Annotated in this window: 186 protein-coding genes, 5 tRNA genes and 9 pseudogenes (2 of these 200 running past the window's edge); 116 read left to right on the top strand and 84 right to left on the bottom strand. The window is 34.9% G+C overall.

The genetic code is table 11. The features are described 5' to 3' along the window. Positions 1-466: the 3' portion of an SsrA-binding protein SmpB gene (smpB, locus tag BA1379B_RS03715; RefSeq protein WP_035007204.1), read on the top strand. Its footprint begins 14 nt before the window's first position; the window shows 466 of its 480 coding nt (coding positions 15-480); its start codon lies off the left edge, out of view; the stop codon is at positions 464-466. Between the two features lie 36 nt (positions 467-502). Here smpB and BA1379B_RS03710 read toward each other — a convergent pair whose 3' ends face one another. Then, the gene (locus BA1379B_RS03710; RefSeq protein WP_035007206.1) at positions 503-1171 is read right to left on the bottom strand and encodes a uracil-DNA glycosylase; all 669 of its coding nucleotides are present in this window, start codon (positions 1169-1171) and stop codon (positions 503-505) included. An 815-nt stretch (positions 1172-1986) separates the two neighbouring features. On the opposite strand from BA1379B_RS03710, the gene rpoZ reads away from it, so the two are divergent. From rpoZ to panB, 11 genes are all read left to right on the top strand, one after another. Beyond that, on the top strand, positions 1987-2385 hold the full coding sequence (rpoZ, locus tag BA1379B_RS03705; protein WP_078692398.1) for a DNA-directed RNA polymerase subunit omega: 399 nt from the start codon (positions 1987-1989) through the stop codon (positions 2383-2385). Positions 2386-2500: 115 nt separating this feature from the next. Beyond that, on the top strand, positions 2501-4729 hold the full coding sequence (locus tag BA1379B_RS03700; RefSeq protein ID WP_078692397.1) for a RelA/SpoT family protein: 2229 nt from the start codon (positions 2501-2503) through the stop codon (positions 4727-4729). Between the two features lie 12 nt (positions 4730-4741). Then, entirely contained in the window at positions 4742-5320 is a 579-nt protein-coding gene (pyrE, locus tag BA1379B_RS03695; protein WP_078688691.1) for an orotate phosphoribosyltransferase, read from the top strand. 101 nt (positions 5321-5421) lie between these two features. Beyond that, positions 5422-6015, top strand: coding sequence for a DUF2062 domain-containing protein (locus BA1379B_RS03690; RefSeq protein ID WP_078673852.1), 594 nt, complete (start codon positions 5422-5424; stop codon positions 6013-6015). Between the two features lie 5 nt (positions 6016-6020). Next, positions 6021-6422, top strand: a complete 402-nt coding sequence (gene acpS / locus BA1379B_RS03685; protein WP_035007213.1) for a holo-ACP synthase — start codon at positions 6021-6023, stop codon at positions 6420-6422. A 79-nt stretch (positions 6423-6501) separates the two neighbouring features. Continuing rightward, the gene (gene lepB, locus BA1379B_RS03680) at positions 6502-7284 is read left to right on the top strand and encodes a signal peptidase I (protein ID WP_035007214.1); all 783 of its coding nucleotides are present in this window, start codon (positions 6502-6504) and stop codon (positions 7282-7284) included. A gap of 14 nt (positions 7285-7298) precedes the next feature. After that, positions 7299-7982: a ribonuclease III gene (rnc, locus tag BA1379B_RS03675; protein ID WP_078673851.1), complete on the top strand. Its 684-nt coding sequence runs from the start codon at positions 7299-7301 to the stop codon at positions 7980-7982. 15 nt (positions 7983-7997) lie between these two features. Beyond that, positions 7998-8900, top strand: a complete 903-nt coding sequence (gene era / locus BA1379B_RS03670) for a GTPase Era (RefSeq protein WP_078673850.1) — start codon at positions 7998-8000, stop codon at positions 8898-8900. 4 nt (positions 8901-8904) lie between these two features. Further along, positions 8905-9651, top strand: coding sequence for a DNA repair protein RecO (gene recO / locus BA1379B_RS03665; protein WP_035007221.1), 747 nt, complete (start codon positions 8905-8907; stop codon positions 9649-9651). A 19-nt stretch (positions 9652-9670) separates the two neighbouring features. Continuing rightward, on the top strand, positions 9671-10516 hold the full coding sequence (panC, locus tag BA1379B_RS03660; RefSeq protein WP_078692396.1) for a pantoate--beta-alanine ligase: 846 nt from the start codon (positions 9671-9673) through the stop codon (positions 10514-10516). Positions 10517-10529: 13 nt separating this feature from the next. Next, positions 10530-11345 (top strand): 3-methyl-2-oxobutanoate hydroxymethyltransferase, encoded by an 816-nt coding sequence (gene panB / locus BA1379B_RS03655; protein WP_078692395.1) that lies wholly within the window; start codon positions 10530-10532, stop codon positions 11343-11345. A 146-nt stretch (positions 11346-11491) separates the two neighbouring features. On the opposite strand, the gene BA1379B_RS03650 is transcribed toward panB, so the two are convergent. Both BA1379B_RS03650 and ygfZ read right to left on the bottom strand, forming a co-directional pair. Next, positions 11492-12121 carry a YfbR-like 5'-deoxynucleotidase gene (locus BA1379B_RS03650; RefSeq protein ID WP_035007228.1) on the bottom strand — a complete coding sequence of 210 codons (630 nt, stop codon included), beginning with the start codon at positions 12119-12121 and terminating at the stop codon, positions 11492-11494. After that, positions 12121-12987 carry a CAF17-like 4Fe-4S cluster assembly/insertion protein YgfZ gene (gene ygfZ / locus BA1379B_RS03645; protein WP_078673847.1) on the bottom strand — a complete coding sequence of 289 codons (867 nt, stop codon included), beginning with the start codon at positions 12985-12987 and terminating at the stop codon, positions 12121-12123. The genes BA1379B_RS03650 and ygfZ overlap by 1 nt, the downstream gene beginning before the upstream one ends. 63 nt (positions 12988-13050) lie before the next feature. On the opposite strand from ygfZ, the gene BA1379B_RS03640 reads away from it, so the two are divergent. Continuing rightward, a complete protein-coding gene (locus BA1379B_RS03640; RefSeq protein ID WP_078692394.1) occupies positions 13051-14379 on the top strand; it encodes a dihydroorotase in 1329 nt (442 codons plus the stop codon). A gap of 651 nt (positions 14380-15030) precedes the next feature. Here BA1379B_RS03640 and BA1379B_RS03635 read toward each other — a convergent pair. Continuing rightward, complete coding sequence (locus tag BA1379B_RS03635) at positions 15031-15408, bottom strand: TIGR02301 family protein (protein WP_035007232.1); 378 nt, start codon at positions 15406-15408, stop codon at positions 15031-15033. A gap of 472 nt (positions 15409-15880) precedes the next feature. Between BA1379B_RS03635 and BA1379B_RS06730 the strand changes: the two genes are divergently transcribed. From BA1379B_RS06730 to BA1379B_RS03610, 6 genes are all read left to right on the top strand, one after another. Further along, entirely contained in the window at positions 15881-16042 is a 162-nt protein-coding gene (locus tag BA1379B_RS06730; RefSeq protein WP_153574812.1) for a hypothetical protein, read from the top strand. Between the two features lie 341 nt (positions 16043-16383). Continuing rightward, the gene (gene cysS, locus BA1379B_RS03630; RefSeq protein ID WP_078673846.1) at positions 16384-17892 is read left to right on the top strand and encodes a cysteine--tRNA ligase; all 1509 of its coding nucleotides are present in this window, start codon (positions 16384-16386) and stop codon (positions 17890-17892) included. A 50-nt stretch (positions 17893-17942) separates the two neighbouring features. After that, a complete protein-coding gene (locus BA1379B_RS03625) occupies positions 17943-18611 on the top strand; it encodes a DUF421 domain-containing protein (RefSeq protein WP_078673845.1) in 669 nt (222 codons plus the stop codon). Positions 18612-18737: 126 nt separating this feature from the next. Continuing rightward, positions 18738-20624 (top strand): ABCB family ABC transporter ATP-binding protein/permease, encoded by a 1887-nt coding sequence (locus BA1379B_RS03620; RefSeq protein ID WP_035007238.1) that lies wholly within the window; start codon positions 18738-18740, stop codon positions 20622-20624. A 108-nt stretch (positions 20625-20732) separates the two neighbouring features. Further along, complete coding sequence (locus BA1379B_RS03615; protein WP_078692393.1) at positions 20733-21431, top strand: phosphatidylserine decarboxylase; 699 nt, start codon at positions 20733-20735, stop codon at positions 21429-21431. Positions 21432-21439: 8 nt separating this feature from the next. After that, positions 21440-22270, top strand: a complete 831-nt coding sequence (locus tag BA1379B_RS03610) for a CDP-alcohol phosphatidyltransferase family protein (RefSeq protein WP_078692392.1) — start codon at positions 21440-21442, stop codon at positions 22268-22270. Between the two features lie 94 nt (positions 22271-22364). Here the strand turns inward: BA1379B_RS03610 and BA1379B_RS03605 are convergent, their stop codons facing one another. From BA1379B_RS03605 to rpsF, 9 genes are all read right to left on the bottom strand, one after another. Then, complete coding sequence (locus tag BA1379B_RS03605) at positions 22365-23120, bottom strand: SDR family NAD(P)-dependent oxidoreductase (RefSeq protein WP_035007244.1); 756 nt, start codon at positions 23118-23120, stop codon at positions 22365-22367. Positions 23121-23122: 2 nt separating this feature from the next. Then, positions 23123-24613: an amidophosphoribosyltransferase gene (gene purF / locus BA1379B_RS03600; protein WP_035007246.1), complete on the bottom strand. Its 1491-nt coding sequence runs from the start codon at positions 24611-24613 to the stop codon at positions 23123-23125. A 133-nt stretch (positions 24614-24746) separates the two neighbouring features. After that, positions 24747-25286 (bottom strand): CvpA family protein, encoded by a 540-nt coding sequence (locus BA1379B_RS03595; protein WP_035007247.1) that lies wholly within the window; start codon positions 25284-25286, stop codon positions 24747-24749. A 127-nt stretch (positions 25287-25413) separates the two neighbouring features. Next, on the bottom strand, positions 25414-26829 hold the full coding sequence (gene radA, locus BA1379B_RS03590; protein WP_078673841.1) for a DNA repair protein RadA: 1416 nt from the start codon (positions 26827-26829) through the stop codon (positions 25414-25416). A 6-nt stretch (positions 26830-26835) separates the two neighbouring features. Next, positions 26836-28335, bottom strand: coding sequence for a replicative DNA helicase (locus tag BA1379B_RS03585; RefSeq protein ID WP_078692391.1), 1500 nt, complete (start codon positions 28333-28335; stop codon positions 26836-26838). A gap of 111 nt (positions 28336-28446) precedes the next feature. After that, positions 28447-29025 carry a 50S ribosomal protein L9 gene (rplI, locus tag BA1379B_RS03580; RefSeq protein WP_078673839.1) on the bottom strand — a complete coding sequence of 193 codons (579 nt, stop codon included), beginning with the start codon at positions 29023-29025 and terminating at the stop codon, positions 28447-28449. A 25-nt stretch (positions 29026-29050) separates the two neighbouring features. After that, positions 29051-30037 carry a hypothetical protein gene (locus BA1379B_RS03575; protein WP_035007256.1) on the bottom strand — a complete coding sequence of 329 codons (987 nt, stop codon included), beginning with the start codon at positions 30035-30037 and terminating at the stop codon, positions 29051-29053. Between the two features lie 144 nt (positions 30038-30181). Next, entirely contained in the window at positions 30182-30430 is a 249-nt protein-coding gene (gene rpsR, locus BA1379B_RS03570) for a 30S ribosomal protein S18 (RefSeq protein ID WP_035007423.1), read from the bottom strand. Then, positions 30430-30837, bottom strand: a complete 408-nt coding sequence (gene rpsF / locus BA1379B_RS03565) for a 30S ribosomal protein S6 (protein ID WP_035007257.1) — start codon at positions 30835-30837, stop codon at positions 30430-30432. The genes rpsR and rpsF overlap by 1 nt, the downstream gene beginning before the upstream one ends. A gap of 382 nt (positions 30838-31219) precedes the next feature. On the opposite strand from rpsF, the gene BA1379B_RS03555 reads away from it, so the two are divergent. From BA1379B_RS03555 to gmk, 7 genes are all read left to right on the top strand, one after another. Then, positions 31220-31804, top strand: a complete 585-nt coding sequence (locus BA1379B_RS03555; RefSeq protein WP_035007260.1) for an undecaprenyl-diphosphatase — start codon at positions 31220-31222, stop codon at positions 31802-31804. An 81-nt stretch (positions 31805-31885) separates the two neighbouring features. Continuing rightward, positions 31886-32830 carry an ACP S-malonyltransferase gene (gene fabD, locus BA1379B_RS03550; RefSeq protein ID WP_078692390.1) on the top strand — a complete coding sequence of 315 codons (945 nt, stop codon included), beginning with the start codon at positions 31886-31888 and terminating at the stop codon, positions 32828-32830. A gap of 18 nt (positions 32831-32848) precedes the next feature. Further along, a complete protein-coding gene (fabG, locus tag BA1379B_RS03545; protein ID WP_078673835.1) occupies positions 32849-33586 on the top strand; it encodes a 3-oxoacyl-[acyl-carrier-protein] reductase in 738 nt (245 codons plus the stop codon). 260 nt (positions 33587-33846) lie between these two features. Beyond that, entirely contained in the window at positions 33847-34083 is a 237-nt protein-coding gene (locus BA1379B_RS03540; protein ID WP_035007265.1) for an acyl carrier protein, read from the top strand. 105 nt (positions 34084-34188) lie between these two features. Continuing rightward, entirely contained in the window at positions 34189-35451 is a 1263-nt protein-coding gene (fabF, locus tag BA1379B_RS03535; protein ID WP_078673834.1) for a beta-ketoacyl-ACP synthase II, read from the top strand. 105 nt (positions 35452-35556) lie between these two features. Then, complete coding sequence (gene mltG, locus BA1379B_RS03530; protein WP_078673833.1) at positions 35557-36657, top strand: endolytic transglycosylase MltG; 1101 nt, start codon at positions 35557-35559, stop codon at positions 36655-36657. A 55-nt stretch (positions 36658-36712) separates the two neighbouring features. Further along, a complete protein-coding gene (gene gmk, locus BA1379B_RS03525; RefSeq protein ID WP_078673832.1) occupies positions 36713-37372 on the top strand; it encodes a guanylate kinase in 660 nt (219 codons plus the stop codon). A 49-nt stretch (positions 37373-37421) separates the two neighbouring features. Here the strand turns inward: gmk and rsmA are convergent, their stop codons facing one another. The 6 genes from rsmA to lptF form a co-directional block, all read right to left on the bottom strand. Continuing rightward, a complete protein-coding gene (gene rsmA / locus BA1379B_RS03520; protein ID WP_035007270.1) occupies positions 37422-38252 on the bottom strand; it encodes a 16S rRNA (adenine(1518)-N(6)/adenine(1519)-N(6))-dimethyltransferase RsmA in 831 nt (276 codons plus the stop codon). Beyond that, on the bottom strand, positions 38246-39256 hold the full coding sequence (gene pdxA, locus BA1379B_RS03515; protein WP_035007271.1) for a 4-hydroxythreonine-4-phosphate dehydrogenase PdxA: 1011 nt from the start codon (positions 39254-39256) through the stop codon (positions 38246-38248). Before pdxA ends, rsmA begins: the two co-directional genes overlap by 7 nt. Continuing rightward, on the bottom strand, positions 39256-40215 hold the full coding sequence (locus BA1379B_RS03510) for a peptidylprolyl isomerase (protein ID WP_078673831.1): 960 nt from the start codon (positions 40213-40215) through the stop codon (positions 39256-39258). Before BA1379B_RS03510 ends, pdxA begins: the two co-directional genes overlap by 1 nt. 95 nt (positions 40216-40310) lie before the next feature. Further along, positions 40311-42689, bottom strand: coding sequence for an LPS-assembly protein LptD (locus BA1379B_RS03505; protein ID WP_078673830.1), 2379 nt, complete (start codon positions 42687-42689; stop codon positions 40311-40313). Between the two features lie 6 nt (positions 42690-42695). Next, entirely contained in the window at positions 42696-43787 is a 1092-nt protein-coding gene (gene lptG / locus BA1379B_RS03500; protein ID WP_078673829.1) for an LPS export ABC transporter permease LptG, read from the bottom strand. Between the two features lie 527 nt (positions 43788-44314). Next, the gene (gene lptF, locus BA1379B_RS03495) at positions 44315-45463 is read right to left on the bottom strand and encodes an LPS export ABC transporter permease LptF (protein WP_035007424.1); all 1149 of its coding nucleotides are present in this window, start codon (positions 45461-45463) and stop codon (positions 44315-44317) included. Positions 45464-46164: 701 nt separating this feature from the next. Here lptF and BA1379B_RS03490 point away from each other — a divergent pair. Continuing rightward, a complete protein-coding gene (locus BA1379B_RS03490; protein WP_035007277.1) occupies positions 46165-46614 on the top strand; it encodes a DNA polymerase III subunit chi in 450 nt (149 codons plus the stop codon). Between the two features lie 151 nt (positions 46615-46765). Further along, on the top strand, positions 46766-47032 hold the full coding sequence (locus BA1379B_RS07035; RefSeq protein WP_078692550.1) for a hypothetical protein: 267 nt from the start codon (positions 46766-46768) through the stop codon (positions 47030-47032). Here BA1379B_RS07035 and BA1379B_RS03480 read toward each other — a convergent pair. After that, positions 47029-48315, bottom strand: coding sequence for an MFS transporter (locus BA1379B_RS03480; RefSeq protein ID WP_078673828.1), 1287 nt, complete (start codon positions 48313-48315; stop codon positions 47029-47031). The genes BA1379B_RS07035 and BA1379B_RS03480 overlap by 4 nt on opposite strands. Before the next feature lie 518 nt (positions 48316-48833). On the opposite strand from BA1379B_RS03480, the gene BA1379B_RS03475 reads away from it, so the two are divergent. The 4 genes from BA1379B_RS03475 to BA1379B_RS03460 all read left to right on the top strand — a co-directional run bounded on the left by BA1379B_RS03475 (position 48834) and on the right by BA1379B_RS03460 (position 59109). After that, on the top strand, positions 48834-50732 hold the full coding sequence (locus BA1379B_RS03475; RefSeq protein ID WP_078692389.1) for a BID domain-containing T4SS effector: 1899 nt from the start codon (positions 48834-48836) through the stop codon (positions 50730-50732). Positions 50733-51465: 733 nt separating this feature from the next. Continuing rightward, entirely contained in the window at positions 51466-53859 is a 2394-nt protein-coding gene (gene bafA, locus BA1379B_RS03470) for a BafA family autotransporter (protein ID WP_078692388.1), read from the top strand. Positions 53860-54312: 453 nt separating this feature from the next. Next, positions 54313-57096, top strand: coding sequence for a BafA family autotransporter (gene bafA / locus BA1379B_RS03465; RefSeq protein ID WP_194284891.1), 2784 nt, complete (start codon positions 54313-54315; stop codon positions 57094-57096). A gap of 87 nt (positions 57097-57183) precedes the next feature. Next, positions 57184-59109 (top strand): autotransporter outer membrane beta-barrel domain-containing protein, encoded by a 1926-nt coding sequence (locus BA1379B_RS03460; protein WP_078692386.1) that lies wholly within the window; start codon positions 57184-57186, stop codon positions 59107-59109. Between the two features lie 109 nt (positions 59110-59218). Here BA1379B_RS03460 and BA1379B_RS03455 read toward each other — a convergent pair whose 3' ends face one another. Continuing rightward, positions 59219-61099: an ABC-F family ATP-binding cassette domain-containing protein gene (locus tag BA1379B_RS03455; protein ID WP_194284890.1), complete on the bottom strand. Its 1881-nt coding sequence runs from the start codon at positions 61097-61099 to the stop codon at positions 59219-59221. A gap of 246 nt (positions 61100-61345) precedes the next feature. Here BA1379B_RS03455 and ndk point away from each other — a divergent pair, with 246 nt between their 5' ends. Continuing rightward, positions 61346-61768: a nucleoside-diphosphate kinase gene (gene ndk, locus BA1379B_RS03450; RefSeq protein ID WP_035007287.1), complete on the top strand. Its 423-nt coding sequence runs from the start codon at positions 61346-61348 to the stop codon at positions 61766-61768. A gap of 250 nt (positions 61769-62018) precedes the next feature. Here the strand turns inward: ndk and pgsA are convergent, their stop codons facing one another. From pgsA to BA1379B_RS03430, 4 genes are all read right to left on the bottom strand, one after another. Next, a complete protein-coding gene (gene pgsA / locus BA1379B_RS03445) occupies positions 62019-62600 on the bottom strand; it encodes a CDP-diacylglycerol--glycerol-3-phosphate 3-phosphatidyltransferase (protein ID WP_035007290.1) in 582 nt (193 codons plus the stop codon). Positions 62601-62671: 71 nt separating this feature from the next. Further along, positions 62672-64615, bottom strand: a complete 1944-nt coding sequence (gene uvrC / locus BA1379B_RS03440) for an excinuclease ABC subunit UvrC (RefSeq protein ID WP_078673824.1) — start codon at positions 64613-64615, stop codon at positions 62672-62674. A 193-nt stretch (positions 64616-64808) separates the two neighbouring features. After that, positions 64809-65654 carry a 23S rRNA (adenine(2030)-N(6))-methyltransferase RlmJ gene (locus tag BA1379B_RS03435; protein WP_078673823.1) on the bottom strand — a complete coding sequence of 282 codons (846 nt, stop codon included), beginning with the start codon at positions 65652-65654 and terminating at the stop codon, positions 64809-64811. A gap of 416 nt (positions 65655-66070) precedes the next feature. Next, positions 66071-66146 (bottom strand) — tRNA-Lys (locus BA1379B_RS03430). Positions 66147-66630: 484 nt separating this feature from the next. On the opposite strand from BA1379B_RS03430, the gene BA1379B_RS03425 reads away from it, so the two are divergent. After that, positions 66631-68196, top strand: coding sequence for a TerC family protein (locus BA1379B_RS03425; RefSeq protein WP_078673822.1), 1566 nt, complete (start codon positions 66631-66633; stop codon positions 68194-68196). 224 nt (positions 68197-68420) lie between these two features. Here the strand turns inward: BA1379B_RS03425 and BA1379B_RS03420 are convergent, their stop codons facing one another. From BA1379B_RS03420 to secD, 3 genes are all read right to left on the bottom strand, one after another. Continuing rightward, positions 68421-69374, bottom strand: a complete 954-nt coding sequence (locus BA1379B_RS03420; RefSeq protein WP_035007298.1) for a lysylphosphatidylglycerol synthase transmembrane domain-containing protein — start codon at positions 69372-69374, stop codon at positions 68421-68423. Between the two features lie 26 nt (positions 69375-69400). Beyond that, complete coding sequence (gene ybaL / locus BA1379B_RS03415; RefSeq protein ID WP_035007300.1) at positions 69401-71155, bottom strand: YbaL family putative K(+) efflux transporter; 1755 nt, start codon at positions 71153-71155, stop codon at positions 69401-69403. 107 nt (positions 71156-71262) lie between these two features. Next, the gene (gene secD / locus BA1379B_RS03410; RefSeq protein WP_078692385.1) at positions 71263-73773 is read right to left on the bottom strand and encodes a protein translocase subunit SecD; all 2511 of its coding nucleotides are present in this window, start codon (positions 73771-73773) and stop codon (positions 71263-71265) included. A 609-nt stretch (positions 73774-74382) separates the two neighbouring features. Between secD and BA1379B_RS03405 the strand changes: the two genes are divergently transcribed. Then, positions 74383-76743 (top strand): mechanosensitive ion channel family protein, encoded by a 2361-nt coding sequence (locus tag BA1379B_RS03405; RefSeq protein WP_078692384.1) that lies wholly within the window; start codon positions 74383-74385, stop codon positions 76741-76743. Positions 76744-77424: 681 nt separating this feature from the next. Beyond that, the gene (ilvC, locus tag BA1379B_RS03400; protein ID WP_078673818.1) at positions 77425-78423 is read left to right on the top strand and encodes a ketol-acid reductoisomerase; all 999 of its coding nucleotides are present in this window, start codon (positions 77425-77427) and stop codon (positions 78421-78423) included. Between the two features lie 75 nt (positions 78424-78498). On the opposite strand, the gene BA1379B_RS03395 is transcribed toward ilvC, so the two are convergent. Both BA1379B_RS03395 and BA1379B_RS03390 read right to left on the bottom strand, forming a co-directional pair. Further along, a complete protein-coding gene (locus tag BA1379B_RS03395; protein ID WP_035007308.1) occupies positions 78499-79884 on the bottom strand; it encodes an amino acid permease in 1386 nt (461 codons plus the stop codon). Positions 79885-81843: 1959 nt separating this feature from the next. After that, positions 81844-83733, bottom strand: coding sequence for a peptidylprolyl isomerase (locus BA1379B_RS03390; protein ID WP_078673817.1), 1890 nt, complete (start codon positions 83731-83733; stop codon positions 81844-81846). Between the two features lie 154 nt (positions 83734-83887). Here BA1379B_RS03390 and tpiA point away from each other — a divergent pair, with 154 nt between their 5' ends. From tpiA to BA1379B_RS03325, 13 genes are all read left to right on the top strand, one after another. Then, the gene (tpiA, locus tag BA1379B_RS03385) at positions 83888-84652 is read left to right on the top strand and encodes a triose-phosphate isomerase (RefSeq protein ID WP_035007315.1); all 765 of its coding nucleotides are present in this window, start codon (positions 83888-83890) and stop codon (positions 84650-84652) included. Positions 84653-84732: 80 nt separating this feature from the next. Next, positions 84733-85173, top strand: a complete 441-nt coding sequence (gene secG / locus BA1379B_RS03380) for a preprotein translocase subunit SecG (protein WP_035007318.1) — start codon at positions 84733-84735, stop codon at positions 85171-85173. Between the two features lie 142 nt (positions 85174-85315). After that, positions 85316-86944: a CTP synthase gene (locus BA1379B_RS03375; protein WP_078673816.1), complete on the top strand. Its 1629-nt coding sequence runs from the start codon at positions 85316-85318 to the stop codon at positions 86942-86944. A 35-nt stretch (positions 86945-86979) separates the two neighbouring features. Beyond that, positions 86980-87822, top strand: coding sequence for a 3-deoxy-8-phosphooctulonate synthase (gene kdsA / locus BA1379B_RS03370; protein ID WP_078673815.1), 843 nt, complete (start codon positions 86980-86982; stop codon positions 87820-87822). Between the two features lie 75 nt (positions 87823-87897). After that, a complete protein-coding gene (gene eno, locus BA1379B_RS03365; RefSeq protein WP_078673814.1) occupies positions 87898-89166 on the top strand; it encodes a phosphopyruvate hydratase in 1269 nt (422 codons plus the stop codon). 111 nt (positions 89167-89277) lie between these two features. After that, positions 89278-89682 (top strand): TM2 domain-containing protein, encoded by a 405-nt coding sequence (locus BA1379B_RS03360; RefSeq protein WP_035007323.1) that lies wholly within the window; start codon positions 89278-89280, stop codon positions 89680-89682. Positions 89683-89808: 126 nt separating this feature from the next. After that, on the top strand, positions 89809-90150 hold the full coding sequence (locus BA1379B_RS03355) for an FtsB family cell division protein (protein WP_035007325.1): 342 nt from the start codon (positions 89809-89811) through the stop codon (positions 90148-90150). Between the two features lie 111 nt (positions 90151-90261). Then, positions 90262-91302 (top strand): pyruvate dehydrogenase (acetyl-transferring) E1 component subunit alpha, encoded by a 1041-nt coding sequence (pdhA, locus tag BA1379B_RS03350; protein ID WP_078692383.1) that lies wholly within the window; start codon positions 90262-90264, stop codon positions 91300-91302. A 16-nt stretch (positions 91303-91318) separates the two neighbouring features. Then, positions 91319-92674 carry a pyruvate dehydrogenase complex E1 component subunit beta gene (locus BA1379B_RS03345; RefSeq protein ID WP_078692382.1) on the top strand — a complete coding sequence of 452 codons (1356 nt, stop codon included), beginning with the start codon at positions 91319-91321 and terminating at the stop codon, positions 92672-92674. Between the two features lie 14 nt (positions 92675-92688). Beyond that, positions 92689-94011 (top strand): pyruvate dehydrogenase complex dihydrolipoamide acetyltransferase, encoded by a 1323-nt coding sequence (locus tag BA1379B_RS03340; RefSeq protein WP_035007330.1) that lies wholly within the window; start codon positions 92689-92691, stop codon positions 94009-94011. 207 nt (positions 94012-94218) lie between these two features. Next, positions 94219-95679: a dihydrolipoyl dehydrogenase gene (gene lpdA, locus BA1379B_RS03335; protein ID WP_035007332.1), complete on the top strand. Its 1461-nt coding sequence runs from the start codon at positions 94219-94221 to the stop codon at positions 95677-95679. A gap of 74 nt (positions 95680-95753) precedes the next feature. Further along, the gene (lipA, locus tag BA1379B_RS03330) at positions 95754-96710 is read left to right on the top strand and encodes a lipoyl synthase (RefSeq protein ID WP_035007334.1); all 957 of its coding nucleotides are present in this window, start codon (positions 95754-95756) and stop codon (positions 96708-96710) included. An 8-nt stretch (positions 96711-96718) separates the two neighbouring features. Next, entirely contained in the window at positions 96719-97180 is a 462-nt protein-coding gene (locus tag BA1379B_RS03325) for a type II toxin-antitoxin system RatA family toxin (protein WP_078673811.1), read from the top strand. 15 nt (positions 97181-97195) lie between these two features. On the opposite strand, the gene BA1379B_RS03320 is transcribed toward BA1379B_RS03325, so the two are convergent. Genes BA1379B_RS03320 through rirA form a run of 3 tightly spaced genes read right to left on the bottom strand, consistent with a single transcriptional unit; the run spans position 97196 to position 99356 of the window. After that, the gene (locus BA1379B_RS03320; RefSeq protein ID WP_035007339.1) at positions 97196-97684 is read right to left on the bottom strand and encodes a CinA family protein; all 489 of its coding nucleotides are present in this window, start codon (positions 97682-97684) and stop codon (positions 97196-97198) included. Then, positions 97681-98874 carry a bifunctional 2-C-methyl-D-erythritol 4-phosphate cytidylyltransferase/2-C-methyl-D-erythritol 2,4-cyclodiphosphate synthase gene (locus tag BA1379B_RS03315; RefSeq protein WP_078692381.1) on the bottom strand — a complete coding sequence of 398 codons (1194 nt, stop codon included), beginning with the start codon at positions 98872-98874 and terminating at the stop codon, positions 97681-97683. Before BA1379B_RS03315 ends, BA1379B_RS03320 begins: the two co-directional genes overlap by 4 nt. A gap of 26 nt (positions 98875-98900) precedes the next feature. Then, positions 98901-99356: an iron-responsive transcriptional regulator RirA gene (rirA, locus tag BA1379B_RS03310; RefSeq protein ID WP_035007342.1), complete on the bottom strand. Its 456-nt coding sequence runs from the start codon at positions 99354-99356 to the stop codon at positions 98901-98903. A gap of 171 nt (positions 99357-99527) precedes the next feature. On the opposite strand from rirA, the gene BA1379B_RS03305 reads away from it, so the two are divergent. The 8 genes from BA1379B_RS03305 (at position 99528) to BA1379B_RS03270 (ending at position 110703) form a co-directional block, all read left to right on the top strand. Further along, complete coding sequence (locus BA1379B_RS03305) at positions 99528-101792, top strand: sensor histidine kinase NtrY-like (protein WP_035007343.1); 2265 nt, start codon at positions 99528-99530, stop codon at positions 101790-101792. Positions 101793-101794: 2 nt separating this feature from the next. Then, the gene (ntrX, locus tag BA1379B_RS03300; RefSeq protein ID WP_078673808.1) at positions 101795-103153 is read left to right on the top strand and encodes a nitrogen assimilation response regulator NtrX; all 1359 of its coding nucleotides are present in this window, start codon (positions 101795-101797) and stop codon (positions 103151-103153) included. A gap of 3 nt (positions 103154-103156) precedes the next feature. Continuing rightward, on the top strand, positions 103157-104533 hold the full coding sequence (trkA, locus tag BA1379B_RS03295) for a Trk system potassium transporter TrkA (RefSeq protein ID WP_078688638.1): 1377 nt from the start codon (positions 103157-103159) through the stop codon (positions 104531-104533). Positions 104534-104543: 10 nt separating this feature from the next. Then, positions 104544-105350 (top strand): hypothetical protein, encoded by an 807-nt coding sequence (locus tag BA1379B_RS03290; RefSeq protein WP_078692380.1) that lies wholly within the window; start codon positions 104544-104546, stop codon positions 105348-105350. Positions 105351-105493: 143 nt separating this feature from the next. After that, on the top strand, positions 105494-106126 hold the full coding sequence (clpP, locus tag BA1379B_RS03285) for an ATP-dependent Clp endopeptidase proteolytic subunit ClpP (RefSeq protein WP_035007350.1): 633 nt from the start codon (positions 105494-105496) through the stop codon (positions 106124-106126). 196 nt (positions 106127-106322) lie between these two features. Further along, positions 106323-107597 (top strand): ATP-dependent Clp protease ATP-binding subunit ClpX, encoded by a 1275-nt coding sequence (clpX, locus tag BA1379B_RS03280; protein ID WP_035007352.1) that lies wholly within the window; start codon positions 106323-106325, stop codon positions 107595-107597. Between the two features lie 171 nt (positions 107598-107768). Continuing rightward, positions 107769-110192 carry an endopeptidase La gene (lon, locus tag BA1379B_RS03275; RefSeq protein ID WP_035007432.1) on the top strand — a complete coding sequence of 808 codons (2424 nt, stop codon included), beginning with the start codon at positions 107769-107771 and terminating at the stop codon, positions 110190-110192. A 232-nt stretch (positions 110193-110424) separates the two neighbouring features. Then, positions 110425-110703 (top strand): HU family DNA-binding protein, encoded by a 279-nt coding sequence (locus BA1379B_RS03270; RefSeq protein ID WP_035007353.1) that lies wholly within the window; start codon positions 110425-110427, stop codon positions 110701-110703. Positions 110704-111297: 594 nt separating this feature from the next. Here BA1379B_RS03270 and trmFO read toward each other — a convergent pair. Continuing rightward, positions 111298-112677 carry a methylenetetrahydrofolate--tRNA-(uracil(54)-C(5))-methyltransferase (FADH(2)-oxidizing) TrmFO gene (gene trmFO / locus BA1379B_RS03265; protein WP_078692379.1) on the bottom strand — a complete coding sequence of 460 codons (1380 nt, stop codon included), beginning with the start codon at positions 112675-112677 and terminating at the stop codon, positions 111298-111300. A 179-nt stretch (positions 112678-112856) separates the two neighbouring features. Here trmFO and BA1379B_RS03260 point away from each other — a divergent pair. From BA1379B_RS03260 to glnA (BA1379B_RS03235), 6 genes and pseudogenes are all read left to right on the top strand, one after another. After that, positions 112857-112939, top strand: a tRNA-Leu gene (locus tag BA1379B_RS03260). Between the two features lie 135 nt (positions 112940-113074). Beyond that, a complete protein-coding gene (tig, locus tag BA1379B_RS03255) occupies positions 113075-114502 on the top strand; it encodes a trigger factor (RefSeq protein ID WP_078692378.1) in 1428 nt (475 codons plus the stop codon). A 119-nt stretch (positions 114503-114621) separates the two neighbouring features. After that, positions 114622-116121, top strand: coding sequence for an Asp-tRNA(Asn)/Glu-tRNA(Gln) amidotransferase subunit GatB (gene gatB, locus BA1379B_RS03250; RefSeq protein ID WP_035007357.1), 1500 nt, complete (start codon positions 114622-114624; stop codon positions 116119-116121). A gap of 166 nt (positions 116122-116287) precedes the next feature. After that, complete coding sequence (locus tag BA1379B_RS03245; RefSeq protein ID WP_035007362.1) at positions 116288-116686, top strand: NADH:ubiquinone oxidoreductase subunit NDUFA12; 399 nt, start codon at positions 116288-116290, stop codon at positions 116684-116686. Between the two features lie 64 nt (positions 116687-116750). Then, positions 116751-117173, top strand: coding sequence for a DUF2155 domain-containing protein (locus BA1379B_RS03240; protein WP_035007364.1), 423 nt, complete (start codon positions 116751-116753; stop codon positions 117171-117173). Between the two features lie 150 nt (positions 117174-117323). Then, positions 117324-117665, top strand: a pseudogene (gene glnA / locus BA1379B_RS03235) (glutamine synthetase); the annotation flags it as partial. A 220-nt stretch (positions 117666-117885) separates the two neighbouring features. Here the strand turns inward: glnA (BA1379B_RS03235) and BA1379B_RS03230 are convergent. Continuing rightward, positions 117886-118626, bottom strand: a complete 741-nt coding sequence (locus tag BA1379B_RS03230) for a hypothetical protein (RefSeq protein ID WP_035006338.1) — start codon at positions 118624-118626, stop codon at positions 117886-117888. Between the two features lie 375 nt (positions 118627-119001). Between BA1379B_RS03230 and BA1379B_RS03225 the strand changes: the two genes are divergently transcribed. From BA1379B_RS03225 to traG, 7 genes are all read left to right on the top strand, one after another. Further along, entirely contained in the window at positions 119002-119319 is a 318-nt protein-coding gene (locus tag BA1379B_RS03225) for a TrbC/VirB2 family protein (RefSeq protein WP_078688185.1), read from the top strand. Beyond that, positions 119320-119628 carry a type IV secretion system protein VirB3 gene (locus BA1379B_RS03220; protein ID WP_035006340.1) on the top strand — a complete coding sequence of 103 codons (309 nt, stop codon included), beginning with the start codon at positions 119320-119322 and terminating at the stop codon, positions 119626-119628. It begins immediately after the preceding gene. After that, positions 119629-119796 carry a hypothetical protein gene (locus BA1379B_RS06725; RefSeq protein WP_153300856.1) on the top strand — a complete coding sequence of 56 codons (168 nt, stop codon included), beginning with the start codon at positions 119629-119631 and terminating at the stop codon, positions 119794-119796. A 78-nt stretch (positions 119797-119874) separates the two neighbouring features. Then, complete coding sequence (locus tag BA1379B_RS03215) at positions 119875-121500, top strand: BID domain-containing T4SS effector (protein WP_236829075.1); 1626 nt, start codon at positions 119875-119877, stop codon at positions 121498-121500. A 132-nt stretch (positions 121501-121632) separates the two neighbouring features. Beyond that, positions 121633-123267, top strand: coding sequence for a BID domain-containing T4SS effector (locus BA1379B_RS03210; RefSeq protein ID WP_078692376.1), 1635 nt, complete (start codon positions 121633-121635; stop codon positions 123265-123267). Between the two features lie 167 nt (positions 123268-123434). Beyond that, positions 123435-125024, top strand: a complete 1590-nt coding sequence (locus BA1379B_RS03205) for a BID domain-containing T4SS effector (protein ID WP_078692375.1) — start codon at positions 123435-123437, stop codon at positions 125022-125024. A 137-nt stretch (positions 125025-125161) separates the two neighbouring features. Further along, a complete protein-coding gene (gene traG, locus BA1379B_RS03200; protein WP_035007370.1) occupies positions 125162-127084 on the top strand; it encodes a Ti-type conjugative transfer system protein TraG in 1923 nt (640 codons plus the stop codon). An 850-nt stretch (positions 127085-127934) separates the two neighbouring features. Here the strand turns inward: traG and BA1379B_RS03195 are convergent. From BA1379B_RS03195 to BA1379B_RS03130, 13 genes are all read right to left on the bottom strand, one after another. Further along, positions 127935-128138, bottom strand: a complete 204-nt coding sequence (locus BA1379B_RS03195; RefSeq protein ID WP_035007373.1) for an antitoxin VbhA family protein — start codon at positions 128136-128138, stop codon at positions 127935-127937. Positions 128139-128319: 181 nt separating this feature from the next. Then, positions 128320-130221, bottom strand: a complete 1902-nt coding sequence (locus tag BA1379B_RS03190) for a BID domain-containing T4SS effector (RefSeq protein WP_078692374.1) — start codon at positions 130219-130221, stop codon at positions 128320-128322. A 74-nt stretch (positions 130222-130295) separates the two neighbouring features. Next, positions 130296-131921, bottom strand: a complete 1626-nt coding sequence (locus BA1379B_RS03185) for a BID domain-containing T4SS effector (protein ID WP_236829074.1) — start codon at positions 131919-131921, stop codon at positions 130296-130298. A gap of 221 nt (positions 131922-132142) precedes the next feature. Further along, a complete protein-coding gene (gene virB11 / locus BA1379B_RS03180) occupies positions 132143-133213 on the bottom strand; it encodes a P-type DNA transfer ATPase VirB11 (RefSeq protein ID WP_078673798.1) in 1071 nt (356 codons plus the stop codon). After that, a complete protein-coding gene (gene virB10, locus BA1379B_RS03175) occupies positions 133210-134409 on the bottom strand; it encodes a type IV secretion system protein VirB10 (RefSeq protein WP_078673469.1) in 1200 nt (399 codons plus the stop codon). The genes virB11 and virB10 overlap by 4 nt, the downstream gene beginning before the upstream one ends. 2 nt (positions 134410-134411) lie before the next feature. Further along, positions 134412-135269 carry a P-type conjugative transfer protein VirB9 gene (gene virB9 / locus BA1379B_RS03170; RefSeq protein ID WP_035006348.1) on the bottom strand — a complete coding sequence of 286 codons (858 nt, stop codon included), beginning with the start codon at positions 135267-135269 and terminating at the stop codon, positions 134412-134414. Then, on the bottom strand, positions 135266-135934 hold the full coding sequence (locus BA1379B_RS03165; RefSeq protein ID WP_078673470.1) for a virB8 family protein: 669 nt from the start codon (positions 135932-135934) through the stop codon (positions 135266-135268). Before BA1379B_RS03165 ends, virB9 begins: the two co-directional genes overlap by 4 nt. Continuing rightward, positions 135924-136241 (bottom strand): conjugal transfer protein TraJ, encoded by a 318-nt coding sequence (locus BA1379B_RS03160; protein WP_235692210.1) that lies wholly within the window; start codon positions 136239-136241, stop codon positions 135924-135926. The genes BA1379B_RS03165 and BA1379B_RS03160 overlap by 11 nt, the downstream gene beginning before the upstream one ends. A 177-nt stretch (positions 136242-136418) precedes the next feature. Next, positions 136419-137438 (bottom strand): type IV secretion system protein, encoded by a 1020-nt coding sequence (locus tag BA1379B_RS03150; protein ID WP_269466626.1) that lies wholly within the window; start codon positions 137436-137438, stop codon positions 136419-136421. A 203-nt stretch (positions 137439-137641) separates the two neighbouring features. Beyond that, positions 137642-138091 (bottom strand): type IV secretion system protein VirB5, encoded by a 450-nt coding sequence (locus BA1379B_RS03145; protein ID WP_172802076.1) that lies wholly within the window; start codon positions 138089-138091, stop codon positions 137642-137644. Then, on the bottom strand, positions 138088-140442 hold the full coding sequence (locus tag BA1379B_RS03140; RefSeq protein WP_172802090.1) for a VirB4 family type IV secretion/conjugal transfer ATPase: 2355 nt from the start codon (positions 140440-140442) through the stop codon (positions 138088-138090). The genes BA1379B_RS03145 and BA1379B_RS03140 overlap by 4 nt, the downstream gene beginning before the upstream one ends. 9 nt (positions 140443-140451) lie before the next feature. Further along, positions 140452-140760, bottom strand: coding sequence for a type IV secretion system protein VirB3 (locus BA1379B_RS03135; protein ID WP_035006340.1), 309 nt, complete (start codon positions 140758-140760; stop codon positions 140452-140454). Then, a complete protein-coding gene (locus tag BA1379B_RS03130) occupies positions 140761-141078 on the bottom strand; it encodes a TrbC/VirB2 family protein (RefSeq protein WP_078688185.1) in 318 nt (105 codons plus the stop codon). 375 nt (positions 141079-141453) lie between these two features. Here BA1379B_RS03130 and BA1379B_RS03125 point away from each other — a divergent pair, with 375 nt between their 5' ends. After that, entirely contained in the window at positions 141454-142194 is a 741-nt protein-coding gene (locus BA1379B_RS03125) for a hypothetical protein (RefSeq protein WP_035006338.1), read from the top strand. 220 nt (positions 142195-142414) lie between these two features. Here BA1379B_RS03125 and glnA (BA1379B_RS03120) read toward each other — a convergent pair whose 3' ends face one another. The 3 genes from glnA (BA1379B_RS03120) to uvrA all read right to left on the bottom strand — a co-directional run bounded on the left by glnA (BA1379B_RS03120) (position 142415) and on the right by uvrA (position 147413). Next, positions 142415-143824 (bottom strand): type I glutamate--ammonia ligase, encoded by a 1410-nt coding sequence (glnA, locus tag BA1379B_RS03120; RefSeq protein WP_078673797.1) that lies wholly within the window; start codon positions 143822-143824, stop codon positions 142415-142417. Between the two features lie 56 nt (positions 143825-143880). Further along, complete coding sequence (locus BA1379B_RS03115; RefSeq protein ID WP_078673796.1) at positions 143881-144219, bottom strand: P-II family nitrogen regulator; 339 nt, start codon at positions 144217-144219, stop codon at positions 143881-143883. Between the two features lie 281 nt (positions 144220-144500). Then, complete coding sequence (uvrA, locus tag BA1379B_RS03110) at positions 144501-147413, bottom strand: excinuclease ABC subunit UvrA (protein WP_078692371.1); 2913 nt, start codon at positions 147411-147413, stop codon at positions 144501-144503. 224 nt (positions 147414-147637) lie between these two features. On the opposite strand from uvrA, the gene ssb reads away from it, so the two are divergent. The 7 genes from ssb to BA1379B_RS03070 all read left to right on the top strand — a co-directional run bounded on the left by ssb (position 147638) and on the right by BA1379B_RS03070 (position 155956). After that, positions 147638-148126: a single-stranded DNA-binding protein gene (ssb, locus tag BA1379B_RS03105; RefSeq protein WP_035006333.1), complete on the top strand. Its 489-nt coding sequence runs from the start codon at positions 147638-147640 to the stop codon at positions 148124-148126. Between the two features lie 239 nt (positions 148127-148365). Further along, positions 148366-151134, top strand: a complete 2769-nt coding sequence (gene gyrA, locus BA1379B_RS03095; RefSeq protein ID WP_078673793.1) for a DNA gyrase subunit A — start codon at positions 148366-148368, stop codon at positions 151132-151134. 33 nt (positions 151135-151167) lie between these two features. Beyond that, the gene (coaD, locus tag BA1379B_RS03090; protein ID WP_035006330.1) at positions 151168-151674 is read left to right on the top strand and encodes a pantetheine-phosphate adenylyltransferase; all 507 of its coding nucleotides are present in this window, start codon (positions 151168-151170) and stop codon (positions 151672-151674) included. Then, on the top strand, positions 151671-152276 hold the full coding sequence (locus tag BA1379B_RS03085; protein ID WP_194284901.1) for a peptidylprolyl isomerase: 606 nt from the start codon (positions 151671-151673) through the stop codon (positions 152274-152276). Before coaD ends, BA1379B_RS03085 begins: the two co-directional genes overlap by 4 nt. A gap of 4 nt (positions 152277-152280) precedes the next feature. Next, a complete protein-coding gene (locus BA1379B_RS03080) occupies positions 152281-152793 on the top strand; it encodes a peptidylprolyl isomerase (protein ID WP_078673792.1) in 513 nt (170 codons plus the stop codon). Between the two features lie 410 nt (positions 152794-153203). Next, a complete protein-coding gene (gene tgt, locus BA1379B_RS03075) occupies positions 153204-154322 on the top strand; it encodes a tRNA guanosine(34) transglycosylase Tgt (protein WP_035006735.1) in 1119 nt (372 codons plus the stop codon). 446 nt (positions 154323-154768) lie between these two features. Then, a complete protein-coding gene (locus BA1379B_RS03070; protein WP_035006328.1) occupies positions 154769-155956 on the top strand; it encodes an MFS transporter in 1188 nt (395 codons plus the stop codon). A 237-nt stretch (positions 155957-156193) separates the two neighbouring features. Here the strand turns inward: BA1379B_RS03070 and BA1379B_RS03065 are convergent, their stop codons facing one another. Further along, positions 156194-157408 carry an NADP-dependent isocitrate dehydrogenase gene (locus tag BA1379B_RS03065; protein WP_078673791.1) on the bottom strand — a complete coding sequence of 405 codons (1215 nt, stop codon included), beginning with the start codon at positions 157406-157408 and terminating at the stop codon, positions 156194-156196. A 230-nt stretch (positions 157409-157638) separates the two neighbouring features. Between BA1379B_RS03065 and BA1379B_RS03060 the strand changes: the two genes are divergently transcribed. Together BA1379B_RS03060 and BA1379B_RS03055 are read left to right on the top strand one after the other, a co-directional pair. After that, positions 157639-158283, top strand: a complete 645-nt coding sequence (locus BA1379B_RS03060; protein ID WP_078673790.1) for a hypothetical protein — start codon at positions 157639-157641, stop codon at positions 158281-158283. A gap of 646 nt (positions 158284-158929) precedes the next feature. Then, entirely contained in the window at positions 158930-160855 is a 1926-nt protein-coding gene (locus BA1379B_RS03055; protein WP_153574811.1) for a BID domain-containing T4SS effector, read from the top strand. A gap of 246 nt (positions 160856-161101) precedes the next feature. Here BA1379B_RS03055 and BA1379B_RS03050 read toward each other — a convergent pair. Further along, positions 161102-161176: transfer RNA gene (locus BA1379B_RS03050), tRNA-Glu, on the bottom strand. Between the two features lie 731 nt (positions 161177-161907). Here BA1379B_RS03050 and glpX point away from each other — a divergent pair. Continuing rightward, positions 161908-162897: a class II fructose-bisphosphatase gene (glpX, locus tag BA1379B_RS03045; protein ID WP_078673789.1), complete on the top strand. Its 990-nt coding sequence runs from the start codon at positions 161908-161910 to the stop codon at positions 162895-162897. A 98-nt stretch (positions 162898-162995) separates the two neighbouring features. On the opposite strand, the gene BA1379B_RS03040 is transcribed toward glpX, so the two are convergent. Beyond that, positions 162996-164102, bottom strand: a complete 1107-nt coding sequence (locus BA1379B_RS03040; protein ID WP_078673788.1) for a branched-chain amino acid aminotransferase — start codon at positions 164100-164102, stop codon at positions 162996-162998. A 270-nt stretch (positions 164103-164372) separates the two neighbouring features. Here BA1379B_RS03040 and BA1379B_RS03035 point away from each other — a divergent pair, with 270 nt between their 5' ends. Beyond that, complete coding sequence (locus BA1379B_RS03035; RefSeq protein WP_035005708.1) at positions 164373-164624, top strand: hypothetical protein; 252 nt, start codon at positions 164373-164375, stop codon at positions 164622-164624. Between the two features lie 180 nt (positions 164625-164804). On the opposite strand, the gene BA1379B_RS03030 is transcribed toward BA1379B_RS03035, so the two are convergent. From BA1379B_RS03030 to BA1379B_RS03020, 3 genes are all read right to left on the bottom strand, one after another. Next, complete coding sequence (locus tag BA1379B_RS03030) at positions 164805-167420, bottom strand: SPOR domain-containing protein (protein ID WP_078692370.1); 2616 nt, start codon at positions 167418-167420, stop codon at positions 164805-164807. A gap of 167 nt (positions 167421-167587) precedes the next feature. Continuing rightward, positions 167588-169354 carry an arginine--tRNA ligase gene (argS, locus tag BA1379B_RS03025; protein WP_078673786.1) on the bottom strand — a complete coding sequence of 589 codons (1767 nt, stop codon included), beginning with the start codon at positions 169352-169354 and terminating at the stop codon, positions 167588-167590. A gap of 2 nt (positions 169355-169356) precedes the next feature. Further along, complete coding sequence (locus BA1379B_RS03020; protein WP_078692369.1) at positions 169357-170586, bottom strand: deoxyguanosinetriphosphate triphosphohydrolase; 1230 nt, start codon at positions 170584-170586, stop codon at positions 169357-169359. Between the two features lie 116 nt (positions 170587-170702). Here BA1379B_RS03020 and erpA point away from each other — a divergent pair, with 116 nt between their 5' ends. The 5 genes from erpA (at position 170703) to glmS (ending at position 176269) form a co-directional block, all read left to right on the top strand. Beyond that, positions 170703-171026 (top strand): iron-sulfur cluster insertion protein ErpA, encoded by a 324-nt coding sequence (gene erpA / locus BA1379B_RS03015; RefSeq protein ID WP_078673784.1) that lies wholly within the window; start codon positions 170703-170705, stop codon positions 171024-171026. Between the two features lie 60 nt (positions 171027-171086). Continuing rightward, positions 171087-172049 (top strand): hypothetical protein, encoded by a 963-nt coding sequence (locus BA1379B_RS03010; RefSeq protein WP_078692368.1) that lies wholly within the window; start codon positions 171087-171089, stop codon positions 172047-172049. Positions 172050-172116: 67 nt separating this feature from the next. Further along, positions 172117-172905 carry a cytochrome c biogenesis CcdA family protein gene (locus BA1379B_RS03005; protein WP_078673782.1) on the top strand — a complete coding sequence of 263 codons (789 nt, stop codon included), beginning with the start codon at positions 172117-172119 and terminating at the stop codon, positions 172903-172905. Between the two features lie 14 nt (positions 172906-172919). Continuing rightward, positions 172920-174269, top strand: a complete 1350-nt coding sequence (gene glmU / locus BA1379B_RS03000; RefSeq protein WP_078673781.1) for a bifunctional UDP-N-acetylglucosamine diphosphorylase/glucosamine-1-phosphate N-acetyltransferase GlmU — start codon at positions 172920-172922, stop codon at positions 174267-174269. A gap of 179 nt (positions 174270-174448) precedes the next feature. Continuing rightward, positions 174449-176269, top strand: coding sequence for a glutamine--fructose-6-phosphate transaminase (isomerizing) (gene glmS, locus BA1379B_RS02995; RefSeq protein ID WP_078673780.1), 1821 nt, complete (start codon positions 174449-174451; stop codon positions 176267-176269). A gap of 232 nt (positions 176270-176501) precedes the next feature. On the opposite strand, the gene recG is transcribed toward glmS, so the two are convergent. Then, positions 176502-178607 (bottom strand): ATP-dependent DNA helicase RecG, encoded by a 2106-nt coding sequence (gene recG / locus BA1379B_RS02990; protein ID WP_078692367.1) that lies wholly within the window; start codon positions 178605-178607, stop codon positions 176502-176504. Positions 178608-178988: 381 nt separating this feature from the next. On the opposite strand from recG, the gene dnaE reads away from it, so the two are divergent. Beyond that, on the top strand, positions 178989-182477 hold the full coding sequence (gene dnaE / locus BA1379B_RS02985) for a DNA polymerase III subunit alpha (protein ID WP_078692546.1): 3489 nt from the start codon (positions 178989-178991) through the stop codon (positions 182475-182477). A 255-nt stretch (positions 182478-182732) separates the two neighbouring features. Here dnaE and BA1379B_RS02980 read toward each other — a convergent pair whose 3' ends face one another. Both BA1379B_RS02980 and BA1379B_RS02975 read right to left on the bottom strand, forming a co-directional pair. Then, positions 182733-183992: an FAD-binding protein gene (locus tag BA1379B_RS02980; protein WP_078692366.1), complete on the bottom strand. Its 1260-nt coding sequence runs from the start codon at positions 183990-183992 to the stop codon at positions 182733-182735. Between the two features lie 21 nt (positions 183993-184013). Then, complete coding sequence (locus tag BA1379B_RS02975; RefSeq protein ID WP_035005726.1) at positions 184014-184262, bottom strand: zinc-finger domain-containing protein; 249 nt, start codon at positions 184260-184262, stop codon at positions 184014-184016. 340 nt (positions 184263-184602) lie between these two features. On the opposite strand from BA1379B_RS02975, the gene BA1379B_RS02970 reads away from it, so the two are divergent. Next, positions 184603-186759, top strand: a complete 2157-nt coding sequence (locus BA1379B_RS02970) for an RNA degradosome polyphosphate kinase (protein WP_078692365.1) — start codon at positions 184603-184605, stop codon at positions 186757-186759. Between the two features lie 32 nt (positions 186760-186791). Further along, positions 186792-188306 carry a Ppx/GppA family phosphatase gene (locus BA1379B_RS02965; protein ID WP_035005729.1) on the top strand — a complete coding sequence of 505 codons (1515 nt, stop codon included), beginning with the start codon at positions 186792-186794 and terminating at the stop codon, positions 188304-188306. Between the two features lie 56 nt (positions 188307-188362). On the opposite strand, the gene rnd is transcribed toward BA1379B_RS02965, so the two are convergent. Next, positions 188363-189517: a ribonuclease D gene (rnd, locus tag BA1379B_RS02960; RefSeq protein ID WP_035006660.1), complete on the bottom strand. Its 1155-nt coding sequence runs from the start codon at positions 189515-189517 to the stop codon at positions 188363-188365. Between the two features lie 132 nt (positions 189518-189649). On the opposite strand from rnd, the gene aspS reads away from it, so the two are divergent. The 7 genes and pseudogenes from aspS to parC all read left to right on the top strand — a co-directional run bounded on the left by aspS (position 189650) and on the right by parC (position 196368). Beyond that, entirely contained in the window at positions 189650-191440 is a 1791-nt protein-coding gene (gene aspS, locus BA1379B_RS02955; RefSeq protein WP_035005731.1) for an aspartate--tRNA ligase, read from the top strand. 237 nt (positions 191441-191677) lie between these two features. Next, positions 191678-191971 carry an entry exclusion lipoprotein TrbK gene (trbK, locus tag BA1379B_RS02950; RefSeq protein WP_236829073.1) on the top strand — a complete coding sequence of 98 codons (294 nt, stop codon included), beginning with the start codon at positions 191678-191680 and terminating at the stop codon, positions 191969-191971. A gap of 12 nt (positions 191972-191983) precedes the next feature. Further along, complete coding sequence (locus BA1379B_RS07030) at positions 191984-192163, top strand: hypothetical protein (protein WP_235692183.1); 180 nt, start codon at positions 191984-191986, stop codon at positions 192161-192163. A gap of 96 nt (positions 192164-192259) precedes the next feature. Further along, a pseudogene (trbL, locus tag BA1379B_RS07020) lies at positions 192260-193397 on the top strand (P-type conjugative transfer protein TrbL). Positions 193398-193558: 161 nt separating this feature from the next. Next, positions 193559-193861, top strand: coding sequence for a hypothetical protein (locus BA1379B_RS02940; RefSeq protein ID WP_078692364.1), 303 nt, complete (start codon positions 193559-193561; stop codon positions 193859-193861). Positions 193862-193879: 18 nt separating this feature from the next. Continuing rightward, on the top strand, positions 193880-194101 hold the full coding sequence (locus BA1379B_RS02935) for a hypothetical protein (RefSeq protein ID WP_078673776.1): 222 nt from the start codon (positions 193880-193882) through the stop codon (positions 194099-194101). A 17-nt stretch (positions 194102-194118) separates the two neighbouring features. Beyond that, entirely contained in the window at positions 194119-196368 is a 2250-nt protein-coding gene (gene parC, locus BA1379B_RS02930; RefSeq protein WP_035005737.1) for a DNA topoisomerase IV subunit A, read from the top strand. Between the two features lie 89 nt (positions 196369-196457). On the opposite strand, the gene BA1379B_RS02925 is transcribed toward parC, so the two are convergent. From BA1379B_RS02925 to rpe, 10 genes are all read right to left on the bottom strand, one after another. After that, complete coding sequence (locus tag BA1379B_RS02925; RefSeq protein WP_035005738.1) at positions 196458-197711, bottom strand: multidrug effflux MFS transporter; 1254 nt, start codon at positions 197709-197711, stop codon at positions 196458-196460. 67 nt (positions 197712-197778) lie between these two features. Beyond that, a complete protein-coding gene (gene grxD, locus BA1379B_RS02920; protein ID WP_078673774.1) occupies positions 197779-198111 on the bottom strand; it encodes a Grx4 family monothiol glutaredoxin in 333 nt (110 codons plus the stop codon). A 99-nt stretch (positions 198112-198210) separates the two neighbouring features. After that, positions 198211-198444, bottom strand: a complete 234-nt coding sequence (locus BA1379B_RS02915) for a BolA/IbaG family iron-sulfur metabolism protein (protein WP_035005741.1) — start codon at positions 198442-198444, stop codon at positions 198211-198213. 62 nt (positions 198445-198506) lie between these two features. After that, positions 198507-200720 carry a phosphoribosylformylglycinamidine synthase subunit PurL gene (gene purL / locus BA1379B_RS02910; protein WP_035005742.1) on the bottom strand — a complete coding sequence of 738 codons (2214 nt, stop codon included), beginning with the start codon at positions 200718-200720 and terminating at the stop codon, positions 198507-198509. A 246-nt stretch (positions 200721-200966) separates the two neighbouring features. After that, on the bottom strand, positions 200967-201635 hold the full coding sequence (purQ, locus tag BA1379B_RS02905) for a phosphoribosylformylglycinamidine synthase subunit PurQ (protein ID WP_078673773.1): 669 nt from the start codon (positions 201633-201635) through the stop codon (positions 200967-200969). 11 nt (positions 201636-201646) lie between these two features. Further along, complete coding sequence (purS, locus tag BA1379B_RS02900; RefSeq protein ID WP_035005745.1) at positions 201647-201886, bottom strand: phosphoribosylformylglycinamidine synthase subunit PurS; 240 nt, start codon at positions 201884-201886, stop codon at positions 201647-201649. A gap of 80 nt (positions 201887-201966) precedes the next feature. Continuing rightward, the gene (purC, locus tag BA1379B_RS02895; RefSeq protein ID WP_078673772.1) at positions 201967-202731 is read right to left on the bottom strand and encodes a phosphoribosylaminoimidazolesuccinocarboxamide synthase; all 765 of its coding nucleotides are present in this window, start codon (positions 202729-202731) and stop codon (positions 201967-201969) included. 143 nt (positions 202732-202874) lie between these two features. Then, complete coding sequence (locus BA1379B_RS02890; RefSeq protein WP_078673771.1) at positions 202875-203423, bottom strand: RBBP9/YdeN family alpha/beta hydrolase; 549 nt, start codon at positions 203421-203423, stop codon at positions 202875-202877. A gap of 8 nt (positions 203424-203431) precedes the next feature. After that, positions 203432-204733, bottom strand: coding sequence for an adenylosuccinate lyase (gene purB / locus BA1379B_RS02885; protein ID WP_035005750.1), 1302 nt, complete (start codon positions 204731-204733; stop codon positions 203432-203434). A gap of 9 nt (positions 204734-204742) precedes the next feature. After that, entirely contained in the window at positions 204743-205417 is a 675-nt protein-coding gene (gene rpe / locus BA1379B_RS02880) for a ribulose-phosphate 3-epimerase (RefSeq protein ID WP_035005751.1), read from the bottom strand. A 158-nt stretch (positions 205418-205575) separates the two neighbouring features. Between rpe and BA1379B_RS02875 the strand changes: the two genes are divergently transcribed. Next, positions 205576-206115, top strand: a complete 540-nt coding sequence (locus BA1379B_RS02875) for a flavin reductase (protein WP_035005753.1) — start codon at positions 205576-205578, stop codon at positions 206113-206115. A 783-nt stretch (positions 206116-206898) separates the two neighbouring features. On the opposite strand, the gene BA1379B_RS02870 is transcribed toward BA1379B_RS02875, so the two are convergent. Further along, positions 206899-207195 (bottom strand): flagellar biosynthetic protein FliO, encoded by a 297-nt coding sequence (locus BA1379B_RS02870; protein WP_194284900.1) that lies wholly within the window; start codon positions 207193-207195, stop codon positions 206899-206901. Positions 207196-207391: 196 nt separating this feature from the next. On the opposite strand from BA1379B_RS02870, the gene BA1379B_RS02865 reads away from it, so the two are divergent. After that, on the top strand, positions 207392-209941 hold the full coding sequence (locus tag BA1379B_RS02865; RefSeq protein ID WP_078673770.1) for a hybrid sensor histidine kinase/response regulator: 2550 nt from the start codon (positions 207392-207394) through the stop codon (positions 209939-209941). 240 nt (positions 209942-210181) lie between these two features. Here the strand turns inward: BA1379B_RS02865 and purN are convergent, their stop codons facing one another. Together purN and purM are read right to left on the bottom strand one after the other, a co-directional pair. After that, the gene (purN, locus tag BA1379B_RS02860; RefSeq protein ID WP_078673769.1) at positions 210182-210793 is read right to left on the bottom strand and encodes a phosphoribosylglycinamide formyltransferase; all 612 of its coding nucleotides are present in this window, start codon (positions 210791-210793) and stop codon (positions 210182-210184) included. After that, positions 210790-211875, bottom strand: a complete 1086-nt coding sequence (purM, locus tag BA1379B_RS02855) for a phosphoribosylformylglycinamidine cyclo-ligase (RefSeq protein ID WP_078673768.1) — start codon at positions 211873-211875, stop codon at positions 210790-210792. The genes purN and purM overlap by 4 nt, the downstream gene beginning before the upstream one ends. 217 nt (positions 211876-212092) lie before the next feature. Between purM and BA1379B_RS02850 the strand changes: the two genes are divergently transcribed. From BA1379B_RS02850 to BA1379B_RS02805, 11 genes and pseudogenes are all read left to right on the top strand, one after another. Then, positions 212093-213250, top strand: a complete 1158-nt coding sequence (locus BA1379B_RS02850) for an AI-2E family transporter (protein ID WP_172802078.1) — start codon at positions 212093-212095, stop codon at positions 213248-213250. Then, a complete protein-coding gene (gene hdaA, locus BA1379B_RS02845) occupies positions 213247-213936 on the top strand; it encodes a DnaA regulatory inactivator HdaA (protein ID WP_035005761.1) in 690 nt (229 codons plus the stop codon). The genes BA1379B_RS02850 and hdaA overlap by 4 nt, the downstream gene beginning before the upstream one ends. Before the next feature lie 556 nt (positions 213937-214492). After that, a tRNA-Pro gene (locus tag BA1379B_RS02840) sits at positions 214493-214569 on the top strand. Positions 214570-214662: 93 nt separating this feature from the next. Beyond that, positions 214663-214968: an ETC complex I subunit gene (locus BA1379B_RS02835; RefSeq protein WP_035005762.1), complete on the top strand. Its 306-nt coding sequence runs from the start codon at positions 214663-214665 to the stop codon at positions 214966-214968. A 34-nt stretch (positions 214969-215002) separates the two neighbouring features. Next, positions 215003-215079, top strand: a tRNA-Arg gene (locus BA1379B_RS02830). 204 nt (positions 215080-215283) lie between these two features. Further along, positions 215284-215566: pseudogene (locus BA1379B_RS07115) on the top strand (type II toxin-antitoxin system RelE/ParE family toxin). 18 nt (positions 215567-215584) lie between these two features. Then, positions 215585-215812, top strand: a pseudogene (locus tag BA1379B_RS07090) (HigA family addiction module antitoxin); the annotation flags it as partial. Next, on the top strand, positions 215789-216232 hold the full coding sequence (locus BA1379B_RS07005; RefSeq protein ID WP_172802091.1) for a hypothetical protein: 444 nt from the start codon (positions 215789-215791) through the stop codon (positions 216230-216232). The pseudogene BA1379B_RS07090 and the gene BA1379B_RS07005, both read left to right, overlap by 24 nt. A gap of 100 nt (positions 216233-216332) precedes the next feature. After that, positions 216333-216590 carry an AbrB/MazE/SpoVT family DNA-binding domain-containing protein gene (locus BA1379B_RS02815; RefSeq protein WP_035005764.1) on the top strand — a complete coding sequence of 86 codons (258 nt, stop codon included), beginning with the start codon at positions 216333-216335 and terminating at the stop codon, positions 216588-216590. Continuing rightward, the gene (locus tag BA1379B_RS02810) at positions 216590-216922 is read left to right on the top strand and encodes a type II toxin-antitoxin system PemK/MazF family toxin (RefSeq protein ID WP_035005765.1); all 333 of its coding nucleotides are present in this window, start codon (positions 216590-216592) and stop codon (positions 216920-216922) included. Before BA1379B_RS02815 ends, BA1379B_RS02810 begins: the two co-directional genes overlap by 1 nt. A 99-nt stretch (positions 216923-217021) precedes the next feature. Further along, positions 217022-217255: pseudogene (locus tag BA1379B_RS02805) on the top strand (type II toxin-antitoxin system RelE family toxin); the annotation flags it as partial. Positions 217256-217357: 102 nt separating this feature from the next. Here BA1379B_RS02805 and BA1379B_RS02800 read toward each other — a convergent pair. From BA1379B_RS02800 to BA1379B_RS02785, 4 genes and pseudogenes are all read right to left on the bottom strand, one after another. Then, positions 217358-217598 (bottom strand): annotated as a pseudogene (locus BA1379B_RS02800) (helix-turn-helix transcriptional regulator). A gap of 9 nt (positions 217599-217607) precedes the next feature. After that, positions 217608-217736: pseudogene (locus BA1379B_RS07000) on the bottom strand (type II toxin-antitoxin system RelE/ParE family toxin); the annotation flags it as partial. Between the two features lie 282 nt (positions 217737-218018). Then, a pseudogene (locus tag BA1379B_RS02790) lies at positions 218019-218270 on the bottom strand (PBSX family phage terminase large subunit); the annotation flags it as partial. Then, positions 218251-218583 carry a hypothetical protein gene (locus BA1379B_RS02785; RefSeq protein WP_035005770.1) on the bottom strand — a complete coding sequence of 111 codons (333 nt, stop codon included), beginning with the start codon at positions 218581-218583 and terminating at the stop codon, positions 218251-218253. The pseudogene BA1379B_RS02790 and the gene BA1379B_RS02785, both read right to left, overlap by 20 nt. A gap of 261 nt (positions 218584-218844) precedes the next feature. Between BA1379B_RS02785 and BA1379B_RS02780 the strand changes: the two genes are divergently transcribed. From BA1379B_RS02780 to BA1379B_RS02775, 3 genes and pseudogenes are all read left to right on the top strand, one after another. Further along, a complete protein-coding gene (locus BA1379B_RS02780) occupies positions 218845-219198 on the top strand; it encodes a hypothetical protein (protein WP_035005768.1) in 354 nt (117 codons plus the stop codon). A 147-nt stretch (positions 219199-219345) separates the two neighbouring features. Beyond that, positions 219346-219501: pseudogene (locus BA1379B_RS06995) on the top strand (PBSX family phage terminase large subunit); the annotation flags it as partial. Positions 219502-219704: 203 nt separating this feature from the next. Beyond that, the gene (locus BA1379B_RS02775; RefSeq protein WP_035005772.1) at positions 219705-220070 is read left to right on the top strand and encodes a response regulator; all 366 of its coding nucleotides are present in this window, start codon (positions 219705-219707) and stop codon (positions 220068-220070) included. Between the two features lie 116 nt (positions 220071-220186). Here the strand turns inward: BA1379B_RS02775 and rpsI are convergent, their stop codons facing one another. Next, positions 220187-220672 (bottom strand): 30S ribosomal protein S9, encoded by a 486-nt coding sequence (gene rpsI, locus BA1379B_RS02770; protein ID WP_035005774.1) that lies wholly within the window; start codon positions 220670-220672, stop codon positions 220187-220189. A gap of 2 nt (positions 220673-220674) precedes the next feature. Next, on the bottom strand, positions 220675-221139 hold the full coding sequence (rplM, locus tag BA1379B_RS02765) for a 50S ribosomal protein L13 (protein WP_035006670.1): 465 nt from the start codon (positions 221137-221139) through the stop codon (positions 220675-220677). Between the two features lie 236 nt (positions 221140-221375). On the opposite strand from rplM, the gene recJ reads away from it, so the two are divergent. Further along, on the top strand, positions 221376-223160 hold the full coding sequence (recJ, locus tag BA1379B_RS02760) for a single-stranded-DNA-specific exonuclease RecJ (protein ID WP_078692362.1): 1785 nt from the start codon (positions 221376-221378) through the stop codon (positions 223158-223160). A 17-nt stretch (positions 223161-223177) separates the two neighbouring features. Here recJ and parE read toward each other — a convergent pair whose 3' ends face one another. From parE to BA1379B_RS02740, 4 genes are all read right to left on the bottom strand, one after another. Next, positions 223178-225256, bottom strand: a complete 2079-nt coding sequence (parE, locus tag BA1379B_RS02755; RefSeq protein WP_078673765.1) for a DNA topoisomerase IV subunit B — start codon at positions 225254-225256, stop codon at positions 223178-223180. Positions 225257-225350: 94 nt separating this feature from the next. Continuing rightward, on the bottom strand, positions 225351-226088 hold the full coding sequence (gene lipB / locus BA1379B_RS02750) for a lipoyl(octanoyl) transferase LipB (protein WP_035005779.1): 738 nt from the start codon (positions 226086-226088) through the stop codon (positions 225351-225353). 281 nt (positions 226089-226369) lie between these two features. Beyond that, positions 226370-227221, bottom strand: a complete 852-nt coding sequence (locus tag BA1379B_RS02745) for a TPM domain-containing protein (protein WP_035005781.1) — start codon at positions 227219-227221, stop codon at positions 226370-226372. Then, complete coding sequence (locus BA1379B_RS02740) at positions 227222-227869, bottom strand: LemA family protein (RefSeq protein ID WP_078673764.1); 648 nt, start codon at positions 227867-227869, stop codon at positions 227222-227224. It abuts the gene before it with no gap. Positions 227870-228533: 664 nt separating this feature from the next. On the opposite strand from BA1379B_RS02740, the gene BA1379B_RS02735 reads away from it, so the two are divergent. Both BA1379B_RS02735 and BA1379B_RS02730 read left to right on the top strand, forming a co-directional pair. Continuing rightward, positions 228534-229421, top strand: coding sequence for a septal ring lytic transglycosylase RlpA family protein (locus BA1379B_RS02735; protein ID WP_035005785.1), 888 nt, complete (start codon positions 228534-228536; stop codon positions 229419-229421). Between the two features lie 103 nt (positions 229422-229524). After that, positions 229525-230686 carry the 5' portion of a D-alanyl-D-alanine carboxypeptidase family protein gene (locus BA1379B_RS02730; RefSeq protein WP_078673763.1) on the top strand. The gene runs 11 nt beyond the window's last position, so the window shows 1162 of its 1173 coding nt (coding positions 1-1162); its start codon is at positions 229525-229527; its stop codon lies beyond the right edge, outside the window.

Here is a 230686-nt window from a genome sequence, read left to right as displayed (position 1 = left end):
AAAGACAGCATCAATACGAAAAGTTATTGCCGATAATCGTAAAGCACGTTTCAATTTTGAAATTCTTGATACTCTTGAGGTCGGTATTGTTCTTCAAGGAACAGAGGTTAAGTCTTTACGTTCCAATCATGCCAATATTTCTGAAAGTTATGCTAGCTTTGAGAAGGGAGAGTTATGGTTGATTAATTCTCATATTCCTGAATATACGCAAGCGAATCGTTTTAATCATGATGCACGTCGTTTGCGTAAATTATTACTTTCAAAGCGTGAAATGGCGCGTTTCTTTAATGCAATTTCTCGTGAGGGTATGACGATTACTCCACTTAAACTTTATTTTAATGAACGGGGGCGTGTTAAATTGGAAATTGCTTTAGCACGTGGTAAAAAACTTCACGATAAACGTGAAACAGAAAAAAAACGAGATTGGGAGCGTGAAAAGGCACGACTTTTTAGAAAGTATGGATAATGGAAAAGAAATTTCCATATCTTCGTTAGAAAGATTTCAACATTGATTTAAATAGGTTTTTGCAGCTTCGAAGATTTGATAGAACATAGTATCTGTTAAACGGCCGGTATTAGTATTATAGCGTGAACAGTGATAGCTTGAAAAAATACGTAATCTACCAATATCACTAATTTTTCCATGACCAAAAGGGTGTGCTGAGGTTTTTGCATTTAAAGCTCGTAGAGTGGAGTTATGCGCAATGCTGCCAAGAGTAATGATGGCTTTTAGCTGAGGAAGATTTGTTAAAAGAGGTGAAAAAAAATGTCGACAAGTGTTGATTTCAGTGCCAGTGGGTTTATTCTCTGGTGGAACACAACGTACTGAATTAACAATTGCAGTATCGATGAGCTCTAGGGAATCATCTGATCTTTCTGCAAAAGTACCTTGAGCAAAACCAAACTTTTTTAACGTTGAATAAAGAAGGTGTCCAGCATAATCGCCTGTGAAAGGACGTCCAGTTCGGTTTGCTCCGCGTAATCCAGGAGCAAGTCCAACAATTAGAAGGCGTGTTGTTGCAGCCCCTTTATGAGGAAAAAATGGACTAACAGGTGCATTATGCCAATGAGGTTCTTTAATACGCCAGTCAGCGATAAAATTATTTAGGCGAGGACACAAATTACAATTTGGAGGTGGTTCTGGGCACAATGATGTTAATTTACTGTTCATGGATTGCAGGTACCAATTATATTTTATCAAAAATCTTTTAAGCTATTTTATTTGATATTCAGTCGAGTATATTTTTGTAAACAGCTTTATAATATGCATACAGAGATTTTTTCACAATATGATTAGATGAATTTGTTGCTGATTGTGTTATAGAGAGAATATGTATTGCTATGATTAGTTGTAATGTATTGACCATACATTACCAAAAGAATTTAAAGTTTTTTCTTTTTTTAAGGGGGATATGTTATTTTCTTAACTATAGAAACTTAATTTTTTGCATAGTGATGGATTAAAAAACTATATTTTTTAAAGATGCTTGTGGATTAGGTATATTTAGTTTGTCGGTGGAGGAAGGTTCGGATATTTATGCCAAATAGCCTTATAATATAGTGCTTTATAATTAATAAGTTAATTAAGGCTTTGTTCTCTGCACTTGGTTTTTCAGCTGTAATATACTACCAGTTTTCATTTATATCTGAATAAATCTTTATGGTTGTAGAAAGAAAAAATACAGCACAATGCCGTTTATATTGTAATTTTTTTGATGAATGCGCTTACTTTTTTGTGCGATCCATTTTCTTTAACTATGAATAATTACTGTGTTATTAGAATGCAATAGTTTAAGATTGTTTTATTTCCAAACGCTTATAGATCTTAGTGTTTTTATAAACCTAAATTTTTTTCAAGAGTTTTGCTATAGTGCTATAGTTGGAAAAAATAATAAGGTGTGTATTGTTTTTCTTGTTTTTTGTTTTGATTATTGTATATATTCTAACGTAATTGTTAATTTTTGAACCTTGAAGAAAGGGACATAAATGGCCCGTGTAACAGTAGAAGATTGTATTGATAAGGTTGATAATCGCTTTGAGTTGGTGCTTTTAGCTGGGCATCGGGCTCGCCAGATTTCAGAAGGTGCACAGATTACAATTGATCGTGATAATGATAAAAATCCAGTTGTTGCTTTACGTGAAATAGCAGATGAAACTTTGTCTCCTGCTGATTTGAAAGAAGATCTTATTCACTCTTTACAAAAGCATGTAGAAGTTGATGAGCCAGAAGGAACAATGGAGTTTATTTCTCACTCAGGCGAATCCAGAGATATTTTGGGCTCTTCATCAGAAGAAAACACTGGTTCATTTGATTATATGTTAGAAGAAGAGCTTTTGGCAGGTATTGAGAGCTTAGTTGTGCCAGAGAAAAGTGATGATTATTAATCATCATATTTTATTGAAAAAGTAATGCATAGATTATCATTTGGTAGATTTGTTTTTTCTTTATTCGTAGGGTATTTAATAATAATTTAATTACAAAATTTCTGAGGATATCTATATGATGCGTCAGTGTGAGCTGGTTGAGCGTGTACGGCGTTACAAGCCTGACGTAAATGCGGATTTATTAAATAAGGCCTATGTTTATGCAATGCAGAAGCACGGTCATCAAAGGCGTGCTTCAGGTGATCTTTATTTTTCTCATCCTTTAGAAGTTGCTTCTATCTTAACGGATATGTACTTAGATGAAGCAACAATTGCCGTTGCTCTTTTGCATGATACAATTGAAGATACAAATGCTACAAGAGAAGAAATTGATCAACTGTTTGGACCTGAAATTGGTAAATTAGTTGAAGGGCTTACAAAGCTTAATAAGCTTGATCTCGTATCGAAGAAAGCTGTGCAAGCAGAAAATCTTCGTAAGCTTCTTATTGCTATTTCTGATGATATTCGTGTTCTTTTGGTTAAATTAGCAGATCGTCTTCATAATATGCGTACCCTTGATGTCATGCGTGATGATAAGCGTCGGTGGATTGCTGAAGAGACAATGGATATTTATGCGCCGCTTGCTGGTCGTATGGGGATGCAAGATATGCGTGAAGAGCTAGAGGATCTTTCTTTTTTTTATTTAAATCCAGAGGGTTATCGTACTATTAATGATAGGCTTTCTGAATTATTAGTGCGCAATCGCGATTTGCTTTCCACAATTGAAAAAGAATTGACAAAACTTTTTTTGAAAAACGGTATTAAAGCCAATGTTAAAAGTCGTCAGAAAAAATCTTATTCAGTTTTTCGTAAAATGGAAAGCAAAACCTTATCTTTTGAACAATTATCTGATATCTTTGGGTTTCGTGTAATTGTTGAGAGCGTAGATGATTGTTATCGCGCTCTTGGTATTATACACACTACATGGCCGATGGTTCCTGGGCGTTTTAAGGACTATATTTCTATCCCTAAACAAAATGATTATCGTTCAATTCATACAACAATTGTTGGGCCTTCAGGGCAACGCATTGAATTACAAATTAGAACTAGTGCAATGGATAGGATTGCTGAATATGGCGTTGCGGCACATGCCATTTATAAAGATCACGGTTCTGATTATTCATCATCACGCTTATCAAGTGAGACTAATGCTTATGCATGGTTGCGTCAAACAATTCAATCTTTGGCAGATGGCCATAATCCAGAAGAGTTTCTAGAATATACAAAGCTTGAGCTTTTTCATGATCAGGTTTTCTGTTTTACGCCGAAAGGGCAGTTAATTGCATTTCCAAAAGGCGCTACACCCATTGACTTTGCTTATGCAGTACATACCGATATTGGTAATTCTTGCGTGGGAGTAAAAATCAATGGTCGTATTATGCCCATAATGACCAAATTAAAAAATGGTGATGAAGTTAATATTATATGTTCGCAGATTCAATCTCCACCAGCGGCGTGGGAATCCCTTGTTGTAACAGGTAAGGCACGTTCTGCAATTCGTCGAGCAACACGTTCAGCAATACATAAGCAATATTCAGGTTTGGGGTGTCGTATTCTTGAACGTTCATTTGAGTGTGCGGGAAAACAATTTTCACAAGATATGCTTAAGCAAATTTTACCGCGTTTGGCACGTAAGGACGTAAAAGATGTTTTAGCAGCTGTTGGACGTGGTGAGTTGGCTGCTATAGATGTAGTTAAAGCGGTTTATCCAAATCATCAAGACGATTCTGTGGTGAAAAAGCCATCGTTTAAGTTTAAGGAGAGAAGCTGGTTTAATATTGAAAATGCTCAAGGTATGATTTTAAAGATTCTTGAAAATAAAAAAGGAAAAGCTTCAAAGAAAGAGCGTCAATATAGAGTGTTACCTATTCAAGGCACAAAAGGCGACATTCCAATACAATTTTCTCCTGAAGGAGCTGTGCCAGGAGATCAAATTGTTGGTATTATGGAGCCGGGTGTGGGTGTTATTATTTATCCGATACAATCTTCGGCTTTAATGGCTTATGATGATCAGCCAGAACGGTGGATTGATGTCCGCTGGGATCTTGATTCTGAGATGAGTGAACGTTTTCCTACTCGAATCAATATTTTAGCTGTAAATAGTCCTGGTTCTTTGGCTGAGATTACTCAGATCATTTTTGTAAATGATGCCAATATTGAAAATTTATCTTTTGTTCGTAAGGGAACAGATTTTACAGAAATTATTATTGATCTTGAGATTTGGAATTTAAAACATTTAAATCGTATCTTTTCTCAGTTAAAAAGAGCGAGATCAGTGAATATGGTACATCGGGTTTATGGGTAAAGAGATTATGCAATGAATACACAAGATGTGATTAATATTTTCAAACAAGCAGATGCTATTTTAGAAGGGCATTTTATTTTAACATCAGGTCGTCATAGTGCTACTTATTTACAAAAGGCAAAAGTGTTTATGCATGCTGATCTTACCGAAAAGCTGTGTTATGCTTTGGCTCAAAAAATTAAGAAATATGTGAAAGAAAAAATTGACTATGTAGTTGGGCCTGCAATTGGTGGTCTCATTCCTTCGTACGAGACTTCACGTCATCTTTGCGTTCCCTCTATTTGGGTAGAGCGTGTGAATGGTATATTCCAATTACGCCGCTTTGAAATTGAAAAAGATGCGCGGGTTGTTATTGTTGAAGATATTATGACAACAGGTCTTTCTATTCGTGAGACCATTGAAGCATTGGTTGAAGCAAAAGCCAATGTGGTAGCGAGTGCGTGTATTCTTGATCGGTCTGGTGGTAAAGTTAATGTAGGAGTCCCACTCATTTCACTAGCCGAGTATGAAATTGCATCTTATGATGCTAATGCTTTGCCTCCTGAGCTTGCTGTGCTTCCGGCGATTAAGCCAGGAAGCCGAAATATTTGAATTTTATTAATTTTTCTACGAAAATGCTTGATGAAATAAATCTGAATAACATAAAATATAAGCATTAAATATAAGCATTATTTAGTGTGTACAAGGTATATATGAGTAACCACATATTTTTTAATTATCAGACATTGAAGAATTTTGGAAAGTGTGTTCGACGTAAGCTTAGCCTGTGTGGTTTATTTTATCGTATGCGTGAACGTATTTTACGTATATCAGCAACGCCCCATAAAGTGGCGCTGGGGTTTTCTATTGGTATTTTTGCAGCCTGTTCACCTCTTTTGGGATTGCACATCATTTTAGCAATATTTTTTTCTTGGGTTTTACGTGGCGATTTTGCTGCGGCAATTATCGGAACTGTTTTCTCTAATCCATTGACATTTTTTCTTATCATCATGGCTGATTATAAAGTCGGTCGCCTATTTTTACTGTTCTTTGGTCATGAAAGTGAAATTTCTTTTTCACAAATTCGCAATATGTTAGATGGTTTGACGTTTTCGCAAGCATGGTTATTTTTTTGGGAAACATGGAATTTGATTATGATGCCGATGTTTGTGGGTGGAATATTTTTAGGTATTATTTTTGGTAGTTTATCTTATATAGGTATTTACAGAACAATAATTCATTTTCAAAAAAAATCTCTATCAAAAGATGGTAAGAGAAAGATATTCAAAGCAAAAAAGCTTAGGTAATATTTATGATTATTGGTCTTGGCAGTGATATGGTTGATATAAGGCGAATTGAGAGGATGTTGGTTCGCTATGGTGACCGTTTTATTCAGCGTATTTTTACAGATGTTGAACAGGAAAAATCTGAAAGTCTTTGTCAGCGATCTAGTTCCTATGCTAAAAGATTTGCTGCTAAAGAAGCGTGCGCTAAAGCTTTAGGAACAGGAATTGCTTGTGGTGTTAGTTGGAAAGATATGGGGGTAGTTAATTTACCATCTGGCAAACCGACTATGAGGCTAACGAATTGCGCACACGCACAGTTAAAAAAATTATTACCTCCTCATCATGAGGTGATGGTTCATCTCAGTATAACAGATGATTTTCCTTGGGCGCAGGCATTTGTTATTATAGAAGCACTTCCACGTGGATAGATTCCATGAGAGATTGTGCTTTTATTATTTGGACATTATGATTGCAAAATAAGTTTTATCTATAAAAAGGTAGTACAGGATGAAACAAGAAGAGAAAATGCAAAAAAAAGATAAAAAAAATGAAATTATTGAATTTTTTTCTGTTTTAATTCAGGCTTTATTTTTGGCTGGAATTATTCGTACACTTTTTTTTCAGCCTTTTACTATTCCTTCTGGTTCGATGCGTCCTACTTTGCTAGTGGGAGATTATCTTTTCGTTTCCAAATATGCATATGGGTATTCTCGTTTTTCTATACCTTTTTCTCCTCCTATTTTTTCAGGACGGATTTGGGCATCTCAGCCTAAGCGTGGGGATGTTTTGGTTTTTCGTTTACCTAGCAATCCGGATATTGATTATATTAAACGTGTTGTTGGATTACCCGGTGATCGTGTTCAAGTTCGTCAAAGTGTTCTCTATATTAATGATGAAGCTGTTTCACGTCAGTTTATGGGAAAGATTGATGATCCTGATGTGACAGAGGTTAATCATCCTGTTGATGTTTATCGCGAAACAATGTCTAACGGTGTAAGTTACAATACACTTAATTTAGGTTTTATCCCTCAGGTTGATGATACAAAGGTTTTTGAGGTTCCACCAGGACATTATTTTGTGATGGGTGATAATCGTGATAATTCAGATGATAGCCGTTTGAATGTAGGATATGTTCCAGATGAAAATCTTATTGGTCGAGCTAATTTGATTTTTTTCTCTATTAGTAATGGTTCGAGTGCGTGGCAGATTTGGCGTTGGCCATTTGACGTGCGTTGGAATCGTTTATTTTCTTTCATTCATACTATTCGTGACTTTCCGCTTGATAAATAAGTAGGAATTCTGTGATGGAGCATCAAATTATTGATCAGCTAGAGAAGCTGACAGGGCATAGTTTTAAAGATGCAGACAGATTAAAAAGAGCATTGACACATTCTAGTGTGCAAAGTTCAGAGCAGGGTAATTATGAAAGATTAGAGTTTTTAGGTGATCGAGTTCTTGGGCTTTTGATTGCTGAAATGCTTTATCAAATTTTTCCACAAGCAAGTGAAGGTGAATTATCCGTACGTTTGAATGGCTTGGTCAATGCACAAACATGTGCCGATATTGCATTGGAAATGGGTTTACCCGATATGGTTCATGTTGGTTGTGAAATGAAAAACTTAGAAGGTCGTCGGTTAGTTAATATTTATGCTGATGTTATTGAAGCCTTAATTGCTGTAATATATCTTGACGGAGGTTTAGAGAGCGTTCGTCCTGTCATTCAAAGATATTGGCATGATCGAGCCCAGAAGATGAATGCTGGTCGACGTGATGCTAAAACAGAATTACAGGAATGGGCTCATACACAAGATAGTGCACAACCTCATTACCAGGTCGTACAGCGTTATGGTCCAGATCATGATCCGGTTTTTATGGTGGAGGTAAGTATTTGTGGTTATGCACCTGAGATAGGGCGAGGTAGTTCTAAACGTCAAGCCGAGAGAGATGCTGCTGAAAGAATTTTGCGACGTGAAGGTATATGGAAATAGAGGGGAAACATAATCGTGAATGATCTTATTAAAACGCGTTCAGGCTTTGTTGCTCTCATTGGTGTGCCTAATGCTGGAAAGTCAACGTTAGTTAATCAGTTAGTTGGAACAAAAGTATCAATTGTAACGCATAAAGTACAAACAACGCGAACTTTAGTTCGTGGTATTGTAATTTATGATAAGACTCAAATTATTCTGATTGATACACCAGGTGTTTTTCGTCCTCATAAGCGATTGGAGCGAGCTATGGTTTCTGCTGCTTGGGGTGGCGCGAAGAATGCTGATATTCTTCTCGTTCTTATTGATGCTCAGAGTGGTTTTTCAGATGAAGTTGATGCAATGTTAGATATTTTAAAAAGTATTGAGCAGGATAAAATTCTTGTTTTGAATAAAATTGATACGGTTGTTAAATCATCTCTCTTGGCATTAACGGCTAAAGTGAATGAACGAGTGAATTTTTTACAGACATTTATGATTTCAGCTTTAAATGGTTCTGGGTGTAAGGATTTGCTGCATTATCTTAGTACAATTATGCAGGAAGGGCCATGGTATTATCCAGAAGATCAAATTTCTGACATGCCTATGCGTCAGCTTGCTGCTGAAATTACGCGTGAAAAACTTTTTCTTCGTCTCCATCAAGAACTTCCTTATTCATCAACGGTTGAAACAGAAAATTGGGAAGAGTGTGCAAATGGTTCAGTTAAAATTAATCAAGTCATTTATGTAGAACGTGATAATCAGAAAAAAATTGTTTTAGGAGCGAAAGGTAGCACCATTAAAGCTATCGGTCAGGCAGCACGTAAGGAATTAATGGATATATTGGGACAGAAAGTTCATCTTTTTATATTTGTAAAAGTGCGTGATAATTGGGATGCGAACCCAGAGCGTTATCGCGAAATGGGATTAGGTTTTTTTTGATGCAATGAAGTGGAAAGAACAGGCTATTATTCTCGGTACACGCCAACATGGTGAAACGAGTGTTATTCTTGAAATTATGACACGTCAGCATGGTCGCTATATGGGAATTGTAAAAGGTGGACGTTCTCGTCGTATGGCTCCTCTTCTTCAGCCTGGAAATTTTGTTGAAGCTGAATGGTGGGCACGTTTAGATGAACATTTAGGATTATTTAGGCTTGAAGCGCTTAATTTACATGCTTCAAGATTGATCGTTTTACCAGAGGCGCTTTATTCTCTACAATTGATGGCTTTTTATTTACGTCTTCTTCCTGAGCGTGATCCTCATCCTGTTTTGTATGATATGTTATATTTTTTTATGCAAAATTTTGAGGATCCATTTATAAATGCTGAACTGCTTGTACGTTTTGAGCTTCTACTGCTTGAAGAACTTGGTTTTGGGCTTGATTTATCTTGTTGTGCTGTAACAGGCCGTCAAGAAAAACTTTATTATGTTTCTCCAAAATCGGGACGTGCTGTATGTGAAGAAATAGGACGTCCTTGGAAAGATAAGCTTTTACTTTTACCACAATTCCTTGTACAAAAAAGCGTTTATCCTGTTGATTTTAATGATATAAGCAAAGGATTAATTCTGACAAATTTTTTTTTAACACGCTATGTTTGGGAAGCGAGAGGTATAAAACAGTTGTCTTTGCGTGTTAGTTTGATACAATTGTTTGAACGGCGATTTTGTATGAAAGCATCAACATTTTGATTTTGTGAAAGTAAATAAAATGCAAATTTTAAAAACAATTGCTGGGTTGCGTCAACACCTCAGAGAGGAGAGGCGCTTAGGGCTGTCAATTGGTTTTGTACCGACTATGGGGGCATTACATAATGGCCATCTTGCATTGGTACAACAGGCACGGTCAATGTGTGATCGTGTAGTGGTTTCTATATTTGTTAATCCCAAACAATTTGGTCGTCATGAGGATTTTAATGTATATCCAAGAGATCTAGAAGGGGATTGCTCTTTATTGAAAAGGGAGAATGTTGAGTATGTTTTTGCGCCTTCTATAGAAGAAATGTGGCCGTTAGGCAATGAAACAATTGTAGAAGTAGAAAACTTATCACGTATTTTGATGGGGAAATTACGTCCAGGACATTTTTGTGGTGTGACCAGTGTTGTTGCTAAGCTTTTTAATATTGTTCAACCAGATAAAGCTTTTTTTGGGGAAAAAGATTTTCAACAGCTTTTGATTATCCGTCGTATGGTTAAAGATTTGGCTTTTCCTGTTGAAATTGTCGGTGTACCTATTTTACGCGATGCAGATGGAGTTGTTAGTTCTTCACGTAACAAACTTTTGACATTAGAAGATCGCAAAGCTGCAAGGATTATTCCTGAAAGTCTTAAAGCTGTTAAGAGGCTTTATGAGCAAGGTGAACGATCCGTTGATAAATTGTGTGAAGTTGTTCGCTCTGTTTTACAAAAAGAACCACGTGCTGTGATTGAAGCAATAGATTTATGCGATCTGGAAACTTTGTGTGCGATTAAAAAGGAACTAAACAAACCTGCGGTTTTATTGCTTACCGTTTGCTTTGGTAAAGTCAGACTTATTGATCAATATATATTACAATAAAAAGGCTGAAAAAATGAGTTTTCATAAAGATATAAAGCGTATTACTGCTTCTGAAATACGTTCGAGAAAAAAACAAGAACCGATTGTTGCTTTAACAGCTTATCAGGCTTATAGCGCTCGGATTGCTGATTCACATTGTGATGTGCTTTTGGTTGGTGACAGCGTTGGTATGGTTATATATGGGTTTGATACAACACTTCCTGTTAGTATGGATATGATGATTTTACATGGACAAGCTGTTGTGCGTAGTTCTAAACGTGCTCTTGTTGTTGTCGATATGCCTTTTGGTTCTTATGAGCAAAGTCCAGAGCAAGCTTTTGCTAATGCATCCCGTATTCTTGCAGAAACAGGATGCGGTGCGGTGAAGCTTGAAGGTGGTACTTATATGGCAGAAACAATTAGTTTTTTATGCAATCGTGGTATTCCAGTTATGGCGCATATTGGTCTCACACCGCAAGCGGTGAATCGTTTTGGTGGTTTTAAGATGCAAGGACGTAATGAAAGTGATTGGTTACAAATTGAAGCGGATGCTACAGCAATTGAAGCGGCAGGTGCTTTTTCTGTTGTTGTGGAAGGGGTGGTAGAGCCATTAGCGATAAAACTTACAGAGAAACTTTCTATTCCTACTATTGGTATTGGTGCTTCCAATCAGTGTGATGGGCAGATTTTGGTGATGGAAGATATGTTAGGTTATGGTGCTTATATACCTAAATTTGTACGTCGTTATGGTATTTTCGAGCAGGCGATGGATACAGCAATTAGGAATTATGCGAATGATGTCAAATCACGCGTTTTTCCAGCTGATTCAGAGGTTTACAAGCTCAAATAAATTGAATTTAAAACGGCAGTTCTACAAAAGGGATGAAGAAATTTTTGAAGGGATTCATAGGAAGAGATACAATAGAATCTTAATGCTTCACTAAGGTAATAACCGTATGATAGAAATTTTATATTCTTTCAGTTATGATAAAAAAATCAACAACCAGAATATGGCTTTTGAACATCAAGGTCGTTAAAACGAGTTAAAAAGGCATTTTCAATTTGTTGTGTGGAACATGGTTGTAAATTGAGTTCATCAGATCCAATATTACCTGGATGACCAAAATAACGAAGAGCTTCTGCTCTACTAAAACCAGCAAGAGTGGTGGCTTCATAAAAAGCAGCGATGCGATCAGCTTGTTTGATTTTTTTTAGGATCTGTTGAGGTGGATTGACAGGTAAGGAAAAGCGTATGTGGATAATATCTTGTATATGTTTTTCTACGCGCTCATAATATTTTCCTATCACAGCTTTAAAAGGTGAAATTATATCTCCAATAACATATTCTGGTGCATCGTGAAGAAGAGCAAAGAGGCATTCTTCATTAGAGGACTGTGGGAAAAGTTGCTGAAATATTTGTTCAACCAAAAGTGAATGTTGTGCGACAGAATAAGCATATTCTCCTTTTGTTTGTCCGTTCCAACGTGCAACGCGAGCTAGGCCGTGGGCAATATCCTCAATTTCAATATCAAAAGGAGAAGGATTAAGTAAATCGAGCCGTCGACCAGAAAGCATTCTTTGCCACGCACGTGTTGTTCCATCTTGTGATAATTCAGCTTTAGCCATTAGTTAGCCTCTACGGAGTTTTCAGGGAAGGTAAAATTCATATTTTCAGGAATATTAATAGTTACAGGAATATCATCTACTGTAAATTGAAGATTTTTATCAATAGCTTCTTTGACATGGTCAATACGCATTAAGGCTAAAGCTTCATTTTTGACGCATGTTCCTAATTGACTAAATATTTTTGTACCTGCTTGAATGGTAGAGCCTGAGGTTAAGGGAGCTTGGCTTTTAACCACTAAAAAACGGCGGCGAGCTGTTTTGCGATGATACATTCGTGAAATAACCTCTTGTCCAATATAGCATCCCTTGTTGAAGAAAAGTCCATGAATTTGATCATAATTAATATCATAGGGTAAAACTTTACCTATTTCATAATCTTGACCACTTTCTGCTATCCCATAATGGATACGCATTTGATCCCAACAAGTATTATATTCTGGAATAAGAAAAGGAATTTTTCCATAAGTTCGTATAACTTTTTCCTTTTTTGGGAAGCGCTTATCTACAAAACTTAAATTAAAATTTAAATTATCTAAATCATTATTCCAAAAAACATTTATAACCTCTTGTAATGGTTCTGTAATTTCTATTTTTTTATGGAGTTTGTAGAGGGTGAGGCGCTTATGAAAAACGTCAGCTAGGGAAGCCACAATATCAATCATGTAGTTTTGGTCTATTTTACCAATCAGAAAATCAGCGATAACCTTCCCCTGTGGGGATAATAGGGCACCAGGAAAGAGCTCTCGTGAGTTTATTTTTGTTACATCTGTAGTAATAAGAGCTTGCAGAAAATTTGTTGCTTCTTCACCTATGACTTTAATAATTTTACGGTTTTTTAAATTTATGGCATTCTGTTTTTCAATCATGGTTCTTGCCTTTCTGCTTCGAGTTACATAACGATAGAGAGGTTATATACAAGGAGCATGGCTATGTTTAAAACATTTGATACAATTTTTAAAGGCGCAACGCTTGTTAATCATGATGGTATCAGCAAGGGCGATATTGGTGTTGTGAATGGTCGTATTGTTGAAATTGGTGATCTCACACGTGCATCTAGTGGAGAGCTAATTGACTGTACCGGACTTCATATTTTGCCTGGTATCATTGATAGCCAAGTACATTTTCGTGAACCGGGTAAGGAATATAAGGAGGATCTGGAAAGCGGTTCTCGTTCTGCTGTTTTAGGGGGAGTTACAGCAGTCTTTGAAATGCCAAATACCAATCCATTAACGATATCGGAAGAGGCTTTGAATGATAAGGTTAAACGTGGATATCATCGGATGCACTGTGATTATGCATTTTGGGTCGGAGCAACGCGTGATAATATTTATGAGTTAGCAGAGTTGGAAAGACTTCCTGGTGTTGTTGGAATTAAAGTGTTTATGGGATCATCGACAGGTAATCTTCTCGTGGACGATGATAAAAGTGTACGTCTTATTTTGCAAAATACACGCCGTCGCACAGCTTTTCATTCTGAAGATGAAGCACGGCTTAAAGAACGTAAAGCTTTTTGTGTTACAGAGGATGTGTCATCACATCCAGTTTGGCGCGATGAGGTTACAGCTTTACAATGTACACAGCGTTTAGTTAAAATCGCACGTGAAACAGGGGCACGTATTCATATATTACATCTTTCTACAGCGGAAGAAGTTGATTTTTTGAAAGAGCATAAAGACATAGCAACAGTTGAAGTTACTCAGCATCATCTTACTTTGAGCGCTGATGATTATCAACGGTTTGGTACATTAATTCAGATGAATCCACCTATTCGCGAAAAACGTCATCGTGAAGGTCTTTGGTATGGAGTTCAGCAAGGTATTATCGATATTTTAGGTTCTGATCATGCTCCACATACACTTGAAGAGAAGCATAAGCCTTATCCCTCATCGCCTTCAGGGATAACAGGTGTACAGACAACAGCAGCAATCATGCTTACTCATGTTAATGCAGGGCAAATGTCTCTTGAACGTTTTGTTGATCTTACTTCGCATGGTCCTAATCGCGTTTTTGGTATAAGTTGTAAAGGACGTATTGCTGTTGGATATGATGCTGACTTGACTATTGTTGACCTTAAACGTGAGGAAATTATTACGAATGCATTAGTTGGTTCGCGTGCTGGTTGGACACCCTATGATGGTAAAAAGGTAAAAGGATGGCCTGTGGGGACGATTATTCGTGGTAGGCGGGTTATGTGGGAAGGTGAAATTGTTACGCCTTCGCAAGGTGAACCTGTTAAATTTATAGAAGCGTTATCGTAGTACTACTCTTTGGGAATGGATAAGTATTATTGCAGAATTTTGCAATTTCTATTTGTCGTCTTTTTCTTTTAATTCTTTGGATTATTCTTAATAAAAAGACGAATATTTTATCTATAAAACAACTAAACTATAGAGTAGTGTACATACTCGTTAGAAAAGGATGTATGAGATAGTAGGATCGTTTTTTAATTACTTTGCTAGGAGTAATAATTATTGGAATATTACTTCTTATTATAACGATGATAATATGCAAGAACAGCTTATTTAAATTGTGTCTGCAGCTAATAGTATATTTTAAGCAACAATTATTTCATGGGCTTTCATGAGACAAGTTGGTAAGATTTGAAAACTTAAAATTTGGATTCTCTGAGAAAATCATAAGATGTTATTATTTTATGATAGGGATATCTCACGGGTCTTAAGGATTCTAGATAGAGTCATTTTCTGATTATATAAAAGCGTTGGGTAAAGTTGATAAAGAGAGAGAAAAGTTACTCAAAAAATTTAGAAATGTAGAGATTATAGAGATTTATAGTAGAAGAGTAGCAAAAAATTACGTTTATCAGGGGTCAAATTTTTATACTGCCTATAGGTAATCTATTTGTTTTCTAGTTATTTATGTCAGTTAAATAAGAGTGCTATCAATTTTTTCTAGTTTTCATTATTGAAATGCTTAAGTAAACTTGTGGATAAGGCATTACCTTCTTTTACATATCTTTGATCTGCTTCGATTGCTGAATCTGTACAACGATGATAATTTTCTGAAAAAGCGCTGTAAGCTGCATTAAACGTTTCATATAGGTGAGCACGTATTTGTGGAGTTGGTTTTTCTGCTTCAATTAATGCAACCATGTGATCATACCATTGATTTGTTGGAAGGCTACAAAGATTACGTAGATAATGCAGAGATCCTAAAATTTCTACTAATCGTAAAAGTTTGATATGATAAGGTGGGTATTGTTGTGCAAAAGTTTGTGTTGGAATTAAGAAGAAAATTAAAAAAAATATATTTATCAATATCTTATTCATTATTTTTATTACTCGCTTTTAACATTATCTCTATGAATTTCAATAGTGGATAGAGGAGTTTTATTATGGACTGTATATTGATAAATAGAGTCAAAATAGTTCACTCATTCTTATTCGCTATAGGTGTGCAGTAAGTATTTAGGGCATGATAGACGTAAGAAAATAATCATGAAAATATTAAAATTGAATATTTTAGAGTATTTATTTTTTTTCATACAATCAATTTTCTTTCTCCATCAGATTACAGAGTATTTCTTGTCCATAATTCTATTTTGATGAAAATTATTATCTAATAGATAATGGCAGTTAACATTTGCTCATAACGAATAAAGTGACTTTTAATTATCAGTTAGATTTTTTGAATGCAAAAAATATGGTATGAAAAAGACATAATTTCATTCATCCTAAGGATATCGGTTTATTGGTTCTGCAGAGTTTATGGAAATCTAGAATGGTGCAGATGTATTACTGATTGATACGGGTGCAATTATTACGTGGTCATTTGCTTCAATATTTATATGCCATTCATCATCGTATTCCTGTTATGGTAAATCGTGCTAGTATTGTGTGCTGGCTTGATTGTTCTCGTTACAAGAAAAATGAGGTTATAGACCTTATGATAAGCTTAGTATGATGATTTCGAATTTTATCTCATTTCAAATCAAGTTAACAAGACAACCTATATGTTATCAAATATTTTTTTAGGTTATATCTTTACCAAATTAAACAGTTAAATTATCCGATATTCAAAACAATCAACAGTTTGATTTATTTTAATTATTTGAGTATGCATAGTTAGTATGTTTGTTAATGAACATTTATTGCTATTTTTTTATTATATATAAAAATTGATGTTAGTAGTAGATGCAACAGGGCGAGATTTCTTTTCAAACAGTGCTATTACAGTGCTATTAATGCATTGATGTAAACAATTTTAAGGGAATGGCTAAGAAGTATCACTAATGGAGTGTGATGATGGGAGAATTGCGGTTTTATAATACGCTGACACGGAGAAAAGAAGATTTTATACCAATCGATGCTACTAAAGTACGCCTTTATGTTTGCGGTCCAACAGTTTACGATTACGCTCATATCGGTAATGCTCGTCCTGTTATTGTTTTTGACGTTTTATTTCGTTTGTTACGTCATATTTACGGTGAAAACCATGTTATATATGTTCGTAATATTACCGATGTGGATGATAAAATTAATGCAAAAGCAGCTCTTCAGTATCCCGATCTAGAACTTAATGATGCTATTCATCAATTAACAGAACATACATCTTATCAATTTCAGCAAGATACATTGGCGCTTGGTTGCTTGCCGCCGACCAGTCAACCGCGCGCAACGGATCATTTGGAGGAAATACGGTTTTTGATTGAAAGGCTTCTTGAAAAGGGCCACGCTTATATAGCGGATAATCATATATTATTTTCTGTCAGTAGTATGGGAGATAACCCTCGTTATGGTATGTTTGCAAAACGATCACTTGACGAAATGAGAGCAGGGGCACGCATAGATGTAGCTTCTTATAAAAAGGGGGAAATGGATTTTGTTTTGTGGAAACCTTCTGCTCAAGGAGAACCAGGTTGGACATCACCAGCAGGAATTTCCGTTTTAGGTCGTCCTGGTTGGCATATTGAATGTTCAGCAATGTCGATGGCGAAGTTGTTATCTCCTTATGGTGGTGGTTTTGTTTGTGAAGATCCGACGGCAAATATTTTTGATATTCACGGCGGTGGTATTGATTTGATTTTTCCTCATCATGAAAATGAAATTGCGCAAAGTTGTTCAGTTTTTGGGACAGAACGGATGGCTAATTTTTGGATGCATAATGGTTTTTTGCAAGTTGAAGGTAAAAAAATGTCTAAAAGTCTTGGGAATTTCATTACTATTCGTTCACTCTTAGAGGATGATTTTTTTGAGTTTGCAGATATTTTGTCAGCTGAAGTAAAACAGATCTGGGCTGGTTTATCTATACGTTTTTCGATGTTACAAACGCATTATCGAGAGCCTTTAAATTGGACAATGCAGCGTTTAATACAGTCCAGTAGTGAGTTGTATCGCTGGTATGAATTGCTTCGTAGTGAAAAATACTGTTTGGAAGATAATCAAACTGTTGATTCTTCTTTAATTAAAACATTAAGTAATGATCTTAATACTTCAAATACAATTACTATTTTACGGAAATTTTATAAAGAGCACAATGTTATAGCTCTTGCACATGGTATGGATTTTCTAGGGTTATTGAGACAGGAGTTGGTTAAGGAAAAAGAATGTCCACTCTTCATTGGCAAGACACATCTTAATTTACAATTTATTGATCAGCGTATTGCTGAAAGGCTTGCTCTTATCCATAATAAGGAGTGGGCAGCTGCGGATAAAATTCGTGATGAGCTTGCAGTGGAGGGGATCTTTTTAAAAGATAGCAAGGATCCGCAGACTGGTGAGCGTATAACCACGTGGGAGATGAAACAATTCTAATTTCCATTTCCATATTCGAGTAGCTCTCATAAATATGAGGAGAGAATTTTATGGAATTATACGGTTATGGATATGTCACACTTAAGCTAGTTGTGGGTCTTATCGCTTTTTTGTTTATTTTAAGGACAACAGGTCGTGGTAGTCTCAGTCAAATTACACCAATTGATTTGGTAAGTAATTTTGTTATGGGAGGTATCATTGGAGGCGTTATTTATAATCCAAATATTAGTGGTATCCAATTATTGCTTGTTTTATTTATTTGGCAAATCTTAATTACATCTTTTAATTTTTTTGCACGATATTCAGTATTTTTTCATCGGCTTATTGCAGGAGGAAATGCTAAACTTATAGTAGATGGTGTTTTTCAGCTTGATGAGATTAAGCGTTTAGGGATCAGTGTAAATGATTTAGCGACAATGTTAAGTATTAAAGGGTGTCGCTTACATGAAGCAGATTTTGTTCGATTAGAGACGAATGGTGATTTTTCTGTTGTTAAAAAAGAAGAAGGTAAGAGGTCTGTTATTTTAGTAACAAATGGTGAAATACTTGAAGAAAATCTTAAAGAGATTAATAAAACAAAGAAATGGCTTAAGACACAGTTGAAAGAGAAGCGTGTAAAAATTGAAGATTTATTTGTTGCAGAGTGGTATGAAAATATAGATAAGAATAATAAGCGTTCCAGCGGATTATTTCTTGTTCCTTTTCCAAGAACGGTTTAATTTAAATGTATTTGTATTGTACAGTTTACTAGAGTTAGATAAAAGGTATGATATAATTTTATGAAAGAGCAATATAGGAGCTTGTTCTTGTGCGTATTAAATGGGTAATAAAGAAGTCAAGATTTTATGAAACAGAATAGAATCATAAAAACAGTGTCAGCGGCTTCAGGTCAGACCCTACGCACACTTTATAACTTATGGCCTTATATGTGGCCATCAGATCGATCTGATCTAAAAATGCGCGTTGTATGGGCGGTATTTTACCTTATTTTAGCAAAGCTGATTCTCGTATTTGTTCCATATTTCTTTAAGTATGCTACGAATGCACTTGATATAGCGTTTAAGATACCTGTGTGGTCTTCTTCATCGATTTGGGTAGTGCCTATCATATTAGTTTTGGCTTATAACGTTGCGCGTATTGCTCAGGCTGGATTTAATCAATTGCGCGATTCTCTTTTTGCGACCGTTGGTCAGCATGCTATTCGCCAATTAGCATATAAGACTTTTGTTCATCTACATGAATTATCTTTACGTTTCCATTTGGAACGGAAAACTGGTGGCCTTTCTCGCATTATTGAACGCGGCACAAAGGGAATTGAGGCCGTTGTTCGATTTTCAATTCTTAATACAATACCAACTATTTTAGAATTTATTCTAGCAGCATTTATTTTTTATATAAGTTATGGGTGGTATTATTTTCTTGTCGTTACGATAACAGTTGGTTTGTATACCTGGTTTACAATTAAGGCAAGTGATTGGCGCATTAGTATTCGGAAAGAGATGAATACGGCGGATACAGAAGCAAATACACGTGCAGTTGATTCTTTGTTGAATTTTGAAACAGTTAAATATTTTTGCAATGAAACTCTAGAAGCGCGTCGATTTGATGATTCTATGGCTGGTTATGAAAAAACTGCAGTGAAGATTTGGACTTCTTTAAGCTGGCTTAATTTTGGTCAAGCCCTTATTTTTGGTATTGGGATGACAATTCTTATGTTAATGTCAGCTTACGAAGTAGCTTATGCGACGCAAACTTTGGGAGATTTCGTCTTTATTAATGCGCTGTTAATGCAGCTATCTATTCCATTGAATTTTATTGGCTCAATTTATCGTGAAGTTCGGCAGGGTTTAACGGATATTGAAGCAATGTTTGATCTTTTGGATGTTCCGCAAGAAATTATTGATAAACCAAATGCTAAGTCGCTTGTGGTGACTCACGGTACTATTCGGTTTAATCGAGTGAAATTTTCCTATGATTCAACTCGTCCAATTCTCAAAGATATTGATTTTGAAGTATCTGGAGGTAAAACTGTTGCAATCGTAGGCCCTTCAGGCGCTGGTAAATCAACTATTTCTCGATTACTTTTTCGATTTTACGATGTTAATGAGGGAGCAATAACCATAGATGGACAGGATATCCGTGATGTCACTCAAAAAAGTTTGCGTGAAGTGATTGGCATGGTGCCACAAGATACAGTTTTATTTAATGATACAATTGCATATAATATTTATTATGGACGCCCAAATGCTACAGATGCAGAGATGCGCAAAGCTGCTGAAATGGCACAGATGTCGAAATTTATCGAAATGCTTCCAGAGGGATTCCAATCTTTAGTTGGTGAACGTGGTCTTAAATTATCTGGTGGTGAAAAACAACGCTTAGCTATTGCACGAACACTTTTAAAAGCACCACCACTTCTGATTTTAGATGAAGCAACTTCAGCTCTTGATACAACGACAGAGCAGGAAATTCAGCAAGCATTGAATATTGTAAGCAGCGGGCGTACAACATTGATTATTGCTCATCGTCTTTCAACTGTGGTTGGTGCAGATGAGATATTGGTGCTTAAAAATGGTTGTATTATTGAAAAAGGGACACATGCTGATCTTTTATGCAAAAAAGGTTTATATGCATCAATGTGGAATAAGCAGCTTGAGGCTTCACAAGCTGAAGAGAAATTACGAAAAATGCGTGAAGAGGATGAACTAGGTGTTGTTAATCGTGATAAATAAATTACATAAAATGGTAGCTGATTGTATGTATAATGATTGATTAAATATACAAATAGGGGGAAGAAAAATATTTATTAATTATTAAATTATCTATGAATAGGAAGTTATATGACTGTTGTAAAATCTGTCCAAAATGGATTTGTCCCAATTCACAAAGAAGGTTATCCATTTATTGTAGCATTTTTTGTCGTTTCACTCATTTTAGGTTTAATCTGGAGTCCATTGTTTTGGTGTGGTCTTGTTCTAACAATGTGGTGTATATATTTTTTCCGTGATCCAGAGCGAGTGATACCTGTGAATTCGAATTGGGTTCTTTCTCCTGCTGATGGTCTTATTTCTTTTGTTGAGCCATGTGTTCCGCCTGCAGAGCTGGGATTAGGCGATCAAGAAATGGTACGTGTTTCTGTGTTTATGAATATTTTTGCATGTCATATCAATCGTGTTCCTATGAGTGGGACAATAGAGTCTATCGTTTATCGTCCTGGTAAATTTTCTAATGCTGAATTTGATAAAGCTAGTCAATTTAGTGAATGTAATGGAATGGTGATTGATAGTGAACATGGAAAAATTGGTGTCGTTCAGATAGCAGGATTGATTGCTCGTCGGATTGTTTGTTGGCAAAAAACAGATGATTCAATTATTGCTGGACAACGTTTTGGATTAATTCGTTTTGGTTCTCGTCTTGATGTTTATATGCCAGCTAATGTAAAATTGCGTGTTGCAGTTGGTCAGATAGCAATTGCGGGGGAAACAGTTTTAGGTTCTTTTGGTGATGACGTTGCTGTAAGTGACTTTAGACTTGATTAGGATGAGACATGAAAAATTCTTCACCGTTTTCTTCATTTGAACCTGAAAGACAAAGTGGTGATATTGCTCATCGGCGGCGTTCACCTATACCGATGCGGTATATTATTCCTAATATTATTACTATTTTAGCAATTTGTGCAGGAATGAATGGTATTCGTTTGGCTTTTGAGAATCGCTATGAATCAGCTATTTTGGTAGTACTTTTGGCAGCAATTTTAGATGGAGCTGATGGTCGTGTTGCTCGTTCGATGGATGGTACTTCATCTTTTGGAGCGCAGATGGATTCACTTGCTGACGTTATTAATTTTGGTGTTACTCCTGCTCTTGTTGTTTATTCTTTTATACTGACTCAGGCTCATCAGGTCGGTTGGGTAGCTGCGCTTGTTTACTGTGTTGCGTGTTGCTTGCGGTTAGCTCGTTTTAATGTGATGCTAGATGATTCTGGTATACCAGAGTGGCAGAGGAATTATTTTATTGGTGTTCCTGCACCAGCAGGTGCATTAATGCTTTTATTACCTGTTTATTTAGGGGGAGTCGGTTTAATCCCCAATTGGGGATGGGCTTTATTCTTTAGTTTTTATACTGTGATTATTGCTTTTCTCTTAGTAAGTCGTTTACCAGTTTGGAGTGGAAAAACAATAGGTAATAATTTGAGGCGAGATATTGTCATACCATGTATGCTAGTTATTGTTATTTATGTTGGTTTTCTGGCTACTTATATGTGGTATACTTTATTAATAACAGCTTTTGGTTATATGGCTTTTCTTCCCTATAGTGCTTGGACTTATAGTAAAAAAGCTGCTTTAGAAGGAAAAATCAAAAACATTATAGGTAGCTAATGAATAATTAGAGAGTTCTATAATTAGCTATAAAAAAGTAAAGTATTTGTTCTAGAAAAGCTGTAATTGGTTTTGTAGTATATATAGATTACGGTTAATCAGGAATATGATAGTTCATAAATCGTTTTTTACGAACATCAAAAAGCTTTCCTGTTTCTTTTAAGTGAGGTGATGAGAGATAGACTATTTCTGCTGCAACTTCTTGCGGAGAAGGTAGGGTTTGGGGATCTTCATCAGGAAGAGCTTGTGCGCGCATTGTAGTACGTGTTGCACCTGGGTTAACGCAATTAACTTTAATAGATGTGTGTTTGAGTTCTTCTGCCCAGCAACGAGCAAGAAGTTCTAGGGCGGCTTTAGAAGCTGCATAAGGTCCCCAGGAAGCGCGTGCGCAATGAGCAACACTTGATGACAGAAGGATAGCACGTCCAGCATTAGATTTGAGCAATAAAGGTTCAACCGCTTTCATTAAACGCCATTGACTGGTAAGATTTATTTGCAAAATGTCTTCAAACATTGCATTTTCGATATGAGCTATTGGTGAAAGAGTCCCTAGGATTGCAGCGTTTGCAACTAAAATATCAAGTTTCTTCCACTTCCAACATTCGTCAATTGATACATTTAATTCATCAATGGCTTCCATATTATGCAAATCGAGTGATACTAATGTTGCAGAACCACCTTTTTTTTTAATTTCATTATTAAGCGTTTTTAAACCACTTATTGTTCGTGCAAGTGCAATAATATGAGCGCCGCGTTTTGCTAGCTCTAATGCTAGATGATAACCAATTCCTTTAGAGGCCCCTGTGACAAGAGCAACACATCCAGTAAGATCAAAATCAGATTTTATCATTATTAATTTCTTGTTTTCAGGACAGACAATTTATGAACTATTGGAGTACTTTTTTGATCAGTAAGATGTGTAGGATAATGACCAGTGAAATAATGATCAGTAAATTGTGGATGAGAATTGTTTCGTTTTTCTCCTATAACAGCAAGATATAGACCATCAGTTGAAAGAAAGTCTAATGAATCAGCACCAATAAAATTGCACATGGATTGTAGGTTTGGATATTGATTAGCTAAAAGGTTCTCAATTGTAGGTGTATCGATACCATAAAAATCGGGATATAAAATCATTGGGCTGGAAATACGCATATGAACTTCTTTTGCTCCTGCGTTGCGGAGCATTCTTACAATCTTTACAGATGTTGTTCCACGTACAATTGAGTCATCGATTAAAATAACACGCTTTCCTTCAATAATAGAACGGTTTGCAGAATGCTTTAATTTAACACCGAAAGCACGAATTTGTTGAGTTGGTTCAATAAAAGTACGACCAACATAATGATTACGAATAATGCCCAACTCAAAAGGAATTCCAATTTCTTGTGCATAACCAATTGCTGCAGGCGTACCCCCATCAGGAACAGGAACCACAACATCACCGTCACAAGGTGCTTCTCGTGCTAAATGTATACCCATATTTTTTCGGACTACGTAGACACTTCGTCCTCCGACAATTGAATCAGGACGGGCAAAATAGACATATTCAAAAAGACAAAGCCTTTCTGGCTTCTCTATTTCTGGTTTAATAATTTTTGTAGTGATTTGACCATCTTTTTGTATTTCACATATAATGATTTCACCATTTTTAACATCACGAATATATTTCGCTCCAATAATATCAAGAGCACAGGTTTCTGAACAAAAGATTGGTTTACCATCAAGCTCACCCATAACAAGTGGTTTAATGCCTGTTGGATCACGTGCGGCAATTAGTTTAGTACGTGTTAATGCTAACATAGCATATCCACCTTCTACTTGCCGAATAGCATCAACAAAGCGATCGGATGATGATTCATGGCGTGAGCGAGCAATAAGGTGGAGAAAGACTTCAGAATCTGATGTTGATTGACAGATAGCACCAGAGGCAATTAATTCGCGGCGTAATGTGAGGCCATTTGTTAGATTGCCGTTATGAGCAATAGCAATGCCTCCAGCATTTAATTCTGCAAAAAGAGGCTGTACATTGCGTAATGCTACTTCACCTGTGGTTGAATAGCGGGTATGTCCAATAGCACGATCTCCTGGTAGGCGAGCTAATGTTGCGGAATCTGTATAGTGATCACCTACAAGACCTAAATGTTTTTCTTGGTGAAACATCTTGTTATGATAAGAAACAATCCCTGCAGCTTCTTGTCCACGATGCTGTAACGCATGTAGCCCAAGAGCTGTCAGTGTTGCTGCTTCTTCATGTCCAAGGATACCAAATACCCCACATTCTTCATGAAGTGTATCGTCATCTAACGAAAATTCCTGACAAGAGACGTCGATTTTTGTCATCATATTCTTTCAGTTATGACGTAAGAAATAGCCGATATCATAGACTCCATATGATTTAAAGCTCATTCTTAATAAAACCATTTCTTATTCTGTGAATAAGAGCATCGTTAATTCGTCTAATAATATTTGTAATTTAATTATCTGAGGTGTCATCTTTTTTAAAGAATTTTTCTATTATTTCAAAGGTATAATCAAGATCTTTTGGCATCATTTCTGCTATTTTTTTACTCAGTGAATCTAACATAGGTTTTGTTTGTGCATTTTTTAGCCAATCGGATTGTTGTTCAGGTTTAACAAGTGCATTAATAAGCAGTATGCTGATGACAGCGATTAATAAGCCACGAAATGCTCCGAAAATAAATCCAACGGTGCGATCAAGTGCGCCAATTCGACTATCAATAATAAAATCAGCAATTTTCATAGTGATGATAGAAGTAATGACAAGAACAGTGATAAAAATCATGAAAAATGTGATAACCAATGCTATCATTTTATTCGAGAGATATTGTTCAGTGAAGGGTAATATAAGTTTAAATGAATAAAATGTTGAAACTGCTGCAATTATCCAGGAAATGAATGATAACACTTCACGTGAGAAACCGCGAAGCATGGCTAGAAAAGAAGAAAATAGGATAACTACTACGACAATACCGTCTAGAATTGTTACACTCATTTTTTGATTCCTTATATATGATATATGCGTTGCATTTCGTTATAATCAGTATAAAAATGTATAGAAATATATTTTTGATTTTTGGTTATGTCGACTTTCTATTTTTATATCAAGAATCTTTTGCGTTTTATGGAATTTTCTCTTTAATTATTTTTTGTAGTACAGAGCGTTTTTCATCTGAAGTAATAGCCGCAATCAATTCAGGAAGATCAGAGAATGTATGTTGTTGAAAATTTTGTGATTTTATTATTTCTGTTGTTGTTATAGGTTGAAAAGCTCCTTGAAATCCTAGCTTTTTTGCTTCTTTAATGCGTTGTCCTGAATGTGCAACGGAACGGATTGCTCCTGAGAGGCTGACTTCACCAAAATACACATAGTGAGTTGGAAGAGGGATGTTTGCAAGAGAAGATACCAAAGCTGCTGCAACTGCTAAATCAGCTGCAGGTTCTGATATTCGGTAACCACCTGCAACATTAAGATAGACATCATGTTGTCCAAAGCGGATACCACAATGAGCTTCTAATACGGCTAGAATCATCGAAAGACGATTCCCATCCCATCCCACGACAGCACGCCGTGGCATACCAAGCGAAGAGTGAGCAACAAGAGCTTGAATTTCTACTAATATAGGGCGTGTACCTTCCATTCCTGCAAAAACCGCAGCTCCCGGCGCTTTTTCATTACGCTCACCTAAGAATAATTCAGATGGATTAGAAATTTCCCGTAATCCTCTGTCAGACATTTCAAAGACGCCAATTTCATCCGTTGGTCCAAAGCGGTTTTTCATAGTTCTTAAAATTCGATAATGGTGTCCACCTTCACCTTCAAAATAAAAAACTCCGTCAACCATATGTTCGACAACACGAGGTCCAGCAATTTGTCCATCTTTTGTGACGTGACCAACAAGAACAACAGAAACTCCTGTGTTTTTTGCAAAATGGATCATTGCTTGAGCACTGATGCGGACTTGTGTTACGGTTCCAGGTGCTGAATCTGCTAAATTTGACCACAAAGTTTGAATGGAATCAACGATGACCATATCAAGTTTTTTATGTGTATTTAAAGTTGCTAGAATATCTTCAACATTAGTTTCAGCAGCGAGTTGAACTGCTGTATTTGTAGCATTAAGTCTTTGTGCACGTAAGCGAATTTGTGTAATAGCTTCTTCACCTGATACATAGATGACATTATACCCTTTTTGCGATAAAGCTGCTGCTGTTTGTGTTAGTAATGTTGATTTTCCTATGCCTGGATCGCCAGCAATCAGTAATGCTGATCCACGGACAAAACCACCTCCGGTAACACGATCAAGCTCAGCAATGCCAGAATGGATACGCGGAACATTTTCGATATCTCCAGAAAGAGATGTAAGTGTAACTATATGACCTTTACGAATATTTTTAGGAGGGCCACTTCCTACACCGCTATTTGTACCTTCTTCAGTAAGAGAATTCCAATTTCCACAGGAGTGACATTTTCCAGCCCAACGTGAATGGACTGTGCCACAATCTTGGCAAATAAATTGAAGACGATTACGTACCATAATGGTTTAACCATATTGTTCTGGAAGATAATTACTGTCTGCCAGATCACTGAAGCGTGTGAAATCAGCTTGGAAAGAGAGTTTGACTATGCCTGTTGGTCCATGGCGTTGCTTCGCTACGATAATATCAGCTTTTCCAAAAACTTCATCCATTGATGCTTGCCATTTTAAATGTTCTGGACCTCCTATCTTAGGCTCTTCATTTTTGAGATAATACTCTTCACGATATACAAAAATAACAACATCCGCATCTTGCTCAATTGAACCAGATTCACGTAAGTCTGATAGTTGTGGACGTTTATCTGTCCGATTTTCGACTTGGCGTGAAAGCTGTGAAAGAGCAATAATGGGAACATTAAGCTCTTTAGCTAAAGCCTTTAATCCTGTGGTGATTTCTGTAATTTCTTGAACGCGACTTTCAGATGAGCGTTTTGAATTGCTTGTCATTAACTGTATGTAGTCAATAATCAAAACATCTAAACCGTGTTGTCGCTTGAGGCGACGTGCACGTGCAGCTAATTGTGTGATCGATATGCCACCCGTTTGGTCAATATAAAGTGGAACTTTTTGTAGGCGATTCATTATGCGTAATAATTTTGCAAATTGTTCTTCTGAGATATTGCCTCGACGAATGTTAGAAGAAGAGACCTCTATTTGCTCAGAAATAATACGTGTTGCAAGTTGTTCTGATGACATTTCAAGCGAAAAGAATCCGACAATTCCCCCCTCATTGTCTGGCGATGATTCTTTTTTTGTATCACAGTTATAAGTATTAGCAATATTGAAAGCAATATTGGTAGCAAGAGCAGTTTTTCCCATACCAGGACGTCCTGCAATGATAATTAAATCAGAAGGCTGTAATCCTCCCATTTGTTCATCAAGCTTTTTTATGTGAGTAGCAATACCTGATAATCGTGAAGATCGCTTTTTTGCTATTCCTGCCATATCAATAGCTTTTTTAATAGCTTCATCAAAACTCTCAAATCCACCACCATATTTTCCCTTTTCTGCTAGCTGAAATAAATCACGCTCGATTTTTTCAATTTGTTGAATTGGTGTCAATTCTAAAGGGGCATCAAATGAGGTATTGACAACTTCATTTCCAAGATTAATCAAGGAACGTCGGATAAAAAGGTCATAAATTACTCGTCCATAATCTTCAGCATTAATAATTGTTACCGCTTCTTTAGCTAAACGAATAACATAATTAAATACAGTAATATCTCCAATTTTTTCTTCAGCTGGAATAAAAGATTTGATAGTGACAGGGGTTGCCAGTTTTCCTTTTTTGATAATTTGTGATACAACTTCAAAGAGTTGTTGATGTAATTGTTGGAAAAAATGTTCTGATTTTAAAAAATCTGACACGCGATCAAGTGCATCGTTATTAATAAGAATCGCGCCAAGCAATGCTTGTTCAGCTTCAATATTATGTGGCATCTGCCGAAAAAAGGTGGATTCTTCTTTTTGCTGAGGGATCAGATTAGAGATGCCGGTTTCTTCCATAACAATCTTCCTATTAATAATATTTAGCCTTTCGGCTAAATATTATCATGATATACCAATTTTAATGGGAGAGAAGAAAAAACAAACAGTTGAGTAAGAAAAAGATGTTCATTAACTGTGACTTTCTTCATTAAGATTGTTTTCTACATGGTTATCAGTTTCTTTTGTTAATGGTTGCTCTTGAGTACTATATATTGCTTCAGTAGAAGTCAGATTTTCACCTGCTTCTTGACGCTCCGCTTCACTAGTTGAGCGTGCAATATTAATTGTTACAGAAACTTGAATTTCGGGGTGTAAGCTGAGAGAAATGGTGTGAAGACCGATGGTTTTAATAGGGTGATTAAGTTCAATTTGGTTACGTTCAATCGAAAAGCCATTCTCTGTTATAATATCAGCAATATTACGTGTTGATACGGAACCGTAAAGTTGTCCTGTTTCACCAGCTGAACGGATAATAGTAAATGATTGTCCATCAAGTTTTTCAGAAATTTTTTGAGCTTCGTTTTTGCGTTCAAGGTTACGAGCTTCAAGCTGTGCGCGCTGTGTTTCAAAGTGCTTTTTGTTGGCTTCATTAGCACGTAAAGCTTTACCTTGAGGTAATAGAAAATTGCGCGCATAGCCATTTTTAACTGAGACAATATCACCAATCTGACCAAGATGAGTGATGCGTTCAAGCAAAATGATATCCATAGTTTTTCCTTTCGAATTAAATCAATTAGTGAGATTTGTGTGATTGGCTGTTATATTGAATGGTTGCCCAAATGCCCATAAGCAGCAGCATAAAAGAAATAGGTACAGTAAAAATAACAGTTAAAATAGCAATGTAAACAAAAGATAATATTATCGTTCGACCACTTATTTCTTTTGTAATATTATGGAGATATGCTAGACCAGTAACTGATATGATAAATGTATAGGCAGTGATAAAAACATTTGCGCCTAAATTTAAAATAGAATTGGTTTCAATCATTGCGGCTATAAAAGCAAAAATGAAAATGATAAGTCCCCAAATTGGAAGGCGGAAATTTTGTTTCCAATCATCACGAGGTCTTTTCAAACAATTTATATGGCGTGCTATCATCATTGAAAAGTAAAGATTTGCAATAAAAAACAATAAACTGTAAACGGTCAATATTACTGCTGTTAGAGTTGCTGTATGTGTCATTACAAGTTCAGTAAAAGAAAGAATATTAGTTTCGTTTATAGACTGCGATTGTCGCATAGTCTGTACTATATTCTCGGTAATTTGCTTTGCAATAATAGGAGAAGATGGATGATTTTGAATATAAATTCCAATAAAAGTTGATATACAGGCAATAAAATTTGTTAAAAGAAAAATAATTGGTGGTAATGGATACCACATCAACGAATTTTCTTCTTGTATTGTTTGTACTGGTTGTGCAAATCCAAGGAGCCAAGAAGCATAAACAGCAGGAAGAAAAAACAACAACATAAAACTAAAACCAATATAAATATTATTGGTTATGGAAAGAACAAAAGTAGCGCTAATTAAAGCAATAAGGCTAGGTAATGTACCATATCTAAATGCTGCGATAAAGATTGGAAGAGAAATAAAACAACCTAAAAAAAGAGAACAATAGGGAATGATATTTGAAACATTGATGATTGCCATCCCTATAACAGCAGTAAACAGTCCTGCTAAAACGCCGATTATTGTTTTATAAGAATAGGAATCTTTCATTGATCGCTGTCCTGCCTTTTGCAGTTAGAGGTATATAATACCCCAACTTTTTTGGATATATTATAATTAAGATATGTTTTGTAAAGTATTAAAGAAAAAGAATAAGTAGCCAGAAAAAATTCTGGCTACATAATAAATTAAAATTTATTTGACAACATATGGAAGTAAGCCAAGAAAACGAGCACGCTTAATAGCATTTGCTAATTCACGTTGTTTTTTCTGACTAACAGCTGTGATGCGCGAAGGAATAATTTTCCCACGCTCTGAAATATAACGCTGTAACAGCTTGATATCTTTATAATCAATTTTAGGAGCATTTGCACCCGAAAATGGACATGTTTTACGGCGGTGATGAAAAGGACGACGTATCGAAGTTTGTTGAATATCAGTCATCATGCTATTCCTCCTGTTGGATTTTCATGTTGACGGTGCAGATTTTGAGCTTTCTCTTCATTTTGATTAGAGAAGCTATCACGGTTGAGGCCTGAAAGTGCTGTCGATTGTTCTTTTTCATGTTTTTCTACGCGGACAGTCATATAACGCAAAATATCCTCATTAATACGCATTTGACGCTCAAGTTCAGCAATTGTTGATGCTGGAGCGTCAATATTTATCAATACGTAATAAGCTTTACGATTTTTGCGGATTCGGTAAGCAAGAGAACGAAGACCCCAATTCTCTACACGCCCAACTTTTCCACCATTCGCTTCGATAACGCCTTTGTAAGTTTCTAAAAGCTCATCAATTTGCTGTGGTGCAATATCTTGTCGGGCAAGAAATATATGTTCATAAAGAGCCATTATTTTGCCTTTCTTCAATTAAATTCTACTAGTTTTGGCGCAAAGCCTCTGCGACTTGTCTTTATTGGAAAATCCAAAGAAGAAAGGGCGCGTTTGTATTCGAGACACTCGAGAGCGGAGACACAGGAGGCCGGAATTATTATATTCCCACTGGTTTTTCCCAGCCCTCCGTTCAACCCCCAGCCAAATACCGGTAATGAACATTGAATATTTACAGCTTATCTTTAAAAATAGCAAGTTAGTGTTTACAAAAAATATCATTTATTGAGTCTTGGGATATTTTTTATACATTTTGCGTTTCACTTTAACTTTATCATATTACTGTTTCCTTTAGTAAAAAATGATATAATAGGAAGATAATGATATATTAAGTGAGATAAGAATGAACGTTTTACACCAGATTGATATAGCACTTTTCGAAATGCTTGCTAAGAGTAATCAAATGGATTTGATTTTTGTTTGGTTTGGTATCATTTGTGCAAAGTTTTTAATTTATATTATTCCTATACATCTTTGTGTATTATGGTTTTGTGGTGGATGTACGGAAAGGCGTGTTGCTTTAAGTATTGGTCTTAGTATTTGTGTTGCTCTTATTATAGGTTATATTATTTCTCTTATTTATTATCGTCCACGTCCATTTGTTGCAGGTTTGATGCGACCTCTTATTAAACATCGGGAAACAGCTTCTTTTCCAAGTAATCATGCATTAGTTATTGTGTCTTACTTTGTTAATCTTTATTTGTATCGATACAAAATTGCTTCTAAGTTTGCATTGATATTTTTGTTATTAATTTGTTGGGGACGTGTTTTTACAGGTGTACACTATCCTTTTGATGTTTTGGCTGGTGTGGTTTTAGGAAGTTTTGTAAGTTGGTTTATTATTCGGTTTGTTGCATCATATTTTCCTAAATTTCTATATCAAATTCCACCTTTGAAATATAATTTTCATATAGGTACTCAATTTTAAATTAAGTTGATTTGTTGTAATTTATGTTTATTGAATTGGTTGAAAAGAAGATAAATCTAAAATTTAATTTTGGAGATGATGATGGTAGCAGCATTCACTTTCCCAGGACAGGGAAGCCAAGTTGTTGGTATGGGAAAAGTACTTGCAGAGCAATTTATTGAAGCACGCATGGTTTTTGAGGAAGTTGATGATGCTTTAGGTGAGAAATTATCACAAATTATTTTTGAAGGACCAGAAGAGGTTTTGACATTAACGGCAAATGCACAGCCAGCATTGATGGCCGTGTCTATGGCAATTATTCGTGTCATGGAAAAGTTGGGATTTGATATAGCAAAGAAGGTGAAATTTGTTGCTGGCCATTCTTTAGGAGAATATTCGGCACTTTGTGCTGCTGGTACATTTAGTTTAGCTGATACAGCAAAACTTTTACGGATTCGGGGAAATGCTATGCAAACAGCTGTTGCTGTTGGTGAAGGTGCAATGGCGGCAATTATTGGCTTGAATGAGCAAGATGTTGAAGAAATTTGCAAGTTCGTTTTAGGAGAGGGAGTGTGTCAAATCGCTAATGATAATGGCGGTGGACAGATTGTTATTTCAGGTAAAGCAAAAGCTGTCGAGTCAGCTATCAAGATTGCTTCACAAAAAGGAGCTAAACGTACATTGCTTCTTTCTGTATCAGCGCCGTTTCATTCAGTTTTGATGAGTTCTGCTGCTGATGCGATGAAAGACGCCCTTAGAGCTGTTAATAAAAAAGCACCTGTTGTTCCGCTTGTTGCGAATGTTTCTGTTACACCAGAAAGTGATCCGGAACGTATTTTTATGCTTCTTCTTCAACAGGTTACTGGGCGGGTGCGATGGCGTGAAACAATCGAATGGTTTGGAGCTAATAAGGTTGATGTTCTTTTTGAAGTTGGCTCTGGAAAAGTATTAACAGGTTTAGCGCGCCGTATTAATAAGGATATTAATGGTTTGACAATTGGTACGGCTGAGGAAATTGAATCAGCATTACAAGTGCTAGGTGTTTAATCTTAAGGAGTCTAAAAAATGTTTGAATTAACAGGTCGTAAAGCTCTTGTAACAGGAGCATCAGGAAATATTGGTGAAGCAATTGCTCGTGCTTTACATGCACAAGGAGTTATTGTTGGGTTGCATGGAACGCGTGAAGGAAGACTCACAGAAATTGCTGTAGATCTTGGTAAAGACACTTTTATTTTCCCCGCTAATCTTTCTAACTGTGATGCTGTCAAGCAATTGGCTAAAACAGCAGAGAAAGAGATGGATGGAATTGATATTCTTGTTAACAATGCTGGTATTACTCGAGATGGTCTTTTTGTACGTATGCAGGATCAGGATTGGGATGATGTATTGGCAGTGAATTTGACAGCTGCCTTTACTTTAACACGTGAGCTAACATATAATATGATGCGGCGGCGTTATGGACGTATTATTAATATAACTTCTATTGTTGGTGTTGTTGGTAATCCTGGACAAACGAATTATTGTGCTGCGAAAGCTGGTTTAATAGGATTTTCAAAGTCATTGGCACAAGAAGTTGCATCGCGAAATATAACAGTTAACTGTATTGCTCCAGGATTTATTCAATCCGCGATGACTGATCAATTGAATGAAAAGCAGAAAGAAAAAATTATGGCTACAATTCCAATGAAGCGTATGGGAATAGGGCAAGAAATAGCCTCTGCAGTTGTTTATTTAGCGAGTGATGAGGCAGGATATGTGACTGGACAAACAATACATGTCAATGGTGGTATGGCAATGATTTGAGTATTTGCTGTATTCTACATTGATTTATAATCATTATTATTTTAGATAACGATAAATGAAATAAAACAGTAAGTTTATTTCTTTAAGTATGGTAATTGTTCGACTTATCAGGGTATCAATTTAGTACATTTAAGAGGAGATATTCACGGAATGTTCTATGTTTTATCGCTAAAGTTTTGGAGCAATGCATCTATTACTTGATTATATGAACTTATATCGCTAACCAAGTACAGGAAAACAATATAATTCGAGGATTCAATATGAGTGATACAGAAGAGCGCGTTAGGAAGATTATCGTAGAGCATCTCGGAGTTGACGCAGATAAGGTCGTAGAAAATGCTAGCTTCATCGATGATCTAGGAGCAGATAGCCTTGATACGGTTGAACTTGTGATGGCTTTTGAAGAAGAGTTTGGTATAGAAATTCCGGATAATGCTGCTGAGACAATCTTCACAGTTGGTGACGCAGTGAAGTTTATTGATAAAGCTTCTCTATAATCTTACTTAAAGGGCAAAAGTATTTTATGCTTTTGCCTGATTTTTTAGTTTAGGGCATATTTTGACAATATGGTTTCTAGAGGTGGGTGGTTCAAGGTTAGAAACATGAGACGTATTGTTGTTACTGGTTTGGGATTAGTATCTCCACTCGCTAGTGATGTTGAATGGAGTTGGAAGCGGCTTCTTGAAGGGAAAAGTGGTATTCGACGCATCACTGAGTTTGAGGTGGCTGATTTACCATGTCAAATTGCTGGCCGTATTCCTTTAGGGGATGGAACAAATGGTACATATAATGCTGATTTACATATGGAGCCTAAGGATCAGCGTAAGGTTGATGCATTTATTACTTATGCAATAGCTGCTACTGATCAGGCACTTACAGATGCTGAATGGTTTCCCAAAAGTGATGAAGAGCAGATACAGACGGGTGTTATGATTGGTTCTGGTATTGGTGGTGTTGAGGGCATTGTTGAGGCTGGTTATACACTTCGTGATAAAGGTCCACGGCGAATTTCTCCTTTTTTTATTCCAGGCCGTTTGATTAATCTTGCTTCTGGTTATGTTTCCATCAAATATGGTCTACGTGGTCCTAATCATTCGGTTGTAACAGCTTGTTCGACCGGTGCTCATGCAATTGGTGATGCAACTCGTTTAATTGCATTAGGTGATGCAGATGTGATGGTAGCAGGGGGGGCTGAATCTCCAGTTAATCGCATATCTCTTGCTGGTTTTGCTGCCTGTAAAGCTCTTTCTACCGGGTATAATCATGAACCTGAGCGTGCATCACGTCCTTATGATGCCGATCGTGATGGTTTTATTATGGGTGAAGGGGCTGCTGTTGTTGTTTTGGAAGAGCTTGAACATGCAAAAAAGCGGGGCGCTCGCATTTATGCAGAAGTGATTGGTTATGGTTTGTCTGGTGATGCTTATCATATTACAGCTCCTTCGGAGAGTGGTGAAGGTGCGCAGCGTAGTATGATATTGGCTCTTAAGCGTGCGCAAGTGAATGTGAGCGATATTGATTATATTAATGCTCATGGTACATCAACGATGGCTGATGTTATAGAGCTAGCTGCTGTTGAGCGTGTTTTAGGTCATCATGCGTTGAAGGTATCAATGTCATCAACTAAATCATCTATTGGGCATTTACTTGGTGCAGCTGGTGCAGCTGAGGCTATTTTTTGTATTTTAGCTATACGGGATAATATAGCTCCAGCAACACTTAACCTTGATAATCCATCTGTTAAAACAAAAATTGATCTTGTGCCGTATACACCACGTGAGAGAAAAATTGATATAGTTCTTTCTAATTCATTTGGTTTTGGTGGAACAAACGCATCTTTAGTAATGCGGCGTTTTAGTGAATAACTAAGTAGTTTCATTTGTTATGGCTGCCTTGATGAGCTTTTTGACTATAAGATTTGAGTGAGAAATTATTAGTAAAATACCTGAAATTATTAAGGTTAGTAGGTTATGTTTGATGCAAAAAGTAAGTCATCATTGAAGAATATAAATGACTTTTCATTAAGTTATCCGCCAAATAATAATGGATTGTTACATGAAAAACGGAAAAGATCGCATATTTTGCGCAATCCGTTTATTATTCTCGGTAATTTTTTTCTAACGCTTGTTGTGGTTGTTCTTTTAGTTGTTGGTATTCCTCTCTATATTGTAAAGAACATTTTTGAGGGTAAAGGGATTGCTGAGAAAGAACAAGTTATTCTTATTGATTCTGGAAAAGGAATTCGTGAAATTGCATCATTGCTTGAAAAACGTAGTCTTATTCGATCATCTGATATTTTTATTTATGGGGTTGGTTATTACCAAAACACAACCCGTCTTAAAGCCGGTGAATATTTAATTCCGGCGTATGCTTCGATGCATGATATTATGAATATTCTTGTAAAAGGAAAGTCTGTTGAATATAGTTTTACAGTGCCTGAGGGTTTAACGGTTCAACAAGTATTTGACCGGTTATCAGCCAATGAAATTTTGATTGGTGATCTTCCGGAAGTTTTACCTCCAGAAGGCAGTTTGGTGACGGATACTGTTCATTTTATTCGTGGCACAACACGTGTCGAAATTATAAAAAGGTTATGTGAAGAACAAAAAAAATTAATTAATGCAATATGGGCTACTCGTTCCCCAGATTTACCCATCAAGTCTATTGATGAGTTTGTTATATTGGCATCAATTGTTGAAAAAGAAACAGGGATTGCAGCAGAGAGACCGCAAGTGGCTGCAGTATTTTATAATCGTCTTGCTAAGGGTATGCGTCTTCAATCTGATCCAACGGTAATTTATGGCATTTTTGGTGGAAAAGGTAAACCTGTAGATCGTCCAATTTATAAGTCAGATCTTGAGAGAGAAACGCCATATAATACTTATAAAATTGATGGGTTGCCACCAACAGCTATTGCAAATCCAGGTCGCGATTCTTTAAAGGCAGTGGCAAGTTTTCCGAAAAGTGATGCACTTTATTTTGTAGCCGACGGTTCAGGTAGACATGTTTTTTCTAAAACTTTGGAGGAACATAATGCAAACGTTCGTAAATGGCGGGCGTTAGAAAAATAGTAAATCTTCTTAAATTTAGAATTCATATTTAGAAAATTTTGAAAAAAGTAACAGTATGACATTATTTGATAATGAATTGAGTGCTCAAAAAAAAAATAAACGTCGCGGTTTTCTATTTATTCTTTCTTCTCCTTCAGGTGCTGGCAAATCAACAATTTCGCGGTTAATTCTAAAAGATCAACAATTAGAGCTTTCTATCAGTATGACAACGCGGGCAAGGCGCCCTAGTGAAGTAGATGGTGTTCATTATCATTTTATTTCGAAAAAAGAATTTGAACGTAAGTGTGCAGGAGACGAGTTTATTGAGTGGGCAGAAGTTCATGGGAACTATTATGGAACTTTACGTGAAAGTGTTGAAAATGCATTGAACGCTGGTCGGGATATGTTGTTTGATATTGATTATCAGGGGACTGAACAACTTCAAAAAAAAATGCCGGGTGATACTGTTTCTGTTTTTATTCTTCCTCCATCAATGAAGGAGCTTGTTGCTCGTTTACATCGTCGAGCAGAAGATAGCCAAGATATTATTAATTTGCGATTAAACAATGCAAGAACAGAAATTCAGCAATGGCGCTCTTACGATTATGTTGTAATTAACGAAGATTTGAATCAGTCGTTATTGCTTATTAAATCGATATATTTAGCAGAAACAATGAAACGTAAGCGTTTTCTTGAGTCTTTTATTGATGAGCTTATTGTTGAAAAAATTGATTAATAGCTTATCATTTTAAGAGAATCTTTAAATTAATAAGGATTCTATTTCTTTAAGTGATTAGGTTAGCTAAAGTTACAAATTCAGAAATAGAAAGTGTTTCCGCTCGGCGTGTTCCATCAATACCAGCTTTTTCTAAAAGTGTTTCACCTCCAATAGTTTTAAGACTTTGTCTCAGCATTTTACGCCTTTGTCCAAAAGCAATTTTTGTGACGAGGCTTAATTTTTGTGTAGAGCAAGCGAGAGGTTGTAAGCGTGGAATAATGTGAACAACGGAAGAAGTTACTTTTGGCTCTGGTATGAAGGCTCGAGGAGGAATATCAAAAGCGATTTTTGCAATACTACGCCAACCAGTCAATATGCTGAGACGACCGTAGTAAGGAGATTGAGCAGTTGCTGTAATACGCTTTGCGACTTCACGTTGAAACATTAAAGTCATTGACTCATAAAAAGGGGGCCATGATTTTGTTAAAAGCCAATTTAATAAGAGTTGTGTTCCAATATTATATGGAAGATTTGCAATAATTCGCGGTTTTTCCGGATATGCTTCAAAAAGCTTTGGAAAATCTTGTTTTAATGCATCATTAAAAATAAGCTTGAGTTTTTGTGGATAGTGCTCTTCTATTTCTAAAAGAGCTGGCATACAACGCTCGTCACGTTCTATCGCTGTTACAATAGCGCCTTTTGCAAGTAAGGCGCGAGTCAAACCACCAGGACCAGGACCAATTTCAAGAACAGGTTTTCCTTCTATATTGCCTGCTTGATGAGCAATCTTAGCTGTTAAATTAAGATCGAAAATAAAATTCTGTCCCAAAGACTTGTTAGCTTGTAACTTATATTTACTGATGACGTTACGGAGAGGAGGAAGATTATCTATTAGCATATGATTGGATTGTTTTTTGCAAGTTGGTCTGCAAGTTTAAGAGCAGCAATAAAACTTTCAGGAGAAGCTATTTTTTTATCTGCAATATCAAAAGCAGTGCCATGGTCTGGGGAAGTGCGAATGAAAGGTAATCCTAAGGTAACATTAACAGTAGTATCAAAGTCTAATGTTTTAACAGGGATAATAGCTTGATCATGGTACATACAAAGAGCAACATCATATGTTTGCCTTATACGTTCATGAAACATTATATCAGGAGAGAGGGGACCTATAATATTCAGTCCTCTTTTTTTAAGATATTCAATAGCGGGAATAATAATTTTTTCTTCTTCTTTTCCTATTGCACCATTTTCTCCAGCATGAGGGTTCAGACCAGCAATAGCTAAGCGTGGTGAATTTATTGCAAATCTGGTTTTTAAATCATTTTCAGTAATTAATGCAGTTTTAATAATTAAATCACATGTAAGAGATGAAGAAACTTTATTAAGTGGAATATGAATAGTAATTGGTACCGTTTTTAATTGAGGTCCAGCCAACATCATAACTGGATGATATTGTTTATTGGAAAACTTTTGAGCAAGATGAGCAAGAAATTCAGTATGACCTGGGAAGTGAAATCCAAAATCGTAAAGACTTTTTTTTGCAATAGGGCAAGTAATTAGTGCGCATCCCTGACCCCTTTGAATCAATTGAACGCTGCGTTCAATTGATTCAATTACTCCAGCAGCATTATCCGGTGAAGATAATCCTAGTTGATCACTTTGTCGATTTTTTAAGGGAATTATAGGAAGAGATGTTGAAAAATTTTCTACAGGATTATGAGTAGAAACAGATTTTATATCAATATTAAGTTGTAAAAAACGAGCACGCGAATGAATAATTTCAGGATCGGCTAAAAGAACAAAAGGTGGAATTTGACGTATATTACGCATATTCCACGTTTTTATAACAATCTCAGGACCAATTCCTGCCGGGTCTCCACTACTAACGATTAGCGGAGCCATTATGAATTTTGAATACGTGCTGTTTGTCTCAATTCTTTTAAATACTTTTCACTGAGAGCTTCAAGAAGTTGGGGAATATCTTTCTTTTGATGATCTTGGATGGAAAATATAAGCCGAGCCACACGATCGTCAGAAACTCTTTTTATTTGACAGACAGCAACTGCTTCAATACCATTCTGCGTTTCTTGAAAGTTAGTCATTTTTCCAGCTGGCGTTGCAAGGATAGCTTTTTCCCAATTTTGAGGCAGTTGAGGTTCCAAAAATTTTCCTAAATGACGGATAGTAATATCTAAAATACCTTTTGCCTGGTTTTTAGCGCTATTACATCCCTGGAAATTGGCACGGAACTTATTTGCTTCTTTTTTACGTTTTTCTAGAATTGCTGACCGCCGATGTTCAGGAATAACAAAAATAATTTGTTGTAGTGTATATTCGTTTGTTGAAGGTTTGACACCGCCATTTTTTAATATTCTCTGTGAGGCTTCTTGTTCTGTAATTACTCCACCTTCAGCTTGATAACGCGCATTAACAAGACGTGCCCAGCCCATTTGCCCCAAAATATATGCTTTAAAGTGTTCTACCGTGACATCAGTTTGAGTGAGCATTTGATTGAGTTGATCAACAGTCATATTATTTTGTGCGGCAAAATTTTCAAAAGCATTCTCAACTTCATCTGTGCTAACTTCAATATTTCGCCGTTTTATTTCATTATTTTTAAGGACTTCATCAATAAGATCATTTTTAGCTTGTGTGGCAAGATTTCCTTGCTTCTGTTGCAATTTAAGAAAAGCAATACGCCTTTGAATATCATAATTTGTAATAGCGCTACCATTAACTGTAACGACAACTGAAGTCTGTGCAAAAGCTTGTGATGTAAAAAATGTGCTTACGGATAAACTACTTACACTCAAAGAAGTGATACAAAATAAAGCAAGAGCACTATTTTTTAGTATATTCATATAAGTAAACCTTTACAATCAATTTTCATCTATTACCCAAAATATATGTTTTTCTGCATAAAAACAATGATAAGTTAAGATTGATATACTTTCTATTATAAATCTGATTTTATTTTTTTGCCAATAGCTGTGATAGTACGTAATGAAAAAGAAACATTAAAGTTTTTAAAAGTCATATTTCTCTCTGGATTTTTTACCTGTTGATAACCAATCGTTATTCCAAAGCATTCATCTATATAACTTAGATTTATTCCTTGTTTTACAAAAGCATTAGATATTAAATCATAACTAGCATTATTATTAATTGACCAATAGTTGGAAAATTTAAGTCCCACTTGAAAAGAAATCTCTTGCTGATCTTGTGTATATTCATCATTTTGTTGATGTGAAATATAAGCATATTGCATAGACGTCCAAAGATTAGACCATTTTTGTGATGCTTCTAATTCACTACGGCGGACTTTCCCTGTTGTTTTATCAAAACGTCCACGAGATGCTATAGAAAAGCCATGAGTATGATTTGCTTCAAACATTGTCACATAGTCTGAGTGTGCTGTTTCAAGACCAGAGTATGCACCTAAATTGACAAAGTCTTTCTCTGCGAACGAATTTTTTCCTGCGAGATGAAATGATTGTCCAATAAGTCCATAAAGTGACCAATTATTATTCAAACTTCCGGAATATCTAAGACCTATATTTACTCTTGTGCCGCCTTCTACACGATCATAACCAGAGAATTTATCTCGTTGAAATAAGGTGGTTGTATCAAATACAAGGCTTTGCGCGTTTTCATTTGGTAATTGTCCTACATATTGTTCGTTATTGCGTATAAAAATTTGTGTTATTGGCTCTAGTATATGTGTGGATATTTCAGTAGTAATAAGAAGAGGATACCGTAACTCCAAGCCTGCTGTTGCCATACTACGAATTGTTGAGGAAGCAATATTAAAATTTTTCGAAGAGACATTTTCTATGCTAGCAATATAGTTATTGTGAGTATTTATTGCACTTGTATCAATTCGTAAGGCAAAGATAGGCGTTAATATTAAACCATTTTTGGTATTGAAACGTTTTTTCCATTCTAGTTCGTTTGTTAAACGAAAACTGTTTCCAGCTATACCGGAGAGTTGAAGAGTATTGCTAGGGTAATCTGGCAAATGTGTATTATTAAAGTCATTATGACGACGATAAATTGATTGTATATTACTACGGAAGGTAAGATTTCCAGTGTAAATTGATTTATTTGGTGTCAAAGAATAATCAATGATAGGTAGGCCCCATGCTTGCTGGGAATGACGATCGTTGAGGGTGTTTTTAAGCAGTGAATTTTGGATATTGAAATGGTAAAAACGCATGTCAAAATAATTTTTGTCTGCAAGACCATTTAAATAAAACTGAGAAATTTTTACAGGGTCGCTATAATTTTCAAGTTTGTATGTACGACTAAAGTTTCTGTCTGACTGTGCAAAGGCATCCCAGCCGTAAATCCACCGCGAATTAATACGAAAATTACCTCTTGTTGCTATCATATAACGATTAGTATTTTGTGAATCAACTCTATCATTATCGAAGTTGTAAGGATTGGTTTGGTATATATGAGCAAAATGGATGTTATAATAGCCTGTTTTTAAACGTTGATGCCATGTACCTTCATTTAAAAGTCCTTGTTTTGTATAAACTGTAGCAGAAAGTGTGAAATCATTGTAGAGTGAGAGATTCCAGAAATAAGAGTTTTTTACGCCAATACCAAGATTATCAGCATAAAAAAAGCGAGGAGCAAGAAAACCACTTATACGTTTTACTGTTGGATCAGGAAGTTCAATCGTTGGAAAATATAAAATTGGGATGCCGAAAGTTTCAAAATAGCTATTTTCAAATCGAATTGTTTTTTTGACATTGTTCCATATGATCTTTTTTGCTTTGATTTGCCACGAAACTGCACCATCTGATTTGTTATGACAAAGTTCACATGCTGTATAAATAGCATTGTTAAAAATTGTTATTTGGTTCCTGTTACGATTAGCATTTTCAGCTGTGAAGTATGTATTATTCGTTGTTTTGATACGTAAAGAATTTACAAATCCTTCTCCAAAGTCTTTTGTCATATCAATATAATGAGAATAGATTTTATTTCCATCCTTTTGAGTAATCTTAACATTTCCTTGAGCTATGACACGTCCTGTTTTTTGATTGTAAGTGACTCTTTGAGCGACGGCTTTATTACTATCATATTCAATTTGGACATTTCCTTGTGCAGAAATGGTGTTTGCATCACGATTGTAAATAAGTTTATCAGCAGAGAGTAAGAAAGGACTTTTTGTATTCTGTGGATGATTTTGAAAAAAAGGATTAGAATTTTGTGCTATTTGTGCTATTGTAGAATGAGAGATAAGAACACCTCCAGAAAAACTGATGAGGCTTTTTATAACCAATATTCTCAGTGTTTTAAAAATTCTCCTTTTATTTGCTAACATTTTTACTTAACCATCCTCTGTATAAAGTAAAAAGGATATTGCAAAAAACAATGCCACTATAACTGGTACCCAAGCAGCAATGATTGGTGGAATGTAACCAGCGTTACCAAAACTTCGAACGAGCATAGAAATAACATAAAGTATAAATCCTGCAATTACACCACCAAGAATTAATGTTCTCGATTGTCCAAAGCGTGGAATTTTTAGTGATACAGTTGCTGCAATAAGAGTCATTGCCACAAGTAACATTGGTAAAGCAATCAGTGATTGTAAATGCATATCAAATTTATTGGCAGAATAACCAAGTGAGCGTGCAACAGCAATTTTTTTTGGTAGGGTGTAAAATGGAATAGTTATAGGATCGGTTAAATATTCAGTTAAAAACTCAGGCTTTAAGTGAGTTTTTATTCGTAATTCAGTAAATTTTTCAGGAGTTTGTCCTATCTTATAGATTGTCCCATTTGTTAATAACCAAGCACCATCTGTCAATGTTGCTTTTTTAGTATTAATCCAGTTTTTTACTGTTGCATTCTCATTATATTGTACAAAGGTTGCATCAATAAGAGAAAGATCTTGATATATGATTGATTTAGCACCAACGGTTATTCTTCCTAAATTTGTGTGTTGTGTTAACCATGGAATACGCGTGTCAGTGGTAGATATTTGGGCACTATTACTACGCCATTCTGCTATCATTTTTTTTGCTTGGGAAGAGCTCCATGCAGCTAGTGGATTAATGAAAAGAATGGAGAATAATCCGAAAAGAAAAGCTCCAAAACAAGCTGGTGCGAGAAATTGCCATGCGGAAATACCGATTGAACGAGCAACAACAAGTTCAAGTTTTTTATTAAGGGAGATAAGCATTGTTATTGCAGAAAATAATGCAATAAAGGGAAAGAGTTGTTGCATAATTAAGGGAATTCGCAGCAATGAAATAAGGAATGCTCCTTTTGCTGTATAATGAGGAAGTAACGCTAGTTTGCTAGAGTTTTCTGTAAAGTCGATTAAGAGGACGAGAATAAAGACACCCAAGAGGAAAAAACAGACTGTTTTAAGATAAAGCATGAAAAAATATCGTCCGAGCGTCAATCCAATCATGATACCTTATCCGAGAGATAGTAAGAGTTTTGATGTGTAGATATCATGATGCATGCGAATATTCAATGAAATGCGAAGTAAGCTTTATCATGAGAGTTCGTAAAGTGCATGATATATTCTACTACAATATAAAAAAGCATTAATTAAGAATTCAGTAGTTTGAAATTTTACTAATTTATTATCACTTTGATTTATAGTGTATAAATGATTTTACATAATCTAAAATTTTAGATACTGACAATTTTAAAGATTTTGCATAATCTACTTTATATAAAAACAGATCTTGTAATTTGTCAGAAATGATAACTTCCTATAATTATAATTTAGATTTAATCAGTTTTCTGTATTTTGTATCGGTGTTATCTATAGAAAATTCCTTGGTATAATAAAGTACTGCTACATTGAGATTAAAGATAAAAAAATGCATAGTAGGAAACTTAGCTATTATTAATCGTTTCCATATTGATTCACTATCATGAATGTGAGCTATAATTCAGTTTGAATAAAAGAAGAATTATTTTTGTAAATCAATTTTTTATAATTTTTTGAAAAATTGTTTGAATGACATGATTAAATTTTTCAAGGATACCAATTTTATAGTCTTTTAGTAGCATAAAAAAGGTAAGCAAGCTTATTCCTATTGGAATGACATAAAGTAGTGGAATATAAGAAGGGTTATTTTCTGTTTTCCGTGCAAAAAAGTATCCTAACCAATAAATCAATAAGGAAAAAGTAATTGTAGAAAAAGTCGCAGAGATACGCGCTTGTCGATATGAGTGTGCATCTCCTGCTATGGCTATTGCAATTAATGCAAAAACAATAGGATAGAGACATTCTGTGAAACGACGATGCAACTCAGCTCTATATTGAAGCGGTTTTCGTTGATAATGAGGATCACTTGGATTGGGGTTGAATAAATAAGAAAGAGGCCGATCTTTAGGATAAATATTAGGTGTTTTCTTATTGGGAATAAATTCGCTTAGACTAAAAGTATGGGAGCTAAATTTGATAATTGAAACATTATCATTTTTATAATCAATTCTTTCTATTTCGCCATCATTAAGGATTAAAAATTTACCTTTTTTATTGTTAACAATAGCTCCTTTTGTTGCATAATAAAAAAGTCCAAGCTGAGGATCGCGCTGATCAGCAATGAAAAGACGGCCAATGGTTCCGTTTGCATTTCGTTCACCAATTTCTATGTAAAGATTTTTAGTTAATTCTTGGAAACTACCTTCACGAATGAAAAGACTAATAAGATCGGAATGAGAACTTGCTAATATTTGTCGCATATTAAGACGCGCGTGAGGGGCAATAAAATTAGTAATGGAAAAGGAAGTAAATGAAGCCAGAATTGCTAAAAGAAGAATTGGCTTCCAAACAATATTTTTGGATATGCCTGAGGCGCTGATAACAGCTAATTCTGAATCTTGATTCATTGTCAAAAGGATGGTTGTAATTGCAACAACTAATGCGAATGGCATGATAAGAGAAGTAACAGAAGGAATTAATAGAGATGAAAAATATAAAATTGTTAAGAATGTTTGCCCATTTGTTGTAAGAAAATTGACTCGTGCAAGAATTTGTACTGTCCAACTGATGCCAACTGCTCCAAGCAGCACAGCACTAAAAAGAATAAAAATGCGTTTTAATATATATAATTCAAAAATCCGCATAGAATAAATATTATCCTCAATTTTCACTTCAAAAGTGATATTCTATAATGCGTTAAGTTTAAACATATAGTCAAAATTTAAAGACTGTTTTTTTGTGCATCTTTCCTATGAGCAATAGAAAATGATTATAGTCATACAGGCAGTTTATTTATTATTTTGAATAATAAGTTTCCAGTCTCTCTGATTTTTAATTAACAAGATGTTTTATGTATGCATTACGTAACGAGACTAGTATATGAATAAAATCTGTTTGAGAAAGGATGCAAGATGTTTTGTCTGCAATATCTAAATACAACGAAATTATAATATTAGGAATTAGTAAAATATAATGGTGATGTTAGCTTGTTATTCTATAAACAGAGCACTGTTCTAAGGGCTTTTTATATTTGTGGATGTTTTAAAGAAATGGGATTAGGGGTAAATAAAAATTCCTTTTTAAAAGTTATATAAATTAGCTGCATGATACGTAAAAGAAAAATTCTATTAAAAAATGCAAAAAGAAAAGCTATGATTGCAGCTATAATAATTCTATTTTCTGACTTGTACGAGAATAATATGATTTTATAAATATTAATATATGGCATTATTTTTTCAGAATATAATCATTAGAATAAAACGAGATTTTAATTCTAACTTACTTTATCGTATCAAAATACTGAAGCTCTAATAGCACTTTATAATGAAAAATATTGAGGATTAAAATGGTTGATATTCTTTTCTATCATTTAACAAAGTCAACTTTAAAAGAGACTTTGCCTGTGTTAGTAGAGCGTGCATTGAAGCGTTTTGGTAGAATAACAATACAATGTATGAATAAAGAACAATGCAATTTTATAGATACTTGTTTATGGGTTTATGCCGATGAATCATTTATTGGGCATGGGACAGAATATGATAAGTATCCAGATTTGCAGCCTGTGTTTCTTACTACAGGACAAGAAAATCCGAATGATTCAAAAGTACGCTTTCTTATAGACGGAGCGGTTTGTTCAGATGTTGATATTTATCAACGACTTGTGATTATGTTTGATGGTCATAATGATACGCAATTGAATCTTATTCGTGAACAGTGGAAAGACTATAAAACAAAAAATTATAATTTAACTTATTGGCAGCAAACTGAAGATTATCGTTGGGAGCAGAAGGTTTGAGGTATAGGATATCTTTATTTTGATTTTTTTAGTATTGAACTCTCATAAATCAGAGCTCTTGGTTACAAAATAATCAGATTGAATTTTTCTTATGATTTTTTTAGGAGCGCTAAAATATAGCCTTAGATTAAAATATTCAAATGGAATGATAATGATATTTGACCGAATTTTACTTATTCTATGGGCTGTAATATTAGCTTTTTTTTGTGTTTCATGGTTGGGAACAACAAATATTCTATCACAGATATTTTCTGTCTCTTATATTAGTATTATTATCGATATCTTATTCTTTTTCCTTTGTTTATTATTTGCTGGAATATTGTGGTGGATTACACCTAAACTGATGTCTTTAAAAATGAAATTAGCGGCATTTTTGCCGCTAATATTAGTTTTATTATTCATTATTATTGTATGTTAGCGTGATATCTCTTCATCTTTAAAACCAATAAAGCAAACGAGTGAGATAAAAGAAGATACGAAGAGATAATAACTAATATAAGAAACACTAAAATGTTGTACTAGATATTCTGCAATATAAGGTGCAACAGCTGCGCCTAAAATACCAGCTAAATTAAAGGTTATAGAAACACCGCTATACCGAACTTCTGTTGGATATGCTGATGAAAGAACTGCGCCGATCTGACTATATGTCATTCCCATGAGAGATAAACCAATAACAGACATTGCACAAATACCTAAAATTCCATTATCGAAAAAGTAAGGAATTGCAAAGGAATAGATACCGGTAGCTATTGTAACCCAAATCATCAAATTTCTGCGGTTAACATGATTAGCAATTTTTCCTGTAAGAACAGTAAAAATACCAAAAAAAACAGCGCCGATCATTTCTACTTGAAGTGCTTGATTAAATGATAATTGCAGATGGTTTGTTGAATAACTTAGCAAATAAGTCGTAACCAAGTAAAATAATACAAGAATTGTCATGCTACAAAATGTACCAAGAAACAAAATTCGTGGGTGTTTGAAGAATACATCTAGAACAGGTATTTTAGAGGTTTTTTCATGGTCGATATTTTTGAATTCAATTGTTTCATTGATCGACATACGAAGCCATAATCCTAAAATAATGAAGACAATTGAGCCAACAAAAGGAATACGCCATCCCCATGAGAAAAGTTGCTCTTCATCAAGTGTATGCCATAGTGCTAAGTAAGCTATAATAGATACGCATAAGCCAATTGGAGCCCCTAATTGCGGAAACATTGCATACCAACTACGTTTTTCTGGGGGAGCATTTTCTGTCGCAAGCAGCACAGCTCCTCCCCATTCTCCTCCTAATCCGATTCCTTGTCCAAAACGACATATTGTTAAAAGGAAAGGAGCGATCCATCCAGCTGTTTCATAAGTAGGCAAAATACCAATAATAATTGTTGAAATACCCATTGTAAGAAGAGAGGCAATCAGCGTTATTTTCCGTCCAATTTTATCACCAAAATGACCAAAAATAATTGATCCTATAGGGCGTGATATGAAGGCGACACCAAAAATAAGGAAGGATTGCAAAATAGCGAGCTGCTCATTTTGGGATGGAAAAAATAATCGAGGAAATATGAGAGCTGCAGCAGTTGAAAAAACATAAAAGTCAAAGTATTCTATTGTTGTGCCGATAAAACTCGCGAACAAAATTCGACCGGGTGAAGATTCTCGGTTAGTGTTGCATTTTTCTATACTTATAGACATGGATAGAAAGTTCCTTTTTGTGTGAAATTGAATTACAAAACATCTATAATTATAAAAAATTCATATCAGTGTCGAGTCATTATCACTACCGATTTTAATTATTGCTGTGGATGTTTAAAATATATAAATGAAAATGAAGGACTATATATCCGCATCAATAGAGTTGTCTTTGTCTGTAATAATTACATTTAATCTTTTAAAAGAATGAGTGATCAGTGTAATCAAACGTCGCTTATAAGTAAAATTGACTTGATTATGTTTTTAATTTTGATTAAAAAATCAAAATGTATAAAATTTAGTATGAATTGTAATCACTAGTCTTAAAGTATTTTAAAAAATTTGAGAATTCATATTTAATTATTTAGTACTAGTCAAAAATTTTTTTGATGATTTACTTCGAACGTATGCAGTATTAGAAGTATAATCAAGATGTTTTTTATGTTCTAGGTGCGATGTGAAGAGAGTTAATAGTAATTTTAAAAAGAAAGAAGAAAAATTTACCTAACAAGGATTCATTAATGTTCAAGAGCAAAAAAAAGATAATTTCAAATTATGAGACGGATTATGCTATACCTCAGTGCCTAATACAAAAGCGTCGTGAAGTAGTAAATTCAGTGATTAGTGCGCATATGATTGAGGGATATACTTTTAACTCTAAAACTTTAGGTATTTTAGAAGAATATGTGAACGGGGATTATTCACTACAGCAGCTTAATACTCAGTTGGATAATTCTATGAAAAAACTCATTAAAGTAAAGGCACAAAAGGAACATTCAAGCTATTCTGAAAAAAAGCTGATAAATAAATATGGAATTCTGGTAAATAAATGTGGAATAACAGATACAGTTGCTCTTCGTGACAAAATTGCACACGATGTCGCAAAAGCAATTGTTAATTTGTCTTATGAAAAGGTACCAGAACAATTTGACACTTCTTATCTAAAACGTCTTCATAAGAGCTTATTCGGGAATATTTTTGATTGGGCTGGAAAGACTCGTGACGAGCTTGAATTTTCTGATAGTAGAATAAATGCTAAGTTGTCATTAATGGGAGAATTGAGCTCTATAAATAATGATGAAATTCAAGATAGTGAGGAAATTCAGGAAAGTTTGCAAAAAATTGATAACATTCTTTTTGAGAAGAATAATCTAAGAGGTTTATCATCTGAAGAATTTGCTCATAATGTAGCAAGAATGTTTTCTTTTCTTAATTATGTATGTCCTTTTGTAGGGGGGAATGAATGTACGCAAAAGGTGTTTTTTGAACAACTTGCTAACGCTGTTGGTTATAAACTCGATTTTTCGGTTGTAACAGAAGAGCGCATGAAATTTGTTAGCCATGCTTCGGAAACATTAGAAGGTGATATAGATGCTTTAACTCCTATGGAGCATTTGTTTGAAGATATTTCTGATCCAAACAAAGTGTGTATGCTAAAAGAGTTTGTTAGCAATAACAAGTATAAAGGTGTAGAAAAACAGATTATTGTAGCTGCTCGTAAAGATGTGGTTTATAACGGTATTTATAGAGGCCGTAGTTCAAATTCGGTTCTAGTCGAAATACCAGATCGCTGCGTCGTGTGCCACAAAGATTGTTTTATGCCAGAAGAATTACAAGCCTTAAAATTAGGTGATACAGTTGCTTTTAAAGCTGTAATACCTAAGGTTTTTGAAGATGTTCTCATTCCAAAAAGAGTATGTGTTCCTTTGACAAGAGAAGAAATTGCTGAGAAAGTTAAAAAAGATTTCTCTGTTCAAAGAAGCTGGAAAGATGTTGAGTATTATTCAAAACTTGTTTATAATAATTCGGCAATCTTTAAAAAAGATATCGAATTAATTGATAAATTTTCATGTTTTGATAAAGCGCTTACAAGACAGTTTGCAAAACAGTTTGCAGAAAAGTTTATGGAATCTCCTCAATCTATTTCTCGCCTTGCAGGTTTTGCGGTGTTAGGTATGAAGGATTTAAAGCGAAAAGAAGCTGAAGCGTCTTGTGCTGAACTTAGTGATGCAATTGTTCGGTATGCAGATATTGTAATATCGGCTAGAGATGGAATTTTAGAACAACAAAAAATACAAAGTAGTATTTCAAGTAGATCTGTAAAAATGCCCAGTAAGGAAATGCAAGATATTTTAAATTTGCCAGAAGACACGCGAAAAGAAATGCTTGAGGTTTCTCCTTCATTACGTCAGGAATGTTTTGATTTTATGCATGGAATCATGTGTCGTCTTTCATTGAATGAGTATAAAGCACTTGATGATAATAATTATGCAGAGCTTGCTGAAAGTTTGGGGGTATCAGAGAGTAAAGCAAAGCAAATTATAACAATCGTTCAACCGATTGAAAAATTGTATTTGGATGTTCAAAAAACTTTCTCCGTTAATCTTTCGGAAAATACAGCTATAGTGCAAGCCAATTAAATTGTAAGAAGTTGTTGCATCTTCATTTTTATGTGTGGAGAGTATTAAAAAACAGATCCTCTGTTTTTTAAAAAGTTTCAATTCATTTTAGCTAAAGCAGAAGAATTTTTTGCGAATGAGTGCAGTGAATAGGTGGATGGGTACACGTCTATTTTACTGATTGAAATAGTTAATTATATAAAAATTAGCAGTTGTCATAAATTTTACAGACACATATATTAACAGGATGTAATTTAGTTCTAGTTAGCATATTCTGTATTGATTTACAGTGAGTTTATTCATGTATTGTATTGTCGCATATTGATTTATTTGTATCGGATCGATTTTACTTAATAATACTCGTAAAAGTCTTCTTTTAAAGTTATCTACATTAATTATATTGCACTATGAATGCAGCATAGCGTGTTTTTATGTACAATATGTTTTTTACTTAATGACAAGAATGACAAGAATGAATAATTTGATGTTTTGATGTTTAAAAAACATCAAATTTATATTGTTTAACTCTGGAAAATGTTTCCTAAAAAGATAAAGCAATAAAAATATATGCTTGTTGAAAGATGCTTTTTATAGAGTGTTAATGGGATCGTTTTGTATTTTAAAATACAAGCTATTAAAGGTTTGTACACTTTACATTTTTGGTAAATTTTGATGGGTTATGGTTGAAATGTACTTTTGCAGAGCTATTTACTTCTCAGTAGTTTGTTCAAGACGGAATAGTAAGGATGTAGTTATGCAATACAAATGGAAGTTAGGTTATTGGGTGTTTATAATCAGTAGCTCTTTTGTGGGAGTTGCAAATGCAGATAAGAATGAAATGCAAAGATTGGATGGCAGTTATAGGGGGAGTGTTGTTTATGATCAGTATGATAATGAGAAAGAAAAAAAAACTGAGATCATTAGAAAACGTGACATCACTATTATTGAAGATGGAGCAATTTTAAAAAATTTCGTAATAGAGAATAATAATGAAATCTATGTTGGAAATGTTGGCCAGCAAGATAATCCAGGTAAGTCAATCAATAACATAATTAGAAATTCTGGAAAGCTTTATGTTTATGGAGGTGGTTTGAGTGAAGGTACTAAAATTGAAAGTGGTGGTGTTGAAACTGTTGTAACTTTCAAGGGTAAACAAGGTTTTTCAAGAAATGCTGTTATTTACACAAATGGACAACAACAGGTTAAGTATGGGGGAAAAACAGAGGGAACGAAAATTTATGGTGGTAAACAGTTTGTTTATGGGAAAGGTGATGTTGGAGGAAAAATAACAGAGAGTTTTGCTGACGGTACTATTATTCATGGTCAAGGTGATATACTAGGAGAACAGAATGTATATGAAGGTGGTGTGGTGTGGAATACAAAAGTGATGGAAGGAGGCATACAAAATCTTTATGCAAAAAGTAATCAAGAAGAGGGGGGGACTGCAGTAAATACTGAAATTTTTAGGAATGGAAGACAGCGCGTTTCTGCAGAAGGTACAGCTATTACTGTTACTTTAAATGATAATGCTGTTCAAGAAATATATAAGGATGGTTATGTATATGGTCTAACTGTTAATGATCGTGCGAGTTCATGGGCATATGCGGGTGCAACATTAGAAGGAGATACGACAATTAATGATTTTGGAAAGTTTCTTCTTTATGCTGGAGATAAAGAGCATCGCTCTACAATAGAAAACTTTATTTTAAAAGGAAAAGAGACAGAATTATTTGTTATTAGTGCACGTGATGAAGATAGCGCTTTGATTAAGAAATTAAGTGGTCAGGGAACTGTTAGTTTTATTCCTGATCAAGCTCAACCCCGTTATTCTCATCTTTATATTGAGAAGCTTTCTGGTGAATTAGGAAGTTTACATTTTAGATTTAATACCACTATTGCAGAGGATCGCGGTGATTATCTTTTTATTGAAAGTGGTGATGGTCATCACATGATAAGCGTAGCTGATTCAGGTGCTGAAATTACCAATCCTCTTTCACAGCACCGTGATTTGGTTACTGATAAAAGTGCAGGCTCTCATTTTACTTTAGTGGATCTTTCTGGTGTAAAGATTAATGCTGTTGACGGTGGCACTTATATGTATGCCTTAAAGCAAAGACAAGATGATGCTAGCAAGATTTGGTATTTAGCAGCAGATCATTTTGATAAGCCAACTCCTCCAGATCCGGCTCCAGATCCAAATCCAGATTTAGATCTGTTGCCAACACCAACTCCGTCTACGACACCATCGACAGATGCAGTGTTATCTTTGGCAGTAGCTCCTGAACTTGTTTTTAATAATGAGTTGCAAAGTTTGCGTGTTGGAAGAGGTATTTTAGGCAGGAACAAGAAGAATACGGCTTTCTGGACGTATGGGATCAAGGGTCGCGATCGTTTGGCTACAGGTCATACGCATTTTAGACTTGATCAGACAGGTATCATATTAGGTGTTGATTGGCTGCAAGAACTGATGAAAGGGGATTTTTACATTGGTGGTTTTGGAAGTTATGATCAAGCGCGTATTACCCATGCACGAGGCGGTGTCAGTAATATGGACACTTATAGTGCCGGGGCTTATGCGACTTATTTTGATAATCAAGGGTGGTATTTAGATAGCGTTTTAAAATATAATTATTACACAAATAATTTAAAGGCTATTTCGACAAATGGTTTGGGTGTTCAAGGTGATTATAACCAATGGGCAATAGGGACTTCATTTGAAGCAGGGTATTATTTTAATGTAGCACCAGATACCTGGATACAGCCTTATACTCAACTAACAGGAGTCCGTGTTTCGGGTAAGGAAGTAAAGCTTTCTAATCAGATGGTTGGTAATGTGAATAGTTCTACTTCATTGCGCAGTGAAGCTGGATTATCTGTTGGTCATAAGTTTAATTTGAATGATGACGCTCACTTAATGACTTATATAACAACGGCTTGGTTACGTGAATATATAGATAGGAATCATACGATAATTAATAATCAGCATAAATTTATCACTGATTTATCGAGAGATGCAGGAAAATTAGGAATTGGTTTGCATAGCCTTATTGGTGATAACTTATCGCTTTATGCTGAAACTCAGTATCTCAAAGGGCATAAGGTGGAACAGTCCCTTCAAGGTATTGTAGGGTTACGCTATAGTTTTTAAGAGCTCGCTCTGTTTTGTTTTCTGATCATTTTGGAATTGTATTTTTTACAAGCCAGATATTAATGATCAGAAAACTCTTTTTGAGAAGATACAGATATTGAGATATTTTTGTATTCTAATATGCAAGATCAGTTTTGTTTATTAAATTCATTTTGATTGTTTTGTGAAATACATAATTTGCATATATTTTTCTTTCTATTATTCTGATAATCCAACATTATTTATGATCATTGCGCTTTGTGAGATATTATTATGTTGTAATATAAAACACATTATGATATATATAAAACACATTATGATATAATAGAATGAGCTATTTGATAGTCGGGAGACGTTAATCTAGCTTTCAGTGATGGAGTGTAGATCGTGCAATATTATAAATTAAGTTTTTCAGTATTAATGGTCAGTACTTTTTTCATACAAAGTGTAAGCGCGCGGGAGAAAATGCAGGAGATGTCTGATGAATCTTTGGACTTAAGTGAAGTAATAAAAGCTTTTTCCTCTATTCTTACACAGGGAAAGGTATTGAAAAACTCTTCAATTGTTACTCAGGGTATCAGTATGAATACCAAAATTGAAGAGGGCGGTGTTGAGATTGTTGAAAATAATGGAACCTCAATGAATGCCATTGTTGGTAAAGGTGGAAAACAGGTCATTACGCGTGGAGCCACTGCAATGAACACTCAAGTTAAGGGTGGTTTGCAGTTTGTTTTTGAAGAAAGCAATAGACTTTTGGGTATAGTGAGTAAGCGAAGTAGTGCATATGAATCTTCGGTTTCTGGTATAAATGGAAGTGTCGGGCAACAAAATCTATATGATGGTGGGGAAGCATGGAATACAAAAATCATGGGAGGTGGCATACAATATCTTTATAAAGGAAAGACAGGAAAAGGTGGTTACGCATCAGGTATTGAAGTTTCTTCGAATGGTAGACAATTTGTTTTAGCGGGAGGTGAAGCTTCAGGAGTTACCTTGAAGGATCAAGCTCTTCAAGTCGTATATTCTGGTGGGACAGTGAAGGATTTAACGATTCAAGATCAAGCGCAATCATGGGTATATGTTGGTACAAGTTTGACAGGGGCAACAAAAATTAATGGTCAAGGGCGTCTTTATCTTTATGCTGGTGATGATAGAGGTCATATTACAAAAGAAGATATTACTATCGAAGGGCGAAGTCCTGAAAGATTGTTTTCTATTGGTATGCAGAATGGCAGTCGTAGTTCTGAGGTTATGATTGAAGATTTAGGTGGGAATGGTGGAACAGTAGGTTTTTCCTCTGTTGAATATGATAAACGTCATTCTAAACTTAATGTTAGGAAACTTTCAGGGAATTTACATTTCAATTTTAATATTAGTGATGTTGGGGAGGGAAGTGATTATATATTAATTGAAAATAGCTCAGGTAGCCATACAATAAGTGTTGCTGATTCTGGTCGTGAAATTGCAGATTCTTTTTCGCAAAAGCATGCTCGTGTTGCTGAGATTAATTTAGTTACCGATAAAAGTCAAAATGGGGGAGCGAGTTTCACTTTAGCAAATAAGGCCGGTAAAACAATTAATGCAGTTGATGGCGGAACTTATATGTATACTTTGCAACAGAGGAGCAAAGGTGGAAATTGGAAGGTTTGGGCTTTGTCTGCAGATACTGGCCAACCTCGTCATATAAATGCTCCTTCTAAACGTTTAATTCAAAAACCAAATTTAGATTTATCATCTACTTCTAATGGTAAAGCGGATAATGGTAAATCAAAAAGTCACAAAAATTCTCCTAAATCTTCAGAGCCTCGATCTCGTCCTCCTCGGTCAGCCATTTTATATAAGAACGATCAAAGCGCTGAACCAAAAAGTCGAAAACGTGTCTTACAGTCTCATGATAGTGGTGTGGATGGTTATCCAGTGCATCCAGTTCCAGTGCTGAGTGGTTTTCCAGTCTTGAATTCAGAGCAATTACAAATTCCTGTTTTTGAAGTGATTCCATATACATCGGGACAACAGATTGATGTTAATGTGGATGGTTATCCAGTGCTGAGTGGTTCTCCAGTCTTGAATTCAGAGCAATCACAAATTCCTGATTTTGAAGTGATTCCATATACATCGGGACAACAGATTGATGTTAATAAAGAGATTCCAGCTTACTCAGGTCATTTGCCTCTAGAAGAAGATATTAATTTAGAAGATCTAGAAGATCTAGAAGATTTAGAAGATCTAGGAGAACAAGAGTCCACACAATTGATTAATCAAGTGATTAATCAAGATAATGAAGAACAGTTGCCAATAGAGGAACAGTTGCCAATATTAGATCCGATATCTACATCTGCTCTGTCTACGACACCATCGACAGATGTGTTATTATCTTTGGCGGTAGCTCCCGAGCTTATTTTTAACAATGAGTTACAAAGTTTGCGTGCTGGAAGGGGTTTGATAGGAAGAAATAAAAAAAACACTTCTTTATGGACATATGGGATCAAGAGTAAAGAACATCTTTCTACAGGTCATACGAATTTTAAGTTAGATCAAACTGGTATAATGCTAGGAATTGATTGGTTAAGCGATCTAATGAATGGGCAGCTTTATATTGGTGGTTTTGGCAGTTATGACCAATCAGATATTGTTCATGCTCGGGGTGGTATTAGTCGTGTAAATACTTATAGCGTTGGGGCTTATGTGACTTATTTTGGTGATCGTGATTGGTATTTAGATAGCGTTTTAAAATATAATCATTATCAAAATAATCTTCACGCCATATCAACGAACGGTATAAATATCAAAGGTGATTATAATCAGAAGGCGATAGGTGCTTCATTTGAAGCGGGACGCTATGTGAAGTTAGTGGAAGATACTTGGGTTCAACCTTATGGTCAGTTAATTTGGTTGCAGGTTGGGGATAAGGAAGTAAAACTTTCTAATGAAATGACAGGTGATATTAGTCCATACGCTTCGTTGCGTAGCGAAATTGGGATGTCTATAGGGCATGAATTGAGTTCAGGTACATCCACTCAAATGATGACTTATATAAAGACTGCTTGGTTACGTGAATATATAGATAATAATCACACAATAATTAATAAACAGCATAAATTTAAGACTGATTTATCTGGTAATTCTGGCAAACTTGGTATTGGTTTGAATAGTTTTATTAATGAGAATTTGAATTTTTATGTTGAAGCTCATTATCTCAGGGGGAAGAAGACAAAGCAATCACTTCAAGGTGTTTTAGGATTGCGTTACAGTTTTTAAAAAAATAGTCTCAGTCTCGATTTTTGGTATGTTTTATGGTGATTGAGGCTACTGAATTCGCCAACTTTTAAGAGTAGAGTTTGAATAATGCGCTATAAATTAATTTCTACGATGCTAGTCATAGATATTTCTCTTGTACAAGCTGTTTCATCTAATTCTAATATCGATACAAAAGTGAAAGCACCTGTACCGGTATTGCTATCTACATCTTCAAATGATTTAAAAACTTTTCCTTATGGTCAAGGTTATATAAGAGAAGAACAGAATGTATCTGGAAGCGAGGTGGTATGGAATGCGAAAGTGATGGAAGGAGGCATACAAAATCTTTATGCAAAAAGTAATCAAGAAGAGGGGGGGACTGCAGTAAATACTGAAGTTTTTAGGGATGGAAGACAGCGCGTTTCTGCAGAAGGTACAGCTATTACTGTTACTTTAAATGATAATGCTGTTCAAGAAATATATAAGGATGGTTATGTATATGGTCTAACTGTTAATGATCGTGCGAGTTCATGGGCATATGCGGGTGCAACATTAGAAGGAGATACGACAATTAATGATTTTGGAAAGTTTCTTCTTTATGCTGGAGATAAAGAGCATCGCTCTACAATAGAAAACTTTATTTTAAAAGGAAAAGAGACAGAATTATTTGTTATTAGTGCACGTGATGAAGATAGCGCTTTGATTAAGAAATTAAGTGGTCAGGGAACTGTTAGTTTTATTCCTGATCAAGCTCAACCCCGTTATTCTCATCTTTATATTGAGAAGCTTTCTGGTGAATTAGGAAGTTTACATTTTAGATTTAATACCACTATTGCAGAGGATCGCGGTGATTATCTTTTTATTGAAAGTGGTGATGGTCATCACATGATAAGCGTAGCTGATTCAGGTGCTGAAATTACCAATCCTCTTTCACAGCACCGTGATTTGGTTACTGATAAAAGTGCAGGCTCTCATTTTACTTTAGTGGATCTTTCTGGTGTAAAGATTAATGCTGTTGACGGTGGCACTTATATGTATGCCTTAAAGCAAAGACAAGATGATGCTAGCAAGATTTGGTATTTAGCAGCAGATCATTTTGATAAGCCAACACCAACTCCGTCTACGACACCATCGGCAGATGCAGTGTTATCTTTGGCAGTAGCTCCTGAACTTGTTTTTAATAATGAGTTGCAAAGTTTGCGTGTTGGAAGAGGTATTTTAGGCAGGAACAAGAAGAATACGGCTTTCTGGACGTATGGGATCAAGGGTCGCGATCGTTTGGCTACAGGTCATACGCATTTTAGACTTGATCAGACAGGTATCATATTAGGTGTTGATTGGCTGCAAGAACTGATGAAAGGGGATTTTTACATTGGTGGTTTTGGAAGTTATGATCAAGCGCGTATTGCCCATGCACGAGGCGGTGTCAGTAATATGGACACTTATAGTGCCGGGGCTTATGCGACTTATTTTGATAATCAAGGGTGGTATTTAGATAGCGTTTTAAAATATAATTATTACACAAATAATTTAAAGGCTATTTCGACAAATGGTTTGGGTGTTCAAGGTGATTATAACCAATGGGCAATAGGGACTTCATTTGAAGCAGGGTATTATTTTAATGTAGCACCAGATACCTGGATACAGCCTTATACTCAACTAACAGGAGTCCGTGTTTCGGGTAAGGAAGTAAAGCTTTCTAATCAGATGGTTGGTAATGTGAATAGTTCTACTTCATTGCGCAGTGAAGCTGGATTATCTGTTGGTCATAAGTTTAATTTGAATGATGACGCTCACTTAATGACTTATATAACAACGGCTTGGTTACGTGAATATATAGATAGGAATCATACGACAATTAATAATCAGCATAAATTTATCACTGATTTATCGAGAGATGCAGGAAAATTAGGAATTGGTTTGCATAGCCTTATTGGTGATAACTTATCGCTTTATGCTGAAACTCAGTATCTCAAAGGGCATAAGGTAGAACAGTCCCTTCAAGGTATTGTAGGGTTACGCTATAGTTTTTAAGAGCTCGCTCTGTTTTGTTGATTATAGCCTCTATTGTGTGAGAAGTTTTAAAGATCTTTTCTATGAAGAGCTATTATTCCGTCAAGCAAGAAAGCTAATGGTAGGAGAGCTATGTTTTTGTATGATTTTTTGTTTCATATTGATTAGATAAGGCAAACCAGAGTGCTTCAGATTCTTCTAGTTTTTTTACTGCTTTAGCACGTTCTTTTGCTTTTTCAGAGAACTGATGATGCGAAGAAGCAGGAATTAATTCTTCATCGAGTTGTTTAATTTGTTTTTGAAGAGAATTTATCACTGCTTCAGTTTCAGCGATTTGTTTGCGTAGTGGTGCAAGAAGAGAGCGTTTTTGCGCATTGATTTTTCTTTGTTCATTTTTAGAAAGAAAATGTTCTTTTTTAGGAGAAGTGTTTGTTTCTTTTTTGGGGGAGAGGCCAAGAACTTCTATGCGGTAAGTGTTGATATCACCTTTATAAGGTAGAACAGTTTTATTTTTTACAAGCCAAAATTGATCCATTGTTGCTTCAATAAGGTAACGATCATGAGAAATGAGGATAACTGCTCCATTAAAATTATTGAGTGCATGGATTAGTTCTTCACGACTATCAATATCAAGATGATTGGTAGGTTCATCGAGGATAAGAAGATGGGGACTTTTGAAAACGATAAGTCCCATAAGTAAGCGTACTTTTTCACCTCCTGAAAGCTCTTTAACTTTTACCATCATTTTTTCTGTTAATAGTCCCATCTGTGCTAATGTAGAGCGTATTTTGGTTTCTGACTGTTCTGGCATTAGATAGCGCATATGTTCTATTGCATTTTGCTCTGGTATAAGATCATCTAATTGATGTTGTGTAAAAAAGGCAATTTTTAGATGGGGGGCGAGTGTTATTGTTCCTTGTTCTGGTTGAAGACGGCCTGCGAGTAATTTGGCAAGAGTTGATTTACCGTTTCCATTTGAACCTAAAAGAGCGATACGGTCATCATTATCAATTCTCAAATTTAGTTCTTTAAGAATAGGTTTCCCTTTTTCATAACCAATATTTATATTTGATAATGCAATAATAGGGGAGGCTACAGGTCTATCAGCTATCGGAAAAGTGAAAGATTGACTATATCTTGTTTCCCAAGGTGTGATTAGTTTAAGTTTTTCTAGTGCTTTAAGACGTGATTGTGCTTGTCGCGATTTACTTGCTTTTGCACGAAAACGGTTAATAAAATCCTCCATATGTTTTTTTTGTGCTTCTTGTTTTGCCTGTTCTTTTTGTTGTAATCTAATAGTTTCCGCTTTTTGTTGTTTAAATTGATCATAATTACCACGCCAGAAGGTAAGCTTATTATTTTCAAGATGCATGATAGAGTTAACAGTCTTATTTAAGAAGTCGCGATCATGGCTAGTGAGAATAGTTGTATGAGGATATTGGTGTATATATTCGATGAGCCATAAAGTCCCTTCAATATCAAGATAGTTTGTTGGCTCATCGAGGAGTAAAAGATCAGGTTCAGTAAAAAGTACAGCTGCCAATGCAATGCGCATGCGCCATCCACCAGAAAAAGAGGATAGAGGTTTTTGTTGTGTATGAGGATCAAATCCTAGACCAGAAAGAATTTTACTAGCGCGTGCTTTTGCCGAATGAGCGTTAATATCACTTAAACGTGTATGAATGTTAGCAATGTGTATTGGGTCAGTTGCTGTTTTTGATTCACGGAGGAGATTAATAAGTTCTTTGTCTGCATCTAAAACAGTTTCGAGCAAGGATTGCTCGGTTATTGGTGCTTCCTGGGAAACTAAACCAATGCGCGCTTTTTGTGGTATGAGAACTTCACCATTCTCAGGAGAAATATCACCTATAATAACACGAAAAAGAGTTGATTTACCAGTTCCATTATTCCCAACAAATCCAGTTTTTGAGCCAGAAGGGATTGCAATATTAGCGCGATCAATCAAAAGGTATCCAGCCATTCGGATTGTGATATCATTCAAGACCAACATAGTGAAAAGTTTCCTTTACATGATTTTCTAATAAGCTCATTTATTCAATTTTTGAAGGAAAAATGATGATATGGTTATTAGGATAAATTACTACTAATATTTTTATTATATGAAGGTTACGATCTCAAAAAGAATTATATAATTGAAAATTAATACAGATTTTCTTACCGTTACTTGGTAGAAAGTTCTTTACTTGTTATAGAGAAGTGAAGATAGTTTTTAAATGAAAGAAAGGTAGATAACCAAATGGCTGTAGAACGCACTTTATCGATGATTAAACCAGATGCAACGCGCCGTAATTTGACGGGGGCAATTACAAAAATGCTTGAAGATGGCGGATTGCATATTATCGCATCTAAGCGCGTGTGGATGAGTCGACAGCAAGCAGAGGGATTTTATGCAATCCATAAAGGGCGTCCATTTTTTGAAGAGTTGGTAACATTTATGTCTTCTGGTCCAACTGTTGTGCAGGTTTTAGAAGGAGAAAATGCAATCATTAAAAATCGTGAAATTATGGGAGCCACAAATCCTATTGATGCGCAGGAAGGAACAATTCGTAAAGTGCATGCTTTATCGATTGGTGAAAATTCTGTTCATGGTTCAGATAGTGCTGAGTCTGCGAAAATGGAGATAGCTTATTGGTTTTCTGACATTGAAATTGTTGGTTAACAAAAGACTATTTAGCAAATGAAAAGTCCCGAAATATATTGAGGGACTTTTCGAGTAAAATTATTACTTTCAAAAGAACATGTTGGTATGGCTATGTCTAAAAAGGTATTTTTCTAGTCTATTAGATTTTAATTATATATTTGCATTATTTTCCAAATGTTCTCTGTATCAGCTTAAGCAATGGTAAATGTCTTATTATTTAGGATAATGAGCCTTTATTCATGTATTGTAATCTCGCCGTTTATTTTTTTTATGTGATAACATGTTTCAAACCGGCGCAGAAATAATCCCATCCTGTCCATAATGTAAGCAGAGCTGCAATCCATAGCATAGTAATGCCGAATTCTGTTGTGTAAGGAATTATTTTATTACCAGCCGGACCTGCTAAGAGTAATATAATAGCTATCATTTGTACAAAAGTTTTCCATTTTGCAAAACGAGAGACGGGAACACTCACTTTTAACTCAGCTAAATATTCACGTAGTCCAGAGACAAGAATTTCTCGGCAAAGAATAATAATCGCTGCCCAAAGTGACCAGCCGGCGATAGTACTTTCTGCAGCAAGTAAGAGTAGGCAGGCAGAGACGAGAAGTTTATCTGCAATTGGATCCAACATGCGGCCAATATTAGAGGTTTGTTGCCAAATACGAGCAAGATAGCCATCCAAAAAGTCAGTAATAGATGCAATAATAAAAATAGAAACAGCAATCCAACGAGCAATATCACTTGATTGTAGGCGACCTTCTAAGAAAAAGCACGCTACAACCAATGGTACAGCAATGATTCGTGCATAAGTTAGAATATTAGGAAAAGAAAAAGTATGATTTTTCATAGAGCAATTTTCAGTTTTTAGAGTATAAAATATTGTATAAAAGTAACAAGGCAAAGCTTATGAAACAAGCCTTATTTTTTATTAAAATAATTATGAATTTTGTACGCAATTTCTTTAGAAATGCCTGTAACTTTTGTTAAGTCTTCAATAGATGCTCTGGAAACTGCTTTAGAGCTTCCGAAATAGTTAAGCAAAGCACGCTTTCTCGTAGGGCCTATGTTTTCAATTTCATCAAGTGGATTTTTGAATGTTTCTTTTTTTCGTTTTGCTTTATGAGTTCCAATTGCGAAACGGTGTGCTTCATCGCGTAGGCGTTGTAGAAAATAAAGAATAGGATCATGTGGGGGAAGTGTAAAAGGTTGCTTTCCTTTCATAAAAAAACGTTCTAGACCAGCTTTCCGGTCAGGACCTTTAGCTATGCCAATTACTGTGATAAAATCATCTAAACCTAATTCAGATAATACTGTATTAGTAATATTTATTTGTCCTTGCCCTCCATCAATTAAGATAAGATCAGGCCATAGAGGATAAGAATCTTCATAGCCAATATTTTTATTTTTGTTAGGTAAACCATATGTTTTAAGAAGGCGTAAAAATCTTCTTTCAATTACTTCTTTCATCATACCAAGATCATTACCAGGTTTGATATCGGTCGAGCAAATATTGAATTTACGATATTGATTTTTGACAAAACCTGTTTGGTCAACAACAATCATTACGCCAACTGCATTAGTTCCCATAAGATGTGAGTTATCATAGACTTCTATACGGCGTGGAGTATGGGATAGTTGAAATGTTTTAACGATATTACAAAGGAATTTTTTATGTGCTGATGTTTCAGAAAGCTTGCGTTGGAGTGCTTCATAGGCATTTGTGTAAGCATGATTCACGAGAGCTTTGCGTTCTCCTTGTTTTGGTAAAGATAGAGATATTTTGTGGTTTGCTTTCAGGCTTAATGCTTCAGTGAGGAGTATTTCTTCGTCAATTGTATTAGATAAAAGAATAAGCTTTGGAATTGGCTTATTATCATAAAACTGTATAAGAAAACTTGCTAGAATTTCGGAGCTGGAAAAAGAGGGATCTGCTTTTGGAAAATAGGAACGATTTCCCCAATTTTGCCCCATACGGAAAAAAAATACTTGAATACAAGTCATTCCTTCTTGTTGTGCAATTGCAAAAACATCTGCTTCTTTTACAGTTTGAGGATTAATACTTTGATGGCTTTGTATGTGAGAAAGAGCTGATAAGCGGTCACGATAGGTTATAGCACGCTCAAAATCAAGATTTTCTGCAGCTTTATGCATAGCTTGAACCATATCATTTTTAACTGATTGACTTTTTCCTGAAAGAAAAGCTTTTGCTTTTTTGACAAGTTGTAAATAATCACTACTGCTAATTTCATGTGTACAAGGAGCTGAGCAGCGTTTAATTTGATAAAGCAAACAAGGCCGTGTACAGTTTTCAAGAACTGAATCAGTGCAGGTTCGTAATAAAAAGGCGCGTTGTAGAACATTGATTGTTTGCGTAACCGCTTCCGAAGAAGCAAAAGGACCAAAATAATGAGCTTTTCGTGTTCGGGCACCACGGTGTTTATATAGTGCAGGTGCTCGGTGATCGTCCGTGATAATGATATAAGGTAAAGTTTTGTCATCACGCAGTAAAACATTAAAACGTGGTTGTAATCTTTTAATTAAATTAGCTTCTAAAAGGAGTGCTTCTGTTTCTGTATGGGTAACGACAAATTCCATATGATTTGTTTCACGAATCATACGTGTAATACGGTTATTGTGTCCATGTTCACGGGTATAATGTGAAACACGTTTTTTGAGGTTTCGTGCTTTGCCAATATAGAGAATATCACCATTTTCATTGAGCATCCGATAAACCCCTGGTTTATGAGGGAGATTTTTGACAAAATATTGGATGAGTGCAACACCTTTAAATTGATTATTCTCATTTTTTTTATGAGCATCATGCCATATAATATCAAGATGAAAAAGGGAATTTTTCTTCATTTTTTGTATAGCGGAGTATATGCTTTTCTAAGCTCATTAATTTACCTGAAACTATTTTATATTTGTGAGATATGAAATGATTGTTTCTAGTCAAGCGCTTTGTTTATGAATTGCTGTTTTTTCTATTTATGGTATCGGAATTGATAATTTTTAGTGTGTATTTTTATTAAAAATACTAAAGAATAGGTGCGTTCTATGAAAGCCATTTTTGTATAATATGTGCATGCTCATCTCTTCCAAGATGATTGATAAGGAAAGGAGCGATTTTTTTTATTTCGTCTTCAAGAAGATAAGGAGGATTAATAAGAATCATGCCACTACCATTCATTTTAGGTGGGGATACGCTTTTCCCAATATGCATCTCGAGCTGTAAAATTTTTGGAATTTCTGTTTTATGAAGTGCATGAAGAAAAAGTTTAATTTCTTTATTATATTTAACAGGGTACCATAAAGCATATACTCCTCCAGAAAAACGTCGATATGCTTTCACTATTCCTTCAATGAAGCGGGAAAATTCTCCTGGTTGTTCAAAACAGGGATCAATGAAAATAAGTCCACGCTTTTCTTTTGGTGGTAGATGGGAATTTAAAGAAAGCCAACCATTTAAGTGCAGAATTTTTGTTTGGTAATCACCAGAAAAGTGGCTGGCTAAAATTTGGTAATCTTCACGGTGTAATTCAATTGCAGTTAATCGATCTTTTTTACGCAATAGTTGGCGAATAAGAATAGGTGATCCAGGATAGAATGCAATTTCTTTAGTTCCTTTATTGATTGCAAAAATAACATCATACCATGGGGCAAGAAGCTCTTTTAAGTCTTGGGGGATGGGAATCGATAGAAGTCGTCCGATGCCTTCACGCCATTCTCCTGTTTTATGTGCTTCTACAGAAGAAAGATCATAGAGTCCAATACCCGCATGCGTATCTATGACGCGAAAGGCTTTTTCTTTGCGCTTAAGATATTCTATGATACGTGTGACAATAATGTGTTTAAAGACATCAGCAAAATTGCCAGCATGATAAATATGCCGATAATTCATTAGCAAACTTTATCATATATCTGATTGTTTACCAAACTTCTTTTTAACGTAAATAATGACTTTTATACCAGTAAAAGATTTAAGATTTAGAAAAATTTAAATCCTTGAAATCTATGAAGATTATTAAAGTTTTAACAGCATTTAGGATTTTATTGTGAAATTTTTATAATCTTTAATGTAAAAGTAAAATTTTCAGAGTGATAAAAATTTTGAGGACTATTGATATTTTCGAGTAAGTTAAATATGTCCTTCTAATATCAGGATATTTTGTAGAGATAAATGGTAAAGTACTTTTTAGATTTAAGAGTACACTGAATTTAAAGTAAATCAATTGTGAGCAGAAAAGATACTTAAATCTAATGGCAGTATATTTTTATAATTTTATTTATGTTTTTTTATTAATAAATTATCTTTATTGGTGGGTGATGAGGGAATTGAACCCACGACCCGCTGATTAAGAGTCAGCTGCTCTACCATCTGAGCTAATCACCCACAATTTTAAAAGAGGTAAAAATGAATAACCCTCTATAATCCTCTAAAAAGAGGATGTCTAGATAGCCTTGTTGTTTTTGATCTATTTCTATGAAATAAAGAGAGCTTATAGTTACGCTATAAGTTAAAAAATATTCTTCTCCTCTTGATATTCTATAAAAATAAACCTATTAATTAAGGTATTCTATAAATAGATGTTCTACTCAATATAGAACGATAATTGGAGGGTTGTCGAGCGTAATGCCCGGGCAAGATTCAGGAGAGCCTTCTTGTAGTAACAAGTGGTGTGGGTTATTGTTATATTTTCTCAACGATCATAAGAGTTTAAGCACTGCTTTGAATATACTTAGCTACTTATTTTCCCATGTAGTTTATTTGTATTCAACATTATTGATGACTTATGCGGATGAAAATTTATGATTTTTTTCATCAGCAACATGTATTTAAGCTTTTTAATTTTCAAGATCTTTTTAAATGGTGAGTTATGATGGAATGGATCACTGATCCCCATGCGTGGTTTGGCTTGGCCACATTAATTTTTCTCGAAATTGTATTAGGCATAGATAATCTTATTTTTATTGCGATTTTAGCAGAAAAATTACCGTTACATTTACGTGATCGTGCGTGTTTTATAGGTCTAACTTTAGCATTATTGATGCGACTTTGTCTTCTCACGGTTATTGGTTGGGTAATGAGTTTTGATAAGGTAATTTTTTCTATTTCGTCCTTTGTATTTAGTTGGCATAACCTAATCTTGATTAGTGGTGGAGCTTTTTTATTAGCAAAAGGAACACTAGAATTACACGAAAGACTAGAAGGTACGATGCATACACAAAAAAAAGGAGTTATTTATGCTGTTTTTTGGCAAGTAATTATTCAAATTGTTGTGCTTGATGCAGTGTTTTCTCTTGATAGTATTATCACTGCAACGGGTATGATTGCTAAAGACCAAACAATGGTTATGTATATAGCGGTTATTATCGCTATGGGGGTGATGATGTGGGGATCAGGAACTCTTATGCGTTTTATTAATCGTCATCCCACTATTGTGATTTTGTGTCTTGGTTTCTTGATGATGATTGGTTTTACTCTCATTGTTGAGGGCTTTGGTTTTCATATTCCCAAGGGTTATTTGTATGCTGCTATTGGTTTTTCAGTTGTTATTGAAGTTTTTAATCAAATTGGACGTCGTAATCGTGAAAAGATGATTACAACAAATGATCTACGTGAACGGACGGCTGATGCTGTCTTGAGGCTTTTAGGAGGTGGGAAAAAAGGTGGAAATCTTAGTGAAACTGTAGACGTCATTGTTGAACAAGCTGCTACTTCAGAAATTTTTCGGCCAGAAGAAAAAGAAATGATTCGTGGTGTCCTTGATTTAGCAGATCGTCCTGTGCGTTCTATTATGTCTCCACGTAATGAGATTGAATGGTTAGATTTAAATGGTAATGAAAATGAAATGCGTGAAGAGTTGCAACGCGTTAAGCATAGTCGCTTAGTTCTTGCACGTGAAAAAATAGATGAATTTGTTGGTGTTGCTTTAACGAAAGACCTTCTTTTAAATCTAGCTGAAGGTAAAAAGATTAATTGGCAAAAAGCTATGCGTGAGCCACTTGTTGTTCATGAGAATACAGGTGTTTTACGATTAATGGAGAAATTACGCCATTCTCCAATTCAAATTGCGATTATTGTTGATGAGCATGGATCTTTGAAAGGTATTGCGACACCAACAGATATTTTTGAGGCGATTGCAGGTGATTTTCCTGATGATGAGGAATCTGTTGTGGCAGAAAAGCTCGAAGACGGAAGCTTACTTATTGAGGGATATGCTGATATTCGTCGTTTAAGCGGTTACCTTGAGTGTAATCTTGTTGATGAAGCAGATCGTTATACTACGCTTGCAGGGTTTATGCTCTGGCGTTTGGGGCATTTACCAAATGAAGGGGAAAGTTTTGAAGCAGAAGGTTTATGTTTTAAAGTCATTGAAATGGATCGCCGGAATATCGCTAAAGTTCTTATTTCTCCTATTGTTGTGCATGAGAAGGACTAATTATCATGGTAATGAAATCAATGGAGAAGCAAATTTAGTTATAATCAATATTGCAATATAATAGAAAAATCATTTGCATCGATTATATAACCATTATCATAATCGCAGATTACTAATTGTATGGAACAGATTAAGTTTTAAACGAGTTTTCCTGTGGGTATCTTATTAGTTAAGTTTAGCTATTAGCTTGTATCAATATAGTATAAAAAAGAAGAAATTATTTTTTATTCAGGCGGGGTTTGTTGTATTCGTTTTAAATATTGTTTAGTTTCAAAGATTGCTATAAAGAATAGTGAAATGATAAGTGGTATGATCAAATAGAGCATTCTAAATGCTATAAGTGCTGCGATAACATCGGTTGGGTCTGTATTAGGCATGCCTGTTATAAATAAAGCTTCAAGTACTCCCATACCTCCTGCAGGAGCATTGGAAAGAAGAGTTATAGAGAAAGATGCAAGGAATACACCAAGTACAGAGATAAAATTAATATCAGCATTATGTGGTAGTACAGCATATATAATTCCTGCTGCTCCTAAAATCTCTAATGGGCCAATAATAAGTTGTCGAATAACAATTTGAAGACGTGGATAAAAAAGATAAATTTTTTTGCTTATACGTAAAGGTTTTAATTGTAGCCAACTACCGAAAATATAAAGAGCTATACAGGAAAGTAAAATCACACCAATTACCTTCCCTAACCATTGAGGAAGATCATTGTGAATGAGGGTAATAATTTCTGGTTGTAAAATTAAAACAATGCCAGAAAGTAAGATTGTACCAATTACAAAAGTGAATGAACAAAAACCCACTAATATAGCAATTTCTGTTCCACTGAGTCCTTTTATTGTATAAGCGCGATAACGTATAACAGCACCAGAAAAAACTGATGCACCGATATTATGTGAAAGTGCATAAGTAGTGAATGAACATATAGCTATAAATATCCAAGAAATTTTACGACCAAGATGTTGCAAGGCAATTCGATCATAACCAGCGAGAGCTGTATAAGCGACGAATGAGCAAAGACATGCTAAAAGCCAATGATGCGTGCTTAAATTAGAAAGACGTTCTAATACAGCACTAAGCGAAATAGTAGATAATTTTATATAAAGAATGCGAATCGATATCAACATTGCTAAGATGCCAATCAATGGCCATATAAATTTCTGTAGTTTCATACTTCTTTATCCGTTTTTGTTTTTATTTACATTTTTTGTAAAGTTAATTCATTATTAGACGTATCCATTACAGATTGTTGTCCAATTATATACCCAATAAAACTATTAGCGATTTCTTTGTCATTCGTCACTACAATATCCGCTCCTAAATCCATTAAATAAGATGTTTCTGTTTCAGATAGTGCATGAGCAATTATTTGAAGGTTTTTGTTCAGATCGCGTATGTTTGCTATACATTGTCCTGCTTCAATAGTGCTTCGCATTGTAATAACGACCTTACGTGCACCTCTAATATTGGCTGCATTAATAATTTCTTTTTTAATGATATTACCACAAATTGTTTCGATTCCGTTTGCTATTGCTTTATCAGCAAGACGCTTTGATTCTTCAACTACTATAATCGGCTGACCTCTTTCCATTAAAGATAGTGTTATGTATTTTCCAACACAGCTATAACCAATAATCACAATATGATCAGTTCTTGAAGTAATTGGTAGCGCTTCTTCGTCGGAATCTTCAGGATCGATATTAATAATTGTTTGTTTATCTTGCGCGTTAGCAGAAGAATTTTCTAGATATTTTTTAATTTTATCAACAGCAACAAAAACAAGGGGATTGAGGAGGATAGAAAGGATTGCACCTCCAAGAATTAAATCGCGAGCGTTGTTATTTAAAAGTCCAAGGTTTGAACCTAGTCCTGCAAGGATAAAAGAAAATTCTCCGATTTGTGCTAGGCTAGCTGAAATAGTTAAAGCTGTTCCATTAGAATAGCGGAAAGCTTTAACAATAAAAAAAGCAATAGCCGATTTTCCTATGATGATAATCGATAAGGTTGCGAGAAAAGAAAAAAAGTTGGTTAGAATTTTCATAGGGTCGAATAACATCCCTACAGAAACAAAAAAAAGAACTGAGAATGCATCGCGCAGTGGTAAAGATTCTTCTGCAGCACGATGACTTAATTCTGATTCACTCATCATCATACCTGCAAAAAAAGCACCAAGAGAAAGTGAAACACCAAATAAATGAGCGGCTCCAAAAGCTACTCCTAATGCAATAGCAAAAACACTAAGACGAAATAATTCACGCGAGCCAGATTGTGCACTCACTTTTAGTAACCACGGTATAAAACGCCTTCCAATAATGAACATTAGAGCAACAAATACGATGACTTTTAAAATCGTTAGACCAACAATGCCCCAGACATTTAAGTTGAACCATTGAACAAGAGGGCCGATTGGTTCTTTTTTTGTACTACCGAGGATGTTTGCTAGTGCAGGTATAAGAACTAGTATTAGAACCATAGCTAAATCTTCAATGATTAACCAACCAACGGCAATACGTCCTTTTTCTGTTTCAATTAGGCATCGTTCTTGCAGAGCACGCAGCAAGATCACAGTACTTGCTGTTGATAATGCTAAACCAAATACTAAACCATCACTAAATCGCCATCCTATAATCCAACCGAGGCATAAACCAAGAAAAGTAGCAAATACCATTTGTGTAATGGCTGCAGGAATAGCTATGGCTTTAACAGATAAAAGATCTTTTAATGAAAAATGCAGGCCAACACCAAACATTAGCAAAATAACACCGATTTCAGCAAGTTGGTTGATCAAAACAGAATCTACTTTAAAACTACCTATATTAGGTCCCACAATGACACCAGCTAATAGATACCCTACTAATGGAGAGATACGCAAACGATTAGCAATCATTCCGAAAATAAATGCTAAACATAAACCTGCAACAATAGTTGTAATTAATGGCGTATCGTGAGGCATAACTGTAGTGTAGTACTTTCTTTAGAAATAGTTGTCACAATGATTATAATTAAAAAAAGAAATAGAGTAACATATTATATAAATTAACGCGCTATTTTAATTGGTAGTTATATAATTTGAGTTGTTTTTTTATTCTTCTTATAGCACCAATTATTTAATAATAATAAAATGGGAGCTGCAATAAAAATAGAAGAAGATGTTGCAATAATAATGCCAAAGACTATAGGCCATGCAAAATTATTAACAGTATTTCCTCCCCATAGAGCCATAGGTAACATAGCTAATATCGTAGTGGTTGATGTAAAAATACAGCGTACAAAAACCTGATTAATTGAAAGATCAATTATTTCACGCAGTGGTGTTTGTTTATAAAGGCGCATATTTTCACGCATTCGGTCATATACAACAACTTTATCATTAATTGAATAACCAACAATTGTTAAAAGAGCAGCAATGGCTGTTAAATTGAAATCAAATTGAAATAAAACAAAAAAACCAACCATTTTTGTAATATCAAGGATAAGTGTAACTATTGCTCCAATAGCAAAAAACCATTCAAAGCGCCACCAGATATAGAGAGACATAGCGACTGTTGCTAGAATAACAGCAATAATACCAGCTGTAGCAAGCTCTCCTGAAATTTTAGGACCAACAACTTCCGTTTGATCGAATGTTGTATCTGGGTAAATACTTTGCACAGTTTTTTTGACTTTATCAATAGCGATAATGTGTTGAATTTCTCCACCACTTTGTTGCTGTATACGAATCAGTATCGTATTTTCGTTATCAATATTTTGTAGTGTAACTTCACCAATATTAAGAGCAGAAAGATTTGAACGCAAAATTGCTAAATTTGCGGGTGTTTTTGTTGTAATGGTCATTTGACTGCCACCAACAAAATCAATTCCAAAGTTTAAACCAGGTTTAAAAAACAAAAAAATTGAAGATAGAGATAAAATAATTGAAATACCAATACCAATGAAACGAGCGTTCATGAAACGAAAAGTAGTATTTTTAGGGATAAAATTGAAAACAGATTGAAACTGCAGTTTTTTTATTTTCCATTTATTTACTACCCAAATCATCATAATTCTTACTATGGTGATTTCAGTAAACATCGATATAATGATGCCAAGCAACATTGTTACAGCAAAACCACGAACTGGGCCGGTACCAAACCAAAATAGTAAAACAGTTGCAATAACAGCTGTCACATTGGCATCAAGGATAGTTGCAAAAGCTTGTTTAAAACCACGATCTAAAGCAGCAAAGGCACTTATACCTTTTTGACTTTCTTCGCGAATACGTTCATTAATTAAAATATTGGCATCAACAGCAATACCAATACCTAAAATAATACCAGCAATGCCAGGTAAGGTTAGTGTTGCACCAAGGAGGCTTAGAGCTGAAAATATCAAAATAGTATGCAGTGCTATCGCTATATCAGCAATAATACCCCAGATGCCGTATAAAAGAAAAATAAAGACTGTAACGAGAATAAAACCTATGATGCCTGTATACAGGCCCATTTTAATAGAATCAGCACCAAGATTTGGACCTACCGTTCTTTCTTCAATAACGGTTAATGGCGCGGGCAAAGCACCAGCTCGTAGTAGCGCAGCAAGAGTTGAGGCTTCTTTAGAATCAAAATTTCCTGTAATTTGTCCTTGTCCATTAGGAATGACACTATTAATGACGGGAGCAGTTAAGACTTTATTATCCAGAACAATTGCAAAAGGACGGTTAATATGTTGGCGTGTTATGTCTGCAAATATTTTTGAACCGATAGAATTCATAGTGAATGAGATGATAGAGCGTCCTGGTATTTGCGGATCAAATCCTGCTCGCGCATCTTTAAGAACATTTCCATCCAAAGCAATTTGGTCATAAATTGCATATTTTTGATTTACATCTGTATAACCAGAAAGAATTGAAACACCTACAGGTGGGTTATTGATATCAATATTAGAAGGTACAAGATGAAAAGTCATTTTAGCAGTAGTTCCTAGAAGATCACGTAATTGTTTTGGATCTTGTAGGCCAGGCAATTGTACCATAATACGATTGGTTCCTACCTTTTGGATGGCAGGTTCAGTAACACCTACTTGGTCAATACGGCGGCGAATAATTTCTAAACTTTGCTCGATAGCTTTGCTAACACGATCATTTATGCCAGATTCAGTTAATGTCACACGAATAGTTTCATTTTGATTGTTGATTGCAATATCACTAGCTGTGGTACCAAAGCTATTGTGTATAGGCATAATTAATGTTTCTAAGGTAGTAATGGCTTTTTTATTTTGCGTGGTATCAGAAAGAACAACGACAATATTATCTTCAATGATACGGACACTCGATGTTTGAATTTTTGCTTCACGCAGTTTTTTACGTACATTACTTAAAACTGTGTGTAACTGATCGCGTTTTAATGTTTTGGTATCTACTTCGAGTAAGAGGGAAGATCCTCCCTGAAGGTCAAGTCCAAGTGTTACATGGGTATTCGGTAGGAATTTTGAATTTTTGATTTGTTCTTGCGAAAATAAGTTAGGCAAGGCAACGTAGATGCTGCTTAAAAGAATAAAACAATAAAGAGTAGCCAGCCAGGCAGGTGTACGCATGATATATTCCAATTAGTAGATACGTTAAAATAATTAAAATGAGATAAGAAGAATACAATAGAATTATTTTTATAGATCAAGGAGAGAAAGGTGCATGTTGATTTAAAATTTTGTGTTTGAAGGTTTTAAAATTGTATAGGAAAATTATGGCAGGAATTGAAAACACATTCAATACTAATATCTTCAAAAAAGTACAGCTGTTAAGTTATGGTATCTATAGGGTATTACAATTTTTTATTTACGACTTTTGTAATGGAATTAATTATATCTGTTTCTTTGAGAAAAGAGCACTATTTAAAATTTTATAATCAGTGTGTTGTTTAGATAGAGATAGGTTTTTGAACTAAACGTTATCCAAAATGCTAGAATTGGATAAAAAAAAACAAATTATAAAGGAAAAGAATTTCTTTTTTGCAATATGAATGCAAAAAAAAACACAGTTAAGTGTTTTTTTTTCTATTGTTGATTTTAACTTAATTTATCTACTTTTTTATCAGTATTATTGGATGAGAAAAGGTTTTATAAGCTTGTTTGATAAAAAACTGAAGTGTTTGTTGAATATCATAATTTTAAGGGAGTACTTAATAAATGCTTATTCTGAGGATGAATATGTATTCATTTTTAAATGGAACCTTCCTTTTTTTCTTAATTTTTCTGACCAATGTTTTCTCTAGTTTTTGTGCATGGGGAGCTTTAACATCGCCAACTGCGATAGTTGTACAGTCAATAGAGTTACAATCAGTGGATAGAATTATTCAACAACAAGAAACGGTTATTGATACTCTTGTACAGGATATTAAAATTTTACAAACAAATTTAGAAAGCAAACCAGAAAATGAACATTTTTTGACAAAATGGAGATTACAAGCACGAGATATCAGTAAACGAGCTTTGGCAGGAGCGTTTGTTTTGCGGACTTCTCTTAATGAAATTAATGAGATTATGAACCAGTTGAACGCACTAGATGATAATCGAAAAAATTTCGGAAGCGAAAGAAAAAAATACTCAGATATCCTACAACAAAAAAATAGAATTAATAATGCACTTCATAAATTGGAGGCAATATTTTTAGCTGCAAATGAGATAGTAAAAGTTACAATTTCTCAGTCTCGAGAGCTTTTTGGATATATGTTTAAACAAGTTAAATTTTCAACGTCAATGGTTCAAGAGGTTGTTGAAAAAACAAAAGAGGCCTTTTCAAACGTTACTTTATTTTTTGATTCTTGGTGGAAATTTGCATTTTATTTTAAACCTCTACAATTATTTTGTGCTTTTTTTATTCCATTTATTGTTACCTTAGGTCTTTCATATTTTTCTAGTAAATTTATTGGGTATGTAAAGTATGATGTTTTCAAAGAAAATGATGAGGTATCTTATCTACAACGTTTATTGGTTGTTTTGATTTCAATTTTACTGCCTTCTTTTGTATGTGCTATTTATGTTTATCTGACATTATTTTTATTTCGCAGTTTTGGTTTAAATTTAGGGACACTTACAGACGTATTTCATACGATTGGGCATCAAATTATATTGGTCTTTTTGTTGAATCGTGTAGCAGTTATCCTTTTATCACCGTATAGACCGCATATACGTCCTTTAAATGTTACACCATTGGCAGCATATCAATTGATAGTTTGTATAACTCTTTTAGGTGTGGTGTTTGCATTAGATACAGTTCTGGATAGTATCTATCGAATGATATCAGCATCTTTTTCTTTGATTATTGCGAAAAGTTTTATTGCTGTTTTCCTTATAGGAGTCTTGTTGTTTATTATCTCGTTTATACCTTTGCAATTTAGACGCCAAAGTACAAGAGAGGAAACTCCATCTTGGCTGTTGTGTATACGTATTCTACCGATGACACTTGGATTATTGTTAATTGTAATGAATTTCTTAGGTTATATTGGTTTTGCTCGTTTTATTATGCAACAGATTGTGATCTGTAGTACATTTTTAGTGTTGATGTATTTGGGGATGCGAAGCGCTTATGCCATGGGAAACGAAGGAGAGCTTATCAGAACGAATGTTGGTCGTGCTTTGATGAAAAGGTTTCATTTAGAAGAAAAAACAATGAATCGATTGGGGATTGTTAGCAGTATTTTTTTCAATTTGGTTGTTATTGTATTTTGTGCAATGCCAATTTTTATGCAGTTTGGTTTTTCGTATTCCGATATAAAAACAATATTGTGGCAATTAATGACTAATATTCAAATTGGGAATATATCTATTTCTTTGATTTCTATTATCATAGGAATAATTTTCTTTTTTGTTTGTTTGTTTGTTAGCCGCTTATTTATTAGTTGGTTAGATAGTACAATAATGGTGCGTGGAGAGTTCGATTCTGGTGTACGTAATTCTATCAAAACGGTCATAAATTATGTTGGTATTGCTTTATCAGCCTTAGTAGGATTATCAATTGCAGGATTAAATGTTAGAAATTTTGCGCTTATTGCTGGTGGGCTTTCACTTGGTATTGGTTTTGGTTTGCAGAACATTGTCCAGAATTTTGTGTCTGGTCTTATTATTTTAATTGGGCGGCCATTTAAATTGGGGGACTATATAGAAGTTGGATCAGTACATGGTATTGTAAAACGTATTAGTGTACGTGCGACAGAACTTGAAACATTTCAGCGACAAACAATTATTGTTCCCAATTCAAGCCTTATTAATAATAATGTGAGTAATTGGACCCGTCCTAGTAAAATGGGGAGGATTGATATACCTCTCACTGTTGCGATTAACGTTGATCCAGAACGTGTTGTTGAAATGTTATTAGAGGTTGCTTCAACAATAGAAGGAATTTTAAAAAATCCTGCACCACAGGTAAGTTTTACAGCATTTGATAGTAAGAATTTTTCATTTACTTTAGCTGTTTATGTGTCCAATATTACTTCTACATCTAAGGTGACTAATGCACTTCGTTTTGTACTTTATAAACGTTTTGTGAAAGAAGGAATTTTGGAATGCTAAAATATGGCTTTATTTTTATTGTGATGATCCCTCAACGGTGAAAAATACTGTCTCAGAGATGTAATAGTTTTTCTGAAGGGAATGTATTTTTCAAGTATTTGGTTAGATCCTGGTTAAGCCATTAAAATGTTTAGAGAGAGCTACTTTATTATCGTTTTCAGGTAAGAATTTTGTTGTAAAAGCAGAAGGTCTTATGGAAGATCAGTGAAGATAAAGAATTGTTCAAATAAGGTAGTTTAAAATTTGAATATAAAAAAGGTTAATTGTTTTTTTCAAGTATTTTGTACAAGAATTGTACACTTTATTTTCATTAAAGAAATTTTCTATATTTTATGTTTATAAATAAACATTATTTATTTTAAATAAGCTGTTTAAATAAAGAACCAAATTTTTATTGTTATTAGAATAGAAATTTATACTAAATAGATATTAGTATTTTTTAGGAATATTATTATTTGCTATAAAATAATCTTTGAAGTTTATTTCTAGATCAAAATATGCTTTTTTTATAACTTTAAGGTCTTGTTATTTGCAATAGGAAAATTTAAATTTATTCAGCTGCCATTTTATCATAAGTGATAGTATGATTATCTGTGAGATATAAAGTGCTCAATGCGTGTTGCTTGTTGTTCATCAAGGTTTTGAAGTTCAATTTAAATATGTCTATGGGAAAGTATTATTATGCATGTTTATTACGATAGTGATGCAGACGTTAATTTAATTAAAGAAAAGAAAGTGGCTATTATTGGTTACGGTTCTCAAGGACGTGCGCATGCATTAAATCTTAAAGATTCTGGTGTTAAAGATATAAAAATTGCTTTGCGATTAGAGTCAGCAACAGTCAAAAAAGCTGAAACAGATGGTTTTGAGGTTGTGAATGTTGTTGATGCAACAAAATGGGCAGACTTCATTATGATGGCAGTGCCTGATGAATTACAAGCCGATCTTTATAAAGATTCTATTCGTGATTATTTGCGTGATGGAGCAGTAATTGCTTTTGCTCATGGTTTGAGTATTCATTTTGGTTTAATTGAGGTCAAAAAAACAGTTGATGTCGTGATGATTGCACCCAAAGGGCCAGGATACAAAGTACGTAGTGCATATCAACGTTGTGGTGGTGTGCCTTGTTTAATCGCAGTTGAACAGGATAATTCAGGGCATGCGCATGATATAGCATTGTCTTATGCTTGTAATATTGGTGGTGGACGTGCTGGTGTGATTGAAACAACATTTAGAGAAGAATGTGAAGCAGACTTATTCGGAGAACAAGTCGTACTTTGTGGTGGGCTTGTCGAGCTTATTCGTGCAGGCTTTGAAACACTTACAGAAGCAGGTTATGCGCCAGAAATAGCCTATTTTGAGTGTTTACATGAAGTTAAATTAATTGTGGATCTTCTTTATGAAGGTGGTATCGCAAACATGAATCGTTCAATTTCTAATACAGCTGAGTGGGGCGAGTATGTATCTGGTCCCCGTTTAATTACTAATGAAATTAAGGCTGAAATGAAACGTATTTTGAAAGATATTCAGACAGGTAAATTTGCATCAGATTGGATACAAGAATGTAAAGCGGGTTCTGCACGTTTTAAAAGTATGCGGCGTTTAAATGATATCCATCCTATTGAGGAAGTTGGTAAAAAAATTCGTGCTATGATACCATCGATTAAAGAGTGCAACTAAATTTTATATTGAACTAATAAAAACTGATGAACTATCTCTAAAAGAGTAATCTTTGATATATTTTTATATGAAAATTTATTCTTTATTTTTTCTGAAAATAAAGTACATGCTTTCTAAGAAAATAAACCACAGTGGAGTGTACTTTAGAGCTATTAAAGTATCAGATTCTAATGTTAATAAAAAAAGAATAAATATAAAAAAAGCTAAGACAAACCAACACATTAAAGTCCCTCCTGGCATTTTATACGTAGAAGTAATGTGTTGCATAGGATAATCACGACGATAAATAATATAGCTGATTAAAATTATAGACCATACAAATATAAATAAAATAGCTGCAATGGTAGTAATAATTGTAAAAGCACTTATAGTCGTTGGAGATAATGACAAAAGTATATAGCTTAACAAAACACATAAACAAGAGAAGAATAATGCATTGGCCGGAACATAATTTTTAGAAAGTTTTCCTAAAAAACTAGGTGCTCCTCGTTTAGTCGCAAGACCATATATCATCCTGCTTGTAGAAAAAATGCCGCTATTTGCTGAAGATGCTGCTGACATGAGAACAATGAAATTAACTAATCCAGCAGCAGTTGGAATACCAGCTAGCAAAAACATTTCTACAAATGGGCTTTTATCTGAAGCAACTTGATTCCAAGGGGTAACGGACATAATTACAATGAGAGAGAAGATATAAAAGAGTATAATACGAATAGGGATTGAATTGATCGCTTTTGGTAAAATTTTTCCTGGTTCTTTGACTTCAGCTGCAATTGTTCCAGCAAGTTCAATACCAACGAAGGAAAAAATACTAATTTGAAATCCAGCAAAGAATCCCCCAAGACCTCGGGGAAAAATATCTCCATCATTCCATACATTACGGAGAGAAGAAAGAGTACCATGTGGGGAGGTAAAGCCAATAAAAATCATATAAAATCCAATAATAATTAATGCTAAAATTGCTAAAATTTTGATCAGGCCAAACCAAAATTCAAGTTCACCAAATAATTTTACTGCGACAAGATTAAATATTAAAAAGAAAACAATACAGATGAGCACAGGAATCCATGGATTGAGCTCAGACCACCAAAATTGTGCATAACTGGCTATCGCAATAATATCTGCTGTTCCAGTTACTATCCAACATAACCAATAAGTCCAGCCGATAAAAAATCCAACCTTTGGTCCCAAAAAATGAGCTGAAAAATCAATAAAAGACCGATATTGTGTATTTGAAAGCAGTAATTCTCCCATAGCACGCATTACAAAATAAAGTATGCAACCAATAATAGCATAAACTAATATGATTGAAGGGCCAGCAATACTAATTGTCTTCCCAGATCCCATAAATAGACCAGTTCCAATAGCACCACCAATGGCAATGAGTTGTACATGACGATTGTCTAATCCACGTTGTAATTTCCTTTGATGATTTTCAGCTAAATTTTGTTTATAGTCCATTTTTATGAAGACCTCCTTATTATTAAGGCTAAATTACGCTAATCAAAAAGGCAATTACTCGTATAAAGGCATGATATGAGTGAATCGCAAAAAAGAAAACATTTTTAATGATTTTAGATAATGTATCGATTGAGAAAATTAAGCGAGTTGATAAAGATTTGATTGCTGTGTTGAGACGAGTAACAATAGAAACTCTTAGATATAATGCTTTAACTACTCTTTGGAAATTGATATTATTTTTTTACTGGGGTAATGCATAAACGTTATTCTCGCTTATATAGGAAAAACTATTTTCATGCTTATCAATGTATTTTAATATCTGTTGGGTTGTAGGCGCTTTTGATTATTTTAATCATTTTTCTAAACCATTGATTACACATATTTTCGTTATATCTATTTTACTCAAAATTCATAATAGTATTAATATTATATGTTTATATTAGTACCATCATTTTACCTTTATATACTCAAAATTTTAAAGAAATCAATAAAATACTTTTTGTTTTTTATTGTTGATCCTCTAGAAAAAGATCAGGATTCTTAAGTAAAATAGCAGATTTTGTAAATGAAGCAGTTGAAGGTTAAGAGTCATATATTAGTTGTAATTTTCTTTTTTATAAATTGAAGTAACCAAGGCTAATTGTAGTACCGATTTCGCTTACTACGTTTGTTGGGATAGGGATGTTACATGCTATGATAGACTAAGAGATGTAACTTATATATATCGAGAAAGTTTTTCTAGATCGGCTTTTAGCTATTAAAGCTGAGTAAATCCAAGATAGTTTTAAAGTGGATAATATAGTTGTGGGAAGAAAATAATATTAATTTTTATTAGTGATGATGCAAAAAGGCTAAATTATGCTCTATTAGTATTACATCAAGAAAAAGCTATACTGAGGAGAAAGAGTTTGCGTTTATCAAATATTGTAATAAGTCTTGAAACTAAGGGCAATAATTAATATGCAGGGATAGATAATTAGAGAAATTTTTCTCAGTTGAAAGTTAGAGTTGTTATCCCACAAATTCCGAGTCTGTCTTCTTTTACTTAAGCTTTCTTTCTATATAAATTTAATGAATATGAGCAATCAAAACAGCTTTTTGATTAGCATGGATCATTAGGGATAGCTTCTGCTTGTTTGCAACATAAGTGGGCTTTATACGAGTACATTTATAGCTTATAATCTATTTCAAGATGATATTTTGTGCAAGCCTCAGTAAAAATAGCACCATTACGAGGTAAATCACATAAATGTTTTTTTGAATAGGGGGATAAATTTTAGTAACAAGTTATCTTTTTATTGAATCTTAATTTCCGATACTTAACAATGTCTCATGTTTAGACAAGCTCGTAGTATTGATTATTTTTAGGGAGACGTGATTAATAATAGTGCGTGATTGGTAGTTGTTTAGCAAAATTATGATCATTCCTGAAAAAGACCCTGTTATTTCATTTGATAGTAAATTTCAATAGTAAATTTCATTTGCGGATAATTATAGAGGCAAAGAAGATCTGCATTTTTCAACTCGATATATTCAGTTTGGCTACAGAATTTTCTTTAAGGATTGATACCTAATTGTTTGATATAATGGTAATTTTTATGATCGTTTATTTAGCATAAGCTTTTTAAAGTAAAATTTTCTGGACTAGTTTTTCATTTGAAATACACTAATATAGCTCTAATTCATTTATCAGGAAGTTATCCGAGAAAACTAAAAAAGAACAAAAAGGGTTAAAATATAATAGAAGTTGCAGTAGTTATAATATTTTTTTAGCTAGTTGTTATTATTCTTTATATTCAGAAATTATTCATTACAAGGATAATGAAGGTTTTGTTAAAGTTCTTTCATATAAAAACAGACTGATTTATTATTATATTAATAGTCTACGATACATGTACCCATTAGGGTAGGTAAATATGTATTTTTATTTAGACAAGAAAAAATTATAATTTTAGTACTTTATTGAAAATTACTGAAAATCCGAGTGTAATTAGAACTGTTAATTTTTATAGGATATTCTTTGTTTGCAGCCTGTAACATTTCTAATTTTAAATCTTCTCTTATCATTGTATCTATATTAGTACGTATATCAGACGAAAGAGTATGAGCTGTAATATCTTCAGGTACGATTGATGTCGTTATTTTATAAACAATACGATTTGTCGCATTTACACCTTTTACTACGCCGTAATGATCTTTGGTACCATAAAAAAGTGCTTTAACTCCTTCAACGCCGAAGATTTGTGATGGATCTTGGCGCCGGAGAGCTGGAGTTGTTTGTTTTATGATACCAAGCTCAGTTGCAAGAGCATCAAGACTTTTTCCTTTAGCGAGTTGTTTGAGGATATCTTGGGCTTTTTCATCAAGAAGACGTTGGATTTCTTCTTCTTTCCATTGGACAATGGCATTTTGTTTTACTTCTGAAAGTGTTCTATCACGGGCAGGGATAATCGTATCAACTTGATACCAGAGATATCCTCCTTCTGGAAGAGAAAGAGGATCCACATCAATACCTTCATGTGATTGATAAATAGCATTTAATAAAACCTCTTTTTGAGGTAGGTCTGTGAGTATGATTCCTTCAGTTGTTTTTCCCGTTTTATCAATAGTAATTTTGCGGTGAGGCAATTTATATTGTTTTGCTAACTCTGTAAGAGAAGCACCTTTAAAACGAGCATTTTCAATTTCTGTATACTTATTGCGCAGATGAGTTACAGCATAGTTTTGGGCAAGCGTTTGACGAATATCGTTTTCTACCTTTTGAAGGGGAATTTGAGTTGAGGGTGTAATATGTACAACGCGAATAATGACAGGACCTTGCAGATCATTAATGACAGCACTAATTTCTCCTTTTTTGAGTTCAAAAATCTCAGATGCTAAATGATTAGGAAGCTCATTTTCTGCTAGAGGCCCCCTCGTTATATCACTGAGGTTTTTTTTCTCTTCTTTAACTAAAGCATCAAAACTTAAGCCCTCTGCTATTTTTTTTGCTGCATTATCAGCGGCTTCACGTGTAGAAAAACGAAGTTCTTCAATTATACGTTTTTCAGGAGTAATAAAACGCGAGGTATTTTGAGTATAATAAGTCTGTATTTCATTTACTGATATGTTTTGTGGTTTTAAAAATTCTTCTGATGTTATAGAGAATAAAGAGACAGTACGATATTCTGGAGCACGAAATTTATTCTTGTGAGTATCAAACCATTTTTCTAATATCTCTGGATTAGGATCAGCAATTTTTTTCTCTTTTTTTAGGTCTATAACAAGATAATCAGCGATACGTTTTTCTTCGTGATAAGTAGCAAGTGCTTTATAAAAAATATCGGGCGCTCTCATACCAGCTAATGAAGCTGAAATAAGCTGATTACGTTTTTCTTTTTTTGTATAGTATTTTAAGAAATTATTTTCGTTAGTCTGTAATTGTTGAAGATAGTTGAGAAATAAATCGCGATTAAAAACTCTGTTATACTGAAAAATATCGTCATTACCAATGATACGGGCTATCATATCTTTTGAAAGATTAATTTTCATTTTACGCGCTTGTTCATCAAAAAGCACATCCTGTTGCAACTGATTGAGAACAAAAAAGGGAATTTTATATCTCTGTATTTCATCTGGTGTAAACATTCGTCTAAGATTAGAAGTAAGGGCTAAACGTAAACTTTGGTCAGCAAGTGCGAGATGATAAGTATCAACAGTTATTGTGGATTTTCCGGAAGTAAGAAGCTCATTTTTATTCGTTGTATGTAATTGTGGTACACCCCATAGAAGGATAAAGCACAAAAGCAAAGTGCTAAGAAAAATCTTAGCAACCCAAGAATTTACAGAGTTTCTCATGGTTTTAAGCATTATTCAATTAATCCTATAATTGGGTATATTGATTATCAGCAATGATAGAATTTGCAATAAAGATGAAGAAGATGCAAGCTTAAAGACTTGCTTTCGTTGTATAATTTGATACTTAAAGCAAAAAAAATATTAAGATAGCCTTTGAGGTGAAAATATGGCTTCGGATCTTCGACCTTTGGTTGCTGGAAATTGGAAAATGAATGGAACAGGCGAATCTCTTGGAGAGCTGCGCGCTATTGCTGCTGGTGTTAGCTCTGATTTGGGTCGTTTGTTTGAAGCACTTATTTGTATTCCAGCCACACTTTTGTCACGTGCTTCTGAAATATTACATGATGAAAAGCTTCTTTTAGGAGGGCAAAACTGCCATTTTAACAGCAGTGGCCCTTATACCGGAGATGTTTCGGCATTTATGCTTAAAGAGGCCGGAGCGAGTTATGTTATTATTGGACATTCAGAACGTCGTATAGCCTATCATGAAAATGATGCTATTGTTTGTGCTAAAGTAAAAGCTGCATGGCGAGAAGATCTTGTTCCTCTTGTTTGTATTGGTGAGACGTTGGAGGAGCGTGAAGGTGGTAAGGTATTTGATGTCCTCATACAGCAACTTGAGGATTCTTTGCCAGATGATTCAACAGGAGAGAATATAGTTATTGCTTATGAGCCGGTATGGGCTATAGGCACAGGAAAAGTTCCTGCTTTGACAGATGTTGAGAAGATCCACAGTTTTATTCGTGAGAAGATTAGTTTTCGCTTTGGTGATGAGGGGTGTAAAATACGCCTGCTTTATGGTGGATCAGTAACGCCATCTAATGCATTTGAGCTTTTGAGTATTCCCCACGTTAATGGTGCTTTGATCGGTGGAGCAAGCCTAAAAGCAGTTGATTTTTTAAATATTTGCGATGTTTATCGTAGATTATAAGGAGAAAATCATAATTACCCCTTGGATTATACTTAATTTGTGTGTAGGTAGTTGTGAGTAATTATTAAAGAGCAGAATTTATGCAAACAGTACTCATTGTTATTCATTTTTTGGTTGTTATTGCTTTGATTGGTGTTGTGTTACTTCAGCCTTCAGAAGGCGGTGGGCTTGGAGGTGGTGGCTCAAGCTTTATGAGTACGCGTGGTGCCAAAAGTGCATTGACGCGCTTGACAACTATTTTAGCGGCTTGTTTTTTCATGACATCAATTGGACTTATTGTGATTGGAAACTTATCAAATTCTAGTTCTGATATTCTCAATCGTATTCCAGTTAATTCAGGACAAAATTCAACAAAAGAGAATGAATCAGGGAGTGCGCCATCAGTTGAGGGTGAAGCTCAGCCTTCTATTATTGATCAATTGGGCAGTGGTCCTGCATCTTCTCAACAACAAAATGGCTTAGCTATACCTGAAAATGAAGATCCACTTCCTCCACCAGTAGGTAATCCGATTTCTAAATAATAAGCCTAAATAGTTTTATGTAGAGTTGGTATAGATCATTATGGAATATGGTTTTTCTACATTTTTGTTTTATGAAAGAGAGATTATTTTTTTTCATTTTTTGCTGGAAAAATCATTATGAATTATTTATCATCATAATCCCATGGCACGTTATATTTTTATTACTGGTGGTGTGGTTTCTTCTCTTGGAAAGGGCATTGCAGCGGCAGCTTTGGCTGCATTACTTCGCGCTCGTGGTTATCACGTGCGGATCCGAAAGCTTGATCCTTATTTGAATGTTGATCCAGGAACAATGTCGCCTTATCAACATGGTGAAGTATTTGTCACTGATGATGGTACAGAAGCAGATCTTGATCTTGGCCATTATGAGCGTTTTACTGGGTATTCTACAAATAGCCAAGATAATATTACGACGGGGCGTATTTATCGCAATATCATTGAACGAGAACGGCGTGGTGATTATTTAGGAGCAACTGTTCAGGTTATTCCACATGTGACAGATGAAATTAAGACATTCATTACTACAGGGAATGAAGAATTTGATTTTATCTTGTGTGAAATAGGTGGAACCGTTGGTGATATTGAAGCTATGCCTTTTCTTGAAGCAATTCGTCAATTGCATAATGAATTGCCAAAGCAAAGTGCTATTTATATGCATCTCACATTAATGCCCTATATTTCTTCAGCAGGAGAATTAAAGACAAAGCCGACACAACACTCTGTTAAAGAGCTGCGAGCAATTGGTATTGTTCCTGATATTCTTTTAGTGCGTACAGATCGCTCTATTCCAGAGGCAGAACGGCACAAGTTATCGCTTTTTTGTAATGTTCGTCCAAGTGCAGTTATTCAGGCATTAGATGTTCCAACAATTTATGATGTGCCTATAGCGTATCATAAAGAAGGCTTAGATTTGCAAGTCCTCTCTGCTTTTGGAATTGATTGTGCTCCTGAACCGGATATGGATTGTTGGAAAGATATTACATATCGGATTCATCATCCTGAAGGAGAAGTTACGATTGCAATTGTTGGAAAATATACTGGTTTGAAAGATGCTTATAAATCTCTTATCGAAGCGATTGTGCATGGTGGAGTAGCAAATAAAGTAAGGGTTAATATTGAGTGGATTGAAGCAGAGCTTTTTGAGAAAGAAGATCCTACGTCTTATTTAAAAAAGGTTCACGGGATTTTAGTTCCTGGAGCTTTTGGTGCGCGTGGTGCAGAAGGTAAAATCGAAGCGATTCGATTTGCAAGAGAAAATAAGATTCCCTTTTTAGGTATTTGTTTGGGTATGCAATTAGCTTGTATTGAGGTTGCACGCAATGTCGCAAATATTAAAAATGCTTCATCAAGTGAATTTTGCAAAACAAATGATACAGTTGTCGGTTTAATGACTGAATGGTTTAAGGGAGATGTTTTTGAAAAGCGCACTGAATTTGGAAATCTTGGCGGCACAATGCGTCTTGGTTCTTTTGTGGCTGAATTAAAAAAAGGTAGCCATATTTCGGGAATTTATGGTACCACAAAGATTTATGAGCGGCATCGTCACCGTTATGAGGTGAATATTCATTATAAAGATAGGCTAGAACAATGTGGGTTGATTTTTTCTGGCATGTCGTCAGATGGTATGTTGCCAGAAACAGTAGAATATATAGATCATCCGTGGTTTATCGGTGTTCAATATCATCCAGAATTAAAGTCGCGTCCATTTGATCCTCATCCACTTTTTTCTTCTTTTATCAAAGCTACTGTGAAGCAAAGTAAGTTAGGGTAGTTCATAAATTTATTTGCTTACTTTCGAGGAATAAAATGTTTAAATCAAACATTACTGTTAAAGTTGGAAATGTTGTTTTTTCAAATGAAGCACCACTTTCTTTAATTGCAGGTCCTTGTCAGATGGAGAGTCGAGATCATGCTTTTGAAATGGCGGGGCGGATTAAAACAATTGTTGATCAGTTTGGTATTGGTTTTGTTTATAAATCTAGTTACGATAAAGCCAATAGAACATCTTTAAGTGCGACACGTGGTATTGGTCTTGAAAAAGCAATAGTTATTTTTTCTGATCTTAAGAAGGAATTTGGATGTCCAGTTCTGACTGATGTGCATACAGAAGAGCAATGTATGGCCGTTGCTTCAGTTGTAGATGTTTTGCAAATACCAGCTTTTTTATGTCGTCAAACAGATCTTTTAGTTGCAGCAGCTAGAACAGGGCGTGTTATTAATATTAAAAAGGGACAATTTTTAGCTCCTTGGGATATGGAAAATGTCTTAGAGAAAGTGACAAAAAGTGGTAATCCTAACGTTATGCTTTGTGAGCGAGGTACTTCATTTGGTTATAATCGTTTAGTATCTGATATGCGTTCATTACCAATTATGCGTTCATTCGGTGCTCCTGTTATTTTTGATGCTACGCATTCTGTGCAGGAGCCAGGTGGTCAAGGGAGTTCATCTGGTGGACAACGTGAGTTTGTTGAAGTATTAGCACGTGCTGCTGTTTCTATTGGAGTTGCTGGTATTTTTTTGGAAACACATCAAGATCCGGATAATGCGCCGTCTGATGGTTTGAATATGATCAAAATTGATAATTTATACAGATTACTTGAAATTTTGATAGATTTTGATCGTTTAGCAAAAAAACAAATTCAATATTGAGTATAGGAAGTATTTTAGCACTATGTTGTTTGTGAATAAAATTAATAAGGATTTTTGCTGGATGAGGGATTTCATATGACTATAATTACAGGTATTATTGGGCGTGAAGTTCTTGATAGTCGTGGTAATCCGACTGTAGAAGTTGATGTTCATTTAGAAGATGGAGCTTTTGGTCGTGCTATTGTTCCTTCAGGCGCATCGAAAGGTGCGCATGAAGCTGTAGAACTTCGTGATGGTGGTTTGCGTTATCAAGGTAAAGGTGTTAAAAACGCTGTTGCTGCAGTTAATGGTGAAATTTTTGAGGTTCTTATCGGAAAAGATGCAAGAAACCAAAGAGAAATTGATCAAACAATGATTGATTTGGATGGAACACCTAATAAATCTCGTCTTGGTGCTAATGCTATTCTTGGTGTTTCATTGGCAGTTGCAAAAGCTGCGGCAGAATCATTAAACTTACCCTTGTATCGTTATATTGGTGGTACGCAAGCGCATGTTCTTCCTACTCCAATGATGAATATTATGAACGGGGGTGTTCATGCTGATAATCCGATCGATTTTCAAGAGTTTATGATTATTCCAATCGGGGCTCCTACATTGAAGGAAGCAGTTCGTTATGGTGCTGAAATTTTTCATACGTTAAAAAAACATTTGCAAAATGCGGGCTATAATACCAATGTTGGTGATGAGGGTGGCTTCGCACCTAATCTTAGGGATGCTAGTCAAGTAATTGATTTTATTTTAGATTCTATAATATCGTGTGGATATAAACCAGGTAAAGAAATTGCTATTGGTTTAGATTGTGCTTCAACAGAGTTTTATAAAAATGGTTCATATTTTTACGAAGGTGAGAATAAATATCGTAATACACAAGAACAGATAAAATATTTGACTCAACTTGTTGATACTTATCCTATTATTACAATTGAAGATGGGATGGCCGAAGATGACTGGGAGGGTTGGAAGTTACTAACTGGTTCGATTGGTAAAAAATGTCAGTTGGTTGGTGATGATCTGTTTGTCACAAATTCAGCACGTTTACGCAATGGTATAAAAATGGGTGCAGCGAATTCTATTCTTATTAAACTGAATCAGATTGGGACTTTAAGTGAAACTCTTGGTGCTATAGAAATAGCCCATAAAGCAGGTTATCGTGCTGTTATTTCCCATCGTTCAGGTGAGACAGAAGATTCTCTGATTGCGGATCTTGCGGTTGCGACTAACTGTGGACAAATTAAGACGGGCTCATTGGCACGTTCGGATAGATTAGCGAAATATAATCAACTTATTCGTATTGAAGAAATGTTAGGAAAACAGGCTCGTTATGCAGGTAATTTTTATCATTAATGGTTTTTAGCAGAAAGATGGAAAACATTGTATGTTAAATATAATTTACAATGACAAACTTAAGCATTTATAGACAGCATTTTAATATACTGAGTTTTTTGAGAGGTAAGAGTGAGAGGTATAGTTATTAGCCAAGATCAGGGCATTTATCTTGTATCAGGTGATGATGGCAAGCGTTATCAATTTGCGACTTGGGATTGGTTAGGAAAAAATTCACCACAAATTGGTGATTATCTTGATTTTGTATGTGAAGATGGGGTTGCTAAGTCTGTATTTCCGATTTTAAAAAAAGAAACAAAACAATTAAAATTGATGCTTGCACTTATTTGTTGGTTTACTGGTATGTTTGGTATTCACCGTTTTATAGTTGGTAAAATTGGGACTGGTATTGTAATGCTTGTTCTTTCTTTATCAGTTGTAGGATTAGTCGTTACTACGGTTTGGGCAATTATTGATTTTATCTTTATTTTATCGGGAAACTTTACTGATAAAAACGGGAATAAAATTACGTATTAGCAGGTCTTTATTGCGCTAAGATAGTTTAAAGAAGGTAATAAACTACTTGTGTATGATTGTTTTGGTAATGAGGTGTTAATTAAAATAATGCATAGTTAAAATAAATCTTAAAAAAGACTGTGCTGTATGTGGACAAAACAAAAACAGAGATCAATAAAAGCGCGCTTTATATTACCGCTCATAACAGTGGGGGTGTTAGGTTATTTTAGTTATCATATTTATCATGGGAAATATGGACTTTATTCACGTAGCAAGATTAATCAACATATTATTGAGTTGCAAGAAGAACTTCATCAAGTAAAAGCTGAGCGGATATCTATTGAAAAGCGTATTTCTCTTTTACGTGATGGCCATATTGAGAAGGATATGCTCGATGAGTATGTTCGGAAAAATTTAAACTTTTCCAAGCCGAATGAGCTAACAATTTTAATTTCTCCTTCTGATCTGAATGAATTAGAAGTTAATTAAGCTAAAGAGATATTTTAAACAATTACTATAGTATAGTTTGAATTGATTTATAATACTTGTAACTTTTATTCGTAGAGGTTATTTCTAATAATCATTGAAGGGAGTTTAAGTATGGCAGGACGGGCTAAAAAAAGTTCTATGTCGACAGTGTATGCTGGATCATCAGATACTACTAAAACGGCACAGATAGCTAATTTCACCAAAGAAGAAGAAATTGATGCTTATCGTGAAATGCTTTTGATTCGGCGTTTTGAGGAAAAAGCGGGACAATTGTATGGTATGGGTTTGATTGGTGGCTTTTGTCACCTTTATATCGGACAAGAAGCTGTTATTACTGGTACATTAAAAGCAACAAAAGCAGGTGATCAAATTATTACATCTTATCGTGATCATGGTCATATGTTAGCAGCTGGTATGAGTCCACGTGGTGTGATGGCAGAATTAACGGGGCGTCAAGGTGGTTTTTCTAAAGGAAAAGGTGGCTCGATGCATATGTTTTCTAAGGAAAAAAATTTTTATGGGGGACATGGTATTGTTGGTGCGCAGGTTCCAATTGGCTCAGGTCTCGCATTTTCGAATCAGTATCTTGGTAAAGATAATGTGACATTAGTTTATTTTGGTGATGGGGCTGCAAATCAAGGGCAGGTTTATGAGAGTTTTAACATGGCTGCACTTTGGAAACTTCCTGTCATTTATATTATTGAGAATAATCAGTATGCTATGGGGACATCTGTCTCGCGCGCATCTGCAGAGACTGATTTTTCTCGCCGAGGTCTTTCTTTTGATATTCCAGGCATTGCTGTTGATGGTATGGATGTTCGTGCAGTGAAAAAAGCTGCTGACGAAGCAATTGTTTGGGCACGTTCGGGTAAAGGACCAATTATTCTTGATATGCAAACTTATCGCTATCGTGGTCATTCTATGTCTGATCCGGCGAAATATAGGTCAAAAGAAGAGGTAGAGAAAATAAAGTCTGAGCACGATCCGATTAATCAAGTAAAAAATCGGCTGATTAAACAAGGTTGGGTAAGCGAGGATGATTTAAAATTTATTGATAAAGAAGTACGTGCGATTGTAGCAGATGCAGCGGATTTTGCACAAAATGATCTAGAGCCAGATTCTTCTGAGCTCTATACTGATATTCTAGTTTAAAGTAGGGGAAGCAAGTATGCCCATTGATATTTTAATGCCGGCACTTTCGCCAACAATGGAAGAAGGTAAGTTATCTAAATGGCTTAAAAAAGAAGGTGATAAAGTTAGCTCTGGTGATGTTATCGCTGAAATTGAAACAGATAAAGCAACAATGGAGGTGGAAGCTATTGATGAGGGTATTGTTGGAAGAATTTTTGTACCTGAAGGTACTGAAAATGTGAAAGTTAATACTGTTATTGCAGTATTATTGGAAGAAGGTGAAAGTGTTGAAAATATTTCACAAACTTTAAAAAAATCACAAGGAGGAGATGCTGCTACTATGCTATCAATTCCTGTACAACCTATTCCTACAATTGCTTCTGATCCTGATATTCCTGTAAATACGGAAATGATTATGATGACAGTGCGTGAAGCGCTTAATCAAGCTATGGCTGAGGAAATGCGGCGCGATGAGACAGTTTTCTTAATGGGGGAAGAAGTAGCGCAATATCAGGGGGCCTATAAAGTTAGTCAAGGTTTATTAGAAGAATTTGGGGCACGCCGAGTTATTGATACACCTATTACAGAGCACGGTTTTGCAGGGTTGGGTGTTGGTGCTGCATTTGGAGGTTTACGTCCTATTGTTGAGTTTATGACATTTAACTTTGCTATGCAGGCGATAGATCAAATTATCAATTCAGCAGCAAAAACTCGTTATATGTCTGGTGGACAAATGTCCACTCCTATGGTTTTTCGTGGTCCTAATGGTGCTGCTGCGCGCGTTGGTGCTCAACATTCGCAGTGTTATGCGGCATGGTATAGTCATGTGCCGGGCCTTAAGGTTGTTATGCCTTATAATGCAGCAGATGCCAAGGGTTTGCTTAAAGCTGCTATTCGTGATGATAATCCTGTTATTTTCTTAGAAAATGAAATTCTTTATGGTCATCAGTTTGAAGTTCCAAAGATAGATGATTTTGTTTTACCTATTGGCAAAGCGCGGATCCATAAGCCTGGTAAGGATGTAACAATTGTTTCTTTTGGAATTGGAATGCATTATGCAGTCCAAGCATTGCCAGAAATTGAAAAGCTTGGCATTGACGCTGAATTAATTGATTTACGAACTATTCGTCCAATGGATTTACCAACAATTATTGCTTCAGTTAAAAATACAGGTCGTCTGGTAACAATTGAAGAAGGGTATCCTCAGTCATCTGTTGGCACTGAAATAGCAACGCGTGTTATGCAACAGGCTTTTGATTATCTTGATGCACCAATTGCTACAATTGCTGGAAAAGATGTTCCTATGCCTTATGCAGCAAATCTTGAAAAATTAGCTTTACCAAGTGTTGCTGAAATTGTCGAAGCCGTTAAGGCTGTAACTTATAAAGCATAATTAAGGAGAGCACTATGCCTATTAAGATTACGATGCCTGCGCTTTCTCCTACAATGGAAGAAGGAAATTTATCAAAATGGAATATCAAAGAAGGTGATAAGGTTGCATGTGGTGATGTTATTGCTGAAATTGAGACAGATAAAGCGACTATGGAAGTAGAAGCTATTGATGAAGGAACGGTTGCTAAAATTGTTATACCTGCTGGAACACAGGGTGTTAAAGTTAATAGTTTGATTGTCATTTTAGCAGAAGAGGGAGAGGATTTATCTGAAGCTGCAAAAATTGTAGAAGAATCTTCTTCTGTTGAGATGAAAGAACAAGTCGTTAAACAATCTATGGAAGCAGCAAGTGTACAAGCTGCTCATTCATCAACAAACCAGAAATTAGCAAAACAAAATGGAGATAATAGAGGTCTTTTTGCGTCTCCTTTAGCAAGACGACTGGCAGCTCAGGCAGGGATTGATTTATCACTTATTTCTGGTACTGGTCCTCATAAGCGTATCATTAAGCGTGATGTGGAAAAAGCTCTGAATAATGGTATTGCAAGTTCTCATGCATTGCACATCGATCAGTCAATAATTTCAGGTACTTCTGATAGAAAGACTTTGCAACTGTTTAAAGAAAGTGAATATACATTTGCGCCCCATGATAATATGCGTAAAACAATTGCTAAGCGTTTAGTTGCATCAAAGCAGATGGTACCGCATTTTTATGTAACTGTAGATTGTGAATTAGATGCATTATTGGAATTACGTACGCAATTAAATGCTGTAGCTCCAATAGTTGAGATACAAGAAGGTATGAAACCTGCTTATAAGCTATCCGTCAATGATATGATTATTAAAGCTGTAGCACTTTCTTTAAAAGCTATACCTGATGCTAATGTATCATGGCTTGAGGATGGAATGCTGCATCACAAACACTGTGATGTTGGTGTTGCTGTTTCTGTTCCGAATGGATTAATGGTACCAATTATTCGCTGTGCAGAAGAAAAATCTTTGTCAATTATTTCTAATGAAATGAAAGATCTTGCAACGCGTGCTCGTGAACGTAAATTGAGAATGGAAGAATACCAAGGAGGGACAACAGCTGTATCAAATATGGGGATGTATGGCATAAAGAATTTTTCTGCTATTATTAATCCACCGCATGCAACGATTTTTGCAATTGGTTCAGGTGAGAAGCGTGCTATTATTAAGGATGAAGCATTAGCGATAGCAACAGTTATGTCAGTTACTCTTTCAGTTGATCATCGTGCTATTGATGGAGCATTAGCGGCAGAAGTTGCTCAGACTTTTAAGAAGATAATTGAAAATCCATTAACAATGTTAATTTAATTATTTTTAAATATTGCACTTAAGAGTAGAGAGAATGTGATGGAAATAGCAGATCTCAATAGTTTAATGATGGTTTATAACCTCTTTTGATTTCATATAGCTTTTTCTATAGTACTCGGAGCAGTATACAGGGAAGAGGCTTATTTGTTTTTGGTCTAAAGTTTGGATAATACATCCATTTTTGCATATATCCATGGAGGGATTATTGTGGCGGGTCTTTATGATGTAATTGTGATTGGTTCAGGACCAGGTGGATATGTAACCGCGATTCGTGCGGCACAATGTGGTTTTAAGACTGCAATTGTTGAACGTGAACATTTAGGTGGAATCTGTTTAAATTGGGGATGTATACCAACAAAGGCACTCTTGCGTTCAGCAGAAATGAAACATTTTGCTGAACATGCAAAAGACTATGGATTAAAGCTTAATGGTTCAATAGAAGTTGATATTAAAGGTGTTGTAGCGCGTTCTCGTGGGATTTCAGCCCGTTTAAATACTGGTGTTGGGTTTTTATTGAAAAAGAACAAAATTGATATTATTTGGGGAGAAGCGAAACTAACGAAGGCAGCTAACGGTAATCAACCTGCAGAAATTATGGTTTCTGCATCATCCAAAGAAGTTATGCAGCCACAAAATCCAATTCCTAAAGGAATATTAGGGGAAGGAGCTTATCAAGCAAGGCATGTAATTATCGCTACTGGTGCGCGTCCTCGTGTTCTTCCTGATATTAAACCAGATGGAAAACTCATTTGGACTTATTTTGAAGCTATGGTTCCTCCTGCTATACCAAAGTCTCTTTTGGTGATTGGATCTGGAGCGATAGGTATTGAATTTGCTTCTTTTTACCATGATATGGGAACTGAGGTAACTGTTGTTGAAATGATGCCTCAAATTATGCCAGTTGAAGATATTGAAATTTCAACATTCGCTCGTAAACAGCTAGAGAAAAAGGGCATACGTATTCTTACTGAGGCAAAAGTAATTAAAGTTGAAAAAGCTGCTGATTTTGTTACAACACATATTAATGTGAAGGATAAGATAGAAACAATAATGGTTGATCGATTGATTTCAGCTGTTGGGGTGCAAGGTAATATTGAAAATCTTGGATTAGAGGCATTAGGTATCAAAACTGATCGTGGATGCATTGTTACTGATGAATGGAGTTGGACAGGAGTGAAAGGAATTTACGCTATTGGTGATGTTGCTGGTCCTCCTATGTTGGCTCATAAGGCAGAAGAGGAAGGTGTAATATGTATTGAACATATTGCTGGTTTAAAGAATGCTCATCCGCTGGATAAAACAAAAATTCCAGGATGCACATATTGTACGCCACAAGTTGCTTCTGTAGGATTTTCAGAAATGGCAGCAAAAGAAGCAGGTTATGATATACGCGTTGGACGTTACTCTTTCTCAGCGAATGGTAAGGCAATTGCTTTAGGAGAAGATCAAGGATTAGTTAAAACTATTTTTGATAAAAAAACAGGACAGCTTCTTGGTGCGCATATGGTAGGGTCAGAAGTGACAGAGCTCATTCAAGGTTTTGTTATTGCTATGAATCTTGAAACAACAGAAGAAGAATTAATGCACACTGTTTTTCCACATCCAACATTATCAGAAATGATGAAAGAGAGTGTATTGGATGCTTATGATCAGGTTTTAAATGCTTAATGATTAGGTTATATGCAAATTTAGATTATGTGATTTTTCATCAACGTTTTATATCTAAAAGACAGAGGTCTTGAATGGTTACGGTGCTTGATAAAGTTACGAGTAGACGTATGCGGCATCCTGAAAAGGCGCATCTTCCCGATACAAGTATTCAGAAAAAACCGAGTTGGATTCGTGTAAAAGCACCAGTATCACCAATATATAAGGAAACACATAATGTGGTGCGTACCAATAAATTGGTTACCGTGTGTGAGGAAGCAGGTTGTCCAAATATTGGCGAATGTTGGAGTAAACGACATGCCAGCTTTATGATTTTAGGTGAAATATGTACGCGAGCTTGTGCTTTTTGCAATGTTGCGACAGGTATTCCATTTGCAGTTGATGATAATGAGCCCGAGCGCATAGCAGATGCTGTTGTGCAAATGGAGTTAAAGCATGTCGTTATTACATCTGTTGATCGTGATGATCTTTCTGATGGTGGTGCACAGCATTTTGCTAAAGTTATTTATGCCATTCGTCAGAAAGCTCCAACGACGACAATTGAAGTATTGACGCCTGATTTTCGGAATAAGGATGGTGCATTGGAAATTGTTGTTGCTGCTAAGCCTGATGTTTTCAATCATAATTTAGAAACAGTGCCATCAAAATATTTAAAGGTCCGTCCAGGAGCACGTTATTTTCATTCGATTCGGTTATTACAACGCGTTAAAGAACTTGATCCAACAATCTTCACAAAATCAGGAATTATGGTTGGTCTTGGGGAAGAGCGGAATGAAGTTCTTCAACTGATGGATGATTTGCGTTCTGCGGATGTTGATTTTATGACAATTGGGCAATATTTGCAGCCTACACGAAAACATCATCCTATTATTCGTTTTTTAACCCCTGAAGAGTTTGAGTCTTTTGCCAAAATTGGTAAAGTAAAGGGTTTTTTACATATGGCGTCTAATCCTTTGACACGTTCATCTCATCATGCAGGAGATGATTTTAAAGCTTTGCAAAAAGCACGTGCTGAAAAATTTTCCCAATAGAGATAATTATGCCGACTTTTACAACACATCGGCAAGTTGCCTATACTGCTCATGAAATGTTTGAGCTTGTTGCCGATATTGAGTGTTATCCTGAATTTTTACCAATGTGTGAATCTTTAATTATACGTTCTCGGAAGGAATGTGAAGAGAAGACTTTGCTTCTTGCTGATATGACAGTTGGTTATAAGATGTTTCGAGAAACTTTTACAACTCAGGTGTTTCTTCATCCTAAAGAAAATCTTATTGAAGTTAAATATATTGATGGTCCATTCAAATACCTTGAAAATCGTTGGGTTTTTCATGATCTTAAAAATACAAATGCATGTGATATAGAATTTTTTATTGATTATGAGTTTAAGAGCAAAATGCTTGGGTTGGCTGTAGGATCAATGTTTAGTATTGCTTTTCATAAATTTACTGATGCTTTTGAAAAACGCGCACATCAAATTTATGGTTTTTCAACAGTATGATTTTTCAGTGGAGAGCTATGAGAAATATCTAAGAATAAGATTTAAAGCATTTTCAACAGTTTTATGGCGAATAATATTGCGATCAGAATTCTCAAAACGCATTTCTTGATGCATAGTTGCGTGATTTTTATAAGCTGTTGCACAATGGACAAGTCCTACTGGTTTATTTAAATATGCTCCTCCAGGTCCAGCAATGCCTGTTACAGCAACTGAAATTGAAGCTCGTGAGTATTTCAGTCCACCTTCAGCCATTGCAATAGCAACTTCTTTTGAGACCGATTTATATGTTTTAATAAGTTCAGGGCACACGCCAACAAGATTAATTTTAGATTCATTTGAATAAACAATAAATCCACAGTCAAATACATCTGATGATCCTGCAATGCTGGTAAGATTTGCAGCAATAAGCCCTCCTGTGCAAGATTCTACAGTGGTTAGGAGCAAATTTCTTTCACGACAAGCTTTAAGGACAGTCTTCGCCAGTGTTTCACAAAGGTATGTCATCGTGGAGTTTCTCCCGGATAAATAACTGTAGTAACTGCAAGAGCTGCAATGCCTTCTGCACGACCAATGAAACCAAGCTTTTCATTGGTTGTTGCTTTAATAGAGATGCGATTAGTTGAAAGTTTGAGTATGTTGCTAAGGTTTTCTGTCATTATATGACGATAAGGATTAATTTTAGGTTCTTCAGCAATCAAAGTAATATCCACATTAGCAATACGGCCATCTGCTTGCTTAATTATATTAATGGCATAACGTAGAAAAACTTCTGATGATACATTTTTCCATTGAGAATCAGAAGGAGGAAAATGCGTTCCGATATCTCCTGCTCCTTGAGTTGCTAAAAGAGCATCTGTTAAAGCATGAAGAGCAACATCAGCATCAGAATGTCCACTTAATTTCTGTTTAAAAGGGATTTTTATGCCACACAAAGTGAGATAATCACCTTTTTCGAAAGCATGGACATCATAACCATGTCCAGTACGGATATCAGGGAACATTTGCGTCCTCTTTTGTAAATATGAATAGGCAGTTTCAAAATCTTCTGGCCACGTAATTTTTATATTATTCGGATTTCCAGGAACCGTTCGCATAGGGATTCCAAACCATTCAGCGATTGCTGAATCATCAGTAAAATTTTGTTGGTTAGATTGTCTTGCTTTTTCATGAGCTGCTAAAATGAGTTCAAATGGAAAACATTGTGGCGTTTGTGCAGTATAAAGATTTGTTCGTGGGATTGTATCTAAAACATGGCCTGTGTTACTTAAACGTTTAAGGGTATCTGAGATAGGAATGATGGGGAGTACACCTTCTCGATGATTAACAATAGTATGTATTTGTTCAAGAAGCTTTTTTTCTACAAAGGGACGTGCACCATCATGAATATGAATATATTCTGGTTTGATATTTTTGAGTGCGTTTAGTCCATGTAAAGTGGATATTTGGCGTGTATCACCCCCTTCAACAATGATGAGGTGCTCTTTCAAATCAGCTATAGCGTTTTCACATATTTGACGATCATCTGGATGGATAACCAAAACGATAGTTGTAATAGAGGAGTGTTGTAAAAAACAATTTATAGTATGATAAATAACCGGTTTTTGTCCTAAAATCCGGTATTGTTTAGGGCCATTTTGTGAAGATCCTGCTCTTTTGCTGCGCCCGGCAGCTAATATTATGGCTGCAATAGAAATATCGAGTTTCCTTTTGAAATTTCATTTTAATTAGTGAGTTGTTTGCTTTTTCCTTTATCAATTTTAAATTGAGGTTGAGAGGATAATAATTGTAAATCAGCAATGGATGTTAATGATAATACATCAAAAAAAGAGTCTAAAGCCTTTTTCAATACAATATTTAAACCACAGAAATTTATTAGTGGACAATTACTTGATTGATTATCGAAGCATTCTGCCATGGAAAAGTTATCTTCTGTTATCTTAATAACATCAGCTACTGAAATCTCTGTTGCAGGTTTGGCTAATTTAACACCGCCATTACGTCCTCTTACTGTTTTCATAAAGCCTGCTTCGACTAATGGTTGAAGGATTTTGAATAAAAAAAGTTCAGAAACAGCATATGTGTTGGCAATTTCAGGAATACGGCTTAGTGCTTCTTGATTAGAGGCACAATACATGAGCATCCGGAGTGCATAATTTGTTTGTTTGGTTAATCGCATTGCAAATCCTATGAAATATCCCCTGAATAATATAACCACTTTTAAAGTGACTATGAAAAATGTGGAAGCTCTTTCTTAATTTTAGATTAGTTATATTTTAAATCATAGTATTGTCAATTTTTGACATAAGGATTTATATGAGAGCAGTAAAGAAAGTATTGTAAGGTAATTATGAATACAACATTCGTAACGAATCCCAAAGGTATAGATCAAAATATCTCTAAAGATGAGTCCCGGCGTTTGAACAGTGTGTATACGTTCTTGGGTGTTACAATTATTGTATTAGCTTTGCTGACTGCTTCTATCTCATTTATTATTCTTATTGGATTAACGCCTATTGTTCCCAATAGGGCTGTAACATTATTTTTTATAGCTATTAATAGTATTTGGATTTTGGGACTTATAGTCATTGTCTTGTATGAGGTAATTCCCATTATTCATGCTTGGAGATTAAGGCGTGCTGGTTCGCGTCTTCATGTACGGCTTATTTCTTTGTTTGCGCTTGTTGCGACATTGCCAGCTGTTGCCGTTGCTCTTGTATCTGGTCCTGCTCTTAATCTAGGTCTTGATCGATGGTTTGATACGACGACTCGACAAATTGTAGGTTCTTCTATTGATTTAGCAAATGCTTATGCAGATGAAATGCTTCAAAATTTAAAGAATTTATCCTATGCTATGGCATTAGCACTGGATGATAAAAGACTTTTGGCACGTAATCCAGCTGAATATCGAATGCAATTGACACGTCATGCTGTAGGGCGTAATCTTCGGGGTGTTTTTTTATTAAGCTCAGATGGAACTATTTTTGCATCAAGTGATCTTGGTGATGAGGAACAGCTCCCTATTCCACCACCTTATCTCATTGGTCAAGCAACCAGTGCAAGGCCTTTCTCTTTTCAGCCAGGAGTTCATGATTATTTTGGTATTATTTTGAAATTTAACAATATTTCAAATACATTTTTGTATTTGGTGCGTGATGTTGATCGAAGTGTTTTGTCTGCCTTGCGTTTGACAGAGGTTAATACAGACCGTTATCGTGATTTGAATGAAAATCGGCTACCGACCCAAATTGCATTTGGGATGCTTTATTTATGCCTTTTTTTAAGTTTATTCCTGTCCGCTATTTGGACTGGTATCGCTGTTGCTGATCGTTTGGTGTGTCCTATCCGGCTTCTTATTAGCGCAGCTGATGATGTTGCTTCTGGCAATATGGAAGTTTTTGTACCAGTACGTGCAAGAGATGGGGATATTGGACAGTTGTCAAAGACTTTTAATTATATGGTTAGTGAGCTTAAAAGCCGGCGTAATGAACTGATTGCAGTTCGTGATCAAATTGATGAGAGACGACGATTTTCTGAAGCTGTTTTATCTGGTGTAACAGCAGGAGTGGCTGGGATTGATGTTAATGGCAATATTACAATTATTAATCGGTCTATTGAAACAATGTTTGGTATTCGTTCTGAGCAAGTTATTGGGTGTAATCTTGTATCGTTAAGTTCTGAAATTGGACAGGTTTTTAAGCTTGCTTGTTCATTAGGGCGTAAGAATTATCGTGAGCAAGTGACTTTAAAAGTTGCAGGACAAGAGCGTGTTTGTAATGTGCAAATGACAATGGAAGAAAATGATGGACAGGAACAGTCATGGGTGTTAACAATCGATGATATTACAGATCTTGTAGAAGCGCAGCGCTCATCAGCATGGGCAGATATTGCCCGCCGTATTGCGCATGAAATTAAAAATCCCCTTACACCTATTCAGTTATCAGCTGAGCGTATTCGTAGACGTTATAACAAAATTATCACACAGGATCGAGAAGTTTTTGATCAGTGTATTGATACGATTATTCGGCAGGTGGGAGATATTGGGCGTATGGTCGATGAATTTTCTTCTTTTGCACGTATGCCGAAACCGCAAATGCGTATTTTAGATATACGGGAATTATTGCATGAAGCCTGTTTCTTGATAGAAGTTACTCGTCATGATATTCATTTTGAGAAAGATTTAGGAAATGTACCGCTGATAGGTGCGTTTGATAATCGTCTTATTGTTCAGGCTTTTGGCAATGTTATCAAAAATGCGAGTGAAGCAATTGATGCTGTGGCGCGAGAAAAAAGTGTTTGCGGTCATATTCTGATACGCTCTTATCGTCAAGAAGAGTGTTTAGTTGTTGAGATTATTGATAACGGTAAAGGATTTCCTAAAGAGCAAAGACATAAATTATTAGAACCTTATATAACAACGCGGGAGAAGGGCACAGGGCTGGGGTTAGCCATTGTACGTAAAGTCATTGAAGATCATGGTGGTTACATGGAATTGCATGATGCGTTAGAAAATTTTTATGAAGGCCGTGGTGCAATGATTCGCATGGTATTTCCAGTCGATAAAACAGAGTATAAAAGCGTTACACAGAGCACAAATCATGAGATAGGTGAGTAAAGATGGTATCAGATATCTTAATTGTTGATGATGAAGCGGATATTCGTGAACTTGTTGCTGGTATTTTGGATGATGAAGGTTATGAAACGCGTGTTGCATGTAACTCTGATGAAGCATTAACACAAATTAGTGAACGTGTTCCAAAGTTAATTTTTTTAGATATTTGGTTACAAGGAAGTCGTCTTGATGGTTTAGCGTTGTTGGATGAAATCAAAGTTCAATATCCTTCTATTCCGGTGATTATGATTTCTGGTCATGGTAATATTGAAACAGCTGTTTCTGCTATAAAACGGGGAGCATATGATTTCATTGAAAAACCTTTTAAAGCTAGCCGACTCCTATTAGTTGCAGAGCGGACTCTTGAAAATTCACAATTAAAGCGTGAGCTTTCAGAATTACGAGAGCGGTCAATTGAAACACCGGAATTACTTGGAACATCTAATGTTATGAAGCATTTGCGCCAAGTCATAGAAAAAGTAGCTCCCACTAACAGTCGGGTTATGATTGTTGGTCCTTCTGGTTCAGGAAAAGAGATGGTCGCTCGCTCTATTCATGCACTTTCAGCGCGTTCTAATGGCCCGTTTATTACAATAAATGCTTCAACAATTACTGCTGAAAGAATGGAAATAGAATTATTTGGTAGTGAATTGGAAAGAGAGGAGCGCAAGATTGGTGCATTAGAAGAAGCGCATGGCGGAGTCTTGTATATTGATGAAGTTGCTGATATGCCGCGTGAAATTCAAAATAAGTTTCTTCAGGTATTAACGAATCAGACATTTGAAAGAGTTGGTGGCACGAAACGTGTAAAAGTAGATGTTCGTGTCATTTCTTCTACAGCGCAAAATCTTGAGCGTCTCATTGCTAATGGACAATTTAGAGAAGACTTATTTCATCGACTTTCGATTGTTCCTATTGTTGTTCCACCGCTTTCTGCACGCCGTGAAGATATCCCAGAACTTGTACATCATTTTGTTAAAAAGATATCGCAGCAAGTTGGTATTAAACCTCGTGAAATTAGTAATGATGTTATAACTATTTTGCAAACGCATACTTGGCCGGGTAATGTGCGTCAGTTACGCAACAATATTGAACGCTTATTGATTCTTGTGCGTGACGATGATGGACCAATAACAAAAGAATTACTTCCTGCTGAAGTTAATGATTCTATCCTCCATATTCAAATGGATACAGATAAAAATATAATGGATTTACCACTACGTGAAGCACGAGAGTTATTTGAAAAAAGGTATTTGATGACACAGATTGAGCGTTTAGGCGGAAATATATCACGTACTGCTGAATTTATAGGTATGGAGCGCTCAGCTTTGCATCGTAAGCTTAAGGTGCTTGGAGTTTCATAAGTTATGCATGTTATTATTTGTGGAGCAGGGCAGGTTGGTTATGGGATAGCAGAACGTCTTGCTGCAGAGAATCATGATGTTATTGTTGTTGATACCGAAGCAAAATTAATTGAAAAAATTCGTGATACATTAGATGTTAGATGTATCATTGGTCATGGTTCAAGGCCTGAAGTTCTTTTGGCAGCAGGTGCTGATGAGGCTGATATGTTGATTGCGGTGACTTTATTTGATGAAGTCAATATGGTAGCCTGTCAAGTAGCACATTCATTATTTAATATTCCAACTAAGATAGCCCGTATTCGCTCACAATCATATTTAGAACCACGTTATAAGAATCTTTTTGCAAGAGAGAATATTCCTATTGATGTGGTTATTTCTCCAGAAGTTGAAGTTGGGGAAATGGTTTTGCGTCGTATTACTTTGCTTGGAGCTATAGATGTTCTTTATTTTTGTAATGATGCTGTTGTTGCGTTAGCTTTAGAATGTATGGAGGACTGTCCGGTTATTAATACGCCTTTACAGCAACTAACAGAGCTTTTTCCTGATTTACAAACAACCGTTACTGCTATTAAACGTGGTTCAGAATTATTAATCGCGTGTTCAGATACACAATTACGCGTTGGTGATATCATTTATCTTGTTTCAGCTCGTGATCAAGTGCGTCGTGCACTTAGACTTTTTGGTCATAAAGAACAAGAAGCACATCGTATCATTATTGTAGGTGGTGGTCATATTGGTCTTTATGTGGCTCAAGCTATTGAAAAGCGATTACATAAAATAAAGTTGAAGATTATAGAAATAGATAAAGAAAGAGCACTAACTATTGCTGACCAACTAGAAAAAACAACTGTTTTATATGGTAATGTTTTAGATCCAGTTATTCTTCAAGAAGCTGGCATTGGTCAAGCTGATTTAATGATTACGTTGACCAATCAAGACCAGGTGAATCTCTTGAGCGCTATTATAGCTAAAAGATTAGGATGCAAGGCCAACATGGTGTTGATTAATAATGTGGCTTATCAAGAATTTAGTCGTGCGGTTGGTGTGGATGCATATTTTAATCCTCGAAGTGTAACTGTATCAAAAATTTTACAACGAATGCGTCGTGGACGTATTCGCGCTGTGCATTCTGTTTTTAATGGTGCTGCGGAAATTATTGAAGCTGAAGCAATGCAAACATCTTTATTAGTTGGTAAACCGTTGAGAGAGCTTAATTTACCAGAGGGTTTGAGAATTAGCGCTATTTATCGTGATGAGACAGTCATACAGCTTTCAGGAGATACACGTATTTTGCCTGGTGATCGGGTAGTAATTTTCGCTCTTGCTGATAGTGTGCGTGATGTTGAACAATTATTTCGTGTAAGCTTGGAATATTTTTGATAGATTATTTATGGATATTTGTACTTTTTGGTATGGAAAACAATTGAGACTAGTTGATTGGTTGTGTTTGTCATCAATGGTTAAGGTTAGTCAGCGTGTTAAGCTTTTCAGCTATGAAAAAGTGGAGAATATACCTGTTGGTGTTGAATTGCATGAAGCCGAGTCAATTTTGCCTCATTCAGTATTTTATCGTCTTGATCCCAATTTTCCTGATTATGAACCTTGTCGTACAATTGTTCAATTTTCAGATCTTTTTTGCATTATGTTAATGAAATATGAGAAAGGGGTTTGGTTAGATACGGATGTTTATCTTGTTAAACAGTTCCATCCAGAAGTAGGTCAGGTTTGGTTAGCAAAAGAAAACGCTGCAAGAGTAGGAGTCTCTGCACTTTATTTACCACCTGATAACCCTATTATAAAAGCATTTGAAGATTATTTGGCGGGTGTAGAGATTATTCCTCATTGGTTAGGTTTTAAACGTCGTGTTTGGATGCCATTTTTGCTGAGAAGAAGGAAATTGCCGGTTTTACCGGGAAGGATTGGAATTACTATATTTGGTAATGATGGTATTTCACGGTTAGCGAAAAAGAATGGTTTTTTTCAAGAAGCAAAGGAGAAAAAAACTTTTTATTATTGGACAGGACGAAAAGCTGAAAGAATTTTTGATCCAGCTTTTGGTGTTGAACCAATGAGAGATCCAAACTTTATAGGATTTCATATTCACAGAAAGGAAAAAACAATTCAGAAACCTCAAGAAGGAAGCTTTTACCATTGGGCAGTATCACGTATTTCTGGTGCTCAGAGTTTATTTGAGTAGGTATTATTATCATTTTAACTATTAATATTTTAATCTTACTGAAGCATAATTGATTGTGACTTGCGTCAGAGAGCATTGTTGGCCTATGGATAGGCTGTTAAAAATGTAAATGCCAATTCTTAGTTATTAATGGAAGTGAAGATATGAGTGATCCAGTAAAAAAAGTCTTAAGTTTAGTTCCTATGGTTGTTGAACAAACTAATCGTGGTGAGCGAGCTTATGATATTTTTTCTCGTCTTTTAAAGGAACGGATTATTTTTATTAATGGTCCTGTTGAAGATAATATGGCAATGCTTGTTTGTGCACAGTTGCTTTTTTTAGAGGCCGAGAATCCTAAAAAAGAAATTAATCTTTATATCAATTCTCCAGGTGGCGTTGTGACATCCGGTATGGCGATTTATGATACTATGCAATTTATTCGTCCTTCTGTTTCTACTTTGTGTATGGGACAAGCTGCATCTATGGGATCATTACTTTTGACAGCTGGGGCAACAGGTCGCCGTTTTGCCTTACCGAATGCACGTATCATGGTGCATCAACCTTCTGGTGGTTTTCAAGGACAAGCTTCAGATATTGAACGGCATGCGCAAGATATTATAAAGATGAAACGGCGTTTGAATGAAATTTATGTTCAACATACAGGGCAGAGTTATGAGGTGATTGAAAATACTCTTGATCGCGATCATTTTATGACAGCAGAAGAATCTAAACAGTTTGGTTTGATTGATGATGTTATACAATATCGTGCAGAAACTGAAAAAGAAGAAAAAGATTAAGAGTTTTTATAGAAAAGGCAGTTAATTTGTGAAGCGTATAAGAATTGCCATTAAAATAGCTATTTTTAAAAATACGATCTCGTAAAAATAATAAAGAAAATTACCTAAAGATATTATGTATGTTTTTAATTGTAGTTAAGAAAAATTATCTTTAAATAGATAAAATATTCATATATCGCAGTGAAAGGAAAGTGAAATGAGCAAAACTAGCAATAGCGAGAGCGAATCGAAGAATACTCTCTATTGCTCATTCTGCGGCAAAAGCCAGCATGAAGTGCATAAGCTTATTGCAGGACCTACCGTATTTATCTGCGATGAGTGTGTAGAGCTTTGTATGGACATTATTCGTGAAGAAAATAAATCTTCTGGAATTAAGGCGCGTGATGGTGTTCCTACTCCGCAGGAAATTCTAACAGTTCTTGATGACTATGTTATTGGTCAACGTCATGCAAAGCGTGTTCTTTCTGTTGCTGTTCATAATCATTATAAACGACTTGCTCATCAATCTAAGAGTAGTGATGTTGAATTAGCAAAATCAAATATTCTTCTTGTTGGACCGACAGGATGTGGTAAAACATATTTAGCGCAAACCTTGGCACGTATTATTGATGTGCCCTTTACTATGGCAGATGCAACGACTTTAACTGAAGCAGGCTATGTTGGTGAAGATGTTGAAAATATTATTTTAAAGCTACTTCAATCTGCTGATTATAATGTTGAACGTGCGCAACGTGGTATCGTATATATTGATGAAGTTGATAAAATCTCTCGTAAAGCTGATAATCCCTCAATTACAAGAGATGTTTCTGGTGAAGGTGTTCAGCAAGCGCTATTAAAGATTATGGAAGGGACAATAGCGTCGGTTCCTCCGCAAGGAGGGCGTAAGCATCCACAGCAAGAATTTCTTCAGGTTGATACAACGAATATTCTGTTCATTTGTGGAGGAGCTTTTGCTGGTTTAGAGAAAATTATTTCAGGACGTGGTGAAAAGACTTCAATTGGTTTTTCTGCTGCTGTTAAGGCTCCTGATGAGCGTCGTGTTGGTGAGATATTCCGTGATTTAGAACCTGAAGACCTTATTAAATTTGGTTTGATACCGGAGTTTATTGGTCGCCTTCCTGTTATAGCGACTTTGGAAGACTTAGATATTTGTGCGCTTGTTCAAATTTTATCACAACCCAAAAATGCGTTAGTGAAGCAGTATCAACGTCTTTTTGAAATGGAAAATGTTCAGTTAGTTTTCCATGAAGATGCTTTACGTGTTATTGCTAAAAAGGCTATTGAACGTAAAACTGGTGCACGTGGTTTACGCTCTATTATGGAAAGGATACTTCTTAACACTATGTTTGAATTACCGGCTCTTATAGGTGTTCAAGAAGTGGTGATTTCTAGCGATGTAGTTGAAGGCAAGGCTTGTCCTCTCTACATTTATTCAGATCATATAGAAAATAAAGAAAATGTATCAGCGTGATCTATAATATAAATTTAGCTATTGTGTTATTTTTGTATAGATATTTTGTATATAACAGCGTAATTACTTGATTTATTGGTCCATAATTATCATTTCATTTATTGTAGAGAGTTGGCTTTTTAAAGAGTGACTTGTATTATGAGCGAGTCAGAGGCTCTAGAAAGGAAAAATATGCAATATATTGATGAAAAGACAGGCGAGGAAATAGAAGGGTTTTACGCTATTTTGCCACTTCGTGATATTGTTGTCTTCCCGCATATCATTGTTCCGCTTTTCGTAGGCCGAGAAAAGTCGATTTGTGCTCTTGAAAAGACAATGGTAATGGATAAACAGATATTACTGGTTACGCAAAAAAATGCTTCTGATGATGATCCAACTTCAGAAGGTCTTTATGATGTTGGTACTATTGCTAAAATTCTTCAGCTTTTAAAACTCCCCGATGGAACTGTAAAGGTTTTGGTTGAGGGGACTGCACGTGCAAAAATTAACCAATTTATTGAGAATGATGATTATCTTCAAGCTTATGTAACTATCGCAGAGGAAACTAAAGATGATGATGTTGAAATCAAGGCTCTTTCTCGGTCAGTGATTTCTTATTTTGAAAATTATGTAAAACTAAATAAGAAAATTTCTCCTGAGATTGTCAGTGCTGTTAGTCAGATTAGTGATCCTTCTAAACTTGCTGATACTATTGCATCCCATTTAGTTATTAAACTTGCAGAAAAACAAGAAATACTAGCACTATTGCCTATACGTAATCGTCTTGAGCGTGTACTTTCTTTTATGGAAGGAGAAATTTCCGTTTTGCAAGTTGAAAAGCGTATTCGTTCACATGTCAAACGGCAGATGGAAAAGAATCAACGGGAATATTATCTTAATGAGCAGTTAAAGGCTATTCAGAAAGAATTAGGGGCAGGTGATGAGGGGCAAGATGAACTATCTGAACTAGAAGAGCGTATCAGAAAAACTAAGCTTTCGAAAGAAGCGCGAGAAAAAGCTGGGGCAGAGCTCAAAAAATTACGTAATATGTCTCCAATGTCTGCAGAGGCAACAGTTGTACGTAATTATCTTGATTGGCTTTTAGCTATTCCTTGGAATAAAAAATCAAAAATTAAAAATGATCTTAGTTTTGCTGAAAAAGTTATGGACAATGAGCACTTTGGTCTTGAAAAAGTCAAAGAGCGAATCATTGAGTATCTAGCAGTGCAGAGCAGATCATCAAGAATACGAGGTCCTATTATTTGTTTGTTAGGCCCTCCTGGTGTTGGAAAGACATCCCTTGCGCGTTCTATTGCAAAGGCAACGGGTCGGGAATATGTTCGTATTTCATTAGGAGGTGTTCGTGACGAGGCTGAAATTCGTGGGCATCGCCGAACTTATATTGGTTCTATGCCTGGAAAAATTATTCAGTCTATGAAAAAAGCAAAAAAATCTAATCCGCTTTTTTTGCTTGATGAGATTGATAAAATGGGACAGGATTTTCGTGGAGATCCTTCATCAGCTTTATTAGAGGTTCTTGATCCTGAACAGAATGGTACATTTATTGATCATTATTTAGAAGTAGAATATGATCTTTCCAATGTTATGTTTATTACAACTTCTAATACACTGAATATTCCAGGTCCATTAATGGATAGGATGGAAATCATTCGTATTGCTGGTTATACTGAGTGTGAAAAGATGGAGATTGTTAAACGGCATCTTTTGCCAAAAGCGTTAAAGGATCATGCTCTTTCTAAAAGAGAATTAAGTGTTTCTGATGATGCAATAAGATCAATTATTCAATTTTACACGCGTGAGGCTGGTGTTCGGAATCTTGAGCGTGAGTTGATGAAAATAGCACGTAAATCAGTTACAAAAATTCTTAAGACTGATCAAAAGTTTATAGAAATTAGGGATGATAATATTAATGATTTCCTAGGTGTTAAGCGTTATCGTTTTGGACAAATTGATGGTGAAAACCAAATTGGCGTTGTTACAGGGCTTGCTTGGACTGAAGTAGGTGGGGAGTTGCTAACCATTGAAGGCGTTATGATGTCAGGTAAAGGTAAGATGACTGTAACTGGTAATTTGCGCGATATTATGAAGGAATCAATTTCTGCAGCAGCGTCTTATGTGCGTTTTCGTGCTGCTGATTTTGGTATCGAGCCCCCATTTTTTGATAAACGTGATATTCATGTTCATGTTCCGGAAGGTGCTACACCTAAGGACGGGCCATCAGCGGGGATTGCAATGGTAACAGCAATTGTTTCAGTGTTAACAGGGATACCTGTTTATAAAGATGTTGCTATGACTGGTGAAATTACTTTGCGTGGATGTGTGTTACCGATTGGTGGATTAAAGGAAAAACTGCTTGCGGCTCTTCGTGGGAAAATCAAGAAAGTACTTATTCCTGAAGAAAATGCGAAGGATCTGGTTGATATTCCAGATGATGTCAAAAATAACATGGAAATTATTCCGGTAACTCATATAAGTGAAGTTCTTAAACACGCTTTGATTCGTTTTCCCGAACCTATTGAATGGACAGAATCTTCCACAATATCTGAAACTGTTAAACCAGAAAGTGATAATGAGGGAATGTTAGTTGCGCACTGATTCACATTATGCGCTATAATTATGCTATAAAAAGCACAAAAGAGCCATTTAGGAAGTTGTAATTTTGTCTATTTTAGAGAAATAATGAAAAAATTCCGTGAATAACTACGATTATTTCTAAAAAACAATGCATTGAGGAAAAATAGCACTTCTGTTTCCTGTACTTTTCAATAAAATTACTTATAGCTGATTAAATTTTATTACTCGGCAATATAGGGAAAGGAAATGTTTAATGAATAAAAGTGAATTGGTTAATTCAGTTGCTGAAAAAGCAGGTATCTCGAAAGCTCAAGCTGGCGCTTCTGTTGATGCTTTTATTGCTTCTGTTACAGAAGCTTTAGCTTCAGGAGGTGATGTTCGTATTCCAGGTTTTGGTTCTTTTGAAGTTTCTCATCGTGCTGCTACAAAAGGACGAAATCCTTCAACGGGTGCTGAAATCACTATTCCTGCACGTTCTGTACCTAAATTTTCTGCAGGAAAAAGTCTTAAAGAAGCTGTTAATAATAAATAATTCAAACTACTTTTTAAAAAACCGGTTTATAAATAAACCGGTTTTTTTTTAGAAATGCTTAGAAATAGTTAGTACATGTTTGTGAGATACATTGTTTAGCTTTGTGGGTGAAATATAAGAACTGTGTGTTAATTTATGTAGTGGGAATTCAAGTAATCACTCGAGTATTTATGTTAAACAGTAATTGAGATAATATCTATTTAATTATTTTTATCATTATCATAGCTGTTTTTAGTTAATTGATAATTTGCTTCTTAATTTTTTGTGTAAAAAAGCGTAGATGTTTCTACTAACGTTATTAATGTTGGATAGTGTATCTAACTGACAAGTCGTGTTCTTTCATTTATTATATTAAAATATTTAGATAAGTTATTGTTAAATATTGTTTTTATAATAATAGAAATATATTATTTAGAGTATTAATATTTATATAATTACGACATTTTCTTTTTATAGCGAATTATAGTGAAAAATGAGACATGTGTTAGCAAAATGAACAATCTTAAATTATTTTTTAGCAATAAACTAAATTACTTAATAGATCAAAAATTAGATTAGCGAATGTAGTAATTATAATCAAATACAATGGTTCAGTTAAAAACTATTTTTTAACCATTGAATACAATCGTTTAAGGCTTGTTCAATTATAGCTTGTTTTTTTTCTTTATGTGATCGTTTTTCTAAGTCATTGGTCGAAATAATAGGCGGAAAAAGGCCAAAATTGATATTCATTGGCTGGAAGGATTTTTTTCCTTTTTCGATAGTAGCAATATGACCGCCAGTAATATGATTCAATAGAGCTCCAAATGCTGTAGTTTTGGGTGGTAAAGAAGGGCAAGCATGATTATATTCAGCAGCAGCAAAACGTCCAGCGAGCAATCCTATCGCTGCTGATTCTGTGTAGCCTTCACAGCCTGTAATTTGTCCAGCAAAACGCAGTTGTGGTTTTTGTTTTAAACGAAGACTTTCATCAAGAAGGATTGGTGAATTGAGATACGTATTGCGGTGAAGGCCACCAAGGCGTGCAAATTCTGCTTTTTCAAGACCAGGAATCATTCTAAAGATGCGTGTTTGCTCACTATATTTCAATTTTGTTTGAAAGCCGACCATATTGTAAAGCGTACCCAGCTTGTTATCTTGACGTAATTGTACAATAGCATAGGGTTTGATTGTAGGGTGATGAGTATTGGTGAGCCCCATAGGTTTCATAGGACCATGTCTTAGAGTTTCAAGTCCACGTTCAGCCATCACTTCGATTGGTAAGCATCCATCGAAATAGGATATATTTTCAAATTCACGAAATTCTACTTTTTCTCCACTTATCAATGCTTCAACAAAAATTTTATACTGTTCTCGATCAAGAGGACAATTAAGATAATCTTTTCCTGTTCCTTCAGGACCAATTTTGTCATATCGAGATTGGTACCAACAAATGTCCATATTAATACTTTCAGTATAAATAATGGGTGCAATAGCGTCAAAAAAAGAAAGCGCTTCTGTTCCAGTTATTGCTTGTATTGCTTGAGAAAATTTTGGTGTGGTAAGAGGACCAGTGGCAATAATAACATTATGCCAGTTTTCAGGAATCTCATGAATTTCTTTGCGTTGTATGGTTATAAGAGGATGTTTTTCAAGTGTTTCTGTAACAGTTTTTGAGAATTCATCACGGTCAACAGCAAGTGCACCTCCAGCTGGTACTTTATTACTATCTGCAGCCTTCATGATTAACGATTTGGCTAATCGCATTTCAGCATGTAAAAGTCCTACAGCATTTTTTGATGCATCATCTGAACGAAATGAATTTGAACAGACGAGCTCTGCAAGTTTATCTGTTTTATGAGCATCAGATTTTCTTTTTGGGCGCATTTCATGCAAGACAACAGGAATTCCTAATTGAGCAATTAGCCAACTTGCTTCACTGCCTGCAAGACCGCCGCCGATAATATGGATTGGAGTTTTCGATTTATTTAACATGAATTACTTTTTAGTGTAAGGAGTCCTTTTTGAAAAGGATGAATTTTATCTCTATAATTTTGTGAAAAGAATTATTTATTGAGTTAATAAAGGATACCCATTTGCTTTTTTTCTTTAATTGGTTGGAATTGAATGCTATAGAAACGCCGCTGACATGAAGTTTTTGTTTATAAATTTGAGCGGATGTGGCGAAATTGGTAGACGCACCAGATTTAGGTTCTGGCGGGAGACCGTGGGGGTTCGAGTCCCTCCATCCGCACCAAAGTAATAGCTTTAAGCGCTACGGATAGCTGTGTATACGAAGTCCGTTTATCTAGATCTAGCATTTAAAGTGTTAGAATTATTGTTGTTATTGGAGTAGGTTTATCTATCTCCTCAGAGAAATAAAGGTTGTTCGATGCAAGTTACTGAGATGCTTAACGAAGGACTGAAGCGCGAAATTAAGATTGTGGTTCCAGTGAAAGATTTGGAAGCAAAATTAAATGAACGGTTGGATGATACCAAAGGTAAGATCAAACTTAAAGGATTCCGTCCGGGTAAGGTTCCATCTGATCATCTCCGAAAAATGTACGGTAAATCTTTTATGGCTGAAATTCTTAATGAGATCATTAACGATGCTCCGCGTTCTATTTTAGCAGAGCGTAATGAATATTCAGCAATGCAACCGCAAATTGATATAGATGAAGATAAAAAAGTTATAGATGGTAAGGCTGATTTTGTTTTTAGTTTGAAGTACGAGGTTTTGCCAAAATTTGAGGTTAAAGACTTCAAAAATATTGAAATCGTTCGCGAAATTGCTGATATACCTGAACAAGAAGTTGATGAGCAAGTAACGCGGATTCTTTCTTCTACTCGTAGTTATTCGCAAAAGAATAGTCCTTCAAAAGAAGATGATCGCATAACAATTGATTATTTAGGGAAAATTGATGGCGTCCCATTTGATGGTGGTTCTGATAAAGATGCACAACTGATTCTTGGTTCGAAACAGTTTATTCCTGGTTTTGAAGAGCAATTAATTGGTTTAAAAGCAGGTGATGTAAAAACAATTTCTGTTAAATTTCCTGATGATTATAGTGCTGCGCATTTAGCTAGTAAAAATGCAGAGTTTGATATTACTGTTAAAACTGTTGCTAAACCGGATGAATTGAAAATTGATGATGAAGCAGCAAAAAAACTTGGTTTAGAGTCTCTTGATCGCTTACGTGAAGTCGTTCGTGGACAGGTTGAAAGTCGATATGGTTCTATGACACGTCAAAAAATTAAGCGACAAGTTCTTGATGCTTTAGATGCAGATTATAGTTTTGATATTCCTGAACAACTTTTAGAGATTGAATTTAATAATATATGGAATCATATCAATGAAGATTTAAAAAGGATGGGCAAAAGTTTTGAAGATGAGGGCATCACAGAGGAACAAGCGCGAGAAGAATATCGCATGCTTGCGAAGCGTCGTGTTCGGCTTGGTTTAGTACTTTCTGAAATTGGTACAAAAGTTGGAGTTCAAGTAAGTGAAGATGAATTAAAGGCTGCAGTTTTTGAACAAGTCCGCCAATATCCTGGACGAGAAAAAGAAATGATGGATTTTTTCCGCCGCACACCAGAAGCTGTTGCTAATCTGCGCGCTCCAATCTTTGAAGAAAAAGTTATTGATTATTTGCTTACACAGATAAAAATAACAGATAAAAAAGTGACAATTGAAGAGTTGATGAAAGAATATGATGAAGCAGGTTTAACTGACAAGACTTCTGCCAAGAAAAAATCGGCAGTAAAAGAAAAAGGTATAAAAAAGGCTTCAACTAAAAAGAAAATCTCTAAAACAAGTTAAAATTTATGCTAATAAAATAGTTCTGATAAATTATTTTTTGATGTGTATTCTAGGCTTGCTCTGGCAATGGTTTTAGGTTAGCCATTGGGTGTATTTGAAATGTTGATAGTGAGTTGATAATGAAAATTGTTGATGCTCGTCTTCCTGATCCTAAGCGTTTTATTTCTGGAGCTACAGGTGATTGGGAAGTTATTATTGGCATGGAAGTTCATGCGCAAGTCATATCAAATTCAAAGCTTTTTTCAGGTGCATCAACTAAGTTTGGAGCTGAGCCGAATAATCACGTGTCACTTGTTGATGCAGCTATGCCTGGTATGTTGCCTGTTATTAATCAAGCATGTATTCGTCAAGCTGTTCGAACTGGTTTAGGATTAAAAGCTAAAATTAATTTAAAATCTGTTTTTGATCGTAAAAACTATTTTTATCCAGATTTACCGCAGGGGTATCAGATTTCACAATTTCAGTATCCTATCGTAGGTGAAGGGAAAGTAGTTGTATCTATTGGACCAGATTCGAATGGTCAGTTTGAGGATATTGAAATTGGGATTGAAAGGTTGCACCTTGAGCAAGATGCTGGAAAATCTATGCATGACCAGCATCCAACAATGTCTTTTGTAGATCTTAATCGCTCAGGTGTTGCTCTTATGGAAATTGTTTCTAAACCAGATATGCGATCATCAGAAGAAGCAAAAGCCTATATGACAAAATTACGTACAATTGTTCGTTATTTGGGTACTTGTGATGGGAATATGGATGAGGGCTCTATGCGTGCAGATGTAAATATATCTGTTCGCCGTCCTGGTGGACCTTTTGGAACGCGCTGTGAAGTTAAAAATGTTAATTCGATTCGTTTTATTGGCCAAGCAATTGAATATGAGGCACGTCGCCAAATTGCAATTTTAGAAGATGGGGGTGTAATAGATCAGGAAACTCGACTTTTTGATGCAACAAAAGGTGAAACACGATCTATGCGTTCAAAAGAGGAAGCATATGACTATCGTTATTTTCCTGATCCTGATCTTTTACCGTTAGAGCTTGATCAGGTTTTTGTAGATACTTTAGCTTCAGAATTACCTGAATTACCTGATGATATAAAGGCGCGCTTTATCAATGAGATGGGGTTAACCGCATATGATGCTTCTATTCTTGTAACAGAAAAAGCAATTGCAGATTATTTCGAAGAAGTAGCACATGGGCGGGATGGAAAGATGGTTGCTAATTGGGTGATCAATGATCTTTTAGGCGCTTTAAATAAAGATAATCGTGATATTGAAGATACTCCGATTACAGCAAACCAATTGGGAGCAATTATTGATCTTATCAAAGTTGGAACTATTTCTGGAAAAATTGCAAAAGATCTATTTGAAATTATTTGGAATGAAGGTGGAGATCCACATCAGATTGTAGAAAAGCGTGGTATGAAGCAGGTAACGGATGCAGGAGTTATTGAAAGAGCTGTTGATGAAATTATTATCAATAACCCTGATAAAGTTTCTCAAGCACGAGAGAAGCCTGCTTTGATTGGTTGGTTTGTTGGACAGGTAATGAAGGCAACAGAAGGTAAGGCAAATCCTCAAACAGTTAATAAATTAGTTAAAAGTAAGCTTGGGATAGATTAATATATCAGGATGAAAATCCTGTAAGTATGATATTAACGTATGATATAATTCGTACAGATTAATAGTTAGTTATTTGGTTCAACTGCAATTGATGTTTCTAAGTATCATAATAAATTTATTCTTGTTGGAGTGATCTTATGAGGATTCGAAAGAAATAGGAGAAGAAATGTCTGGTTTTTTCAAGCAAATTTTTACATGGTGGAATGGTAATACTATTAATACACGCTTTTTTACATGGCGCCATGGTAAACGTATAGGAGAAGACCAGTTTGGTAATGTTTATTATGAAGGTAGTCGCCATAAGGATGGCTATTTACGCCGCTGGGTGATTTATAAAGATTATTCTGAGGCTTCTAGTATTCCTCCAGGTTGGCATGGATGGATTCACCACCGTTGTGATGTACCACCTACGGAAGAAAATTATCAATCATATAGTTGGGAGAAATCGCATATTTTAAATATGACGGGTACAAGTGAAGCTTACCGGCCAAAAGGATCTATTGCTTATAATCATGGAAACTTTTATGCTCGTGAAGATTATGATGCATGGTTACCTGAGGAGTAATAGGTGTATTTTTTCTTTGGTTATGTTTGTAATGATTTTTGTCAGGTGTAATTAATTTGGTATTATGAAGCTTTTATTATCAAAATTTGAGTATTTTTTTTATACTTTTTTATTAGGGGGTATAGCGGTTTTATTTACAGTTAGTTTTGTACAAGCTGAACGTATTAGCAATGAAATTGTTATTTTCACAGGTCTTGATAAAATTACGGGGCAGGTTACTAGTTTTGAAGTTCATATCGGTCAGGTTTATCAATATGGTGCTTTGCAAGTAATACCGCGAGTGTGTTATACAAGTTCTAAAAATGAACCAGCTCGTACTACTAGTTTTATTGAAGTTAGTGAAATGACATTGGAGAAAAAAACACGGCGTATTTTTACAGGATGGATGTTTGCAGATAGTCCTGGCTTAAATGCTGTTGAGCATCCTATTTATGATGTATGGCTAAAAGATTGCAAAAAAAATTCTGATATTCTTACAGATGAATGATTGTTATTACTTTGTTATGTAAGTCAAGAAATATGTGGTTACCTTTTTGATTAACAGATAAGTGATTTCCATTGTACTTTTACCTATATTGTGTGGGATGCTATTTATCAAGCCAATCAGCTATTTAAGCATAATAGTTATAGGCAAGTAATGAAAATTCGTTTTCCGGATGCATCATCGAATCCATATTTGGCCTTTTCAGCGCTTATTATGGCTGGTCTAGATGGTATAAAGAATAAGATACATCCTGGTCCAGCTATGGATAAAGATCTTTATGATCTGCCACCGAAAGAGCTCAAAGACATTCCTACAGTTTCTAGAAGCCTAGGCGAAGCACTTGAATTTCTTGATAAAGATCGCGATTTTCTTAAATCTGGCGATGTTTTTGATGATGACCAAATTAATTCCTTTATTGAATTAAAGCTGAAAGAAGTTCTGCGCTATGAAACAACCCCTCATCCTGTTGAATTTGATATGTATTATTCTGTTTAATGTAAGAATGAAAATTTTTGTTTGATTGTGATGGAATGCTAGAGCATTCTCATTAGAGGATTATCCTTCTATCAAATAGATTTTTATAAGGCATGTTTATTAGGAGATCATTTGAAACTAGCGATGAGAAGATTATTATCATTACGCGTTTAGACTATTTTTCAAAAATTATGTTTGGTTTATTTTTGTATTTTGAAGTTTAATGGAATATTTCTGCATTTTATTTTGATTCAGACATGAACTGATGGTGGTTATCGAAAGGGTTATAGGTTCCATACTTTTTGCGCCACTGTATAGGCTCAGTAAAGTTGCTAGACCAAAGGCCAATTTTATTGTTATAGGCGTTTTGTTCAGCACTTAAATATGTTGTTGGAACTGAATATTTATTGTCTTTTGATAGGATCAGCATGCCTTCTGCAAGCCCTATTTCTGCTAGATCGACTCCTTGCACAAAGCACTGAGCATAATGAGTTTCTTTTTCTATAACAGCTTGTTTACAAGATAAGTTATGTCCTAGAGTTTTTGTGACCAGCCATGCTGTTGTGACAGCTCCACATGGCCATTCTTGATTATCTAATTTTGCTTTTTGACGGGGTGCACATGTATCTACACCATATAAGTGAATATTTCGGACGATAGGTTTATGCTGAGGTTGTTCAGCAGGAATTATTAATTTAAATGTGACACCACTAGTCACAGATGCGATACCATTAAACACACCTTCATGATTATTTGAATCGCTATTGATCCAATTGAGATCTGGGTCATTTTCTTCTAATTTTTTTGGCACACTTGTTTCATAGTGCTTATTTTGTTCGATCTTGATCTCCATTGTATCTTGGTTTTCTTGCATTTTTAATGGTTCGAGAATATCTAGATCTGTTTTGTAATGGTTTTGGCTTATTATCCATATTCCTATAGAGCAGATAATGTAGACAAGAATAATCGATTTAAATCGCATTTGCCCAATCCTTATTGTTTCTATATCCTACAATTTTTTATGCATCTCTGCTTTTTTCCTAGATCTTAAAGAAAGCGTCTCAACAGCATTTGTTGCAAATTAAACACATTTTGCAAAGAAAAACATTATTTTACGCTCTTGATATTGTCATTTTGATAAAATAACAATATCCACATTAGCCTTTTTGGTTATAGATTTGATTAATTTCTGTCTCTCAGTCGGGGAATTCTAGTAAAGAATTTTTGTGATAGTTTGGTAGAACACTTGCGATTAAAGAATCTTAAAGTTGTAGGCCTGTAGTTTTAAAGTTTTTAAATTTGTAAAAGTAATATGATGTCAGTTTGTAATCAATATTCTTTCTGAAGAGGAGATTAAATGCCAAACATTATATCTAAGCATATTTATTATATCGCTTTTGCGCTACTTTTATCAATGTTTGCAGTGTTAACCCCTGCGTATGCTAATTCTGCTGCTGCCGGTATGGGAAATCTTGATACGGTTTTGCGGAATATTGTTACAATGATGACAGGGACAACAGCGAAGCTCATTGCAACGATCTGTGTTGCCGCTGTGGGTATTGGTTGGATGTATGGTGTTATTGATTTACGCAAAGCAGCATATTGTGTTCTTGGTATTGGTATTGTTTTTGGTGCTTCGGCTCTTGTTACGTTATTAATGGGGAGTTCATCATAAATGAATGAAGATACTCTTTTTCTTGCTTGCACACGACCAGCGATGTTTGCAGGTGTTACCGTAGAAGCAATGGCCTTAAATGTCATGGCAACATCTACTCTTTTTATCATAACAAGCAGCTTTTCAATGATCGGTCTTGGAGTTGGTTTGCATTTTATTTTACGCGAAATCACAAAACGCGATCATAACCAATTTCGTGTTTTATTCGCGTGGCTCAATACTCGAGGGAAACAAAAAAACCTGACAAGATGGGGTGGAGGATCTACGTCTCCTCTCCGTCTTGTCCGTACATACAAGGAGCTAAAATAAGTGAGACAACTGTCAGTGATGAAACGGGAATCTCTACCTGAGGAATTTATTCCTTATGTTCGTCATGTCAATCAGCATGTGATTGCATTAGACTCCCGTTGCTTGATGACAGTGATTTCTATCGAAGGAATCAATTTTGATACTGCAGATATCAAAGGATATTCTTAATTTTCAATATAATTAGCTCTGAGCAATATGAGAAAAAAATCTTTAAGAGTAATTTTAAAGCCTTCAAAAAGAAAAGATTTGCCTTCTTTTGATTGTGATTACACTTATCCTAACAGTGATGTATTAATCAATAAATATGGAATAAAGAATTCTCAAGCTCTTCATGAAAAGAGCGCGTATCATTCAGAGCAAGCGATTATTCGTTTGCGTCAAGAAGCTCTGCCAAATAAGTTTAATTCCTCTTATTTGAAACATATTCATAAATGTTTATTTGAAGATACGTTCGAATGGGCTGGCTGTACGCGTGATCTTACATTTAAATTTAAAAATGGCGTAGCTGCTAACATCTCAAAGATGCAAATACCAAATTCAAATGCTTTTTTTAAAAAGAGTAAAGCAGTTCCAAAAAGTTTACATAAATTTGATCAAGTGCTTTCGAAAAAAAATAATTTACAAGGCTTATCGCGTGAAGAATTTGTTGATGAAGCAACGAAGCTTTTTTCCTTTCTCAACTATATACATCCATTTAGAGATGGGAATGGGCTTGCACAACGAGTCTTTTTTGAAAGACTTGCTGAAGCTGCAGGCCATAAACTTGATTTTTCAGTTGTGACTCAAAAACGCATGATACATGCTTGTAATGATGCGATACCTGTAGAAGGTAATGTAAATTATGAAACGATGCAACATTTGTTCGAAGATATCTCTAATCCAGAAAAAAGACGCATTTTGAAGGATTATTTAAATGCTGTGTCTAATAATAAGCATGCATGTAATTTTTTGGATGATCAAATTATCATAACACCACGTGAAGGTGTGACTTATACAGGTTTTTATAAGGCTAGTAATGCGGATTCTATTATAGTTGAAACAGTAGACTTTTATATGGTATGCTGTAAAGATTATTTTACACCAGGACAGCTTAAGGCATTAAAACCTAATGATGAGATTACTTTTACAGTTTCAATAAATAAAGATTTAGATCAAATTCTCATCCCAGCAGAAAAAATACCTCCTTTAACGTCAGAAAAAATTCTTCAAAAAATTGAGAATCATATTAAACTTCAAAACAATCGAAAAGAAATTGAGAATTTATCACAAATTGTTTATGGAAATTCAAAAGCGTTAGATCCAAGTATTGATATAATTAATAAAGGACGAGAAGTAAGTAAAAAAATTCCTGAACAAATTTTAAATGATCCTGAATCTATTGCTAAGCTAGCTGGTTTTAAAATATTGGGTATAAGAACTCCAGGACGCAGAATAGCTGAAAGGAATCTTGCACCGCTTAGTCAAAAAATTAAAAATTATATGCGTTCCGTACAAATTACTAAAAATATAATCATTAGAAATCATGTAATAGAACAAAAACGCCTTTTACAAGAAGTAAGACTGCCTAGTAAGCTAATGCAAGATATCCTTAGCGTGGTTCAAAATGAGAAATCACAAGCCTTAAATGTAGAAAATTGTGTTAAGATCCAAAAAGAGCTTATTTCCTTTTTGACTAAATTTGAATCTCGTCTTTCAGAGACAGAATCTCAAGCATTCAGAGAAGGTGATTATAAACAAATCGCTGAAAGTATTGGTATGTCAGAACATAAAGCAAAAATACTTATAAGCACTGTTAATGAAGCAAAAAAAATGTATCGACAACTTCAACAATTGAAAGTGAATAAGTCTATACAGATGGCCGTAGCCGTTTAAAATACAAGCTTTTTTATAACAAAATTATAACATATTTTTGTTTTATAATTTATAAAAGGGGTTGTAATATGGCGTAGGTCAAAAAAAATATAAATTATGATACAATAGTTAATTTTAGGACTACAGTAAAAAATGGCATTTTCTGATATATCTTTAGCTCGTAATTATGTTTATCCTCACATGAAAGTATTAAAGAATAAACATAATATAATGAGTACTAAAAAACTTGCAGACGAATGTAAGCGTTATGCAAAAAAAGTAATGATCAATTTAAATAAGGAACCATTGCCCCAAGAATTTGATTCCTCTTACTTAAAATATATCCATCAACGCTTATTCGAGAGCACATTTGAATGGGCTGGATATACTCGTGATCTTTCGTTTACGTTTGATGATGGCACTGTTGCTGAAATGCCAATGATGAAAGTTCCAGACTCAGATATTTTTTATGTACAGGGTAAGAACATTCAAGAAAGCTTAAAGAAATTTGATCAACTACTTGCTTCAAAGAATAATTTGCAAGGTTTATCTCGTGAAGAGTTTATTGATGAAGCTGTGAAACTTTTTGCTTTTCTCAACTCTATAGCTCCTTTCAGAGCTGGTAATGAGCCTACACAACAAATATTTTTTGAAAAACTTGCTAAGGCTGCAGGTCATCAACTAGATTTTTCAGTTACGACAGAGAAACGTATAATGCGTGCCTGTATTGATTCAATGACTCTAGAGGGTGATGGGGCTCATAAAGAGATGAAACTTCTGTTTGAAGATATCTCTGATCCCCAAAAAATAATTGTTTTAAAGGATTTTATTCGACGCATACCTGGATTGGAGCGCGAGCGTTTGAATGATGAATATGTTATAATGGCAAAGGAAGGTATTACTTATACAGGTATTTATAAAATAAGTACTGTAAATTCCGTTATAATCGAAACAGCGGATTCTCATGTTCTATGCGTTAAAGATTATTTTCCACCGGAACAACTTAGGACATTAAAACCTGGTGATGTGTGTACCGTTACAGTTCCAATAGATATAGATCAAATTCTCATTCCAGCAGAAAAAATGGCTCCTTTAAAGGAAGAAGAAATAATCAGAAAAGTTTCACGTACTAATTGTATTAAAGAAAGCCAAAAGGAAATTGATTATCTTTTAAAGTTTGTTTATAGAGACATAACAGTATTAGACGAACAGATAATGTGTATTTATAAATGTCCTGAAACAAGTAAACAGCTTTCCGAACAGATTAGAAAATCTCCTCAAGCTTTTGGTAAGCTAGCTGGTTTTAAAGTATTTGGTATAAGGAGTCCAAAACGTAGGAGAGCTGAAAGAAATATTGAAAAACTCACTTCGGAGATTGAAAAACATGGGGAAATTGTGAAAAATGTTAAAGATGAAATTTCTCTAGAATTTGAAAAAGATCAAAAGCGTGTTGGGCAAGTGGTGAAAAAAGCTAGTAAAAAAATACAAGATATTCTTAATTTGCCAAAGGATGAGCAAAAAAATGCCTTAGAGGCCTCTCCTCTTCTTTACGAAGAGCTTCGCAGCTTTCTGAATGAAGTCAATTCTCGTCTTTCAGCAAGAGAGAAAGATTACATCTGTGACTATCATGATAAAAAACTTGCCGAAAGCATTGGTGTATCAGAAATGCACGCAATGACAATTATAAAAACTGTTAACAAAAGCGCAAAATTGTGTAAACAATTTGAAAAGATCAAAGAAAAAATTAAAAAAGTTGATTGTTCAGAAATAATGGCTATGGCCGTTTGAAAATACAGGTTTTTTACTTCTATTTTTGTATGGATAGGAAAAAATTCTGTGATAATGACTATTTTATAAATAAAGAAAAATTGTTTTTAACGAGTGTATAATATCAAAAGAATATAAAAATCAAAAGCATTCTTCTATTTTACAAAAATTAATAAAAAAGATAAACTATGTACTCTGGTTATTATTATCCTAATACTGAAGTATTAAAAAACAAATACGGAATAACAAATAATAGAGAATTACGCAAACAGTATTCTCGTGATATAAAAAAAATAATGATTGCTCTGCGCCAGGAGCCATCACCCGAGGAATTTAATTCTTCTTATCTAAAATATCTTCATGAACGCTTATTTGAGAACGCATTCGAGTGGGCTGGGTGTATTCGGGGTCGTGTATTTAAATTTGCAGATGGCACAACTGCCAAACAGCACATAGTAAAAACATCAGATTATAAAGATACGTTTTTAACTGGTTACAAAATTGAAAAAAGCTTTCAAGAATTTGATAAAATGCTTTCTGAAAAAAATAATTTACGGGGCTTATCGCGTGAAGAATTCGTCGATGAAGCAACAAAGCTTTTTTCCTTTCTTAACTATATACATCCATTCAAAGATGGAAATGGACATGCGCAACGAATATTTTTTGAAAAACTCGCAGAAGCTGCTGGCCATAAGCTTGATTTTTCAGTTGTGACCAAACAACGCATGATACATGCTTGTAGTAATGCAATGCCTAAGAATGCAAATTATGAAGCGATGCGGCATTTATTCGAAGATATCTCCAATCCAGAAAAAGTATATCTTTTACAAGAAGCTATCTACCCCCAATCTGGGAGTAGACGCGAAAGTCTGGATAATAAAATTGTGATGATAGCACATGAAGATGTTGCTTATACCGGTGTTTACAGAAAAAGTGATTTGAACTCTATTACGATCGAAACGGTGGATTCATATATCTTATGCTGTAAAGATTATTTTGCACCAGAACAACTTAAGGCATTAAAACCTAATGATGAGCTTACCTTTATAGCTTCAATAAATAACAATTTAGGTCAATTTCTCATCCCAGCAGAACAATTACCTCCTTTAAAGGAAGAAGAGGTAATTGAAAAAATTGAAAATGATGCTTGTATTCAAAAAAGCTTAGAAAAAATTAGAGCGTTATCAAAATTAATTTACAATAATCCCGAAATACTAGAACAAGATATAAGTCATATTAATGCAAATCCTAAAATGAGCAGAGAGCTTTCTGAACGGATTATAAATTCTCCTAAATCTATTGGTCGGCTCAAGGGTAGAAAAATTGGGCATATCAAAAGTCAAAAATATAAAATCTCTGAACAAAATGCTAAAATACTTGGTAATGAAATATTTAATTATGCAGATAAAGTATCAAATATTAGATGTACAATTATGAGAGAACATAAAGCAAAAGGAAGACGTCTTTTACAAACAGTAAAGATGCCTAGCAAAAAATTACAAGATATACTTAGTTTGTCTGTAACTTTGCAATTAAATGCTTTGCGTTCCTCTCCTGAAACTTATATAGAAATGAATCATTTCATACGTCAAATTACTTTGCGTTTATCAAAAAAAGAACATCAAAAGATGTATAATTCTAATTATCAAGAACTTTCTGCAAGTATTGGTATATCAGTAAATAAAGCGAAAATGCTTATAGAAACTGTTAATAAAGTCAATAAAATTTTGAACATATTGCAACCTAAAAATCCACAAATGCAATTTATGACCCTCTAAAAATGTAAGGTTTCGTTTAATATTCATAAATTAAGAGTTATTTATAATAATATTATAACTTTTAAGATACCATTCACATTATATGTTCAGTTAATAAGTGTGATTTTGTGGCATAATAAAAACAAAAGTAGGGTGTAATGAGATATACTAAAACGGGATTATTTCTTATTTTAATGCCAATAATTTTAGGCAGTTTAACAATATTTTTTGTTCCTTACATGTTATTATTTGCAACGAACGGATTACAAGATTATGAGAAATATTGGTATATCCGTTCAGAACCATTATTAGTGCAGCTGCTTGTTGTTGCTGTATCATTTGTTTACACCATATCGCAAAAACTGTATCTACGCAAAGCGATTACAATTGTTACAGCGTTTTTTTTTACGGGTGTTTCTCTTTACTATCTTAATTGCGAAATTAAACGCTTAAGTCCTTATATCGGCCAACAAGGAATAACGTGGAGTTATGCTCTGCAATTTATTGATGTCATGGTCATCTTTGGCATAATTGGTGGTATTTTTCTTTTAGCAGCCCAATTCTTAATAACTGCTCCGCTTAAAAATAAAAAAGGAGTAAAGCGTGCCAAAAAAGGAATTTTTGGTGATGCATCATGGATGAATTTAAGTGAGGCAAAAAAAATTTTTCCTGCGAATGGTCAAATTGTTATTGGTGAAAGATACCGTGTTGACGAAGATAGTGTGTACAACATTCCCTTTTCCCCTGGAAACAAGGCAACGTGGGGGAAAGGTGGAACATCGCCCTTATTAACCTTTAATCTTGATTTTGGTTCAACTCATATGATTTTTTTCGCTGGTTCTGGTGGATATAAAACAACAAGTACAGTGATCCCAGTATGTTTAAAATATCCAGGTTCTATTATTTGTCTTGACCCTTCAACAGAAGTTGCACCAATGGTTCAATTGACGCGTAAAAAGATGGACAATAGAAATGTTATTGTTCTTGATCCAACTTCAATATCAACGAAAACTTTTAATGTTCTCGATTGGCTTTTAGACAATAGTGTACCGCGAACACAACGTGAAGCTAATATCGTAGGTTTTTCTAAACTGCTACTCACTGACAAAAAATCAGAAAATTCTTCAGCAGAGTACTTTTCAACACAAGCGCATAATCTTTTAACTGCTCTTCTTGCGCATGTCATATTTTCTGATGAATATGACGACTGTGAACGTAATCTAAAAACATTGCGAAAAATCCTTTCTCAATCAGAAACAGCAGTTGTTAATCAATTACGCCATATTCAAGATACATCGCCTTCTCCTTTTATTCGCGAAATGGTTGGTATTTTTACAGAAATGGCAGATCAAACCTTTTCAGGTGTTTATACAACTGCCTCAAAAGATACTCAGTGGCTTTCTTTGTCTAATTATGCAGATCTTGTTTGTGGTGATGATTTTGCATCTTCAGATATAGCGGATGGGAATACAGATATTTTTCTGAATCTTCCGGCAAGTATTTTAAATAGCTATCCAGGAATTGGGCGTGTGATTATTGGTGCTTTTTTAAATGCAATGGTTATAGCTGATGGAAACTATAAAAAGCGCGTTTTGTTTGTTTTAGATGAAGTTGATTTGCTTGGCTATATGAATATTTTGGAAGAAGCGCGTGACCGTGGACGCAAATATGGCATATCCTTAATGTTATTTTATCAGTCCTCCGGTCAGTTGGTAAATCACTTTGGAAAATCAGGAGCGCAATCATGGTTTGAGAGTTGTTCGTTTGTGAGTTATGCTGCTATTAAAGATTTACAAACAGCTAAAGATATTTCAGAACGTTGTGGTCAAATGACTATAGAAGTGACTGGAGCAAGCAAATCTAAAGGACAATTTTTAAAAGGTTCTAAAAATATAAATTATCAACAAAGAGCGCTAATTTTACCTCATGAAATTATTCAAAAGATGCGACAAGATGAACAAATCATTCTTATGCAAGGGCAACCACCTTTGCGATGTGGACGAGCAATTTACTTTAGAAGAAAAGAGATGCTAGCTACTACTGAACAGAATCGTTTTGCTCCCAAAGGAAAGAAAGACTGATTAGAGATGATAATAAGCACATACAGCAAATATTTTTTGAAAAATTTACTGAATCTGTAAACCATCAATTAGATTTCTTAATTGTTATAGCAGAGCATATGATGATCTACGATATGGTTATCTATAATAAATATAATACTTATTGTAAAATATTCTGTTCATGGAAAAGTAGAAATGTTTTACATAAGTTATTTAAGTTTCTAAACAAATAATAGAGGCGTAATAAATAAGAAGCTATGCTTCCTAAAATACTTAAAACTTTAATAAGATATACAAAATATTTAGATTTTAGAAAATTATTTATAGTTAGTCTAATTCTATAAGAGGTTCTTTCAGTGATAAATTATGATAAAGAGCCGAACATGTCTTATTCATTATTTTCTTATTGTAATTAAACTTATTTAGGCAATAATACATTATTAAAAATGAATGTAGGATAAAGAATTCTCAAATTCTTGATAAAAAACGCAAATTGATTTTACTCATCAAATAACATAGCTTTTGATGAAAAGCACCTGAGTTAATATTTGCATCTTTGAAATGTTAACGATTATACTATTTTCAAATTTAAATGTAAGATCAGCAAGTAACACCTTGCCTATTCGAACATGTTCTTAAATAAGCATTTATAAAGATATTTTAAATAAGGTGAACAAACTTATTTGGCAGCATTTCTCGATGAAAATGAACAGCTGCTTGCTCTCAATCACACGCAGATTTCTTATAAAAAGATTGAGAATTCTTTATCCCATACTCATTTTTAATATATTGCTGCCAGAATAAATATAATCATGAGCTAAAGATAAATAGTATATTATTGTATCTCAACATTTATTGTTTTATTCACTCTTTATAGTGTTGCATTGTCCATAAGAGTATTAAATTCCTCTAATGAATATTCTCCCTTCGCATATCCTTCTAAAATTTCAAGCGTTTTAGAATGAAGAGTGATTCCCTCAATTGCATGTGTACTAATAGCTGCATCAACTGCTTCACGGCGTTTTTGTAATTCTTCTGACGTTAAAGATGTAGAATGATCAGTTGTTTTTTTCATGAACTCTTCCTTTCTTTTACTTGTTCTTATAAAATAGAAGCATATCTTCTTGTTTGTTCCGTTCTCTATTATTATTTAGAAACTTAAATAACTTATATAAAATATTTATGCTTTTCCATGAATAGAGTTGCTACAATAATTGCCATCTATAAATATTAAATGAATTATAACTCCACACACTTTAAACGGCCATATTGATTACTTCTGAGTGATCACGTTTGATTTCTTTTAACAAATTTTGTAGGTTTTTGCCTTGCATAAAGAGCTCTCTAATTTGTTTTGCTTTACTTTGTGATATACCAATGCTTTCAGCTAGCAAATCATAATTACCATCACGAAGCCATTTATGTTCTAGTGGCATAAGACGCTGATTGACTGCTTTTATAAAAATATTGAGTTCTTCTTGGAGTGAAGGAGAAAAACTTAAAGTTTCTTTTTGCATATCTTTTGACAAATTAAAAATATCTTGTAATGTTTTGCTAGGCATTTCCACTACTGTCGTAAGACATTTTTCCTTTATTAGATTCTCTCTAACAATTTCATTTTCTACCTCTTTTACAAGATCAACATAATCATAAACCTTCTGAGCAAGTGCTTCAACATTTTGTTCAGCGGTTTTGTATTTTGAAGTTTTCAACCATAATATTTTTCTGCCTGCCAATTCAGAAATAGACTTAGGACAATCGACTATTTTCTTTATAAAAATTTCCTGAAAATTTTTATCTTCAATAATGTTTTTTACACTTATCTTTTCATTAAAGTCTTTTAAATTTTTATAAACATACTTTGCATACATATCAACTTGTTGTCGCTTTAATTGGACAGCAGGATGACTCGTAATTTTTTCAATAAGTTGATCTGATGTTAAAGAAGCTACCACTTCTTTTGGAATAAGAATATTTTCCAAATTTTTTATATCTCTACTCATTGGAACTTTAAAACTCAGTGGACAACCAGATTTTAATTCCTTAACTTCATTTGGTAAAAAATAATCTTTTTTGAATACCATATAAAGAGATTTTGAAATATAATTAAGATCTACTTTGAGTAGAAGATGTTCCGCAGTCTCACGTTCATAAAAACTTAGATAATTATACCCTCTCTTTGGCATTACAATAATCATTTTTTGAGCATTTTTATACTCTAACTTACTCATGGAGCTTATGAACTCTTTCATAATACTCACTTTTTCTGGATTTGAAATATCTTCAAACATATGCTTCATAGCACTTATATCGCCCATAACACCAGAACGCACCATAGAGAGTATACTGCAAATTCTCATACGCTCTTCTGTAACAATTGAAAAATCTAGTTGATGACCTGCAGCTTCAGCAAGTCTTTCAAAAAACATTCGTTGTGTGCGACCATTACCATCTCTGAATGGGTGTATATAATTAATAAGAGCAAACATACTCGCTGCTTTATTAATAAAAGCTTGTCGCGATAAACCTTGAAAATCATTCTGTTCCGCAAGCGTTTTATCCATATTATCTAGGTATTGAGGAATTTTTTTACTCTCTAAAAAATAATCGTCAGAATTTACCTTTCTCATTGTGTGTATACTAGCAGTAGTGCCATCCTTAAATGTAAACGGGAAATTACGACTATTCCCAGCCCATTCAAATGTATTCTCGAACAAGCGTTTATGGATATATATTAGATAGGAAGAATTAAACCTTTCTGGTAGTGGTTCATGGTGCAAATTAACTATTGCTTTCACCGCATGATGTCCGCTTACCATGGACAAATTGTCTGAGTCTATTATTCCATGTTTATTTTTTAGTACTTGGGTTGCAGGATAAATATAGTTGTCGTACGATGATGAGGAGGCAGATAGTGGTTTTTTCATTTCTACCTCCATATTTCCCATTTCTTGCAATATCATTTGTATAGCAGTATCCATAAGGATATTAAATTCATTTAATGAACTTCCCTCTGCATATTTTTCTAAAATTAGAAGTGTATTAGGATGCAAGGCAATACGTTCAATAGTATGAGTATGAATCGCTGAATCGATAATCCAGCGACGTCTTTGAAGTTCTGCTACCGTTAGAGATGCCTGATCTTTGGATCTTTCCACTAAGCGATCCCTCCTATTTTTCCATTTTTGTAAAATAAAAATATGTTTTTATTTTGTTATAAAAAACTCATATTTTAAACGGCCACAGCCATCTGTATTGACTTTTTTATTTTCAATTGTTGAAGTTCTTGACATATTTTTTTTGCGTCATTAACAGTCTTTATAAGTGTTTTCGCTTTATGTTCTGAAATACCAACACTTTTAGCGATTTCTCTATAATTACCATCTCTGAGTTGTTGAGACTCTATCTCTGAAAGACGAGAATCGACTTTAGTCAAAAAGGAAATAAGCTCTTTTTGGATCTTAACACAATTTTCTACATTTAAGGCTTGTGATTTCTCATTTTGAACCACGCTAAGGATATCTTGCATTAGCTTACTAGGCAGTCTTACTTCTTGTAAAAGGCGTTTTTGTTCTCTATCATAATTTCTAATGATTATATTTTTAGTAACTTCTACAGCAGACATATAATTTTTAATTTTTTGACTAAGTGGTGCAAGATTCCTTTCAGCTGTTCTGCGTTTTGGACTCCTTATACCCAATATTTTAAAACCAGCTAGCTTAGCAATAGTCCTAGGATATTTTAAGATTTGCCCAGGAATTTTTTTACTTACTTCTCGTCCTTTATTAATTACATCAATACTTGGATCTAACGCTTTTGAATTTCCATAAACAATTTGTGATAAATTCTCAATTTCTTTTCGATTGTTTTGAAGTTTAATATGATTCTCAATTTTTTGAAGAATTTTTTCTGACGTTAAAGGAGGTATTTTTTCTGCTGGGATGAGAATTTGATCTAAATCTTTATTTATTGAAACTGTAAAAGTAATCTCATCATTAGGTTTTAATGCCTTAAGCTGTTCTGGTGTAAAATAATCTTTGCAGCATACCATATAAAAGTCTACTGTTTCAACTATAATAGAATCCGCATTACTAGCCTTATAAAAACCTGTATAAGTCACACCTTCACGTGGTGTTATGATAATTTGATCATCCAAAAAATTACATGCATGCTTATTATTAGACACAGCATTTAAATAATCCTTCAAAATGCGTCTTTTTTCTGGATTAGAGATATCTTCGAACAAATGTTGCATCGTTTCATAATTTACATTACCTTCTACAGGTATCGCATCATTACAAGCATGTATCATGCGTTTTTGAGTCACAACTGAAAAATCAAGTTTATGGCCTGCAGCTTCAGCAAGTCTTTCAAAAAAGATTCGTTGTGCAAGCCCATTCCCATCTCTAAATGGATGTATATAGTTGAGAAAGGAAAAAAGCTTCGTTGCTTCATCAACAAATTCTTCACGCGATAAGCCTTGTAAATTATTTTTTTTCGAAAGCACTTGATCAAATTTATGTAAACTTTTTGAAACTGCTTTACTCTCTTTAAAAAAAGCATCTGAATTTGGTATTTGCATCTTTGAGATGTTAGCAGTTACGCCATTTTTAAATTTAAATGTAAGATCACGCGTATAGCCAGCCCATTCGAACGTGTCTTCAAATAAACATTTATGAATATGTTTCAAATAAGAGGAATTAAACTTATTTGGCAGAGCTTCTTGACGCAAACGAATAATCGCTTGCTCTGAATGATACGCGCTCTTTTCATGAAGAGCTTGAGAATTCTTTATTCCATATTTATTGATTAATACATCACTGTTAGGATAAGTGTAATCACAATCAAAAAAAGACACATCTAATAATTTCTCTCTCTTTCTTATTCTTAAAGGTTTAAAAATTTTTTTTAAAGATTTTAAATTTTGCTTCTTCATGATCATTCACTCAAATATTATTTTAAATAAATACAACTTTTTCACATAGATTCTTATAAAGTTTTAGATGTTTTAGTATTGATATTTATATTGATACTAAAATCTGAATTTTTTTATTATACTTTTTTTAGTTACCTCCAATTTTAGTTAGCTCCAAAAATATTTCGTTGTTTGAAAGGATCATAATAAATCTCTGTAACTTTAAATTTTCCTTCAATCCGTTTACATTGAACAATAATATCAATCATTGAAATTAATAACCCGCGAATATCATCGCGCTCTAAATGTCCTCCTCCTTCACTTTCTTTAACCAAAAGCGTCATTTGCTCAAATGCAGCCAATGCTGTTGATGCATGAACTGTAGTAATAGAACCTGGGTGTCCTGAATTAACATTGCGAATATAATAGAAAGCAGTACCATCTCGTAACTCTTGTAGAAGAATACGATCAGGACGCATACGCAAGGCGGATTCTAATAATTCTTTTGGTCCAATAGAAGCTAAGCCATACCCACCTTTTGCATAGATCATAGAAACACAATTAAGATGCGGCACAACTAACTCTGGTGTATCTTCAATAGTTATAATACGCTCATCATCAGGAATTTTAGCTATTAATGCTTTTGACAGCGTTGTTTTACCAGCTCCTGTTTTCCCTGAAATAAGAATATTTTTTTGCAATTTCACAGCTTGATTTAAAAAGGAAACAAAATTTTTATTGTAATAATCAATTGCTAATTTATGCTCGACGTTTTTGAGTTCATCAAAACGCAATTGATAATCATTCAATGGAGTGAAAGAAATCTGTTCACACATTGAAAATAGACCTTTGTTGGCTAGATCTTCGAGCAAATAACTTCGGGATGATGGTTTACGAATTGTCATGCTGATAGTATTTTCTTTTACAGCTGGTGGTATAACAATTTGAATACGCTCATTATTTGGCAAAGTAGCGGATAATATTGGGTTTTTATCGGAAATACTTTGCTTAGAATAGGCCGCGATCACTTTAGCCATACCCATGAGTTCATTAAAGGAGAATTCTGGTACTTCTATTGTTTTCCATCCTGAAATTCCTTCAATCATGACTTGATAGGGACGATTAATAACGATCTCAAAAAGACTTTCATCTTTGAGAAAGTTATCAATTGGTTTAAGTTTTGTTAAAACGATAGCAGTGGTTTCATCGCTTAAATTTTGGAAGTTTTGTTTCATTTTAATGTCACTGTAGAATTTTTATGAAAGTCTCCTGAAAAGGCACGACGAATGACCTGTTTATTATTTTCAACAATTTTCAATTTATATACAGTTGAGAAATCCAGGTCGCGGGCAACAAAAACATTAACCATTTCACCCTGATTTTTGGTCAAGGTTGGAGGGATATTAGCGTAATTGTCCGCGATAATCTTTGCCATATATGTTCCTACAGAAAGGGTATATTTTTCTGAAGACACGGTATCTGTTGTTTGTTCTTGTGTTGTTGGCATTTTTAGTGAATCTAGCCGGTTATTTAAATAATTTGTTCCATCTCTGACGATTGAGACAAGAAGTGCAGAACCAAGTCGTTCAAACCAATGATTGTCAATATCGCCATCAACACCTGATCGACCTAAGAAATCTGTTGCGGGTGAGGATAATGTTATAATAATACCGTCTGGTGTTTTGGCTCTATTCCATAATATAAAGAGACGCGATTGGCCTTTTTTTAAACCCGCACGATATTCACCAATGATTTGCGTTCCTTTATCGAGCAAGACGATACGACCATTGTCTGATAAGATATCTCTAGAAACGATACAGCTCACAAACCCTTGTTGTTCACTACTGATTGCTGTTTCTAAGATACATGGGATGGAAGCTCCCATTGCAATGATGTAATTTCGGTTACCAAGCGTTGATGCACGAACACCATCTAACTTTGTTGGTTCGAGAAGTTGATTAAAGGATTGTGTTGTTTTATTCGAGTTATCATTGCTTTGGTTAGAAGGCACGCTATTATTTTCTGGAATACCCTGTTGCTGATTTGGATTAAAATAGGCTAAAACGGGAGCACGTTGCGCTGCTTCTAATAGTTTATGATCAGATTTTGGCTGATTGATTGTTGGCGCTGGTATTTCAACCTTAGGCAGCAGGGGGGTATTTTTATCAGCTAGCTCTAGAGGAGCTATTGTTGGTTTTATCGATTGGAAAAGCTCTGTTTGTCTGCTTCTTTCTTCTTTCGGCAATTCTATGGGCTGTTTTTTTGTGTCTTTTGAAGTTGAAAGGATTGCATATATTAAATAAATACAGACACCAAAGAGAATAAGAAGAGCAATGGCTTTTCCTAAATTAAAGCCCTCTTTTTTTTCTTGACCATCCTTTATTGTATCGCGGTCATTAAGATTTATTTCGTCCAATTCATCATTATTCATGGCTATTTCTCTACGTTTATTTCACGTTGGACAGAAGGTGATGTTGTACCGGTTTCTGGGTTAATTCCTCTTGGTATGAACCCTTTATTAAAGATACACAGGACTTCGTTACCACGTCGCAAAGTGAATTGCATGGCTATGGCGTGAACAATGACCTGGTTTCTTTTAATTGATTTTGGAACGATAGTTTCTTGTCCATCAAGTGTGACAAGATAAATGGCGGGGATTTCATTATTGTCTAAAAAGGTAAATGTTGTAGTTTTACCATTATCATAGACTGAACTTGGTTCAATGAGAGGTGAACCTTGAGCGATATAAGCCCAATTGCGTGGTCCAAAATGTTCATGCATATTGAGGATATTATCGACAAATTCTTCTTCATTTTTTTGTGCTTTGGCTTGTTCAGCTAATTGTTTACGCAATGCTTCATCTTCTGGATAACGAAACTTTACAAGGAAATATGTGTCATTACCGACGGAAACATCACCTTCACGCACTTGAAGTTCAAATTGATAAGATCGTTTTGTTCCATCTTGACGAGTTGTGACGATTTGTAGATTGGTAATCGGCTGAACTTCACGCGGTTTGAGAAAGACAAAGTGACCAGCTGGTGCTACTTGCCAAGCAACTGAATTGCCAATTCCAATATAGGCAATATTTTCATCATTAGCGAATTCAATCTGTACTGAAGAGCGAATAGATCCAATGATTTTTGTCACATTGTGTGGATCATAATTAATAAATCTAATTCGGTTGTCTTTATGTGCGCTTACGGGAGAAATTTCTGCCCATAAGAAAGACGCATGACAGTTTATTGCAACGAGGAGAGTTAAAAAAAATATTTTTATGACTCTAGTCATTGGACCACCTCTGGATCAGATCTATATGCTGATACTTGAAAGCCAAGCGGGTTAATTAAGCGATCTTCTACTGAAATGCGTGCATTAACGTAAGAAAAATTTAAGACTGAAACCCAATGGAAAATATCTTCTTTTCCATTGGAGTCTCTAATTGTTTTATAGTAACGTACTTGAACGAGATCTTTACTTAAAAAAGAGATCGATTTTATTGTGATTGTCACGGACATATTTTTATAGATATTTTGCGGACTGTCTGGATTATTTCCAGAATACCATTTGGCAAAGCGATTTTGTTCTTCTAGGGAAGATAAAAGAGAAACGATACGAAAGTTATTTTCTGTCTCTGATAATTGGAAACCTTCGCGTGCACGAATATATTTGCTGGCGAAGTAGCGCGTTATTACTTCATCGTAGTTTTGGGGTTCTTCTTTTAGAACACTGACAACATCGACAATACCTGTAGAATTATCCACACGAATAACGAAAGGCTCTACGGTTTTTAAGGGTGTTAATGCCACTACAGCTAAGGCTAAAGCGATTGTCATCAACCCAAAAAGCACAGTCAAGGCTACAGCAATTTTCATTTGTAGTCGCGTACTACGCATACGGTCAATATCAAATGACCGCGCTTCTCTTATATATTCTTTAAATTCATCACTTTTCATGTGTGATCTCCGCATTTTTATAAGAGGGCATTTGATGGTTTATTGTGTCTACAGAAGATGCGGGGAGTCCAATATGAGCTTTTGGTGCCTCATTTTCTTGTGTATTTAGGATAATAGGAGTTGTGATGGGTTTGATCGCCGTATTGTGAATGATGTTATGATGATTCCAGTTCCACTTACCATGATTGAGCATACGAGCATTCTGTCCATTACAGCGTGGAAGTTTTTGGGCTCCACTTTTTAAAGAAGCACAACCAGTAAGTGTTATCAAAAGGATCAAAATGATAGTGATTTTTAGTTGCATCATTTGGACTCGCAAACATTTTGAAAAATAAAACATTGGTGTTTTTCAGTCCATGATTTTACGAAAGCATGAACACTAATCTTTTGAAAAAGCTGGGAGAGCTTTGCATGGGTTGTGCATACAGTTAATATCTTGTGTGTGAAGGTATTGACTATAGCTACATTGAAGAGACGTTTGAGATTAAAATGAGCCACGTCCACCTCCTTGCATCATTTGCGCAGCTTGTGCAGCGTGTTGTGCAGCCGTAGAACCTCTCGTTGCTGCTGCTGCACTTGCTGCACTTCTACCGGCACCAAAGCTTCTTCCAACAAAACCCAAAGTATTAGAAGCCATTGAGATCATTTGTGATCCTGTTGATACTCCAGCATGATGATATGGTCCTCCACTAGAAAGTGCAGAAGCAATGGTGGGAAGTGATTGGAAGAGATCTACGCCCACTATTGAGACGACAAGAACAGGGGGGAGCAAGAAATAGATTGAAGTATATGAACTATCGAAAACATAAAGCATAATTTTGCACATCATTGTTCCAAGCATCATTACGAGAACTTGCAAAATTGTAAAATTAACTAATGTTGTAATCCATGCATCAGAATATCTGCGGGTTACATTGAACAAATATAAACTAATAAAAAGAGGTCCAAGACCTATCACCATGATTAATGTAATTTTTGCAAACATTTGAATAATAAAACCGACTGTACAAAAAAAGATAACTGCCAAAAACATTAAACCACCAATCAGTGCAACCGTAATTTTATTGAAAAATGAAGCATTATTTAGAAACTCTTGATAACGCATATTTGTAACTAATAAGAGATAATCAAAAACATCAGAGTCAACCGGACTGCTATTAAACGCATTCCCAATAGCATTGGCTAAATTACCGAAAAATATATCTTTGATATAAATATTAAATACGTCTGCATTAGTTGCCATTGTTGTCACAACAACGATTTTAATAACATTATTAAGAAGACTATGCATCGAAAGGGCGACGTGGCCAGTCATAACATTGTAACCATATAAAAAGATAAAAATAATGGCTGCAAGATTTAATGGTGCTGCAATAGCAGAAGATAAGCTACTGACTGTTGTATCTACGACATCATTGAGTGGTGTCAAAATATACGAAGAAACAGTTTCGAATGGAGTAAATTTAAAATCTGACTCCTGAGTTGTCGCATTCATCAATTTCATCAGTTTTATCTCATTCCAATTTTATTTTTAATGTTTGATAAATATGAATTTATGATCTTTTGTTGCATTTTCTCCATGCTCTTTCTGTGATTGATGATTTCCATTTAATAATAGAAAGAGCTTGAATGAGAGTATTCATTTGAAAATTAGCCAACTACATTTGAAGAGCTTCCTTTTCTTCTTTTTGACTAACTGGAGTCAATTTAATACTTGACCTTAGCTTTAGCTTGATCCAATTTGTCTTGCAGTGTTTTTTGAAGAGCTTCCTGATTTTTCTGTTCTTCTTTTTCACGTTCTTGTTCTTTTGATTGAGCATTTTCCGATTTCATAATAGAAGAAGCCTGAAGTTTTAGAGTATCTACTTGAAGATTAGCTTGAAGAATAGCCAACTCCCTTTGAAGAGCTTCTTTTTCTTCTGGTTTAAGAGTCTGTGATGAAAATTTGTTATTGATTTCTTGAATCTTTTTCTGATTTTCAACTGCTGAAGTATAAATAGATTCAGCTATTTCTGATGTGGGCCGACTACCTTCTGATAGGGATGTTCCTTGTTGTGTGACACTTTGATAATATGAATCAACTTCTGTGTTTCCCGATTGCGATATTGCATGAGAGATAAAGCATAATGATAAAAACATAATCAGATATTTTTTCATTGGGATTGTTTCCTTTTGTAAAATATAGGTAGCCATATATCCGGATTTTCCCCATATTCACTTATAATTTGGTTGACGAGTTCAACATTTCTACTTGTTCCGCTTAAGACAGCAATTTCGTTATCCATTCCACGTAAATTAAGTTCTGCAACAATAGAACTTTGGCCTTGTTTAATGAGAAAACGACGAGATTCCCTGCTTAATTCTGATTGGATTAGCTCAAATTCACGTTCAGTGAGTTTAAAGTTTTCAACATAATCATTGTAATTGGCTTTTTGATTTGGAAAAAACAGTTGGGTAGGACATTGCTCAATGATTGTGTGAGCGATTGTTGAATTCAAAGCATCTCTAGGGCTTTGTGTGGCAAAGAGCATCATGCCATTTTGTTTACGAATCGTTTTGAGACGATCTTGAGTAAAAGCTTTAAATGAATCATCTTCAAGGGCTTTCCAGAATTCATCGATAACAATAATGATACGTCGACCATCAATAAGATCGAGAATGCGGTTAAACAAATACATCATCAAAGGGCGACGAATTTCTTCATTATCTAAGAAATCCGTCATGTCATAACCTATAAATTGAGCATCTAAATTGAGATCATCGTGATCATTATCAAAGACCCACCCTAAAGCATTACCTTTGATCCAACGTTGTAAACGTATGGCAATACCTTCTGTGGAAGTATTATCAAAAAACAGTTGAAGCGCACTGAAGGAGCGTTGTGATAGAGGAAGACTTTCTAAGGAATTAATCGCTCTAGCAATATCCTGCCGCTCTTGTTCTGTTACTGTTTGGCCATCCGCGGTAACTAATTTTAAGACCCAGTGCTGAAGAAAGAGTTTGTTTTTTTCAGTGTATTCCATCCCTTTTAATGGAGCAATACCAGTAGGTTGACCATTTTTCAGAGGCTTATATTTGCCTCCTCCAGCACGAACAAAGATCTCTGCTCCTTGATCTTTATCAAAAAAGACTATTGTTGGGTTGTGTTTTTGCAATTGTGCAAGAAGAAAATTAACAATGACTGTTTTTCCAGACCCTGATGGACCACATACAAAGGTATTACCAACATCACCAAAATGAAAATTAAAATAATAAGGAGAGCCAGCCTGTGTTTGTAATAAGGCGACGGCAGAACCCCAAACATTACCTTTGAGTTTGCCAATAGGAAAGGAATGGAAGGGGGATAATGCTGCAAAATTCCTGCTGCTAATAGCTCCAGAACGTGCTCGATAGTTAAAGTTCCCAGGAAGTTGTGCCCACCATGCTGCTTCTAACCCTAAATCTTCTCTGGCTATAACGGCCCCACCATTAGTAAGATATGAACGGGCTTTCGACAGATATTCTGTCAATTCTTGTAGACGATCAGAAAAAACAGCTAAAGAGAGATGATGTTCTCCCAAAACAAAACGATTCGATTCTAAATCATCAAGGGCCTCATCAAGGCCATCAATTTGTGAGCTGGCACGATCAGCTACATTAATCATTTGATTTTGTTTACGGCTCATAATAGCGCTTGCAACTGCTTTACTTTTAAAAACAAAGGATTGCGTTAAGATGAATTCAAAGGGCGCCGTCAATAAGCCATCTGTCATACCAGGACGTGTTTTAGAAGGATATTCTTTCCATCCAAACATACCAACAAAGCGTTCATTGCTTTCATGACGAATTTCAATAATTTCTTTGCCGAAAATAACACGATCTGAATAAATCGTTGAGGCAATAGTACCAAATGTAAGGGGTATGCGCTCACGTCTTCCTCCCACCAATTGATGAAGAAATTCACTTTGCTCAGAAAATACAATGTCATTGTATTCGTAAGTAGATAAAAGCCGTGCTCCATAACACTCCAGACCTTGTATAAGATCTTGACTTAACTCTTCAATTTTCCGAATAGCTTCAGAATCTGGTTCCGATTGCATCTTCTTTGCTTGCGTTAAGCGGTGAAAAAAAGAAGCTAACTGTTCAGTTTTATCTGCTGCAGGATTCCAGATAACCGAAAGGAATAGATCATTTCGATAAAGATCTTGCAAAATCATTTTTTGTTTGTATTGCCGATCTAAAGCTGTTGCAAAAGATGAAGAAAATTGACTCTCTGGGTAAATTTTTTCGCGTCGGCGAATGATGTGAGAATATAAAGCGACACGTTCATCTGCTATATTTTTCAAAAGCGTATTTAATTGGGTATGTAAAGAATTTAATTGGCTGATATCTGCAGTATCAAAATTGATTCCTTCGATAGAAATCACTGTCATCAAGCAACGGGAGTCTAATGCAATCACATGCTGATTGACATGACGAACATAAGGAATAAATTCCTCAGGTAGAGATTCCCGTTTCATCACTGACAGTTGTCTCACTTATTTTAGCTCCTTGTATGTACGGACAAGACGGAGAGGAGACGTAGATCCTCCACCCCATCTTGTCAGGTTTTTTTGTTTCCCTCGAGTATTGAGCCACGCGAATAAAACACGAAATTGGTTATGATCGCGTTTTGTGATTTCGCGTAAAATAAAATGCAAACCAACTCCAAGACCGATCATTGAAAAGCTGCTTGTTATGATAAAAAGAGTAGATGTTGCCATGACATTTAAGGCCATTGCTTCTACGGTAACACCTGCAAACATCGCTGGTCGTGTGCAAGCAAGAAAAAGAGTATCTTCATTCATTTATGATGAACTCCCCATTAATAACGTAACAAGAGCCGAAGCACCAAAAACAATACCAATACCAAGAACACAATATGCTGCTTTGCGTAAATCAATAACACCATACATCCAACCAATACCCACAGCGGCAACACAGATCGTTGCAATGAGCTTCGCTGTTGTCCCTGTCATCATTGTAACAATATTCCGCAAAACCGTATCAAGATTTCCCATACCGGCAGCAGCAGAATTAGCATACGCAGGGGTTAACACTGCAAACATTGATAAAAGTAGCGCAAAAGCGATATAATAAATATGCTTAGATATAATGTTTGGCATTTAATCTCCTCTTCAGAAAGAATATTGATTACAAACTGACATCATATTACTTTTACAAATTTAAAAACTTTAAAACTACAGGCCTACAACTTTAAGATTCTTTAATCGCAAGTGTTCTACCAAACTATCACAAAAATTCTTTACTAGAATTCCCCGACTGAGAGACAGAAATTAATCAAATCTATAACCAAAAAGGCTAATGTGGATATTGTTATTTTATCAAAATGACAATATCAAGAGCGTAAAATAATGTTTTTCTTTGCAAAATGTGTTTAATTTGCAACAAATGCTGTTGAGACGCTTTCTTTAAGATCTAGGAAAAAAGCAGAGATGCATAAAAAATTGTAGGATATAGAAACAATAAGGATTGGGCAAATGCGATTTAAATCGATTATTCTTGTCTACATTATCTGCTCTATAGGAATATGGATAATAAGCCAAAACCATTACAAAACAGATCTAGATATTCTCGAACCATTAAAAATGCAAGAAAACCAAGATACAATGGAGATCAAGATCGAACAAAATAAGCACTATGAAACAAGTGTGCCAAAAAAATTAGAAGAAAATGACCCAGATCTCAATTGGATCAATAGCGATTCAAATAATCATGAAGGTGTGTTTAATGGTATCGCATCTGTGACTAGTGGTGTCACATTTAAATTAATAATTCCTGCTGAACAACCTCAGCATAAACCTATCGTCCGAAATATTCACTTATATGGTGTAGATACATGTGCACCCCGTCAAAAAGCAAAATTAGATAATCAAGAATGGCCATGTGGAGCTGTCACAACAGCATGGCTGGTCACAAAAACTCTAGGACATAACTTATCTTGTAAACAAGCTGTTATAGAAAAAGAAACTCATTATGCTCAGTGCTTTGTGCAAGGAGTCGATCTAGCAGAAATAGGGCTTGCAGAAGGCATGCTGATCCTATCAAAAGACAATAAATATTCAGTTCCAACAACATATTTAAGTGCTGAACAAAACGCCTATAACAATAAAATTGGCCTTTGGTCTAGCAACTTTACTGAGCCTATACAGTGGCGCAAAAAGTATGGAACCTATAACCCTTTCGATAACCACCATCAGTTCATGTCTGAATCAAAATAAAATGCAGAAATATTCCATTAAACTTCAAAATACAAAAATAAACCAAACATAATTTTTGAAAAATAGTCTAAACGCGTAATGATAATAATCTTCTCATCGCTAGTTTCAAATGATCTCCTAATAAACATGCCTTATAAAAATCTATTTGATAGAAGGATAATCCTCTAATGAGAATGCTCTAGCATTCCATCACAATCAAACAAAAATTTTCATTCTTACATTAAACAGAATAATACATATCAAATTCAACAGGATGAGGGGTTGTTTCATAGCGCAGAACTTCTTTCAGCTTTAATTCAATAAAGGAATTAATTTGGTCATCATCAAAAACATCGCCAGATTTAAGAAAATCGCGATCTTTATCAAGAAATTCAAGTGCTTCGCCTAGGCTTCTAGAAACTGTAGGAATGTCTTTGAGCTCTTTCGGTGGCAGATCATAAAGATCTTTATCCATAGCTGGACCAGGATGTATCTTATTCTTTATACCATCTAGACCAGCCATAATAAGCGCTGAAAAGGCCAAATATGGATTCGATGATGCATCCGGAAAACGAATTTCTACACGTTTTGAATGCGGTGAAGCACCAAATGGAATACGACATGCTGCAGAACGATTGCGTGCAGAATAGGCAAGAAGGACAGGGGCTTCATACCCAGGAACTAAGCGTTTATAAGAATTAGTTGATGGGTTTGTGAAAGCATTGAGTGCTTTTGCATGCTTGATAATACCACCAATAAAAAATAAACAAGTCTCTGATAGCCCAGCATATTCATTACCTGCAAATATTGGTTGTTTATCTTTCCAAATTGATATGTGGACATGCATACCTGAACCGTTATCACCTAGAATTGGTTTGGGCATAAAGGTTGCTGTTTTTCCATAACTATTGGCGATTTGATGTACGGCATATTTAAAAATTTGCATTTTATCAGCTTCACGAACCAGTGTATCAAATCGAATACCTAATTCATGCTGAGCTGCAGCTACTTCATGATGATGTTTTTCAACATGTACACCCATATCCTTTAACGCAGTAAGCATTTCAGAACGCATATCTTGGCAAGAATCAATAGGAGGGACTGGAAAATAACCACCTCCCATGCGTGGGCGATGACCAAGATTGCCCATTTCATATTCAGTATCATCATTTGACGGATTTTCACTTGAATCAAGTTTAAAACCTGTATTGTAAGGATCAATTTTATAGCGTACGTCATCAAAAATAAAAAATTCAGCTTCTGGTCCTATATAAATTGTATCACCGATCCCTAAAGATTTCATATAAGCTTCAGCTCTTTTAGCAATAGAACGTGGATCTCTATGATAGAACTCTCCTGAAACAGGATCAAGTACATCACATAATATGATCAAAGTCGATTGAGCAAAAAAAGGATCAATGTGAGCTGTTTCTGCATCTGGCATTAAGACCATATCGGATTCATTAATTGCTTTCCAACCAGCAATTGAAGAACCATCAAACATAACACCGTCGGTGAATGTATCTTCGCAAATTTCAGCAATATCCATTGTAACATGATGCAATTTGCCTTTTGGATCAGTAAAACGTAAATCAACAAAGCGTATATCATTATCTACAATTTGTTTAAGAATGTCTGAAACGGTTGTCATATTCAATTTCCTTATTGGATTGAGGTGAATAGAAAATATAAAAATTTTATAGATATTTAAAGAGCATCAATGCCAGTTTCACCAGTTCGAATACGAATGACGTCATCGATAGGTAAAACAAATATTTTTCCATCTCCTATGTTTTTTGTTTGAGCTGCTTTACGGATTGCTTCAATTGCTTTCTCTAGGATTTCATCAGGAACAACCACTTCAACTTTGACTTTAGGTAAAAAATCAATAATATATTTTGCACCTCGGTAAAGCTCTGTCTGTTCTTTTTGGCAACCAAAACCTTTTGCCTCCGTTATTGTGATACCTTGTAGACCAATTTCTTGAAGCGCTTCTTTTACTGCATCAAGCTTAAAAGGTTTTATGATGGCTTCAATTTTTTTCATACTGAGATTATCTCCAATGATTTTATTTTATTAATTTATATATCATTATACTATATTTACGATTACGATAATGAGATGTATCAAAAAAGTACTTTTTCACGAAAAAATCAAAAATAAGGCATTTTATTCTTATTAGAAATAACTATATTGCATTATAAAATGTAGCGCTATTGTTTTATAGGATAAAAAATATAAAATTTATAAAAGATAATAATGGTGTAAATTAAGGCGTTATTTTTTATTAGTGCTTTATTAGATAATTGATAATTTTGTGATTTATTTTAAAATTTTAAATTATGTAAAGGTCGACGTAGCAAGAGTTCTTTTAGAAATTTACCAGTATAAGAACAAGGGACATTAATAATGTCTTCAGGGCGGCCGACAGCAACAATCTCACCTCCATTATCTCCACCTTCTGGCCCCAGATCAATAATCCAATCAGCTGTTTTTATGACTTCAAGATTATGTTCAATGACTATAACTGTATTACCTTGCTCGACTAGTTCATGGAGTACTTCAAGAAGCTTGGAAATATCGTGAAAATGTAAACCAGTTGTTGGTTCGTCTAAGATGTAAAGTGTGCGCCCGGTTGTTTTGCGTGAAAGTTCTTTAGCGAGTTTTACACGCTGAGCTTCACCACCAGAAAGTGTTGTGGCTTGTTGCCCGATTTTAATATAACCAAGACCAGCTTTAACAAGGATGCCGAGTTTGTTGTGAATAGAAGGAATAGCTTGAAAAAAATCTTCTGCTTTTTCAACTGTCATGTCAAGTATATCAGCAATGGATTTACTTTTAAATTTCACTTCAAGTGTTTCTCTATTGTAGCGTTTTCCTTGGCATACATCGCAAGTAACATAGACATCAGGTAAGAAATGCATTTCGATTTTGATAACACCATCTCCTTGACATGCTTCACAACGTCCTCCTTTAACATTAAATGAGAAACGTCCAGCTTGATAACCGCGAGCTTTTGATTCCGGGAGTTCTGCGAACCAATCGCGAATTTGAGTGAAAATGCCAGTATAAGTTGCTGGGTTGGAGCGTGGGGTACGTCCAATAGGTGATTGGTTGATATCAATTACCTTATCAAGAAACTCTAGTCCTTCAATTTTATCGTAGCTTGCTGGGATTTGATGGCTTCCCATGATATGACGTGATGCCGCTTTGAAGAGGGTTTCAATAAGAAATGTTGATTTTCCCCCACCAGAAACACCAGTTATGCAAGTAAAAGTTCCGAGAGGAATATTTACATTGATATTTTTCAAATTATTACCTCTGGCTCCAATTACTTTAAGTGTTTTTGATTTTGATATTTTGCGTCGTTGAGTAGGAAAATTAATTGTCATTTTTCCTGAGAGATATTGACCTGTAAGTGAAGATGGATTGTTTATAATTTTTTGTGGGGGGCCTTGAGCTATGATTTCTCCACCATGGACGCCTGCAGCAGGACCAATATCGACAATATGATCCGCGGTGAGAATAGCATCTTCGTCATGCTCAACAACAATGATTGTATTGCCAAGATTGCGTAGATGACATAGCGTCTTTAAAAGACGTTCATTATCACGTTGATGTAAGCCAATGGATGGTTCATCTAATACGTATAAAACTCCTGTGAGACCAGAGCCAATTTGCGAGGCTAGTCTAATACGCTGACTTTCTCCACCTGAAAGTGTACTTGAAGCTCTGGATAAGGTAAGATATTCGAGTCCCACACGGTTCAAAAATGTTAAGCGCTCACAGATTTCTTTTAAAATTCGTGCTGATATATTGCGCTGTTTTTCATTGAGATATTGATGAACGTTGGAAAACCAATGACTTGCTTTTAAAATGGAAAGTTCTGATATTTGCCCAATATGCATTCCATGGATTTTGATAGCAAGTGCTTCTGGTTTTAAACGGTAACCATTACAAGTTGGGCAGAGTGAAGAAGATATATAAGGTTCAATGTCTTCATGAAAATGTGTAGAATCTGTTTTTTTCCATTGTTGCTCCATGTTTGGAATAACACCTTCGAAGATTTTTTTTGTAGTGTAAGACTGTACATCATCTTCATAGAAAAAGGAGATCTCTTTTTTTGTTCCATATAAAATAGCGTGTTGTGCTTCATTTGAGAGCGTGGACCACTTATCTGTGAGTTTAAACCCATAAACCCTTCCTAATGCTTCTAAAGTTTTATGATGATAAGATGAGGATGATTGGGACCAAGGAGCAATAGCTCCAGCTTTTAAAGTAAGATTTTCATTTGGTATGATTTTTATCGGATCGATTACTTTTTTTGTACCAAGTCCATCACAAGCAGGGCAAGCGCCAAAAGGACTGTTGAATGAAAACAAGCGTGGTTCAATTTCAGGAATTGAGAAACCAGATATAGGACAAGCAAACCTTTCTGAAAAAATGAGTCGTTTGTGGGTTTCATTTGTTGATTTATTGAAAGATCCTTTTACAGTTTCATTTTCTGTTAAAAGCTGATCTGCCATTTCAGCAATTACAAGCCCATCTGCTAATTGTAAGCAAGTTTCTATACTATCAGCTAGTCGAGCAGTAATATCATTACGCACGATAATGCGGTCTACTACTACATCTATATCATGTTTATATTTTTTATTAAGAGGAGGTATATCAGTTATTTCATAAAATTTTCCATCAACTTTTGCACGTTGAAATCCTTTTTGTAAAAGTTCTGTTAGTTCTTTTTTATATTCACCTTTTCTTCCTCTAATTAAAGGCGCCATAATAAAAATGCGAGTACCTTCTGGAAGTGTCATAATTTGGTCAACTATTTGACTCACTGTTTGGCTCTCAATAGGGAGGCCCGTAACAGGTGAATAAGGGATACCAATACGAGCAAAGAGCAGGCGCATATAATCGTAGATTTCAGTGACAGTACCAACTGTTGAACGAGGATTGCGGGTGGTTGTTTTTTGTTCAATGGAGATAGCAGGGGAAAGTCCATCTATTTGATCGACATCTGGTTTGTGCATCATTTCCAAAAACTGGCGTGCATAAGTGGAAAGGCTTTCAACATAACGACGTTGGCCTTCAGCGTAAATTGTATCAAAGGCTAAAGATGATTTCCCTGAACCGGAGAGACCCGTTATGACAATGAGTTTATCACGGGGGAGGTCAAGATTAATATTTTTTAGGTTATGTTCACGTGCGCCGCGAATAGAGATATATTTTTGATGAGACATATTAATCCTTGGCACATATTAGCAAAACTTAAATCATGAATATGAAATAAGATTATTTTTTGAAAATTACAATGTGTTCAATTGCTGCATTTAGAAAAGAATACAGACTTTGGTAAATGAAGAAAGTTAAGGTAGTAGTTTTTTGTGTTTTATGTAAAATAAACTATACGTTGATGTTCGATTTTGTTATAATATAAATGGTTTGAAATTGTGGAGTTTATACAATGGCTGGGAGCCTTAATAAAGTTATTTTAATCGGTAATCTTGGTGCAGACCCTGAAATTCGTCGATTGAACTCTGGTGATCAGGTAGCAAATTTACGTATTGCTACTTCAGAGAGTTGGCGTGATCGCAATACGAATGAACGTAAAGAGCGGACAGAATGGCACAATATCGTTATTTTTAATGAAAATCTGATTAAAGTTGTTGAGCAATATTTAAAAAAGGGAAGTAAAATTTATATTGAAGGTCAGTTGCAGACACGTAAATGGCAAGATCAAAATGGAAATGATCGTTATACAACGGAGATTGTTTTACAAAAATACCGTGGTGAACTACAAATGCTTGATAGCCGTGGGGTAGGGAGTGGAGAGCAAATATCCAATGTGAATCAGTCAAGCAGTGGTTTTGATCAAAGAGATGATTTTGATCAGAAAAATACTCAATTAGAAGGAAATTTTTCACATCAATTGGATGATGATATTCCTTTTTGATACCTTTAGTAGTGATATTCTATTTCAGAAGTATTTGTATATTTTATCATATATGTTTATTTTACTTTTTATTGAGCAGCGTGCGCGTTATTCATTGCATATACGATTTTTAATAAAAGAAAATAACGTATTGAAAATTATCATTAAATGTTTACTTTTTGTAAAGAGCTGAATTAGCATTTTGCAATTTTTTTCGATATAAAAGATCAAAATGATTCTTTTTTGAAAGTATTGAAGTTGTGACCGATCTTACTACACAATCAGAACATGATGTCCTGACCGGTATTGAACCAGTTAGTATTATTGAAGAAATGCAACGCTCTTATCTCGATTATGCGATGAGCGTTATTGTATCGCGTGCATTACCTGATGTGCGCGATGGTCTTAAGCCTGTTCATCGGCGTATTCTTCATGCGATGAATGAAATGGGGCTTTCTTTTAATAAATCTTATCGTAAGTCAGCAGGTGTCGTTGGGGAAGTTATGGGGAAGTTTCATCCCCATGGTGATGCTTCAATTTATGATGCATTGGTGCGTATGGCACAGGATTTTTCTTTACGAAATCCATTAATTGATGGACAAGGAAATTTCGGTTCTGTGGATGGTGATCCTCCTGCTGCAATGCGTTATACAGAGTGTCGTTTAGAAAAAGTTGCAGAAGAACTTTTAGCTGATATCGATAAAGAGACGGTTGATTTTCAAGATAATTACGATGGACGTGAGCGTGAACCTATAGTTTTACCAGCACGTTTTCCTAATCTTTTAGTTAATGGATCAGGTGGGATTGCTGTAGGAATGGCAACCAATATTCCTCCACATAATCTTGGTGAAGTCATTGATGGATGTATTGCTTTAATTGACAATCCTAATATAACGCTTGATGAAATAATTGAAATTATTCCTGGTCCGGATTTTCCTACAGGTGGTATTATTCTCGGTCGTTCAGGTGTTCGTTCAGCTTATGAAACGGGACGTGGTTCAATTATTATGCGTGCTAAGGTTGATATTGAAGAAATTCGCAATAACCGACAGGCAATTATTGTAAGCGAAATTCCTTATCAGATTAATAAAGCAACGATGATTGAGAAGATAGCTGAATTAGTACGCGATAAGCGCATCGAAGGAATCTCTGATCTGCGTGATGAGTCTGATCGTGATGGATATAGGGTTGTTATTGAACTTAAGAGAGAAGCTGTTGCGGATATTGTTTTGAATCAACTATACCGCTATACGCCATTACAAACTTCTTTTGGCTGTAATATGGTCGCGCTGAATGGGGGAAAGCCTGAGCAAATGACGTTGCTTGATATGCTTCGTGCTTTTGTTTCTTTTCGTGAAGAGGTGGTCAGTCGGCGCACAAAATATCTTTTGCGTAAGGCGCGTGAGCGTGCGCATGTTTTAGTTGGCCTTGCTATTGCGGTTGCAAATATTGATGAAATTATAGCATTAATTCGCACAGCACCTGATCCTCAGACGGCGCGTGTACAGTTAATGGAGCGGCGTTGGTTGGCAGCTGATGTAGCATCTTTAATTAAGCTTATTGATGATCCTCGTCATATTATCCATGAGGATAACACATATAATTTATCTGAAGAACAAGCTAGAGCTATTCTGGAGTTACGTTTACAGAGGCTTACTGCACTTGGACGTGATGAAATTGCTGATGAGTTAAATAAAATTGGGGTAGATATTACAGATTATCTTCATATTTTGTCATCACGTTTACGGATTATGGGCATTGTGAAGGATGAACTAAGCACTCTTCGCGAGGAATTTGTGACTCCCCGGCGCACTGTCTTTGGTTTTGGTAATGCTGAGATGGACAATGAAGATCTAATTGTGCCAGAGGATATGGTGGTAACGGTTAGCCATAGTGGTTATATTAAACGTGTACCTCTCAATACATATCGTGCTCAGCGTCGTGGGGGTAAAGGGCGTTCTGGTATGTCCACAAAGGATGAGGATTTTGTAACGCGCTTATTTGTGAGTAATACACATACACCCGTTCTTTTCTTTTCATCACGAGGGATCGTTTATAAAGAAAAGGTTTGGCGTTTGCCTATTGGTACACCGCAGTCGCGTGGGCGCGCGTTGGTCAATATGCTTCCTTTACAGGAAGGAGAGCGTATAACAACAATTATGCCATTGCCAGAAGATGAAGCAAGTTGGAGTGAATTAGATGTTATGTTTGCAACAACTCGTGGAACAGTACGCCGCAATAAATTATCGGATTTTATTCAGGTAAATCGTAATGGTAAAATTGCCATGAAACTTGATGACGAAGATGAAATTTTGTCTGTAGAAACTTGTACAGAGCGTGATGATGTTGTTCTGACAACAGCCAATGGACAATGTATTCGTTTTCCAGTCATTGATGTTCGTGTTTTTGTGGGACGTAATTCGGTAGGGGTACGTGGTATCAATATGGTTGATGGTGATAAGGTTATTTCTATGACTATTTTAGAGCATGTTGAGGCAACGTCAGTGGAGCGTTCTGCTTATATTAAACGTGCAATTAATGAGCGACGTTCTGCTGGTGCGGATACGGAAGATGTTGTAATTGTTGATGAAGATGAAGATGGAGATGAAACAGAACTAACAGATGAGCGTTATGCAGAGCTTGCTGCTCGTGAACAAATGCTTTTAACAGTTAGTGAGTTTGGATATGGAAAGCGATCTTCTTCCTACGAATTTCGTATTTCAGGGCGCGGTGGAAAGGGGATTCGCGCAACTGATCCAAATAAAACTGTTGAAATTGGTAAGCTAGTAGCAGCCTTTCCAGTAGAAGCGCAAGATCAAATAATGCTGGTTTCAAATGGAGGACAACTTATTCGAGTTCCTATTGAGGGGATTCGTATAGCTGGTCGTTCTACAAAAGGAGTAACAATTTTTAATACAGCAAAGGGTGAAAAAGTTGTATCGGTTGAGCGCATTTCTGATCCTGAGGATGATGCCAATCAATTAGATGATGACAGTGAAAAACATTCTGGTATGGTTGATATTAATTAAGATAAATAACTCTAAAATCATCGGAAAAAATAGATGACAGTTGCTCTTTATGCAGGATCTTTTGATCCTATTACAAATGGTCACCTTGATATTTTGCGAAGTAGTTTAGTTTTAGCTAATAAAGTGGTGATGGCTATTGGTATACAAGCTATAAAAAAGCCATTTTTTAGTTTTGAAGAGCGTGTTGATTTAATTGCACAAGTGAGAAAAGATATATTGAATATAGGTTCTGATCGGTTACAAGTTATTTCATTTGACAATCTCCTTATTGATAAAGCGCGTGAAATTGGTGCTTCATTTCTTATTCGTGGATTGCGTGATGGTACTGATTTTGATTATGAAATGCAGATGGCGGGAATAAATGAAATGATGGCTCCTGAGTTGCAAACGATTTTTTTACCAGCAAGTATTTCTAGCCGTATGATAAGCTCTACATTGGTGCGTCAAATTGTCACTATGGGAGGAGATATTACGCCTTTTGTTCCTCCAAATGTTGCACAAGCTTTGTATTCAAAATTTAAATCTCAAAGGGAAGAATGATTGTGTTTTTTAGAATTTTTACTTTTTTAACATGTTTTTTTTACTTATTTTCATTTAGTGCTGCTGCAGATGAGCATAATATTCTTGTTTTATCTCTTAAAAATGGTGATGTAATTATTCAGTTGCGACCAGATCTTGCACCAAAACATGTTGCTCGAATTAAGAAACTAACAGAAGAAGGTGCTTATAATAATGTCGTATTTCATCGCGTTATTCCTGGTTTTATGGCTCAAACTGGTGATGTGAAATTTGGAAAAAAAGATAGTGTTGATTTTGATCTGAAAAATGTTGGTAAAGGTGGTTCAGACTATTCTAATTTACTAGCAGAGTTTTCAAAGCAACCTTTTAAACGTGGTGCTGTTGGTATGGCTCGTTCACAAGATTTAAATTCAGCAAATTCTCAATTTTTTATTTGTTTTGATGATGCTACTTTTTTAAACGGTCAATATACTGTTGTTGGAGAAGTTGTAAAAGGAATGGAAGTTGTTGATAAAATTAAAAAAGGAACTGCAGATAATAATGGGTCTGTAACAGATCCTGATGTTATTAATGCTGCTTATTTACAAATTGAGAAAAAAGTGGAAGTAGAAATAAAGGAATGACACTATGGTCGAGCCTAAAGATCCAGAAAATACTTTAATTCTTGAAACAACAAAAGGAGAAGTAGTAATTGAGCTTTTCCCTGATTTAGCTCCTGCTCATGTTACACGTATCAAAGAACTTGTGCGTGAGGGTGCCTACGATAATGTTGTTTTTCATCGTGTTATTGACGATTTCATGGCTCAAACTGGTGATGTTCAGTTTGGCAAAAAAAATGATCAGAAATTTAATTTGTCACGTGTTGGTATGGGTGGTTCAGATAAACCCGACTTAAAAGCAGAGTTTTCAAATCTTCCTCATAAACGTGGGATAGTTTCTATGGCACGTAGCCAGAATCCAAATTCGGCTAATTCGCAGTTTTTTATTTGTCTCGCAGATGCTCCTTGGCTTAATCGTCAATATTCTATATGGGGACAAGTGCTTAAAGGTATGGAAAATATTGATAAAATTAAGCGCGGTGAGCCTGTTGTAGATCCAGATGCAATTATTAAAGCTACAATTGCTGCAGATGCCAAATAATAGAGATGTTATGTAACATTTTTTGCAATTTTACAGCATGAAGGCTGCATATAAATAACGTCTTTTCGTGCAGAAAGAGTTTTGAATGTTGAGATTTCAAAATAGAAAATTGTACTAGAAACTTTTTTATCTAGGTGAAAATATATTTTTCATAAGATTTTTATCATTTTCTAAAGATTTTCAATTAAAAGAGGGTTATTGGCTAGTATCATAAAATATTAGATATTTTTTATTGCACTCAATAATTTTTTTATTTTATTAATCGTTTAATAGCTGATTTTTTTGAATTTTTTTTGACTAGTTTTAGTGTTAGTGAATAAAAGAGATCCATAATTTGTAGCTGCAGTAAAGAAGCCATTGCTTTTATTTTAGTAGTGATATGGGATCCTGAAATTAAAAAGATAAAAATGATGATAAAAGCATTTCACTATGAAAAAAAATCTCAAGATGGATATGCTCGCCAAGGCGAAATTATAACAGGACGAGGACGTATTCGCACACCTGCATTTATGCCAGTTGGAACGGTTGGAACCGTTAAGGCTATGTATATGGACCAATTACATGCTCTTGGTGCAGATATTATTTTAGGTAATACTTATCATTTGATGTTACGACCGGGAGCTGAGCGTGTTGCGCGTTTAGGAGGATTGCACAAATTTATTCGTTGGTCTGGGCCTATTTTAACGGATTCTGGTGGTTTTCAGGTTATGTCTCTTTCGGGGATATGTAAGATTACGGAGCAGGGTGTTATTTTTCGCTCTCATATTAATGGGGCCTATTACGATATGAGTCCAGAACGTTCTATCGAAATCCAAGGTCTTCTTGATTCTGATATTCAAATGCAGCTTGATCAGTGTATTGCATTACCGGCATCAGAGAGAGAAATAGAAGCTGCTATGGAACTTTCATTGCGTTGGGCACAGCGTTGTAAAAAAGTTTTTGGTGATCAACCAGAAAAAGCAATGTTTGGTATTGTTCAAGGCGGAGATAATATGAAATTACGTGAACGCTCTGCTCAAGCATTAAAAGAAATGGACTTGAAAGGCTATGCTATTGGAGGGCTTGCGGTTGGTGAGCCTCAGGATGTTATGACCGCTGTTCTAGATGTTACTTGTTCAATTTTACCGGAGGATAAGCCTCGTTATCTCATGGGTGTAGGGACGCCAGATGATATCTTAAAAAGTGTAGCTCGAGGGGTAGATATGTTTGATTGTGTTATGCCAACACGTGCAGGCCGTCATGGCTTAGCTTTTACTCGTTTTGGAAGAATTAATTTGCGAAATGCACGTTATGCAGAAGATCCAAATCCTCTTGATCCACAGTCGCCTTGTTCTGCTGCACGTGATTATAGTTGCGCTTATTTGCATCATTTAATCAAATCTGGTGAATCTCTTGGAGGCATGTTGTTGACTTGGAATAATCTTTTTTATTATCAGCAACTTATGCAAGGTATTCGTGATGCTATTCAAGCAGGACGTTACGCCGACTTTTGCTCCGATACAGTAGCCTTATGGATGCAAGGACGATAAGGTCCGTAAAGAAAATTGTATTAAAAAAAGTATTCATATAGCTCTTTTAGGGAATATAAATAGCTACCTTAAGGTAAATATGCGCTGTGGTTATTTATTTCTCTATGATATACTCTATTGAATAAAAATTATTGCTCCGGCACGCACTACCTGATCCGGAGAGAAGCAGTTTGTTTTCTGTTTCTAATCACTATCTAAATTAACAATGTTAATTCTAAGTTAGTAAATCCTTAAAGAAGTATGAAAATTACCTTTTTAATATGCTTTTTGTTTATTTTTATAAAACATCATGAAAGTAAAACGTAAAAGTTGTATATTCTTTTTGTTTCAAGAAATTGCTTTTGATATTAAAAACGTATTATTTGCTCATTTTACAGCATATTTAATAGAATAATATTTAGTGTAAAAATAATAAGACAAAGATTTTCTAAGGATAAAATTCTTTCATGTCTTTTAGAATTGATTTTAAAACCAAGCATTTTGGCATTTTAGCTCTTGCAGTAGGAAGCTTTGCTATTGGTACTGCTGAGTTTGTTGCAATGGGTTTACAACCGGAGATGGCGCGTAGCTCACATGTTAGTATTGCTACAGCCGGACAATATATTTCTTCTTATGCTTTAGGAGTTGTGATTGGAGCACCTATTTTAGCTATCGTAACAGCTAAGCTGCCACATAAGGCTGTTTTGATAGGGTTGATGTTTTGTTATGCTTTAGCGAATATTATTAGTTCATTTTTTTCTGTCTTTAACGTATTGGTAATCTTACGATTTATCAGTGGTCTTCCACATGGCATTTATTTCGGTATTGCAACTATGGTCGCCTCTTCAATGGTAGAAAGAAATGAACGGTCAAAAGCTGTTGGTAGTGTTATGCTTGGTTTGACAATTGCAACAGTTATTGGAGCACCGAGTGCAACTTGGATTGGTCAACTTGTTGGTTGGCAGTTTGCATTTCTTCTTGTAGGTATTATTTCTTTGATGTGTTGTTTTCTTATTTGGAAATTTTTACCTTCTGTTTCTAACATTACTAAAACAAGCATTTTAAACGAATTAAGTGCATTAAAGAAAAAAGAAGTATGGTTTCTTTTGGCGATGGTTTCAATTGGTGCATCAGGATTATTTTCTGTTTTTACGTATATTAAGTCAACATTGCTTTATATTTCTAATGTTTCTCTTGAATGGGTACCATTTATTATGCCATTGATGGGATTGGGAATGGTTGTGGGTAATATTTTAGGTCCTAAATTTGCAGTTAAGATTGGTTCTTCAGCAACGATATTTTTTGCTATGCTTTGGAGTACATTCGTTTTTTTTCTTTTTTTCTTTTTATCATATACTCCGCTAACAGCAGCATTAGGATGTTTTCTTATTGGGACTTCTTTTGCATCTATGCCTTCTATACAAGCAAAAATCATCGATATTGCTACGCCTGCACAGATGTTAGCAAGCGCTTTGATGCAATCTGCTTTTAATATTGCGAATGCTATTGGAGCGGAATTTGGAGCATGTATTTTGAAATTAGGCTATAGTTATGAACACACAGCTATCCTTGGAGGTATTTTAACTTTGTGTGGATTGCTGATGTTCTGTTTTTTGTGGCACATGGAAAAATATAATCAGTATTTTCCTAAGTAAAGTTGAAAAGATTTTTAAAGTTATTTTAGCCTCTTATATATAAGCGTAGGAATCATCAAAAGAGAGCAGCATAGTAGTGACTTCGATAAAAAATAACACGGCACAGATAATAAAAAGTATTCATATAGAGAAAGATTGCTGTTAGAGCGAATCATAGAATTTGTATGTGAACGATTTAATAATTTATAGAAAAAACTCAAAGTTTTCTATTTAGAAAACTTTGAGTGTGGAATGATGCTAGTGAGTCATTTCTTTTTTTAGGTTTTCATTAATTTTATCAAGAAATCCTGTTGTGGATAGCCATTTTTTTTCGGGACCGATTAAAATAGCGAGATCTTTTGTCATGAAACCTTCTTCAACAGTATTAATACAAACTCTTTCCAATGTAGTAGCAAAGTTTTTTAATTTTTCATTATTATCAAGCTTAGCACGATGTGTTAGTCCACGTGTCCAAGCAAAAATAGAAGCAATAGAATTTGTTGATGTTTCTTTATTATTTTGGTGCTGACGGTAATGACGCGTTACTGTACCATGAGCAGCTTCTGCTTCAACAGTTTTACCATCTGGTGTCATCAGAACAGAAGTCATTAGACCAAGAGAACCAAATCCTTGAGCAACGATATCTGATTGAACATCACCATCATAATTTTTACATGCCCAAACGTAACCACCTGACCATTTAAGCGCAGAAGCCACCATGTCATCGATGAGACGATGCTCATAATATAATTTACGATTTTCAAATTCGGTTTTAAATTCTGAGTCAAATATTTCTTGAAAGATATCTTTAAAACGACCATCATAGGCTTTTAAAATAGTATTCTTGGTCGAAAGATAGACAGGGACATTGCGTTGAAGTCCGTAATGAAAGGACGCGCGGGCGAAGTCGCGAATTGATTCATCAAGATTATACATTGCCATTGCAACTCCTGCACTTGGAGCATTAAAGACATCATGTTCAATAATTTGGCCATCATCGCTAACAAATTTAATACTTAATTTTCCTTTATTCGGAAATTTGAAATCTGTTGCTTTATATTGGTCGCCAAAAGCATGACGTCCGACAATAATTGGTTTTGTCCAACCTGGAACGAGACGTGGAATATTTTTGCAGATAATAGGCTCACGAAAAATAACACCTCCTAAAATATTGCGAATTGTTCCATTTGGTGATTTCCACATTTTTGTTAAATTAAATTCTTTAACACGTGCTTCATCAGGAGTAATGGTTGCACATTTCACACCGACTCCATATTTTTTGATTGCATGAGCAGAATCAATTGTTATTTGATCGCTAGTTGCTTCTCTATTTTCAATGGAAAGATCATAATATTTAAGATCAATATCGAGATAGGGATGAATGAGTTTATCTTTAATATATTTCCAGATAATACGAGTCATTTCATCACCGTCGATTTCGACAATGGGGTTTGTCACTTTAATCTTTGCCATTAGGAGTCCCTTTATTGTATTGAAATAATATTTTTCCTATAGCACTTTCAGATCCATGATGGAAATTAAAAACAGAAATCTAGAAAAAGCTTTTTGTATATATAACTCAGTTTTTATTTTAAATATTTGTTCTTTTAATTCTTCCTTTTTATTTTGAAATCTTTTTATTTGTGTTATATTAATTACAATATAGGGTATTATTGGGGTGTATCATTTAAATGGGGGAAATAATGGTTTCTATTAACTCGTTTCAAGTAAATCCAGGAATTGATAGCTACCAAAAACATAGCTCACATAAAGAGCAGAATTTAAGTCAGATACTTCAGGATACTATTCAGGTGCCATCTGCGCATATCAGTAATAAAAATATTATTCCTTCAGTTTTTCATGATACATTATCACGTCTTCAAGAGTTGCCCGATAATTCTAATAATAAAATTCAATTTACAGAAATCTTACCTTCTTTAATTGATAGTACTTATTCTCTTTCTTTATGGAACACTTTTGAAGTTGATGCATCACAATTTCAAGATTATGATGGCGTTCCAAATGGTCGTTTTCAGGTTTATGTTCCTTTAATAATGGACAGTAATCAATTGAAAAATCTGGTGCATTCTTTAGCAAGAGAAGGGAAATTACTTGGGGCACCACAAGCTTTATTTACAGCTTTAGAACACGATACTGCTAGAATATATAATCAATCAGATATAGAAAATCTTATTGGAAAGTCAGTCAATTGGAAACAAGGTAATGTGTTTGGTACAATGTGGGATCGCCGTATGATTGATGATCAGTTAATCCAACAGTTTCAACAGGAAGGTAAGCAAATATTTACAGGCTCTATAGGATCTCTTCGTTTTTCTATTATTTATTGAATATCACCATTAAGCTATATAGTTTTAAGAATATTGGCTTGTTTGCATTAATTGGCTTGTTTGCATTAATAAGTACAAAGATTTATTTTATTACATGATAAAAATTCACAAGATTATTTAGAGATTACATTGGCCAAATAAAAAAATGATAAAATCAATACTTCACTTTCTTATCAAGGTGAGGGGTTTTATATTGTTGGTTTTGTTTACGTTTTTTCACTATTCTTCCCCTTTTTGTGGCTTTTTATCGTTTAATTTTTATTCCAACATTTTTATAGAAATAATAATCATTCATATTGTTATTTTAAAACATATAATTAATATTTTTTATAATAAAAAACATATTGATAATAAGTTAAATGATATTTAAAACACTGTGTGTTTATTACTGTGTGTTTATTACTGTGTGTTTATTACTGTGTGTTTATTACTGTGTGTTTATTACTGTAAATAATAATCGTTAAGTTTTAAAGCTGAAAGGTGTGCGCTGATCGTTTAAGGTGTGCGCTGATCGTTTAAGGTGTGCGCTGATCGTTTAAGGTGTGCGCTGATCGTTTAAGGTGTGCGCTGATCGTTTAAGGTGTGCGCTGATCGTTTAAGGTGTGCGCTGATCGTTTAAGGTGTGCGCTGATCGTTTGAGGTGTGCATGGAAAAATCTCCTAGTTCTAAAGCTTCTACATCACAGAAGTACGAAAACAGAGTGATTAGTATAGACAATAAATCGAGTACAGAGTCGATAGATATTTCTCAAAAGGAACTACGAAAGTCTGTAGAGATGTCTATCAACGTATATATGATTAATGGGCTTTACATTCTTCCTAAGGAGTTTGCCTTTATAAAGAGGTATGTGACTGCAGCTGATAGTTTTTTACGCGATGATCTCTCATCTAGTGATTTTTCACTTAAAGATTTTTTACTTAGAGATTATTTGTTATTCAGAGATCTTACACGGAAGAAATTTAATATTCCGGTGGATGAGGTTTTGCTAAATGGCTATATCTATGCTAATAGTTTAACGCTGAAAAATAAATATGAATTGCAGGGCATAGAGTTTCAAGATATATGTGCCTATGATGTATTAGAAGCAGAGTACAGGCTTAAAAAAGAACCGCTACCAGAAAAGTTTGATTCATCTTATCTAAAATATCTTCATAAATGTTTGTTTGAGAAAACGTTCGAATGGGCTGGGCATACCTGTGATATTCCATTTACATTTTTAGATGGCACAGTTACCACGGTGCCAGTCAATAATAAAATTAAAGACGGTTTAGAGAGAATCGATCAAATACTAGCCGAAAAGAATAATTTGAAAGGTTTATCACATAAAGAGTTTGTTTATGAAGCATCGATGATATTTGCTTTGTTTAGTAATTTAAGACCTTTTGCAGTTGGAAATGGATGCGCACAACGGATATTTATGGAACAAATAGCCGAAGCAGCAGGGTATAGGCTTGACTTCTCGGTTGTAACAGAACAACGCATGCGATCTGCTAATAATGCTGCGTTACCACGTGATGGCAGAGCTGTAGGCAATATCACTCCTATGTGTCATCTATTTGAAGATATCTCCAATCCAGAAAAAGTGGATGTTTTAAGAGAATTCATGAATGCCATAAGGAATGCGGGATCTTTTGATGAGTATGCAAAGGTGATAAATAGGGTTATTGTAGTGCCAAATGAAGGTTCTACCTATACGGGTATTTGTAAAGGTTATAGCCCAGATTCCATCATGCTCATGATAAATGATAAGTATGTTATATGCAAAAAAGATTATTTTGCACCAGAAACATTAACAGCATTACGGCTTGGTGACAAACTTACTTTTAGAGCTTCTGTGCCAGAAAACTTTGAGAATATTCTTATTCCAGAAGAAAAAGTAGCTCCTTTGACGGAAAAAGAAATTGTTGCAAGAATTGCAGGTAATATTTTCGTTCAAAAGAGTCGACAAAAAATCAGAACTTTATCAAAATCTGTCTATAAAAGCTCGAAAATATTGGATGCTGATATCAATCTTGTTAATATAGATTCAGGTTTCGGTGAACAGTATATCAGACAGAATATGAGTCTTTTTAAATATATGTCTAAATTGGCAGGTACGGAAATATTGGGTATTGACAGTCCACAGCGCAAACAAGCTAAGAAAGATTACTTTAATCTCACTCAGGAGTTTGATAATTATATAAGTATTGTAGTTTCTCTTAGAGAGCACATTCTTCAAGAGCACCAAGAAAAACAAGAACGTTGTCAGCAAGCGATAAAAATGCCTAGTCAAGCAGTGCAAAATATCCTTTCTATGTCTGAAGAAGATCAGATCAAAGCTTTAAATGCCAATCCCTCACTTTGCGGAGAAATTACAGGTCTTGTGGATAAAGTCAAAGATCGTCTTACATTTTGGGAGTATCAAACCCTTGATGATAGAGATTATAAGAAGCTCGCTAAAAGTGTCGGTATATCATTCAGTAGAGCACAGAAAGTCACAGAAATTATTAAGAAAGCTCAAAAAGTATGTCAGCTAACTAGAAGCAGAGCTCATGAATCGAAAAAAATGGAGCATAATCTATTACAAATATAAGATTTACATTTTTTATTTTTTATATTCATGGGGGCAAAGCATTTGTGTAAAGTTTGTATTTATCTCGATTGTAATAATCTGAGGTACCATAATTTTTTGTTCAGTCAGTATTGGATTTATCAAAACAAAAAATAGCTCGGAAAGAACTTTCAATTTATAATGAGCTAAAAAGGAAAATATAAGCTCCTACTTCTTCATCTTTTAAAAAGATTAATAAAACAAACAGATTATGTGAAGGAAAGAAACTGGTACGCCCAAGGGGAATCGAACCCCTGTTTCCGCCGTGAAAGGGCGATGTCCTAACCGCTAGACGATGGGCGCAGACCAATGATGAGGCTTATAGAGAGGATCTTTTTACTTCGCAAGTCCTATAAGTGATTTTTTTTAAAAAAAATGCATTTTATTGAATTATTTTTTTGAGATATGCCTAGGAGATTATATAATCTAGGCTTATTTTACAAGATTTTAAATGATACAATATCTGATAACAATCGGTAATACATTTTAGTATACAACAATAGTAATACTTTTATTTTTTCCAATAAAAAAATAGATGAAGATGATCAAGTTAGGGATTTTATAATGTAATATACTTTTGAGTATTATTTTATTCGTTATTGTAGATTGATTCATAAAAAAGCATTATTAACATAAAAAGTCATTTCAAGAAGATCTGCATCTGCATTTTTTAATAAAAATGAAAATTGTTTATAGAACAATTGACTGAAGTATGGCGATTATATGTTTACTGATCCATTAATAAAACAATCACAAGCTACTGTTTATATAATGTAAATAAGCTGGAAGAAAATACGCATCGCGAAGCTGAAAATAATGTATATAAAGTGAAAAGAGTTCATTAAAGCAGATAAATATTTACAAGCTACAATCCTATATAAAGATTCCTAGGTTAGTTAATGAGTACTAAGAGGAATTAGATTATAGTTTTTTTCTTGTGAAAATCTTTCATCTTTGCAAAAGCTGTATTCTTGATATTTAAGAATAAAATGCTAATGTCGTTTTGTGAATACTAATTCAATAGGATTTTTTATATGACCCAATCAACTCAAAAGATCTTAAATCGACTCGATCGTATTTTAACCCTTGAATTAGTACGTGTGACTGAGTATGCCGCTGTTGCAGCTGCGCGTTGGCGAGGACGTGGTGATGAAAAAGCAGCCGATCAAGCTGCTGTGGATGCGATGCGTCGAGAACTTAATTGTTTACCTATTGATGGCATGGTTGTAATTGGTGAGGGAGAGCGTGATGAAGCTCCTATGCTTTATATTGGAGAAAAAGTAGGACTTCAAAATGGAGTAGCTGTTGACATCGCTCTTGATCCACTTGAAGGAACAACTATTTGTGCAAAAAATCTTGCTAATTCACTTGCTGTGATTGCAATTGCCCAAAAAGGGAATTTACTTTATGCTCCTGATGTTTATATGGAAAAAATAGCTATCGGTCCTGGTTATCCAAAGGGAGTGGTTGATATAGATGCGAATCCTGCCGATAATATTCATGCTCTTGCAAAAGCCAAAGGAATAGATGTTAATCAAATTACTGTCTGCATTATGGATCGGCCTCGTCATGCAGAATTGATTAATAAAGTGCGTATGACTGGTGCAGCAATTCGTTTAATTAGTGATGGAGATGTTGCTGCTGTTATTCATACAACTGATTCAGAGGCAACAGGTATTGATATTTATATGGGTATTGGTGGAGCACCAGAAGGTGTATTAGCTGCGGCAGCTTTACGTTGTACTGGTGGACAAATGCAAGGACGTTTACAATTTAATACAGAAGAACAAATTGCTCGTGCTGCCAAGATGGGGATTAAGAATCCTAATAAGGTTTATACAATGGAAGAAATGGCCAAGGGTGACGTTTTATTTGCAGCAACAGGTGTAACTGATGGTAATATGTTGTCTGGTGTTAAATTTACTCGTGATTATATTCAAACAGATAGTCTTGTGATGCGTTCACATACTGGTACAATTCGAAATATTAGAACACAACATAGAAATCAGTTGAAATTTGGCTGATGATTTTTAGCTGATATTGCATAAAAATAAGGACGCATTGATTAGAGAAATATATCTTTATAAATTTTTGAAGATATTTTTGTTTTTTATTATAGATACTATGATAATTGCACAGAGCGTACCCAGCCGTTTTTATCTTCTATATTTCCTTTTTGTATATCGATAAGTTGTGCACGAAGTTTTTCTGTAATCTCACCATATACTTCATTTCCGATGATACATTCTCCACCTTTATATTTAATACGTCCGATTGCTGTTATAACAGCAGCTGTGCCACATGCAAAAGCTTCTTTAAGGTGACCATTTTGCACATCTTCTTTCAGTGAATCAAAAGAATAAGGGCGTTCTTCTATTGTTAAACCCATTTGTTGTGCTAACTTCAAAATTGAATGACGCGTTATTCCTGCTAGAATAGTACCGTTGAGTGCAGGTGTTACAAGTATATTATTAGCCATAATAAAGCAAATATTCATTCCACCAAGTTCTTCAATCCATTTTCGTTCAACCATATCAAGAAAAAGTACCTGACTACAATTATTTTGAGTTGCATTGTTTTGTGCGATTAAGCTTGCTGCATAGTTTCCGCCACATTTAGCAGTTCCTGTACCACCAGGGCCAGCACGGCTGTAGTCTGTTTCGAGCCATACGCTAATAGTTGTTTTTTGTCCTGTAAAATATGATTCAGCTGGAGATGCTATGACACAAAAGATATATTCTAGAGAAGGATGAACTTTCAATAGGCTGTCGTTGCCAAACATAAAAGGGCGTAAATAGAGGCTAGCATTTGGATGATTAGAAACCCATTTTTGATCAATTTTTACTAATTGGTTCACTGCATCCAAAAAGATACCCTTTGGTAATTCAGGCATAGCTAATCGTTTTGCTGATTCCATAAAACGTTGTGCATTAGCCTCAGGGCGAAATAGTAAAATACGTCCATCCTTTGCTCGATATGCTTTTAAGCCTTCAAAGATTCCCTGCGCATAATGCAAAATGACACTTGATGGACTAATTTCTAAAGGTTTGTATTGAGAAATAATAGCATCATGCCAACCTTTATCTTTAGTCCATTTAATAAGAGCCATATGGTCTGTAAAAAATTGACCAAAACCAGGGCTTTTCAGAATTTCTTCACGCTTTTTATCTGATAAAGGTGAAGGATGTTTATCTATTTTAAACAAAAATGATGATTTAGGAGAATTCATAAGTTAAACTTTCTGAAACAAGATTTTATTTCTATATCTTTTGGCAAGATAATAAAAAGTTTCTATAATATTATTATTGGCAATTTTCTTATGTCAATATTTTCATCATATAATATAGACTCTAGCAACTATTAATAGATATTCTATTATTAGAATTTTGATTATAATTCGTATCAAGGAGTTTGGAACTTTTATATATACACAGCGTTTTTCGAGATACTGTAAATATTTTTATCATTGAATTATGATTAACAAGTAAAGGAATTCGCTATGATTGAAAAAAAATATCCAATATATGATCAGCAGAAAGCTGTAGAAAAAAGAAACTGTAAATGGTCTAATTCAATTGGTAAAAGTATTTTTACTATTATTCTTTCTCTTCTCTTTATTTGGCTTATTGTCGCTTTTTTAGGGTCTTTTTGGAATAAATCATCAGAACATATCCCTAACAGGAATAAGACAGGAGTAAATCAGACAACAACGAATCCAACACAAAATTCAATAGTGCCTCCGATACCTTAAAAAGAACGATACTTTATCATTTTATAAAGTAGATTCTGTATAGATAAAAAATGAGATTGACACAAATAAAGAAAATGAAGCATCCTAAAGAATAATTTTGATATTAACTATAACATCTAGAGAAAGAGAAGAGAACGAATAAAATAGAATGACAGTTGTTTAGGCTGTCATTACATTTGTTTAGTTTGTGATAAAACAGCTTCCCCCAGATTGTTTGATATTTTCACAAAGGCTTACAGCTTCATTACGGTTTTGTGTTTGAATTCGAACACGGTAGTAGGTACCTTTCCCTGATATGAGGGCAGATTGAATATTTAATGGCCAAGAACCAATAATAGATCCAAATTTAGATTTTATTTTTCTCAAAGAATTTTGTGCTAATTCAGGAGTGGGTTGGGATGAAAGTTGCACATAATATTTTTCACCATTTTGTACTGCTGTTTGTCCTGAAGAATTTGAATGAGCGGAAGTTGGCATTGGAATCTTTGAATTCAATTGGGCAGGTGAAGGAATTGGTATAAGTGAATTTCGAGTTTTTTCTTGAATAGTAGAGATAGCATTACTTTCTGTGATAATGTGGTCAATATCAGTTGTAGGAGTATGTTGCGTTTTTTCTTGATTGTTTTCATTGTTCTTTACATCAGGTAATTGTGAAGAAACAGATGATTGTTTTTGAGATTGTTCAGATACAGTTTTTTTAGTCACTTCAGATTGAGCAAAAGGCTCTTCATTTTTGTAGTGAACTGGATTTACTACAATTGTACCATCTGGTTTTACAACAACAGTTTTAACTTCATGTGTCGGAACAGTATGATTAAGCGCTGCAGTAATTGCATCTTCAACATAAGCTTCATTAAGGGGAGAAGTTGTAGGATTTTCAGGTTCTTTTTTATTTAACACTGTTAAATCTTCTGATGGTGCTTCATTAAGAGAAGAAGCTGTAGGATTTTCGGATCCTTTCTTGTTTAACGCTGTTAAATCTTCTGATGGTGCTTCATTAAGAGAAGAAGCTGTAGGATTTTCGGATCCTTTCTTGTTTAACACTATTAAATCTTCAGGTGCTTCAGAATTATCAAAAAGAAATTGCTGCACATTTTCTTGCTTCTCATTTTTTTCGGTTATCTGTTTGTAAAGATCTAAATTCTGCGTAATATTACTTTCAGATTCGGTTATTTCTGGTTTGACTTTAAAAGGCGTATTATCAGCACGAATAATATTTGGACTTTCATTCGTGTCTGATAACATAAAAAAGTGAACATAACTGACAAGACCAATTGCAGCCAAAATAAGAAAAGCAAGACTTTTAGAGAGAATTCCTACAATAGAAAAACTTTTTGGGGAAGAATTTTCTAATGTATTAGCAGGTATCTCATTTGCATATCCATATTGTGAATCTTCAGGAAAAGAAGAGTAATAATGTTTCCCATTCTCAGGAGAAGAATAGTTGGTATTTGGTTCTTGAGTATTTATATGTAAATTCGCTGTTAGATTTTTTTTAGCAGGATAAAAAACTTCACTTTGCTGTTTTTGAGAAAAATTTTTGGTTATAGTGCTACCTACGCCGAATACATCAGTAAATTCTTTTTCTAAACCATCATTAGATACATCGTATTTTGGTTCTTCATATGAAACTTCTGAGACCATAATTGGTTCAGTCTGTTCTACTATTTCCTCTGCAAATTTATAGGTATCAACATTAGGAGGAGAATTATCGCTATGCGAAGAGCTTTCTATAGGAAAACTATTAGTTTGTGCAATATTAAAAGTCTTTAATGAGGATTGTGTATAATTTAAATTGTTTTGGTTATGTTGCTCTCTTTGTTCATTATTTTGAGAGTTATTTTTAATACTATGATTATCATTTTTAGTATATTGAATTTGAGCATTATTATATAATGAATATTTTGTTTCATTATCTTCTTTTAAAGGTTCTGTTTCATTATGATTAATGATATGCTGTTCTTGTGAAAAGTCTTCTAAACTAACGGATTTATCAGTGGGTGATGAATCCATCATAGATGAAACATTCGTTGATTTATCCATTGTAGCGCTGTTTATATTTGAAACTGTATTAACAGATGAAGAAAATATACGCGTATCCATGGAGGAAATTGGTACATTAACTTGACGATCTTCAACAAAATTTTGTTGAGTAGTTGGTCTTTCATATGAGTAATTTACAGATGTATTGTAAGTATTTTTCTGATAAGCATACTTTGGCTTGACACTATAAATATCTGACTGTTGGTCTTGCATTTGTAAAGGAGTCTTAGCCTCTTTATAAAGAGCTGCATTAGAAGATATATATCTACTTTGTGTACTCACTTCATCAGGAAAAGAATTTTGTATTTGTGCATTGAAATTATTGGTTTCAAAAGAAGAGTTAATATTGACAGTCTCTGAGGTGTTTTGTGTTGTCTGAGAGCTTGGGATAGGTAATGGAGAAAGTGTATTTAAAATTTGTTCTTCATTATGAGGAGAATATTCGGCTACATTCCTATAGTTTTGGTTGTCGGTATCTAATTGTGGAGCCCATTGTTCATTGTCATCAAATGGTAATTCGCCAGCTAAATTATTTTCAGTAATTTCTTCCAGAAAAGGCAAATCAAATGAAGAAGAGTCTCCAGAATTTTCAGATTCCAAATGTTCCGATTTTAATGAAGAATCAGGATTCTGAGCATTCTTTTTTTTATTTTCTAAATTTGAATTGAAAATTTGCGTAAGCCTTTCCACCGGATCATAATGCTCATGATCTTGTTTCATTTCCTCTGGATTTTTGCGATCATTATCGCTCATAGGTTTTCTCGCATGAAAATCTGCATTTTTTTATGTACAACTATTAATTCCATTCCATTGTATATTAAACTAATTTACTGTATATTAAATTTAAGTTTTTACCAATTAAAGAATATACAAAAAATATTCTAAATCAAATACTCATTTTATATATTTATAGAACTTTTTCAACGCATTTCTGTTAGTGCTTTTACTCCAATAATTGTGAGCCCTGATGATAAAATATTAATAATAGCTTGAATTAATCCAAGTCTGGCTAGTGATAATTCTTTATTATCAGGTTTAATAAAACGTAAATTAGGATTGTCATTGCCCTTATTCCAATGTCCATGGAAGTTTGATGCAAGGTCATAAAGATAAAACGCTAATCGATGTGGTTCTTTGTAAATGACGGCTTGTTCAATGATCCGTGGATATTCGGTGAGTTTGCGTATTAACAATATTTCATTCTCATCGACTAATTGGTCAAGATGCGCAATCATTGTACTGTTTGAAGGATTTTCAGTACGGAAGACTTCTTGCGCTTGACGAAAGACTGAATGACAACGTGCATGTGCATATTGTACATAAAAAACCGGGTTATCTTTCGATTGTTCTGTTACTTTTGCGAAATCAAAATCAAGAGGTGCTTCGCATTTACGATAAAGCATCATAAAACGAACTGGGTCACGGCCAACTTCTTCTACAACATCACGAAGAGTAACAAAGGATCCAGCTCTTTTGGACATGCGTACGGGTTGACCATCGCGAAAAAGTTTCACTAACTGACACAAGAGAACAGTTAGTTTGGCTTTATTTCCAGAAATTGCTTTTGCTACAGCTTCTAATCGCTTTACATAACCAGTGTGATCAGCGCCTAGAATGTAAATCATTTCATCAAAGTGGCGATTAAATTTATCACGAAAATAAGCAACGTCAGTTGCAAAATAAGTATAAGAATTATCTGATTTAATTAGAGCACGATCTTGGTCGTCACCAATGTCAGTTGAACGAAATAAGGTCTGTTCGCGTGGTTCCCAATCCTCTACGTTTTTCCCTTTTGGTGGTGGCAGTATACCCTTATAGATATAACCACTTAAAGTAAGATCAGTAATAGTACTACGGATGGCTTGCGCGTTATTTTCGTAAAGCGTGCGTTCCGAGAAAAAGACATCATGATAAATATTAAGAGCGGCTAGATCTTTGCGAATCATTGCCATCATTGCATCAATTGCGTGTTCCTGTATTGTAGATAAAGCTTCTTCTTGATCTATAATTAATAATTTGTCACCAAATTTTTTAGCAAGAGATTGCCCCAATGGTATGAGATATTCACCTGGATAAAGCCCTTCTGGAATTTCACTGATTGTTTGTCCAAGTGCTTCACGATAACGCAACATTACAGAACGGGCGAGTACTTTTATTTGTTCACCAGCATCATTGATGTAATATTCTTTAGTAACTTCATAACCAGCAAACTGAAGCAAATTAGCAAGAACATCTCCAATAACAGCACCCCGGCAATGCCCAACATGCATAGGCCCGGTTGGATTTGCAGAAACATATTCGATATTGATTTTTTTTCCTTGTCCTATTTCAATTTGACCATAGGATATTCCTTTTTCAATCATTAACTTTAAGGCATTTTGCCAAAATGATTGTTTAAATTTTATATTAATAAATCCAGGACCGGCTATATCGATGTAATCAATGTCGCTAACAGATTGATCACTATTGAGGAGCTTTATAATTTTTTCAGCAAGAGCACGTGGATTTAGTCCAACAGATTTAGCAAGTACCATAGCAGCATTTGTTGATAAATCGCCATGTAAAGCATCACGTGGAGGGTCAGCAACGATTTTTGATAAATCTAAGATTTCACCATTTTTTCCTTTTATATCAGATAATTCGATTAATTTTTTAATTTTATTTTCGAAATTCTTAAAAACATTCATGTTCAAATTCCATGTTGTATTCGAAATAGTGAATCGAAATCATCTGTATGCTTAAATAACCGATGGTATTCACGCAAAGCATAATGATCGGTCATACCTGATAAAAAATCAGCAATAAGCCGCGCTAACTCTTGATCGGTTAAATTAGTTATTTTAATGTACCAATTTTCAGGCAATAAGTTTGGATTTTCATAATAACAGTTGAATAATTTTTGTACAATAGATTTCGCTATGTTGCGACGTACAAGAACTTTATTGTGATAATAAAGATTTTGAAAGAGAAAATCCTTTAATTGCTTTTCTTGAGTAGCCATTCTTGGAGAAAAGGTAATAATAGTTTGTTTCGCTTGATAAACATCATTTGTGCTCTTTGGTTTGATAAAAGATAAATTTCTTTGTGATTGTTCGATTACATCTTCAACCATGATTGTTATTTGTCGACGTACTAATTCATATCCACGTCGAGTTTGGTCAAGTTTAGGATATTTTTTTTCGATATCTTTTAATAATGAAGCAGTCAAGGAAACTTGCTCGAACTGATCAATTGTTAAAAAGTGCGAACGTAGACCATCATCGATATCATGAGCGTTGTAAGCAATATCATCAGCAACTGCTGCGCATTGCGCTTCTAGTCCAGCATAGCAATTAAGCTCAAGATTGTGTTGTGCGTTATAGTGTAAAATATCGATAGAAACATTTTTATTGTTAGAATGAGGACCTAAAAGAGGACCATTATGTTTCACAAGTCCTTCAAGTGTTTCCCAGGTAAGGTTTAATCCGCCAAAATCTGCATAACGCTGTTCTAGTTTTGTAACAATCCGTAGTGTTTGTGCGTTATGATCAAAACCTCCATAAGGTGCCATTGCTTCATTCAGAGCATCTTCTCCTGCATGGCCAAAAGGTGTATGCCCAAAATCATGCACAAGGGCAATTGCTTCTGCGAGATCTTCATCAAGATTTAGTGCACGGGCTAATGTACGTGCAATTTGAGAAACTTCGATTGAATGGGTCAAACGTGTCCGATAATGATCACTTTCATCAGCAATAAAAACTTGAGTTTTATGCTTAAGACGTCGAAATGCATTGGAGTGAATAATACGATCACGATCACGTTGAAAAGGTGTACGTATCGTACTTTCTGCCTCATAAAATAGTCTGCCACGGCTTTTTTGAGGATTCGTGCTATATACCGCTCGAGATTGATAATTGTAATTGATATTGTTTATATCCATTGCAAGTTATCCGTTCTCACCTTAAATTTAGAATCATTTATTATTAACAAAATTCTATGTATTTTGGATACTCTTTCTTTACAATTGAGTTCACTAATTCAAGGATCTAGTAGCGTATGAGTGTAAATATTTCAGATATTGCTGCCAAACAAATTGCACAGATACTTGCAGAGCAACCTGGAAAAACAGCTTTACGTATTTCTGTTGAAGGGGGAGGATGTTCTGGCTTTTCTTATAAGTATGATTTGGTCTCTGAAATTAAAGAAGATGATTTTGTTATTAAAAAAGATGGAGCGGTTGTATTTATTGATTCAATATCTTTTCCTTTCATGGAGGGAGCTGAAATTGATTTTGTCGATGATCTTATGGGGCAATCTTTTCAAATTCATAATCCTAACGCTACTTCATCATGTGGTTGTGGTGTGAGCTTTTCAATTTAGAATAATTACTTTTCTATATTACTCCTTGAAAAGATTACCAATTTGATCAACAATGTGAAAATGGAAATTTTTATAAAAAAATCATACCAGATTTTGTGGTTGATAATAACATTTATCTTGTTGACTTGCAGTAATGTCACCTTTTCTGAAGAAGGAGAATTTCAAAGGAATCAAGGAGAAGAATTAGTTACTTCTATTATGGATTCTCATGATCATGAAGAGGGTGATTCATACTCGCAGCTTATATTACACGCTCAACTAACAAATAAGAGTGAAAATATTATGAGCGGATTAGTGTGGCGTGTTTATGCGCCTATTTTGGGAAGCGACAATAAATTGCCATTGGTTGCAACTTATGAAGGTGGTTCCGCACGTTTTGATTTAAAACCAGGGAGCTATCTTGTTCATGTTTCATTTGGTCATGCAAGTGTTGTGCAACGTGTAAGTTTAGAGAATAGACAACACCTTGTTAAAAATTTTAATCTTGATGCGGGTGGTATTATTTTAAATAGCACATTATTTAATGGCATAATCAATGAAAAAGAATTGCGTTTTACTATATATGAGGATGAAAGAGAAAATGATGATACGGGTGTAATCTTAGCAAATGTTAAACCACAATCGATGGTGCGTTTAAAAGCTGGTCATTATCGTGTTGTTTCTCATTATGGTTCAGTTAATGCCATTATACGTTCAGATATTCAGGTAGAAGCTGGTAAAATTACTGAAGTAACCCTTGAACATCAAGCTGCTCAAATTATTTTAAAGTTAGTACGTCAAGAGGGAGGAGAAGCACTGGCAGATACAAGCTGGTCTATCACTAATGACTCTGGTGATATTATTTATGAAACAGTTGGTGCTTATGTTTTGCTTGTTTTAGTAGAGGGTGATTATATTGCTATTGCTAAAAATAAAGACAAAATTTATCGAAAGGTTTTTTCGGTAGTTTCTGGTCAAGATAAAGATGTAAATGTTATAGCAAATTCGCAAAATGTACAGCAATTTGATGAATCAATGGAGTGATTCATTATCTTGGATGTTAATTGTACTTGGATGTTAATTGTAATTGTTAAAGGGGATATTTAAAGTTTTGGTTATAGAATTTTCAACATTAAGTGTTTTTTTTGCTGGTGCATTATCTTTTTTATCACCATGTGTTTTGCCATTAGTTCCTCCTTATTTGTGCTATATGGCAGGTGTTAGCATTGACGATTTTCGATCAGAAAAACAAGATAGAAGAGCATCTGTACGCTTAGTACTTTTGTCTTCTGTTATTGCTTTTGTTTTTGGGTTTACAACTGTTTTTGTTCTCTTGGGTGCAAGTGCAAGTACACTTGGCAAATTCATCGGTTACTATCGTGATTGGTTTGCTATTGCATCTGGAATTATCATTATTATTTTTGGTTTAAATTTTTTAGGGCTTTTCAAGATTGGTTTATTATTGCGTGAAGCGCGCTTTCAAACACGAAAAACGCCTGCTGGACCTTTAGGAGCTTATATTATTGGGTTAGCTTTTGCATTTGGTTGGACACCATGTATTGGTCCAATTTTAGGGCCTATTATAACGCTTGCAGGAACGAAAGAAACCGTAAGTGAAGGCGCTATGCTTTTGGGTGTTTATGCATTGGGTCTTGGAGTACCTTTTCTGTTAGCAGCTTTGTTTTCAAGTAGCTTCATGGGATTTTTAGGGGCTTTTCGTGTTCATTTAGGAAAAGTTGAAAAAATTATAGGTATTTTTCTGATTATTACAGGTATTTTATTTTTGACAGGTTCTATGCAAAATTTATCTTTTTGGCTTTTAGAAAATTATCCTTCGTTAGGTAATATTGAAACGATTAGTTGGCATGATATTATAAATTTATTTGGATTTTTTCGTTAATTATATGTGCTTTTATGGTTAGAAGTTGTCTTTCTATTGTTCTCGCAGCAGGTGAAGGGACGCGTATGAAATCGTCTCTTCCTAAGGTCCTCCATAAAGTGGCTGGGTTACCACTTGTGTGTCACGTGATAAGACAAATAGAATTATTAAATTCTTCACAATTAGCAGTGGTTGTAGGGGTTGGTGCAGAAGATGTTACTAAAACTGTACAATCATTTGTAAAAAATGCGATGATTTTTGAGCAAAAAGAGCGACTAGGTACTGCTCATGCAGTTTTATCTGCACGAATTGCTTTGGAAAAAGAAGTGGATGATGTTCTCATTGTTTTTGGAGATACTCCTTTAATTGAGCAAAATACATTGGTCAAAATTCGTGAACAACTTTCTAAGGGAGCAGATGTTGTTGTCACTGGTTTTTATACTTCTAATCCAACAGGTTATGGTCGTCTTTTCAATAAAGATGGTAAGATTATTGCGATTGTAGAAGAACAAGATGCAAGCGATGAAGAGAAAAAAATCTCTTTTTGTAATGGTGGAATAATGGCCATTAAGGGAAAGTATGCTCTTTCTCTTCTAGATAAAGTTAATAATAACAATTTGAAAGGAGAATATTATCTAACAGATATTGTTTCTATTGCAGCTTGTGAGGGGTTAAACATTCAGGTTGTGGAAGTGCCTTTTGATAATGTTGTAGGAATTAATAATTGTTTTGAGCTTTTTGAGGTTGATGTTTTATGGCAAAAACGTAAAGCGCGCGATCTCATGTTATCTGGTGTTCGAATATTAAAGCCAGAAAGTGTTTATTTTTCTTATGATACAGAAGTTGAATCAGATGTTGTGATTGAACCAAATGTTTATTTCGGATCAGGAGTAAAAGTGCAATCTGGTGCAGTTATTCACGCATTTAGTTATCTAGAAGGTGTTGTGATTGGTATGGATGCAGAGATTGGACCTTATGCGCGTTTGCGACCAGGAACAGAGTTAGAACGATCGGTTAAGATTGGAAATTTTTGTGAAATTAAGCAAGCAAAAATAGGAGAGTGTTCCAAGATTAACCATTTGAGTTATATCGGGGATGCAGAAATTGGGAAGCATACTAATATTGGAGCTGGTACAATTACTTGTAATTATGATGGTTTTAACAAACATAAAATTGTGATTGGAGACAATGCTTTTATTGGTTCTAATTCAGCACTTGTTTCTCCTTTGATCATAGGGGAAGGAGCCTATATCGCTTCAGGAAGTGTTATCACTGAAAATGTTCCCGCTGACAGTATGGCTTTGGGGCGTGCACGGCAGATTATAAAAGAGGATCGTGCAGAAAAATTACGTGAGCGTTTATCAGCAAATAAAAAAAAGAGTTAATTGTTTTTATTTATTTCTCAGTTTTAATAGTGATCTAATAATTATGGAGACACTTGTTCTTATTTATGACCATGCCATATCAATTTATATAATTTATAGGCTGTTTAGATTTAGAATGTAGATCGTTTGATTTTTTATAATGTTTATTATCAATTTGGGGTGTAAATTGGAGCTTTTTAATGTGTGGAATTATTGGAATTCTTGGAAATAAATCTGTTGCATCCCATTTGATTGATGGCTTGAAGCGTCTTGAGTATAGAGGATATGACTCATCTGGTTTAGCGACAGTGCATAATGGGCGTCTTCATCGTGTTCGAGCTGAAGGTAAATTAGTTCATTTAGAAGAAAAATTAGGAAAAAAACCTCTGGAAGGTAATTTAGGAATTGGTCATACTCGCTGGGCTACGCATGGGATTGCTGTAGAACGAAATGCTCATCCTCATATGACTGAGAGACTTGCAGTTGTTCATAATGGCATTATTGAAAATTTTGTAGAACTACAAAAGGAACTCGTTGAGGACGGTTATACCTTCGAAACAGAAACGGATACGGAGGTTATTGCTCATTTGATTACACGCGAATTGAAAAATGGTCTTTCTCCACAAGAAGCAACGTACACAGGCTGGAAAAAACTCCAGGGTGCTTTTGCTTTTTCTCTTATTTTTGAAGGTGAAGACAATCTTATGATTGCTGTTCGCTCTGGACCACCATTAGTGATTGGTTATGGTAAAGATGCGTTTTTTGTGGGGTCTGATGCGATTGCTTTAGCGCCATTTACAAATCGTATAAGCTATCTGGAAGATGGAGATTATGCAGTTATCAAACGTGAAGGAATAAAAATTTACAATACGGATAATCGGCAAGTAGAGCGCCCTATTACGACTTTATTTGAAGGGTCTTTGCTCGTTTCTAAAGGTCGTCATCGTCATTTTATGCGTAAAGAAATGTTTGAACAGCCTGAAGTTATTTCACATAATTTGACGCACTATCTTGATTTTAGACAAGGTATTCTGCTTGAAAGTTTGATCGATTGGAGCAAGATTAATCGAGTATTATTCGCTAGTTGTGGGACAGCTTACTATTCAACTTTAGTTGCGCGTTACTGGTTTGAAAATTTTGCTGCTTTAAGTATCGATAATGATGTAGCTTCTGAATTCCGTTATCGTGAACCACCGATAACATCTGATGTGTTATCGGTATTTGTTTCCCAGTCTGGTGAAACGGCTGATACTTTAGCGTCTTTACGCTACTGCCGAAATCTTGGTGTAAAAACAGCAACAGTTGTGAATGTTATGCAATCAACGATGGCAAGAGAAGCTGATTTTGTTTTACCAACCTTCGCAGGACCAGAAATTGGTGTTGCTTCGACAAAAGCTTTTACTTGTCAATTATCCACTCTTGCTGCAATGGCACTTAGTGCAGCTAAACAGCGTGGATATCTTTCAAAAACAACAGAACAGCAATTGGTTCAGCAATTAGCAGAAGTTCCTAGGATTTTAAATGAAGTTTTAAAGCTGGATGAAAAAATTGAACAATTATGTCGTAGTTTAGTAAATGCAAAAGGTGTACTCTATCTTGGGCGAGGCACTTCTTATCCAATTGCTTTAGAGGGAGCGCTCAAACTGAAAGAACTTTCTTATATTCATGCTGAAGGTTATGCTGCTGGTGAATTAAAACATGGGCCGATTGCGCTGATTGATGAAAAAATACCAGTTATTGTTGTAGCCCCTTATGATAGATGGTTTGGAAAAACATTCTCTAATATGCAAGAGGTTGCTGCGCGTAATGGCCATATTATTTTGATAACGGATAAAAGAGGAGAAGCAGCAGCAACTCATTTTTCTTCCTTATCGACTATTATTTTACCAGATGTTCCAGAGTTTATTGCTCCTATTATTTATGCTTTGCCTGTTCAGTTAATTGCTTATCATACAGCTGTTTTGTTGGGGACAGATGTTGATCAACCACGTAATTTAGCAAAATCAGTGACCGTTGAGTAAAAAATGATTTATTTTTTAAGAATTATAGAAATGATAAATCAGTATCTGCAACTGATATATAAAAACATTTTATTTTATCAAAATGACTTTTAAATATATCATCAACAATGACCAGAGTGTTTTAATAAGCTTTTTGATCTTTACAGGAGGATATGCTCTCTTTTTGAAGTGGGTGAAAATCTTGTTTAACAGTTGATTTTTTGTTGGTTGTGTTGATAAAATTATTAAAAAACTAACCTGCACGTAATAGCTGAAGAGCATCATCGCGTCCAAAAAGATAAAGAAGTAAGCGCACAGCATATCCCTGTTCTGAAGAAAGATTAGGATCGCGTTGTAATAATAAATTCGCATTCTTTTTTGCTATAAATAAAAGATTACGATGGACTGCAAGGTTTGCTATATAGAATTCAGGCATACCAGATTGTCGTGTTCCTAATAATTCGCCTTCACCTCGTAGACGCAAATCTTCTTCAGCAATTGTAAAACCATCTTCTGTATTTCGCATGATATTGAGACGTGCTTCAGCTGTTTTGGTGAGAGGGCCCTTATAGAGTAAAATACAGGAGGATTTTTTATTTCCTCGTCCAACACGTCCACGTAATTGGTGTAGTTGTGCAAGACCAAAATGCTCCGCATGCTCGATAACAATAATTGAAGCATCAGGAATATCAACTCCTACTTCAATGACTGTAGTTGCAACTAAAATGCATATATTAGCATTTTTAAAGGATGCCATTACGGTTTCTTTTTCATCAGTAGACATTTTTCCATGTATCATACCGACACGAGTTCCAAACCGTTTTTGTAAGCTCGCAAAGCGATTTTCAATAGAAGTAAGCTGAAGAGTTTTGGATTCTTCCACAAGAGGACAGATCCAATAAATTTTTTCTTCTTTTTGTACTGCAGTAGCAATTCGTTCTATAAGTTCATTTATCCGTTCTGAAGGAATTGTTGCAGTTGTGATAGGATTCCGCCCAATTGGTTTATCTGTAATTTTTGATGCGTCCATATCACCATAAGATGTTAGTATCAACGTACGTGGAATAGGAGTTGCTGTCATAACAAGCATGTCAGGCTTATTGCCTTTTGCAGTAAGGGTAAGACGTTGGTGTACACCAAAACGATGTTGTTCATCAATAATAGCCAGAGCAAGGTTATTATAAGTGACATGCTCCTGTATCAAAGCATGGGTACCGATAATGATAGAAGCTTCTCCTGATAAAATAGTATCAAGAATTTTTGCGCGCACTTTTCCTTTTTCTCGCCCAGTTAATAGGGCTGTTTGTAAACCGATTTTTTCAGCAAGGGGAGCGATTGTAGCAAAATGTTGTCGAGCAAGAACTTCTGTTGGAACCATTAAGGCTGATTGCCCTGAATTTTCAGCAATTTGAGCTATTGCCATCAGTGCAACTACGGTTTTTCCTGTTCCCACATCACCTTGAAGAAGCCTTAACATGGGTTCAGGTGAAGCTAAATCATTTTCGATATCTTTAATTGCTTTTATTTGTCCATTTGTAAGCTGAAAGGGTAGGATTTCAAGTAGTTTTTTAGTATAAGCACCTGTAGGTGGGCGAGAAGTACCTGAAAGTGATTTAGTCTCTAGGCGTACAAGGCCAAGAGCTATTTGATTAGCAAAAAATTCATCATAAGCAAGACGCTTACGCGCTGTACTTTCTAGGGTAAGATCATCAGGATTGATAGGGTCGTGAATGCGGCGTAAAGAAACAGCAAAAGAAGAAAAGTTATGCTCCTTTTTTATACTTTCTTCTATCCATTCTGGCAAAGAAGGAATAAAATCAAGGGCTTTTTTCGTTGCTCGTCTTAGTGTCTTTGTGGAAAGCCCTGCAGTAGAGGGATAAATCGGTTCAATAAATGGCATCTGATCGAGTTGTTCATAAAAAAGTATATGATCAGGGTGAATCATTGAAAGCTGCCCTTTAAACCGTTCTACTTTACCTGATACGATTACTTTTTTCCCTTTTGGCAATTGCTTCTCTAGCCAAGAGCGTTGGGCGTGAAAAAATATTAAATTTATTGTACCTGTTCGATCATAACCAATGACACGATAAGGTGCTCGACTGTGATTCGTTGGTGGTATATGTTGATCGATAATAATTTCAAGAGTAACAATATCTCCTTCTTGTGCGAAAGAAATATTGGGTTGTTTTCTGCGGTCTATAACAGAATGAGGCATCAATCGAAGAAGATCAATAAGAGTAGGTTCGCGTTGCACAAGATTAATATTTAAAACTTTAGCAAATAAAGAACATATTTTTGTATTAACTCCAGCGAGGGTGTTAATAGAGGTAAAAAGGGGATTCAGAAGGCTTGGACGCATACGAAAATTTAGCTCTCTTTGTTTTTTTCTAGTATTTAGAAAGAACTTTTTGAAGATAAATCACTCAGTATATAAAAATAGTTGCATTATTGTTTTCTTAAGATGTGGGTTATGGAATTAAATAGTCCGATAATGAAGAAAATAAGAACATGATAAAAAGATAATCAACATTAATCATTTTATATGCTACTCTATTTTATTTATATATTTTTTTATTGTGGCTATAGCTATTTGTTTGATGGTCATTTATCGATATCAATGAAATTAGTATGTCTTTTGGATATTCTAGAGTGCTAGGATTGTGGCTTTGGTGTAAGTCAAAGATCGTTTACAAAAATAAAAATTGCAATTTGGTATCTATTTTAATGGGAAATAGTGCAAGTGTCAGGAAAAAAAAGAAAAACATCCGATAATAAAAACTCTCTCCCTCGCTTTATTCACTTGAGGGTACACTCAGCTTATTCACTTCTTGAAGGTGCTTTAAAAGTCAAACAAATCATTCAGCACGCCATTTCTGATCGTATGCCTGCCATAGCTATTACGGATACAAATAATTTATTTGGTGCTTTAGAGTTTTCACAATACTGTTTTTCTGATGGTATTCAACCTATTATTGGTTGTCAGCTTGCTATTGATTTTGGTGATGAAAATTGTAATTCACCTTTAACTAAATTGCATCATTCTTCTGATTATTCTTCCATTGTATTATTTGCTGCGAGTGAAACAGGTTATTCGCATTTGGTTCGGCTTGTTAGTCGTGCATATCTTGATAAGAATGATACGGATCTTCCGCATATTAAAGCTGATTTTCTCTTAAGACACCATGAAGGAATTATTGCTTTAACTGGTGGACCAGGAGGGCCTATTAATTCGGCTTTAACTGAAGATAAAAAAGAACGAGCTATTGAGCGTTTAACTTATTTGAAGAAAATTTTTGGTGATCGTCTTTATGTTGAATTACAACGGCATGGTTCTTATGATCGGAAAGTGGAAGAAGCGCTTATTGAACTAGCTTACACCTATGAGATTCCTCTTGTTGCTACTAATGAGGCATTTTTTCTCAATAAAGAAGGATATGCTGCTCATGATGCGCTCATGGCTGTTGCGGAAGGGCAAGTTGTTTCTAATCCAAATCGTAAACGTGTGACATCAGATCATTATTTAAAGTCACAAGATGAAATGGTTTCACTGTTTTCTGATCTTCCGGAGGCTTTGGAAAATAGTGTTGAAATTGCTTTACGCTGTCATGCTTATGCACCAATTAGAAAACCGATTTTGCCTGGTTTTATAGAGCGATCTACAGATACATCCTCTGTTTTAGAAGCAGAAGCTAAGGAATTATTAGATCAAGCCAAAGCCGGTTTAAAAATGCGTCTTGAGACAATTGGTTTAGCAGAAGGCTATACAATTGCAGATTATGAGCAGCGGCTTAATTATGAAATTTCAGTTATTACGCGGATGCAATTCTCTGGTTATTTTCTCATTGTTTCGGATTTTATCAAATGGGCAAAAGCTCATGATATTCCTGTCGGTCCAGGGCGTGGTTCTGGTGCTGGGTCCCTTGTTGCCTATGCACTAACGATCACTGATGTTGATCCTTTACGTTTTTCTCTTTTATTTGAACGTTTTCTTAATCCAGATCGTGTTTCTATGCCAGATTTTGATATCGATTTTTGTCAAGAACGACGCGAAGAGGTTATTCGTTATGTTCAGCAAAAATATGGCTGCGATCAAGTCGCTCAGATTATTACATTCGGTAAATTGCAAGCACGTGCAGTATTGCGTGATGTTGGTCGTGTTTTAGAGGTACCTTATCGTCTGGTAGACTATCTGACAAAATTAGTTCCTGCTACTCCTGGTAGTAATATTGAGTTAGCACAAGCTATTATAGATGAACCAAAATTTGAAGAAGAAAAGAAAAAGGACCCTGTTATTGGGCGTATGTTAGATATAGCACTTCAGCTAGAAGGACTCTATCGTCATGCCTCTACTCATGCTGCAGGGATTGTTATTGGTGATCGTCCATTATCAGAGCTTGTACCGATGTATCGTGATCCACGCTCTGATATGCCTGTAACTCAATTTAATATGAAATATGTTGAACAATCTGGATTGGTAAAATTTGATTTTTTAGGTTTAAAAACGCTTACTGTTTTAAAGATGGCTGTTGATTTTGTCGCACGAAAAGGCACGAAGGTAGATTTATCGCATATTCCCCTTAATGATGAAGCAACTTATGCTATGATGTCACGTGGTGAAACAGTTGGCGTGTTTCAAGTTGAAAGTGCTGGTATGCGTAAAGCACTTATTGGTATGAGGCCAGATTGTATTGAAGATATTATTGCTCTTGTAGCGCTTTATCGTCCTGGTCCGATGGAGAATATTTCGACATATAATATACGCAAACATAAAGAAGAAGAAATTACCTCTATTCATCCTAAAATAGACCATTTAGTTAAAGAAACGCAAGGTGTTATTGTTTATCAAGAACAAGTGATGCAGATTGCTCAGGAGCTTGCTGGCTACTCACTCGGAGAAGCAGATTTATTGCGTAGAGCTATGGGTAAAAAAATTCATAAAGAAATGCAAGAACAACGTGCACGCTTTGTAAGTGGGGCCGTTGATGGTGGCCTTGATAAGGAGCAGGCTAATGTAATCTTTGATCTTTTAGCAAAATTTGCGGATTACGGTTTTAATAAGTCGCATGCTACCGCTTATGCGATTGTTTCTTATCATACAGCTTATATGAAAGCACACCATCCTGTAGAGTTTTTGGCTGCATCTATGACATATGATATGACAAATACAGATAAGCTCAATGATTTTCGACGTGAGGCATTAAGATTAGGAATTGAGGTTATTGCGCCCTGTGTGCAAACATCACGCCGCATTTTTGAAGTTGGTGAGAATTGTATTTATTATTCCCTTTCTGCTGTTAAAGGGGTGGGAGATATGGTCGTTGATCATATCGTGGCTTGTCGTGGAGACAAGCCTTTTAGGGATTTAGAAGATTTTTGTGAACGTATTGATCCTCGTATTGTGAATAAGCGCGCTATGGAGAGTTTGATTTACGCTGGCGCCTTTGATTGTTTTAATGTTGCTCGTGAAGTTCTACTAGCAAGCCTGGTAACTCTTAACGCACGTGCTCTTCGTATTCTTGATAATAATTCTAGTGGGCAAGTTGATATATTTGAGATGGTAGGTGGGTTAAAAGAGCCTTTGATTTTATCTCAAGCATCTCCTTGGTCTGTTGCTGAGAAACTTCATTATGAATTTCAGGTAATAGGTTTTTATTTTTCTGCTCATCCTTTGAGTGAGTATCAAGATGTTCTTATTAAAAAACGTGTTCAGACTTGGAACAATTTTGCTGCTTCAGTTAAAGGGGGAGCTACTGCTGCCCGGCTTGCTGGAACTGTTGTAGCAAAACAAATTCGTAAAACAAAATCTGGTAAGAAAATGGGAGTGATTCAGTTTTCTGATACGAGTGGGCAATATGAAGCAGTTATATTTTCTGAAGGACTTTCTGTATACGGAGATATGCTGGAGCCTGGAAAATCTTTTATCATTACAGTTGTTGCGGAGGATCGCTCTGAAGGAATTAGTTTGCGTATTGAAACAATTCAGTCCTTAGAAGAACAAGCACTGCAATGTCATAAAATGATGCGCATTTTCCTAAAAACAATAGATATGCTACCACAAATTGAGCAGAATTTGAATTCTGAAGGCAAAGGAGAGGTAGCACTTGTACTAATTCAAGAGGACGGACTTCGAGAAGTTGAGATAGCTCTTCCAGAAAGGTATAAAGTGAATGCCCATGTAGTCAATGCTATAAAAGTTCTTTCTGGTGTAGTTGATGTCGAGTTAAGCTAAAGTTTATAGGATAAAGATTATTTTTTTAAGCAAGTAGTATTATATTTCTTTAGTGTTATGAAAATTATATTTTAAGTCAGCTTGAAAGATTAAAGTAAATTAGTATTAGCAAATTGACATTTGCAAAATAAACGCTTTATTTGCTTTACAAATTGTATTATTAACGTTTAAAATTTTTTTATATTTACAATGAAAATAGAATTGTAATTTTGGTTGTTTAAGGCAATGAGACTATAATTTTTATAAATTTTCTACTCAATGCTTTTTAATATTATTTTTTGTCAAGTCCATGGCGTCATAAGAGTATAGCCAATCAAGGCGAGACATAATATTTTCTGGTGTATGAATTTTCATAAAGAAATTACGTGCAATTGCTATCGGCCCAGTTACATGATAGACAAATCTATTAAAATCTCCACGTTTTTTTACAGCAGTAATACGTGGTTTGCGTATTTTTTCATAAAGTGCAGTGGCTTCAGCGAGTGAGAGATTATCCAGAGAGAGTACTTCTGCTAATGTGGCGGCATCCTCTATTGCCATAGCAGCACCTTGTGCTGCGAAGGGTAAAAATGCATGCGCACAATCACCTACAAAGACTTGCTGTTGTAAACCTAAAAAACGATTATGATTCATTTGAAATAATGGCCAATAGCTCCACTCATCAATGTGATTAAAAATTTGCAGAATTTTTGGATTCCAATCATTAAAAAGAGATTTGAGTTTCTCTTTATTTCCTGTTTGCTTCCATCTTTTTCCTGGATTTTCTCCATGAGTGATGGCTACGAAATTGAATGTTTTTATTGACTCAATAGGATAGGCAACAAGGTGATTTTTAGGTCCCATCCAAGCAGTAATTGTTTTTATATTTTGTAATAAAGAACAAAATTTTGGAGAAAGACTCTCAAATGATTTTGTTGCTCGCCATGCGATGAAGTTAGTGAAACTAGCTTTTTCATGAAAGGGGGAAAACTGTCGCAATGTTGACCAAACACCATCACATCCAATGAGAAGTGGTGTTGAATAAAATTGATATCGTTGTATTCCAGTTTTTTCTTCTATTGTGATTGTTTTTATTTTAATATTATCCCCTGTAGATTGGGTAGATGATATGATGCTTTCTCCCATTTTGTATTTAATAAGAGGGTTCTTAATAACAGCATTATATAAAACGTTCTGTAAATCAGCTCGATGAATTGTAATATAAGGAGATTTCCAGCGCTTTTCAGATAAGTTAATAAGGTCTGCATGTAAATGCGTTTTCAAAGATATACCATCTTTTAATTCAAGAAAACGCGGTTTAATACCTAATTTAATAAGTGTATTAAGCATTCCCCAACGGTCAAGAATGCGTGTTGCATTTGGAGTAAGTTGAATACCAGAACCAATACTATCAAGCTGCTTCCGCTTCTCAATAATAGTACTTGCAATTCCTTTATGAGCAAGTGCTAAAGCAGAGCTTAATCCCGCAATGCCTGCTCCAATGATAATTAGAGATTGATCTTTTAGCTGTTTCATATCAAAGAAAAAGAGAATCTTTTATAAAGAATCTTTGAGATGATACGTACATCCTGTAGGATTTGTCTGATTATGTGGTAGTGTATGATTATAGCGATAAAGTGTTGAACAATAGGGGCAAATTTTTTCATCAGCTGCTCCCATTTCAAGAAAAATATGGGGATGATCGAATGGTTGCGTAGCCCCTATACACATAAATTCTTTTACACCAATTTCGATTGTTTTGTATCCATTATCATTTTGAAAATACGGAATATTATAATCAGCCATAATGCGTAAACTCCAGATAAATTATCTTAATAAGGTATGATTTAAATCATGTGTTTTAATTATTAATTTGTAATACGATATACTATAATGCAAGATGCTTTTTCAGATAACTTATAAATGAGGGTAGATTCAATTGTTTTTAAAATATTCATATAGTTAATATGGAGAGAGTTAGTCATTATATTATGATTGAATATTATGATTGAGTCAGGACTTTTGAAATTTTTGCAGTTTACAAAATTTGATAAAAAATAGATAAAATTAGGATCTTATCTTCATAAGAGCGCGATTTTTATTTTGTAAAGGTTTCTATAAAATATAAAGAATTTTAACTGAATATATGAAACAAACGCTGACAGATCAAATTACTATGCGGGATATAACGATGGATAATCCAGCGCGATTTGTTAATCGTGAGTTTTCATGGTTACAATTTAATAATCGTGTTTTAATGGAAGCTGCAAATTCTAAGAATCCTTTATTGGAACGGGTACAGTTTCTTTCAATTTCAGCAACTAATCTTGATGAGTTCTTCATGGTTCGTGTTGCTGGCCTTGCTGCTCAAATTCGTTCTGGGATTACAGAATGTAGTGCAGACGGACTTACACCGCAGGAACAGCTGGATTTTGTATTAACTGAGATTGCATATTTGCAAGCTAATCAGCAACAAGAATTACGTACCTTACGTTATGAGCTAAAACAAAATAATATTGAAATTGTCTGTTCTGACAAGCTTTCCAAAGTTGAAAAATTGTGGGTTGAAAGGTATTTTTTAAAGGAAGTTTTTCCTGTTTTAGCACCTTCTCTTATTGATTCTATACATTCTTTTCCTTTTATTCCTAATTTAGGTTTTTCTCTTGCGTTCCAATTATTACGGCGCGTTGATCAGCATTCTATAATGGTGTTTTTACCTGTTCCTAATACTTTGAAGCGTTTTATTCTTCTTCCTCAAGAGGAAAATAATTTTCGTTTTATTTTATTGGAAGATCTTGTCTGTCTTTTTATTGATCGTTTATTCCCTGGTTATGATAACAATGGGGCTGGAACATTTAGAATTATCCGCGATAGCGATATTGAAGTAGAAGAAGAAGCAGAAGATCTTGTTCATTTTTTTGAAACTGCGTTAAAAAAACGTCGTCGTGGAGAAGTTATTCGAATTGAATTTAATATGAAAATGCCTGAAAATTTACGCCAATTCATAACGGATGCACTTAGAGTACCTAGTAATTGTGTGAGTGTTATCAATGGTTTGTTAGCACTAAATATGATTTCAGAAATTGCTTCTATTCCGCGCGATGATTTAAAATTTATTTCTCATAGTCCTCGTATTCCAGAGTGTATTCGTGAGCATGGTGGTGATTGTTTTGCAGCTATTCGTGAAAGAGATATTGTTATTCATCATCCTTACGAAACATTTGATGTTGTTATACAATTTTTACGTCAAGCTGCCGCTGATCCTAATGTAATTGAAATCAAGCAAACTCTTTATCGTACATCAAATGATAGTCCGATTGTTAGTGCTCTTATTCATGCTGCTGAGCGAGGTAAGACGGTGACAGCATTAGTAGAATTAAAAGCCCGTTTTGATGAAGAGGCTAATATTCGTTGGGCACGTGATCTTGAATGTGCAGGAGTTCAAGTAATTTTTGGTTTTGTTGAATTAAAAACACATGCTAAAATGTCTTTAGTGATAAGATGTGAAGAGAACTGTCGTCGTTTTTATGTTCACCTTGGAACTGGGAATTATCATCCAATTACCGCTAAAATGTATACCGATCTTTCCTTTTTTACAACTGATGATGACATTGCTCATGATGTTGGACTGCTTTTTAATTATCTTACCGAATACGCACAGCCAAATAAACCAATGAAAATAGCATTTTCACCATTAACATTGCGTAGCCGTATTCTTGAACATATCAAAAAGGAAATTACCAATGCACAACAAGGGCGGATAGCTGCTATCTGGATGAAGGTAAACTCATTGGTTGATCCTGAAATTATTGATGCTTTATACCATGCTAGTCAAATGGGGGTACAGATTGATTTGGTTGTGCGGGGTATATGTTGTTTACGTCCTGGTATTCCAGGGATCTCAGATAATATTCGTGTGAAATCAATAGTAGGACGATTTCTTGAGCATAGTCGCATTTTCTGTTTTGGTAATGGTGAGAATTTGCCAAATAAGAATGCTATTGTTTATTTGGGCTCAGCTGATATGATGCCTCGTAATCTGGATCATCGTGTTGAAGTATTGGTTCCAATTTTAAATAAAATAGTTCATCAACAAGTTCTTTCAAAAATTATGTTGGCTAATATTATTGATAACCAACAAAGCTTTGATATATTGGCCGATGGAACATCAAGACGTAGAAAGCCGCAAAAAGATGAAAAGCTATTTAATGCACAGGAGTATTTTATGAGCAATGTGCTTTTTTTCGAGTATGAAAACTTTTTTCAGACTTCTACTTCACCTTTGATTGAGTTGCTTCAGTAACAAATGAAAACACTTAAAGACTGAAATATCCAATGACATATATAAATACTCAAGGTTGGCTGAAAGGGTATAAACCCGTTGCAGTTATCGACATTGGTTCAAATTCTGTTCGACTTGTTGTTTATGAAGGCCTCGTACGTTCACCAGCAGTTTTATTTAATGAAAAAGTTTTTTGTGGTCTTGGTCAAGGTGTTGCAAAAACTGGAGTTTTGGAAGAAAAATCAATCGAGATGGCACTACGAGCACTGAAACGATTTTATGCTGTTTGTCAACAGGTTGGTGCAGATGAAATCTATACTTTAGCAACAGCAGCAGTACGAGAGGCAAAAAATGGATTAGCTTTTATTCAAAGCGCTGAAAATATTTTACAAAATAAAATACATGTTCTTTCGGGAAGTGAAGAAGCTATTTATTCAGCTTACGGAGTTATTTCTACTTTTTATCAGCCAAATGGTATGTCTGGTGATCTTGGCGGTGGAAGTCTTGAACTTATTGATATTCATGATTCTAATGTATGTGAAGGGATAACGTTGCCATTAGGTAGTTTACGACTGCAATATTTGTCAAATAATGATTTTATTTTGGCAAAAAAAATTGTTCATGAGCAACTTTGTAAATCTTCCATTGTTATGCGTAAAGATATATCTCGTTGCTTTTATGCAGTAGGGGGAACTTGGCGTAATCTTGCAAAATTATATATGGTCATCAAAAATTATCGATTACCTGTTATGCATGGCTATGAGGTTGATGCGCAGGAGATGGAGGAATTTTTGCTTCTTGTTATCAATGGTGGTATTGAAAAAATAAGAGAAATTTCAGTTATTCCCAAAAAACGTCGTCAGCTTTTAGCGTATGGAGCGATTGTTCTTATTGAACTGATTCAATGCATGAATTTAAAAAAAATAGTTTTTTCTGGAGCAGGGGTTCGCGAAGGTTTTCTTTATTCAAAATTACCACGAGAAGATCGTGTTTCTGATCCATTAATTACAGCATGTTTAGAAATGGCTATCTTAAGAGCACGCTCACCAAAACAAGCAAGTGAACTGATTGATTTTACCACAGGTGCATTTGAAGCTTTTGAAATTTTAGAAACTGAAAATGAATGTCGTTATCGTAAAGCTGCTTGTCTTCTTTCTGATATCGGTTGGCGTATACATCCAGATCATCGCGGTAATGAAGCAGCTAACCAGATAGCATTAGGATCTTATCCAGGAATTTCACATAAGGGACGTATTTATGCTGCATTAGCAGTCTTTTTCCGTAATACAGGCTTATCATTTGATAAGGAAGCTCCTGAGATTCTTAAATTAGCAACTAGCGATATTGTTGAAAAAGCAAGAATCCTTGGCGGAATTATGCGTATCGCTAATCTTTTTAGTGCCTCTACTGCAGGAATCTTACCTAATTTATCATGGCAAAAAAAGCTAGACAATATTGTATTACATATTCCAGCGCGCTATGCAAATTTAATAAGCGAACGGCCTTATAAACGCTTACAGCAATTATCAAAAATAACTAAATTTCCCTTAGTTTTTGAAGTTTTTTGATTCCTTTGCAAGGTGAAATATCAAAATATTTATTATAATATTTTCATATTTATAAACTAAAGTTTTTTGATCGTTACTTCTCCGTTGTTATAATAAAATGCTATTTGACCTTTTAACATTTGTTCCGCTTTTTGACCAAAAATTTCATAACGCCAACCATTCATAGCAGCGATATTATGAATAATATTGCCATTAGAAATTTTTTCTAAATCACTGGATGTTGCAATAATTTGAGGTGCAATATTATTTTCGTTTGCAACAAGCTTTAATAGTACTTTAAGAAGATCAATTGTAACAGCTGTTTTATCATCAATAGCATTATACTTGGGAAGGGCAGGTAAAGTAGCAAGATCAGCTTTTAAGCCTTGGTGTATGGCTTCGATTAATGTATGCACAGCTGGTGAATGATGCCAGCTTTTGTTAATGCTACGTAAACGATATAGAGCAGCTTCATCCTTTGGTTGTTGGATTGCAATTTCAATAAGACATTCATCTTTCATTATATGGCGACGAGGGACATTATATTGGCGTGCTTCACGTTCACGCCAAGCTGCTATTTTTTGCAATACGGCAAGTTCGCGTTTTTTTGTGATTCTTCCTTTTACTTTTTTCCAAGCTTCATTTTCTGGTATATCATATGTCGTCGGTGTTAAGAGGAGTGCCATTTCATCATGCATCCAATGAGTACGTTTTTTTTCCTCTAATTGTTTTTTTAGTGCAAGATAGACGTCTCTTAGATAAGTAACATCAGAAACTGCGTAGAGCAGTTGCTTTTCAGAAAGGGGGCGACAGCTCCAGTCTGTAAAACGAGATGATTTATCAAGATGATGTCCAGTGCAACGTTGTACAATTTGATCATAGGAAATAGAATCACCAAATCCACAGATTGATCCTGCTACTTGCGTATCAAAGAGGGGAGAGGGAATAATTCCTCCGAGATGATAAATAATTTCGATATCTTGGCGTGCAGCGTGAAAAACTTTAACAACTTTTTTATCAATCATTAGATCAAAAAATGGTTGTAGATTAATATCTTGCGCCATTGGATCAATAAGTATTGTAATATCTGGTGATGCAACCTGAATCAGGCATAGCTGAGGCCAGAAGGTTGTTTTACGTATAAATTCAGTGTCTACTGTTACAAAATTAGATTTGCGCAAAGCGGCAATAGAAATTTCAAGATCTATAGTGTTTGTAATAAGTTCCATTATTTTATTATAGCTAAGTAGATTAAATTTGTCTTTTATTGTATTTTTTTTAGTCTTTTTAATCATACCTTGACAAATGATTGTTAAAAGGCGTTTGTAACGTATGTAAGGTAAATTACAACCAAAGGAAAAAATATGCACCGTTACCGCAGTCATAATTGCGCTGCTCTTCGTAAATGCGATATGGGAAGGCAGGTTCGCCTTTCTGGGTGGGTTCATCGTGTCCGTGATCATGGTGGAATTCTTTTTATTGATCTACGAGATCATTTTGGAATTACACAAATTGTTGTTGATCCTAATTCACCAGCATTTACAATTATAGAAAAGGTGCGTTCTGAATGGGTCATTCGTGTAGATGGAGAAGTACGTGCTCGTGCTGATGAAGTTATTAATGCAGCTCTCCCAACGGGTGAAATTGAAATTTTTGCGAAAGAGGTTGAAATTCTTTCAAAAGCTGATGAACTTCCTTTACCAGTTTTTGGCGAGCCTGATTATCCTGAGGATATTCGACTAAAGTATCGTTTTCTTGATTTACGTCGAGAGACTATGCACAAAAATATAATGCGTCGTACTGAGATTATTGCTTCCATAAGGCGGCATATGCAAGATTGTGCTTTTACAGAATTTACTACACCAATTTTAACAGCTTCATCTCCAGAAGGAGCACGTGATTTTTTGGTTCCAAGCCGTATTCATCAGGGAAAATTTTATGCATTACCTCAGGCACCTCAACAATATAAGCAGTTGTTGATGATGTCTGGTTTTGATCGTTATTTTCAAATAGCTCCATGTTTTAGAGATGAAGATCCACGAGCAGATCGTTTACCAGGTGAGTTTTACCAATTAGATATTGAAATGAGTTTTGTTGAACAGGAAGATATTCTTGTAACTATGGAGCCAATTATACGCTCTATTTTTGAGGAATTTGCAGATGGGAAATCTGTAACGCAAAATTTTCCTCGTATTTCATATGATGAAGCAATGCAGAAGTATGGTTCAGATAAACCTGATTTGCGTAATCCAATTATTATGGAAGATGTTTCTCAGCATTTCCGGGATTCTGGTTTTAAGGTTTTCTCTCAGATTTTAGCGAGTGATCAGAATGCATGTATTTGGGCTATTCCTGCAAAAAATGGAGGTAGCCGTGCTTTTTGTGACCGCATGAATGCATGGGCTCAGGGTGAGGGACAACCAGGTCTTGGTTACATTTTTTGGCGTGAAGAAAATGGAAATTTTGAAGGAGCCGGCCCTATTGCTAAAAACATTGGTGAGCAAAGATCCGAAGCTATTCGTGTGCAACTTGGACTTGAAAGTGGTGATGCTTGTTTTTTTGTTGCAGGAGATCCAAAGAAATTTGCATCTTTTTCTGGAGCAGCACGTACACGGATAGGAGAGGAATTGGGGCTTATTGATCGAGAATGTTTTTCTTTTGCTTGGATTATTGATTTTCCATTTTTTGAATGGAATGAAGACGAAAAAAAACTTGATTTTGCGCATAATCCTTTTTCAATGCCTCAAGGTGGAAAAAATGCTCTTGATTCTCAAGATCCTCTTTCTTTGAAAGCTTTTCAGTATGATCTTGTTTGCAATGGTTATGAAATTGCATCAGGTGGAATTCGTAATCATTCACCGGAAATGATGCTTAAAGTTTTTAATCTTGCAGGCCTTTCTCAAGAGGTTGTAGAAGAGCGCTTTGGTGGTCTTTATCGTGCATTTCATTATGGTGCGCCACCACATGGCGGTATGGCAGCAGGTGTTGATCGCATCGTTATGCTTTTGCAAGGTGTAAAAAATTTACGCGAAGTTTCTTTATTTCCAATGAATCAGCAAGCGCTTGATCTTTTAATGAGTGCTCCATCCGATGTGTCTGCTGTGCAGTTAAGTGATCTAGGAATTCGAATTACCCCAACAGTTAAAAATAAGTAAGGGAGCTGAATTACACTATTTATGTATGTAACTTTGGATAAAAATATCTATAATCTAACCAACTTTTACAAACCCGTGCCCTATTAACTGCTCAACAAATAGCTCAAACGGTGAAAATGGCAGCTGAACTGGATGAAAAAGCACGTACTGATACTAGAGTAAAACAATAGACTACCTAGGAGTTTGTACCAAGTTTTCCAAAAGATTGAGGAAGCGTAGATTTTAGAGGGGAATAAAATGAAATCAAATTTACTCATTCTAATCATGACAATACTAACAGCAATAGCATTAACAGGATGCGGAGAAGAAAGGCCATACCCAAACGCAGAAAACTGTGCACCAGAAGCATTTGAAAAAGCATATAATAGTCTTCAAAGTAACAGGAATCGAGATGCTTTTAAAGCAGAATGTGATGCATTCAATGAACATCGCCGTCGGACTGAATGGAAGTTTGTACCAAGTGCTCCAAAAAATTGGCTCGACTATGATTTTGGAACAACAGACTATGATTATGAAACAACAAGTGATTAGTAAGTGATTAGTATGAGATATAAACTTACTTTAGGTCTCTTAATAACAGTTGGAACAGTAATATTTGTTGATTCAGCAATGGCGGAACAGCTTACCAGTAATGGAATAATGGATGACGTATTGAATCGTTTTCATAACGCAGCTTCTACATGGGAAGTAGTAGTTATAGCGGCAGCATCTCGGTTATTTTAGGCATTAACTACGATTTCAATGGTCTGGACATTTGGCATGATGGCTTTGTGAAAAGCCAACATTGGTGAATTTTTTGCAGAATTTGTTCGTTTCACCATGTTCATTGGTTTTTATTGGTGGCTTTTGACAAATGCCTCTATTGGCATGAACATTGCAGGCACTATAATAAAATCATTACAAACTCTAGGCGCTCAAGCAAGTAACTTACATATGAAAGCCTTTACACTATCCAGCGTTATTGATGTAGGATTTCAGATATTTCATAATACTATATTGAATGTTTCGTGGATGAGTCCATTTAGTTCATTGGGTGCTTTTTTATTGGCTGCTAGCATTTTGATTATTGTAGCATTAGTTGCGATCAATCTACTTCTTGTCATGGTGTCAGCTTGGATTCTACTATATGCTGGTGTTTTTTCTCGGTTTTGGTGGAAGCCGTTGGACTTCTGATATAGCTATCAACTACTACAAAACAGTGTTGAGCATTGCTGTTCAATTCATGTCAATGATACTATTGATTGCAATTGGCCAGACTTTTCTTAATCACTATTATACACAAATAAGTAAAGGCATATCTTTGCAAGAATTGGCTGTTATATTGGTTATTTCTTTAATCTTGTTATCCTTAGTCAATAAGGTTCCTCTAATGATTTCTGGAATTATGACAGGTGCCAATTTAGGTGCAATTGGTAACACAGTGGGTGTCGGCACAGCAATAAGCGCCACTGCGGCAGCAGCCACAGGGGCAGTGATGACCGGTAAAGCGGTAGCAGGAGCTGTTTCCGAAGTAGCTGGTGGTGTGTCTGCTCTTAAAGCCGCATACCAAAAAGCAGCATCTTCTATGAATTTTAGTAATGATACGCCAAGAATTGGTGATGTACTTAAACAAAGCAAAAACAGTGATAAGGGTCAGGAAGTGGCCACCATGAGCAGTTCACTATATGCCCAAGCTGCCGGTTATGCCAATATGGATAGTTCTTCAAATATTAGAGGTTTTGACACAGTGGTTCAAGCCGCTAAATTGGCCACAGGAACCACTTCAGAATTGGCCAAAGGCATTGGCTCACAAATAAAAAAAGGATTACAAGAACGAATTAAAGAGACGACAGGTGGAAAAATCGCTCAATCTATCCGTGAAAGCATGGAGCCCAAAGAAGAGAGCCAAGAAAATCAATTCTGGGAAAATAGCTTGAGCAAAGCTGATATAAACGACGAAGTTGCAGCATTTAGCTAAAAATAAAATTAGTGAGGTCTATTTGACTAGGTTATTTTTAACTATTCAAAATGGTCAAAATTTTACATCAAATATTTTTAATTAAAGGTACATATATTTTCTATTGTTCTTATTTCATTTTTAAATTAAAAATTAGGAATATATAACATAAGGAGTTTCTTATGAAAAAAATGCCTAAGAGTTATATAACTGATGCTGAACGCAAAAAATTGCAAGCAAGTGGGTTATCTCAAAATTGTATTTATATATTTGAAGCAGAAGCAGCAGAAAAAGCTAATGACGGCCAAACAAAATGGGAGTGGTTAGCAATGATTGAGTATCCAGCGCACTCTCTTTTATGTCTTAGAAAATGGCGTGGTGCACAGTTTATTCGTGATATGGGTTTTTCTACCAAGAGTGCAGATGAAGAATATGGTTCAGACTGGCTAGATAAAGGCGTTGTGATAGGAGGTCACCATTTCTAATAATTTGAAGAATTTTTTTTGATAAGAGATGGATATAAAAAAGAAATAGAAAAGACATTATTATTTCAAACATTGAATAATGTGCAACTGGATTTTTCTAATAATTTACGCAGTATTGGCCGCAGTGGTGATATATTATTAATTACTGATACAGAACGCAATTTCATTGGTGATGATTTGTTACGCTATGCTAATAGCAAATTTGAGCGGTTTTATAGAAGACTTGTTCCTTATTTTTAAAATTGCTACCTTACATTATGTCTGATGAGATGATTCGATCCTTTGATAAGGAGCATATTGAGCCAATAGAATTGCGATCTGCTTTGCAAGAACGCTATTTGGCTTATGCACTTTCTACTATTACACACCGTGCTTTGCCTGATGTACGTGATGGGTTAAAGCCTGTTCATCGACGTATTATCCATGCGATGCGCTTACTCAGACTTAATCCTGGACAAGCTTATGCTAAGTGTGCCCGGATTGTAGGTGATGTAATGGGAAAATTTCATCCTCATGGCGATGCATCTATTTATGACGCATTGGTACGTTTAGCTCAGAGCTTTTCTGTTCGCTATCCATTAATTGATGGACAGGGTAATTTTGGTAATATTGATGGAGATAATGCTGCAGCCATGCGTTATACAGAAGCACGTATGACTGAAGTGGCAATATTACTTCTTGAAGGAATTAATGAAAATGCGATTGATTTTCGTTTAACCTATAATGAAGAAGATGAAGAGCCTATCGTTTTACCAGGAGCGTTTCCTAATCTTTTAGCTAATGGTTCAGCAGGTATTGCTGTTGGTATGGCAACGTCTATTCCGCCACATAACGTTGCAGAACTTTGTGATGCCGCATTATATTTGATTGCTAATCCCCATGCAGATCATAAAGATTTAAGTCAATTTGTGCTTGGGCCTGATTTTCCAACAGGCGGTATTTTGGTTGAACCTAAAAAAAGTATTGAGGATTCTTATCGTACAGGGCGTGGATTATTTCGATTGCGTTCACGTTGGCATCAAGAAGAGGGGAATCGAGGTTCTTATGTGATTGTTGTTACAGAAATTCCATATCAAGTACAAAAATCACGCCTTATTGAAAAAACAGCAGAGTTATTGCTTGCTCGGCGGTTACCGATGCTTGAAGATATTCATGATGAATCAGCAGAAGATATTCGGATTGTACTAGTTCCAAAAAATCGCACAATTGATCCAGAACTTTTGATGGAGTCACTTTTTAAGTTAACGGATTTTGAAGTGAGGTTTCCTCTTAATCTTAATGTATTAACTTTAGGAAAAGTGCCTAATGTCCTTTCTTTACGTGAGAGTTTGCAGCAGTGGCTTCAACATCGTAAAGAAGTGCTTATTCGCCGTTCAAATTATCGACTGAATGAAATTGATTGTCGATTAGAGATTCTGCAGGGGTATCTTATTGCATATTTGAATCTTAATGAGGTGATACAAATCATTCGTGAACATGATGAACCGAAAAAAGAATTGATTTTGCGCTTTAAATTAACCGAGAATCAGGCTGAATCTATTTTAAATATGCGATTGCGTTCTTTGCGTAAGCTTGAAGAATTTCAACTTCGTAAAGAGTTTGATTCTCTTAAGATTGAAAAGGAAAAATTACAGAATTTATTAAATTCCAACATCAAGCAATGGAAAGTTATTGCTGAGGAGATTACAAGAGTTCGTAAAATTTTTGGTCCTGAAACTTTCTTGGGAAAAAGGCGTACAACATTTGAAGATGCACCAAGGCATGATGAAAATGATATTCATCAAGCGATGATTGAAAAAGAACCCGTTACTATTGTTATTTCCGAAAAAGGTTGGGTGCGTGCTTTAAAGGGCCATTTGAACGATTATAAAACTCTTTCTTTCAAAGAAGGCGATGGTTTGAAGCTAGCATTTCCAGCATTCACTACAGATAAAATCATAGTGATAAGCACTGGCGGAAAGTTTTTTACTATTAGTGCCAATACTTTGCCTGGAGGAAGAGGTCATGGCGAACCAATTCGTATTTTAGTAGATATGAATAATGAGCACGATATTCTCACAGCTTTTGTACACAATGTGCAGGGCAAAAGACTTTTAATTTCATCCTATGGCAATGGCTTTATTGTTTCTGAAACTGATATTATTGCTAATACACGAAAAGGAAAGCAAGTGATGAATGTAAAATCTCTTGATAGTTTGAAGCTTTGCATTCCAGTAGAAGGCGATTACATTGCAATAGTTGGAGAAAATCGAAAAATGCTTATTTTTTCTATTGAACAAATACCAGAAATGAGTCGTGGTAAGGGTGTTCGCTTACAACGTTATAAAGATGGTGGTATTGTCGATGCCAAAACTTTTACTTTATCAGAAGGTTTGAGTTGGCAAGATACAGCTGAGCGTAGTTTTAATCGCCAGGCTAATGAACTCGTTGAGTGGATGGGAACGCGCGCGGGAACCGGGCGTTTAGTTCCGAAGGGATTTCCAAAATCAGGTAAATTTTTTAGTTAGTACGATGTAGTGTGTTTGATTGCTTGCTTATAAAAGTGTCGTAAAAAATATTAAAGATTTTATTATAGCAAAAAACTTTATTTTATTAACTAGATTGATTCAGAATTATGTTGCGTAAAAAAACGCCCATGTTCAGCCCACAAGACAAGAAGAATAGCTGTGAGACTGAGAAAGAAAAATCCTGCTGAATTAGGAATTGTTGTTTCATCAAAGCATTGTGCTATGAAAAAGCCAAGGCCTGTACCAATGGATGTTTGAAGAAAACCAGATACAGAAGACGCAGTTCCAGCGATTTTTCCTAGAGGTTCAAGGGCAAGTGTATTAAAATTAGCCATAATACCACCACATGTAAACATTAACATACAGTATAATATCATAAAGAATGGAAAAGATATAACGCCGTCTTTTAAAACTGACCCAAAAAACCAAATACATGAAATACTAGCAAACAGTAGAAGCATTGTATGAGAAATCCGTCGCATTCCAAAGTGCCCAACGAGACGAGAATTGAGGAAAGATGATACAGCTTGAAATGCAGCGCCAAGAGCAAAGGCAGCAGGAAACCACATGCCTAAATTATAGATTCCTTCATAAACTTGTTGCGATGTATTAATAGCAGTAAAAATGCAACCTAAAATAATAGAAGTTGCGAGTGTATAGCAAAGTGTTGAGCGGTTAGTAATGATAAGCCGTAAGTTATTTTTGACGGAAGAAAAAGAAAGAGATCGTGGTGTATAAAGGGTTTCAGGCAAGCGTATTTGAATCCAAATCATCAATCCAAAACCAACAATTGCCATGAATATAAAAATTAATTGCCATTGTCCAAATAACAAAATAATTTGCCCTATTGCTGGCCCAATCATTGTTGCAAGAAGAAAAATCATCATGACTATGGACATGACTTCTGCCATTTTTCGACCATCGTAGAGGTCGCGTATAATGGATATTGTGAGCACACGCATGGCTGCTCCTCCAACACCTTGCAAGATACGTAGAATAAGTAATATGTGAAAACTGGATACAAATATACATCCAATTGCTGCAAATGAGTAACAAGCAAGGCCTATAAGGGTGAGTTTATGCCGTCCATAACGATCACTTATTGGGCCAAAAAATATTTGCGTAGCACCATAGCTAATAAGATAACAAGAAATGATATAATGCTGGTCATTTTCATGAGTAGCATGCAAGCTGTTTAAAATATCAGGCATAGCGGGCAGCATGATATCAATTGCTATCGAGTTGATTGCCATAAGTGCTGCAATGAGGATAACGAATTCTTTATATCCAATTTTTTTTTTAATTGTATCTATGTGCTTTTGTTCGTCGGCAGAATATGACATATGTATCCTTAAAATAAAAAATTGCGACTGAACAATACTTAAAAGAATCCGAATAAATTAGAGATATTTACGATTTGGTAAAAGTTATGCTTCTCTCTTTCAAAAGTTCTTGTAACTCATTGTTTTGAAACATTTCTTTGACAATATCACAACCACCAATAAATTCACCTTTAATATAGAGTTGTGGAATTGTTGGCCAATTTGAATAATCTTTTATTCCTTGACGTAATTCATTAGAAGTTAAAATATTAACTCCTTTATAATTTACCCCTAAATAGTTAAGAATTTGAACAACTTGTCCAGAAAATCCACATTGAGGAGAACTAGGGGTCCCTTTCATGAATAAAACAACTTCGTTTGTTTTAATTTCATTATCAATAAAATTATGAACAGTAGTCATTATCATTCCTCAAGATTGTGGATTTAGAAAAACACACATTTATACCCATGTCATTTTTTAATCGTATTCACAGAATGAATGCAAGAGAAAATTTTGAGATTATTTAGGAACACTTGTTTGCAGACTTAAAGCATGAAGAACGTTTCCCATATTTCCTTTAAGAGCATCATAGACCATTTTATGCTGTTGAACACGGCTTTTTCCTCGAAAATTTTCTGAAATAACTTCAGCTGCGTAATGTTCGCCATCTCCAGCAAGATCACGAATTGTTATTTTTGCATTAGGAATGCTTTCACGAATAAGGGCTTCAATTTCATCTGCACTCATTGCCATGGACATTCTCCTCGATTTGTCTATTTTTATGAGAATTAATCTATAATTAGTAGAAGTGAATATTATTTACCTTTGTCCATAAATTTTGGAAACCAATTTTCATAAGCCTGTGTAAGTTCAGTTATTGAAAGTGTGAATACATCTTTTATATCAAGTGTATCATCTTCAACTGTACCAAGCTCTATTAAGGGAATTGTATTTGTTTGTGCAAGCATTTTAAGATTATCTAGTGCATCAGGCTTGACTGCTAAAAGGTAACGTCCTTGATCTTCACCAAAAAGTTCAGCATGATGTGGTGTTTGATTACTTAATTCTACTTTGATTCCTTTATCTGCTTTAATTACCATTTCCGCAAGAGCGATGGCTAAGCCTCCATCAGAGATATCATGAGCGGCATGAACAAAACCACTATGGATAACATTACGAACAAATTCACCATGTTTTTTTTCAAGATGTAAATCGACACAAGGTGGAGCTCCTGCCTCAATATTTAAAATATTATGCATATAGACTGATTGACCTAGATGTGATCCGCAAGAACCAACTAAAACAATAATATCTTCATTCTGCATACCATTGATCGTAGCCATTTTTGACCAATCATCAAGGAGCCCAACACCAGCTATTGTTGGTGTAGGAAGAATTGCCTTTCCATTAGTTTCATTATAAAGAGAGACATTTCCTGAAACGATTGGAAAATCAAGTATTTTGCAGGCTTCACCTATACCTTTGAGTGCTAAAACAAGCTGCCCCATAATTTCAGGTTTTTCAGGATTACCAAAATTGAGATTATCTGTAGCTGCAAGTGGTATTGCACCTGTGGTACTTATATTGCGCCAGCATTCTGCAACGGCTTGCTTTCCCCCTTCATAGGGATCAGCTTCGCAATAGCGTGGTGTTACATCAGTAGAAAAAGCAAGAGCACGTTTATCATTATTGCTTACACGAATAACACCCGCGTCACCTCCTGGTCTAACAAGACTGTTCCCTTGGATCAGGGTATCATATTGTTCATAAACCCAGCGTCGTGAGCTTTGATTCGCAGAATTCAAAAGTGTAAGAAGTACGTTACCAAGATTATCAACTTTTTCAACTTCTTCTACTTTTAGAGTAGGCTTTTTTAAGGGTTCTGTCCAAGGACGATCATAGATAGGTGCTTCATTACCCAGTTCTTTGATTGGGAGGTTTGCTACTTCTTTTTCTTGATGTAGTACACGGAAACGTAAATCATCAGTAGTCTTTCCGATAACAGAGAAATGAAGTCCCCATTTGTGAAAAATTTCTGCAGCTTGTTCTTCTAATTCTGGCTTAAGTACCATAAGCATACGCTCTTGGCTTTCAGAAAGCATCATTTCATAGGCCGTCATATTATCTTCACGAACTGGTACTTGATCAAGATTAAGTTCTATACCTAGATCTCCTTTTGCTCCCATTTCCACTGCAGAAGAAGTCAGCCCTGCCGCTCCCATATCTTGAATAGCAATAACAGCTCCTAATGCCATTAATTCTAAACAAGCTTCAAGAAGGCATTTTTCAGTAAAAGGATCACCTACTTGAACAGTTGGGCGTTTTTCATCAATTGTATTATCAAATTCGGCGGAAGCCATTGTTGCTCCCCCAACACCATCACGACCCGTTTTAGCACCAAGATAAACAACGGGAAGTCCTATACCTTGCGCTTTGGAATAAAAAATAGAATCTATTTTTGCAATACCAGCTGCAAAGGCGTTAACAAGGATATTACCATTGTAGCGTTTATCAAAATTAACTTCTCCACCAACAGTGGGTACACCAAAAGCATTACTGTAACCACCAATTCCAGAAACAACACCAGAAACAAGATGACGTGTTCGAGGATGGTCAGGAGAGCCAAATCGTAATGCATTCATAGTCGCAATAGGGCGAGCACCCATCGTAAAAACATCACGCAGAATGCCCCCAACACCTGTTGCAGCACCTTGATAAGGTTCAATATAAGAAGGGTGGTTATGACTTTCCATTTTAAAAACAACGCATTCGCCATTACCAATGTCAATGACTCCTGCATTTTCTCCAGGACCTTGAATGACACATTTCCCTTTTGTTGGTAAGGTTTTGAGCCATTTTTTCGATGACTTATAAGAACAATGCTCATTCCACATAGCAGAAAAAATTCCAAGCTCTGTAAATGTTGGTTCTCTACCAATTAACTCCAAAATACGTTGATACTCATCAGTTTTTAAGCCATGGTTTGCAATTAATTCTGGTGTAATGGCAATATCATTGCAAAGAGTCATTAGTTTTCATTCCGTTAAATTAATCAAAATTAATATTTATTACTGTCTTTAATCCAGTAATCTGGATTATTAATTTTTTTATTTTTAGATCAACAACAATGTGTATATAGAATAATATATTTTATTATGATGGGTGAGGAAACATAACTGATAAAATTTACTTTATATATTTTTGTATTACTAGCTATTCTGTATAGAAAGTTAATGCGAAAATATTTGAGAATTCCAAAAAATATTTTTTTGTGATCATGATACTAATTCTAAAACACTTTGAAAAAGTAAGCGCCCATCAGTGCCACCATGTGCTGCTTCAATAAAGTTTTCAGGATGAGGCATCATACCAAGCACATTACCAACTTTATTGATAATGCCAGCTATATCATTTATTGAACCATTAGGGTTTTCACCTTTTGCATAGCGGAAAACAATCTGTTTGTTATCTTCCATTTGTTTCAATACATCATTATCAACAAAGTAATTACCATCATGATGAGCAACAGGGCAGCGAATAATTTGCCCTTTTTTATAAAGTCGAGAAAATTTCGTTTCAGCATTGGTTACTTCAAGTTTTACTTCACGGCAAACAAATTTCAATGAAGTGTTACGCATCAGAGCACCTGGCAATAATCCTGCTTCTAACAAAATTTGAAAACCGTTACATATTCCTATAATTGCTACACCCTGTTGTGCTTTTTCGCAAACAGCTCGTAATACTGGTGTTCTTGCTCCAATAGCACCACATCTTAAATAATCACCATAGGAAAAACCACCAGGAATAACAATCATATCCACATTGGGAATTGTTGTTTCTGTTTGCCAAATTTTTAATGGCTGAACACCTGTTATGTCATACAATGCTGCAATCATATCTTGATCACGATTTAATCCGGGTAATTGAATGATAGCAGTTTTCATGGCTAATTCACTTAAAGAAGTTCTATTGTATAATTTTCAATAACAGTATTCGCAAGCAATTGTTCACACATTTGTTCAAGTGTTTGTTTTGCAGATTCAATAGGCATATCATTAAGGATAATGTCAAAAACTTTCCCTTGGCGGATAGATTGAATATTTGTAAAGGCTAAGCTATTTAAGGCATTAACTATTGCTTCCCCTTGTGGATCGAGGACGCTGTTTTTTAAAGTAACTGTGACACGTGCCTTCATTTTTTTCCTATTATTTAAATAACTCTTTTTTGAAGAATAGTATTTTTGTTAAGTAAGTTGAGATTGCACTATTTTTCTTTTTATTTGACTAAAACTGGACCACTAGGTCGTGGAGGTTCATTTTCATTCATGATACCAAGACGTCTTGCAACATCTTGATAGGCATCAATAAGTCCACCCATATCACGTCGAAAACGATCTTTATCAAGTTTTTCTTTTGTTTGAATATCCCATAAGCGAGAAGAATCAGGTGAAATTTCATCTGCGAGAACAACACGCATTGTTTCGCCTGTCCATAAACGACCAAATTCCACTTTAAAATCAACTAACTGGATACCGACGCCTGCAAACAAACCAGAGAGAAAATCATTAATACGAAATGAAAGCTGCATAATATCTTCTACTTCTTGTGGGGCAGCCCACCCAAAAGCAACGATATGTTCTTCTGTTACCATTGGATCATCAAGAGCATCATTTTTATAGTAAAACTCAATGATAGATTGTGGAAGAGCTGTTCCTTCTTCTAATCCTAAACGCTTAGAAAGGGAACCTGCGACGATATTACGCACAACAACCTCTAATGGGATAATCTCAACCGCTTTAATAAGTTGTTCGCGCATATTAATGCGTTTAATAAAATGTGTTGGAATTCCTAAACGACTAAGCTGAGTGAAAATATATTCTGAAATACGGTTATTTAAGACTCCTTTGCCATCGATGATTTCATGCTTTTTTGCATTAAACGCAGTTGCATCATCTTTAAAAAATTGAATATAAGTTCCTGGTTCAGGCCCTTCGTATAGGATTTTGGCCTTTCCCTCGTAAATGCGGTGGCGACGATTCATCATATTTCTCTATTCGTTTAGAGGTGTTAAATGTTGCTATAAAGGAAAACATTATCCTAATTAGTAAGAATTCTCAATGATTGCTATGATATTTACTACAGTTTTTATTATTTAAAGTATGTAAAAGAGAGTTTATAATTGACTTAGAGTTTTGCAAAGAAGTGAGAAAGAATTATTAATCCTTCTGGCCAAGGTCCATGTCCAGAATCTGCATTAATATGACCAGACTGTCCAGCATCAACGAAAAGTGCTCCCCAATCATGAGCAAGTTTTTTTGCTACTGAAAATTGGCAAAATTCATCGTTATGGCTAGCTATAACCACTGAAGGAAAAGGTAAATTTTTACGATGATATGGACCAAATGTCATTAAATATTTGGGACGTATCTTTTCATTTTCTACATCTGGTGGAGCAACAAAGAAAGCACCACGAATTTTTTCTGGATTATGTGCAATTGCGTGAATAGCTGTTGGAACTCCTAATGAATGAGCAATAATAGCAATAGGTTTATTAGCCTGTCCAATAGCAATTTCAACAGCATTAACCCATTCTTCGCGGATAGGTTTTGACCATTGGATTTGTTGTACGCGGCGAGCCGTAGATAATTTTTGTTCCCAGCGTGTTTGCCAATGGTCAGGACCAGATCCTTTATAGCCGGGGATAATAAGAATATCGAGTTGATTTGCTTTCATGAGCTTTTTTATCCAAAAACTTGTTTAAAAATTGTATCAACATGTTTAGTGTGATAAGAAAGATCAAATTTTTCACGAAGTTCTGCTTCACTTAAAATCTTTGAGATATCTTGATCTTTTAGTAATTCTTCTAAAAAATCTTTCCCTTGTTCCCAGACTTTCATTGCATTACGTTGTACAATTTGGTACGCATTTTCACGACTAGTACCAGCTTGTGTAAGTGCTAAAAGTACACGCTGTGAATAAATAAGGCCACAAAATTTATTGAGATTTTTTTTCATATTTTCTGGATAAATAATTAAGTTTTCAATTACAGATGTTAATCGGGCAAGAGCAAAATCGAGTGTAATAGTAGCATCAGGGCCAATATAACGCTCAACAGATGAATGAGAAATATCACGTTCGTGCCAAAGTGCTACATTTTCCATCGCAGGAACTACAAATGCGCGCACCATACGAGCTAATCCAGTTAAATTTTCTGTTAAAACTGGATTACGTTTGTGAGGCATTGCAGATGATCCTTTCTGACCAGAGGAAAAATATTCTTCTACTTCAAGAACTTCTGTTCGTTGCAAATGGCGTATTTCTATGGCTAATCTTTCAATAGATGAAGCGATAATACCAAGTGTTGCAAAAAACATAGCGTGACGATCACGTGGTATAACCTGAGTAGAAATAGTTTCACTATGCATACCTAATGCTTTTGCTACATATTTTTCAACACGTGGATCAATATTAGCGAAAGTTCCAACTGCTCCAGAGATAGCACAGGTAGAAATTTCTTCTCGCGCGGCGAGCAAACGTTTATGACAACGAGAAAATTCAGCGTATGCGAAAGCAAATTTGACTCCAAATGTTGTAGGTTCAGCATGAATACCATGACTACGTCCAATAGTAATTGTATCTTTATGTTCAAAAGCACGTTTTTTCAATGCAGTAAGAAGATGGTCTATATCTTGTAGAAGAATATCAGTAGCGCGCATCAATTGGACATTGAGTGTTGTATCTAATATATCTGATGACGTCATGCCCTGATGAATAAAACGAGCCTCTGGTCCAATAAACTCAGCCAAATGAGTTAAGAATGCTATAACATCATGCTTAGTAATTGCTTCAATTTCATTAATACGATTCACATCAAATTTGGCAATTGCACCTTTTTCCCAGATGGTTTTAGCTGCTTCTTTAGGAATAATACCAAGCTGGGCCATTGCATCACAAGCATGTGCTTCAATTTCAAACCAAATACGATATTTTGTTTCTGGTGACCAGATTGCCACCATTTCAGGACGAGAATAACGTGTGATCATGATTTTTCCTTATTGTGAGAGGATTGCAGCTTGGCGCAGTGCATTAATACGTGTTTTGTAAAGCTCTTTGTTACCATTTTTATAAATTGCAGAGCCTGCTACAAATACATTTGCACCTGCTTTTGCAGTTTTTCCAATTGTATCAATGGTAATACCACCATCAACTTCAAGGTCGATAGGACGATTAGCAATCATATTTTTTACTCGTTTTATTTTATCTTCCATGTCTGGAATAAAATTTTGCCCACCAAATCCAGGGTTAACTGTCATGATAAGGATGAGATCTAATTGATCTAGCAAATATTCAAGTACATGTTCTGATGTGCTTGGATTTATTGCAATGCCCGCTTTTTTACCCATTGCTTTGATCATTTGTAATGAACGATGAAGATGAGTACTTGATTCTGCATGAATGGTTATAATATCTGAACCCGCTTTTGCAAAAGATTCAAGATAAGGATCTACAGGTTTTATCATAAGGTGAACGTCAAAGACTGCTTTTGTTTGTGGACGTAAAGCTTTAACAACATCTGGCCCAAAGGTGATATTAGGAACAAAATGACCATCCATGATATCAAGGTGAATCCAATCTGCGCCAGCATCAAGAACATCTGATAGTTCTTGACCGAGTTTAGAAAAATCAGAAGCTAAGAGTGAAGGGGCGATAAGATGGGAACGGGACATTAAAGATCTCCTTAGTTGATCTTTTTTAGCATGTAATTTTATATGATAAAATATACATTTTTATTGTTCGTATATGATATTAAGAGAGTGATAGTGTATAATAAAAGAAAATATTGAAATATATTCTGAAATTTTAACAGCTATATAAGTAAAAAATTATGTCTAAGCATAAAATACATTTAACATCGAAATCTCAATCAATAGTTCCTGTTTCATCTCAAGAATATCGGGATACAATGAGTCATTTTGCAGGAGCTGTGCATATTGTAACAACAGATGGTATTAAGGGTAAGCGTGGGGTGACAATTTCATCTTGTTGTTCCTTATCAGACAATCCTCCAACACTTCTTGTCTGTTTAATGCGTTATAAGACTGAAAATAAGCTGTTTATGGAAAACGGAAATTTTTGTGTTAATAGTTTAACAGGAAAACATCGTTTATTAGCCGATGTTTTTTCTGGACGCCATCGTTTCACACAAAATGAACGTTTTGCTGCAGCTGAATGGGGTATCTTGCAGACCGGTGCTCCTAGTTTATTAAATGCTTTGGCTTCGTTTGACTGTAATTTGATTTGTTGTCATGAACATCCAACACACTATATTTTAATTGGTGAAGTTGTTGCAATAAACCGGAATCAAGAAAAAGATGCTTTAATGTATTTTAATCGTGACTATCAGACCTTATCTTTGCCTTTGTAAGTGTGTTTTTTCAAATATTAGTAATTTACTTATTAGTGTATTTAATTTTCTGATTAGCTTATTCTAGGGCAAAAAATCTTTGCTAAATCATACTGATATTTAAAATATAGGCATATTTTGTCTTGCAAGATGATCAATCAGTTAAATTAGGTTGATTAACACTTTTTTGCACTTTTTCTAAAGCTTTACATGTTTTCCTTTATATATACATTTTTTCAAAAAATTTAATTTGATGTAAAAATATGCTTTTTACTGCTCATTTATGAAAAAATCACTTTTGCTAGCACAATATTTATTATCATTCATTCCGTAAAACTTCTATATATAAAGCTTAAGCATATATTTTGAATATAATTTGAGTGATATAATTGAATTACATTTTTTTGATTGGTGAAAATCTATTGCAAAAATAGATATAGTTTTGCAACGTATTGATGATGGTATTTATAGATTTTGTGGAAGAAATAAAGATCCTAAAGTATAAAGCATTTTTGAAGTTAGACGAATTGAAGTGTGGTGTTAGCAACACAAGAATGCTACGAAAAACGAAAATAAATCTATCGTGAGGATTTAAAAAACAGCTGTTTGGGAGAGAATAAATCGATTAAAATTACCATTTAAATTTTAATATAACGATAAAGAGGAAGACAATACTAACTATAAAGAAGTATCAAAATTTATGGAAGAGGATTTTCTTTCTAGAATTTATAGGCATAGAATAAATATTGATGTCTGCTGTATCCATATTAACTAGCTATCTTGTGGTGATTTGTATGAGATATTTTATGCTGTATATTTTTTAACAACATCTGATTCTACACTTGTAATATTTGATTCTATAATAGTAGCTGTTGGTCCACCGATGAGAACCAAATGTTCTGTATTGTCTCGGCGTATTAAAACAAGACGATGTGTACGATCAATAGCGACTGTACCGCATATAGCTAATCGTGGCTGGGACTTGCTGGTAGTTCTAAATTGTATTTTATTTAAGTTAGTTAAAAGCTTAATAACTATAGTGATTGCTACAATTATTATTATGAGATACAAAAAGTTGATCATCACTTGTGTTATCGGCATGTTTATATAATCTGATAACCAACCTTTCATATTATCCCTCCTAAATATTAATAATAGATCTGTTATTTTTATTTATAATATTACAAAAATTTAGACTTTAAAAATTACAGTGTGAAACATAGTATTTTTATATCAATAATTTATAGAGACCGTAAAGGCAATTTGTGACATAAAAATAGTCATAATTGAGGAAAAAATGGATAAAAATTTTGAAAGTATTAATAAATTATTGTCTACTTTCGTACGCTGGGAAGTTACAATTGGAGTTACTATTTTTACAATAATTTTTTTATTCATTATTGGATTAATAGGTTTTTTTTATCCGCAAAGCTATGTCTATAAGACTGCTTTGATATTTCTTTTTGTTTTAGCAATAATAGGTATTATAGCACTTTTTTTATTAGGGGTGAACATTTTCAAATGTAGTGTTATGCAATTACATAAAGATTTAGATTTTAACATTTTTAATGAGATAGATGATGTAATTATAGTCTCTGATTTATCTGGTTTTGTTTATTACTCCAATCAAAGTTATCAAAAAATTTTTACTTATAAGCCTGAAGTTTCTTGTTATGTCGTTATTTCTGATCTTCCAAATACTGGTGCACTCTTATACCGCTTAAAAGTAGCAATATTAGCTGGTTCTGCAGCCCAAGAGGTCTTGAGAACAGATCGATCGATTTTTATTAATTCACAACAGAAAGATGTTATTTGGTATAATATTTCTATTCATCCTACGGTTCATAGGGGAAAAAAGCTTTTATTTTGGCGTATTACAGATGTTTCTCATTTGCAGCAATATCATCAGTATAATGAAACCTTTTTCTTAAATTCACAGGAAGTTATTGGTCATTTAGATGAATCTCCTATTGGATTTTTATCTGTGAATGCACAAGGAATAGTTATCTATTTGAATACTGTTTTTGCTAAATGGTTTTTAATCGATTTAACGAATTTTACTGTTGGTCAATATAGTTTTGATCAATTATTTCATTCTGTTAGAAATAATAGCACATGGAGTGATATTCGTCGAAACAATAATAAATACCAAAATTTAAATGGCACGATACCCTATACGTTCTCTTTATATTCTATTTCTGAAACTGGTAATAAAAGAATATTGAATTGTTTTATGTATGCTTCTTCTCTTGTAGAGGATGAGGCTATTTATCGGATTATTATGATACCACAGCAGATAGAAGAGAATGAAAGTAATAACCAATCAAAATTGCCAAGTATATTAACCAAATATTTTAATGTAAGCCCTTTTGCAATAGCAGTCGTTACTCAAAAAGGACAATTTATATACATCAATAATGCTTTTCTGTTACTTACGGGGAAATCTAGTAAAGTCGTTAGTCTTTATGATATTATATCTCCCTGTGATCATGTTCAATTAGAGCGTGTATTTCAGCAGATTACAGCAAATAGAAACAATTCAATTCCAATAGAAACGGTATTAGAAGGTGATCAAAAACGCTATTTGCGTCTTTATACTATGCTTGTAACATTAGAATATGATAATGCATTACAAGATTTGGTCATTGTATCTGGAACAGAAATAACAGAACAAAAAATATTTGAAGATAAAATGATACAAAGCCAAAAAATGCAAGCTGTTGGACAGTTAGCTGGTGGTATTGCTCATGATTTTAATAATGTTTTAACAGCAATTTTAATGTCATGTGATTTTCTTTTAAATACACATCGCAGTTCTGATCCTGCATACGCTGATCTTATCAACATCAAAAATAATGCTAACCGTGCAGCTGCACTTGTACAACAATTATTAGCTTTTTCCAGAAAGCAAACGCTTCGACCTCAAAAAGTTGATTTTACAGAGCTTTTATCAGATATACGTAATCTTATTTTACCTCTTTTAGGGAATAATATTCAATTAAAAATCATTCATGGAAAAGATCTATGGGATGTCAAAGTTGATCAAGCATCTTTTCAACGCGTTATTATGAATTTAGTTATCAATGCACGCGATGCCATGCTTGATGGAGGAATAGTAACAATTACGACAAATAATATTACAAAACAGCAAAGTGCAGAATTTGATTATGCTGGTTTTGTTGTTGATGAATATGTGCAGTTGACTATTTCAGATACAGGAACTGGTATACCTGCTGTTATACAAGAAAAAATGTTTGAACCATTTTTTACGACAAAAGAAGTTGGTAAAGGCACAGGGCTTGGTTTATCAATGGTTTACGGTATTATCAAACAGACAGGGGGATATATTTACTGTGATAGCCAAGAAGGAGAAGGCACAACATTTCATATTTTTCTACCACGTTATATTTCTGATATGGGTAGAGAGATTTCTCAACAGATTGAAAAAGTAGAAGAACAGGAAAAAAATGCAGATTTGACAGGTTCTGCCACTGTTTTATTAGTTGAAGATGAATATTCTGTCAGAATGAGTAGTGTAAGAGCTCTTCAAATGAGAGGATATACAGTTTTAGAAGCTGCAAGCGGAGTGGAAGCGCTTGCTATACTTGAAAAAAATAAAGGTGCTGTTGATATTATTGTTTCTGATGTAGTTATGCCAGAGATGGATGGACCTACTTTACTCATAGAAGCACGTAAAAATTATCCTGATATAAAAATCATTTTTGTTTCTGGATATACAAAAGATGCTTTTACTAAAAATCTTCCAGAAGATACTGTTTTTGGGTTTTTATCTAAACCATTCACACTTAAACAGTTAGCGCTAGCAGTTAAAGAAACATTGGCATAATAGAATACACATTTTTAGCTTTTAAAGCCATAAAACTTCAACATTTCTAATGTGTTAGAGCTTAAATAACAAAGATATTTCAGTAACTATATTATTAATTTTTTTATTTCAAGCTATACATTTAAGTCAAATAAAACAAAAAATATTGAAATTGAGTAAATGTTGCATGTGTTCCTATTTCAGATATTCTTTTAGCAGTTTTATATTTTTATCTTAAGATTCTTGATAGAAAATTTTAGTTTAAAAAGAAAAAAGCTGTTGTTGGTAATCTGTTGTTTTATTATTTCCTTGAATAAATGCTTTTAAGGCTTCTGGATAGAGTTTATGTTCAGCTTTCAAAACTCTCTCTGCTAAACTTTCTATAGTATCATTAGGGTGTATTGGAACTGCAGCTTGAGCCAGAATTTTTCCTGCATCCATTTCTTCTGTAACTAGATGAACAGTACAACCAGTAATTTTCACTCCTGCTGCTAAAGCTTTTTCATGGGTATTTAAGCCTTTAAATAAAGGAAGAAGAGAGGGATGGATGTTAAGTATTCGCTCTTTATAAAGTTTGATAAAATATGATGAGACAAGCTGCATATAACCAGCAAAACAGATCAGGTCTGGTTGATATTGAGATAAAATAGTGAGGATGGCTTCTTCATGTGTTTTTTTCGTTGAATAATTTTTGCGATCAACGACGTGAATAGGTATATTATTATCATGTGCCTTTTTAATGCCAGCAGCTTGAGGATTATTACAAATAACTGCAACGATTTTAGCAGGATATTCTGTTTGTTGGCTAGCCTTAATAAGCGAAACCATATTAGATCCGTTACCGGAAATAAAAACAATTATTTGTTTTTTCATAAATTAAGTTTACCTTTATAAGTAACTTTTTTATTTTGATATTTTGTTAAAATACCAAGTGGAGTAACGGTTTCCCCTTGAGCTTCAAGTGCTTTCGTAACAGTTGTAGCTGAATTTTGTGCTACAATAACAATCATGCCAATACCACAATTAAAAGTCCGAAGCATTTCTGTTTCTTCTATTTTACCTTGTTGGGCAATCCATAAGAATACTGGTGTAATAGGAATTGCAGAGAGGTTAATTTCAGCGCAAAGAGAAGATGGTAGAACACGCGGAATATTTTCAGGAAACCCACCTCCTGTAATATGTGCGAGAGCTTTAATTCCTTTGTTATTCTGTATAACTGGCAGAAGAGATTTTACATAAATACGAGTTGGTATTAGAAGTGCTTCACCAAGAGTTATTTCAGAATTAAAAGGGGCAGGGGAATTCCATTTTAGATTATTTTGTTTAATAATTTGTCTTATGAGAGAGAAGCCATTTGAATGTACTCCAGATGAGCTAAGACCTAAGATGATATCTCCTTCTGCAAGGTCTTTTGAAGGTAACAATGAATTTCGTTCAGTCGCTCCTACGGCAAAACCTGCTAGGTCATAATCTCCTTTTGCATACATACCAGGCATTTCTGCAGTTTCTCCTCCGATAAGAGCAGCTCCTGCTTGTTGACATCCTGCTGCGATACCAGAAACAATTTCTATTCCTTGTTTTGCATCCAGTTTTCCAGTCGCAAAATAATCTAGGAAAAATAGAGGCTCTGCACCTTGTACAATTAAATCATTAACGCACATGGCTACGAGATCAATGCCAACAGTATTATGAATACCTGTTTCAATAGCAATTTTTAGTTTTGTGCCTACACCATCATTAGACGCTACGAGAATGGGATCTATAAAACCTGCTGCTTTTAAATCAAATAGACCACCAAAGCCACCAATCTTTGTATCTGCGCCTATTCGTTTTGTTGAGTGCACATAAGGCTTAATTTTTTCTACCATTGTATTGGCTATGTTAATATCAACGCCACTATCTGCATAGGTAAGACTCTTATTAGTTTTTTTATTGACTAGTTGTTGATTGCTCATTCGAGTTTTCCTTATAGGAAATCAGATTTTGATATTTATATAATGCCATGATAAAGTTATCTCTGCAAGAGTTATTGGATTTATTATTTAAAATACAATTATTGTTTACTTGACTCAAGCAAAAGAAATTCCATAATCTTTTAAGAGAATTTCAATGATATTTATTAAATGGATATCAATTAGTTAAAAGAACTCTTCACTGCCAATGAATAAGAAAATGAATAAAAAAAACAAGTCTCATGACTATTATACGGCTTATATACCTGCTTATGCCCAAGTACCATTACCAAATAGTATGAAAAAGCAAATTTTTTTCTGGCTAGGTACATTGATTTTTTTCATTGTTTTTATGTTTATTTTGGGATCAATTTTATTTCCTTTTATAGCAGGGATTGTATTAGCTTATTTTCTTAATCCAATTGTACAAATATTTGAAAAAATTGGAATTCATCGTGTTTTTGGCACTACACTAATTACTTTGTTTATTATTATTTTTTTTGTGGTTTCTTTAATAATTTTGATTCCTATTATTAGTGGACAAATACAACAATTTATAAGCAATGGTTTACCGATTTATGTCAATCGTATTCAAACTTTTTTTGTTGAGCATAATTTTAGTTGGGTAAGGCGTTATTTTGATAGTGATCCGAATGAGTTACATACTAATATTAAAGTGCTTTTAGGACAAAGCTCCGACTTTATTACATCTCTATTGAATTCGCTTTTGAAGTCAGGAAAATCTATTGTTAATATTATTAGTCTATTTGTAGTAACGCCAGTAGTAACATTTTATATTTTATTAGATTGGCCACATATGGTTGAGGTCGTTGATTCTTGGATACCACGCAGTCATCTTACAACTGTCCGCAGTCTTTTTCATGAAATGGATAGAGCTGTTGCAGGCTTTGTACGGGGACAAGGAACTGTTTGTTTAATTCTGGCAGGATATTATGCTATTGGCTTAACTATTACAGGACTGAATTTTGCTCTTTTAATTGGTATGTTTGTTGGTCTCATAAGTTTTATTCCTTACATTGGTACAATGATTGGTTTTATATTATCTATTGGTGTTGCATGGGTTCAATTTTATCCAGATAATTGGGGCTGGGTTATTATTGTAATGATAGTTTTTTTTATTGGGCAATTTATTGAAGGTTATATTTTGCAACCGAAGCTTGTTGGTCCATCAGTTGGCCTTCATCCAGTTTGGTTGATGTTTGCACTTTTTGCTTTTGGTTCATTATTTGGCTTTACAGGTATGCTTGTTGCTGTTCCTGCAGCTGCTATTATTGGCGTTCTTGTTCGTTTTGTTCTTCATATTTATCTGAATTCTCAGATGTATGCTCAAAATGAGAATTTGGAGTCAATAGAATGAATAAGTATGAAACGCAGTTACCATTGGATTTTTCTCATAAATCAGTTTTTCAATTTGATGATTTGGTAATGACAGATAGCAATCGCATGGCTTTTCAATTGATTAATCATTGGCCAAATTGGGTGCCTCCTATTGCGGTCTTAATCGGGGATAAAGGATCTGGTAAGACGCATTTTTCTAGTGTATGGGCTCAAAAAGCTAATGCCTTAAATGTTTGTCATGATGAAATTGATCAGGTTATCGCCATGGCTTCTTCAGGTAAATCATTTTTAATTGAGGATGTTGATTCAGGTGAAATCAGTGAAACTGGTCTTTTTCATTTGATTAATAGCATTAAACAAGCAAATCTCGGAATAAATCAAGCTACTTTATTGATGACTGCACGTACATTACCATCTACATGGAATTTGCAATTGGATGATTTGAAAAGTCGCCTTAACTCAGTGATGCTCGTTGTATTAAAGCAACCTGATGATGCATTATTAACGGCTATTGCTTTTAAGCTATTTTCTGATCGGCAAATTACAGTTCATCCGAGTGTTATTCACTATCTTATAAACCATTGTGAGCGTTCTTTATTCTCATTAAAGCGTGTTATTGATTCTGTTGATCGATTAGCTTTACAAAGAAAAAGTAAAGTAACACGCTCTATTATTAGCGAAGTTATTAATATGCAAATTCAGTAAATAATTTTTGATATATTCTAATACTTTTTTAGCTTAATATTCTCTATGGGAAAGAAAAATGCCCCTTCATTTTTTTAGCTATAATGTTTGTTTTTCAAGCAATAATTTCATTTGTAGTTTTTAGTGTGGTTATATTTCCTAATTTTTTAGCAAATAATAAAAATTTAGAGGCCTAATATTAGTAGGCTATTTTTATTTTATTCTATAAACAACATACTTATTTAAATAAGTCATTAAAATAAAAAATAACTCATCTAAAATAAGCAGTTTTTCAATTTTTTATGTATATTATCTTTTGCAATCATTATAACAGTCGGTTATTGCTATAATGAATTATTATTCAGTTTGTTGAAAATCTATGTTAAGAATATTTTTATTCTGTCTGCTATGGGTTTTATTTTTATAGAGTGTTTTTTGATTTCTATAGTTTATTATTTAATAAAAAAGTGTTTAAAAGAATTATTATATGTTAAGGAATAGAAAAATTAAAAAAGTGTGTTTTGCTCTTGCACTTCTGCTATGAAAATTTTAGGGAAGGTAAATTAAATATAAATGACGGAGCGTAGCGCAGTCTGGTAGCGCACCTGATTTGGGATCAGGGGGTCGTAGGTTCGAATCCTATCGCTCCGACCATTCTTATTCGATTAAGGATAATATTACAAATTGGATGGTATGCAGTAAAGTTATTATTTAGCTATTGCTTTATCTAAGGGAAAAAGAAGATCTATGGTTGCACGTATTTATAGTCCTGCAAAAACACCAATGCAATCAGGCAAAGCAAATACTGGTTTTTGGATTCTTCAATATGAGCCAGTACAGGCAAAAATGATTGAACCTCTTATGGGTTATACAGCGACCTCTGATATAAATAGTCAGATAAAAATTCGGTTTCAAACAAAAGAAGAAGCAATAAATTTTGCTATAAAAAATGCTATTCCTTATCGTGTAGAAAATTTGCATAAAGCTTTACGACGCGCTATTTCTTATTCTGATAATTTTCATAGTAGTCGACAACAGCCTTGGACACATTAACGAGGATGTTGCTTAATTAAGATGTTTCTTGTTTGGTCCCGTAGCTCAGTTGGATAGAGCAACGGCCTTCTAAGCCGCAGGTCACAGGTTCGAATCCTGTCGGGATCGCCAAATATCAATAAAATCAATAAGTTATATAAAGGTAAGGGAATTTTATAGTTATTGATTTTATTATGTTTTTTCTGTTCTATTCCGAACCTTTTTATAGCTTATTCTCAATCATTTTATCCAAATATAAAACTAAATTTGGTTGTATAAAACTTAACCCTTATTTTTATTAATCGTATAGTGATGCTATACAATAAAGGGGCTGCAATAGCAATTGTGAGTTTCAAACATAAGGGCTTAAAATTATTTTATACAACAGGGTCTACAAAAGCTATTAGAAGCAGATCACGTAAAAAAGTTATGCGTTATCTTAACGGCTTTAACAAGTGCTACTACGTCCGAAATCTTGAAAGCACCTGCCTTTAAAATGCCTTCTCTTAAAGGTGAACTTACAGGATATTATTCTCTATGGGTGAATGGAAATTGGCGTGTTACTTTTCGCTTTATAGGAACAGATGTGGAGCTTGTTGATTATCAAGACTATCATTGATGAAAGGAACAAAAAGTGATGCATAATCCTGCACATCCGGGTGAAGTTCTAAAAGTGGCTTTCTTGGAAGAAATGGGGCTATCAATACAAAAATTAGCTGACCATCTCCATATGACAAGAGCTTCTCTCTCAAGAGTGATTAATGGTCATGCTTCTATGCGTACAGAGCTTGCAATTAAATTAGAATTAGCTGGTTTTAGTAAAGCTAAATTTTGGTTGGATATGCAAAAAAATTATAATTTATGGCAAACTAAGCATTTTGGTTTGACCATAGAACAGGAAAAAAATCCGCTTTCGAGTACTTACATAGGGTGGCTTTATTTGAAAGGTGAGCTCACTCAAGAGCAATATGATGCAGCACAAAAATATCTACAGATAAGAAACAATTACCTTTGTGCAAAAGGTTTTCCTTGTGCTATTTATGATGAAATGCCTTCCTCTTCTGATGAGAAGGAAAGAGATAAATGGGTTCAGTTGGCAACAGAACAATTTTCAAGTATGCAAAAGATAGTAAGAGAAGTACAATGCCGCTATAAACAATATAACCTGCATTCCGCATTACAATATCTTGTCGTAGAAGATCAAACATTACCGTATCTTGTGTCTTCATTGCGATTTGCTCTGAATGCTCTCCAGAAATATTTTGTCAGAAAAACTAAATGTTAAATGTTTTACTGGTATTTTTATAAAAGCATTAAAAGCTCTTGAGTTCTTGAAATAGTTTTCAGAATGTTATATATTTATATAATATTTGAGAGAGTGTTTTATGCATACAACAAAATTACGTAAAGTTGGAGGATCAGTGATGCTTTCCATACCGCCAGCATTACTTGATGTTCTTCATCTTACAGAAAATACGCAAGTTGGTTTGGCTGTTGATAATGGACAATTGATTGTGAAACCACAGACATTCCCTAGTTATACTCTTGATGAATTATTAGCCCAATGTAATTCCTCAGATGATTTTGCAGATGAAGATATGGAGTGGTTTGGTGCTCAACCTGTTGGTAAAGAGCTGTTGTGATGAAGCGGGGAGAAATTTGGTTTGTATCTCTTGACCCATCTTCAGGCTATGAGCAAAAAGGAACGCGTCCTGTACTAATTGTATCACTGGAGGCATTTAATCGTGTAACGAAAACACCTATTGTCTTGCCTATTACAAGCGGAAGAAATTTTGCTAGAACAGCAGGTTTTGCTGTATCATTAATGGGAGCGGGATTGCATACAACGGGCGTAATACGTTGTGATCAACCACGTGCTCTTGATATTGGAGCGCGTCAAGGGAAGAAACTGGAAACAGTTCCACCTATGATTATGAATGAAGTCCTTGCTAAGCTAGCGACATTTCTGACGTAGTTGGTTTAAATCTTTATCTTGTTGTGCCGTAAAACACCATTCTTTGAGACGGGGGAAAAAGTCATGTAAAAGATTCATTTGATATGAAAAAAAGCTCTCAGTTTTTTAAAAAAATGCGATAAAAAAGAAGCACATCGGATTGTTGATTTTTTAGATCAGCATGTCACTTCTCTTGAAGATGTGCGTGCAATAGGTAAGCCCTTAAGAGGCCAATTATCAGGTTTATGGAGGTATCGTGTAGGAGATTACAGGATACTCTGTGATCTTTATGATAAAGAGCTTGTCGTGTTAGTCTTGGCTGTTGGACATAGAAAAAATATATATAAAGGTTAAGGAAAATCTTTCAGAAAATATTTTGATTGTCAGAGCATTGTCCAAATAAATTTGATCAACGCTATAACTGCTTAAATTTGATAAATACACTTAAGATTATTTTTAAATGCTACAGAATGTTGGAATTTCACTGACATCTGTTTCACGTTCAGCGTGCCAAGCATCATAAGCTGCTTGCATACGTAACCAAACAGCAGCTCCATCACCAAACATTTTTCCTAGACGTGCCGAAACAGAAGGCGAAATAGATTTTTTTGCCGGTTTTTGGAATAATTTCTGCTAATAAATCACCTGGATGAGAGGGGCAGCGGTTTTTATGGCGTTTTGCTGGAAAATCATTCATAATTTTTCCTCAATGATATTGTTCAAGATCAACACGATAGGCATTATATGCCTCAAATTCGAATGTAATACACCATGGTCCATTAACATGGATAGTGTAACGGATAGGATGAAATCCAATCAAAGCATGAAAATTAAATCAAAGTAGAAAGTTTGCCAACAGCTATTATGAATGAGGTATTGGCGAAGGTCGTGACGATCTTTAGTTAACCAATTATATGTAGGAGCCAGTTTTCAGATCAGATATCTTATAGAAGATCAAGCAGTTCAAGTTTATTACGGATTGCTCTTCTGATCTTTGAAGCTGTGAATCTTATGTGAAAAAAGCTAAATAATGTATACATGAATATTTTAAAAAATACGACGTAGATTACAGTCTTTTTATCTGTGTAGTTGCCGTAGAATTGAAACCAGAAAAGTTATAATAGTCCTGTAAAAAATCATACTTAATCTCTTCTAATGAACTCTCTGCAAGCGAATTCTGAAACTGTCGTGCACAAAGAAGCATCCCTGATATACCGGCCATACCAAATTGATACCCCTTTAAAGCGGCCATCAAAGCAAAGGACCTGGTCTTCCCTGATCCTCGTCCGCCCCATGCCGCTCTTACAAAAGAATCTCCTGAAAAAATCGGTATAAGCTTCGGGACAATCCTAATCTGTCTTACTGTCATGAACCAAAGGCGCTATTTCTACGCGCCCTATCATCTGAATTGCTCCACCATTCTCACCCGTAACCTGTAACGGTAAAACTTTACCAAGCAATGCCAAATAAGCCGCTGGACAGTTGACAGCTTGCTTTTCTAAATACGAAACCAAACCATCATTCCCTATTTTATTTCCGGCATTCTCAGCGGCTTTAAGCACTGCTTCTTTCAAAATACGCGTCATTTTATTCGGAACGCCTTTAACACGGCCACTCCCTGCTCTTGGAGGAAGACGCCTCTTGACTGTTGGTGAAGGCTGAGTGATCTTTGCTGATGTCATTAAATACGCCCTCTAAATAACAAAAAACCCCGCATTTGCGGGGTATACAGAAAAATACATCTCAATTTTAGATACAAGTCGACTAAGTACAATAGCATCATTAAACACTAAACAAAACACTTTGTCAACTCAAAAAATCTATATTTTGTGTTTTTTTGTTTCCTTTATCTAAATCTAGTGTTTTTAGTAACAAATAAGATATCGTTGTATCATCTGAAGGAATCGATTACACGACTGAAAACTAACAAATGAAGGGAGAAAATGTGGTTTATCATACAAGTTGTAATAACTATTTACATAATAATCCCACTATTAATTGGTATCACTGTATTAGCATTTTACGTTATTAGCGGAATTCTGGGAGTAGCATTAGCTATAATATGGGCAATAATAATTGTAACGCCGGTAACACTATATATAATAACATTACCAATGGTAGAAACAATTAGCTATGCCTTTACAAAAGATAAAAGCAAATGGAAAGAATTAATCGAGAAACGAGAAAAACTTAGAAAACGCATAACAATTAAGAAAAAAATCAATTTGCCAAACACAATAGAATTGTTTTCTTCCGTGCAGCAGCAGGCACTTTCATTATTATATGTCTCATATTAGTCGTTTTTGTATGTCTTCCTGACTCTTTTTCTCCTTATTTGCTAGCGCTAATCATTTTAATGCCTGCTCTTCCTCTTACAGTCTGTATAGCACCAATCCAACGTAGAATACAGGTGCTACCTCTTTCACTTTTAATACAGATAATAGGTCGGAGAGGCATCGATTAAGTCGCGTGATGGTCGTATAGTTTTTCAGTTTTCTGGATTAGACCGGAATATAGCGAGTATCAAATCAATGGGTCGGATTTTGCTTTGTTGGGTTGATGAGACCGAATCGGTGACTGAGATGGCTTGGCAAATGCTGACAATAATGCAATTGTAGAAACATTATAGATTTTTAGTGTTTAGAAAAGTATCATAAGTGATACACTAGATAATGAAAAAATGCTTCTATCATGATTTACTTAGATTTCTCAAAGTTTACAGTTTTTCATCATCTTTGCTTAGTGATAATATATTTTAGTATATAATAGCCTTTTATGTGGAAAGGGTAGGAGAGTTATACGAATGTTAAAAAAAGTCATGATCGTAGAAGATAACGAACTTAATATGAAATTATTTCGTGATCTTATAGAAGCATGTGGTTATGAAACCGTTGAAACGCGTAATGGCCTTATTGCGCTAGATCTAGCTCGTTCCTCAAAACCTTCGCTTATTCTCATGGATATTCAATTGCCTGAAGTATCAGGGATTGATATTATTAAGCAATTGAAAGAAGATGAAGAACTCAAATCTATTCCCGTTATTGCTGTAACCGCTTTTGCTATGAAAGGAGATGAAGAACGAATTCGCGCAAGTGGGTGTGAAGAATACATGTCAAAACCCATTTCTGTTCCTCACTTTATTACAATGGTAAAGTCCTTTTTAAACTAAGAGCCTCATTTTAGATAATAACAATAAAAAATACTGTTTGATAAATAATTTTAGTTATTTGTTTTAAATAAAAAAATCCTGATTGAAAACAAGAACTCAATCTACCATTATAAAAATTAACGTTTTGAAAATTGGAAAGAGCGTCGCGCTTTTGCTTTACCATATTTCTTACGTTCAACAACACGGCTATCACGCGTAAGAAATCCTCCTTTTTTTAAAATAGCGCGGAGTGCAGGCTCGTAATAAGTTAGCGCTTTTGAAAGTCCATGCCGTACTGCACCTGCTTGACCCGAAAGGCCTCCTCCAGCGACAGTTGCAACAACATCAAATTGAGTATCCCTTTTGGTTGCAACAATCGGTTGACGAAGAATCATTCTAAGAACAGGACGAGCAAAATATTTGTCGAATTCTTTATTGTTAATAGTAATTTTCCCAGACCCTGGTTTGATCCATACACGAGCAATAGCATCTTTACGTTTGCCTGTTGCATAAGCACGTCCTTGTGAGTCAAGTTTTTGTACGTGAATGGGAGCAACATTTTCATTAGATTCTACAATACCTGTTGCGGTACTAAGTTGAGAAAGGGAATTAAGTTCAGCCATATCTAAGCAATCCTTTTATTTTTGCAATTTAAAGCACCTACATTAAGAATTTCAGGCTGCTGTGCTACATGTGGATGTTCACTACCAGCATAAACACGCAAATTTTTCATTTGACGACGACCAAGAGGGCCACGAGGGATCATACGTTCTACGGCTTTTTCAATAACTCGTTCGGGAAAACGCCCTTCAAGAATTTGACGAGCTGTACGTTCTTTGATGCCGCCGATATAACCGGTATGCCAATAATATTTTTTATCGGTATATTTTTTTCCGGTAAGAACTACTTTATCTGCGTTTATAACAATAACATTATCTCCATCATCGACATGCGGAGTAAAAGTAGCTTTGTGTTTTCCACGTAAGCGGTTAGCAACGAGCGTGGCAAGACGACCTAAAACGAGGTTTTCTGCGTTAATAATAACCCATTTTTTCACCACTTCAGCTGGCTTTTGTGAAAAAGTTGCCATAGAAGTATCCTTTATAAGAATCCCTTTAGAAAGTAAGGGCATTTTTTGTTGCTTGGCGTTGTGTATTATTATCACAACAAAATACACTGCAAATATGCTATTTATTTGATATAATGTCTGATGATTTGCGTCAAGAGAAAATAAAACTTATATAAATGTGCTGTTATAATAACTGTGCCAATAATGATTTACTCATTATTATATTTTTGTTATTTATTGGAGTATTATCAGCAGTAATGGGACGATTTCGTTATTTACTTAATATTCAATCTTCTGCTTGTAATCAAGCTTGGATTGATGCGCTTGATATGGATAGGACTAATAACGCTCGTGCCATTTCTCAAAAGTTTGGTTTACCAGACCAGCTTGCTCGGGTTCTTGCAGCAAGAAATGTTGATGAATCAGAAGCTGTGGTTTTTATTAATCCTACACTGCGCGCTTTAATGCCTAATCCAAAAAAATTTACAGATATGGATTGTGCAGCAGAGCGTTTAGTTAGAGCTATTATAAACCAAGAAAAAATTGCTGTTTTTGGTGATTATGACGTTGATGGTGCTTGTTCAGCAGCGCTTTTAGCACGTTTTTTACATTGTTTTGGTATAATAGTAAAAATCTATATTCCTGATCGTATTATTGAAGGGTATGGTCCAAATGAACAGGCAATGAAAGGATTAGTACAAGAAGGAGCGAGTTTAATTATTACAGTTGATTGTGGTGCGAATAGTCCCAATGCTATAAGAGCGGCGAGGCTTGCGGGTGCTGATGTTATTGTTTTAGATCATCATCAAATGGAAAATATTCATGAAGAAGCAGTTGCCCTTGTTAATCCTAATCGTCCTGATGATTTTTCTGAGCAAGGACATTTATGCGCTGCTGGTGTTGTATTTATTACATTAATGTGGGTTAATCGTTTATTGCGGGAGAAAAAGTGGAAAGGGGCGCTACCTGATCTTTTAAGTATGCTTGATCTTGTTGCATTAGCTACCATATGTGATGTTGTTCCATTACAAGGCGTTAATCGTGCTTTTGTGGTTAAAGGGCTTCAGGTGGCTCGTTCTATGCATAATCCTGGAATAGCTGCTTTAGCAAAAGTTGCACGTATAGGAGAACCACTTAATAGTTTTCATTTGGGTTTTTTATTGGGGCCTAGGATTAATGCAGGAGGACGTATAGGAAATCAGGCCTTAGGGGCATATTTACTCAGCTGTAACGATAGAGATGAGGCAGATAGAATAGCGCAACAACTAGACCAACTTAATAAAGAACGCCAAGAAATGGAGATATCTCAATTAGCTCAAGCCGAAGCTTATATTGATTCCATTTATCAAGAAAGGACAATACCATCATCATTTGTAATTGCTCATAAAGGATGGCATCCGGGTATCATTGGTATTCTTGCAGCCCGTTTAAAAGAACGTTTTTTCTGTCCTGTTTTGATAATAGCTTTGAAGGAAGATGGTAGTGGTATTGGATCAGGTCGTTCGATTAGTGGTATAGATTTGGGAGCGCTTGTGCATGAAGCCGTTGCACTAAATTTATTAGAAAAGGGTGGGGGACACAGTATGGCTGCAGGATTTACAATTCAATCAGACAAAATTGAAGCTTTTCGTGAATGGTTAGAAGAAAAAATATCTTTAATAGTTTCGCAATTACGTGCCGAGAAGTCTCTTAGTATAGATGGTTTTCTTTCTGCTTCTGGTGCTAATAAAGATCTTTTTGATATGATTGAAAAAGCTGGTCCTTTTGGCTCAGGAAATGCTACACCTGTTTTTGTTTTTCCTTCTCACCGGTTAGTTAATTTATATGAAGTTGGAAAAGGCCATTTGCGTCTTATTATTTCTAATATTGAAGGCGAAAAATTGCAAGGAATAGCTTTTGGTGCAGTAGGAACAGCTCTTGGTAAGTTTCTTTCTGAAAATATTGGTAAAACAATTCATTTAGCTGGTAATCTTAGTTTAAATCACTGGAGAGGAAATATCAGCCCACAATTGCGTGTTATTGATGCAGCTGCAGTGGTTTGATCAATATATTTTGAAGATCAAATATCTAAATTATCTGCAAAAGTAGAATTTTCTTGGATGAAGCGAAACCGTGCTTCTGGCTTAGTTCCCATCAAACTTTCTACTGTATTTTTGGTTTCTTGCATATCAACTGCATCGATAGCAATACGTAAAAGTGTGCGTTTTTTGGGATCCATAGTTGTTTCTTTAAGTTGTTCGGCTCGCATTTCTCCAAGGCCTTTAAAACGTCCAATTTCAATTTTAGCTTTTCCAGTAAATTCAGTTTTTAATAATTCATCTTTATGGTTATCATCACGCGCATAAGCAACTTTTCCTCCTTGTGATATTCTATAGAGAGGGGGCACAGCAAGATATAAATGCCCTTGACGAATAAGATCAGGCATTTCTTGAAAGAAAAAGGTAATCAAAAGTGATGCAATATGAGCACCATCAACATCTGCATCTGTCATAATAATGATACGTTCGTATCTTAGATCATCTTCACGATATTTAGAACGTATTCCACATCCTAGCGCGAGGATAAGATCATTAATTGCTTGGCTTGCACTCATTTTTTCACGAGCTGCACTCGCTACATTTAATATTTTTCCACGAAGAGGTAAAATTGCTTGATTAACTCTATTTCGTGCTTGTTTAGCAGAACCACCAGCAGAATCTCCTTCAACAATGAATAATTCAGCTCCAACAGCGGAGTTTTGACTACAATCTGCTAATTTTCCAGGTAATCGCAATTTACGTACAGCCGTTTTTCGATTTATTTCTTTATCTTGGCGCCGTTTTACACGCTCTTCAGCACGCTCAATAATCCAATCAAGAAGTTTTGTAGCCTCTTGTGGAGAATTAGCAAGCCAATGGTCAAAAGGATCGCGTATTGCATTTTCAACAATACGTTGCGCTTCAATTGTTGCTAATCGATCTTTAGTTTGTCCAACAAACTCAGGCTCTCTGATGAAAACTGAAAGGATTGCAATTGCTGAAATCATTACGTCATCGGAAGTAATAATAGCAGAACGTTTATTGCCTATTAATTCAGCATAGGCTTTTAGACTACGCAAGAGAGCTTGTCGTAATCCTGCTTCATGTGTCCCACCTTCTCCCGTTGGAATAGTGTTACAATAAGAGTGTACGCAAGCATCACCACCATACCAAGCGATAGCCCATTCAACTGAACCATGAGCTCCATGCTGTTTTGTTTTACCAGAAAAAACCTCAGATGTTACACGATATTCATTTTTCAATGAGGATAATAAATAATCTTTTAATCCATCAGGAAAGTGAAAAACAGCTTTTTCAGGAATATTTTTTATACCTTCAAGCATTTTAGAATCACAATTCCAGCGAATTTTTACTCCACCAAAAAGATAGGCTTTAGAGCGCGCCATCTTATAGATTTTTTCTGGTTCAAAGGCTACTTTCTCACCAAAAATTTTACTATCGGGATGAAAGCGGACGCGCGTACCGCGACGATTATAAACATCACCTAGATTTTCTAAGCCAGATTGAGGAATACCGCGTGAAAAACGTTGACGATAAAGTTTACGATCTCGTGCTACTTCAACTTCCATATCATCAGAAAGAGCATTAACAACAGAAATACCTACTCCATGTAATCCACCAGAGGTTTGATAAGCTTTCCCATCAAATTTTGCGCCTGAATGAAGTTGTGTCATAATGACTTCAAGAGTAGATTTATCTGGCATTTGAGGATGATTTTCAACAGGGATTCCACGTCCATTATCTGTAACTGTTAAATAACCTTGCTCATCCAATGAGACATCAATTAAATCGGCATAACCAGCGACAGCTTCATCCATTGCGTTGTCGATAATTTCAGAAAATAAATGATGAAGCGCTTTGCTATCTGTTCCACCAATATACATCCCAGGTCGTAAGCGTACAGGCTCTAAACCTTCGAGTACTCGGATAGATAAGGCGTTATACTCATCTTTTTTTATATCATTTTTAGAAGCAGAGGTAGAAATTGACCGAGATGTTTCTTGTGGGGTTACTGAAATTGGCTTATTTTTCTCTTTTGCTTCTATGCGGGACTGAGCATTATTTAAAATACTAAAAAGATCTTTATTATTATCGCTCATATCACTCGATCGTCTATCTAAATTTAAATTGTATAAATAAACCTTTAATCAGAATTAAATTTTATGCCCGTTTTTTAGTTAAAAATCAATGCACTTAGGAAATATCAATTGTCGGACCAAAAATTTGTTCAAAAGCTTGTTTCATAGCAATATCAACATCATGCATTGTTATAGGTAAACCTAGGTCCAGTAAACTTGTTACACCGTGATTTGCAATTCCACAGGGAACAATTCCTGTATAGTGAGATAAATCGGGATCGATATTAATACAAATGCCATGAAAGCTTACCCATCTACGTATACGAATACCAATAGCAGCAATTTTATCTTCAGCAAACGTTCCGTTTAGTGTCAGTGGGCGATCAGGCCGAATAACCCAAACACCAACTCGATCTTCGCGACGTTCTCCTTTAATATTAAATTGTGCAAGTGTTTGTATGATCCACTGTTCTAGTGCACTAATAAAAGCACGTATATCTTGTTTTCGACGTTTAAGATCAAGCATAACATAAGCAACACGTTGTCCTGGACCATGATATGTAAATTCACCACCACGACCAGCTTCATATACAGGAAGAGAATGAGGAGCTAATAAATCTTTTTGTTGAGCACTTGTTCCTGCTGTATAAAGGGGAGGGTGTTCAAGAAGCCAAACTTGCTCATATGCAGTTTTTGCGGAAATATTCTCTACGCGTTCTTGCATATAGCGTAATGCTTCAGGATATTCGATTAAGCTATCACTTATTTTCCACTCAACTGGTGAAGCATTGTGAGTTGCTTTAAAATGATGTAATAAATAATTGCGATCAGTATGTTTCAATTTAGATATCATTAAAAAATATATCTGAAGTTATTTGGTTTTTTATTAGTAAGTAACAAGATACGATATAGGTTTGTTTATTAAAATGAAAATGAAAAATGGACGGTGTAGATATTTTTTCTTAAAGTCATAAAAATAAACTCTATTATTTTGAATTATTATAGTCTAATAAAATCTTAAAATGACTAAGAACTTTTTAATTCATAATTTAATTTATCATTTTTTGTTATATTATTGTTTTTAAAAAGTTATTCTATTTAATATAGAAGTGATTAATCTGTATTAAAGATACTTTACCATCTTCCTGATGCACCACCTCCACCTGATGAGCCTCCTCCACCTTTAAAACCGCCCCTATTTGAATGTCTTCTGAATATATTATCAGAGCGTTTACCATCAATACTCAAATTGATAAACCAAAGAGTAAAAATGATTCCCATCCAACGATATTTTTGTGGACCTACTTTTTGTCCAAAAATCATTGCTAAAATAGGTAAACCAATCACTATAAAAAAAATTAAAAATATAATTGTATTAAATATCATTTCTTCTTGTTTTTCTTGTTTACGCTGTATTTCAACGGCTTTAGCTTTTTCCTTGATTCGGGAAATAAAATCAGAATCATTTTCTATAATAATTTTGGTTATTGCGTTGATTGCTTCGATGATACCTTGTTGATAATTCTTATTACGAAAATTAGGAAGAATAAAATTATTAATAATGACTGAAGAAACCGCGTCTGTTAATTCTCCTTCTAAACCATAGCCTACTTCAATACGTACTTCACGTTCGTTTGGAGCAATAACAAGTAAGACACCATTATTCATCTTCTTTTGACCTAGGGCCCACTTACGGAAAAGTAAATTACTATAGGTTTCGATATCAATTCCAGAAAGAGTAGGAACAGTTACAATAACAATTTGATCACCTGTTTGCTCTTCTAAAGCAGAGAGTTTTGTTGTCAAATTTTTTATTGTTGTATGGTCAAGTAAGTGAGCTGTGTCATTAACGTGACCAGTTAAATGAGGAAATGAGATTTGCGAATAGGCAATATCATTCAACGTAATAATTAAATATAAAAAACTTGTACAAGCTAAAAAAACTAAAATAATACTACGTTGAATAGAATATCGAAATGGTATCATTTAATTGAAATTAACCTGCGGTGTTTGTTGAGCATTACTATCAATTGTAAATGTTTGCATAGATTTTGCATCGCGAAACCATAACTTTGCCCAAATCATTGTTGGCATTGTTTTGAGTGCAGTATTGTACACGCGTACTGCTTCAATATAATCACGGCGGGCGATAGAAATACGATTTTCAGTTCCCTCTAATTGTGATTGAAGAGCTAAAAAATTTTGATTTGCTTTAAGATCAGGATAATTTTCAACAATAGCCATCAGACGTGAAAGAGCACTTGATAAATTTGCTTGATTATTGAGATATTGTTGCATAATTTCTGGGTTATTTAACATATCAGCATTGATAGTTGTTTGCGTTGCTTTTGCACGTGCTTCGATAACATCAGAAAGTACGTTTTTCTCATGTGATGCATAACCTTTAACAGTTTCTACAAGATTAGGAACGAGATCTGCACGGCGTTGATATTGGTTTAAAACTTCACTCCATGCTGCATGTGCTTTTTCTTCATTTGTTGGTATTATATTAAATCCACATCCGCTTAAAAATGGTATTAAAAACGCTAAAAAAACAATAATAAAAAATGATTTTAATATTTTTAATTGAGGATAGATAGCTATAGTTCGTTGTGTAGTTAGTACATCTAGCATAAAATATCTCCGAAAACTTGTTCACGTATATAGGGTATATTTTATAATAGGGTATATTTTATATACGGCAAAGCATTTTGAGTTTTGAAACTGACTCATTAATATTAATATCTTTAATGTTTGTTACCGATATTGCTCATTTTAGAGACGCATCAAAAATTCTTCCTTAAATAGTTCAGGCTTTTAAAAACATGAGTAAATGGATTTCATTATAGCATATAATTCCACAACTCGAATTCTTGTGCGCTTAATCAATAATGTTTTTCAATAGACTCTATGTATAAATTAATAAGAAATTGTCAAGCCGATTCGTTAAGTATGTCTGTCTGCACTCTTAATTAAGAACTACTTATAAGTTATTCACATAAATATATGCTGTTTATTTTATAAATTATATCGTGATTAGTTTGTTCAAAATTCTATTATAATAAATTGATTTTATTAAATTTTAATGACTATTTTATCTTTTTAAAATGGTATTTACTATTCTAATACAATAATAAATATTTTTAACGTTCTGTTAACCTCTTGATAAAAAGTGAACTTTAATAATATCATATATACTCACTTGGGAATAAGAATTTTCATAGCATTAATTCCCTTAACTCATATGCAGAGTTTTGTTTGTGTACATGATGTAAAATAGAAATAAGCGGGTTGATAAATGCTTTTAGATAGCAAAGAAAAATTTATTTTCACTGTTAAATTAATATTTCGATTTATTTTTATAGTAGTTTTCACTCAATTGTTAACAGCTTGTGCAAATCCAATAATGCAGCTTTCAACAAAAAATGTTGATAATAATAAAGTTGTAAAGGCTAAAGCTATTTCTGTGCCTGAAAGAATTTTAAATGGACAGAAACAGAATAAATTAAAAAACAAAGTTGCAAAAGGAGTTGTTATTGGTAAGCCTTACCAAATAAAAGGAAAGTGGTACTATCCAGAATCTGACCCAACGTATCAGCGTGTTGGGCAGGCATCGTGGTATGGTTCATATTTTCATGGACGCCCAACTGCAAATGGTGAAGTCTATGATATGAATCTTTTAACTGCAGCACATCCTACTATGCCATTACCTAGCTATGCTCGTGTTACTAATTTGAAAAATGGGTCCTCTATCATCGTTAGAGTAAATGATCGTGGTCCTTACATGAAGAATAGAATTATTGATCTATCAAAACAAGCTGCAATAATGCTCGGTTATTTAAATCAAGGCACGGCGGATGTTAAAGTGGAATATATTTCTGAAGCGCCTATTAATAATTATGATAGTGAATATTTAATGGCTTCTTATAATCCTGGCAATTATAATCCACCTATGATTATGGCATTTTCAGATACTTCAGATACCTTAGATACCGCAGCAGCACAAAAAGATATTACATTGTTTACTTTTAATGCGAATGATTATAATGCGAGTAATCAGAAGGAAAAAAATGAAACTATTTCAATAAGATTGCCGGAAATTGGTCCAGTTTTGATTGATAAGCCTACATCATTCTATCACGTTGCTTCTATTAAAAATAGACGTAGTAAATTAAATGGTGTTTAAAGCATTTTTATAATCTGTAAACACTTTAATTTAAAAAGAGAAGAAACCTTTTCTTATGTAATAAACCGCCTTATGTTGATTCTAAAAGAGAGGGAGAATCAGCGTGTATCTGTTATTGAAGGTTTTATTTTCCTTAATTTGGATATTAATATTCAATGAACAAGGACAAACAAAAAAGTTTCAAACATCTGCATTGCAATTGCTGATATTGGATGACAATACAGATACAATACTTTTTGAAAAACAAAGTGATATTGTTTTTTTTCCTGCTTCATTAGCAAAATTAATGACAGCTGAAGTGGTTTTTTATCAACTCAAAAAAGGATTTTTAAATAAAACACAAAAATTTAAAGTTAGTGAAAATGCTTGGCGAAAAGGAGGGGCGCCTTCCGGTACAACCACTATGTTTGCAAAGGAAAAAACGGAAATTAGTATTTTTGATCTTTTGCATGGCCTTGTTATTGTTAATGGAAATGATGCAGCTGTTATTCTGGCTGAAGGAATAGCCGGTAATGAGGCTAATTTTGCAAAATTGATGAATAAAAGAGCTAAAACGCTTGGATTGCTACACAGCCATTTTGTTAATGCAACAGGGCTGCCTGAAAAAGGACAATTTACAACCTTACGTGATATAATTACATTAGTACGCCATATTGCTCATGAATATCCTGATTATTATGCTCTTTATCGTGAGCCTAATTTTACTTGGAATAAGATCACTCAGCGTAATAAAAATTCCCTTATTTTTCAAGAAAATGATGTAAAAATAGAAGGGCTAGGTTTTGGTTATAGTGAAGAAGTAGGTTTTTCAACTGTTATTTCTGCTTATAATAATCAGCAACGTATTTTTCTTGCAATTAACGGTCTGCAAAATAAACAAGAGCGTACAAAAGAAGTAAAGCGCATTCTTGAATGGGCTATGACAGCTTTTGATCTTAAAACAGTTTTTACAAGAGATGAGGTGGTTGGTTATGCTTCTGTTTATGGTGGAGCACAAAATTCTGTTCCGCTTATTGTTAAAGAGCCGATAAGTTTTATGCTTTTAAAGCAAAAAAATTTTAATGATGTTAACGCAATAATTCAGTATCATGGCCCATTAAAAGCTCCCGTCACTACAGGACAAAAAGTTGGTATTATTCAAATTTTTTCAGATAAACAACTTCTTGTTGAAAAATTAATTTGGGCTGGAGCAGATGTTCAAAAAGGAAATTTTTTTGTAAAAGTAAAAGATGCATTTCATGAAATAACAATTGGATGGTTACGAA

The sequence above is a fragment of the Bartonella sp. A1379B genome (assembly GCF_002022485.1).
GTDB classification, from domain to species: domain Bacteria; phylum Pseudomonadota; class Alphaproteobacteria; order Rhizobiales; family Rhizobiaceae; genus Bartonella; species Bartonella rochalimae.
This window is presented reverse-complemented; position numbering and strand designations above follow the sequence as displayed.

Coding starts and splice junctions, on each gene's coding strand:
- lipB (WP_035005779.1), bottom strand. CDS start 226,088: ATGATATCTAAATTGAAACATACTGATCGCAATTATTTATTACATCAT.
- virB10 (WP_078673469.1), bottom strand. CDS start 134,409: ATGAATAATGATGAATTGGACGAAATAAATCTTAATGACCGCGATACA.
- BA1379B_RS02975 (WP_035005726.1), bottom strand. CDS start 184,262: ATGGCTGATTATAATATTCCGTATTTTCAAAATGATAATGGATACAAA.
- gatB (WP_035007357.1), top strand. CDS start 114,622: ATGAAAATTGTTGATGCTCGTCTTCCTGATCCTAAGCGTTTTATTTCT.
- BA1379B_RS02815 (WP_035005764.1), top strand. CDS start 216,333: ATGCATACAACAAAATTACGTAAAGTTGGAGGATCAGTGATGCTTTCC.
- pgsA (WP_035007290.1), bottom strand. CDS start 62,600: ATGAAAAATCATACTTTTTCTTTTCCTAATATTCTAACTTATGCACGA.
- rirA (WP_035007342.1), bottom strand. CDS start 99,356: ATGCGATTAACCAAACAAACAAATTATGCACTCCGGATGCTCATGTAT.
- BA1379B_RS03460 (WP_078692386.1), top strand. CDS start 57,184: ATGCGCTATAAATTAATTTCTACGATGCTAGTCATAGATATTTCTCTT.
- BA1379B_RS03595 (WP_035007247.1), bottom strand. CDS start 25,286: ATGAGTGTAACAATTCTAGACGGTATTGTCGTAGTAGTTATCCTATTT.
- uvrC (WP_078673824.1), bottom strand. CDS start 64,615: ATGAAGAAAAATTCCCTTTTTCATCTTGATATTATATGGCATGATGCT.
- secG (WP_035007318.1), top strand. CDS start 84,733: ATGCAAACAGTACTCATTGTTATTCATTTTTTGGTTGTTATTGCTTTG.
- glpX (WP_078673789.1), top strand. CDS start 161,908: ATGACCCAATCAACTCAAAAGATCTTAAATCGACTCGATCGTATTTTA.
- glnA (WP_078673797.1), bottom strand. CDS start 143,824: ATGACAACCGTTTCAGACATTCTTAAACAAATTGTAGATAATGATATA.
- virB9 (WP_035006348.1), bottom strand. CDS start 135,269: ATGACTAGAGTCATAAAAATATTTTTTTTAACTCTCCTCGTTGCAATA.
- BA1379B_RS02745 (WP_035005781.1), bottom strand. CDS start 227,221: ATGATACCATTTCGATATTCTATTCAACGTAGTATTATTTTAGTTTTT.
- pdxA (WP_035007271.1), bottom strand. CDS start 39,256: ATGGCTCCGCTAATCGTTAGTAGTGGAGACCCGGCAGGAATTGGTCCT.
- BA1379B_RS03390 (WP_078673817.1), bottom strand. CDS start 83,733: ATGCTTAAAACCATGAGAAACTCTGTAAATTCTTGGGTTGCTAAGATT.
- rpoZ (WP_078692398.1), top strand. CDS start 1,987: ATGGCCCGTGTAACAGTAGAAGATTGTATTGATAAGGTTGATAATCGC.
- tig (WP_078692378.1), top strand. CDS start 113,075: ATGCAAGTTACTGAGATGCTTAACGAAGGACTGAAGCGCGAAATTAAG.
- BA1379B_RS02810 (WP_035005765.1), top strand. CDS start 216,590: ATGAAGCGGGGAGAAATTTGGTTTGTATCTCTTGACCCATCTTCAGGC.
- BA1379B_RS02780 (WP_035005768.1), top strand. CDS start 218,845: ATGTGGTTTATCATACAAGTTGTAATAACTATTTACATAATAATCCCA.
- BA1379B_RS03230 (WP_035006338.1), bottom strand. CDS start 118,626: ATGCGATTTAAATCGATTATTCTTGTCTACATTATCTGCTCTATAGGA.
- BA1379B_RS02980 (WP_078692366.1), bottom strand. CDS start 183,992: ATGAAACAGCTAAAAGATCAATCTCTAATTATCATTGGAGCAGGCATT.
- tgt (WP_035006735.1), top strand. CDS start 153,204: ATGATAAAAGCATTTCACTATGAAAAAAAATCTCAAGATGGATATGCT.
- BA1379B_RS02835 (WP_035005762.1), top strand. CDS start 214,663: ATGGTTGCACGTATTTATAGTCCTGCAAAAACACCAATGCAATCAGGC.
- pdhA (WP_078692383.1), top strand. CDS start 90,262: ATGGCAGGACGGGCTAAAAAAAGTTCTATGTCGACAGTGTATGCTGGA.
- purQ (WP_078673773.1), bottom strand. CDS start 201,635: ATGAAAACTGCTATCATTCAATTACCCGGATTAAATCGTGATCAAGAT.
- erpA (WP_078673784.1), top strand. CDS start 170,703: ATGAGTGTAAATATTTCAGATATTGCTGCCAAACAAATTGCACAGATA.
- rpsR (WP_035007423.1), bottom strand. CDS start 30,430: ATGACTGATATTCAACAAACTTCGATACGTCGTCCTTTTCATCACCGC.
- BA1379B_RS03040 (WP_078673788.1), bottom strand. CDS start 164,102: ATGAATTCTCCTAAATCATCATTTTTGTTTAAAATAGATAAACATCCT.
- lepB (WP_035007214.1), top strand. CDS start 6,502: ATGAAACAAGAAGAGAAAATGCAAAAAAAAGATAAAAAAAATGAAATT.
- BA1379B_RS03210 (WP_078692376.1), top strand. CDS start 121,633: ATGGCATTTTCTGATATATCTTTAGCTCGTAATTATGTTTATCCTCAC.
- BA1379B_RS02785 (WP_035005770.1), bottom strand. CDS start 218,583: ATGACATCAGCAAAGATCACTCAGCCTTCACCAACAGTCAAGAGGCGT.
- lptG (WP_078673829.1), bottom strand. CDS start 43,787: ATGATTGGATTGACGCTCGGACGATATTTTTTCATGCTTTATCTTAAA.
- BA1379B_RS03305 (WP_035007343.1), top strand. CDS start 99,528: ATGAATACAACATTCGTAACGAATCCCAAAGGTATAGATCAAAATATC.
- purS (WP_035005745.1), bottom strand. CDS start 201,886: ATGAAGGCACGTGTCACAGTTACTTTAAAAAACAGCGTCCTCGATCCA.
- BA1379B_RS03510 (WP_078673831.1), bottom strand. CDS start 40,215: ATGAATATACTAAAAAATAGTGCTCTTGCTTTATTTTGTATCACTTCT.
- BA1379B_RS03325 (WP_078673811.1), top strand. CDS start 96,719: ATGCCGACTTTTACAACACATCGGCAAGTTGCCTATACTGCTCATGAA.
- BA1379B_RS03135 (WP_035006340.1), bottom strand. CDS start 140,760: ATGAATGAAGATACTCTTTTTCTTGCTTGCACACGACCAGCGATGTTT.
- BA1379B_RS02850 (WP_172802078.1), top strand. CDS start 212,093: ATGAATAAAAAAAACAAGTCTCATGACTATTATACGGCTTATATACCT.
- BA1379B_RS03635 (WP_035007232.1), bottom strand. CDS start 15,408: ATGAATAAGATATTGATAAATATATTTTTTTTAATTTTCTTCTTAATT.
- hdaA (WP_035005761.1), top strand. CDS start 213,247: ATGAATAAGTATGAAACGCAGTTACCATTGGATTTTTCTCATAAATCA.
- BA1379B_RS03080 (WP_078673792.1), top strand. CDS start 152,281: ATGGTCGAGCCTAAAGATCCAGAAAATACTTTAATTCTTGAAACAACA.
- virB11 (WP_078673798.1), bottom strand. CDS start 133,213: ATGAAACAAAACTTCCAAAATTTAAGCGATGAAACCACTGCTATCGTT.
- trmFO (WP_078692379.1), bottom strand. CDS start 112,677: ATGTTAAATAAATCGAAAACTCCAATCCATATTATCGGCGGCGGTCTT.
- rplI (WP_078673839.1), bottom strand. CDS start 29,025: ATGGATATCATTTTGCTTGAACGCATCACTCATCTTGGTCAGATTGGT.
- BA1379B_RS03455 (WP_194284890.1), bottom strand. CDS start 61,099: ATGTTGGTCTTGAATGATATCACAATCCGAATGGCTGGATACCTTTTG.
- ssb (WP_035006333.1), top strand. CDS start 147,638: ATGGCTGGGAGCCTTAATAAAGTTATTTTAATCGGTAATCTTGGTGCA.
- panB (WP_078692395.1), top strand. CDS start 10,530: ATGAGTTTTCATAAAGATATAAAGCGTATTACTGCTTCTGAAATACGT.
- BA1379B_RS03030 (WP_078692370.1), bottom strand. CDS start 167,420: ATGAGCGATAATGATCGCAAAAATCCAGAGGAAATGAAACAAGATCAT.
- BA1379B_RS03650 (WP_035007228.1), bottom strand. CDS start 12,121: ATGGCTAAAGCTGAATTATCACAAGATGGAACAACACGTGCGTGGCAA.
- clpP (WP_035007350.1), top strand. CDS start 105,494: ATGAGTGATCCAGTAAAAAAAGTCTTAAGTTTAGTTCCTATGGTTGTT.
- parC (WP_035005737.1), top strand. CDS start 194,119: ATGTCTGATGAGATGATTCGATCCTTTGATAAGGAGCATATTGAGCCA.
- BA1379B_RS02740 (WP_078673764.1), bottom strand. CDS start 227,869: ATGCTAGATGTACTAACTACACAACGAACTATAGCTATCTATCCTCAA.
- BA1379B_RS02890 (WP_078673771.1), bottom strand. CDS start 203,423: ATGAAAGCAAATCAACTCGATATTCTTATTATCCCCGGCTATAAAGGA.
- aspS (WP_035005731.1), top strand. CDS start 189,650: ATGCACCGTTACCGCAGTCATAATTGCGCTGCTCTTCGTAAATGCGAT.
- BA1379B_RS03160 (WP_235692210.1), bottom strand. CDS start 136,241: ATGATGCAACTAAAAATCACTATCATTTTGATCCTTTTGATAACACTT.
- lptF (WP_035007424.1), bottom strand. CDS start 45,463: ATGCGGATTTTTGAATTATATATATTAAAACGCATTTTTATTCTTTTT.
- BA1379B_RS03610 (WP_078692392.1), top strand. CDS start 21,440: ATGAAAAATTCTTCACCGTTTTCTTCATTTGAACCTGAAAGACAAAGT.
- BA1379B_RS03710 (WP_035007206.1), bottom strand. CDS start 1,171: ATGAACAGTAAATTAACATCATTGTGCCCAGAACCACCTCCAAATTGT.
- BA1379B_RS03690 (WP_078673852.1), top strand. CDS start 5,422: ATGAGTAACCACATATTTTTTAATTATCAGACATTGAAGAATTTTGGA.
- BA1379B_RS03010 (WP_078692368.1), top strand. CDS start 171,087: ATGGAAATTTTTATAAAAAAATCATACCAGATTTTGTGGTTGATAATA.
- purM (WP_078673768.1), bottom strand. CDS start 211,875: ATGAGCAATCAACAACTAGTCAATAAAAAAACTAATAAGAGTCTTACC.
- BA1379B_RS03290 (WP_078692380.1), top strand. CDS start 104,544: ATGGATATTTGTACTTTTTGGTATGGAAAACAATTGAGACTAGTTGAT.
- secD (WP_078692385.1), bottom strand. CDS start 73,773: ATGCGTACACCTGCCTGGCTGGCTACTCTTTATTGTTTTATTCTTTTA.
- radA (WP_078673841.1), bottom strand. CDS start 26,829: ATGGTACGTAATCGTCTTCAATTTATTTGCCAAGATTGTGGCACAGTC.
- clpX (WP_035007352.1), top strand. CDS start 106,323: ATGAGCAAAACTAGCAATAGCGAGAGCGAATCGAAGAATACTCTCTAT.
- fabG (WP_078673835.1), top strand. CDS start 32,849: ATGTTTGAATTAACAGGTCGTAAAGCTCTTGTAACAGGAGCATCAGGA.
- BA1379B_RS03065 (WP_078673791.1), bottom strand. CDS start 157,408: ATGGCAAAGATTAAAGTGACAAACCCCATTGTCGAAATCGACGGTGAT.
- BA1379B_RS03435 (WP_078673823.1), bottom strand. CDS start 65,654: ATGAATTATCGGCATATTTATCATGCTGGCAATTTTGCTGATGTCTTT.
- recG (WP_078692367.1), bottom strand. CDS start 178,607: ATGCGTCCAAGCCTTCTGAATCCCCTTTTTACCTCTATTAACACCCTC.
- rnc (WP_078673851.1), top strand. CDS start 7,299: ATGGAGCATCAAATTATTGATCAGCTAGAGAAGCTGACAGGGCATAGT.
- BA1379B_RS03375 (WP_078673816.1), top strand. CDS start 85,316: ATGGCACGTTATATTTTTATTACTGGTGGTGTGGTTTCTTCTCTTGGA.
- rsmA (WP_035007270.1), bottom strand. CDS start 38,252: ATGCTAATAGATAATCTTCCTCCTCTCCGTAACGTCATCAGTAAATAT.
- recJ (WP_078692362.1), top strand. CDS start 221,376: ATGGGACGATTTCGTTATTTACTTAATATTCAATCTTCTGCTTGTAAT.
- recO (WP_035007221.1), top strand. CDS start 8,905: ATGAAGTGGAAAGAACAGGCTATTATTCTCGGTACACGCCAACATGGT.
- lon (WP_035007432.1), top strand. CDS start 107,769: ATGCAATATATTGATGAAAAGACAGGCGAGGAAATAGAAGGGTTTTAC.
- acpS (WP_035007213.1), top strand. CDS start 6,021: ATGATTATTGGTCTTGGCAGTGATATGGTTGATATAAGGCGAATTGAG.
- mltG (WP_078673833.1), top strand. CDS start 35,557: ATGTTTGATGCAAAAAGTAAGTCATCATTGAAGAATATAAATGACTTT.
- lipA (WP_035007334.1), top strand. CDS start 95,754: ATGGTTACGGTGCTTGATAAAGTTACGAGTAGACGTATGCGGCATCCT.
- parE (WP_078673765.1), bottom strand. CDS start 225,256: ATGAGCGATAATAATAAAGATCTTTTTAGTATTTTAAATAATGCTCAG.
- BA1379B_RS03150 (WP_269466626.1), bottom strand. CDS start 137,438: ATGAAATTGATGAATGCGACAACTCAGGAGTCAGATTTTAAATTTACT.
- BA1379B_RS02775 (WP_035005772.1), top strand. CDS start 219,705: ATGTTAAAAAAAGTCATGATCGTAGAAGATAACGAACTTAATATGAAA.
- purF (WP_035007246.1), bottom strand. CDS start 24,613: ATGACAAAAATCGACGTCTCTTGTCAGGAATTTTCGTTAGATGACGAT.
- BA1379B_RS02870 (WP_194284900.1), bottom strand. CDS start 207,195: ATGCCGATAACACAAGTGATGATCAACTTTTTGTATCTCATAATAATA.
- BA1379B_RS02875 (WP_035005753.1), top strand. CDS start 205,576: ATGTCTAAGCATAAAATACATTTAACATCGAAATCTCAATCAATAGTT.
- rpsI (WP_035005774.1), bottom strand. CDS start 220,672: ATGGCTGAACTTAATTCCCTTTCTCAACTTAGTACCGCAACAGGTATT.
- BA1379B_RS07030 (WP_235692183.1), top strand. CDS start 191,984: ATGAGATATAAACTTACTTTAGGTCTCTTAATAACAGTTGGAACAGTA.
- BA1379B_RS03205 (WP_078692375.1), top strand. CDS start 123,435: ATGTACTCTGGTTATTATTATCCTAATACTGAAGTATTAAAAAACAAA.
- argS (WP_078673786.1), bottom strand. CDS start 169,354: ATGAATGTTTTTAAGAATTTCGAAAATAAAATTAAAAAATTAATCGAA.
- BA1379B_RS03575 (WP_035007256.1), bottom strand. CDS start 30,037: ATGAAAGATTCCTATTCTTATAAAACAATAATCGGCGTTTTAGCAGGA.
- BA1379B_RS03125 (WP_035006338.1), top strand. CDS start 141,454: ATGCGATTTAAATCGATTATTCTTGTCTACATTATCTGCTCTATAGGA.
- rpsF (WP_035007257.1), bottom strand. CDS start 30,837: ATGGCTCTTTATGAACATATATTTCTTGCCCGACAAGATATTGCACCA.
- BA1379B_RS03405 (WP_078692384.1), top strand. CDS start 74,383: ATGTATTCATTTTTAAATGGAACCTTCCTTTTTTTCTTAATTTTTCTG.
- grxD (WP_078673774.1), bottom strand. CDS start 198,111: ATGACTACTGTTCATAATTTTATTGATAATGAAATTAAAACAAACGAA.
- BA1379B_RS03540 (WP_035007265.1), top strand. CDS start 33,847: ATGAGTGATACAGAAGAGCGCGTTAGGAAGATTATCGTAGAGCATCTC.
- BA1379B_RS03420 (WP_035007298.1), bottom strand. CDS start 69,374: ATGAAACTACAGAAATTTATATGGCCATTGATTGGCATCTTAGCAATG.
- traG (WP_035007370.1), top strand. CDS start 125,162: ATGAGATATACTAAAACGGGATTATTTCTTATTTTAATGCCAATAATT.
- trbK (WP_236829073.1), top strand. CDS start 191,678: ATGAAATCAAATTTACTCATTCTAATCATGACAATACTAACAGCAATA.
- BA1379B_RS03320 (WP_035007339.1), bottom strand. CDS start 97,684: ATGACATACCTTTGTGAAACACTGGCGAAGACTGTCCTTAAAGCTTGT.
- BA1379B_RS02970 (WP_078692365.1), top strand. CDS start 184,603: ATGAAACAAACGCTGACAGATCAAATTACTATGCGGGATATAACGATG.
- BA1379B_RS03585 (WP_078692391.1), bottom strand. CDS start 28,335: ATGGAAGAAACCGGCATCTCTAATCTGATCCCTCAGCAAAAAGAAGAA.
- BA1379B_RS03195 (WP_035007373.1), bottom strand. CDS start 128,138: ATGAAAAAAACAACTGATCATTCTACATCTTTAACGTCAGAAGAATTA.
- BA1379B_RS03640 (WP_078692394.1), top strand. CDS start 13,051: ATGTTTAAAACATTTGATACAATTTTTAAAGGCGCAACGCTTGTTAAT.
- BA1379B_RS02925 (WP_035005738.1), bottom strand. CDS start 197,711: ATGTCATATTCTGCCGACGAACAAAAGCACATAGATACAATTAAAAAA.
- BA1379B_RS03355 (WP_035007325.1), top strand. CDS start 89,809: ATGTGGACAAAACAAAAACAGAGATCAATAAAAGCGCGCTTTATATTA.
- bafA (WP_194284891.1), top strand. CDS start 54,313: ATGTCTGATGAATCTTTGGACTTAAGTGAAGTAATAAAAGCTTTTTCC.
- panC (WP_078692396.1), top strand. CDS start 9,671: ATGCAAATTTTAAAAACAATTGCTGGGTTGCGTCAACACCTCAGAGAG.
- BA1379B_RS03605 (WP_035007244.1), bottom strand. CDS start 23,120: ATGATAAAATCTGATTTTGATCTTACTGGATGTGTTGCTCTTGTCACA.
- BA1379B_RS03620 (WP_035007238.1), top strand. CDS start 18,738: ATGAAACAGAATAGAATCATAAAAACAGTGTCAGCGGCTTCAGGTCAG.
- BA1379B_RS03345 (WP_078692382.1), top strand. CDS start 91,319: ATGCCCATTGATATTTTAATGCCGGCACTTTCGCCAACAATGGAAGAA.
- pyrE (WP_078688691.1), top strand. CDS start 4,742: ATGAATACACAAGATGTGATTAATATTTTCAAACAAGCAGATGCTATT.
- BA1379B_RS03245 (WP_035007362.1), top strand. CDS start 116,288: ATGTCTGGTTTTTTCAAGCAAATTTTTACATGGTGGAATGGTAATACT.
- fabD (WP_078692390.1), top strand. CDS start 31,886: ATGGTAGCAGCATTCACTTTCCCAGGACAGGGAAGCCAAGTTGTTGGT.
- cysS (WP_078673846.1), top strand. CDS start 16,384: ATGGGAGAATTGCGGTTTTATAATACGCTGACACGGAGAAAAGAAGAT.
- BA1379B_RS03425 (WP_078673822.1), top strand. CDS start 66,631: ATGATGGAATGGATCACTGATCCCCATGCGTGGTTTGGCTTGGCCACA.
- glmS (WP_078673780.1), top strand. CDS start 174,449: ATGTGTGGAATTATTGGAATTCTTGGAAATAAATCTGTTGCATCCCAT.
- BA1379B_RS03625 (WP_078673845.1), top strand. CDS start 17,943: ATGGAATTATACGGTTATGGATATGTCACACTTAAGCTAGTTGTGGGT.
- coaD (WP_035006330.1), top strand. CDS start 151,168: ATGACAGTTGCTCTTTATGCAGGATCTTTTGATCCTATTACAAATGGT.
- BA1379B_RS03165 (WP_078673470.1), bottom strand. CDS start 135,934: ATGAAAAGTGATGAATTTAAAGAATATATAAGAGAAGCGCGGTCATTT.
- BA1379B_RS03220 (WP_035006340.1), top strand. CDS start 119,320: ATGAATGAAGATACTCTTTTTCTTGCTTGCACACGACCAGCGATGTTT.
- BA1379B_RS02940 (WP_078692364.1), top strand. CDS start 193,559: ATGAAAAAAATGCCTAAGAGTTATATAACTGATGCTGAACGCAAAAAA.
- BA1379B_RS03060 (WP_078673790.1), top strand. CDS start 157,639: ATGGTTTCTATTAACTCGTTTCAAGTAAATCCAGGAATTGATAGCTAC.
- BA1379B_RS03505 (WP_078673830.1), bottom strand. CDS start 42,689: ATGTTAGCAAATAAAAGGAGAATTTTTAAAACACTGAGAATATTGGTT.
- BA1379B_RS03480 (WP_078673828.1), bottom strand. CDS start 48,315: ATGTCTATAAGTATAGAAAAATGCAACACTAACCGAGAATCTTCACCC.
- BA1379B_RS03240 (WP_035007364.1), top strand. CDS start 116,751: ATGAAGCTTTTATTATCAAAATTTGAGTATTTTTTTTATACTTTTTTA.
- purB (WP_035005750.1), bottom strand. CDS start 204,733: ATGATCACACGTTATTCTCGTCCTGAAATGGTGGCAATCTGGTCACCA.
- BA1379B_RS03145 (WP_172802076.1), bottom strand. CDS start 138,091: ATGAAAAAATATCTGATTATGTTTTTATCATTATGCTTTATCTCTCAT.
- fabF (WP_078673834.1), top strand. CDS start 34,189: ATGAGACGTATTGTTGTTACTGGTTTGGGATTAGTATCTCCACTCGCT.
- purN (WP_078673769.1), bottom strand. CDS start 210,793: ATGAAAAAACAAATAATTGTTTTTATTTCCGGTAACGGATCTAATATG.
- ygfZ (WP_078673847.1), bottom strand. CDS start 12,987: ATGATTGAAAAACAGAATGCCATAAATTTAAAAAACCGTAAAATTATT.
- BA1379B_RS07035 (WP_078692550.1), top strand. CDS start 46,766: ATGATATTTGACCGAATTTTACTTATTCTATGGGCTGTAATATTAGCT.
- eno (WP_078673814.1), top strand. CDS start 87,898: ATGACTATAATTACAGGTATTATTGGGCGTGAAGTTCTTGATAGTCGT.
- ilvC (WP_078673818.1), top strand. CDS start 77,425: ATGCATGTTTATTACGATAGTGATGCAGACGTTAATTTAATTAAAGAA.
- purL (WP_035005742.1), bottom strand. CDS start 200,720: ATGACTCTTTGCAATGATATTGCCATTACACCAGAATTAATTGCAAAC.
- BA1379B_RS07005 (WP_172802091.1), top strand. CDS start 215,789: ATGCAAAAAAATTATAATTTATGGCAAACTAAGCATTTTGGTTTGACC.
- trkA (WP_078688638.1), top strand. CDS start 103,157: ATGCATGTTATTATTTGTGGAGCAGGGCAGGTTGGTTATGGGATAGCA.
- uvrA (WP_078692371.1), bottom strand. CDS start 147,413: ATGTCTCATCAAAAATATATCTCTATTCGCGGCGCACGTGAACATAAC.
- BA1379B_RS03225 (WP_078688185.1), top strand. CDS start 119,002: ATGCCAAACATTATATCTAAGCATATTTATTATATCGCTTTTGCGCTA.
- BA1379B_RS03700 (WP_078692397.1), top strand. CDS start 2,501: ATGATGCGTCAGTGTGAGCTGGTTGAGCGTGTACGGCGTTACAAGCCT.
- rplM (WP_035006670.1), bottom strand. CDS start 221,139: ATGGCAACTTTTTCACAAAAGCCAGCTGAAGTGGTGAAAAAATGGGTT.
- BA1379B_RS02965 (WP_035005729.1), top strand. CDS start 186,792: ATGACATATATAAATACTCAAGGTTGGCTGAAAGGGTATAAACCCGTT.
- BA1379B_RS03070 (WP_035006328.1), top strand. CDS start 154,769: ATGTCTTTTAGAATTGATTTTAAAACCAAGCATTTTGGCATTTTAGCT.
- BA1379B_RS03020 (WP_078692369.1), bottom strand. CDS start 170,586: ATGGATATAAACAATATCAATTACAATTATCAATCTCGAGCGGTATAT.
- BA1379B_RS03490 (WP_035007277.1), top strand. CDS start 46,165: ATGGTTGATATTCTTTTCTATCATTTAACAAAGTCAACTTTAAAAGAG.
- BA1379B_RS03130 (WP_078688185.1), bottom strand. CDS start 141,078: ATGCCAAACATTATATCTAAGCATATTTATTATATCGCTTTTGCGCTA.
- BA1379B_RS03035 (WP_035005708.1), top strand. CDS start 164,373: ATGATTGAAAAAAAATATCCAATATATGATCAGCAGAAAGCTGTAGAA.
- BA1379B_RS03475 (WP_078692389.1), top strand. CDS start 48,834: ATGTTCAAGAGCAAAAAAAAGATAATTTCAAATTATGAGACGGATTAT.
- BA1379B_RS03615 (WP_078692393.1), top strand. CDS start 20,733: ATGACTGTTGTAAAATCTGTCCAAAATGGATTTGTCCCAATTCACAAA.
- BA1379B_RS03115 (WP_078673796.1), bottom strand. CDS start 144,219: ATGAAAAAAATTGAAGCCATCATAAAACCTTTTAAGCTTGATGCAGTA.
- ybaL (WP_035007300.1), bottom strand. CDS start 71,155: ATGCCTCACGATACGCCATTAATTACAACTATTGTTGCAGGTTTATGT.
- BA1379B_RS02915 (WP_035005741.1), bottom strand. CDS start 198,444: ATGGCAATGAGTGCAGATGAAATTGAAGCCCTTATTCGTGAAAGCATT.
- BA1379B_RS02865 (WP_078673770.1), top strand. CDS start 207,392: ATGGATAAAAATTTTGAAAGTATTAATAAATTATTGTCTACTTTCGTA.
- ntrX (WP_078673808.1), top strand. CDS start 101,795: ATGGTATCAGATATCTTAATTGTTGATGATGAAGCGGATATTCGTGAA.
- glmU (WP_078673781.1), top strand. CDS start 172,920: ATGGTTAGAAGTTGTCTTTCTATTGTTCTCGCAGCAGGTGAAGGGACG.
- kdsA (WP_078673815.1), top strand. CDS start 86,980: ATGTTTAAATCAAACATTACTGTTAAAGTTGGAAATGTTGTTTTTTCA.
- purC (WP_078673772.1), bottom strand. CDS start 202,731: ATGAATCGTCGCCACCGCATTTACGAGGGAAAGGCCAAAATCCTATAC.
- BA1379B_RS03555 (WP_035007260.1), top strand. CDS start 31,220: ATGAACGTTTTACACCAGATTGATATAGCACTTTTCGAAATGCTTGCT.
- BA1379B_RS02735 (WP_035005785.1), top strand. CDS start 228,534: ATGCTTTTAGATAGCAAAGAAAAATTTATTTTCACTGTTAAATTAATA.
- rpe (WP_035005751.1), bottom strand. CDS start 205,417: ATGTCCCGTTCCCATCTTATCGCCCCTTCACTCTTAGCTTCTGATTTT.
- tpiA (WP_035007315.1), top strand. CDS start 83,888: ATGGCTTCGGATCTTCGACCTTTGGTTGCTGGAAATTGGAAAATGAAT.
- gmk (WP_078673832.1), top strand. CDS start 36,713: ATGACATTATTTGATAATGAATTGAGTGCTCAAAAAAAAAATAAACGT.
- BA1379B_RS03085 (WP_194284901.1), top strand. CDS start 151,671: ATGATTGTGTTTTTTAGAATTTTTACTTTTTTAACATGTTTTTTTTAC.
- ndk (WP_035007287.1), top strand. CDS start 61,346: ATGGCTGTAGAACGCACTTTATCGATGATTAAACCAGATGCAACGCGC.
- BA1379B_RS03055 (WP_153574811.1), top strand. CDS start 158,930: ATGGAAAAATCTCCTAGTTCTAAAGCTTCTACATCACAGAAGTACGAA.
- bafA (WP_078692388.1), top strand. CDS start 51,466: ATGCAATACAAATGGAAGTTAGGTTATTGGGTGTTTATAATCAGTAGC.
- BA1379B_RS03270 (WP_035007353.1), top strand. CDS start 110,425: ATGAATAAAAGTGAATTGGTTAATTCAGTTGCTGAAAAAGCAGGTATC.
- BA1379B_RS03340 (WP_035007330.1), top strand. CDS start 92,689: ATGCCTATTAAGATTACGATGCCTGCGCTTTCTCCTACAATGGAAGAA.
- BA1379B_RS03395 (WP_035007308.1), bottom strand. CDS start 79,884: ATGGACTATAAACAAAATTTAGCTGAAAATCATCAAAGGAAATTACAA.